Annotated in this window: 205 protein-coding genes, 8 tRNA genes, 3 rRNA genes, 3 pseudogenes and 1 riboswitch (2 of these 220 only partly in view); of the genes and pseudogenes, 120 read left to right on the top strand and 99 right to left on the bottom strand. The window is 64.3% G+C overall.

From position 1 onward, the window contains the following. Nucleotides 1-216 carry the 5' end (the start) of a tRNA (N6-isopentenyl adenosine(37)-C2)-methylthiotransferase MiaB gene (gene miaB / locus ACZ46Y_RS10105; protein ID WP_464380035.1) on the bottom strand. Its footprint begins 1128 nt before the window's first position, so 216 of the gene's 1344 nt are visible here — the first part of the coding sequence; it begins with the start codon at nucleotides 214-216; its stop codon lies beyond the left edge, outside the window. A 174-nt stretch (nucleotides 217-390) separates the two neighbouring features. On the opposite strand from miaB, the gene ACZ46Y_RS10100 reads away from it, so the two are divergent. Both ACZ46Y_RS10100 and ACZ46Y_RS10095 read left to right on the top strand, forming a co-directional pair. Further along, nucleotides 391-466 (top strand) — tRNA-Asn (locus tag ACZ46Y_RS10100). Between the two features lie 24 nt (nucleotides 467-490). Next, nucleotides 491-566 (top strand) — tRNA-Asn (locus ACZ46Y_RS10095). A 247-nt stretch (nucleotides 567-813) separates the two neighbouring features. Here ACZ46Y_RS10095 and ACZ46Y_RS10090 read toward each other — a convergent pair. Beyond that, entirely contained in the window at nucleotides 814-1212 is a 399-nt protein-coding gene (locus ACZ46Y_RS10090; RefSeq protein WP_311950635.1) for a PepSY domain-containing protein, read from the bottom strand. Nucleotides 1213-1387: 175 nt separating this feature from the next. Between ACZ46Y_RS10090 and ACZ46Y_RS10085 the strand changes: the two genes are divergently transcribed. From ACZ46Y_RS10085 to ACZ46Y_RS10065, 5 genes are all read left to right on the top strand, one after another. Then, nucleotides 1388-2139 (top strand): IS5 family transposase gene (locus ACZ46Y_RS10085; protein ID WP_407650535.1). Its coding sequence is split into 2 segments (ribosomal slippage): nucleotides 1388-1720 and nucleotides 1723-2139, totalling 750 coding nucleotides; the frame shifts between segments, so codons are not numbered across the junction. A gap of 73 nt (nucleotides 2140-2212) precedes the next feature. After that, the gene (locus ACZ46Y_RS10080) at nucleotides 2213-2872 is read left to right on the top strand and encodes a response regulator transcription factor (protein WP_311957653.1); all 660 of its coding nucleotides are present in this window, start codon (nucleotides 2213-2215) and stop codon (nucleotides 2870-2872) included. Between the two features lie 14 nt (nucleotides 2873-2886). Further along, a complete protein-coding gene (locus tag ACZ46Y_RS10075) occupies nucleotides 2887-4194 on the top strand; it encodes a sensor histidine kinase (RefSeq protein ID WP_311957654.1) in 1308 nt (435 codons plus the stop codon). A gap of 167 nt (nucleotides 4195-4361) precedes the next feature. Further along, complete coding sequence (locus ACZ46Y_RS10070) at nucleotides 4362-4916, top strand: cytochrome b (RefSeq protein WP_311957657.1); 555 nt, start codon at nucleotides 4362-4364, stop codon at nucleotides 4914-4916. Between the two features lie 79 nt (nucleotides 4917-4995). Next, nucleotides 4996-6018 carry an NADP-dependent oxidoreductase gene (locus tag ACZ46Y_RS10065; protein ID WP_311957659.1) on the top strand — a complete coding sequence of 341 codons (1023 nt, stop codon included), beginning with the start codon at nucleotides 4996-4998 and terminating at the stop codon, nucleotides 6016-6018. Here ACZ46Y_RS10065 and ACZ46Y_RS10060 read toward each other — a convergent pair. After that, nucleotides 6007-6756, bottom strand: a complete 750-nt coding sequence (locus tag ACZ46Y_RS10060) for an IS5 family transposase (protein WP_311881892.1) — start codon at nucleotides 6754-6756, stop codon at nucleotides 6007-6009. The genes ACZ46Y_RS10065 and ACZ46Y_RS10060 overlap by 12 nt on opposite strands. Nucleotides 6757-6942: 186 nt before the next feature. Continuing rightward, complete coding sequence (locus ACZ46Y_RS10055) at nucleotides 6943-9045, bottom strand: carboxy terminal-processing peptidase (protein WP_311957661.1); 2103 nt, start codon at nucleotides 9043-9045, stop codon at nucleotides 6943-6945. 155 nt (nucleotides 9046-9200) lie between these two features. Between ACZ46Y_RS10055 and ACZ46Y_RS10050 the strand changes: the two genes are divergently transcribed. Further along, nucleotides 9201-10514, top strand: a complete 1314-nt coding sequence (locus ACZ46Y_RS10050; protein ID WP_311957664.1) for a M18 family aminopeptidase — start codon at nucleotides 9201-9203, stop codon at nucleotides 10512-10514. Between the two features lie 502 nt (nucleotides 10515-11016). Beyond that, the gene (gene ltrA / locus ACZ46Y_RS10045) at nucleotides 11017-12405 is read left to right on the top strand and encodes a group II intron reverse transcriptase/maturase (protein WP_311947021.1); all 1389 of its coding nucleotides are present in this window, start codon (nucleotides 11017-11019) and stop codon (nucleotides 12403-12405) included. Between the two features lie 81 nt (nucleotides 12406-12486). Here the strand turns inward: ltrA and ACZ46Y_RS10040 are convergent. The 9 genes from ACZ46Y_RS10040 to ACZ46Y_RS10000 all read right to left on the bottom strand — a co-directional run bounded on the left by ACZ46Y_RS10040 (nucleotide 12487) and on the right by ACZ46Y_RS10000 (nucleotide 19723). Continuing rightward, nucleotides 12487-12563 (bottom strand) — tRNA-Met (locus ACZ46Y_RS10040). A gap of 49 nt (nucleotides 12564-12612) precedes the next feature. Further along, nucleotides 12613-13704 (bottom strand): redox-regulated ATPase YchF, encoded by a 1092-nt coding sequence (gene ychF / locus ACZ46Y_RS10035; protein ID WP_311955305.1) that lies wholly within the window; start codon nucleotides 13702-13704, stop codon nucleotides 12613-12615. Between the two features lie 47 nt (nucleotides 13705-13751). Next, nucleotides 13752-14333 carry an aminoacyl-tRNA hydrolase gene (pth, locus tag ACZ46Y_RS10030; protein WP_311955303.1) on the bottom strand — a complete coding sequence of 194 codons (582 nt, stop codon included), beginning with the start codon at nucleotides 14331-14333 and terminating at the stop codon, nucleotides 13752-13754. 86 nt (nucleotides 14334-14419) lie between these two features. Further along, a complete protein-coding gene (locus tag ACZ46Y_RS10025) occupies nucleotides 14420-15079 on the bottom strand; it encodes a 50S ribosomal protein L25/general stress protein Ctc (RefSeq protein WP_311955300.1) in 660 nt (219 codons plus the stop codon). 109 nt (nucleotides 15080-15188) lie between these two features. Continuing rightward, on the bottom strand, nucleotides 15189-16130 hold the full coding sequence (locus ACZ46Y_RS10020; RefSeq protein ID WP_311955299.1) for a ribose-phosphate pyrophosphokinase: 942 nt from the start codon (nucleotides 16128-16130) through the stop codon (nucleotides 15189-15191). A gap of 73 nt (nucleotides 16131-16203) precedes the next feature. Next, nucleotides 16204-16278: transfer RNA gene (locus ACZ46Y_RS10015), tRNA-Gln, on the bottom strand. Between the two features lie 24 nt (nucleotides 16279-16302). After that, a complete protein-coding gene (gene ispE / locus ACZ46Y_RS10010; protein WP_311955295.1) occupies nucleotides 16303-17178 on the bottom strand; it encodes a 4-(cytidine 5'-diphospho)-2-C-methyl-D-erythritol kinase in 876 nt (291 codons plus the stop codon). Beyond that, nucleotides 17159-17791 carry a lipoprotein insertase outer membrane protein LolB gene (gene lolB, locus ACZ46Y_RS10005; protein WP_311955293.1) on the bottom strand — a complete coding sequence of 211 codons (633 nt, stop codon included), beginning with the start codon at nucleotides 17789-17791 and terminating at the stop codon, nucleotides 17159-17161. Before lolB ends, ispE begins: the two co-directional genes overlap by 20 nt. Nucleotides 17792-17923: 132 nt before the next feature. After that, nucleotides 17924-19723: a tetratricopeptide repeat protein gene (locus tag ACZ46Y_RS10000; protein WP_311955290.1), complete on the bottom strand. Its 1800-nt coding sequence runs from the start codon at nucleotides 19721-19723 to the stop codon at nucleotides 17924-17926. A gap of 225 nt (nucleotides 19724-19948) precedes the next feature. Between ACZ46Y_RS10000 and hemA the strand changes: the two genes are divergently transcribed. Genes hemA through ACZ46Y_RS09975 form a run of 5 tightly spaced genes read left to right on the top strand, consistent with a single transcriptional unit; the run spans nucleotide 19949 to nucleotide 24533 of the window. Next, a complete protein-coding gene (gene hemA / locus ACZ46Y_RS09995; RefSeq protein WP_311955288.1) occupies nucleotides 19949-21280 on the top strand; it encodes a glutamyl-tRNA reductase in 1332 nt (443 codons plus the stop codon). Then, on the top strand, nucleotides 21277-22368 hold the full coding sequence (prfA, locus tag ACZ46Y_RS09990; protein WP_311955286.1) for a peptide chain release factor 1: 1092 nt from the start codon (nucleotides 21277-21279) through the stop codon (nucleotides 22366-22368). The genes hemA and prfA overlap by 4 nt, the downstream gene beginning before the upstream one ends. Further along, nucleotides 22365-23231: a peptide chain release factor N(5)-glutamine methyltransferase gene (gene prmC, locus ACZ46Y_RS09985; RefSeq protein ID WP_311955284.1), complete on the top strand. Its 867-nt coding sequence runs from the start codon at nucleotides 22365-22367 to the stop codon at nucleotides 23229-23231. Before prfA ends, prmC begins: the two co-directional genes overlap by 4 nt. A gap of 33 nt (nucleotides 23232-23264) precedes the next feature. Beyond that, complete coding sequence (gene lrp, locus ACZ46Y_RS09980; RefSeq protein ID WP_311955282.1) at nucleotides 23265-23756, top strand: leucine-responsive transcriptional regulator Lrp; 492 nt, start codon at nucleotides 23265-23267, stop codon at nucleotides 23754-23756. A gap of 3 nt (nucleotides 23757-23759) precedes the next feature. Further along, nucleotides 23760-24533 (top strand): HesA/MoeB/ThiF family protein, encoded by a 774-nt coding sequence (locus ACZ46Y_RS09975; RefSeq protein WP_311955281.1) that lies wholly within the window; start codon nucleotides 23760-23762, stop codon nucleotides 24531-24533. Nucleotides 24534-24686: 153 nt separating this feature from the next. On the opposite strand, the gene ahpF is transcribed toward ACZ46Y_RS09975, so the two are convergent. After that, complete coding sequence (gene ahpF / locus ACZ46Y_RS09970; protein WP_311955279.1) at nucleotides 24687-26243, bottom strand: alkyl hydroperoxide reductase subunit F; 1557 nt, start codon at nucleotides 26241-26243, stop codon at nucleotides 24687-24689. 237 nt (nucleotides 26244-26480) lie between these two features. Further along, nucleotides 26481-27044, bottom strand: a complete 564-nt coding sequence (gene ahpC, locus ACZ46Y_RS09965) for an alkyl hydroperoxide reductase subunit C (protein WP_311955276.1) — start codon at nucleotides 27042-27044, stop codon at nucleotides 26481-26483. 489 nt (nucleotides 27045-27533) lie between these two features. Between ahpC and ACZ46Y_RS09960 the strand changes: the two genes are divergently transcribed. The 4 genes from ACZ46Y_RS09960 to ACZ46Y_RS09945 all read left to right on the top strand — a co-directional run bounded on the left by ACZ46Y_RS09960 (nucleotide 27534) and on the right by ACZ46Y_RS09945 (nucleotide 31623). After that, the gene (locus ACZ46Y_RS09960; protein ID WP_311955274.1) at nucleotides 27534-28637 is read left to right on the top strand and encodes a polyamine ABC transporter substrate-binding protein; all 1104 of its coding nucleotides are present in this window, start codon (nucleotides 27534-27536) and stop codon (nucleotides 28635-28637) included. Between the two features lie 16 nt (nucleotides 28638-28653). Beyond that, complete coding sequence (locus ACZ46Y_RS09955; protein ID WP_311955273.1) at nucleotides 28654-29787, top strand: ABC transporter ATP-binding protein; 1134 nt, start codon at nucleotides 28654-28656, stop codon at nucleotides 29785-29787. Between the two features lie 82 nt (nucleotides 29788-29869). Then, nucleotides 29870-30796, top strand: coding sequence for an ABC transporter permease subunit (locus ACZ46Y_RS09950; RefSeq protein ID WP_311955269.1), 927 nt, complete (start codon nucleotides 29870-29872; stop codon nucleotides 30794-30796). Next, on the top strand, nucleotides 30793-31623 hold the full coding sequence (locus tag ACZ46Y_RS09945; RefSeq protein WP_311955266.1) for an ABC transporter permease subunit: 831 nt from the start codon (nucleotides 30793-30795) through the stop codon (nucleotides 31621-31623). The genes ACZ46Y_RS09950 and ACZ46Y_RS09945 overlap by 4 nt, the downstream gene beginning before the upstream one ends. 3 nt (nucleotides 31624-31626) lie before the next feature. Here ACZ46Y_RS09945 and ACZ46Y_RS09940 read toward each other — a convergent pair whose 3' ends face one another. Continuing rightward, nucleotides 31627-31836: a zinc ribbon domain-containing protein gene (locus tag ACZ46Y_RS09940; RefSeq protein WP_311955264.1), complete on the bottom strand. Its 210-nt coding sequence runs from the start codon at nucleotides 31834-31836 to the stop codon at nucleotides 31627-31629. 188 nt (nucleotides 31837-32024) lie between these two features. Between ACZ46Y_RS09940 and ACZ46Y_RS09935 the strand changes: the two genes are divergently transcribed. Continuing rightward, the gene (locus tag ACZ46Y_RS09935; protein WP_311955262.1) at nucleotides 32025-32459 is read left to right on the top strand and encodes a DUF3617 domain-containing protein; all 435 of its coding nucleotides are present in this window, start codon (nucleotides 32025-32027) and stop codon (nucleotides 32457-32459) included. Nucleotides 32460-32588: 129 nt separating this feature from the next. After that, nucleotides 32589-33572 (top strand): DMT family transporter, encoded by a 984-nt coding sequence (locus ACZ46Y_RS09930; protein WP_311955260.1) that lies wholly within the window; start codon nucleotides 32589-32591, stop codon nucleotides 33570-33572. On the opposite strand, the gene ACZ46Y_RS09925 is transcribed toward ACZ46Y_RS09930, so the two are convergent. Further along, on the bottom strand, nucleotides 33546-34292 hold the full coding sequence (locus tag ACZ46Y_RS09925; RefSeq protein WP_311955259.1) for a glutamine amidotransferase: 747 nt from the start codon (nucleotides 34290-34292) through the stop codon (nucleotides 33546-33548). The genes ACZ46Y_RS09930 and ACZ46Y_RS09925 overlap by 27 nt on opposite strands. A 285-nt stretch (nucleotides 34293-34577) precedes the next feature. On the opposite strand from ACZ46Y_RS09925, the gene ACZ46Y_RS09920 reads away from it, so the two are divergent. Together ACZ46Y_RS09920 and ACZ46Y_RS09915 are read left to right on the top strand one after the other, a co-directional pair. Next, on the top strand, nucleotides 34578-35675 hold the full coding sequence (locus ACZ46Y_RS09920) for a YkvI family membrane protein (protein WP_311955258.1): 1098 nt from the start codon (nucleotides 34578-34580) through the stop codon (nucleotides 35673-35675). A 97-nt stretch (nucleotides 35676-35772) separates the two neighbouring features. Continuing rightward, nucleotides 35773-36447 carry an SDR family oxidoreductase gene (locus tag ACZ46Y_RS09915; protein ID WP_311955256.1) on the top strand — a complete coding sequence of 225 codons (675 nt, stop codon included), beginning with the start codon at nucleotides 35773-35775 and terminating at the stop codon, nucleotides 36445-36447. 43 nt (nucleotides 36448-36490) lie between these two features. Here the strand turns inward: ACZ46Y_RS09915 and ACZ46Y_RS09910 are convergent, their stop codons facing one another. Beyond that, nucleotides 36491-39610 (bottom strand): efflux RND transporter permease subunit, encoded by a 3120-nt coding sequence (locus ACZ46Y_RS09910; RefSeq protein WP_311955254.1) that lies wholly within the window; start codon nucleotides 39608-39610, stop codon nucleotides 36491-36493. Beyond that, nucleotides 39610-40683: an efflux RND transporter periplasmic adaptor subunit gene (locus tag ACZ46Y_RS09905; RefSeq protein ID WP_311955252.1), complete on the bottom strand. Its 1074-nt coding sequence runs from the start codon at nucleotides 40681-40683 to the stop codon at nucleotides 39610-39612. The genes ACZ46Y_RS09910 and ACZ46Y_RS09905 overlap by 1 nt, the downstream gene beginning before the upstream one ends. 143 nt (nucleotides 40684-40826) lie before the next feature. Between ACZ46Y_RS09905 and ACZ46Y_RS09900 the strand changes: the two genes are divergently transcribed. Beyond that, nucleotides 40827-41966 carry a BaiN/RdsA family NAD(P)/FAD-dependent oxidoreductase gene (locus tag ACZ46Y_RS09900; protein ID WP_464380093.1) on the top strand — a complete coding sequence of 380 codons (1140 nt, stop codon included), beginning with the start codon at nucleotides 40827-40829 and terminating at the stop codon, nucleotides 41964-41966. Here the strand turns inward: ACZ46Y_RS09900 and ACZ46Y_RS09895 are convergent. The 7 genes from ACZ46Y_RS09895 to ACZ46Y_RS09865 form a co-directional block, all read right to left on the bottom strand. Beyond that, complete coding sequence (locus tag ACZ46Y_RS09895; protein ID WP_311955247.1) at nucleotides 41963-42295, bottom strand: YqjK family protein; 333 nt, start codon at nucleotides 42293-42295, stop codon at nucleotides 41963-41965. The genes ACZ46Y_RS09900 and ACZ46Y_RS09895 overlap by 4 nt on opposite strands. Next, a complete protein-coding gene (locus ACZ46Y_RS09890) occupies nucleotides 42276-42674 on the bottom strand; it encodes a phage holin family protein (RefSeq protein WP_311955246.1) in 399 nt (132 codons plus the stop codon). Before ACZ46Y_RS09890 ends, ACZ46Y_RS09895 begins: the two co-directional genes overlap by 20 nt. Then, a complete protein-coding gene (locus ACZ46Y_RS09885; RefSeq protein ID WP_311955244.1) occupies nucleotides 42674-43006 on the bottom strand; it encodes an ElaB/YgaM/YqjD family protein in 333 nt (110 codons plus the stop codon). Before ACZ46Y_RS09885 ends, ACZ46Y_RS09890 begins: the two co-directional genes overlap by 1 nt. A 158-nt stretch (nucleotides 43007-43164) precedes the next feature. Next, on the bottom strand, nucleotides 43165-44166 hold the full coding sequence (locus tag ACZ46Y_RS09880; protein ID WP_311955312.1) for a phospholipase A: 1002 nt from the start codon (nucleotides 44164-44166) through the stop codon (nucleotides 43165-43167). A 125-nt stretch (nucleotides 44167-44291) separates the two neighbouring features. Continuing rightward, nucleotides 44292-45053 (bottom strand): TlyA family RNA methyltransferase, encoded by a 762-nt coding sequence (locus ACZ46Y_RS09875; RefSeq protein WP_311955243.1) that lies wholly within the window; start codon nucleotides 45051-45053, stop codon nucleotides 44292-44294. 6 nt (nucleotides 45054-45059) lie between these two features. Then, nucleotides 45060-47111, bottom strand: coding sequence for a hypothetical protein (locus ACZ46Y_RS09870; RefSeq protein WP_311955240.1), 2052 nt, complete (start codon nucleotides 47109-47111; stop codon nucleotides 45060-45062). A 30-nt stretch (nucleotides 47112-47141) separates the two neighbouring features. Next, complete coding sequence (locus ACZ46Y_RS09865; RefSeq protein ID WP_311955239.1) at nucleotides 47142-48365, bottom strand: ATP-grasp domain-containing protein; 1224 nt, start codon at nucleotides 48363-48365, stop codon at nucleotides 47142-47144. Nucleotides 48366-48635: 270 nt separating this feature from the next. On the opposite strand from ACZ46Y_RS09865, the gene ACZ46Y_RS09860 reads away from it, so the two are divergent. Together ACZ46Y_RS09860 and ACZ46Y_RS09855 are read left to right on the top strand one after the other, a co-directional pair. Beyond that, a complete protein-coding gene (locus ACZ46Y_RS09860) occupies nucleotides 48636-49268 on the top strand; it encodes a TIGR04211 family SH3 domain-containing protein (RefSeq protein WP_311955237.1) in 633 nt (210 codons plus the stop codon). Nucleotides 49269-49347: 79 nt separating this feature from the next. Continuing rightward, the gene (locus tag ACZ46Y_RS09855; RefSeq protein ID WP_311955235.1) at nucleotides 49348-49980 is read left to right on the top strand and encodes a class I SAM-dependent methyltransferase; all 633 of its coding nucleotides are present in this window, start codon (nucleotides 49348-49350) and stop codon (nucleotides 49978-49980) included. Here the strand turns inward: ACZ46Y_RS09855 and ACZ46Y_RS09850 are convergent. The 5 genes from ACZ46Y_RS09850 to cysP form a co-directional block, all read right to left on the bottom strand. Beyond that, nucleotides 49977-50570 carry a YajG family lipoprotein gene (locus tag ACZ46Y_RS09850; protein ID WP_311955233.1) on the bottom strand — a complete coding sequence of 198 codons (594 nt, stop codon included), beginning with the start codon at nucleotides 50568-50570 and terminating at the stop codon, nucleotides 49977-49979. The two genes, ACZ46Y_RS09855 and ACZ46Y_RS09850, sit on opposite strands and share 4 nt — an antisense overlap. Before the next feature lie 98 nt (nucleotides 50571-50668). Continuing rightward, on the bottom strand, nucleotides 50669-51766 hold the full coding sequence (locus ACZ46Y_RS09845; RefSeq protein ID WP_311955231.1) for a sulfate/molybdate ABC transporter ATP-binding protein: 1098 nt from the start codon (nucleotides 51764-51766) through the stop codon (nucleotides 50669-50671). Next, a complete protein-coding gene (gene cysW, locus ACZ46Y_RS09840; RefSeq protein WP_311955227.1) occupies nucleotides 51763-52590 on the bottom strand; it encodes a sulfate ABC transporter permease subunit CysW in 828 nt (275 codons plus the stop codon). The genes ACZ46Y_RS09845 and cysW overlap by 4 nt, the downstream gene beginning before the upstream one ends. After that, a complete protein-coding gene (cysT, locus tag ACZ46Y_RS09835; RefSeq protein WP_311955225.1) occupies nucleotides 52590-53456 on the bottom strand; it encodes a sulfate ABC transporter permease subunit CysT in 867 nt (288 codons plus the stop codon). The genes cysW and cysT overlap by 1 nt, the downstream gene beginning before the upstream one ends. A gap of 10 nt (nucleotides 53457-53466) precedes the next feature. After that, nucleotides 53467-54486 (bottom strand): thiosulfate ABC transporter substrate-binding protein CysP, encoded by a 1020-nt coding sequence (cysP, locus tag ACZ46Y_RS09830; protein ID WP_311955222.1) that lies wholly within the window; start codon nucleotides 54484-54486, stop codon nucleotides 53467-53469. Between the two features lie 229 nt (nucleotides 54487-54715). Here cysP and rpe point away from each other — a divergent pair, with 229 nt between their 5' ends. From rpe to trpE, 3 genes are read left to right on the top strand one after another with little or no spacing between them, the layout of a single operon-like run. Beyond that, nucleotides 54716-55426 carry a ribulose-phosphate 3-epimerase gene (gene rpe, locus ACZ46Y_RS09825; RefSeq protein WP_311955219.1) on the top strand — a complete coding sequence of 237 codons (711 nt, stop codon included), beginning with the start codon at nucleotides 54716-54718 and terminating at the stop codon, nucleotides 55424-55426. 57 nt (nucleotides 55427-55483) lie between these two features. Next, entirely contained in the window at nucleotides 55484-56233 is a 750-nt protein-coding gene (locus tag ACZ46Y_RS09820) for a phosphoglycolate phosphatase (protein ID WP_311955216.1), read from the top strand. 12 nt (nucleotides 56234-56245) lie between these two features. Then, nucleotides 56246-57730 (top strand): anthranilate synthase component I, encoded by a 1485-nt coding sequence (gene trpE / locus ACZ46Y_RS09815; protein ID WP_311955309.1) that lies wholly within the window; start codon nucleotides 56246-56248, stop codon nucleotides 57728-57730. Between the two features lie 105 nt (nucleotides 57731-57835). Here trpE and nuoN read toward each other — a convergent pair whose 3' ends face one another. The 13 genes from nuoN to ACZ46Y_RS09750 all read right to left on the bottom strand — a co-directional run bounded on the left by nuoN (nucleotide 57836) and on the right by ACZ46Y_RS09750 (nucleotide 73022). Continuing rightward, the gene (gene nuoN / locus ACZ46Y_RS09810; protein WP_311955215.1) at nucleotides 57836-59281 is read right to left on the bottom strand and encodes an NADH-quinone oxidoreductase subunit NuoN; all 1446 of its coding nucleotides are present in this window, start codon (nucleotides 59279-59281) and stop codon (nucleotides 57836-57838) included. After that, nucleotides 59281-60810: an NADH-quinone oxidoreductase subunit M gene (gene nuoM, locus ACZ46Y_RS09805; RefSeq protein ID WP_311955213.1), complete on the bottom strand. Its 1530-nt coding sequence runs from the start codon at nucleotides 60808-60810 to the stop codon at nucleotides 59281-59283. The genes nuoN and nuoM overlap by 1 nt, the downstream gene beginning before the upstream one ends. A 15-nt stretch (nucleotides 60811-60825) precedes the next feature. Further along, on the bottom strand, nucleotides 60826-62724 hold the full coding sequence (gene nuoL / locus ACZ46Y_RS09800; protein ID WP_311955210.1) for an NADH-quinone oxidoreductase subunit L: 1899 nt from the start codon (nucleotides 62722-62724) through the stop codon (nucleotides 60826-60828). Further along, nucleotides 62721-63029 carry an NADH-quinone oxidoreductase subunit NuoK gene (nuoK, locus tag ACZ46Y_RS09795; protein ID WP_311955208.1) on the bottom strand — a complete coding sequence of 103 codons (309 nt, stop codon included), beginning with the start codon at nucleotides 63027-63029 and terminating at the stop codon, nucleotides 62721-62723. The genes nuoL and nuoK overlap by 4 nt, the downstream gene beginning before the upstream one ends. After that, complete coding sequence (gene nuoJ, locus ACZ46Y_RS09790) at nucleotides 63026-63649, bottom strand: NADH-quinone oxidoreductase subunit J (RefSeq protein WP_376717585.1); 624 nt, start codon at nucleotides 63647-63649, stop codon at nucleotides 63026-63028. The genes nuoK and nuoJ overlap by 4 nt, the downstream gene beginning before the upstream one ends. A 27-nt stretch (nucleotides 63650-63676) precedes the next feature. Further along, nucleotides 63677-64216 carry an NADH-quinone oxidoreductase subunit NuoI gene (nuoI, locus tag ACZ46Y_RS09785; RefSeq protein WP_311955205.1) on the bottom strand — a complete coding sequence of 180 codons (540 nt, stop codon included), beginning with the start codon at nucleotides 64214-64216 and terminating at the stop codon, nucleotides 63677-63679. 79 nt (nucleotides 64217-64295) lie between these two features. Beyond that, on the bottom strand, nucleotides 64296-65306 hold the full coding sequence (gene nuoH, locus ACZ46Y_RS09780) for an NADH-quinone oxidoreductase subunit NuoH (RefSeq protein ID WP_311955203.1): 1011 nt from the start codon (nucleotides 65304-65306) through the stop codon (nucleotides 64296-64298). After that, nucleotides 65306-68077, bottom strand: coding sequence for an NADH-quinone oxidoreductase subunit NuoG (gene nuoG / locus ACZ46Y_RS09775; protein WP_311955201.1), 2772 nt, complete (start codon nucleotides 68075-68077; stop codon nucleotides 65306-65308). Before nuoG ends, nuoH begins: the two co-directional genes overlap by 1 nt. After that, the gene (locus ACZ46Y_RS09770) at nucleotides 68077-69474 is read right to left on the bottom strand and encodes an NADH-ubiquinone oxidoreductase-F iron-sulfur binding region domain-containing protein (RefSeq protein WP_311955197.1); all 1398 of its coding nucleotides are present in this window, start codon (nucleotides 69472-69474) and stop codon (nucleotides 68077-68079) included. The genes nuoG and ACZ46Y_RS09770 overlap by 1 nt, the downstream gene beginning before the upstream one ends. Next, entirely contained in the window at nucleotides 69471-70001 is a 531-nt protein-coding gene (gene nuoE, locus ACZ46Y_RS09765; protein ID WP_311955194.1) for an NADH-quinone oxidoreductase subunit NuoE, read from the bottom strand. Before nuoE ends, ACZ46Y_RS09770 begins: the two co-directional genes overlap by 4 nt. A 17-nt stretch (nucleotides 70002-70018) precedes the next feature. After that, nucleotides 70019-71770, bottom strand: coding sequence for an NADH-quinone oxidoreductase subunit C/D (gene nuoC / locus ACZ46Y_RS09760; protein WP_311955192.1), 1752 nt, complete (start codon nucleotides 71768-71770; stop codon nucleotides 70019-70021). Between the two features lie 50 nt (nucleotides 71771-71820). Next, entirely contained in the window at nucleotides 71821-72501 is a 681-nt protein-coding gene (locus ACZ46Y_RS09755) for an NADH-quinone oxidoreductase subunit B (protein ID WP_311955190.1), read from the bottom strand. A 95-nt stretch (nucleotides 72502-72596) separates the two neighbouring features. After that, on the bottom strand, nucleotides 72597-73022 hold the full coding sequence (locus ACZ46Y_RS09750) for an NADH-quinone oxidoreductase subunit A (RefSeq protein WP_311955188.1): 426 nt from the start codon (nucleotides 73020-73022) through the stop codon (nucleotides 72597-72599). 323 nt (nucleotides 73023-73345) lie between these two features. Here ACZ46Y_RS09750 and ACZ46Y_RS09745 point away from each other — a divergent pair, with 323 nt between their 5' ends. Genes ACZ46Y_RS09745 through trpC form a run of 3 tightly spaced genes read left to right on the top strand, consistent with a single transcriptional unit; the run spans nucleotide 73346 to nucleotide 75828 of the window. Next, a complete protein-coding gene (locus ACZ46Y_RS09745) occupies nucleotides 73346-73942 on the top strand; it encodes an anthranilate synthase component II (protein ID WP_311955184.1) in 597 nt (198 codons plus the stop codon). Nucleotides 73943-73977: 35 nt separating this feature from the next. Then, nucleotides 73978-75000 carry an anthranilate phosphoribosyltransferase gene (trpD, locus tag ACZ46Y_RS09740; protein ID WP_311955181.1) on the top strand — a complete coding sequence of 341 codons (1023 nt, stop codon included), beginning with the start codon at nucleotides 73978-73980 and terminating at the stop codon, nucleotides 74998-75000. Nucleotides 75001-75024: 24 nt separating this feature from the next. Beyond that, on the top strand, nucleotides 75025-75828 hold the full coding sequence (gene trpC, locus ACZ46Y_RS09735) for an indole-3-glycerol phosphate synthase TrpC (RefSeq protein WP_311955176.1): 804 nt from the start codon (nucleotides 75025-75027) through the stop codon (nucleotides 75826-75828). 10 nt (nucleotides 75829-75838) lie between these two features. Here the strand turns inward: trpC and ydiJ are convergent, their stop codons facing one another. After that, nucleotides 75839-78937 carry a D-2-hydroxyglutarate dehydrogenase YdiJ gene (gene ydiJ, locus ACZ46Y_RS09730; protein WP_311955174.1) on the bottom strand — a complete coding sequence of 1033 codons (3099 nt, stop codon included), beginning with the start codon at nucleotides 78935-78937 and terminating at the stop codon, nucleotides 75839-75841. Nucleotides 78938-79030: 93 nt separating this feature from the next. Further along, a complete protein-coding gene (locus ACZ46Y_RS09725; RefSeq protein ID WP_311955171.1) occupies nucleotides 79031-79639 on the bottom strand; it encodes a DUF4202 domain-containing protein in 609 nt (202 codons plus the stop codon). 277 nt (nucleotides 79640-79916) lie between these two features. Between ACZ46Y_RS09725 and serS the strand changes: the two genes are divergently transcribed. Beyond that, nucleotides 79917-81194: a serine--tRNA ligase gene (gene serS / locus ACZ46Y_RS09720; protein ID WP_311955168.1), complete on the top strand. Its 1278-nt coding sequence runs from the start codon at nucleotides 79917-79919 to the stop codon at nucleotides 81192-81194. On the opposite strand, the gene ACZ46Y_RS09715 is transcribed toward serS, so the two are convergent. After that, nucleotides 81191-82042 (bottom strand): SIMPL domain-containing protein, encoded by an 852-nt coding sequence (locus ACZ46Y_RS09715; protein ID WP_311955162.1) that lies wholly within the window; start codon nucleotides 82040-82042, stop codon nucleotides 81191-81193. The genes serS and ACZ46Y_RS09715 overlap by 4 nt on opposite strands. 264 nt (nucleotides 82043-82306) lie before the next feature. Next, the gene (locus ACZ46Y_RS09710) at nucleotides 82307-83056 is read right to left on the bottom strand and encodes an IS5 family transposase (RefSeq protein WP_464380033.1); all 750 of its coding nucleotides are present in this window, start codon (nucleotides 83054-83056) and stop codon (nucleotides 82307-82309) included. Nucleotides 83057-83208: 152 nt separating this feature from the next. Between ACZ46Y_RS09710 and ACZ46Y_RS09705 the strand changes: the two genes are divergently transcribed. Further along, a complete protein-coding gene (locus ACZ46Y_RS09705) occupies nucleotides 83209-84336 on the top strand; it encodes an AI-2E family transporter (protein ID WP_311956551.1) in 1128 nt (375 codons plus the stop codon). A gap of 120 nt (nucleotides 84337-84456) precedes the next feature. Here the strand turns inward: ACZ46Y_RS09705 and trxA are convergent. Beyond that, a pseudogene (trxA, locus tag ACZ46Y_RS09700) lies at nucleotides 84457-84801 on the bottom strand (thioredoxin); the annotation flags it as partial. A gap of 267 nt (nucleotides 84802-85068) precedes the next feature. On the opposite strand from trxA, the gene cysB reads away from it, so the two are divergent. After that, nucleotides 85069-86043 (top strand): HTH-type transcriptional regulator CysB, encoded by a 975-nt coding sequence (cysB, locus tag ACZ46Y_RS09695; protein ID WP_311956552.1) that lies wholly within the window; start codon nucleotides 85069-85071, stop codon nucleotides 86041-86043. Nucleotides 86044-86069: 26 nt separating this feature from the next. Here cysB and ACZ46Y_RS09690 read toward each other — a convergent pair whose 3' ends face one another. Together ACZ46Y_RS09690 and pabB are read right to left on the bottom strand one after the other, a co-directional pair. Continuing rightward, complete coding sequence (locus ACZ46Y_RS09690; RefSeq protein ID WP_311956553.1) at nucleotides 86070-86693, bottom strand: phosphoadenosine phosphosulfate reductase domain-containing protein; 624 nt, start codon at nucleotides 86691-86693, stop codon at nucleotides 86070-86072. Between the two features lie 113 nt (nucleotides 86694-86806). Further along, nucleotides 86807-88168: an aminodeoxychorismate synthase component I gene (pabB, locus tag ACZ46Y_RS09685; RefSeq protein ID WP_311956554.1), complete on the bottom strand. Its 1362-nt coding sequence runs from the start codon at nucleotides 88166-88168 to the stop codon at nucleotides 86807-86809. A gap of 222 nt (nucleotides 88169-88390) precedes the next feature. Between pabB and prpB the strand changes: the two genes are divergently transcribed. The 3 genes from prpB to ACZ46Y_RS09670 all read left to right on the top strand — a co-directional run bounded on the left by prpB (nucleotide 88391) and on the right by ACZ46Y_RS09670 (nucleotide 91995). Then, a complete protein-coding gene (prpB, locus tag ACZ46Y_RS09680; RefSeq protein WP_311956555.1) occupies nucleotides 88391-89281 on the top strand; it encodes a methylisocitrate lyase in 891 nt (296 codons plus the stop codon). 62 nt (nucleotides 89282-89343) lie between these two features. Beyond that, a complete protein-coding gene (gene prpC, locus ACZ46Y_RS09675; RefSeq protein WP_311956556.1) occupies nucleotides 89344-90471 on the top strand; it encodes a bifunctional 2-methylcitrate synthase/citrate synthase in 1128 nt (375 codons plus the stop codon). Between the two features lie 48 nt (nucleotides 90472-90519). Then, complete coding sequence (locus ACZ46Y_RS09670; RefSeq protein ID WP_311956557.1) at nucleotides 90520-91995, top strand: bifunctional 2-methylcitrate dehydratase/aconitate hydratase; 1476 nt, start codon at nucleotides 90520-90522, stop codon at nucleotides 91993-91995. Nucleotides 91996-92002: 7 nt separating this feature from the next. Here ACZ46Y_RS09670 and ACZ46Y_RS09665 read toward each other — a convergent pair whose 3' ends face one another. Then, complete coding sequence (locus tag ACZ46Y_RS09665; protein WP_311956587.1) at nucleotides 92003-92281, bottom strand: ComEA family DNA-binding protein; 279 nt, start codon at nucleotides 92279-92281, stop codon at nucleotides 92003-92005. A gap of 306 nt (nucleotides 92282-92587) precedes the next feature. On the opposite strand from ACZ46Y_RS09665, the gene pyrF reads away from it, so the two are divergent. Beyond that, nucleotides 92588-93226, top strand: a complete 639-nt coding sequence (pyrF, locus tag ACZ46Y_RS09660; protein ID WP_464380092.1) for an orotidine-5'-phosphate decarboxylase — start codon at nucleotides 92588-92590, stop codon at nucleotides 93224-93226. A 25-nt stretch (nucleotides 93227-93251) separates the two neighbouring features. Here pyrF and lapB read toward each other — a convergent pair whose 3' ends face one another. The 3 genes from lapB to ACZ46Y_RS09645 all read right to left on the bottom strand — a co-directional run bounded on the left by lapB (nucleotide 93252) and on the right by ACZ46Y_RS09645 (nucleotide 95174). Continuing rightward, on the bottom strand, nucleotides 93252-94451 hold the full coding sequence (lapB, locus tag ACZ46Y_RS09655; RefSeq protein ID WP_311956559.1) for a lipopolysaccharide assembly protein LapB: 1200 nt from the start codon (nucleotides 94449-94451) through the stop codon (nucleotides 93252-93254). Nucleotides 94452-94469: 18 nt separating this feature from the next. Next, a complete protein-coding gene (locus tag ACZ46Y_RS09650; RefSeq protein WP_311882412.1) occupies nucleotides 94470-94775 on the bottom strand; it encodes a LapA family protein in 306 nt (101 codons plus the stop codon). Nucleotides 94776-94877: 102 nt separating this feature from the next. Beyond that, on the bottom strand, nucleotides 94878-95174 hold the full coding sequence (locus tag ACZ46Y_RS09645; RefSeq protein ID WP_311956560.1) for an integration host factor subunit beta: 297 nt from the start codon (nucleotides 95172-95174) through the stop codon (nucleotides 94878-94880). Nucleotides 95175-95434: 260 nt separating this feature from the next. Between ACZ46Y_RS09645 and ACZ46Y_RS09640 the strand changes: the two genes are divergently transcribed. From ACZ46Y_RS09640 to ACZ46Y_RS09625, 4 genes are all read left to right on the top strand, one after another. Beyond that, on the top strand, nucleotides 95435-95728 hold the full coding sequence (locus tag ACZ46Y_RS09640) for an FAD assembly factor SdhE (protein WP_311956561.1): 294 nt from the start codon (nucleotides 95435-95437) through the stop codon (nucleotides 95726-95728). A gap of 7 nt (nucleotides 95729-95735) precedes the next feature. Further along, entirely contained in the window at nucleotides 95736-96092 is a 357-nt protein-coding gene (locus tag ACZ46Y_RS09635) for a hypothetical protein (protein WP_311956562.1), read from the top strand. A gap of 385 nt (nucleotides 96093-96477) precedes the next feature. Continuing rightward, nucleotides 96478-96936 (top strand): hypothetical protein, encoded by a 459-nt coding sequence (locus tag ACZ46Y_RS09630; RefSeq protein WP_311956563.1) that lies wholly within the window; start codon nucleotides 96478-96480, stop codon nucleotides 96934-96936. Between the two features lie 89 nt (nucleotides 96937-97025). Continuing rightward, the gene (locus ACZ46Y_RS09625; RefSeq protein ID WP_311956564.1) at nucleotides 97026-97694 is read left to right on the top strand and encodes a FliH/SctL family protein; all 669 of its coding nucleotides are present in this window, start codon (nucleotides 97026-97028) and stop codon (nucleotides 97692-97694) included. A 198-nt stretch (nucleotides 97695-97892) separates the two neighbouring features. Here ACZ46Y_RS09625 and ACZ46Y_RS09620 read toward each other — a convergent pair. The 6 genes from ACZ46Y_RS09620 to ACZ46Y_RS09595 all read right to left on the bottom strand — a co-directional run bounded on the left by ACZ46Y_RS09620 (nucleotide 97893) and on the right by ACZ46Y_RS09595 (nucleotide 101481). After that, nucleotides 97893-97977, bottom strand: a tRNA-Leu gene (locus ACZ46Y_RS09620). 41 nt (nucleotides 97978-98018) lie between these two features. Then, a tRNA-Cys gene (locus ACZ46Y_RS09615) sits at nucleotides 98019-98092 on the bottom strand. A 9-nt stretch (nucleotides 98093-98101) separates the two neighbouring features. Next, nucleotides 98102-98176 (bottom strand) — tRNA-Gly (locus ACZ46Y_RS09610). Nucleotides 98177-98244: 68 nt separating this feature from the next. Next, a complete protein-coding gene (pgsA, locus tag ACZ46Y_RS09605; protein WP_311956565.1) occupies nucleotides 98245-98793 on the bottom strand; it encodes a CDP-diacylglycerol--glycerol-3-phosphate 3-phosphatidyltransferase in 549 nt (182 codons plus the stop codon). A gap of 105 nt (nucleotides 98794-98898) precedes the next feature. Continuing rightward, entirely contained in the window at nucleotides 98899-100713 is a 1815-nt protein-coding gene (gene uvrC, locus ACZ46Y_RS09600; protein WP_311956566.1) for an excinuclease ABC subunit UvrC, read from the bottom strand. Between the two features lie 117 nt (nucleotides 100714-100830). Continuing rightward, a complete protein-coding gene (locus ACZ46Y_RS09595; RefSeq protein WP_311956567.1) occupies nucleotides 100831-101481 on the bottom strand; it encodes a response regulator in 651 nt (216 codons plus the stop codon). A 205-nt stretch (nucleotides 101482-101686) separates the two neighbouring features. Between ACZ46Y_RS09595 and ACZ46Y_RS09590 the strand changes: the two genes are divergently transcribed. After that, a tRNA-Ala gene (locus tag ACZ46Y_RS09590) sits at nucleotides 101687-101762 on the top strand. A gap of 83 nt (nucleotides 101763-101845) precedes the next feature. On the opposite strand, the gene argF is transcribed toward ACZ46Y_RS09590, so the two are convergent. Further along, nucleotides 101846-102760, bottom strand: a complete 915-nt coding sequence (gene argF / locus ACZ46Y_RS09585) for an ornithine carbamoyltransferase (protein WP_311956568.1) — start codon at nucleotides 102758-102760, stop codon at nucleotides 101846-101848. Between the two features lie 201 nt (nucleotides 102761-102961). Between argF and grxD the strand changes: the two genes are divergently transcribed. From grxD to ACZ46Y_RS09550, 7 genes are all read left to right on the top strand, one after another. Further along, a complete protein-coding gene (gene grxD, locus ACZ46Y_RS09580; protein ID WP_311956569.1) occupies nucleotides 102962-103312 on the top strand; it encodes a Grx4 family monothiol glutaredoxin in 351 nt (116 codons plus the stop codon). A gap of 104 nt (nucleotides 103313-103416) precedes the next feature. Continuing rightward, on the top strand, nucleotides 103417-105186 hold the full coding sequence (dnaX, locus tag ACZ46Y_RS09575; RefSeq protein ID WP_311956570.1) for a DNA polymerase III subunit gamma/tau: 1770 nt from the start codon (nucleotides 103417-103419) through the stop codon (nucleotides 105184-105186). A gap of 31 nt (nucleotides 105187-105217) precedes the next feature. Then, nucleotides 105218-105544 (top strand): YbaB/EbfC family nucleoid-associated protein, encoded by a 327-nt coding sequence (locus ACZ46Y_RS09570; RefSeq protein ID WP_311956571.1) that lies wholly within the window; start codon nucleotides 105218-105220, stop codon nucleotides 105542-105544. A 3-nt stretch (nucleotides 105545-105547) separates the two neighbouring features. Further along, on the top strand, nucleotides 105548-106153 hold the full coding sequence (recR, locus tag ACZ46Y_RS09565) for a recombination mediator RecR (protein ID WP_311956572.1): 606 nt from the start codon (nucleotides 105548-105550) through the stop codon (nucleotides 106151-106153). 47 nt (nucleotides 106154-106200) lie between these two features. Further along, nucleotides 106201-107331: a ribonuclease D gene (gene rnd / locus ACZ46Y_RS09560; RefSeq protein WP_311956573.1), complete on the top strand. Its 1131-nt coding sequence runs from the start codon at nucleotides 106201-106203 to the stop codon at nucleotides 107329-107331. Beyond that, nucleotides 107328-107627: a YcgL domain-containing protein gene (locus tag ACZ46Y_RS09555; protein WP_311956574.1), complete on the top strand. Its 300-nt coding sequence runs from the start codon at nucleotides 107328-107330 to the stop codon at nucleotides 107625-107627. Before rnd ends, ACZ46Y_RS09555 begins: the two co-directional genes overlap by 4 nt. Nucleotides 107628-107680: 53 nt before the next feature. Further along, nucleotides 107681-108130: a YcgN family cysteine cluster protein gene (locus tag ACZ46Y_RS09550; RefSeq protein ID WP_311956575.1), complete on the top strand. Its 450-nt coding sequence runs from the start codon at nucleotides 107681-107683 to the stop codon at nucleotides 108128-108130. Between the two features lie 17 nt (nucleotides 108131-108147). Here the strand turns inward: ACZ46Y_RS09550 and ACZ46Y_RS09545 are convergent, their stop codons facing one another. Continuing rightward, nucleotides 108148-110271, bottom strand: a complete 2124-nt coding sequence (locus ACZ46Y_RS09545) for a S9 family peptidase (protein WP_311956576.1) — start codon at nucleotides 110269-110271, stop codon at nucleotides 108148-108150. Nucleotides 110272-110330: 59 nt separating this feature from the next. On the opposite strand from ACZ46Y_RS09545, the gene ACZ46Y_RS09540 reads away from it, so the two are divergent. From ACZ46Y_RS09540 to ACZ46Y_RS09505, 8 genes and pseudogenes are all read left to right on the top strand, one after another. Continuing rightward, entirely contained in the window at nucleotides 110331-110783 is a 453-nt protein-coding gene (locus tag ACZ46Y_RS09540; RefSeq protein ID WP_311956577.1) for a hypothetical protein, read from the top strand. A gap of 38 nt (nucleotides 110784-110821) precedes the next feature. After that, a complete protein-coding gene (locus tag ACZ46Y_RS09535; protein WP_311956578.1) occupies nucleotides 110822-111625 on the top strand; it encodes a class II glutamine amidotransferase in 804 nt (267 codons plus the stop codon). Nucleotides 111626-111776: 151 nt separating this feature from the next. After that, nucleotides 111777-113468, top strand: coding sequence for an AMP-binding protein (locus ACZ46Y_RS09530; RefSeq protein WP_311956579.1), 1692 nt, complete (start codon nucleotides 111777-111779; stop codon nucleotides 113466-113468). Nucleotides 113469-113636: 168 nt separating this feature from the next. Beyond that, nucleotides 113637-117692 carry an ATP-dependent RNA helicase HrpA gene (hrpA, locus tag ACZ46Y_RS09525; protein WP_311956580.1) on the top strand — a complete coding sequence of 1352 codons (4056 nt, stop codon included), beginning with the start codon at nucleotides 113637-113639 and terminating at the stop codon, nucleotides 117690-117692. A 43-nt stretch (nucleotides 117693-117735) separates the two neighbouring features. Further along, nucleotides 117736-118857 (top strand): beta-ketoacyl-ACP synthase III, encoded by a 1122-nt coding sequence (locus ACZ46Y_RS09520; protein WP_311956581.1) that lies wholly within the window; start codon nucleotides 117736-117738, stop codon nucleotides 118855-118857. A gap of 42 nt (nucleotides 118858-118899) precedes the next feature. Beyond that, on the top strand, nucleotides 118900-119739 hold the full coding sequence (locus ACZ46Y_RS09515) for an MlaA family lipoprotein (RefSeq protein ID WP_311956582.1): 840 nt from the start codon (nucleotides 118900-118902) through the stop codon (nucleotides 119737-119739). Between the two features lie 74 nt (nucleotides 119740-119813). Further along, nucleotides 119814-120641, top strand: a pseudogene (locus ACZ46Y_RS09510) (PP2C family protein-serine/threonine phosphatase); the annotation flags it as partial. Beyond that, a complete protein-coding gene (locus ACZ46Y_RS09505) occupies nucleotides 120631-121143 on the top strand; it encodes an STAS domain-containing protein (RefSeq protein WP_311956583.1) in 513 nt (170 codons plus the stop codon). The pseudogene ACZ46Y_RS09510 and the gene ACZ46Y_RS09505, both read left to right, overlap by 11 nt. Before the next feature lie 33 nt (nucleotides 121144-121176). Here ACZ46Y_RS09505 and tal read toward each other — a convergent pair whose 3' ends face one another. Beyond that, nucleotides 121177-122127 carry a transaldolase gene (gene tal, locus ACZ46Y_RS09500; RefSeq protein WP_311956584.1) on the bottom strand — a complete coding sequence of 317 codons (951 nt, stop codon included), beginning with the start codon at nucleotides 122125-122127 and terminating at the stop codon, nucleotides 121177-121179. Nucleotides 122128-122292: 165 nt separating this feature from the next. Between tal and ACZ46Y_RS09495 the strand changes: the two genes are divergently transcribed. The 5 genes from ACZ46Y_RS09495 to rrf all read left to right on the top strand — a co-directional run bounded on the left by ACZ46Y_RS09495 (nucleotide 122293) and on the right by rrf (nucleotide 129660). Further along, the gene (locus ACZ46Y_RS09495; RefSeq protein WP_311956585.1) at nucleotides 122293-123495 is read left to right on the top strand and encodes a multidrug effflux MFS transporter; all 1203 of its coding nucleotides are present in this window, start codon (nucleotides 122293-122295) and stop codon (nucleotides 123493-123495) included. After that, the gene (locus tag ACZ46Y_RS09490) at nucleotides 123488-124228 is read left to right on the top strand and encodes a sulfite exporter TauE/SafE family protein (protein WP_311956586.1); all 741 of its coding nucleotides are present in this window, start codon (nucleotides 123488-123490) and stop codon (nucleotides 124226-124228) included. The genes ACZ46Y_RS09495 and ACZ46Y_RS09490 overlap by 8 nt, the downstream gene beginning before the upstream one ends. 472 nt (nucleotides 124229-124700) lie before the next feature. Further along, nucleotides 124701-126233, top strand: a 16S ribosomal RNA gene (locus ACZ46Y_RS09485). A gap of 235 nt (nucleotides 126234-126468) precedes the next feature. Then, a 23S ribosomal RNA gene (locus ACZ46Y_RS09480) occupies nucleotides 126469-129458 on the top strand. An 86-nt stretch (nucleotides 129459-129544) separates the two neighbouring features. Further along, nucleotides 129545-129660 (top strand): 5S ribosomal RNA (gene rrf, locus ACZ46Y_RS09475). The 16S, 23S and 5S rRNA genes sit together here, the layout of an rRNA operon. A gap of 442 nt (nucleotides 129661-130102) precedes the next feature. Here rrf and rnk read toward each other — a convergent pair. Both rnk and gdhA read right to left on the bottom strand, forming a co-directional pair. Continuing rightward, nucleotides 130103-130516 carry a nucleoside diphosphate kinase regulator gene (gene rnk / locus ACZ46Y_RS09470; protein ID WP_311956505.1) on the bottom strand — a complete coding sequence of 138 codons (414 nt, stop codon included), beginning with the start codon at nucleotides 130514-130516 and terminating at the stop codon, nucleotides 130103-130105. 121 nt (nucleotides 130517-130637) lie between these two features. Beyond that, nucleotides 130638-132023 (bottom strand): NADP-specific glutamate dehydrogenase, encoded by a 1386-nt coding sequence (gdhA, locus tag ACZ46Y_RS09465; RefSeq protein WP_311956506.1) that lies wholly within the window; start codon nucleotides 132021-132023, stop codon nucleotides 130638-130640. 201 nt (nucleotides 132024-132224) lie between these two features. Here gdhA and rlmM point away from each other — a divergent pair, with 201 nt between their 5' ends. After that, nucleotides 132225-133310 (top strand): 23S rRNA (cytidine(2498)-2'-O)-methyltransferase RlmM, encoded by a 1086-nt coding sequence (gene rlmM, locus ACZ46Y_RS09460; RefSeq protein WP_311956507.1) that lies wholly within the window; start codon nucleotides 132225-132227, stop codon nucleotides 133308-133310. A 34-nt stretch (nucleotides 133311-133344) separates the two neighbouring features. Then, nucleotides 133345-133599: a sulfurtransferase TusA gene (gene tusA / locus ACZ46Y_RS09455; RefSeq protein WP_311956508.1), complete on the top strand. Its 255-nt coding sequence runs from the start codon at nucleotides 133345-133347 to the stop codon at nucleotides 133597-133599. Nucleotides 133600-133651: 52 nt separating this feature from the next. On the opposite strand, the gene ACZ46Y_RS09450 is transcribed toward tusA, so the two are convergent. From ACZ46Y_RS09450 to ACZ46Y_RS09440, 3 genes are all read right to left on the bottom strand, one after another. Then, entirely contained in the window at nucleotides 133652-134353 is a 702-nt protein-coding gene (locus ACZ46Y_RS09450) for a hypothetical protein (protein WP_311956509.1), read from the bottom strand. A gap of 115 nt (nucleotides 134354-134468) precedes the next feature. Then, the gene (locus tag ACZ46Y_RS09445) at nucleotides 134469-135461 is read right to left on the bottom strand and encodes a DUF3080 family protein (protein WP_311956510.1); all 993 of its coding nucleotides are present in this window, start codon (nucleotides 135459-135461) and stop codon (nucleotides 134469-134471) included. Next, nucleotides 135458-136900, bottom strand: coding sequence for an MATE family efflux transporter (locus tag ACZ46Y_RS09440; protein ID WP_311956511.1), 1443 nt, complete (start codon nucleotides 136898-136900; stop codon nucleotides 135458-135460). The genes ACZ46Y_RS09445 and ACZ46Y_RS09440 overlap by 4 nt, the downstream gene beginning before the upstream one ends. Nucleotides 136901-136979: 79 nt before the next feature. On the opposite strand from ACZ46Y_RS09440, the gene ACZ46Y_RS09435 reads away from it, so the two are divergent. Next, nucleotides 136980-137594 (top strand): elongation factor P hydroxylase, encoded by a 615-nt coding sequence (locus ACZ46Y_RS09435; RefSeq protein WP_376717593.1) that lies wholly within the window; start codon nucleotides 136980-136982, stop codon nucleotides 137592-137594. Here ACZ46Y_RS09435 and ACZ46Y_RS09430 read toward each other — a convergent pair. Further along, nucleotides 137581-138057, bottom strand: coding sequence for a hypothetical protein (locus ACZ46Y_RS09430; RefSeq protein WP_311956513.1), 477 nt, complete (start codon nucleotides 138055-138057; stop codon nucleotides 137581-137583). The two genes, ACZ46Y_RS09435 and ACZ46Y_RS09430, sit on opposite strands and share 14 nt — an antisense overlap. Next, nucleotides 138054-138938, bottom strand: a complete 885-nt coding sequence (locus ACZ46Y_RS09425; RefSeq protein ID WP_311956514.1) for a TatD family hydrolase — start codon at nucleotides 138936-138938, stop codon at nucleotides 138054-138056. Before ACZ46Y_RS09425 ends, ACZ46Y_RS09430 begins: the two co-directional genes overlap by 4 nt. Nucleotides 138939-139113: 175 nt before the next feature. Here ACZ46Y_RS09425 and ACZ46Y_RS09420 point away from each other — a divergent pair, with 175 nt between their 5' ends. Further along, a complete protein-coding gene (locus ACZ46Y_RS09420) occupies nucleotides 139114-141036 on the top strand; it encodes an ATP-binding cassette domain-containing protein (protein WP_311956515.1) in 1923 nt (640 codons plus the stop codon). An 81-nt stretch (nucleotides 141037-141117) separates the two neighbouring features. Here the strand turns inward: ACZ46Y_RS09420 and ACZ46Y_RS09415 are convergent, their stop codons facing one another. Next, nucleotides 141118-141570: a universal stress protein gene (locus ACZ46Y_RS09415; RefSeq protein ID WP_311956516.1), complete on the bottom strand. Its 453-nt coding sequence runs from the start codon at nucleotides 141568-141570 to the stop codon at nucleotides 141118-141120. A gap of 252 nt (nucleotides 141571-141822) precedes the next feature. Here ACZ46Y_RS09415 and ACZ46Y_RS09410 point away from each other — a divergent pair, with 252 nt between their 5' ends. Then, nucleotides 141823-142359: a preprotein translocase subunit YajC gene (locus tag ACZ46Y_RS09410; RefSeq protein ID WP_311956517.1), complete on the top strand. Its 537-nt coding sequence runs from the start codon at nucleotides 141823-141825 to the stop codon at nucleotides 142357-142359. Between the two features lie 39 nt (nucleotides 142360-142398). On the opposite strand, the gene slyA is transcribed toward ACZ46Y_RS09410, so the two are convergent. Together slyA and ACZ46Y_RS09400 are read right to left on the bottom strand one after the other, a co-directional pair. Next, a complete protein-coding gene (gene slyA, locus ACZ46Y_RS09405; protein ID WP_311956518.1) occupies nucleotides 142399-142851 on the bottom strand; it encodes a transcriptional regulator SlyA in 453 nt (150 codons plus the stop codon). A 115-nt stretch (nucleotides 142852-142966) separates the two neighbouring features. Then, a complete protein-coding gene (locus tag ACZ46Y_RS09400) occupies nucleotides 142967-144106 on the bottom strand; it encodes a DUF5924 family protein (protein WP_311956519.1) in 1140 nt (379 codons plus the stop codon). 166 nt (nucleotides 144107-144272) lie between these two features. On the opposite strand from ACZ46Y_RS09400, the gene fadB reads away from it, so the two are divergent. From fadB to ACZ46Y_RS09350, 10 genes are all read left to right on the top strand, one after another. Further along, the gene (gene fadB, locus ACZ46Y_RS09395; protein ID WP_311956520.1) at nucleotides 144273-146432 is read left to right on the top strand and encodes a fatty acid oxidation complex subunit alpha FadB; all 2160 of its coding nucleotides are present in this window, start codon (nucleotides 144273-144275) and stop codon (nucleotides 146430-146432) included. A 24-nt stretch (nucleotides 146433-146456) separates the two neighbouring features. Beyond that, nucleotides 146457-147635, top strand: a complete 1179-nt coding sequence (fadA, locus tag ACZ46Y_RS09390; RefSeq protein WP_311956521.1) for an acetyl-CoA C-acyltransferase FadA — start codon at nucleotides 146457-146459, stop codon at nucleotides 147633-147635. 106 nt (nucleotides 147636-147741) lie between these two features. After that, nucleotides 147742-148218: a YbhB/YbcL family Raf kinase inhibitor-like protein gene (locus tag ACZ46Y_RS09385; protein ID WP_311956522.1), complete on the top strand. Its 477-nt coding sequence runs from the start codon at nucleotides 147742-147744 to the stop codon at nucleotides 148216-148218. A gap of 280 nt (nucleotides 148219-148498) precedes the next feature. Further along, nucleotides 148499-148963: an SUF system Fe-S cluster assembly regulator gene (locus tag ACZ46Y_RS09380; protein WP_311956523.1), complete on the top strand. Its 465-nt coding sequence runs from the start codon at nucleotides 148499-148501 to the stop codon at nucleotides 148961-148963. A gap of 63 nt (nucleotides 148964-149026) precedes the next feature. Next, nucleotides 149027-150484: a Fe-S cluster assembly protein SufB gene (gene sufB / locus ACZ46Y_RS09375; protein WP_311956524.1), complete on the top strand. Its 1458-nt coding sequence runs from the start codon at nucleotides 149027-149029 to the stop codon at nucleotides 150482-150484. Between the two features lie 72 nt (nucleotides 150485-150556). Then, nucleotides 150557-151306 carry a Fe-S cluster assembly ATPase SufC gene (sufC, locus tag ACZ46Y_RS09370; RefSeq protein WP_311956525.1) on the top strand — a complete coding sequence of 250 codons (750 nt, stop codon included), beginning with the start codon at nucleotides 150557-150559 and terminating at the stop codon, nucleotides 151304-151306. Further along, nucleotides 151303-152646, top strand: a complete 1344-nt coding sequence (gene sufD / locus ACZ46Y_RS09365; protein ID WP_311956526.1) for a Fe-S cluster assembly protein SufD — start codon at nucleotides 151303-151305, stop codon at nucleotides 152644-152646. The genes sufC and sufD overlap by 4 nt, the downstream gene beginning before the upstream one ends. A gap of 35 nt (nucleotides 152647-152681) precedes the next feature. Then, the gene (locus tag ACZ46Y_RS09360) at nucleotides 152682-153944 is read left to right on the top strand and encodes an aminotransferase class V-fold PLP-dependent enzyme (RefSeq protein ID WP_311956527.1); all 1263 of its coding nucleotides are present in this window, start codon (nucleotides 152682-152684) and stop codon (nucleotides 153942-153944) included. An 8-nt stretch (nucleotides 153945-153952) separates the two neighbouring features. After that, on the top strand, nucleotides 153953-154522 hold the full coding sequence (gene sufT, locus ACZ46Y_RS09355) for a putative Fe-S cluster assembly protein SufT (protein WP_311956528.1): 570 nt from the start codon (nucleotides 153953-153955) through the stop codon (nucleotides 154520-154522). Between the two features lie 33 nt (nucleotides 154523-154555). Continuing rightward, on the top strand, nucleotides 154556-155350 hold the full coding sequence (locus ACZ46Y_RS09350; protein ID WP_311956529.1) for a SanA/YdcF family protein: 795 nt from the start codon (nucleotides 154556-154558) through the stop codon (nucleotides 155348-155350). A 17-nt stretch (nucleotides 155351-155367) separates the two neighbouring features. Here the strand turns inward: ACZ46Y_RS09350 and ACZ46Y_RS09345 are convergent, their stop codons facing one another. From ACZ46Y_RS09345 to ACZ46Y_RS09330, 4 genes are all read right to left on the bottom strand, one after another. Then, complete coding sequence (locus ACZ46Y_RS09345; RefSeq protein WP_311956530.1) at nucleotides 155368-155814, bottom strand: hypothetical protein; 447 nt, start codon at nucleotides 155812-155814, stop codon at nucleotides 155368-155370. 88 nt (nucleotides 155815-155902) lie between these two features. Then, a complete protein-coding gene (rimK, locus tag ACZ46Y_RS09340; RefSeq protein WP_311956531.1) occupies nucleotides 155903-156811 on the bottom strand; it encodes a 30S ribosomal protein S6--L-glutamate ligase in 909 nt (302 codons plus the stop codon). Nucleotides 156812-156850: 39 nt separating this feature from the next. Next, nucleotides 156851-157291, bottom strand: coding sequence for an ATP-dependent zinc protease family protein (locus ACZ46Y_RS09335; RefSeq protein ID WP_311956532.1), 441 nt, complete (start codon nucleotides 157289-157291; stop codon nucleotides 156851-156853). A 97-nt stretch (nucleotides 157292-157388) separates the two neighbouring features. Further along, on the bottom strand, nucleotides 157389-158417 hold the full coding sequence (locus tag ACZ46Y_RS09330) for a DUF3549 family protein (protein ID WP_311956533.1): 1029 nt from the start codon (nucleotides 158415-158417) through the stop codon (nucleotides 157389-157391). Nucleotides 158418-158775: 358 nt separating this feature from the next. Between ACZ46Y_RS09330 and ACZ46Y_RS09325 the strand changes: the two genes are divergently transcribed. Beyond that, entirely contained in the window at nucleotides 158776-159105 is a 330-nt protein-coding gene (locus tag ACZ46Y_RS09325) for a YqcC family protein (RefSeq protein ID WP_311956534.1), read from the top strand. On the opposite strand, the gene ACZ46Y_RS09320 is transcribed toward ACZ46Y_RS09325, so the two are convergent. The 5 genes from ACZ46Y_RS09320 to ACZ46Y_RS09300 all read right to left on the bottom strand — a co-directional run bounded on the left by ACZ46Y_RS09320 (nucleotide 159102) and on the right by ACZ46Y_RS09300 (nucleotide 165923). After that, complete coding sequence (locus ACZ46Y_RS09320; protein WP_311956535.1) at nucleotides 159102-159746, bottom strand: OmpW/AlkL family protein; 645 nt, start codon at nucleotides 159744-159746, stop codon at nucleotides 159102-159104. The genes ACZ46Y_RS09325 and ACZ46Y_RS09320 overlap by 4 nt on opposite strands. Before the next feature lie 209 nt (nucleotides 159747-159955). Next, nucleotides 159956-161446: a sodium/proline symporter PutP gene (gene putP / locus ACZ46Y_RS09315; protein ID WP_311956536.1), complete on the bottom strand. Its 1491-nt coding sequence runs from the start codon at nucleotides 161444-161446 to the stop codon at nucleotides 159956-159958. 38 nt (nucleotides 161447-161484) lie between these two features. Beyond that, complete coding sequence (gene putA / locus ACZ46Y_RS09310; protein WP_311956537.1) at nucleotides 161485-164676, bottom strand: bifunctional proline dehydrogenase/L-glutamate gamma-semialdehyde dehydrogenase PutA; 3192 nt, start codon at nucleotides 164674-164676, stop codon at nucleotides 161485-161487. A gap of 192 nt (nucleotides 164677-164868) precedes the next feature. Continuing rightward, on the bottom strand, nucleotides 164869-165228 hold the full coding sequence (locus ACZ46Y_RS09305; protein WP_311956538.1) for a hypothetical protein: 360 nt from the start codon (nucleotides 165226-165228) through the stop codon (nucleotides 164869-164871). A gap of 287 nt (nucleotides 165229-165515) precedes the next feature. Further along, nucleotides 165516-165923 (bottom strand): CBS domain-containing protein, encoded by a 408-nt coding sequence (locus ACZ46Y_RS09300; protein WP_311956539.1) that lies wholly within the window; start codon nucleotides 165921-165923, stop codon nucleotides 165516-165518. A 124-nt stretch (nucleotides 165924-166047) separates the two neighbouring features. Between ACZ46Y_RS09300 and ACZ46Y_RS09295 the strand changes: the two genes are divergently transcribed. From ACZ46Y_RS09295 to ACZ46Y_RS09260, 8 genes are all read left to right on the top strand, one after another. After that, entirely contained in the window at nucleotides 166048-166617 is a 570-nt protein-coding gene (locus tag ACZ46Y_RS09295) for a YqaE/Pmp3 family membrane protein (RefSeq protein WP_311956540.1), read from the top strand. 80 nt (nucleotides 166618-166697) lie between these two features. After that, nucleotides 166698-167588, top strand: a complete 891-nt coding sequence (locus tag ACZ46Y_RS09290; RefSeq protein WP_311956541.1) for an EamA family transporter — start codon at nucleotides 166698-166700, stop codon at nucleotides 167586-167588. A 61-nt stretch (nucleotides 167589-167649) separates the two neighbouring features. Then, complete coding sequence (locus tag ACZ46Y_RS09285; RefSeq protein ID WP_311956542.1) at nucleotides 167650-168579, top strand: NAD(+) kinase; 930 nt, start codon at nucleotides 167650-167652, stop codon at nucleotides 168577-168579. Between the two features lie 2 nt (nucleotides 168580-168581). Continuing rightward, nucleotides 168582-169577, top strand: coding sequence for a metallophosphoesterase (locus ACZ46Y_RS09280; protein ID WP_311956543.1), 996 nt, complete (start codon nucleotides 168582-168584; stop codon nucleotides 169575-169577). Nucleotides 169578-169798: 221 nt separating this feature from the next. Continuing rightward, nucleotides 169799-170638 carry a rhomboid family intramembrane serine protease gene (locus tag ACZ46Y_RS09275; RefSeq protein ID WP_311956544.1) on the top strand — a complete coding sequence of 280 codons (840 nt, stop codon included), beginning with the start codon at nucleotides 169799-169801 and terminating at the stop codon, nucleotides 170636-170638. Nucleotides 170639-170909: 271 nt separating this feature from the next. Further along, the gene (locus ACZ46Y_RS09270) at nucleotides 170910-171197 is read left to right on the top strand and encodes a YeaC family protein (RefSeq protein ID WP_311956545.1); all 288 of its coding nucleotides are present in this window, start codon (nucleotides 170910-170912) and stop codon (nucleotides 171195-171197) included. A gap of 37 nt (nucleotides 171198-171234) precedes the next feature. After that, complete coding sequence (locus ACZ46Y_RS09265) at nucleotides 171235-172038, top strand: DUF2797 domain-containing protein (protein WP_311956549.1); 804 nt, start codon at nucleotides 171235-171237, stop codon at nucleotides 172036-172038. Between the two features lie 108 nt (nucleotides 172039-172146). Beyond that, a complete protein-coding gene (locus tag ACZ46Y_RS09260) occupies nucleotides 172147-172806 on the top strand; it encodes a bifunctional 4-hydroxy-2-oxoglutarate aldolase/2-dehydro-3-deoxy-phosphogluconate aldolase (protein WP_311956546.1) in 660 nt (219 codons plus the stop codon). A gap of 11 nt (nucleotides 172807-172817) precedes the next feature. On the opposite strand, the gene ACZ46Y_RS09255 is transcribed toward ACZ46Y_RS09260, so the two are convergent. The 3 genes from ACZ46Y_RS09255 to ACZ46Y_RS09245 form a co-directional block, all read right to left on the bottom strand. After that, nucleotides 172818-173198, bottom strand: coding sequence for a hypothetical protein (locus ACZ46Y_RS09255; RefSeq protein ID WP_311956547.1), 381 nt, complete (start codon nucleotides 173196-173198; stop codon nucleotides 172818-172820). Nucleotides 173199-173207: 9 nt separating this feature from the next. Next, nucleotides 173208-174542: a sulfite oxidase gene (locus ACZ46Y_RS09250; RefSeq protein WP_311956548.1), complete on the bottom strand. Its 1335-nt coding sequence runs from the start codon at nucleotides 174540-174542 to the stop codon at nucleotides 173208-173210. Between the two features lie 73 nt (nucleotides 174543-174615). After that, nucleotides 174616-175695 (bottom strand): IS110 family RNA-guided transposase, encoded by a 1080-nt coding sequence (locus ACZ46Y_RS09245; RefSeq protein WP_311881886.1) that lies wholly within the window; start codon nucleotides 175693-175695, stop codon nucleotides 174616-174618. A 384-nt stretch (nucleotides 175696-176079) separates the two neighbouring features. Here ACZ46Y_RS09245 and cobT point away from each other — a divergent pair, with 384 nt between their 5' ends. The 13 genes from cobT (at nucleotide 176080) to ACZ46Y_RS09180 (ending at nucleotide 187839) form a co-directional block, all read left to right on the top strand. Continuing rightward, the gene (cobT, locus tag ACZ46Y_RS09240) at nucleotides 176080-177150 is read left to right on the top strand and encodes a nicotinate-nucleotide--dimethylbenzimidazole phosphoribosyltransferase (RefSeq protein ID WP_311953514.1); all 1071 of its coding nucleotides are present in this window, start codon (nucleotides 176080-176082) and stop codon (nucleotides 177148-177150) included. Next, the gene (locus ACZ46Y_RS09235; protein WP_311953511.1) at nucleotides 177147-177866 is read left to right on the top strand and encodes an adenosylcobinamide amidohydrolase; all 720 of its coding nucleotides are present in this window, start codon (nucleotides 177147-177149) and stop codon (nucleotides 177864-177866) included. The genes cobT and ACZ46Y_RS09235 overlap by 4 nt, the downstream gene beginning before the upstream one ends. After that, nucleotides 177863-178840, top strand: coding sequence for an adenosylcobinamide-phosphate synthase CbiB (gene cbiB, locus ACZ46Y_RS09230; RefSeq protein WP_311953509.1), 978 nt, complete (start codon nucleotides 177863-177865; stop codon nucleotides 178838-178840). Before ACZ46Y_RS09235 ends, cbiB begins: the two co-directional genes overlap by 4 nt. Continuing rightward, nucleotides 178840-179925 (top strand): threonine-phosphate decarboxylase CobD, encoded by a 1086-nt coding sequence (cobD, locus tag ACZ46Y_RS09225; RefSeq protein ID WP_311953506.1) that lies wholly within the window; start codon nucleotides 178840-178842, stop codon nucleotides 179923-179925. Before cbiB ends, cobD begins: the two co-directional genes overlap by 1 nt. Continuing rightward, on the top strand, nucleotides 179909-180490 hold the full coding sequence (locus ACZ46Y_RS09220; protein WP_311953502.1) for a bifunctional adenosylcobinamide kinase/adenosylcobinamide-phosphate guanylyltransferase: 582 nt from the start codon (nucleotides 179909-179911) through the stop codon (nucleotides 180488-180490). Before cobD ends, ACZ46Y_RS09220 begins: the two co-directional genes overlap by 17 nt. Continuing rightward, on the top strand, nucleotides 180487-181254 hold the full coding sequence (gene cobS, locus ACZ46Y_RS09215; RefSeq protein ID WP_311953500.1) for an adenosylcobinamide-GDP ribazoletransferase: 768 nt from the start codon (nucleotides 180487-180489) through the stop codon (nucleotides 181252-181254). The genes ACZ46Y_RS09220 and cobS overlap by 4 nt, the downstream gene beginning before the upstream one ends. Next, a complete protein-coding gene (locus tag ACZ46Y_RS09210) occupies nucleotides 181206-181877 on the top strand; it encodes a histidine phosphatase family protein (protein ID WP_311953496.1) in 672 nt (223 codons plus the stop codon). Before cobS ends, ACZ46Y_RS09210 begins: the two co-directional genes overlap by 49 nt. Further along, nucleotides 181823-182248 carry a bifunctional adenosylcobinamide kinase/adenosylcobinamide-phosphate guanylyltransferase gene (locus ACZ46Y_RS09205; protein WP_311953493.1) on the top strand — a complete coding sequence of 142 codons (426 nt, stop codon included), beginning with the start codon at nucleotides 181823-181825 and terminating at the stop codon, nucleotides 182246-182248. Before ACZ46Y_RS09210 ends, ACZ46Y_RS09205 begins: the two co-directional genes overlap by 55 nt. 42 nt (nucleotides 182249-182290) lie before the next feature. Then, a riboswitch (cobalamin riboswitch) is annotated at nucleotides 182291-182538 on the top strand. Between the two features lie 159 nt (nucleotides 182539-182697). Continuing rightward, nucleotides 182698-184572 carry a TonB-dependent receptor domain-containing protein gene (locus tag ACZ46Y_RS09200; RefSeq protein ID WP_311953491.1) on the top strand — a complete coding sequence of 625 codons (1875 nt, stop codon included), beginning with the start codon at nucleotides 182698-182700 and terminating at the stop codon, nucleotides 184570-184572. Next, nucleotides 184562-185521, top strand: a complete 960-nt coding sequence (locus tag ACZ46Y_RS09195; protein WP_311953489.1) for a cobalamin-binding protein — start codon at nucleotides 184562-184564, stop codon at nucleotides 185519-185521. The genes ACZ46Y_RS09200 and ACZ46Y_RS09195 overlap by 11 nt, the downstream gene beginning before the upstream one ends. Then, complete coding sequence (locus ACZ46Y_RS09190) at nucleotides 185521-186504, top strand: FecCD family ABC transporter permease (protein ID WP_311953486.1); 984 nt, start codon at nucleotides 185521-185523, stop codon at nucleotides 186502-186504. Before ACZ46Y_RS09195 ends, ACZ46Y_RS09190 begins: the two co-directional genes overlap by 1 nt. After that, the gene (locus ACZ46Y_RS09185; RefSeq protein ID WP_311953483.1) at nucleotides 186501-187271 is read left to right on the top strand and encodes an ABC transporter ATP-binding protein; all 771 of its coding nucleotides are present in this window, start codon (nucleotides 186501-186503) and stop codon (nucleotides 187269-187271) included. Before ACZ46Y_RS09190 ends, ACZ46Y_RS09185 begins: the two co-directional genes overlap by 4 nt. A gap of 127 nt (nucleotides 187272-187398) precedes the next feature. Then, nucleotides 187399-187839 carry a YtoQ family protein gene (locus tag ACZ46Y_RS09180; RefSeq protein WP_311953481.1) on the top strand — a complete coding sequence of 147 codons (441 nt, stop codon included), beginning with the start codon at nucleotides 187399-187401 and terminating at the stop codon, nucleotides 187837-187839. Nucleotides 187840-188066: 227 nt separating this feature from the next. On the opposite strand, the gene ACZ46Y_RS09175 is transcribed toward ACZ46Y_RS09180, so the two are convergent. Further along, a complete protein-coding gene (locus tag ACZ46Y_RS09175; RefSeq protein ID WP_311953478.1) occupies nucleotides 188067-189467 on the bottom strand; it encodes an NAD(P)/FAD-dependent oxidoreductase in 1401 nt (466 codons plus the stop codon). 466 nt (nucleotides 189468-189933) lie between these two features. On the opposite strand from ACZ46Y_RS09175, the gene ACZ46Y_RS09170 reads away from it, so the two are divergent. The 3 genes and pseudogenes from ACZ46Y_RS09170 to ACZ46Y_RS09160 all read left to right on the top strand — a co-directional run bounded on the left by ACZ46Y_RS09170 (nucleotide 189934) and on the right by ACZ46Y_RS09160 (nucleotide 192584). Continuing rightward, nucleotides 189934-190401, top strand: coding sequence for a hypothetical protein (locus tag ACZ46Y_RS09170; protein ID WP_311953476.1), 468 nt, complete (start codon nucleotides 189934-189936; stop codon nucleotides 190399-190401). 4 nt (nucleotides 190402-190405) lie between these two features. Then, nucleotides 190406-191122, top strand: a pseudogene (locus ACZ46Y_RS09165) (cobyric acid synthase); the annotation flags it as partial. Nucleotides 191123-191351: 229 nt separating this feature from the next. Beyond that, complete coding sequence (locus ACZ46Y_RS09160) at nucleotides 191352-192584, top strand: CynX/NimT family MFS transporter (RefSeq protein WP_311953473.1); 1233 nt, start codon at nucleotides 191352-191354, stop codon at nucleotides 192582-192584. Between the two features lie 173 nt (nucleotides 192585-192757). Here ACZ46Y_RS09160 and azu read toward each other — a convergent pair whose 3' ends face one another. The 9 genes from azu to ACZ46Y_RS09115 all read right to left on the bottom strand — a co-directional run bounded on the left by azu (nucleotide 192758) and on the right by ACZ46Y_RS09115 (nucleotide 202261). Next, nucleotides 192758-193225 carry an azurin gene (gene azu / locus ACZ46Y_RS09155; protein ID WP_311953468.1) on the bottom strand — a complete coding sequence of 156 codons (468 nt, stop codon included), beginning with the start codon at nucleotides 193223-193225 and terminating at the stop codon, nucleotides 192758-192760. Between the two features lie 283 nt (nucleotides 193226-193508). Beyond that, nucleotides 193509-194807: a Xaa-Pro dipeptidase gene (gene pepQ, locus ACZ46Y_RS09150; protein WP_311953462.1), complete on the bottom strand. Its 1299-nt coding sequence runs from the start codon at nucleotides 194805-194807 to the stop codon at nucleotides 193509-193511. A gap of 61 nt (nucleotides 194808-194868) precedes the next feature. Beyond that, the gene (locus tag ACZ46Y_RS09145; protein ID WP_311953456.1) at nucleotides 194869-195786 is read right to left on the bottom strand and encodes a LysR family transcriptional regulator; all 918 of its coding nucleotides are present in this window, start codon (nucleotides 195784-195786) and stop codon (nucleotides 194869-194871) included. A 69-nt stretch (nucleotides 195787-195855) separates the two neighbouring features. Further along, nucleotides 195856-196929 (bottom strand): ABC transporter ATP-binding protein, encoded by a 1074-nt coding sequence (locus ACZ46Y_RS09140; protein ID WP_311953453.1) that lies wholly within the window; start codon nucleotides 196927-196929, stop codon nucleotides 195856-195858. Next, entirely contained in the window at nucleotides 196926-197942 is a 1017-nt protein-coding gene (locus tag ACZ46Y_RS09135) for an ABC transporter ATP-binding protein (RefSeq protein WP_311953450.1), read from the bottom strand. The genes ACZ46Y_RS09140 and ACZ46Y_RS09135 overlap by 4 nt, the downstream gene beginning before the upstream one ends. 7 nt (nucleotides 197943-197949) lie before the next feature. Further along, a complete protein-coding gene (locus ACZ46Y_RS09130) occupies nucleotides 197950-198921 on the bottom strand; it encodes an ABC transporter permease (RefSeq protein ID WP_311953447.1) in 972 nt (323 codons plus the stop codon). After that, the gene (locus ACZ46Y_RS09125) at nucleotides 198918-199964 is read right to left on the bottom strand and encodes an ABC transporter permease (protein ID WP_311953443.1); all 1047 of its coding nucleotides are present in this window, start codon (nucleotides 199962-199964) and stop codon (nucleotides 198918-198920) included. The genes ACZ46Y_RS09130 and ACZ46Y_RS09125 overlap by 4 nt, the downstream gene beginning before the upstream one ends. Nucleotides 199965-200059: 95 nt before the next feature. Beyond that, a complete protein-coding gene (locus ACZ46Y_RS09120; RefSeq protein ID WP_311953436.1) occupies nucleotides 200060-201679 on the bottom strand; it encodes an ABC transporter substrate-binding protein in 1620 nt (539 codons plus the stop codon). A 189-nt stretch (nucleotides 201680-201868) separates the two neighbouring features. Then, a complete protein-coding gene (locus ACZ46Y_RS09115) occupies nucleotides 201869-202261 on the bottom strand; it encodes a glutaredoxin family protein (protein ID WP_311953432.1) in 393 nt (130 codons plus the stop codon). Between the two features lie 230 nt (nucleotides 202262-202491). Between ACZ46Y_RS09115 and mpl the strand changes: the two genes are divergently transcribed. Genes mpl through ACZ46Y_RS09100 form a run of 3 tightly spaced genes read left to right on the top strand, consistent with a single transcriptional unit; the run spans nucleotide 202492 to nucleotide 205152 of the window. Further along, nucleotides 202492-203880 carry a UDP-N-acetylmuramate:L-alanyl-gamma-D-glutamyl-meso-diaminopimelate ligase gene (gene mpl / locus ACZ46Y_RS09110; RefSeq protein ID WP_311953427.1) on the top strand — a complete coding sequence of 463 codons (1389 nt, stop codon included), beginning with the start codon at nucleotides 202492-202494 and terminating at the stop codon, nucleotides 203878-203880. 6 nt (nucleotides 203881-203886) lie between these two features. Next, nucleotides 203887-204516: a flavin prenyltransferase UbiX gene (locus ACZ46Y_RS09105; RefSeq protein WP_311953423.1), complete on the top strand. Its 630-nt coding sequence runs from the start codon at nucleotides 203887-203889 to the stop codon at nucleotides 204514-204516. 12 nt (nucleotides 204517-204528) lie between these two features. Then, nucleotides 204529-205152 carry a LysE family translocator gene (locus ACZ46Y_RS09100; RefSeq protein ID WP_311953419.1) on the top strand — a complete coding sequence of 208 codons (624 nt, stop codon included), beginning with the start codon at nucleotides 204529-204531 and terminating at the stop codon, nucleotides 205150-205152. A gap of 17 nt (nucleotides 205153-205169) precedes the next feature. On the opposite strand, the gene ACZ46Y_RS09095 is transcribed toward ACZ46Y_RS09100, so the two are convergent. Both ACZ46Y_RS09095 and ACZ46Y_RS09090 read right to left on the bottom strand, forming a co-directional pair. Beyond that, nucleotides 205170-206111 (bottom strand): GGDEF domain-containing protein, encoded by a 942-nt coding sequence (locus tag ACZ46Y_RS09095; RefSeq protein WP_311953416.1) that lies wholly within the window; start codon nucleotides 206109-206111, stop codon nucleotides 205170-205172. Further along, on the bottom strand, nucleotides 206108-206941 hold the full coding sequence (locus tag ACZ46Y_RS09090) for a hypothetical protein (RefSeq protein WP_311953414.1): 834 nt from the start codon (nucleotides 206939-206941) through the stop codon (nucleotides 206108-206110). The genes ACZ46Y_RS09095 and ACZ46Y_RS09090 overlap by 4 nt, the downstream gene beginning before the upstream one ends. A 111-nt stretch (nucleotides 206942-207052) precedes the next feature. Between ACZ46Y_RS09090 and ACZ46Y_RS09085 the strand changes: the two genes are divergently transcribed. The 11 genes from ACZ46Y_RS09085 (at nucleotide 207053) to lipB (ending at nucleotide 217614) form a co-directional block, all read left to right on the top strand. Then, entirely contained in the window at nucleotides 207053-208339 is a 1287-nt protein-coding gene (locus tag ACZ46Y_RS09085) for a glutamate-5-semialdehyde dehydrogenase (RefSeq protein ID WP_311953411.1), read from the top strand. A gap of 21 nt (nucleotides 208340-208360) precedes the next feature. Next, nucleotides 208361-209038 carry a nicotinate-nucleotide adenylyltransferase gene (gene nadD, locus ACZ46Y_RS09080; protein WP_311953408.1) on the top strand — a complete coding sequence of 226 codons (678 nt, stop codon included), beginning with the start codon at nucleotides 208361-208363 and terminating at the stop codon, nucleotides 209036-209038. Nucleotides 209039-209138: 100 nt separating this feature from the next. Continuing rightward, the gene (gene rsfS / locus ACZ46Y_RS09075; RefSeq protein WP_311953405.1) at nucleotides 209139-209522 is read left to right on the top strand and encodes a ribosome silencing factor; all 384 of its coding nucleotides are present in this window, start codon (nucleotides 209139-209141) and stop codon (nucleotides 209520-209522) included. Then, complete coding sequence (rlmH, locus tag ACZ46Y_RS09070) at nucleotides 209519-209986, top strand: 23S rRNA (pseudouridine(1915)-N(3))-methyltransferase RlmH (RefSeq protein WP_311953402.1); 468 nt, start codon at nucleotides 209519-209521, stop codon at nucleotides 209984-209986. The genes rsfS and rlmH overlap by 4 nt, the downstream gene beginning before the upstream one ends. Nucleotides 209987-210079: 93 nt before the next feature. Continuing rightward, the gene (mrdA, locus tag ACZ46Y_RS09065) at nucleotides 210080-211945 is read left to right on the top strand and encodes a penicillin-binding protein 2 (protein ID WP_311953400.1); all 1866 of its coding nucleotides are present in this window, start codon (nucleotides 210080-210082) and stop codon (nucleotides 211943-211945) included. A gap of 2 nt (nucleotides 211946-211947) precedes the next feature. Next, entirely contained in the window at nucleotides 211948-213108 is a 1161-nt protein-coding gene (rodA, locus tag ACZ46Y_RS09060; protein WP_311953397.1) for a rod shape-determining protein RodA, read from the top strand. 56 nt (nucleotides 213109-213164) lie between these two features. Then, nucleotides 213165-214229, top strand: coding sequence for a lytic murein transglycosylase B (gene mltB / locus ACZ46Y_RS09055; protein WP_311953394.1), 1065 nt, complete (start codon nucleotides 213165-213167; stop codon nucleotides 214227-214229). After that, nucleotides 214226-215245 carry a septal ring lytic transglycosylase RlpA family protein gene (locus tag ACZ46Y_RS09050; RefSeq protein WP_311953392.1) on the top strand — a complete coding sequence of 340 codons (1020 nt, stop codon included), beginning with the start codon at nucleotides 214226-214228 and terminating at the stop codon, nucleotides 215243-215245. Before mltB ends, ACZ46Y_RS09050 begins: the two co-directional genes overlap by 4 nt. 72 nt (nucleotides 215246-215317) lie before the next feature. After that, entirely contained in the window at nucleotides 215318-216562 is a 1245-nt protein-coding gene (locus tag ACZ46Y_RS09045) for a D-alanyl-D-alanine carboxypeptidase family protein (protein WP_311953389.1), read from the top strand. Nucleotides 216563-216617: 55 nt separating this feature from the next. After that, nucleotides 216618-216929 (top strand): HP0495 family protein, encoded by a 312-nt coding sequence (locus tag ACZ46Y_RS09040; protein WP_311953386.1) that lies wholly within the window; start codon nucleotides 216618-216620, stop codon nucleotides 216927-216929. 1 nt (nucleotide 216930) lies between these two features. Then, entirely contained in the window at nucleotides 216931-217614 is a 684-nt protein-coding gene (gene lipB / locus ACZ46Y_RS09035; protein ID WP_311953384.1) for a lipoyl(octanoyl) transferase LipB, read from the top strand. 129 nt (nucleotides 217615-217743) lie between these two features. Here lipB and lipA read toward each other — a convergent pair whose 3' ends face one another. Then, a complete protein-coding gene (gene lipA, locus ACZ46Y_RS09030; RefSeq protein ID WP_311953382.1) occupies nucleotides 217744-218811 on the bottom strand; it encodes a lipoyl synthase in 1068 nt (355 codons plus the stop codon). Between the two features lie 284 nt (nucleotides 218812-219095). On the opposite strand from lipA, the gene topA reads away from it, so the two are divergent. The 3 genes from topA to ACZ46Y_RS09015 all read left to right on the top strand — a co-directional run. Beyond that, nucleotides 219096-221726, top strand: coding sequence for a type I DNA topoisomerase (gene topA / locus ACZ46Y_RS09025; protein ID WP_311953380.1), 2631 nt, complete (start codon nucleotides 219096-219098; stop codon nucleotides 221724-221726). A 138-nt stretch (nucleotides 221727-221864) separates the two neighbouring features. Further along, the gene (locus tag ACZ46Y_RS09020; RefSeq protein ID WP_311953377.1) at nucleotides 221865-222329 is read left to right on the top strand and encodes a 2-hydroxyacyl-CoA dehydratase; all 465 of its coding nucleotides are present in this window, start codon (nucleotides 221865-221867) and stop codon (nucleotides 222327-222329) included. Between the two features lie 49 nt (nucleotides 222330-222378). Further along, nucleotides 222379-222772, top strand: partial view of a L,D-transpeptidase family protein gene (locus ACZ46Y_RS09015; protein ID WP_311953374.1) — the 5' portion only. 239 nt of this gene lie beyond the right edge of the window; 394 of the gene's 633 nt are visible here — the first part of the coding sequence; the start codon lies at nucleotides 222379-222381; the stop codon falls past the right edge of the window.

Here is a 222772-nt window from a genome sequence, read left to right as displayed (position 1 = left end):
GGCCTGCTTGAGTTTTTTCCAGCGTCCCAGCTGGTGAAACACCTTTTCCTGGGCCTTTTCCCGGATCGAGCAGGTATTGAGCAAAATGACGTCGGCATCCTGCTCGCTGTCGGTGAGCTCAAGCTGGTGCGACTCGCCGAGCATGTCCGCCATGCGCGCCGAGTCGTACTCGTTCATTTGGCAGCCGTGCGTTTTGATGAAAAGCTTCTTCGCCATCGGTACCTGTGATCTATGGGTCGTCAAGGGACGAGGATGAATGGTGGCGCGGCGCCGCCGCGTTTTGTGCCTGGGCACATTATACGGATACGGGCGGGGCTCTGCTAGCATCCGGCAAAACCGTACTTGACTCGCCGTGCGTGACGGGTATACTACGCAGCGTGTTTCAGCGGATCCCCGATAGCTCAGCCGGTAGAGCAAATGACTGTTAATCATTGGGTCGCAGGTTCGAATCCTGCTCGGGGAGCCAGACACATCGCACGCGCTGCACGATTCCCCGATAGCTCAGCCGGTAGAGCAAATGACTGTTAATCATTGGGTCGCAGGTTCGAATCCTGCTCGGGGAGCCAGCCACCGCGGTATTCAATCGATCCCCTTCGATTGCGAAGTTAACTACTCTGTCTTCTGTTACATCGTCGTCTCCTGACCACGGTTTTTCGCGTGTCTGTTTACTTTCTTCTCCCCGTTTTGCGTCGCACGCTGACGTTACCTGTCTGGTCGTCCCTATCAGCGATTAGCCCGATCGGCCAAGATTAACCTTGGCATTCCTGAGTATGTGTAGAGGCATCCGGGTAGGGTGAGACCAATTCTTCCAGATCATTTGTGTCCCTTGCCTGTGACACTTTCATGGCGGGTTCTTCTCTGCCTTTTTTCTGTGTCTTTCTCCGTGTTGGCGTTATCGATGCCGCCGCTGTAGAGGCCGTCGGGTATGACGGCGTCTTCTTTGAACTTTATTTCCAGTTCGCGCAGGCGCAGCGATGAAGGCATATAGTCGGCCTCGACTTTATTGCCGTGCCGGTCGAAGCCTTTGGCTTCGTAGCAGCCGTCATCAACCTTGATACGGCGCACTTCCCAGCCTTTATCTTCGAGCTGTTGGCGCAAGGCATCGCGCGGTTGCCAATCGGCTACCGGATCCTTGCAGCCATGGCTTGCCTGGACGATGTTCGCGATGAGCAGTGCGCAAAGCGTCGCGGTTGTTTGCCATAGAGTTTTCATGGTTATGATCCTCTGGGGCTGAGACATACGGTTACTGTAGCCTGCTATCCTGACAGCAGTCTGACACGGCGCCGGGGAATTTGAGGCTCGGACGGGCCGTCTCGTTCAGCTAGGGTGTGTTAACAATCATTAGTTTCGTTTAAACTGATTTAGTATTCATAGATTTTGGTGGGCCATGAGTCGGTTGAAGTTACGCGATGATCAGTGGGAGCGAATCGAGCACCTGCTCCCCGGCAAAGCCTCAGACTGTGGGGTAACTGCCAAGGACAATCGCCTGTTCGTGGAAGCCGTGCTCTGGATCGCTCGGACCGGCGCCCCGTGGCGTGATCTTCCCGAATCTTTTGGGCGCTGGCACACCGTCTACATGCGGTATAACCGTTGGTCACGAAAGGGCGTTTGGCAGCGTATTTTTGACACAGTAGCCGACGATCCCGATCTAGAGCAGCTGATGATCGACGGTAGCATCGTCAGGGTGCACCAGCATGGAGCGTCAAAAAAAACACGCAAGACGTCGAAGCCATGGGCAAATCTCGAGGCGGATTGAGCACCAAAATTCATGCCGCAGTCGATGCGTTAGGTAACCCAGTACGATTGGTTCTCACACCGGGCCAGGCGTCGGAGTATGGTGCTGCTCCCGCTCTACTGGAAGGTTTTTCCCCGCAAGCGGTGCTGGGCGACAAGGGGTATGACTCCACTGCTCTGCGGGACATGATTCAGGCCGCAGGTGCCGAGCCGGTGATTCCTCCGAAAAAGAATCGTTTGGCGCGCATTGAAGTAGACTGGCACTGTTACCAAGATCGCAATCTGGTGGAGAGGTTCTTTCAGAAAATCAAGAAGTTCCGGCGGTTATCTACACGCTATGAGCGACTGGCAAGAAACTACCAGTCACTCCTCTGCCTCGTGTCAGCCGCCATATGGCTGGCCTAATTGTTAACGACCCCTAGTCGTCAGGTCGATCCGTTAGGCTTAGCGTACCGCTGATGTTAGAAGGATGTGGGAGATGCGCATATTACTGCTCGAGGACGCCTCCGCGCTAGGCGAAGTCGTGCGCGATCAGATAGCCGAAGAAGGCCACGCGGTGGACTGGATGCAAACGCTTGGCGAGGCCCAGGCATGCCTTGCGACCACCGCTTACAACCTGCTGCTGCTCGACCTTCTGCTGCCCGATGGAAACGGGCTCGATTTGTTAAAGCATTGCCGTCGTGCCGGCAACACGACGCCGGTGATTATTCTGACAGCGCGGGATCAGATTTCCGATCGTATCGCCGGCTTGAATGCCGGCGCGGATGATTACCTTGTCAAACCCTTCGACCTGTCGGAATTGTCGGCACGGATCGCTGCCGTGGCGCGGCGTTATGCGGGTAACCCGAACCCCCTGATTACAGTGGGCGAACTGGAGGTCGATCTGGTCAACCATTCGCTACGTCGTGGCGGGCATGACATTGAGCTGACCGCCCGGGAGTGGGCGCTGTTTGAGGCATTCATGCAACGCCCTGAGGCACTGCTATCCCGCTCCCAACTCGAAGATTGTTTATATGCCTTTGGTGCCGAGATCGAGAGCAACACTATCGAGGTCCATATCAGCCGTCTGCGCAAGAAACTGGGGCGTGACGTTATCGAGACGGTGCGTGGTATGGGTTACCGGCTGGGGCAGGCGTGAGACGCGCTACGAGTTTGCAGCGTCGTCTGGGGGTTGGCCTGACGCTGGGGACCACGCTGCTCTGGCTGTTTGTTGCTGTGGTAACGGCACTGATCGTTGAGGATACGCTGAACAAGACGCTCGATAGCGTCCTTGAAGAAGCAGCACAACGCCTCCTGTCGCTTGCCGTTGTTGAAATATTTAATCGCGAAGATTCCGATCTGCTTCAGCAGGTGGCGGCGCTGCACCCCCACGAGGAATACATCACCTACCTGGTGCGTGGAATGGACGGTGCCCCCTTGCTGGTGTCCCACGACATTGACCTCTCGGTCTTTCCCGAAACGCCTCAAACGGGACTGCGTAGTACCGCAACGCATCGGCTTTACGGTATCTCTGCGGTCAGCGATACCTTTTTTATTGAGGTGGCCGAGCCGTTGGCCTCACGCCGTCAGGCAAAATGGCAAACGATTGGCATGCTGTTCCTGCCGTTGGCGGGTCTGATTCCCCTGAGTTTGATCGGCATCTGGTGGTTTGTACGCCGTAGTCTACGCGGGGTGCTTGAGTATCGGACGATGCTCGAAGTCCGCGGCGCCGGCGACCTGTCGCCGGTGAGAGGCGAAAACTTGCCGGCCGAAATAGTGCCGATCGGTGAGGCAGTTAATCAGCTGTTAGAGCGTCTACGTCGAACGTTGGAGGCGGAACGCAGCTTTACCGCCAATAGCGCTCACGAGCTGCGTACGCCCCTGGCCGCGACCCTGGCTCAGGTGCAGCGCCTGCGCCGGGAAGCGCCCGATGGGCCGATACAGGATCGGACGGAGCGAATTGAGGCCTCGCTGCGCGAGCTTTCGCGGCTGTCGGAGAAACTGATGCAGCTGGCCAAAGCGGAGAGCGGAGGGCTATTGGTCGAGAGTCCCGAGAATATCCTGCCGATTGTTACCCACCTCGTCGATGATTTTCAGCGCGCCACCGAAACGCCTCTGATGCTGTCGTTACCTAACGAAGCGTGTGTCATGTCATCGATTGATCCGGACGTGCTGGCCATCCTGCTGCGTAATCTGATTGAAAACGCCCTGAAGCACGGGCAGAAAGATCGGCCCGTCGAGGTCTGCGTGTTGGGGAATGGCCTGTTGCGCGTGATCAATGCGGGACCGGTAGTACCTGTGGAAGATCTCAACCGGCTGACGGATCGCTTTCAGCGGGCGAATACCCCCGCGGCAGGGTCCGGCCTGGGGCTTGCTATTGCCCATGCGATCGCCGTCGGGGCCGGTGCCACTTTGACCCTGGCTTCTCCTGCGTCGGGCAGGGTAGACGGGTTCGAGGCAAGCTTACGGCTCCCACACTGAGGCTGGGGTGTCCAGCTCGCCGGCGGGAATACGCACACCCTGGATGTGCCGAATATTGCCGAGATGGCGTCATGTCTTAAGCCTTCTGTCAGGTTGGATTGCGACCATAACGCCATGTCAATTTGGCATGGTTTGAAAAAAGCGATCACGACCTATAGGAGGGGAAAATGACTTATCATGACACACAGGGGCGTTACGGCGTCATCAGTCGTCTATTTCACTGGATAATGGCACTGTTTATCATTATTCAGTTCATGGCACTCGGTGGTTACATCAACGATGGAGAGCACTGGGTTGGTAACACGATCGTTCCTTGGCACGTAGATGTCGGTTTGCTACTGCTTGTTCTTGTGCCGCTCAGAATCATCTGGAGGCTAAGCCAGCAACAACAGCATGCCAAACCACAGGGCCAGGGTGTCATGGCATTGCTGGCTAAGGGTGGGCATCTGCTGCTCTACCTGTGCATGGTGTTGATTCCGGTAACAGGTGTTTTGCTCATGGTGGGAGGCGGTCACGGCCTTGGAGTTTTTGGCATCGAACTTGTTGCCCAGAGCGAGCAGGAAATCCCCTGGGCCGTCGCATTAGGCGAATGGCACGCTCAGATTTCCTGGCTGTTCGTCGCGCTGGTACTCGGTCATCTGGGGGCGGCGCTGTATCATCACTTCGTCAAACACGACGATACCCTTGTGCGTATGACGATAAAGCGCTTGGGGAATAGTTAACTATGTGCTCTTGATCGAGCGGTGAAGAGGTGCGCTACCCTAGAGGCATGCGAACCTTCGACACGATGAGGAAACCATCATGCAAGCCAAAATCAATCGCCAGGTACTCCTCGCCAAGCGTCCGCAAGGAAGGCCGCAGCGAGATGATTTTGAGGTGGTGGACGCCGAGGTGCCAAACCCAGGTGAAGGCGAAATGCTGATTCAGACGCTCTACCTGTCGGTGGACCCGGGGATGCGCAGTATGATGGAGGAGGGCAAGTCCCACACCGCTGCGTTTGAGTTGGGAAAGCCCTTGACCGGACGCTCGGTCGGGCGCGTTGTAGCGTCAAAGCTGAGCGGCTTTGCCGAGGGCGATTACGTTTATGAGCGGCTCGGCTGGCAGAACTACTCGCTATCCGACGGCAGCCAAGCCAAGAAGGTCGACCCCGACGCGGCACCCTTGTCGGCCTATCTGGGTATCGTTGGCGTACCGGGGTTCTGCGGGTATTTCGGCATGCTGGACATTGGCAAGCCTCAGGCCGAAGAAACGGTGGTCGTTTCTGGTGCTGCGGGTGCCGTGGGAATGGTTGCGGGGCAAATCGCCAAACGCCAGGGTTGTCGCGTGGTCGGCACAGCCGGCTCACCGGAGAAGGTTGCTTATCTGCGCGATGAGCTAGGCTTTGATGCGGTTCTCAACTACAAAAATACGGAAGATCTGGCGGCGGCGCTCAAGGACGCCTGCCCGGACGGTATCGACGTTTACTTTGATAACGTTGGCGGTGAGGTTACCCAGGCGGTGCTGTCGTTGATCAATTATCACGCGCGGATCGTGGTGTGTGGGCAGACGTCGCAGTATAACGCCACGTCTCTGGCAAGCGGCGCTGTTGCACCGCAGCTGTTGATCAAGAAAAGCGCCATGATGAAGGGCTTCGTGGTATACGACTACGCCGAGAGAAACGCCGAGGCCGTCGAGCACCTGGGTCAATGGATCAAGGACGGGACACTGCGCTACCGGGAAAACGTCGTCGACGGATTGGACAACGCTCCCCAGGCGTTTATCGATCTTTTTTCGAGTAAAAGCTTTGGCAAGCAGCTAGGGCGTGTTGACGTTTCACATTGGTAGCCATAAAAAGCCGCAGGCCAAGGCCACCATGCTTTCGTAGTTTCGCTTGAGCTTGTCGTAACGCGTTGCGATGGCGCGATACGGCTTCAATCGAGCAAAGGCATTCTCAACCAGATGCCGATAGCGATATAAGCCTCTGTCCAGATTGGCATTTCCTTTCTTTGAGTTGCGTTTACGTGGAATGACGGCAGCCATGCCCTTGGCTTCGATCTGTTCACGGATACGCTCGCTGTCATAGCCCTTGTCAGCCACCAATGCATCACCCGCTGGCAAATCGTCAATCAATGCCCGGGCTTCCGTGCTGTCGTGCACCTCACCCCCGGTTATTCTGAAGGTGATCGGTAGCCCATAGGCATCTACGGTCAAGTGGATCTTGCTGGTATTGCCTGCACGACTTTTGCCAATAGCTTCTGCGTCTTCCGTGGCAGCTCCGGTGCTGTCCTGGTGGGCCTTGACGTAGGAGCCATCAATGAACAGCCACTCAACATCAGGCTCCTCCACCAGAGAGCTGAAAAGCCTCATCAGCTTTCCACTCGCTGACCAGGCGTTAAAACGCTTGTAGACCGTGTTCCAGGGGCCAAACGTCTCCGGTAGGTCCCGCCACGGGCAGCCGGTGCGCATCCGATAAAGGATGCCTTCTATCGTGGTACGCAAGTCGGCCTTGTCATAAATACCTTGTTGAAGCAGGATAGGTTTCAGCTTCGACCAGTGTTCATCCGTGAGCATTTGTCGGGGCATGGCAGGCTTGCAGTTTGTTGGTGTAGGAACCTTTATTCTGCGAGCTTGCCCCTATCCTGCCAATACCCCTGCCATGAAACGTCAACAGGCCCTAGTCAGACTTTCTGCTGGCTAACAGGGGTTAGGCGACCGCACTGATAGCAAAGCACCCCCACACCGCCTCTGTGCGCTGTGGGGGTGCTCGTTTTAGCCCTTGGCCAGGCGCGTGTTCGCGTCGAGGCCGGCGTAGTCGAGCAGGATTTCCGCGGCTTCAAGGACCTGGGCGCGCTCGGCGGGCATGTCCTCATCGTCGTCATCTTCTTCGCCGACGTCGTTTACCCCGTCCTGATGGCTTCCGGCCATGGCGTCCTCGCGGGCGTCGATCCACTCGTCGAGTTCGTCCATGCCCAGCGCCCGGCGGCGCTGGTTCTCAAGCGATAGCTGCTCGGCTTCCTGGGCCTCCATCTCCTTTTTCCGCTGCTCGCGGTTGAGGCTGACGGTGGTGTGCTGCTCGCGCAGCTTGCGGGCAAGGGCCGACTGGCGCTCGAGATAGATAAAGTTGGGGTTTTCCTCGGCGCGCGCTTCGTGGCGCTTTTTCAGCGTGGGCAGAACCTCTTCCGGCTTGCCGTAGCGGCGGTACTGCACATCGCGCACGCTGTCCCAGCCCAGGGCGTTATCCAGGCTGCTTTCGCCGATGCGCTCGGGGTCAATCAGGCTGGGGAAGGTAATATCCGGCTCGATGCCGCGGTTTTGCGTGCTCTTGCCGGAAATGCGGTAGAACTTTGCCCGAGTCAGCTTGAGCTCGCCGTGGCTGAGCTGGTCAAGGGTTTGCACCGTGCCCTTGCCGAAGGTGTTCGACCCGAGAACCAGGCCGCGGCCGTAGTCCTGGATGGCGCCGGCGAAAATCTCCGAGGCGGAGGCGGACAGGCGGTTGACCAATACGCCCAGCGGGCCGTCGTAAAGGGTGCCGGCTTCGCTGTCGCCGTAGAGCTGGATGCGGCTCTGGGCGTCGCGCACCTGCACCGTGGGGCCGCGGTCGATGAACAGCCCAATCAGCGAGTTGGCCTCCTGAAGGGCGCCGCCGCCGTTGTTGCGCAGGTCTAAAACGATGCCTTCGACGTCCTGCTCCTTGAGCTTTTCGACTTCCTCGGCGACGTCCCGGGTGGTGCTGCGGTAGTCTTCTTCGCCGGCCTGCCAGGCGTCAAAGTCGACGTAGAAAGTGGGCACGTTGATCACGCCAAGGGAGTGGGACTCGCCGTCGCGCTCAAGTTCAATGACTTCGCTACTGGCAGCCTGGTCTTCCAGGTCCACGGTGTCCCGGGTGATGGTGACCACGTGGGAGCGGGTGGTATCCACCGCCTGGGCGGGAATGACCTCGAGGCGAACCTTGGAACCCTTGGGGCCGCGAATCAGGTCAACGACGTTGTCCAGGCGCATGCCGATGACGTTGACCATCTCGTCTTCGTCTTCCTGGCCCACGGCAATGATGCGGTCGGCGGGCTTGAGCACGCCGGCGCGTTCGGCCGGGCCGCCGGCCACCAGGCTTGCCACCTTGACGTATTCGCCGTCGGCCTGGAGCAGCGCGCCGATGCCTTCAAGGGACAGGCTCATCTGGATATCAAAGGACTCGCCCTGGCGCGGCGAGAGGTACGCGGTGTGCGGCTCGATGCTGCCGGTGACGGCGGCCATGAACAGGCCGAAGACGTCTTCGGGCTCGGTCTGCTCGATGCGCGACAGCTGGCCTTCGTAGCGCTGGCGCAGGGCGTCTTCGACCTGCTCGCGATCCTGGTTGGTCAGAGCAAGGCTCAGGGCGTCGTTTATCAGCCGCTTTTGCCACAGCGCGTCAAGCTCGCTTTCGCGGGTGGCGAAGGACGCATCCTCGCGGTCGACTTCCAGGCGCTGGTCGCCGTCAAAGTCGAAGTCCAGCCCCTGGTCGAGCTCGTCCAACAGCCATTCCAGGCGCGCTTCGCGCCGCTCGTTGGCGCGCTCGTGAAGGGCAAAGACTTCGTCCAGCTCGCCGTTTTCCAGCACTCGGCCAAGCTCGGTGCGCAAGGAGTTGAACGGTTTGATGTCGCGCTGTAGCAGGTAGGCGCGCTGACCGTCTAGAATATCCAGATAGCGATCAAAGGCGTTTTGGGACCAGGCTTCGTCAAAGTTTACGTCCGCGTAGTGCCCGTAGCGCAGCGAGTCTGCGCTTTCCACGGCGGCTTGACGCTGCTCGTCGGTCGGCTCCAGGGCCATGACCGCGCTGCTCATGATCAGCACCGCGGTAAGGGCGGTCAGGCGCGAAAGGGTGGCAAACCAGCTCATCAATCAAGCTCTCCCGGGGTTAGGTATACTCAGGCCCTTGCGCGGCAAGCGGCTAGAGCGCAAGTAGTCAACATAGTGCGTGAACCGAAAAGGCATTGTAGCAGTTAGCCTGCTTCGCCGAGACTCAAACCACCATTCTTGTCAGGGAGTTTTTCATGCCCCAGGGCGAACATACCGATACCCTCGACCGCCTGCGCGATTTTCTGCGCACCTCGCCCACGCCGTGGCACGCCACCCGCAACATGGCTCGGCGGCTGGAAAGCGCCGGCTTCCAGCGGCTAGAGGAAACCCGGGACTGGGATCTGAGCGCGGGCGGGCGCTACTACGTCACGCGCAATGACTCGTCGATTATCGCCTTTCAGCTGCCTTGCACCTCGCTTGCCGCGCTGCGCATGATCGGCGCCCACACCGACAGCCCCGGGCTTCACCTGAAGCCCAACGCCACGCAATACGCCGCCGGCTGGCTGCAGCTGGGGGTGCAGGTTTACGGCGGCGCGCTCCTGGCGCCGTGGTTTGACCGCGACCTAGGGCTTGCCGGCCGCGTCCACGTGCGCCACGGCGACGGCCGTCTGGAAAGCGTGCTGTTAAACGTCGACCGGCCCGTGGCTACCATTCCAAGCCTTGCCATTCATCTGGACCGCGAGGCCAACAGCGGCCGGGCGATCAACCCCCAGACGCAGATGGCGCCGGTGCTGATGCAGAGCGAGAGCGCAACGCTAACGCCGCTGCTGCAGACGTTGCTGGCCAGGGAGCACGGCCTCGACGACATCGAGGTGGTGGACTTCGAGCTTTCGTTTTACGACGTCCAGCCGCCGGCGCTGGTGGGCGTCAAGCAGGAGCTGGTGGCAAGCGCAAGGCTGGATAACCTGCTGTCCTGCTTCACGGGGATGGAAGCGCTGCTCGAGTGCGACGGTGAGCAGGGCGCGCTGCTGGTGGCCAACGACCACGAGGAAGTCGGCAGCGCCAGCGCCTGCGGCGCCCAGGGGCCGTTTCTCGGCGATGTGCTCAGGCGGCTGAACGAAGCCGTAGGCGGCGCCACCGAGGCGTCGCTTGTGCAGCTGATCCAGTCATCGCTGATGATTTCCTGCGATAACGCCCACGCGCTGCACCCCAACTTTATCGACAAGCACGACGAGCAGCACGGCCCGGCGATCAACCAGGGGCCGGTGATCAAGGTCAACGCCAGCCAGCGCTATGCTACCAACAGCGCCACCGGGGCGCTGTTTCGCGACGTCTGCCGGGAGGCCTCGGTGCCGGTGCAGGCGTTCGTCACCCGGGCAGACATGGGCTGCGGCAGCACCATCGGGCCGATCACCGCCACCGAAGTGGGCGTGCCGACGCTTGACGTGGGCGTGCCCCAGTGGGCCATGCACTCCGTCCGCGAAACCGCCGGCACCGAGGATGTGATCCACCTGATCCGCGCGCTGCGGACCTTTCTTGATCGCCCGGCCCTCGAGCTGAACGCCTGACGCAAAAAAGCCCGCTCGATGGCGGGCTTTTCCGTTGTGCGCCAGGCATGGCGCGTAGCACCGACAGGTGCTGTTCCCGGGGGTAGTGCCCCGGGATGACTTGGGGGTGAGAGTCCCCTACGGACCTTGATAGCGGGAACCGTTAGCCGAACAGCAAGGGTGTCCGTCGCGAGGCGGAATCTGAAGGAAGCTGCAGGCAAACTCCCGGCCCGACGAACAGGAATCGCATATGAGGCAGCCACATCTGGGCGAGAGGGCAATGAGACTCGAAGCCCAATAGCTATCCGGAAGGTGTGGAGGTAAATGCGGCGGGTAGATGGGAGGAAGGTCGCGCGTCTTACCCTGGGAGGTCTGGTGGTCTGCCACAGTGCTACCGGCGTCGAGAGGTGACGGGATGGACCGCCAGACGTCAGCCGAGGCCATAGTAAGTGCCGACTCACCCCGGCACCAAGGGCCGAACATGAAGAACCGCGAGTAGGCGATGACGTCTCGAGGATCGATCATGAAGACAGAAAGTGGCGCTAATACCGTCACCCACCCAGAGGGGCAGGGGCAGTACCCCGAGCTCCAGCCGGTGGGCGTCGAGACGGTCCCGGCGTCGTTATCGTGGACGAAAGCGGAGTCCGCCTCGCTCATGGAAGCGGTGGTCGCCACCGACAACATGCAGCGGGCTTACCGGAGGGTGGTCGCCAACAAGGGGGCACCGGGTGCCGATGGCATGTCGGTGGACCAACTGGCCGACCACCTGAAGCAATACTGGCCGACGCTGCGCGAGCGGCTGCTGGCCGGAGAGTACCACCCCAGCCCGGTCCGAGCCGTCGAGATCCCCAAGCCCAAGGGCGGGACGCGTCAGCTCGGCATCCCCACGGTCAGTGACCGGCTGATCCAACAGGCGCTGCTGCAGGTGCTGACGCCGCTCTTCGATCCGGGCTTCTCCGCATCGAGCTACGGTTACCGCCCCCAACGCAGTGCTCAGCAGGCCGTCTCGGCCATGAAGGACCATGTCGCGGCTGGCCACCGTTGGGTGGTCGATCTCGATCTGGAAGCCTTCTTCGATCGGGTGAACCACGACCTGCTGATGGCGCGGGTCGCGCGTCGCGTCCGCGACAAGCGGGTGCTGCGCCTGATTCGCCGCTACCTGGAGGCCGGCATGTTCCAGGACAGCCTGGTCTCACCACGTCGGCAGGGAACACCTCAGGGCGGACCGCTGAGTCCGCTGATGGCGAATATCCTGCTGGATGACGTGGACAAGGAGCTGGAACGCCGCGGCCACCGCTTCTGCCGTTACGCCGACGACATACAGGTGTATGTCAGGAGTCGGCGAGCGGGCGAGCGCGTCATGGCCAGCCTGAGTGATTTTCTCGAGAATTCGCTCCGGCTGACGGTCAATCGCGACAAAAGTGCGGTGGACCGACCCTGGAGCCGGGGATACCTAGGCTACACGCTGACTCGGCACAAGCTGCCGAAGTTGACGCTGGCCAAGGCCAGCCTGCAGCGCCTGGTGCAATGTGTCCGCGATATCCTCAAACGCGGCAGGGGGCGCAGCATTCGGCGTATCACCAGAGAGCTGGCTCCCGTCCTGCGGGGCTGGGCCAGCTACTTCAGTCTCGTTGACGTGAAGCGACCGCTGGAAGCGCTGGATAGCTGGGTACGTCGCCGACTGCGTTGTGTGATCTGGCGGCAGTGGAAACGTCCAAAGACCCGGCGCCGCAAGCTTCTGGCGCTGGGCTTGGATGGTCAGCGTGCCTGGAAGTCAGCGGGGAATGGGCGAGGTCCCTGGTGGAATGCCGGCGCCTCGCACATGAATCAGGCCCTGCCACGCAAGTGGTTCGACCGGCAGGGCCTGATCTCGGTACTCGATACGGTAAGAGGGCTTAGCCGTTCTTCATGAACCGCCGTATACCGAACGGTACGTACGGTGGTGTGGGAGGGCGCCGGGGGTAACCCCGGCCCCTACCCAATTTAACCGGGCTGGTAGCTACGCCCTGATTCGAACAGGGGACCCCATCATTATGAGTGATGTGCTCTAACCAACTGAGCTACGTAGCCATTCAACGGGGGCGGATACTACCCGGCGGCCGGGGAGGCGTCAAGTGCTTCAGACGTTGAAGCGGAAGTGGATGACGTCGCCGTCGCGGACGATGTAGTCCTTGCCTTCCAGGCGCCACTTGCCGGCATCCTTGGCGGCCTGCTCGCCGCCCAGGCCGACGAAATCGTCGTAGGCCACCACTTCGGCGCGGATGAAGCCTTTCTGAAAGTCGCTGTGGATTACGCCGGCGGCTTCCGGGGCGGTAGCGCCTTCGCGCACGGTCCAGGCGCGAACTTCCTTCACCCCGGCGGTAAAGTAGGTCTGCAGGCCCAGCAGCGAGTAGCCGGCGCGAATCACTCGGTCGAGGCCGGGCTCGGCCATGCCCATCTCGTCGAGGAACATGGCGCGCTCCTCGTCGTCGAGCTCGGCAATTTCGGCTTCGATCTGGTTGCACACGGGAACGACCACCGCGCCTTCTTCGGCGGCGATCTCGTCGACCACGTCGAGGTAGGGGTTGTCGGCAAAGCCGTCCTCGTTGACGTTGGCGATGTACATGGTGGGTTTCAGGGTCAGAAAGCCGAAGCTCTTGACCTGCTCCTTTTCGTCGTCGTCCAGGCCGGCGCTGCGCAGCGGCTGGCCTTCGGCCAGGTGCGGCTGCACCTTGTCGAGCACGGCCTTGGTGGCAACGGCATCCTTGTCGCCGCCCTTGACCGCGCGCACCAGCCGCTGGAGGGCCTTCTCCACGGTGTCGAGGTCAGCCAGCGCCAGCTCCATGTTGATGATCTCGATGTCGGCGCGGGGGTCGACCTGGTTGGAGACGTGGATGACGTTGTCGTTGTCAAAGCAGCGTACCACGTGGGCAATGGCCTGAGTCTCGCGGATGTTGGCGAGAAACTTGTTGCCCAGGCCTTCGCCCTTGGACGCGCCGGCCACCAGCCCGGCGATGTCGACAAACTCCATGGTGGTGGGCAGCACCCGTTCGGGCTTGACGATGGCCGCGAGCGGGTCGAGCCGCGGGTCGGGCATGGGCACAATGCCGACGTTGGGCTCGATGGTGCAGAAGGGGAAGTTTTCAGCGTCGATGCCCGACTTGGTCAGCGCGTTGAAGAGCGTGGACTTGCCGACGTTGGGCAGGCCGACAATACCGCAGTTGAAACCCATAACGATGATTCCTGAAAGCTTGTGTGAAGTGCGACGCGAAAGGCGCGTTACTTGACGCTGTGCAGGCGCTGCATGGCTCGGGGCCAGTTGCCGGCAAGCCCCAGCGGCAGGGTGGCCAGGCACTCGTCCAGCGCGGCGTCGATGGCGGCCTGCTCGGCCTTGCCCGGGCGGTTGAGCACGTAGTTGACGACCTGGTGTGACTCGCCGGGATGGCCGATGCCGATGCGCAGGCGATGAAACTGTTTTTGATTGCCAAGTGCACTGATGGTGTCGCGCAGGCCGTTGTGGCCGCCGTGACCGCCGCCGGTTTTATAGCGTGCCTGGCCGGCGGGCAGATCGAGCTCGTCGTGGGCTACCAGCAGCTCCTCGGGGGCCAGCTTGAAAAACTGGCACAGCGCGGCCACGGCGGCGCCGCTGCGGTTCATGAAGGTGGTGGGGTTGAGCAGGTGCAGCTGGGTATCGCCCAGGCGCGCCTTGGCATAGAGGCCGAGAAACTTCTTTTCCGGGCGCAGCTCGACGCGCGCCTCCCGGGCCACGGCGTCCACCAGCCAGGCGCCGGCGTTGTGTCGCGTGGCGGCGTACTGGGGGCCGGGGTTTCCCAGGCCGATAAGCGCCAGGACCTGACTCATTGTTTCCCTCCAAAAAAAATCAAGCGCCGAAGCGCTTGATCGTAACATTTAGCGGGCCGTGCCGGGCACGGCCCTGGGCCTGCGGCTTATTCGGCGTTGTCACCTTCGCCTTCGCCTGTGCCTTCACCTTCGCCCTCTTCGGCTTCGTCCTCTTCGTCGTCGCGATCCTTCATCTTGACGACGCTGAGCACGGCCGAGTTGTGATCTTCGCTGTGGGCGAGATCGACCGAGCGTACGCCTTCCGGCATCTTGATGTCGGAAAGGTGCAGGGTGGTGCCGACTTCTACTTCGGAAATGTCGATTTCCAGGTTGTCGGGCAGGTCTTTGGGCAGGCAGTAGACGGCAACTTCAACGGCCAGGGTGTGCAGCTCGCCGTCCTGGTCCTTGATGCCCACGCACTGCTCTTCGCCGATGACGTGCAGCGGGATGTTGATGGTGATTTCCTGCTTGGCATCCACGCGCATGAAGTCGGCGTGGGTCATCAGCGGTTTGAACGGGTGGCGCTGCAGATCACGCACGATGACCTGCTCTTTGGTGCCCTCGATGTTGAGATCGATGATCGAGGAGAAGAATGCTTCGCTTTCGACCGCCTTGTAAAAGGAGGTCTTTTCCACGGCGATGGACTGCGGCGCCTTGTCGCCGCCGTAAACTACGGCGGGAACTTGTTCGTTTGCACGACGCAGGCGGCGGCTCGCACCTTTCCCCAGGTCGGAACGAACGCTGGCGTTAAGGATAAAATCGGACATTGAATGTGCCTCTAGGTTAACGTTGGAAAACGCCGCCGCCCGCGACCAGACGACGACGTTTCCAGAAGCGGCGGGGCATTTGGCCCCTACCGCTGCGAAAGTCAGGCAATCAGTGGAACATTGCGCTGACGGATTCTTCGTTGCTGACCCGGCGGATCGCCTCGGCGATCAGCCCGGCGACGCTTAGCTGGCGGATGCGGCCGCTGCGACGCGCGCTTTCCGACAGCGGAATCGTATCGGCCACCACGACTTCGTCAAGCACGGAGTCGGTAATGTTATCCACCGCCGGGCCGGAGAGGATAGCGTGGGTGGCGTAGGCCACCACGCTCTTGGCGCCGCGCTCCATCAGCGCTTCGCCGGCCTTGCACAGGGTGCCGGCGGTGTCGATCATGTCGTCGACTACGACGCAGGTGCGGCCTTCGATCGCGCCGATGATATGCATGATCTGGGCCTGGTTGGCCTGGGGGCGGCGCTTGTCGATAATCGCCAGGTCGGCGTTGAGCGCCTTGGCAATGGCCCGGGCGCGGACCACGCCGCCGACGTCCGGGGAGACCACGACGAGGTCGCTGTAGTTTTGCCGCTCGATATCGTCAAGCAGGATCGGCGAGCCGTAGACGTTGTCCACCGGCACGTCGAAGAAGCCCTGGATCTGATCGGCGTGAAGATCCATGGTCATTACCCGGTCCACGCCGGCCTTGACCATCATGTCGGCCACCACCTTGGCCGAAATCGGCACCCTTGAGGAGCGCACTCGGCGGTCCTGGCGGGCATAGCCGAAGTAGGGCAGCACCGCGGTGATGCGCGCCGCCGAGGCGCGACGCAGAGCGTCAACCATCAGGATCATTTCCATCAGGTTGTCGTTGGTGGGCGCACAGGTGGACTGCAGGATGAAGACATCCTTGCCGCGCACGTTCTCATTGATCTCGACTGCGATTTCGCCGTCGCTGAACTGGCCGACCGTGGCGTTACCCATTCGGCTGTCCAGACTATCGGCAATCTTGTGAGCGAGCTCGGGATTGGCGTTCCCGGCGAAAACCATCAGTTTTGACACGCGCAGCCACCTTTGCAGTGTTGGAAATCTTGGGCGTTTTGGCTAAATCGTTCGGCGCCGCTGGCTGCTGGATTGGCTGGGGTAGCAGGATTCGAACCTGCGCATGCCGATACCAAAAACCGGTGCCTTACCACTTGGCGATACCCCAGCAGTGTTCCAGCAGGACGGGCGTTTAGCCGCCCAGAGCATCATGAAGAGGAGAGTGATTGCATCCTTTGGCAACCCAGGCCGTGCCGTACTCGCCTGCCGCCTGCGCGATGCGCCGAGCGTCTGGCGCGTGCGGAAAAGCGGCAAATACGCAGGCTCCGGTGCCGGTAAGCCCGGCGGGTGCGTAGCGGGCAAGATAGTCAAGCGCGCTGGCAACCGGCGGATGCCTGTCCCTGACCACGGCTTCGCAGTCGTTGCGCCAGGTGGATGCTCCCCCTTGAAGTGCGCGCGCCATATTAATCGGCGGGGTATGGCGTGTCAATTGCGGATCGCCGAACACCCCGGCGGTAGAGACGCTCACGCCCGGGTGGATGACCACGAACCAGGACGTCTCCAGGCGAACCGGAGTGAGCCTGTCGCCGACGCCTTCGGCCCAGGCGCTGCGGCCTCTGACGAACACCGGCACGTCCGCCCCCAGCCCAAGCCCAAGCGTCGCCAGCTCGTCAAGCGACAGCCCAAGCTGCCAGAGCGCGTTGAGTCCCACAAGCACCGTGGCCGCGTTGGAGCTGCCGCCGCCAAGCCCGCCGCCCAAGGGCAGGCGCTTGTCGACCTTGATGCTGGCTCCGCAGCCGGCGGGCGCACGGCGTTGCAGCAGCCGAGCGGCGCGCAGCGCCAGGTTATCGTCGGCGGCGACGCCGGCAAGCGCGCTTTCCAGCACCAGCCGGCCGTCGCTGCGCGGTGTCAGGCTGACCGCGTCGCTCAGGTCGAGCAGCTGGAACAGCGTCTGCAGCTCGTGGTAGCCGTCGTCGCGCCGGCCGGTAATGTGCAACAGGCGGTTGAGCTTGGCCGGGGCGGGCAGCCGTAGCGTGCCGGGCACGGGGTTACTGTGCCGGCGCGTCATCGGGGTCGGGCTGCCAACGGTTGATCACCAGGGTGACGCGCATGTCGCCGTAGGCCAGCGCCAGCTTGCGCGGCAGCCAGAGGTCGCCGACTTCGGTCCAGTCGCGGTAGTCGATCTCCCAGCCGTTTTGCTCCAGATGCGAGGGGAAGCCGAAGGCGTCGGTTTCCAGCTGATAGGTGTCGCGCTCGCCGGGCAGGCCGCGCACCCAATAAGGCATATCGCGCACCGGCAGCGACCAGCCGAGCTGGTCTTCCATCAGCGCCTCGGGGCTTTCGGCTTCAAAGCGGCCGTCGCCGTTGGTCAGCGAGAAGCGGCCTTCGCGGCCTTCGAGCACCGTGCGTCCGCCGCCGAAGGGGCCGCTGATGAGCATGCGGAAGTAGTGGGGGTACTGGTTCCAGTCGAGGTTGGCGCTCTGGCGCTCGTCGGGCGTGCGAAGCCCCGCCTTGCCCACCAGCGACCAGCGCTCGAGTTCCTGGATATCGGTCTGCTGGGCTTTCCAGTCGCCGCGCTGGCGGCCGCTGTCGTCGGTGGGCGCTTGGCTTGCGCAGCCGGCGAGCAGCGTGAGCGCCGCCAGCGCGGGCAGGAGCGGCGTGCGCACGGCAAGGCGCGGCATGAAACGTCTCGTCAGGGAGTGGCTCGGCATGAGGGTATCCAGGGCAGGGTGAATGGAGAAAGCGTGAATGAAAATAGAGTGAGTGAAGAAAGGGTGAATGAAAAAGATTGCATGAAAAAACCGCCGGGAGCGCTATTCCCCGGGTGACGCAGGCGCGAGCTCCGGGTGGCGCGAGAGCAGGTCGTCGATGGCGGGGTGCTCGTCGCGCCGGGCAAGCGCCTCGCTCACCAGCCGGCGGGCGCGGTCGGTTTTGCCCAGGGCGTGGAGCACCTCGGCCAGGTGCGCGGTGACTTCGCCGTCCGGCATCCGCTTGCGAGCGCGCTCAAGCAGCGGCAGCGCCTTGTCCGGCTGCCCCTGACGAAAGTACACCCAGCCGAGGCTATCCTGCACCGCGGGGTTGTCGGGCGCCAGCTCGTGGGCCCGCTCGACCAGCCGGCGGGCATCGTCAAGGCGGTCGGGAACCTGCTCGTCGGCCCAGGTGTAGCCCAGGGCGTTGAGCGCCATGACGTTGTCGGGCTCCTGTTTTAACACCTGCTGAAGGTCGCGCTCCATGCCGGCAAGGTCGCCGTCCTGCCAGGCGCGCATGGCGCGGTGATAAAGCAGCTCGGTAGCGTCCGGGGACCGCTCGATGCCCTGGGTGAGCAGGGCGTCGGCCTCGGCCTTTTGGCCGAGCTCGTCGAGCAGGCTCGCCTCCAGCATCAGCAGGTCGCTGTAGCGCTCGCTGAAGCGCCGGCGCTGGTTTTTGAGAAAGGTGCGGGCATCGGCCGGCTGCCCGGCGTCGATCAGCATGCGCGCCCCCGAGGCGCTGGCGGGAAGAAGCTCCTCTCCGCCGGTGACCTGGCGGTAGTATAAGAGGGCGCTGTCGGTATCGCCGGTGGCCTCGTCGGCCTTGCCCAGCAGAAAGTAGCCGGCAGCGGAAAGGTCGTCGCGGCCGGCCAGGGGCTTAAGCAGCCGCCGGGCGGCGGCCGGCTGCTCTTCATCCAGGTATAGCCGGGCGAGCGCCAGGCGCAGGTCGCGCCCGCCTTGGTGGCGCTCGAGCAGGTCGCCGGTGTGCTTTTCGGCGGCGGCCACGTTGCCCAGACGAATGTCGGCCTGAACCAGCAGCAGGGTAAAGCGGGCGTCTTCCGGGGCAAGCTCAAGCCCTTTTTGGGCGGCCTTGCGAGCATCGCGATAGTCGCCGCTGTCTAGCGCCAGCTGGGCCTGGGTGCGCCACAGGGCCGGAGCGTCGGCAATGAGGGCCCGGGCGCTGGTCAGGTGCGCGCGCGCCGCGGGGGCGTTGTCGCGGGCCTTTTCCAAAAGCGCGGCGGCCAGATGGGCGTCCCCCCGGCCTGCCTCGGGCAGCGGGTCGGCGGCATTCAGCGCGGCGTCCAGCCGGTCGAGCAGCGGCGCCGGCGGGGCGCCTTCGGCAATGGCCTGGCCGGCAAGCGCGGCAAGCCTGGCCTCGTCGCCCTGGGCGGCAAGCGCCAGGCGCTGCTCGAGGGCGCCGTCCCAGTCGCCCTGCTCGGCGGCAAGGGCGGAAAGCAGGCGGCCGGGCGTGGTGCTCGACGGATCCAGCGCCTGCCAGCGCGCTGCGGCGGTTTGCAGCAGCGAGGTGGACTCGCTGAAGCGCGCGGCAAAGGTGGCGCGCTCGGCAAGGGCCGGGTCGGCGTAGCGCTCGGCGGCGTCCAGATAGCCCTGGGTGGCGTCGCGGTAGCGCCCGCGCTGGCCGGCCATTTCGGCCGTGAGCAGCGTCCCCAGCCCCTTGGCGTCAAGGCCGCGGGTGATGGGCGGCGCCGAGGCCAGGATATCCTCGCCCGGAGTCTCGGCCGGCGGCGCGGTCTGACAGCCGCCCAGCAGGACGCCTGCCGCCAGCAGGGGCAGCAGCGACGCCGCGGGCGTGGCTTGAAGGGCGCGCGTCAAGGTGGCGCGAATAGCGGTGGCGCGAAGTGGCATGCAACTCTCGATCCGTGGGCCGGACGCTCAGCATAGCCCCTTGCCGGCCCGGGGCAAAGTGGTGGGGCATAGTCGTGGGGCATATTTAATGGGACAGGATGGTGTGGAAAAGCGGTGGGGGTAAGAACCGCCACGGCTGTGTTAGAATAGGCGCTCTAATCGACGTGCACTGGCCGGCACAAGGCCAGACGTAACGACCGACACACTAGCGAAGACGCACAACGCATGACGCTTCTTGCCCTGGGAATCAATCACCGTACCGCCACGGTTGCCGTGCGCGAGCAGGTCGCCTTTACGCCGGCACAGCTGTCGCTGGCGCTTGAGGAGCTGCGTTCGCTGCCGCAAATCCGCGAAGCGGCGGTGCTTTCCACCTGTAATCGTACCGAGCTTTACTGCGTGGCCGATGCCGCCGGTGAGCAAGTCGTGCTCGACTGGCTGGGGCGTTTTCATCAGCTCAGCGTCGAGGATTTGACGCGCTGCGCCTACCATTACCTGGACAACGACGCCGCTCGCCACCTGATGCGCGTGGCGGTGGGGCTTGACTCCATGGTGCTGGGCGAGCCGCAGATTCTCGGCCAGCTCAAGGAGGCCTATCAGCAGGCGCGGGATTCGCGCGGGCTGGGCGGCGAGCTTGAGCGTCTATTTCAGCACACCTTCGCCGTGGCTAAACAAGTGCGCACCAAAACCGGCATCGGCAAGAACCCGGTGTCGGTAGCCTACGCGGCGGTGAGCATGGCCAGCCGCATCTTTGACGATTTCAGCCGTGCCCGGGCGCTGCTGATCGGCGCGGGCGAGACCGTCGAGCTGGTGGCCCGCCACCTGCACGAGGCAGGCGTGCGCCAGCTCACCGTGGCCAACCGTACCCGGGAGCGGGCCGAAAACGTCTCGGCGGCGCTCGGCGGCGAGGCCATCACCCTGCCGGAGATTCCAGACGCCCTGGAAAACGCCGACATTGTGATCTCCTCCACCGCCTCGCCCTTGCCCATCCTCGGCAAGGGGATGATGGAGCGGGCGCTCAAGAATCGCCGGCAGCGCCCGGTGTTCATGGTGGATATCGCCGTGCCCCGGGATATCGAGCCCGAGGTGGGCGAGCTTGCCGACGTCTTCCTCTATACCGTGGACGACCTGGAAGTGGTCATTCAGGAAAACCGTCGCCACCGCCAGGTCGCCGCCGACCAGGCCGAGTCGCTGATTGAGCACGGCGTGGGCAGCTGGCTGCACGAGCGCCGCATTCGCAGCGGCGGTCAGCTGATCCAGACCTACCGCGAGCAGGGGGAGGCGCTGCGCGATCTCTCCCGGGATCAGGCGCTGGCGCGTCTGGCCCGGGGCGAAGACCCCGCCGAGATCATCGAGCGGCTGGCCTACCAGCTCACCAACCGGCTGATGCACCGGCCGACCCAGGCCATTCGCGATGCCGCGTCCGACGAGGATCATGCCGTACTGGGCGCGGCGCCGAAGCTTCTGCTGCCGCCCAAGCCTGCGTTTGAAACTCACGACACGGCGGCCGCGCCCCGCACGGCGGTGGCGCCTCGCCAGAAGGATGAAACCCTTGTATGAAAGAGACGCTGCGCCACCGCCTGGACGGCTTTGTCGAACGCTTTGAAGAGCTGGCCCTGCTGCTCGCCGACCCCGACGTGATCACCGACCAGCCGCGCTTTCGCGACTACTCCCGGGAATATGCCGAGCTTGAAGACCTGGTGGCCGCCTGGCAGCGCTATCGCGGCATCGAAGGTGACATTGAGGCCGCCGAGGCCATGCGCCACGACAGCGATGCGGAAATGCGCGAGCTGGCCGAGATGGAGATCGACGACGGGCGCGAGCGGCTGGCGACGCTTGATGATAAGCTCAAGCGCCTGCTGGTGCCCAAGGACCCCGACGACGACAGCAACGTGTTTCTGGAAGTGCGCGCCGGCACCGGCGGCGACGAAGCGGCGCTCTTTGCCGGGGACCTGTTCCGGATGTATTCGCGCTACGCCGAGCAGCACGGCTGGCGGGTGAGCGTCGTTAGCGCCAACCACGGCGAAATGGGCGGCTATAAAGAGATCATTGCCCGGGTCCGGGGCGACGGCGTTTACGCTCGGCTCAAGTTCGAGTCCGGCGCCCACCGGGTGCAGCGCGTGCCGGCCACCGAGTCCCAGGGGCGCGTGCATACCTCGGCCTGCACCGTGGCGGTGATGCCCGAAGTGGAAGACGTCGGCGAGATCAACATCAACTCGGCCGACCTGCGCGTGGATACCTTCCGCTCCAGCGGCGCCGGCGGCCAGCACGTCAACACCACCGACTCCGCCGTGCGCATTACCCACCTGCCGACCGGCGTGGTGGTCGAGTGTCAGGAAGAGCGCAGCCAGCACAAGAACCGCGCCAAGGCGATGTCGCACCTGGCCTCCCGGCTCAAGCAGAACGCCCTGGACGAGCAGCGCCAGCAGCAGGCCGACGCGCGCCGCTCGCTGGTGGGCACCGGGGATCGCAGCGACCGCATCCGCACCTATAACTTCCCCCAGAGCCGGATCACCGACCACCGCATCAACCTGACGCTTTACAAGCTGAATGAGGTGGTCAACGGCGAGCAGCTCGACGAGGTGATCAACCCGCTGATCCACGAATATCAGGCCGATCAGCTAGCCGCGCTTCAGGGCAGCGGATGACCCTGGAGGCGCACGTACGCCGGGCCGCCCGGCGTCTTGAACAAGCCGGCTCGCCAACCCCCCGGCTGGACGCCGAAGTGCTGCTGCTCCACGTCATCGGCCGCGACCGCACCTGGCTCTATACCTGGGGAGACCAGCCTTGGGGTGACGCCGCCGAATCACGCTGGCACCGGGCGCGCTTTGACGCCCTGGTCGCCGCCCGGGCCCAGGGCACGCCGGTTGCGTATCTTACCGGCGAGCGCGAGTTCTGGGGGTTACGTCTGGCCACTTCGCCGGGCACGCTGATCCCCCGTCCGGATACCGAAACGCTGGTCGAAGCCGCCCTGGCGCGCGCCGCCGCGCCCGCCGGCCGGCTGTTGGACCTGGGCACCGGCACCGGCGCGGTGGCGCTGGCGTTTGCATGCGAATGCCCGGGCTGGCAGGTTGTCGGCGTGGATATCCGCACGGAAGCCGTCGCCCTTGCCCGGCATAACGCCGCCGCGCTCGGGCTGGACAACGCCCGCTTTATCCACAGCGACTGGTTTGACGCCCTGGAACGCGAGGCCGAGACGGCGTTCGACCTGATCGTTGCCAACCCGCCGTATATCGCCGATAGCGACCCGCATTTGGCGCTGGGCGACGTGCGCTTCGAGCCGCGCTCGGCGCTGGTCGCCGGGGCTGAAGGCTACGCTGACCTGAGCCTGCTGGTGGATCGCGCCCGGGCTTTTCTGGCCCCGGGCGGGTGGCTGGCGCTGGAGCACGGCCATACCCAGGCCGCCGGCGTGCGCGCTATGCTCGGCCGGGCCGGCTACGCCCGAGTGGTAAGCGTGCGGGATCTAGGCAGCCACGAGCGCGTCAGCCTGGGGCAGCGCCCCGCGGCCTGACTGCCATTTCTGTTAACGCGATGGGATCCTGCCATGAAAGCCAAGCACAAGACGCTGGACCGTATCGACCTGAACATCCTGCGCTGCCTGCAGGAAAACGCGCGCATTTCCTACGTCGACCTGGCCGCCCAGGTGGGGCTTTCCACGACCCCCTGCCTTGAGCGCGTCAAACGCCTGGAGCGCAGCGGCGTGATCCGCGGCTATCAGGCCCTGCTCGACCCGCGCGCGCTGCGCGCCGACCTGCTGGTATTTGTGGAAATCAGCCTGGAAAGCCAGACGCCGGCGGTGTTTGACGAGTTTCGCCGGGCGGTGGAGAAGCTGCCCCAGATCCAGGAATGCCATCTGGTTTCCGGCCAGTTCGACTATATTCTGAAGTGCCGGATTGCAGAAATGTCGGCCTATCGCCAGCTGCTGGGCGACGTCGTGCTGACGCTGCCCGGGGTGAAAGAGTCCAAGAGCTACGTGGTGATGGAAGAGGTCAAGGAAAGCTTCAGCCTGCCTCTCGATGACCTGGAGGAGAAATAAGCCATGATGGATGACCAGGCGCTACTGCGCTACAGCCGTCAGATCATGCTGCCCGAGGTGGGAATCGGCGGCCAGCAGCGCCTGCTGGACGCCCACGCGGTGATTATCGGAGCCGGCGGGCTGGGCTCGCCGGCGGGCATGTACCTTGCCGCCATGGGGGTCGGGCGTTTGACCCTGGTCGACTCCGACGAGGTGGAGCTTTCCAACCTCCAGCGCCAGGTGGCCCACGGCCAGGCCGATCTGGAGCGCAACAAGGCCGACTCGGCCCGGGACACCTTTCGCGCGATCAACCCCGGCTGCGAGATCACCGCCGTGGGTGAGCACCTGCTGGGCGAGGCCCTGGAGAAGCTCGTGGCCACGGCGGACGTGGTGCTGGACTGCACCGACCGCTTTTCCAGCCGCTACGCAGTCAACGCGGCAAGCCAGGCCACCGGCGTGCCGCTGGTCTCGGGTGCGGCCATCCGCTTTTCCGGCCAGGTGGCGGTGTTTGACCCCCGGGACCCCGAATGCCCGTGCTACGCCTGCCTCTACCCGCCAGACGACAGCGACGACGACGAAGCCATGACCTGCGCGGAAAACGGCGTCATGGCGCCGCTGGTGGGCCTGGTCGGTACCTTTCAGGCGGTGGAAGCGTTCAAGCTTTTGAGCGGCACGGGCAGCGTGCACCGCGGCCTTTCCGCCTTTGACGCCCTCTCCGGGCAGTGGCGCCACTTCACACTGCCCCGAGACCCCGACTGCGCGGTGTGCCGGGGGCGCCCGCTGGCGAGTACCGGCTAATAGGTGCCACCGTTTAGCGCGAGCCTGCGAAGAAGCAAAACGGCCCGCCCAAAAAAAGCCCGCCGGAGAGGGCGGGCAAAAGACGTCAGGCTTGGGGGTGCCTGAGCGTCAGGGGGAAACGTGGCCGGCAGGGTGCCTGCCGGCCGGCAACCATCAGTTGCGGATGATGAAGTCGAAGGCGCCCAGGGCGGCGTTGGCGCCTTCGCCCATGGCGATGACGATCTGCTTGTAGGGCACGGTGGTGACGTCGCCGGCGGCAAAGATGCCGGGAATGGACGTCATGCCCTTGTCGTTGGTGATGATTTCGCCGTGGGCGCTCATTTCCACCGGCGAGCCCTTGAGCCACTCGGTGTTGGGCACCAGGCCGATCTGGACAAAGACCCCTTCAAGCTCCACGTGGTGGGTCTCGTCGGTGTTACGGTCCTTGTAGGTCAGGCCGTTGACGCGGCTGCCGTCGCCGGTGATTTCGGTGGTCTGGGCGCTTAATAGAATGTCCACGTTGGGCAGGCTCTCGAGCTTTTTCTGCAGCACCGCATCGGCGCGCATTTCGCCCATGAACTCGATCAAGGTCACGTGGCCGACAAGGCCGGCAAGGTCAATGGCCGCCTCGACCCCGGAGTTGCCGCCGCCGATCACCGCGACGTGCTTGCCCTTGAACAGCGGGCCGTCGCAGTGGGGGCAGTAGGCCACGCCCTTGTTGCGGTACTCGCTTTCGCCGGGGACGTTGATCTCGCGCCAGCGGGCGCCGGTGGCCAGCACCAGGGTCTTGCTCTTGAGCGTGGCGCCGGATTCGAAGGTTACCTCGTGCAGGCCGCCCTCGTTCTCCGCCGGGGTGAGTTTTACCGCCCGCTGCAGGTTCATGATGTCCACGTCGTAGTCCTTGACGTGCTCCTCCATGGCGGTGACGAGCTTCGGGCCTTCGGTCTTGGAGACCGAAATGAAGTTCTCGATGCCCAGGGTATCAGCCACCTGGCCGCCAAAGCGCTCGGCGGCAAGCCCGGTGCTGATGCCCTTGCGCGCGGCGTAAATGGCCGCCGCGGCGCCGGCCGGGCCGCCGCCAATCATCAGGGTGTCGAAGGCGGCTTTCTCGTTCATCTTCTGCGCTTCGCGCTCGGCCGCGCCGGTGTCCACCTTGGCGAGAATCTGCTCCAGGCTCATGCGGCCCTGGTCGAAAGGCTCGCCGTTTAAGTAGACGTTGGGCACCGACATGATCTCGCGCTCGTCGACTTCCTGCTTGTGCACGGCGCCGTCGATGGCCACGTGACGAATCCGGGGGTTGTAGATCGCCATCAGGTTGAGCGCCTGGACCACGTCAGGGCAGTTCTGACAGGAGAGCGAGAAGTAGGTCTCAAACTCCATGTCGGCGTCGAGGGACTTGATCTGCTCAAGCGTCTCCTCGGAGACCTTGGGCGGATGACCGCCGACCTGCAGAAGCGCGAGCACCAGGGAGGTAAACTCGTGGCCCAGGGGGATGCCGGCAAACACCACGCCGGTGTCTTCGCCCGGGCGGTTGATGGCAAACGACGGCTTGCGCGCGTCGGTGCCGTCCATGGACAGGGTAATCTTGTCGCTCAGGCCGCTGATTTCTTCCAGGAGCTCAGCAAGCTCTTGCGACTTGGCGCCGTCATCGAGGGAGGCTTCAAGCTCGAACGGCTGAGTCACTTTTTCCAGGTAGGCCTTGAGCTGTTGTTTCAGGTTGTCATCCAGCATGTCGATCGCTTCCTCGCAGTCGCTGACGGTGCGTAATAAGGGATGAAACGGGCACGAGGCGCCGCACGCGCCGTTATCAACGCGGCCGTTTCATGGGGTTCGGGTAGTTAGGGAGACTTGGCGTCCGGGCTTGGGTTTGGGCCCGCTGAAAGGCGTGGCCGCCGGGGCACAAACCCAAGCCCGCCGTGATGGGGTGGGGCACCCGGGCCGGGCCCGGGTGCCAGGGCGCAGGCCGGCTTAGATCTTGCCGACCAGGTCCAGCGACGGTGCCAGAGTTTCTTCGCCTTCTTCCCACTTCGCCGGGCAAACCTCGTTGGGGTGAGCGCGGACGTACTGGGCGGCTTTCACCTTGCGCAGCAGCTCTTCGGCGTTACGGCCGATGTTGCCGGCGTTGAGCTCGATGATCTGGATCTTGCCGTCGGGGTCGACAACAAAGGTGCCGCGCTCGGCGACGCCGTCTTCCTCGATCAGCACTTCAAAGTTGCGCGATACGGTGTGAGTCGGGTCGGCGAGCATCGGGTACTGCAGCTTGCCGATGGTCTCGGAGCTGTCGTGCCACGCCTTGTGGGTGAAGTGGGTGTCGGTGGAAACGCTGTAGATTTCCACGCCCAGCTTCTTGAACTCCTCGTAGCGGTCGGCCAGGTCGCCAAGCTCGGTGGGGCAGACGAAGGTGAAGTCCGCCGGATAGAAGAAGAAGATGGACCACTTGCCTTTGAGGTCTTCTTCGCTGACGTCGACGAATTCGCCGTTGAGGTAGGCTGTGGCTTTAAACGGTTTAACTTCGGTATTGATTAAGGACATAAAAAACGTCTCCTGGTTGATGACGGTTGCTTCAAGCGGGTATTGCCAAGTTCGTGGTAACTACTTTAGCCGTTGCCGCGCGATTAATAAAATTGAGAAAAATCATAAATCGCCATAGCTATAGGCTATTTGTGCACTTGGTAGTCATGTCGTCGCTCTCAGGCGAGCGTCAGCCGGCAAACGGGCTCGAAGCGGAAAACTGGCGGTGTGGGTGTTGGCAAGGCGGCGGCTTATTGGCAAAAGGCCGCCGCCTGACAAGGACATGGGGGCGTGCCGGGCAAATGCAAGTTTTTGCCGGCGAGCGCTTGCGGTGAGCGCTGCCTGACCGCAAAATCCGCTACTCTGTCAGTGACGATACCGGGTCAGTGACGATACGGGGCCAGTGAAGATACCGGCCAGCCGGCAGGCAACAGCATCGTGCGTAAGTAAGTATCAGGCGTATCAATATCGGCTTACCAATATCAAACGTATAAAAAAGGAGCGGATGCTATGGGGCAGCTGCACAAACTACCGCTGATGGCGGCAACGCTTGTCTGTGCCGTGACGGCGGCGTCCGTTCAGGCCGACGAAGTGCGGATCTACAACTGGTCGGACTATATCGCGCCGGACACGCTGGAAAAGTTTACCCGGGAGACCGGCATCGACGTGACCTACGACGTGTTCGACAGCAACGAAGTGCTGGACGCCGCGCTGCTGGCCGGGCGCTCGGGCTACGACGTGGTCGTGCCGTCCAACCACTACCTGAGCCGCCAGCTGAGCGCCGGCGTTTATCAGGAGCTCGACCGCTCACAGCTGCCCAACCTGGAAAACCTCGATACCCGGCTCCTCGACGAGCTTGAGGAGGTCGACCCCGGCAGCCGCTACTCGGTGCCGTACATGTGGGGCACCAACGGCATCGGCTACAACGTCGACCGCGTGACCGAGATCCTCGGCGACGACGCTCCGCTTGACAGCTGGGCGCTGCTGTTTGACCCCGAGGTAACCGGCGCGCTGAACAAGGCCGGCTGCGGGATCGCCATGCTCGACTCCGCCGACGAAATGATTTCGCCGGCCATGGCCTATATCGACCTGGATCCGCGCAGCAACGACGTGGATGACCTCAAGGCCGGCGGCGAGGTCATCGCCAAGGTGCGCAACGACGTGACCTACTTCCACTCCTCGCGCTACATCGGCGATCTGGCCAACGGCGATATCTGCGTGGCGGCGGGCTACTCCGGCGACGTCTTCCAGGCCGTCGAGCGCGCCGAGGAGGCCGGGCGCGGCTTCGACATTGCCTATACCATCCCCAAGGAGGGCGCGGCGCTGTGGTTCGACATGATGGCAATTCCCGCCGACGCGCCGAACCCGGAAAGTGCCCACGCCTTCATCAACTTCATTCTCAAGCCGGAAATCGCCGCGGAGATTACCCAGTACGTGCGCTACGCCAACCCCAACGCCGCGGCTGATGACTTCATGCCCGAAGACATTCTCAACGACCCGGCGATTTACCCGGACGACGACGTCATGGACAAGCTCTACGTAGCCAACGAAAAGCCCCGGGACGTGCAGCGTGCCCGTACGCGCATCTGGAACCGGGTAAAATCCGGCCGCTGAGTCAGGAGAGAAGGGCATGACGACGCCTGCCACCGCCGCCGGCAAGACGCCGCGGTTTGCCGAAGACACGGTGCTCGACATCCGGCGCCTGACGCGCCGCTTTGACGACGCGGTGGCGGTGGACGACGTCAATCTTCGGGTCAAGCGCGGTGAGATCTTTGCCCTGCTGGGCGGTTCGGGCTCGGGCAAGTCGACGCTTTTGCGGATGCTGGCGGGCTTCGAGACGCCAAGCGAAGGGCGCATCCTGCTCGACGGCGAGGATATTACCCGGATGCCGCCGTACCGCCGGCCGATCAACATGATGTTTCAGTCCTACGCGCTGTTTCCGCACCTGAGCGTGGAGCAGAACATCGCCTTCGGCCTCAAGCAGGACAAGCTGCCCAGGGCCGACATCCGCGCCCGGGTGGCGAAGATGCTCAAGCTGGTGCACATGGAGCGCTTTGCCCGGCGCAAGCCCGCCCAGCTTTCCGGCGGTCAGCGCCAGCGGGTGGCGCTGGCGCGCTCGCTGGCCAAGCGCCCGCGGCTTCTGCTCCTCGACGAGCCCATGGGGGCGCTGGACAAGAAGCTGCGTACCGAAATGCAGCTGGAAGTGGTGGAAATCATCGAGCAGGTCGGGGTGACCTGCATCATGGTCACCCACGACCAGGAAGAGGCCATGACCATGGCCGACCGCGTAGGGGTCATGGCCGACGGCTGGATCGAACAGGTGGGATCGCCGGTGGATATCTACGAAAGCCCGGTCAGCCGCACGGTGGCGGAGTTCATCGGCACGCTCAACCTGCTCGAAGGCGAGATCGAGGTAGACGCCGCCGACCATTGCCGGATCGCAAGCCCGGCCCTTGAGCGCCCGCTGTACATCGATCACGGGGTGACCACCCAGGCCGCCGAGCGCCGGGTCTGGGCCGGGCTGCGCCCCGAAAAGGTCTGGCTCACCCGAAAGCGCCCCGACGCGCCGTACAACTGGGAACAGGGCGTGGTGGAGGACATCGCCTATCTCGGCGGATTTTCGCTGTACTACGTGCGCACCGGCAGGGGCACGCTGTTCAAGGTGAGCATGGCCAACACCGAGCGCCGGGGCGACCGCCCCACCTGGGAGGATAGGGTGTACGTGTACTGGGAAGATCACAGCACCATCGTGCTGAACCGCTAGTCCGGCCCGTCTTTTGCCACCGCCTTGGCTTTATCACCTTGGCTTTACCACTTTAGCTTTGCCCCCTGGAGTGACGCCGACCATGTCCTTTCGCTCCCGACTTTCCGCTTTGTTCGCTGCCCGGCCGGGGCGCTTATCGCTCGGGCGCCGGGCGGTGATCGCGCTGCCGCTGGTGTGGCTTTCGCTGTTTTTCCTGCTGCCGTTTGCGCTGGTGCTGAAAATCAGCCTGTCCGAGGCGGCGATCAGCGTGCCGCCCTACGCGCCGCTTGCCGAGTACGTGGACGGCACGCTGCGGGTGTTTCTCAACCTGGGCAACTACCTGTTCCTGTTCAGCGATTCGCTGTACGCGGCGGCCTACTGGGGGTCGGTGAAAACGGCGTTTCTATCGACGCTTGTGTGCCTGCTGCTGGGCTATCCCATGGCCTGGGCCATGGCGCGGGCCCGGCCGCGCGCCCAGCTGGTCCTGCTGCTGCTGGTGATGCTGCCGTCCTGGACGTCGTTTCTGATCCGCATCTATGCCTGGATGGGCATCCTGAGCAACAGCGGGCTTGCCAACCAGCTGCTGCTCGGGCTTGGCGTGATTGACGCGCCGCTGCGCCTGCTCAATACCCAGTTTGCGGTGGTGGTGGGCATAGTCTATGCCTACCTGCCGTTTATGGTGCTGCCGCTTTATGCGCATTTGACCCGGCTGGACATGACGCTGCTGGAGGCGGCGTCGGATCTTGGCTCTCGGCGCTTCAACACCTTCATCACCGTGACGCTGCCGCTCTCCACCGGCGGCATCGTGGCGGGCTGCATGCTGGTGTTCATTCCGGCGGTGGGGGAGTTTGTCATCCCCGAGCTGCTGGGCGGGCCGGACACGCTGATGATCGGCAAGGTGCTGTGGGACGAGTTCTTCCTTAACCGCGACTGGCCGGTGGCGGCGGCGCTGGCCACGATCATGCTGGGGCTGCTGGTGATTCCGCTGGTGCTCTTTCACCGCCATCAGTCCCGGGAGCTGGCGCCATGAGGCGACTACCGTCGTTCAGCGGTGCCGCGCTGGCGCTGGGGCTTGTGTTCCTCTACCTGCCCATGGCGGTGCTGGTGGCGTATTCGTTCAACGCCTCGAGCCTGGTGACCGTGTGGGCGGGGTTCTCGACGAAATGGTACGGCGAGCTGCTGCGCGACGAGCAGATCCTCGCGGCGGTGTGGACCAGCTTCAAGGTGGCGTTTTTTGCCGCCAGCATGGCGGTGTGCCTGGGGACGCCGGCTGCGCTGGTGATGACCCGTTTCGACCGCTTTCGCGGAAGGACCGTGCTTGCCAGCATGGTCACCGCGCCGCTGGTGATGCCCGAGGTGATCACCGGGCTTTCGCTGCTGCTGCTGTTTGTGCAGATGGCCGCGCTGACCGGCTGGCCGGCGGACCGCGGCATGGCTACCATCTGGATTGCCCACACCACCTTTTGCAGCGCCTACGTGGCGGTGGTGGTGGCGGCCCGGCTGCGCGAGGTAGACCGCTCCATCGAGGAGGCCGCCATGGACCTGGGCTCGCCGCCGGCGAAGACGTTTTTTGCCGTCACCCTGCCGATCATCTCGCCGGCGCTGGTCGCGGGCTGGCTGCTGGCGTTTACCCTGTCGCTTGACGACCTGGTCATCGCCAGCTTTGTCTCCGGTCCCGGGGCTAACACCCTGCCCATGGTGGTGTTTTCCTCGGTGCGCCTGGGGGTGTCGCCCAAGATCAACGCCCTGGCCACGCTGATCATCCTGGCGGTGTCGCTGGCGACCCTGGTGGCCTGGTACGTCATGCGCCGCGGGGAGAAAAAGCGCCGGGCGAGCCTGGCGCGCCCCGGCGGCTGAGCGTTACAGCACGTCGTCGTCGCGCCCGGTGCGCACGCTTTCGAGCTCGCCGCTGAACGGCGATACCACCACTTCGACCAGAATCGGAGCGCAGCACTGGTGGCAGTCTTCCCAGGTGGTATGGCTGCCCTGGGAGGCGTCGATCTCAAAGGTCAGGGGGCTATCGCAATAGGGGCAGTGGAAGTCATGGGCTATCAGGGCATCGTCGTGCATAAAAGCCTCTGCGAACGGGTGTCAGAAACGGCGCTCGGGTAAAAAAGTAAACCCGGGGAAAGCCTTGCCGGCTTGCCGTTGCAGGCGAGCAGTAGCGGCCGGATTGGGGTAGGATAGCGCCTTATGGGCTTTTCTCAAGCCTTGTTTCCAGCTACATTGCCACGTTTTTACCCGGGAGTCAGATGACCATGAACATGAAAATGCTAGCCGCCGCCGTCGCTTTCACGCTGCCCCTCGCCGCCCAGGCCGACACCCCCGATATCAAGCCCGGCCAGTGGGAGTTCGTCAGCGTCACCAACGTCGAGGGCGACGTGGAAATGCCCGAGCGCACCGATACCGACAGCCAGTGCATCACCGCGGAAGATCTGGAAAGCGCCGATTTTGGCTTCATCGAGGAAGAGGACGGCTGCGAGCTGCTTGACCAGGACATCCGCGCCGACGGGCTGAGCTACTCCATGGCCTGCAGCGCCGACGACGGCGAAGCCATGATCGACGGTGAAATGCGCTTCATGGGCGAGCGTATCGAGGGCGACATCGATATCGACACCGAATCCGACATCGGCCAGATGACTATGCACACCCAGATTGAAGGCACCTACCAGGGCGAGTGCCAGGACAAATGACGGCCCTTGGCCCTAAGCGCTGACGCGCCGCGGCGAGAAGGTTGTTCAGGCCGAGGCGCATAGGCGATTTGATCATCCGGCACCCTACCGTTAATACCCCCGATAGCTCCGAACCTGGGAGATTGCACCATGTGGAAGCGGCTGCCGTTTCGCCTGCGCGGCTATCTGATCACCATGAGCGGCGTGCTGCTGCTCTCGCCGGATGCGCTGCTGGTCAAGGACACCACGGTGGACGTGGCCACCTTCATGTTCTGGCGTGGGCTGTTATTGGGCCTGGTACTGCTGCTGATCGCCGGGGCTCGCTATCGCGAGCGTCTGGGACAGGCGGTGCTGGCCTGCGGTCCCGCGGCGCTTTGGTGCCCGCTTGCCTTTGCCGCCAGCGCCTGGGCCTTCGTGATAGCGACTCGCCTGACCTCGGCGGGCAATGTGCTGGTCATGCTCAACCTGGCGCCCCTGGTGGCCGGGCTGATCGGCCTGCTGTTCTTTCGCCAGCGGCTGCGCCGCCAGACCTGGGTGGTGATCGTGATCTGCATTACCGGCGCCAGCCTGATGGCCGCCGGCGAGGTGGGGCAGGGCAGCCTGCTGGGACTGGCGGTGGCGCTGATCATTCCGGTCTCCATTGCGATCAACACCAGCGTGGCGAGCTCCCGGCCCGGCGCCGGGAAGCGCGGCCTGGATACCACCGTGGTGCTGCCCCTGGGTTGCCTGGCGATGCTGCTGCCCGCGGCGTTGATAGGCGGTGCCCAGCTGCCGGATGCCGACAATATGCAGCGTCTGCTGCTGATGGGGCTGCTGCTGCCGCTGGCCTATTTCCTGATCCAGACCGGGGCGCGCTATTTGCCCGGCGCCGAGGTCAGCCTGGTCATGCTGCTCGAGACCCTGGTCGGTACCCTGCTGGTGTGGTGGTGGGTCGGTGAAGTGCCGGCGCCCCTGGCCTTTGTGGGCGGTGGAATGATCGTCGCCGCCATGCTGGCAAGCTCGCTGCGTGATCTCCTGCGCCAGCGCCGCAAGGCGGCCGAGGGTGCCCCGGACACCCGGCGCCTGCGTGATGAGGTCGCGGAAGAGAGCCTTGAGCACGGCGATCTTTTACCCCCGGTGGGTGAGCGCCACTGACCCCTGGGAGGGCATCGCTACTGCCTGGGCGAAGCTTGCCAGCAGCGAGCTCGCCTCCGGCGTGGGGATGACGCCGCGCATCAGCGCATCGGCATCTTCACCCCGGTTGCGCAGCTCGTCGACCTGGCGGGCCAGGTAGGCGCGCATCACCTCGGGGGTAAACTCCGGGTGGAACTGCACGCTCCACTGGCGCGGGCCATAGCGCAGTGCCTGAAAGGCGTCGTGGGCGTTACGGGCCAGCACCACCGATCCGCTGGGTGCCTCGAGCACCGACTGGGCGTGGGTCAGCTGCGCGGGGAAGTGGGTCGGCAGCGTGCTAAGCAGCGGGTCCTCGCGGCCGGACTCGGTCAGCGTCACCTCGTGGGTGCCGGACTCGCGTCCTGCCGGATGGTAGTCGCTTTTACCGCCGAAGGCGGCGGCCATCAGCTGGTGCCCATAGCAGACGCCAAGCATCGCCAGGTTGCGCTCCCGGGCAGCGACCAGCCACGGTTTGAGCGCCTCGCTCCAGGGTTCGGCATCGCTGACCATGGCGTGGGAGCCGGTAATATAGAGGCCGTCGATGCCCTTCAGGTCCGGCAAGGGTTCGTGGCGTGCGTCAAATACCTCGGCTTCGAAGCCATGGCGGGCCAGTATCTTTTGGAACAACGCCTCGAAGTCGCCGTACTGTTCGATCACCTCGGGGAAGGCATCACCGGTCTTGACGATTAGCAGGCGGGGCATGGGGGTCTCCTGAAGTGGGGGAGAAGGGTCTCTACGTTTTACAATCAAGCGTGTAAAACTAAAGGCGCATAATGGAGTGTTTATTTCTGATTGGCGCCTATATTCCCGATAATAAACTAAGTTTCCTATCGTATACTCTCGCCCATCTAATCACTACAGCAACGCCAGTGCTCTCGAATCGGGTCCGCCTGCGATGGGCTCAATGGAACGCTTGTATTGATTGGCGATGAATCGGCCCGTGGTTGGGACGGGCCATAGAAGCCATTTGTAGTGAGGTGTCATTCCATGAGCAAACAGCCTTTCCTGATCGCCATGACCTTCATGTCGATTATCATCGGTGGCGGCTTCGCCTCGGGACAGGAGGTGCTGCAGTTTTTCACCGGCTATGGGGTGATCGGCATTGCCGGCACCCTGGTCAGCGGTCTGCTGTTCGCCTTTCTCGGCATGCAGATCGCGCGGATGAGTTCCACCTTGCAGGCGAGCTCTCACAAGGTGGTGCTGGAGGCGCTCTTCGGCAGGCGTGCCGGTCTGGTCATTGACCTCGCGCTCTCCTTCTTCCTGTTCGGCGTCGGGGTGGTGATGCTGGCCGGCAGCGGTTCCATCTTTTCTCAGCAGTACGGCCTTCCTCCGCTGTTTGGCGGCGTGCTGCTCAGCGTGCTGGTCATCCTGACCCTGTGCCTGCGAGTTCGCGGCATCATCAATCTGATCAGCGTTATCATGCCGGTACTGCTGCTGCTGGTGATGACCATTACCGTCTATTCCTTCTTCACCAGCAGTGCGTCTTTGCAGACGCTGGAGGCCGCGGCCGCCGAGGTACCGACCATCAGCGATGACTGGCCGTTCTCGCACTGGTTTATCGGCGCCCTGCTCTATGCGTCGTTCAATATCGCCGTCGGTTTCCCCATGCTCTCGGTGATCGGCGGCCTGACCCGGGATACGCGCGAGGCCTCCCTGGGAGGCATTCTTGGCGGCGTGGGGCTCGGCGTGCTGATCTTTGTGCTCAATATCGGCCTGTTCGCCAACCTTGAGCGCCTGGCCGGCGTCGATATGCCCTCGCTGATGCTTGCCACGGCGGTCTCGCCGGTGGTGGCAATAGCGATGTCGGTGGCGCTGATCTGCATGATCTACAGCACCGCCGTGGGCATGTTCTTCGCCTTCAGCGCCCGCTTCGCCGCGCCGGAGTCGGCTCGTTTCAAGCTGTTCAGCGTCATCTTCACCCTGGTGGGGCTGGTGCTCAGCCAGTTCGGTTTCAGTGCCTTGATCGGCACCGTCTATCCCATGCTGGGCGTGGTGGGGCTGATCCTGATCGTTGCCCTGGGCATTCGTTGGAACAGCACGCGTAAGCGCAGCAGGGCGCAGCTGGCGAGCGCCGCCAGCCGCTGATGCGTTGTGCAGTGCCAAGCATCGCCCATTCCCGCTTGAACGATGGAGGGATGGGCTCCACCTCCCATGTACCCACATTTCCTGCTCTGGAGTTGATATGTCAGCTAGTGTACTGATCACCGGCGCCAACCGCGGCGTCGGACTCGCCCTGTCTCGCCATTACCATGCCGCCGGCTGGGCGGTGATCGGCGTGTGCCGCAGCGGCGGTGAGGAGGCGGCCGAGCTGCGAGACGTCGCCGAGACGCTGATCGAGGGCATCGACGTGACCCGTGAAGAGGACGTGGCACGGCTGAAGCAGGCGCTGGCGGACCGCCGCCTGGACCTGGTGGTCAATAACGCCGGCCTGATGCAGGATGAGGTGCTTGGTGAGCTCGACTTTGACTCCATGCGCACGCAGATGGAGATCAACGCCTATGCACCGCTGCGCGTGACCGAGACGCTGCTTGGCAACCTGGGAGAGGGCGCCAGGATCGCCAATATTACCAGCCGCATGGGCTCCATCGCCGATAACGACTCCGGCGGGCGCTACGGCTATCGTGCCTCCAAGGCGGCGCTCAACGCCTTCGGCAAGTCGCTTGCCGTGGACTTGAAGCCGCGGGGTGTCGCCGTTGCCCAGATTCACCCGGGCTATGTGCAGACGCGCATGGTCAAATTTGGCGGCATGATCAGCACCGAGGAGGCCGCCACGGGTATCGCCAAGCGTATCGAGGCGCTGACGCTGGAGAATAGCGGCGGCTTTTGGCATAGCAATGGCGAGGTGCTGCCCTGGTAACCACGGCGGAGTCGACCGCCGTGTATTGCCGCGCGCCTGGTTGCTAAACCTCCTCGGCGGACCGGGTCTCGTCAAGCTCGCTGGCGAGCCTGCGTTTGACCGCGCCCGGCGAGCCGCTTTTTCCCGCCAGTAGGGCGTAGGCCACGGGGACCACGAACAGCGTGAACACCGTGGCGGCACCCACGCCGGCCATGATCACCGTGCCGATCACCAGCCGCGAGTTGGCGCCGGGGCCGCTTGACAGCACCAGCGGGACGGCGCCGGCCATGGTGGTCACGGCGGTCATCAGAATCGGCCGCAGCCGGGTGACCGACGCCTCGACCAGCGCCTCCTGAAAGGCCATGCCTTCATCGCGCAGCTGGTTGATGAACTCGACGATCAGAATACCGTTCTTGGTGGCGAGCCCCACCAGCATGACCAGCCCCACCTGGCTGTAGATGTTCAGCGTCTGCCCCGTGGCATAAAGCGCCAGCAGCGCGCCGACGATGGCCAGCGGCACGGTGAGCATGATCACCAGCGGGTGGATGAAGCTTTCAAACTGGGCGGACAGCACCAGAAATACCACCAGCACCCCCATGCCCAGCAGAAACGCCGTGGCGCCGCCGGCTTCGCGGTAGTCCCTCGAGGCGCCCTGGACGTCGGTTTGCACGGCTTCGGGCAGAATGTCGGCGACGGTGCGGTCAAGGTAGTCAAGGGCGTCGCCCAGGGCGTAGCCGTCTTCGAGGTTGGCCTGAAGCGTAATGGTGCGCAGCCGGTTGAAGCGGCTCAGGGTGCTGGCGCCGGCGGTGTCTGCAAAGCTCACCAGGCTTGCCAGCGGTACCAGCTCGCCTGAGCGCGCCGAGCGCACGAAGACGCTTTCCAGGCTCTGGGCGCTGGGGCGGGCCCCCCTTTCTCCTTCGACGATGACGTCGTACTCTTCGCCGCCCTCGACGTAGCGGGTGACTTGGCGCCCGCCGAGCAGGGTCTCCAGGGTGCGGCCGACGTCGCTGACGGTGACGCCCAGGCTTGCCGCGCGGTCGTAGTCGATGTGCACGCGCAGCTGGGGCTGCTTTTCCTCGTAGTCGCTGTCGAGCCCCAGCAGCCGGGGGTTGTCCTCGCGCACGTAGTCGATCAGCGTATCGCGCCACTGGGCGAGCTCTTCATAGCTGCTGCCGCCGAGCACGTACTGCACCGGCTTTCCGGCGCTGCCGCCAAAGCCCTGGCTCATCACCGGAAAGGCGCGCACGCCGGGCAGGTCGCCGAGCTTTTCGCGCACTTCGTTCATGATCGGCCAGACGCTGCGCCGCTCGCCCCAGTCGGCGAGGTTGACGATGATAAAGCCGCTGTTGAAATTTTCGATGTTGCCCCACCCGAGCGGCGCCCGCACCTGGAGGCGTTCGATTTCGCCGTCGTCCACCAGGGGGAGCAGCCGCGCTTCGATCTCGTCCATGTAGTCGAGCATGTAGTCGAAGGTGGCGCCCGGCGGGCCGCTGACGATGATGTAGAAGCTGCCGCGGTCTTCTTCGGGGGTGTATTCGGTCGGCAGCGTCTGGGAAAGCCAGGCGATGCCGCCGAGCAGCAGCACAAAGACCGCCACCACGACCAGGCGCAGGCGCAGGGCAAGCCTCAGCGTGCGCCGGTAAGCGCTGCGGCTGGCGTCAAGGAGGCGCTGCACGCCGCGGGCCAGGCGGCCGTCGTGCATGCCGGGCTTGAGCACCTTGGACGCCATCATCGGCGACAGCGACAGCGCCAGCACGCTGGAGAGCGCCACCGCGGCGGCAAGCGTCAGGGCAAACTCCGAAAACAGCCGGCCGATATCGCCCTGGAGAAAGCCCAGCGGCACGAATACCGCGATCAGCACCAGCGTCGTGGCAATCACCGCAAAGGCGATCTGCCGGGCGCCGCGCCAGGCGGCGACCAGCGGCGTCTCGCCGTATTCCTGCATGCGCCGGTGGATGTTTTCCAGCACCACGATGGCGTCGTCCACCACCAGGCCGATGGCCAGCACCAGGGCGAGCAGCGTCAAAAGGTTCAGGGTAAAGCCCATCAGCAGCAGGGCGCCGAAGCTGCCGACCAGCGCCACGGGCACGGTCACCGCCGGCACCAGGGTGGTGCGCAGGTTACCCAGAAAGAGGAAAATCACCGCGACCACGAGCACCATCGAAATCAGCAGGGTAACGATGACCTCGCGGATAGCCCCGGCGATAAAGACCGACGAATCGAAATTCAGGCTCAGCGTCATGCCCTCGGGCAGCGTTTTCTGCAGGTCTTTTAGGGTGTCCCGGGCGGCGTTGGAGATTTCCAGGACGTTGGCGGTGGACTGCTTCATCAGCCCCATCCCCACCATGGGCTCGCCGTTGCTGCGAAAAATCGTGCGGTCTTCCACCGCGCCGATTTCTACCCGGGCCACGTCGCCCAGGCGGATCAGCTCGCCGCTGTCGGTTTCGTCGAGCACCAGCGTGCGGAAGTCTGCGGGGGTGGTGAAGCTGCGCGGCAGGCGCACGATGAACTGGCGCTCCCGGGATTCGATCGCACCGCCGGGCAGCTCGACGTTTTCTTCGCGCAGGGCGCTTTCCACGGCGTTGACGGTCAGCCGCCGCGCGGCCAGGGCGTCGGCGTCGAGCCAGACGCGCATGGCGTAGCGTCGCCCGCCGCCCACGCGCACCTGGGAGACCCCGGGCAGCACCGCCAGAGCGTCTTTCAGGTAGCGCTCGGCGTAGTCGGTGAGCTCGGCGGTGGTGTAGTTGTCGCCGGTGAGGCTCAGCCACAGCACGGTGTCGGAGTTGGCGTCGGCCTTTTGCACCTCGGGCGGGTCGGCCTCTTCGGGCAGGTTGCCAAGCGCCCGGGAGATCTTGTCGCGGATGTCGTTGGCCGCGGAGTCAATCTCGCGGTCCAGGCTGAACTCGACGCTGATGCTCGAGCGCCCGTCGCTGCTGGAGGAGGTAATCGTCTCGATACCTTCCACGCCGGAAATGCGATCCTCCAGCGGCTGGGTGATGCGCGTTTCGACGATGCTCGCCGACGCGCCGGGGTAGCGGGTGTCGACGCTCACCACCGGCGGGTCGATGGAGGGGTATTCCTGCAGCGCCAGGCGGTCAAGGGAGAGTACGCCGAAGGCGACGATCAGCGCGGCGATGACGGTGGCAAGTACCGGCCGCTCGACGGATATATCGGAAAGCCGCATTATTCGCTCCGCCCCTGGCGCAGTATTGCCTTGATATCGGTGTCGTCATCGGTAATGCCCAGAAGTCCGGGCGTCTGGCCGTCGCGCAGCGTTTCCGCGCCGTGAACGACGACCAGATCGCCGCGCTCGAGGCCGTCGAGGATCTCCGCCTCGCCCAGGCGCCGGGCGCCAAGCTCGACCCGGCGGCGCTCCACGCGGTTGTCGTCGGTCGCATCCAGCCGCCACACGTAGTGGTTGTGGCTTTCAGAGACAATAGCCGCCTCGGGCACCGCCAGCGCCTCCCGGGTGGCGGTATCAAGCTCGACCTGCATCAGCATCCCCGGGCGCAGGCGCGCTTCGGGGTTCTCCAGCCGGGCGCGCACGGTGACGCTGCGCGCGACCGGGTCGACCCGGGTATCGATGCTGGCCACTTCGCCGCTAAAAGTGCGTTCGGGGAATGCCCGAGTGCGGGCACGAAGCGGGCTCCCCGGCGAGAGCTGCCCCAGCCGCACGGCGGGAATGCTGGCGTCCAGGCGCATGACGTCGAGCTTGTCCAGGGTGGCAAGCTCGTCACCCGGGGACACCAGGGTGCCGACGCTCAGATTGCGCAGCCCCATGCGCCCGGCGAACGGCGCGGCAATCCGGTAGTTGGCAAGCCTTGCTTCAAGGGCGGCGGCCTCGGCGCGGGCCTGATCCAGCCGTGCCTGGCTGTCTTCCACGTCGGCCCGGGCCGAAAGGTTGCGCTCTTGCAGCTGGGTGGCGCGGCGCAGGGCGTTTTGCGCTTCGCTGGCGCTGGCCCGGGCGGCGCGCAGCCGGGCGCGCTCCTCTGCGTCATCCAGCTGAAACAGGCGCTGGCCGGCTTCGACCGTGTCGCCGTCGTCAAAGTCGATGGCGGTAATCACGTCGGTGACGGTTGCCGAGAGGGTGACGCTTTCGTCGGCTTTCAGCGTGCCAGGGGCCCTGACGGTATCCGCCCAGGCGCCCTGGCTGACCCTGGCGGCGATGACCTGTGGGGCCGTTGCGCCGGTCTGCCCCGACGCCGGCCCGGCGGCCAGCCCCAGCAGCAGGCCAGGCAGCAGCCCAAGCCAGAGCACTGCGCGGCGCCGCGCGCGCCGGGCTTTCGTACGAAGGGCGGCGGAAGCGGGACAGGCTGTTAAACTAGCGGCTTTGTGCATACCGGAGCTGCCTTGTGAAAACCTATGACGTGGTGGTGATCGGCGCGGGCGCGGCCGGTCTGATGTGCGCCGCCCAGGCGGGCTACGCCGGCCGGCGCGTGCTGCTGCTGGACCATGCGAAAAAGGCCGGCAAGAAAATACTCATGTCCGGCGGCGGGCGCTGCAACTTTACCAATACGGCCACCGCGCCACAGCACTTCTACTCGCAGAATCCACATTTTTGCATCTCCGCGCTGAAGCGCTATTCGCCCGGCGACTTTATCGAGCTGGTGGAGCGCCACGGCGTGGAGTACGTGGAAAAGGCGCCGGGGCAGCTGTTTTGCGCCACGTCGGCCAAGGACATTGTGCGGGTGCTGCTCACTGAATGCGAGTGGGCGGGGGTTGATGTGCGCCTGGGGACCCAAGTGGAGTGCGTGGAGCGGCGGGGGGACGGTATGCGCCTGGCCACGTCGCTTGGCACGGTGGATGCCGGCGCGGTGGTTGTGGCGACCGGCGGGCTTTCGATCCCCACCATGGGCGCCACCGGCTTTGGCTATGAGCTTGCCCGCCGCTTCGGCCTCGAGGTGCTGCCCACCGGGCCGGCGCTGGTGCCCTTTACCCTGAGCGAGCCGTGGAAAGCCCGGGCGGCGGCGCTTTCCGGGGTGAGCCTTGACGTGCGCGTCGCCTGCAACGGGCGCGAATTTGCCGAGCCGATGCTGTTTACCCACCGCGGGCTTTCCGGGCCTGCCATGCTGCAGATTTCCAGCGTCTGGCAGCCGGGGGAGGCGCTGTGCGTAGACCTGCTGCCGGGGGAGGACGCCGAGGCTGCCCTGCGCCAGGCGCGCAGCGCCACGCCCAAGCGCCAGCTTTCCACCTGGCTTGGGGAGCGCCTGCCCAAGCGGGTCGCTCAGGCGCTGGGAGAGTGGTACGCCGATGCCGCCGGCAGTGCGCCGCTAGCGGAATATTCCAACGCCGCCATTGCTGCCTGGGCCGGGCGGCTCAACCGCTGGACGCTGAAGCCTGCCGGTACCGAAGGCTGGCGCACGGCGGAGGTAACGCTTGGCGGGGTGAATACCGCGGCGCTGTCGTCGAAGGATTTTACCGTGAACGGGCTACCCCAGCTGCGCTTTATCGGCGAGGTGCTGGACGTGACCGGCGAGCTTGGCGGGTACAACTTTCAGTGGGCCTGGGCATCGGGGGTGGCCTGCGGCCAGGCCTGCTAGCGGCGCAGGCGACCCAGCCGCTTGATGTTGCGCACCAGCATATAGGCGGCGAGGGCGCGCCGGCCAATGCGCACAAAGGGACCGGATTTTCTGACTACGCGATAGGCAAGGCCGCTGCCGGCAAGCATCAGCGGCGTTTTGTAGCGGGCGATTTTTTGCCAGCCGCGGTCCAGCGGCTCGGCGGCACGCTCAAGGCGCAGGCCTTCCACCATGATGTCGATGCGCTGCTGCTCCAGCTGCTCCAGCAGTTCGCGCTTGCGCGCCGCCCGCGACGGCGAGCGGCGTGCCGGTTGGCGATGGGCGACCGGATCAGCGTTTTTGGCGGGCATCGTTACGTTGCTCCAGTAGGGCGCGGTCGGTGGCCAGCTGGCTCAGGGTGTCTTTCAGCAGGGTGTGCCGCCTTGCCTGGCGTATCGCTATCGCGGCAAGCACGACGCTTGCCAGCAATAGCACGCCGGCGCAGGCGCCGATGGCCAGCAGACGATAGCTGTCCCAAAAGATGGCGATGATCAGGGTGGTCATGCTGGCCGTGGCCAGCATGAATAGCAGCAGGCTGGCGCCCGCCAGCAGTATCAGCGTCAGCAGGCGCGCCCGTTCTTCTTCAAGCTCCAGTACCGCCAGACGCAGACGCGTTTCGCCGTTGGCGACAAGCGTACCGAGTACGCTCCTGACGGCCTGGATCACACGTTGGCCGGGACCCAGCGCCATTAGCGCCGTCCGAGCAGCAGGCCTACCACCACGCCGGCGGCAGCGCCGATGCCTACGCTGGTCCAGGGGTTGTCACGCACGTAGCGGTCGCAGCAGTCGGCCTGCTGGGTCAGGCTGTCCCGGGTGCCGGTGTAAAGCTGCTCGCCCCGGGCTTCAACGCGGGCGCGGGTGTCCTTGAGGCGCTGTTCGGCGCGCTCGCGCAGGTCGCGCATTTCCGAGCTTGCGTCCTTGGCCGTGGCGTTGACCAATTCTTCTACGGTGTCGCTCAGGTGGCGCAGGTCGTCCTGCAGCTGTTCGGTCTGTACTTGGCGATCTGATGGTTTCTTGGCCATGGTGTCTTTCTCCTGGGGTACTACACGTGGGTACTGCACGAATGAGCACCCGAATGAACCCACAAATGAGTGTTACCGGTGAGTGACATCGCTTCAGCAGCGAGATGTCAGCATAGCAGGTGTAAAGGGCGATACAAGCGCTATACGCGCGGTGACCCCTAGCGCAGCAGCCCGCTGGGCGTAAACAGCGGGTTGAGGCTAAAGCCGAGACTTAGCCGGTGGACCCGGTGATCGTAGTCGATCAGGCTTTCGCCGTAGCCGTAGTAATACTGCACGTGGCCGCGGACGCCGTTGAAGGCCGGCCAGCTGTAGTCCAGCTGGGTGCCGTAGTTGCCGGTATCGGGGTTGCCCCGCAGCTGGACGGCGACTTCCTGGTCGTGGCTATAGCGCTTGGCGATGCGCACATCGCCGTAGCCCATGTAGCGGTGGATGTCGGGGTTGTCGTCATCGCCCTGGGACTCGGGAATGCGCCAGTGGGGAGCCATTGTGACCGCCCAGTTGCCGCGCTGCAGCGTGCTTTCCAGATACACCCGATTCCAGCTGCGCGACAGCGGCGCCGAACGGCCGTTGGACTGGTGATTGACGGCAAGCCGGTTGCGGGTGTTGACCCAGCCGAAAATATTCCAGGCGTTGTCGAAGTCGATGAAGATTTCCGGCTCGTAGTTGGTTTCGCGGAAGGGCGAGGACGAGTCGGTATTGTAGGCCTGCCACCAGCTGCGCTGAGTGTAGCCGAAAAACAGGTCGCCGTTGTGGCCAAACAGATCTTCGACCAGCGAGAACTTGGCGCTGAACTGGAACTTCACCTCGGCGCTGTCCGCCCGCCCGTCGGCGTCGATGTTGCGAAAGCGGGCGCGGTCCTGGTTGCCGTTATAGCTCACCGGAAACAGATAGTTGGTGCGGTGGGCAGTGATCGAAAACGGGTTGTGGTTGGACGCCCTTTCCAGCTGCCGGCGCTCGCGGGTTTCTTCAATGGCCTGCTCTTCCGGCGGTTTGGGGGTCAGCGCGGTCATGTACGCCGAGGTTTCAAAGCGCGGCGTCTGGCGCGCCTCGAGCGAGGAGAGCTCAAGGTTGAGCCGGGTGATTTCCTGGCGCAGGGCGTGGACGCGCGCGTCCAGCGCGCTGGGGTCAGCGGCGTCGGCAAAGACGCTGCCGGCATGCATTGCCACTACGAGGCTCAAGCCGGCAAGAAATGGATGTCGGGCGGTCATGGTTACGGCTCGTCAATGGATAAGCAGGCAAACGCCTGGGCGTGTTTTATCACGGGGCCTGAAGAAGTCAACGGCGGTCAGGCGCTTTGGCAGTGAGCGTGGAGCAAAAACTCGCGGTTGCCGTCGCCGCCGGCAATCGGGCTTGGCTGCCAGTGGTCGATGGTAAGCCCGCTTTGCCGGCAGGCGTGCTCCAGGCGCGCTCTGACCTCGGCGTAGCGGTGCGTATCGCGGACCACGCCGCGTTTGCCCAGGGCCGAGGCGTCGAGCTCGAACTGCGGCTTGACCAGCGATAAAAGCTCGCCGCCGGCGGGTAGTGCCGCCGCGATCTCGGGCAGGATCAGCGTTTGTGAAATAAAAGAGACATCCATCACCGCGGTATCCGGCGGCTGGCGCTGGCACAGGGTAGCAAAGGCCGGGGAGCGGGTCAGCTCCCGGGCATTGATGCCCTCGAGGCAGCTGACCCGGGGGTCATCGCAAAGGCGGCGCGCCAGCTGCCCGTGGCCGACCTCGATACCGATGACGTGACGCGCGCCAAAGCGCAGGGCGCAGTCGGTGAAGCCGCCGGTGGACTGGCCCACGTCGAGTACCGTCTGGCCGTCAAAGCGCTTGTCGAGGGCCGTGAGTACGGCTTCAAGCTTGAGTCCCGCCCGGGAAACGTAGCGCTCTTCGGGCGCGTCATCCACGACAAGCGGCGTGGCGTCGGCCAGCTGCTCGCTGGGTTTGGCCAGCCGAGCGCCGGTGTCCCGACGCCGCACGTGGCCGCTTTTGATCAGCCGCTGGGCCCGGGTGCGTGAGGCCGCAAGCTGCTGCTTGACGAGTAGCTGGTCAAGACGTGGCATGGGGCGCTACCCGCGCCGGCCGGCGGAGCCGGACGCGGCCTGCAGGCCGCCCGGGGGCAGACGCTCGGCGCCCCAGCTGCGCGAGAGATACCCCTTGACCCGCGCCAGCTCGTCGTCGCTGACGATGGCCAGTTCGCCGTGCTCAAGCGCGTCGTAATGGTAGATGTAAAGGCGCGAGGCAAACTGCTCGAACGGCAGCGACGCTTCGCCAAAGCGTTCGCCGTTGCCTGAGGTGCTGACCACCACGTCATCGCCCCAGTCCTGGCCGCTGTCGTTGTTGGGGTTGTAGAAATACACGCGCATTTGCTCCCCGGGGTCAAGCGAGGCGCGCAGTACGCTGATGGCGTGCCAGCCGATAAAGCGGCCGGTGCTGTCGGTTACCGCAATGCCCGCCGGCTGGGGGTGGATCAGCGGCTGGTTACCGTTATAGAACGGGTGATAGCTGGCGTAGAAATGGCGCAGAAACGCGTCTACGTCGATGAGCTTGCCGGTGGCGACGTCGACGTTGATGGCAAAGCCGCGGCCCGACCACCAGCCGTGGAATTCGGGGTTGACCCAGCGGTGGGGATCGCCCAGCCGTCCGACGCAGCGCCTGCCCATTTCGGCGTAGATGCGGTCCAGGTGGGGCACCACGATCAGCGATACCGGGTCCAGGTCCATGGGTAGCTCGGTGGCAACGCCGGAGAGGCTTGCCATCGAGGAGATGGGCTGGCCCTCGAAGTGCATGATGATTTCATCGTCGCGCGCGGCCCAAGCGACCATTTGCAGCAGGTAGTCGGGGTCGTTGTAGGCCCACATGGAAAGCGCCCGGGCCGACTGGCAGGTGGGGTTGTTGCCCTGGCCGATGCCAAACGGCAGGCCGAGCATGCCCAGCACGCCTTCCAGCAACCGAGCTCGGGGCGGTACGGCGTCGCCGCAGGCAAGCACAAGGCGCGCCCGGGACCAGTCCGACAGCGTAAGCCCCAGCTGGCGCCACATGGCCGGTGCCACCGGCGGCTGATAGAGGATGCCGCGCTCCAGGGTGAGCGCCAGCCCGTAAACCGCCTGGGCGGTGTCCGAATAGACGCCGGTGCGGATCAGCGCCAGCACCAGTTCGCGGTAGCACAGTAGGCAGTCGCGCCCGGTGGAGGAAAGCCCCAGGGCTTCAGCGATCAGCTGATCGCTGTGCTCGACCAGGTGGCGCATGAGCACGGCGTGGTAGGGCGCGACCAGCCCGGTGTCGTGCATGGCTCGGGCAAAGCCGGAGGCTTCGGCCTGGAGGGTGGCGTGGTCCATGCGCTCCAGGCGCTCGCGGTATACTTCGACGCCGGGGTCCTCCTGGCAGGCCTGGGTGGGGCCGAAAAGCGCGCTGACCAGCCGCGCCGCCCCCTGGCCGCTGGCGCCGAGGTCAATGGCCGGGTCGGCCTGGCACAGCGCGATCTGGGTGATCATCTGCTTGATGGCGTCGGTCTGTAGCGGGCGCTGCTGCAGTATGCGCCAGACTTCCTCGATCAGCGTGTCGACGATGTGCTCGTAGCCAATCCGCGCGGCCAGATGCTGGAACAGGTAGCGCGAAACCAGAGCCAGGCGCCCCTGGGACTCGCGCTCGGCTTCCGTGGGCGGGGTGAACAATAGCCGCAGGTTGAGCGCCAGGGCCTGGGTCAAGTAGTGGTGGGCGTGCTCGGCGGAGACCTGGGGGTGAGCGAAGCTGGCCTTGGCCACGGCAAGGAGGCGCAGCTCGCTCAGCGCCTCGATCACCACCACGTTGGCGTCGGTGCTTTTCAGCGCCTGGCTTGTCAGAGAGGGCAGCAGGTGTTTGGGGGAGGCCCAGTCGGAGCCGTCGAACACGGCGGCGTTTTCCAGCGCCTCGGCGCGGGCCTCAATCGCCGCGCAGCCGCCGTCGGTCAGCAGCAGCCGTCGTGCCGTGTCCAGCACCCGGGGCAGCCTTGCGGTTTTATTGAAGGCGAGGGCCTGCTGAAGCAGGCCCAGCGCCTCGTCAAATTTTTCCACCAGCCTGTCAAGCTTTGCCGCTTCGCTGTAAGCGGCGTGGGTGGAAGATGCGTTGTTTGCTGGGGTCACGGTGACTCCTTATCCCTGCGGGTGAGGGGATTATACATAGAAGTCGAGATCTTCCTGGTGTTTCAGCAGGTCACGCAGGGTGTGGGCGTCGTCGCCCTTGAAGTAGACAAGCCCCCAGTGAGTGCCGAAAGCCGTACGCTTGGTCACGGTTTCTTCCAGGGGCGAGGTGAGCTCGTGGGACTCGAAGTAGGGATGGTCTTCCACCTCCTCGGGGAGCTCCAGCCGGCTGACCACGCGCCGGCGCGGATAAACGCCGAAGCAGCCGGCGAAGCCGTCGGCGTCGACCACTTCCCGTGGGAAGAAGTCGGCAACCTCTTCCGCCGTGGTGTGGGGGTCAAACACCAGCATGGAGGCCTGGTAGGCGTTGAAGCCGTAGACCCGCTCCAGAAGCTCGAACACCTTGAAGCCCGGCGGGCGATAGGCCACTTCACCAAAGTACATTTCGCCGTCGCTGGTGACGAAATACTCGGGGTGGATAAGGCCAAAGCCGATGTCGAAGGTCTTGATCAGCTTCTCGATCTGCGCGGTAATCTGGTCGCGGTACCTTTCAAGCTCAGGCGAGGCGGGGACGAAGACCGAATAGCCCAGGGTGACGTACTCGGAAATGTTCAAAAAGACGATTTTACCGTTGTGGATCCAAGCCTCTACGGCAAACTCCCAGCCGTCCAGATGCGACTCCATCAGCACCGGGAATTCCTCCTCGGGAATCAGGTCGACTTCGTCCGGCGTGCGGATCACCCGGTGGCCCAGGCAGCCGGCCTTGTCGAACGCCTTCAGGTGAATGGGGTCGTTGGGGTCGCCGTCGAGCTTGAGCAGCGTCTGGTTGACGCGCTTGAGAAAGCGCACCACGTCGTCCTTGTCGTGGGCTTCTTCGAAAATGCCCACGCGAATGCCGCCGAGCTGGGCGCGACGCTTCATCAGCGCCTTGTCGCGCAAAAGCAGCGACTGGCCGTAAAGGCGCGGGCTGTCGAGCAGCACGGAGTTGATGGCGCCGGCCCACTCAACGGTTTCCTCAAACAGCGGAATGGCCACGTCAACGCCTTTTTCCTTGAGCGTTTCGGCAATCTCCATGGAGCGGTCGTTGAGCCGCTCGAAATCCCAGGGCACATAGGGAATATCGTGCTCCTGGCAGTAGTCCTCTGCCCAGGGCGGTGCCACGACGACATAGCGCCGGTCAAAGTTTTCAGCGGCTTCAATGGCGTTCAGGCTCCAGCCGAGAAGAGCGATGTAACCTTTGTCAGTGTTTTTTTCCACGGTCTAGCTCCTTCTTCTTTGCCGATGGGCCTTGGTGTCAAAGCGTCAGCGCTACGGCACCAGTATTCTTCACTCTAGGCTTATCTGAGCCCGGGTGCGAGCATTGTGATGCCTGTGGGGTCAACGCGCGCCGGTAGAAAGCGCGGGCCTGTGTTAATCTGGCGGCCTTTTCAGGGGCTGCGCATGCGCAAGGGGCGGCACCCGGGTAGCTGCGCCGGGGCGGCGAATTCGGTAGTGTGTGCGGTCAGCGTTTTCATCAGGATGTTTCACATGCAAGCAACGACGTTTCGTTTTTCCTGCCGGGCCGCGCTGGCCGGCCTGTTGATCGGTCTTGGCAGCGGTCAGGTTCTTGCCCAGGAGAGTGCCACCTGGGTGTCTGAAGAGCTCACCACCTATGTGCGCTCGGGTCCCACCGACGGCTACCGGATCGTGGGCACGCTAAGCGCCGGCGAGCAGGTCAAGATGCTTGAAACCAGCGGTGAATATACCCGGGTAGAAAGCGATTCCGGCGACGCCGTGTGGATTCTCAGCGAGGAGCTGCAGGACACGCCCAGCGCCCGGGAAAAGCTGCCCAAGCTTGAGACCCGGGTGGCTGAGCTAACCGAGGAGCTCGACAATATCAACGCCACCTGGGAAGAGCGCGTGGCGACCATGAAAGAGAACCTGGAAGCCCGGGCGCAGCGTATCGACGAGCTCGAGGCGAGCAATGAAGCGCTCAAGCGCGATGCCGAGACGTTGCGCAAGCAGTCGCGCAAGCTGAATGCCCGCCTGGAAACCCAGGAAGAGGACCTTTTGATGCGCTACTTCATGTACGGCGGCGGCGTCGCCGGTGCCGGCCTGCTGGTAGGGCTGATCGTTCCGCACCTGCCGCGCCGGCGCAAAAAGCGCGACCGCTGGTTTTGATGGACCACGGGGCTTCTTATGACGGGGCTTTTCATGACGGAGTCCTTCAAGACAGAGCCCTTCAAGACGGGATCAGGCGATGACGGATCAATGGCTCAAGCGCTGGCGCGAGGGGCGCATCGGCTTTCACCGGACAACGCTGCATCCGGCGCTTGAGCGCTACTGGCTGACGCTTGACGTGCCCCGGACGGCCAAGGTGCTGGTGCCGCTGTGCGGTAAAAGCGTGGATATGCGCTGGCTCGCCGATGCCGGCCACCCGGTGTTGGGCGTAGAGATTTCGCCGGAGGCCATCGAGCAGTTCGTCGCCGAACGCCGCCAGGGCGTGCTGCGCTATCACCAGGCGGGCTTTGACATCGTGCGCCAGGGCAGCATCGAGCTGTGGCTGGGCGATTTTTTCCACTTGCATATCCGCCAGGTAGCGGAAATCGAGGCGTTTTACGACCGCGCCTCGCTGATCGCGCTGCCCCGGCCCACGCGGCAGCGCTATGCCTTTCATCTGGCCCAGCTGGTGCCCCCGGGCGCCCGGGGGCTGCTGGTCAGCCTGACCCGGGGGGAGGCCGACGCCGGCCCGCCCTACAGCGTGTCCCACGAAGAAGTCGAGCAGCTCTTTTCGCCCAACTTCCGGCTGACGTTTCTGGAGCAGGGGCCGCCCGACGCGCGCGGCTTTATCGAGAGCACCTGGGCGCTCGAGCGCCGCGGCCCGAAAAGCTAACGCGCCAGCAGCGCGCCCAGCTCGCCGTCGTTGAAAGCGCGGTCGAGCGCCTTGCCGAGCAGCTCGTTGAGCATCTCGGTATTTTTGTCCGAGTCGGGCTTGAGCGCATATTCCTGGGTGCGGCGCGAGGTATAGGTGCCGGTGTAGGTGGTGCCGTCATTTTTAGCGATGGCGCGCAGCACGCCCTCAAGCTGAGCCTCGTCAATGCCGGGATTGGCGCCGTCGCCCCGGGCATAGTTCAGCCGGGCAAGCTCCAGGGTCAGCGTCGGGCGCCCTTCGGCCTGCTCGCTGACCGGGGTAAAGCCCATGTCGCGCACCGCGCGCTCGGCTTCACGCTGAAGCTGGGGGATCAGAATATGGCTGCTGACGGTAATCCGGGACGTGGACATGCCGCCGCCGCTGCGCTGGCCGATGACGTCGGTGTCGCGCCCGTCCTGGGCGAATACCGCGACCTCCTGGCCGTTGCCGACCTGGGCCACCGGCGCGCTGCGCTCGGGGGTGACTTCCAGGTACTGCGGGCTGGCGCAGCCGCCAAGCCACAGGCCGGCGCAAAGCAGGGTGACGCTGAGCAAGAAAGAACGTCGCTGCATGGGGGTCTCCGTTGGTTCTTGTGGGTCAATGAGTGAAGCCATGCGCGCATTCTAGACGCAAATCGGCCCGCCGGGTAATGTCGCGGGCCAGTTTGCGCTCAGGCCGCGTGGGAAGGGGCCGGGGCGCTGGCAGCATCGGCAAAGCGGTGCCACTGGCGCGGGTGGGCAAAGAGGCGCCGGCCGCGGTGCAGGTTCAGCTGCTCGAAGTCGGCGTGGCGCACGCTGGCAAGCCAGGGTTTGGCCAGCCAGTCGGCCTCCAGCTCCACGCGCACCTCGGCGCCCACTGGGGAGACCGCGGTGACGGTCACCGGCAGATGGCAGTCGGCCTGCGGCTGTTCGGCCAGGCGCACCTCGTGGGGGCGCAGCAACAGCTCTTCGCGGCCGTCGGGCAGGTCCACTGCCAGCCGCGCGTCGCCGCAGGTCAGCACGCCGCCGTGCACGTCGCCCTCCAGATGGTTCACATCGCCCAGGAACTCGAACACGAAGCGATTTTGCGGCGCGCGATACAGCGTTTCCGGAGTGTCGATCTGCTCGATTTTGCCGTCGCTCATCACCACCACGCGGTCGGAAAGCTCGAGCGCCTCTTCCTGGTCGTGGGTGACGAAGACGCTGGTGAAGTTGAGCTCTTCGTGAAGATGGCGCAGCCAGCGGCGCAGCTCCTGGCGCACCTTGGCGTCGAGCGCGCCGAAAGGCTCGTCGAGCAGCAGCACGTCGGGCTCCACGGCCAGCGCCCGGGCAAGCGACACGCGCTGCTGCTGGCCGCCGGAGAGCTGGGCCGGGTAGCGGTCGGCGAGATGCTCGAGCTTGACCATCTCCAGCAGGCGAAAGACCCGCGCGCGGATATCGCTGCGCGACGGGCGGCTGCGCCGGGGCATCACCGAGAGGCCGAAGGCGACGTTGTCGTACACGCTCATGTGACGAAACAGCGCGTAGTGTTGAAAGACAAAGCCGATGCGCCGGTCGCGGACGTGAACGTGGGTGACGTCGCGCTGGCCAAAAAGGATGCGCGCCGGGGTGTGCGTACCCGAGCGGTCGGGGGTTTCCAGCCCGGCGATAATCCGCAAAAGGGTGGTCTTGCCCGAGCCCGACGGCCCCAGAAGCCCCACCAGCTCGCCTTCGTGAATATCCAGGTTGACCGGCTCCAGCGCCCGGGTGGGGCCGAAGTGCTTGCCGATGTTGTCCAGACGGATGCTCATGCGTGGGTCTCCCGGCGCGATGCGCGCCATTCAAGGCCGGCCTTGGCCGCCAGGGTGAAAAGGGCGATCAGTGCCAGCAGTGCTGCGCTCGAGAAGGCGCCGACCGTGTTGTAGTCCTGGTAGAGCTGCTGCACGTTGAGCGGCAGGGTGTTGGTTTGTCCGCGGATGGCGCCGGATACCACCGAGACGGCGCCGAACTCGCCCACCGCCCGGGCGTTGGTCAGAATGACGCCATAGAGCAGCGCCCAGCGGATGTTGGGCAGGGTGATCCGGCGAAAGACGGCAAAGCCGCCGGCGCCGAGGGTGACCGCGGCTTCTTCCTCGCGGCTGCCCTGAGCCTGCATCAGTGGGATCAGCTCCCGGGCGACGAAGGGGCAGGTGACAAACACCGTCACCATGAGAATGCCCGGCCAGGCAAACATCAGCTGGATGTCGTGGGCGCTGAGCCAGGAGCCGAGCCAGCCGTTGCGCCCGTAGAGCAGCAGGTAGATCAGGCCCGCCACCACCGGCGAGACCGCAAAGGGAATATCGATCAGGGTTTGCAGCAGCCGCCGGCCGGGAAACGTGAAGCGGGTGATCAGCCACGCCAGCGCGACGCCGAACACCAGGCAGATGGGGATGGTGAGAAGGGCCACGGCCAGGGTCAAAAAGATGGCGTGGAGGGTGTGGGCCTCGGTCACGCTTGCCCAGAACACGCCCAGGCCCTTGGCAAAGGCCTGGGCGAAGATAGCGACCAGCGGCAGCAGCAGAAAGACGGCCGTGAGCACCAGCGCCGCTACGATCAGCAGCCGGCGAACGCCGGGGGAGTCACCGATGCGTTGCATTACCCTTTCCCTCCGTGCAGGCGGCGGACAAAGCGGCCCTGCCAGACGTTGATGGCAAACAGCAGAGCAAGCGAGACAAACAGCAGCACTGAGGCAATGGCCGAAGCGCCGGCGTAGTCGTATTCCTGGAGCTTGACGAAAATCATCAAGGACGTGATCTCGGTCTCGTAGGGGGTGTTGCCGGCGATGAATATGACCGCGCCGAACTCCCCAAGCGAGCGCACAAAGGCAAGGCCCGTCCCGGTCACCAGCGCCGGCCAGAGGTGGGGCAGAATGACCCGGCGAAAGCCCACGCCGTCGCTTGCGCCCAGCGACATCGCCGCCTCATCCACCTCCGCGGGCATGTCCTCGAGCACCGGCTGCACCGTGCGCACCACAAAGGGAATGCTGGTAAACGCCATGGCCAGCGCAATGCCCACCCAGGTGTAGGCCACCTTGATACCCAGCGGCTCGAGCACGTTGCCCGCCCAGCCGCTTTTGGCGTACAGCGTGGCAAGCGTAATGCCGGCCACGGCGGTGGGCAGGGCGAAGGGCAGGTCCATCAGCGCATCCACCAGGCGCTTGCCGGGAAAGTCGTAGCGCACCAGCACCCAGGCCAAAAGCAGGCCGAAGGCGGCGTTGACCAGAGCGGCCACGGCGGCAGCGCCGAGGGTGGTGGTATAGCTTGCCACCACGCGGGGGTCGCTGACGATGGCCCAGTATTCGCCCAGCGAAAGTCCGGCCAGCTGGCCGAATAGCCCGGTCATGGGCAGCAGCAGGACCAGCGAGATAAACAGCACGCTGATCCCCATGGAAAGGCCGAAGCCCGGCAGCACGCGGGTGCTGCCGGACAGGCGCCGGGGGAGTCTGATAGCGAAAGCACTCATGGGGGTGTGCCTACCGGCGCTGGAGCTGGTCGATCAGGCCACCGCTTTCAAAGTGCTTCTCCATGGCCTGGTCCCAGCCGCCAAAGACGTCTTCGACCTCCAAAAGCTCGGTGTCGGGGAACTGGTCGGCAAACTCCTCAACCACGGTGTCGTCATGCACGCGGTAGTTAAAGCCCGCCAGCAGGCGCTGGGTATCTTCGCGGTAGAGGTAGTCCAGGTAGGCCTGGGCGAGATCGGCGCTGTCGTTCTTTTCGGCGTTTTCATCAACCACGGCTACCGGGAACTCGGCGAGGATGCTCACCGGCGGCACTACCACTTCGTAGTCGTCGCTGCCGTACTCGCCGCGGATGTTGTTGACCTCGGATTCGAAGCTGATCAGCACGTCGCCGATGTCGCGCTCGATAAAGCTGGTAGTCGCCCCGCGGCCGCCGGTGTCGAAGACTTCGACGTTGCCGAGAAAGGTCTTCATGTAGTCGCGGATCTTGTCTTCGTCGCCGTCAAAGCGCTTGTCCGCGGCACCCCAGGCGGCCAGGTAGGTGTAGCGGCCGTTGCCCGACGTCTTGGGGTTGGGGAAGACGATTTCCACGTCGTCGCCGGCGAGGTCGTCCCAGCTTTCGATGTTTTTGGGGTTGCCCTTGCGCACCAGAAACGCCGTGGTGGAGTAGTAGGGCGAGGCGTTGTTGTCAAAGGCTTCCTGCCAGTCGTCAGCCACCAGGCCGGCATCCGCGAGCACCTGGACGTCGGTCACCTGGTTGAAGGTGACGACGTCGGCCCCCAGCCCCTGCATGATCGATCGGGCCTGGGCGGACGAGCCGTTGTGCGACTGGCTGACCTCAACGCTTTCGCCGTGCTCGTTTTCCCACCAGGTTTCGAACTGGGGGTTGATCTCGGCAAACAGCTCCCGGGCGATGTCGTAGGAGGCGTTGAGCAGTTCGCGGTCGGCGGCGTTGGCCGCGCCCGAAGCGCTGGCGGCAACGGCGACGGCGAGCAGGCTGCGCTTGAGCGCGCTTGTGGTGCGGGGAAAGGCCATGTGAAGGCTCCTGTCACAAGAAACGGGAATAGGGATGAAGATGAGTGGGATAAAGACTAAATCCGCCAAAGTGTAATTACAATCATGTTTACTATTCGAATTTAGAATATATGTGTGCCGCGTTCGCCAGACCGCCGCGTCTCTCGCCGCATCGCCGGGCTCTGGTATCATTAGCCCTTTGCTAACGACACCCTTTGCCAAAGCCACCCGCTCAAAAAAGCCCATGACCATGACTGCATCTCCCCAAGCCCCCGCGCGTCCGTTTCGCCTGGCGCCGTCGATCCTCTCCGCCGACTTTGCCCGCCTGGGGGAAGAAGTCGACAACGTGCTCGCGTCCGGCGCGGATATCGTCCACTTCGACGTAATGGACAACCACTACGTGCCCAACCTCACCATCGGCCCCATGGTGTGCAAGGCGCTGCGCAACCACGGCGTGACCGCGCCCATCGACGTGCACCTGATGGTCAAACCGGTGGACCAGCTGATCAGCGATTTCATCGACGCCGGGGCCAGCATCATCACCTTTCACCCTGAAGCGTCCGACCACATCGACCGCTCGCTGCAGCTGATCCGCGACGGCGGCTGCCAGGCCGGGCTGGTGCTGAACCCGGCCACGCCCTTGAGCTATCTCGACTACGTCATGGACAAGCTCGACATGGTGCTGCTGATGAGCGTCAATCCGGGCTTTGGCGGCCAGGCGTTCATTCCTCAGACGCTTGCCAAGCTGCGCGATACCCGGGCAAAGCTCGATGCGTCGGGGTATGACATTCGCCTGGAAGTGGACGGCGGGATCAAAATCGACAACATCGCCGAGGTGGCCGCCGCCGGGGCGGACACCTTTGTCGCCGGCTCGGCGATCTTCAAGGCGCGCCGCAGCGATGACCCCCACGCCTACGACTCGGTCATCGCCAGGATGCGCGAGGCGCTGGCGCAGGGCTAATGCGCCGGAGAGGGCTGAGAGGTAAGATGGCCGCAGACGAACCATCAGGATGCGACGATGAATCAAGATGAAGGGCGTAACGAGGCGGCAGCGGACCGGGCGCTGCACGAGCTGTTAACCGGCAAGCGGCTGATGGCCTTTGATCTTGACGGCACTCTGATTGACTCGGTGCCCGATCTCGCGGCGGCGCTTGTCCGCGCGCTCGACGATGAAGGCCTGGCCGTGCCCCGGCAGGAAGACGTGAGCCACTGGGTGGGCAACGGCACCCGCAAGCTCGTTGAGCGGGGCCTTGCCTGGGCGCTTAATACCCCCGTCGAGGCCGTGGACGAGACGCTTTCGGCGCGGGTCTACGCCGCTTTCATGGGCTATTACGGCGACGCTCCGCACCGCCTGACGCGGCTGTACCGGGGCGTTGCCGAGACGCTTTATGCGCTTAAAGACGCGGGTTTTATGCTGGTGCTGGTGACCAACAAGCCCGAGCGCTTTATCGCGCCGCTGCTTGAGCATTTTGCCTTGAACGAGGCCTTTTCCCTCTGCCTGGGCGGCGATAGCCTGGCGCGTAAAAAGCCCGATCCGCTGCCGCTGACCCACGCCGCCGCGCACTTTGGCGTACCCGCCGGCGCCTGCGTGATGGTGGGGGATTCCCGCCACGACATGGCCGCCGGCAAGGCGGCGGGATTCGCCACCGCCGCGCTTACCTACGGCTACAACCACGGCGAGCCGATTAGCGAAAGCGCGCCGGATGCGCTGCTTGACTCGCTGAGCGAGCTGCTGTCGACCTCTGCCCGACCGTCTTCTACACGATAAGGAACCTTGATGATGACCCCCGACCGCTTTGCCGAGCTGGCCCGCGCCGGCTACAACCGCATTCCCGTCGCCCGCGAGGTGCTGGCCGATCTGGATACGCCGCTGTCGACGTATCTCAAGCTTGCCAACGTGCCGTGGACCTTTTTGCTGGAATCGGTGCAGGGTGGAGAAAAGTGGGGGCGCTACTCGATCATTGGGCTGCCGTGCCGGGAGCGCATCGAAGTGCGCGGCCATACCGTGCGCCATCTTCAGGACGGCGAAACCCAGGGAGTGGCCGAGGTCGACGACCCGCTGGCGTGGATCGAGGAGTTCCAGGCGCGCTTCAAGGTGCCCAAAATAGACGATCGCCCGCGCTTTGACGGCGGGCTGGTGGGCTATTTCGGCTACGAGACCATCCGCTACATCGAGCCGCGCCTGGCCGACAGCAACAAGCCCGATCAGCTCGACGTGCCCGACATCCTGCTGATGGTGTGTAACGACCTGGTGGTGTTTGACAACCTTTCCGGCCGGCTGACGCTTCTCACCCATGCCGACCCGGAAACCGCGGATGCCCTGGCGACGGCCGAAGGGCATTTGCGGCATCTGGAAAGCCGCCTGCGCGATGCCTATCAGCGGCCGGGCGGAGAGGCCAGGGACAAACCGGACGTTCGCGAAAGCGACTTTCGCTCCGGCTTTACCCAGGACGGCTTCAAGGCCGCGGTGGCGAAGATCAAGGAGTACGTCCGCGCCGGCGACGTCATGCAGTGCGTGCCTTCCCAACGCATGTCGACGCCGTACCGCGCCGCGCCGCTGGACCTTTACCGGGCGCTGCGCAGCCTCAACCCCTCGCCGTATATGTATTACCTGAACCTGGACGACCATCAGGTAGTAGGCTCGTCGCCGGAGATCCTCACCCGCACCGAGGAAGACGAAGTCACCGTGCGGCCCATTGCCGGCACCCGCAAGCGCGGCAGGACCGAGGCCGAAGACCAGGCGCTGGAAGACGAGCTGCTGGCCGACCCCAAGGAGCTCGCCGAGCACTCCATGCTGATCGATCTGGGGCGCAATGATATCGGGCGCATCAGCGAGACCGGAAGCGTCAAGGTCACCGACAGGATGGTGGTAGAGCGCTACTCCCACGTCATGCACATCGTGTCCAACGTCGTGGGGCGGCTTAGACCTGAGCTTTCGGCCATGGACGCTTTGCGCGCGACTTTCCCTGCGGGCACCGTTTCGGGGGCTCCCAAGGTGCGCGCGCTGGAAATCATCGACGAGGTCGAGCCGGTCAAGCGCGGCATCTACTCCGGCGCGGTGGGCTATCTGTCGTGGCACGGCAATATGGATACCGCCATTGCCATTCGTACCGCGGTGATCAAGGACGGCGAGGTCCACGTTCAGGTAGGGGCGGGGATCGTTGCCGACTCGGATCCGGAAACCGAATGGCAGGAAACCCTGAGCAAGGGCCGCGCGCTGTTTCGCGCCGTGGCCATGGCCGAGCGCGGCCTGGACGAAAACTGAGGCGGCCCGGCCGGTGCAAGCGCATATAGGAAAGCGCCTGGCCGGCCGGGCCGTTTGAGATGACGGCGCCTGAGATCCAGGCGCCTGAGGCCATGGCGTCTGGAGTTAGGGCGTCGCCACGCCGCCGGCGGCGTTCGCCAGGGCGATCATCGGCGCGGGGTAGAGGCCCAGCAGAACCACCAGCACCGCCGCGCCGAGCACCACCAGGCCGCCGGCGCGTACCGCCCAGTCCGCCGAGGCGTCCCGGTGCTGCATCCCCGGCTCGGCGAGGAACAGCGTGACGATCACCCGCAGGTAGTAATAAAGCCCGATGGCGCTGCCGACGATGATGCCGGCCACCAGCCACCACTGCTCGGCTTCCACGCCCAGGGCGATGAGGTAGAACTTGCCGATAAAGCCAACGGTAGCGGGAATGCCGGCGAGCGAGAGCATGGCCACGGTCATCACCGCGGTGAGGAAGGGCCGGCGCCAGAATAGCCCGCGATAGTAGTGCAGGCTCCCGGCGTCGGCGCCTTCGGTGGCGCTTGATACCAGGATGACCACGCCAAAGGCGGCGAGGGTCGCAAGGATATAGGTCATCAGATAGACCCCGCCGGCTTCGGCGGCCAGGCCGTCGGCGATGACCAGCACCAGCAGCATGTAGCCGAAGTGGGCAATGGACGAATAGCCCAGCAGGCGCTTGAGGTTGGACTGGGTCAGCGCCAGCAGGTTGCCCACCAGCATGCTGGCAAGCGCGAGCACCCAGAGCACCGCGTGCAGCCACTCGCCCTGAAACGCCGGGGCGCTCATCACCAGGCGCAGCATGACGATGAATACCGCAACCTTGCTGGCCGTGGCGAGAAACGTCGCCGCCGGCCCGGGCCCGCCTTCGTAGACGTCCGGCGTCCACAGGTGGAAGGGCGCCACCGAAAGCTTGAACCCAAGCCCCACCAGCATCATGCCGGCGCCGGCCAGCCCCCAGGCGCTGCTGTTCTGGGTAAGCGTTGCCATCAGCGCAGTAAGCTCAAGTTCGCCGGTCTGGGCGTAGACCAGCGCCATGCCGAAGAGCAAAAAGGCGCTCGCCGCCGCGGAAAGAATCAGGTATTTGATGCCGGCTTCCAGCGAACGGCGCTCGTGAAAGGCGTAGGCCAGCATGCCGTACAGCGGCATGGAAAGCAGCTCCATCCCCAGAAACAGGCTGGCCAGGTGCCGGCTTGCCACCAGCACCAGCCCGCCCGCCGCCGAGCACAGGAGCAGCAGGTAAAACTCTTCCCGGGCGTTCTGAAACGTCTCGAAGTAGGCGTGTGCCAGCACCGCGCAGGCAAGCGTCGAGGCCAGCACCAATAGCCCGCCGAGCATGGCGGGGCCGTCAAAGACGAGCAGCGTGGTGGTAATCGGCAGCAGGTCCAGCACCAGGATCTGCGCGATCAGGGCAAGCGTCAGCCCCAGCACGCTCACGGCCACCGTGACGTGATGGTCGCGCCGCCAGGCGGTGCCCAGCATCACGGTAATGGCCGTGGCGGCCACCAGAATCAGCGGAAGATAAGCGATAGCAAGCTTGGGCAACGGCATTAGCGAGCCTCCGGCAACGGTGAGCTTTGGGCATCAAACAGCCGATGGATTTCCCCCATGGACGCACCGGTAGTGTCCAGCAGCGGCTGCGGGTAGAGGCCGACCCAGAGGATCAGCGCGATGATACCCAGCAGCATGCAAAACTCCCGGGGATCCAGGCCTTTCAAGGGCGTATCGTCCTTGGGCGGGCCGTAGTGTACCCGCTGCATGAGCAGCAGCGAATATACTGCCGCCAGCACCAGCCCGACGCTTGCCAGCGCCACCACCCAGGGGGCGATGGCAAAGGTGCCGAACAGCACCATGAACTCGCCGACGAAGTTGGCCGTGGTAGGCATGCCAAGCGAGGCGGCGATGAGAAATAGATAAAACCCCGGCAGGCTGCCAAGCCGGCCCCAGAGGCCGCCCATTTCATTGATCTGGCGAGTATGCAGCCGCTCGTAGAGCTGGCCGCTGAGGATAAAGAGCCCGGCGGCAGAGAAGGCGTGGGCCACCATCAGCACCACCACGCCCTGGAGCGCAAGCGGGGTGCCGGCGTAGATGCCGATGAGCACAAAGCCCATGTGGGCAATACTTGTGTAGGCCACAAAGCGTTTGATGTCGCGCTGGCCGCAGGCGAGCACCGCGCCGTAAAAAATGCCCAGCAGGCCAAGCCCCATGGCCACCGGGGCAAACGCCTGGGAGGCCTCGGGGAAAAGCGGCAGGGCAAAGCGCAGCATGCCGTAGGCGGCGGTCTTGAGCAGGATACCGGCCAGGTCCACGCTGCCCGCGGTGGGCGCCTGGGCGTGGGCGTTGGGCAGCCAGCCGTGCAGCGGTATCACCGGCAGCTTGACGGCAAAGGCGATGAAGAACCCGAGCATCAGCCAGAAGGCAAGCGTCGGCGACAGCGTGGTTTCCTTGAGCACGGCGTAGCTGAACGAGTACTCGCCGGTGTTGGCGTGGTGGGCAAATACCAGCCCCAGAATCGCCACCAGCATTAACAGGCCGCTTGCCTGGGTGTAGATGAAGAACTTGATCGCCGCGCCGATGCGGGTGCTGCCCTTGGAGCCGCTGTGGCCCCAGAGCGCGATGAGGAAGTACATCGGCACCAGCATCAGCTCCCAGAAGAAGAAGAACAGAAACAGATCGATGGCCAGAAACACCCCGACCACGCCGCCGAGGATCCACAGCAGGTTAAGGTGGAAAAAGCCGATGCGGCGGACGATCTCGTTCCACGAGCAGAGCACCGCGAGCACGCCGAGAAAGCCCGTCAGAGCGATCAGCACCAGCGACAGGCCGTCCAGCGCCAGGTGGATGTCGATGCCGAAGCGGGTGATCCAGGGCAGGCGATATTCAATCGCCCACTGGGTGCTCGAGCCGTCCGTGGCGGGCAGCTGAAAATCCAGCTGCGTCCACAGCCACAGCGCAATCAGCAGCTCGCAGAGCATGGTGGCAAGAGCAATCAGGCGCGTGGCCCGGCTGCCCAGGCGTTCGGCCTGCCAGCAAAACAGCCCCCCGACAAACGGGATGACGATCAGCCATACCAGTATCATAAGCGTTTATCCCTTTCAGGTTCCCTGGATCACCAGCGCCAAACTCAACAAAATCAACGTCGCCCCGGCCACCATGGTGACGGCGTAGCCGCGTAGCTTGCCGGTCTGGGTCCGCGAAAGCCCCAGGTGAACAAGCCGCACACACCATGCCAGCAGGCGGAAGAGGCCGTCGAACAGGTCGCTTTGCAAAAGCCACACCACGCCGCGATAGGGGCGCACAATGGTCCAGTCAAACACCAGGTCAAAGCCCCAGGCGTGGTGCCATAGCTGCCAGAGCCCGGCGCCCAGGCCGTGGTTGGCCGGACGCAGCCAGCCGCGCTTGAGGCCGAATAGCCACACCCCCAGGGCGATGCCGGCCAGGGCCGTCGCGGCGGCGACCAGCTCCAGCGCGCCGTGGCCGGCGGTCACACCCTCCCCGGGGCTTGATGGCAGCACGCCGCCAAGGGGCGGGGTAATCCAGGCGCCGAGGAACGTCGAGAGCACCGCGAGCACCACCAGCGGCAGGCCGTGGGCCAGGCCGCGGCCGGTTTCGGCGTGGCGGGCGTTGTCGCTTTTCGCCGCGCCGTGGAAGGTGCCGATAATCAGCCGCAGGGTGTAAAGCGAGGTCAAAAGCGCACCGATCAGTCCGGCCACCAGCAGGCCCTGCTGGTCGGCGGCGAGCGCCTGCCAGAGGATTTCATCCTTGCTGTAAAACCCGGCGGACACCAGCGGCAGGGCGGCCAGCGCCGCGCCGCCGACAACAAAGCCCATATAGGCCAGCGGCAGCTTGCGCCACAGCCCGCCCAGGTTGCGCATGTCCTGTTCGTGATGGCAGCTTACGATCACCGCGCCGGCGGAGAGGAACAGCAGCGCCTTGAAAAACGCGTGGGTCATCAGGTGAAAGATCGCCGTGTCGTAGGCGCCGACGCCCAAAGCGAGAAACATGTAGCCGATCTGGCTCATGGTGGAGTAGGCCAGCACCCGCTTGATGTCGGTTTGCGCAAGGGCCGCAAAGCCCGCCATCAAAAGCGTCAGCGCGCCGATCACGCCGGTGGCGTAAAGCGCTGCGGGTGCAAGCTCGAAAATGCCGTGCATGCGCGCGATCAGATAGACCCCGGCGGTGACCATGGTGGCGGCGTGGATCAGCGCCGACACCGGCGTGGGGCCGGCCATGGCGTCGGCAAGCCAGGTGTGCAGCGGCAGCTGGGCCGATTTGCCCAGCGCCCCGCCGAGCAGCAGAAAGGCCGCCAGCTCCACCACGGTGTCGCCCGACTGCCATGCCTGGGGCGCAAGCTCGAGGATCTCGGCGATGTTGAGCGTCCCCAGCCGGCTGAAGAGCAGGAACATGCCGATGGCGAGAAAGACGTCGCCGATCCGGGTGATAATGAACGCCTTGAACCCGGCCCAGCCGTTGGCGCTGTTGGTGTAGTAGTAGCTGATGAGCAGGTAGCTGCACATCCCCACGCCTTCCCAGCCGAGGAATAAAAGCAGCAGGTTGTCGCCCAGCACCAGCAGAACCATGCTGAACACGAAGAGGTTCATGTAGGTGTAAAAGCGGGTGATGCCCGCCTCGCCGCGCATGTACCAGGCCGCGAACAGGTGGATGAAAAAGCCTACCCCGGTGATCACGCCGAGCATGGTGAGCGAGAGGCCGTCCAGCGCCAGGCTGATGCCCGGCTGGAAATCGCCCACGGCAATCCAGGTCCAAAGCGTCAGCTGCTCGGGGCCGTTCTCGGCAAAGCCCAGAGCGAGCATCGCCGTTGCCAGGGCGGCCAGGCCGACGCTTGCCGTGCCCGTCAGCGCGCTGGCGCCGTAGCCCAGGGTCCCCCGGGAGAACGCCAGAATCAGGGTGCCCAGAAGCGGCAGCAAGAAAGTGAGCGGCAGAAGCACCGCCGTTGGCTGGGCTGTCGAGAAAGTCGTCAAGAGTTCCATCATCCGCGCATCCTGCTGGCCACGTCGAGGTTGAGGGTCTTGAAGCGGTGATACAGCTGAATCAGCAGGGCAAGCCCGACGCTTGCCTCGGCGGCTGCCAGGGTAATCACCAGCAAGAACATGACCTGGCCTTCGGGCTGCTCCCAGCCGGTGCCGGCCACGATGAAAGCAAGACCCGCGGCGTTAAGCATGACTTCAAGGCTCATCAACACAAATATCATGTTGCGGCGGAACATCAGCCCGCCAAGGCCCAGGGTAAACAGCACGGCGGCGAGTACCAGGCCGTGCTCCATGGGTACGCCGTTCATGAGTCCTCCTTGGGGGTATCGGTGCCCGCTGCCTGGGGCTGACCTTCGACGTCGGCGGTTGCTGCACTCGCGCCTTTGCCCTTTTTATTCGTCGGTATATCGCGCGGGGCGGGCGAGGGGGCGGCAACAGGGCTTAAACGGCCCACGTGGGACGCCGTCACCAGGGCAGCCAGCAGCAGCAGCGCGCCGAGCTCCACCAGCAGCAGCCAGGGGCCGTAGAGCAGCGTGCCGGCGCCCTTGGCGGTAAGGCCGCCGCCGGTAATCATGGACTGGCTGTCGCCGCGCCATAGAAGGCTGACCAGCGTCAGCAGCAGCACCGCGGCTAAAAGCGACGGCCCCAGCCAGGTGCGCGGTTTGAGCCATTCGCGCTCCTGCTCGGCAGCGGACTGGCCGAGGTTGAGCATCATCACCACGAATACGAACAGCACCATGATGGCGCCGGCGTAGACGATGATTTCCAGGGTGCCGGCAAAGGGCGCGCCGAGGGCGAAAAACACCATGGCGACGGCCAGCAGCGACACCACCAGGTAAAGCACCGCATGTACCGGGTTGGGGTTGGCAATGACCCCGAGGGTGGCAAGCACCGCGATCAGGCCGCCGAGATAGAAGGCAAGCTCCATGAATCCTCCCGTGTGGTCAAAGCGCCCTCAGGGCAGCAGCGTGGTGACGTTGATGGGTTCGGCTTCGTCTTTGCCCTGGCCCTTGTCCTTACCGGCGATGGACATGCCCGCTACCTTATAAAAGTGGTAGTCGTGGTCCTTGCCGGGGCCGTTGATCAGCAGATCCTCTTTTTCGTAGACCAGCTCCTGGCGGCGATACTCGGCCATCTCGAAGTCCGGCGTCAGCTGAATCGCCGAGGTGGGGCAGGCCTCTTCGCACATGCCGCAGAAGATGCAGCGCGAGAAGTTGATGCGGAAAAATTCCGGGTACCAGCGGCCGTCATCCATCTCCCCTTTTTGCAGCGCGATGCAGTCCACCGGGCAGGCCACCGCGCAGAGGTTGCAGGCCACGCAGCGCTCCTCGCCGTCGGGGTCCCGAGTGAGCACGATGCGCCCGCGATAGCGCGGCGCAAGATAAGGCTTTTCTTCGGGATAGTTGAGCGTCTCGCGCTTGCGAAACGCGTGCATGAAGATGATTCCCAGGCTGCGCAGCTGGGACCAGGTGCCCTGTAAAAGCTTTTTATACATGACGTTTCCTCCGTTGACGCCTGGTAACCCACGTTTTACGCCTGCATGGCGGACTCAGTGCGTCTCTTTGAGCGCGGGCTCACGCCGGCGCTGCGAGCAGAATAATGGCGCCCGTGACCAGCAGATTGAGCAGCGTAAGCGGCAGACAGACGATCCAGCCAAAGGTCATGACGCGATCGTAGCGCGGCCGGGGCAGCGACGCCCGCACCAGAATAAACAGCAGCGTAAACACCGCGGTCTTGAGCATGAACCAGACAATCGGCGGCAGCAGCGGCCCGTGCCAGCCGCCGAAGAACAGCGTTACGGTGAGCGCCGAAATCAGCAGCATGCCCACGTATTCGCCGATAAAGAACATGCCGAACTTCATGCTGGAATACTCGACGTGGTAGCCGTCGGCCAGCTCCTGCTCGGCTTCGGGTTGGTCGAAAGGGTGGCGGTGGGTGACCGCAAAGCCGGCGATGAGAAAGTTGCAAAAGCCCAGAAACTGGGGAATGACAAACCACAGGCCTTCCTGAGCGCTGACGATTTCGCGCAGGTTGAACGAGCCCGCGGTGGCCACGACGCCCATGAGCGAAAGCCCCAGGAAGACTTCATAAGAGATCGTCTGGGCCGAGGAGCGCATGGCGCCGATCAGCGCGTATTTGTTGCCGCTGGACCAGCCGCCCAGCAGCACCGAGTAAACGTTGATGCCGCCCATGGCCAAAAAGAACAGCAGGCCGATGTTCCAGTCCGCGACCCCAAGCGTCGGCGTGATGGGAATAATCGCGAACGACAGCAAAAGCGAGGCCATGGCAATGGCCGGGGCCAGCAGGAAAATCGTGCGGTCGGCAAAGGGCGGAATCCAGTCTTCCTTGAAAAAGATCTTGAGCATGTCGGCGATCAGCTGGAGCGAGCCAAACGGTCCCACCCGGTTGGGCCCGTAGCGGTCCTGCCACAGGCCCAGCATCCGGCGCTCGACCACGGTAAGAATGGCGCCGATAAGCACCGCGACAAGCAGAATCGCCACGGCTTCGATCATGGCAATAGCCGTTGCCAGCAGCGTCGGGCTCAGCCACGCCGGGCGCAGGCCATCAAGCATTGCCCAGTCCATCAGCCTTCCTCCTTGCCAAGGGTGACCCAGTGGCCGTTCGGCGCGCCGGGCATAACCCCTGCGGGTAGCGTTACCAGCCCGTCGGGCAGATGGGTCTCCACCTGCAGGGCGAGGGGCAGGTGCGTCTCGCCAACGCACAGCGTCAGCGTGGCGCCGTCTTCGGCGTCAAGCGCTCGGGCGTCGGCCTCGCTTAGCTGCAGGCAGGGCGTTCCCGTGCGCTCTGCGATGGCGTCGGCGCGGGACGAGGTGGCCTCGCCGCCGAACAGCCGCGGCAGAACCCACAGCTGAAACTGGCCGTCGCGGCGGGCAAAGGCCGCCGGAATAGCGTCGGCGGCGGGGTAGGTCGCCTCCGGCGCGCCTTCCGCACCGGCCACGCGAATCCCCGGATCGCCGCCCTGAAGGTGGCCGCCCACGCTGTCGGTGAACTTATTCCACGCCTGGGGCGAGTTCCAGCCCGGCGCCCAGGCAAAGGGCACGTTCTGGCGCGGGCGGTCAAAGCCGCTGTAGCCCTCCATGGAAAACTCGAAGGGCGTGTCCGGATCCTGAGGGGTGCGCGGCTCGCTGACGTTGAGGTGAGCACGCAGGGAAGTGCGCCCGCTGTAGCGATGGGGCGCCCGGGCAAGCTTGAGCGCGCCGGGAAGCTTGGCGTGGCCGCCGGCCGCCTCCATGCCCGCAAGGGTCGGGTGCGCGAAAGCGCAGTCGCTCACCACCTGGTCAAAGGTCAAGGGCTCGCTGACGCTGCGCCCGAGGCTTGCGCGCAGGGCGTCAAGCCAGCGCCAGCCGGCGTGGATGCGGCATTCCGGGCGCATGTGGCGCGGGTCGTACACCTGATAAAACCGCTGGGCGCGGCCTTCGAGATTGACCACGGTGCCGTCGGCCTCGACAAAGCTTGCCGCGGGCAGGCCCAGGGTGGCGCGCTGCCAGGTTTGGGTGCGCTGGTGGTCGAGCACGATCAGGCTCTCGGCCGCCGTCAGGGCTTCGTCTATCCGGGCGTCCGGCATGCGCTCGTAGAGGTCGTTTTCCAATACGATGAGGGTGTCGGCGTGGCCGTGGGAGACGTGCTCGAGCGCGCGCTCCAGGGGCTTGCCGCCCATCAGCGCGACCCCTGCGCTGTTGGCTTCCCGGCGAACCAGAAGCAGGCCGCCCTGCGGCGCTTTTTTCCGCCCTTTTCGCTGCCCCTCTGTCTTCTGCCCCTCTGTCTTCTGCCCCAGGGCCCGGGCGACGCTGGCGGTGGCGTTGAGGATGGCAAGCGATTCAAGCGAGCCGCCGCTCATGACCAGCGGGCGCTTGGCGGCGAGAAGCGCCCGGGCGATATTCCGGGCGTGATCCCGGGTGGCGTCGTCAAGGTCGCTGACCGCCGGCGCGTCGGGGTCGATCTCGTGGGCCACGGCAAAGCCCAGCCGGGCGATGTCGTCCGGCGTCAGCCGCAGGCTGGCCGCGCTGATGTCGTCGAGGCCGGTCGCGGTGGGGTAGGCGATGTAGAGCGGATGGCGGCTGTCCTGAGCCAGCGTTCTGACAGCGGCGTCGTGCCACTGGGGGATGCCGCGCTCCTCGGCGAGCTCTTCGCGGATGCCCAGCACCGCCTGGCGCACGTTGAGGCCCAGCCGGGCGGCGCTGTTCAGCAGGTCCTCGCCGAGCACCAGCACCGCGTCGTGGCTTTCGATGTCCCGGGGCGTGGGCGTGGCAAGCGCGCCTTCGGCGTCGATGGCGGCCATGCGCTCGAGGCAGGCCTGTTCGGCGGCGGCGATGCCGGTGGAAAAGTTGTTCTCGCCCACCAGCGCGCGCAGCTGGTGGTTGCTCTCAAGGCTCGCCCGGGGCGAGCCGATGCCGATGACGCGGTCGGCCCGGCGCAGCAGGTCGGCGCCGCGGTCAAGGGCGGGGTCCACGTCGAGCTCGGTGACGTGGGTGTCGTTATCGTGCCATTCCGGCCGGCGCGGGCGATCGTCGCGGTTGACGTAGTCGTAGCCGAAGCGGCCGCGGTCGCAGAGGAAGTGGCCGTTGACCTCGCCGTGGTAGCGGTTTTCGATACGCCGGACGCTGCCGTAGCGCTCCCCGGGGCTTGTGTTGCAGCCGACCGCGCACTGGTGGCAGACGCTGGGGGCGTACTGCAGGTCCCATTTGCGGGTGTAGTGGCGGGTGTGGGTCTTGTCGGTGAACACGCCGGTGGGGCACACCTCGGTGAGGTTGCCGGCAAAGGGGCTTTCCAGCACGCCTTCCTGGTGGCGGCCGAAATAGAGGTTGTTGTTCATGCCGAACACGCCAAGGTCCGTGCCGCCGGCGTAGTCGTTGTAAAAGCGCACGCAGCGATAGCAGTTGATGCAGCGGTTCATCTCGTGGGCGACAAAGGGCCCCAGATACTGGTTGCGGTGGGTGCGCTTGGCAAAGCGGTAGCGGCGCCGGCTGTGGCCGGTCATCACCGTCATGTCCTGAAGGTGGCAGTGGCCGCCTTCGGCGCATACCGGACAGTCGTGGGGGTGGTAAGTCATGAACCATTCGGTCACACGAGCACGAAACGCGTGGGCTTCATCATCGTCGATGGAAAGCCAGCTGTTGTCGGCGGCCGGCGTCATGCACGACATCACGATCTTGCCCTGGGTATCGTTTTCGTCCTTGTACTGCTTGACCGCGCACTGGCGACAGGCGCCTACGCTGCCCATGGCCGGGTGCCAGCAGAAGTAGGGGATGTCCAGGCCCAGCGACAGGCAGGCGTGCAGCAGGTTATCGCTGCCGTCTACTTCGTAGGCGTTGCCGTCCACATGAATCGTTGCCATCAGCTCACCTCTTCATTGGCCGCCGCTGTACCCGCGCCGTCAGCCGCGGCGGTAACCTCTTCGGCTTGTTCCTTGACAATGCCCGCTTCGAAGTCGGCGCGGAAGTGGCGGATCGCCGATTCCAGCGGCATCGCCGCCCCCGGCGCGTGGGCGCAGAAGGTCAGCCCCGGGCCGATGTTTTGCGCGTGCTCCTGCAGAAGCTCGATGTCGCCGGGCCGGCCATCGCCGTGCTCGATGGCCTGGAGTATCTTCGCCGTCCAGTGCAGGCCGTCCCGGCAGGGGGTGCACCAGCCGCAGGACTCCCGGGCGAAGAACTGCTCCAGGTTGCGCAGCAGGGCCACCAGGCTCTGGCGCTGGCTGACCACGGTCAAAAGTCCCGTGCCCAGCCGGCTGCCGTACTGGCCGACGGTGTCAAAGTCCAGCGGCAGTTCCAGGTGCTCGGGGAGCAAAAAGCCGGTACTGCCGCCGCCGGGCAGCCAGGTTTTCAGCGTGTGGCCTTCACGCATGCCGCCGGCGCGCTCCATGATGTCCCAGCCGCTGGTGCCGATGGGCAGCTCCCACAGGCCGGGTTTGTTGACCAGCCCGGAAACGCCGTAAAGCTTGGTGCCGCCGTCGTTGCTCAGATCGCCGGATAGCGCCTGGTACCAGTCGGCGCCGTGCTGCATGACCGCCGGAGCGTTGCACAGGGTTTCGACGTTGTTGACCACGGTGGGCTTGCCCCAGGCGCCGGACTGGCCGGGAAACGGCGGCTTGGCCCGGGGGTTGGCGCGCTTGCCCTCGAGCGAGTTAATCAGCGCGGTTTCCTCACCGCAGATATAGCGCCCGGCGCCGGTGTGCAGGGCGATGTTGAAGTCAAAGCCGGTGCCGGCGACGCTGTCACCCAAAAGGCCGGCCTCCCGCGCCTCCTCGATGGCAAGCTGAAGCGAGCGCGCGGCCTCGACGTATTCGCCGCGCAGGAAGATATAGCCGTATTTCGAGCGGTTGGCGTGGCCGGCGATGATCATACCTTCGATCAGCAGGTGCGGCTGCTGCTCCATGAGCATGCGGTCCTTGAAGGTGCCCGGCTCCATTTCGTCGGCGTTGCACACCGTGTAGCCGCGCGGCAGATTCTCGCCCACCTGAGTCAGGCTCCACTTGACCCCGGCGGAGAAGCCGCCGCCGCCGCGCCCGCGGACGTTGGCGGTTTTCATCGCCTCGATCACGTCGGCGGGGTCCATGGCCAGCGCCTTTTTCGCGCCGACGTAGCCGTTTTTCTGCCGGTACTCGTCAAGCCCGACGCGCCTGCCGTCGTCGTGAAGCCGCCAGGTCAGCGGATGCGTCTCCTCGCGGCGCTCGTCGGCGCTTTGGCGCAGCTGGCTGTGATAGCGCAGCCGAGAGTTCGCAGGAATTGCGGTCATGGATACGCCTCCAGAAGCTCGCTCAGATCACTCGGCGCAATGGGGCCAAAGGTGTCGTCACCGATCATCATGGCCGGCCCGCGGTCGCAGGCGCCCAAACAGCAGGTGGGCAGCAGGGTGAAGCGGTTGTCCTTGGTGGTCTCGCCAAAGCCAATGCCCAGCCGCTGGCTCAGCGCTTCGCTTAGCTCGTCATAGCCGGTCAAAAAGCACGAGCTGCTGTCGCAGACAAGAATCACGTGGCGGCCCACCGGCTGGCGGAAAATCAGGTTATAAAAAGTGGCCACGCCTTCCACGTCGCCGGAGCCTATGCCGAGCGTCTCGGCCACGGCGACAATAGCGCCGTCGGGCACCCAGCCGTGGCGTTTCTGGACGATCTTCAGCGCTTCGATGCACGCCGCCTGGGGCTGCTCGTAGTGGGCGCGCTCGTCGAGCATGGCGCGGCGGTCGTCGGCGTGGAGCACGAAGCCGTCGCCATCGGTAGCAATGGGAGCCGCGGTGCCGGTTGCGTCATAAAAGCTGTCAGACATTGCTTACACTCCCCGGGTTAACGGTCCACGTCGGCCATGACGAAATCAATACTGCCCAGATGCGCGATCAGGTCCGGGACGAAGCCGCCGCGCATCAGCGCCGGAATCTGCTGCAGGTGCGGGAAGCTCGGCGTACGAATCCGCGTGCGGTAGCTCATGGTGCTGCCGTCGCTGGTCAGGTAGTAGCTGTTGATGCCCTTGGCCGCCTCGACCATCTGCAGCGACTCGTTGGCGGGCAGCACCGGCCCCCAGGAGACCTGCAGAAAGTGCGTGATCAGGGTCTCGATATGCTCGAGCATGCGCTCCCGGGGCGGCGGCGTGGTCAAGGGGTGGTCGGCCTTGAAGTCGCCGGCGGGCATGTGGTTGATGCACTGCTGGATGATGCGCAGGCTCTGGCGCATTTCTTCGATGCGCAGCTGGCCGCGGTCGAAGGCGTCGCCGTTGTGCCCCAGCGGCACCTCGAAGTCGAAATTCTCGTAGCCGGAGTAGGGGCGCTTTTTGCGCAGGTCGAAATCGCAGCCGGTAGCGCGCAGGTTGGGGCCGGTCACGCCCCAGGCCAGGGCGTTGGCGGTGTCAAAGGCGGCGACGTGACGGGTCCGGTCGCGCACCACCGAGTTTTCCATCATGGCGCGCTCGTATTCCCTCAGCCGCGCCGGCATCCAGTCGACGAATTCCTGCATCAGCCGGTCCCAGCCCTGGGGTAAATCCTGCATCAGCCCGCCGATGCGAAACCACGCCGGGTGCATGCGAAAGCCGGTGATCGCCTCGATGACGTGGTAGGCCTTCTGGCGGTCGGTAAAGGTGAAAAATACCGGCGACATGGCGCCCAGGTCCTGCAGATAGGTGCCCAGAAACAGCAGGTGGCTGGTAATGCGGAAAAGTTCCGACATCATCACCCGCACCGTGGCGGCGCGGTCGGTGACCTGGATGCCGGCGAGCTTTTCTACCGCCAGCACGTAGGGCAGGTTATTCATCACCCCGCCGACGTAGTCGATGCGGTCGGTGTAGGGGATGAAGCTGTGCCAGGACTGGCGCTCGCCCATCTTTTCCGCGCCGCGGTGGTGGTAGCCGATATCCGGCACGCAGTCGATGATCTCTTCGCCGTCGAGCTGCAGCACGATGCGAAACGCGCCGTGGGCGGACGGGTGGTTGGGCCCCAGGTTCAAAAACATGAACTCGGCGCCGTCGCGCTCGCGCTGCATGCCCCACTCTTCGGGGACGAAGCGAAGCGCGCCCTGTTCCTTGTCCTGACCCTCAACGGTCAGGGTGTAGGGGTCAAACTCGGTGGCCCGGGCGTGGTGGTCCTTGCGCAGCGGGTGGCCGTTCCAGGTCGGCGGCATGAGAATGCGCCGCAGGTTGGGGTGGCCGGCAAACTCGATGCCGAACATGTCCCAGACCTCGCGCTCGTACCAGTCGGCGTTGGGGTAAACCGCAATCACCGTGGGCAGAGAGAGATCGCGCTCGTCGAGCGCCACCTTGAGCATGATGTCGCGGTTGCCGGAGACCGACAGCAGCTGGTAGGCCACGGTATAGTCCGCGGCGGGCAGGCCGTCGCGGTGGCCGCGCATGCGCTCGTCCACGGCGGTGAGATCGTAGAGCATCTCGAACGGCTCGGGCAGCCGGCGCAGGGCGTCGAGCACCTCGACAATGGCGTCGCGGCGCACCCAGACCACCGGCATGCCGGTCAGCGTGGGCTGCTCGCAGTGAAGCTTGTCGCCAAAGCGTTCGCGTAGCGTATGGACAATCGCGGCGGAGGCATCTGTGCTCATGGTGGTGCAGGTTCTCCTTGGCTAAAGGCGGTTCCGCCTGGCTTGGGGCGCTATACGCTGTCCGGCGTGCGCAGTTCAGTGGCTTGAATCCGCTGATCGCGGTGCTTCTCCCGCTGAGACGGCATTTCCGCGCGGTAAACGCCCTGGTCACCGACGACCCAGGAAAGCGGACGGCGCTCTTCCTGGATGGAGTCCTGAAGCAGCTGCAGCCCCTGCAAAAAGGCCTCCGGGCGGGGCGGGCAGCCGGGCACGTACACGTCCACGGGGAGGAATTTATCCACCCCCTGAACCACGGAATAAATATCGTACATGCCGCCGGAGTTGGAGCAGGAGCCCATGGAGATCACCCACTTGGGCTCCAGCATCTGGTCGTAGAGCTGCTGGATGACCGGCGCCATTTTCACAAAGCAGGTGCCGGAGATCACCATGAAGTCCGCCTGGCGCGGAGAGGCGCGGAGCACCTCGGCGCCGAAGCGCGCGACGTCGTGGGGGGCGGTAAACGCCGTGGTCATTTCCACATAGCAGCAGGACAGCCCGAAGTTGTAGGGCCAGAGGGAGTTCTTGCGCCCCCAGTTCACCGCCGAGTTGAGCACCTCTTCCAGCTTGCCGGTGAACACGCTGCGGTGTACCTGCTGCTTCATCGGATCGTCGACGCGCTGACGCTCGCCCAGCGGATAGCGGTCGCTCTGCTGCGCCATTGCGTCGTCGGCCCGGGTCAGGGTATATGCCATGTTATGCCTCCCGACTGAAATCGTTGAGTGCCGGCCGGAAACGCCTCGGCCCTGGTACTTGCTTCGTGCTGGCAGGCGCTGAATCGCGCGTCGATTCAGCCGCGCCGCGCGCTTCCCCGGTGCATCCGTTCGCTGCCGCCAGGCGCCCAGTCGAGTGCGCCGGAGCGATAGTCGTAGATGAGCCCGGCAAGCAGGATGCCAATGAAAACGGCTGCGCCCCAGAAGCCCGGCCAGCCCGATTCGCGTACCGAGACGGCCCAGGCAAACAGGAAAACGGCTTCAATATCGAAGATGACGAACAGCATCGCCACCAGATAAAACTGGATGGAAAAGCGCTGCCGGGCGTCGCCGGCGCCAAGGACACCGCTTTCAAACGGAATGGTCTTGCTGCGCCCCTGGCTGCGCCCGCCGAGCAGCGCCGAGGCGCCGATCATGAACGCGCACAGCAGAAACACGGCCAGGACGAAAAGCCCGATGGCCCAGTACTCGGCGATCAACTCGTTGGCACTGTCGAGTGGCATAAGGCGTACCCGTTACGGTGTCTGGGAAAGCGCTATCCGGCGACGCGTGAGCTGTTTTTATACGCGCCCCGTGCTCTGGCGGGGAGTAAGCGTTGCAAGCCGGTGTGACGCTGTCTTCAAGCGTCTAGCTAAGCATTAAAGCGGGAGGTAGTTCAAGGAGCGCTAAAAAGCCCGGGCGGTGTGAGCACCTCTCGGATGGCCGGCACCGTGCACCCTGGCGGCGGGTTGCGTTACACTCGGAGAAACTGCCCGGCCGGTAGCAAGCAGGCCGTCGGGTTGATCGGCAAACGCCTGAATGACCCGGCAAACCACAGGATGTTTTGATGGCCAAAGCGGCAAAGATCGTCATGATCGATAACTACGACAGCTTCACCTACAACATCGTCCAGTATCTGGCGGAGCTGGGGGCCGAAGTGTTGACTTACCGCAACGACGAGATCGCCATCGCCGACATCGACGCTCTGGCGCCAAGCCACCTGGTCATCTCCCCGGGCCCCTGTACGCCCGACGAGGCGGGGATATCTCTGGACGCCGTTCGCCACTTTGCCGGCCAGCTGCCGATTCTGGGGGTGTGCCTGGGCCACCAGGCGATCGGCCAGGCCTACGGCGGCCGCGTGATTCGCGCCCCGGCAGTGATGCACGGCAAGACCTCGGCCGTTGAGCATCTTGGCCATGGCGTATTTACCGGGCTTGACAACCCGCTGGAAGTGACCCGCTACCATTCGCTGGTGGTGGATAAAGCCAGCCTGCCCGAGTGCCTGGAGATCACCGCCTGGACGCCGGAGGACGACGTTACGCCGGGGCTGATCATGGGGCTTCGCCACCGCGAGCTGGACATTGAAGGGGTGCAGTTTCATCCCGAGTCGATTTTGACCCGCCAGGGCCACGCGCTTTTGGCGAATTTTTTGCAACGCGCTTGAACCGGCGCATCACGAGCACGAGGCCCACCTTTTTCATGCAGATGCGAGACGCAATCAATGCGGTGATGCGCCGCGAGAACCTGTCGTTTGACCAGATGCACGCGCTCATGCGCCAGATCATGACCGGGGACGCCAGCGACGCCCAGGTCGGCGCGCTGCTCATGGGGCTCGCCATGAAGGGCGAAACGGCCACCGAGATTGGCGCCGCCGCCCAGGTCATGCGCGAGCTGATGAACCGCGTCACGCCCGAGGTGCAGGGCGGCGTGGTGGATATCGTCGGCACCGGCGGCGACGGCGCCAACCTGTTCAACGTTTCCACCGCCTCGAGCTTCGTCGCCGCCGCGGCCGGCGCTCGCGTGGCCAAGCACGGCGGGCGCAGCGTGTCATCGTCGTCCGGCAGTGCGGATCTGTTCGACGTGGCGGGGATCTTTCTCAATCTGGAAGCCGGGCAGGTGGCTCGCTGCATCGAAGAGGTCGGCGTGGGCTTCATGTTCGCCCCCAACCACCACCCGGCCATGCGCCACGCCGTAGTGCCGCGCCGCGACATGGGCGTGCGCACGCTGTTCAACATTCTCGGCCCGCTGACCAACCCCGCCGGCGCGCCCAACCAGCTTTTGGGCGTGTACGACCCGGCCCTGGTGCCGCTTTTGGCTGAGGTGCTGCAAAAGCTCGGCAGCCGCCGCGTCATGGTGGTCCACTCCGACGACGGGCTGGACGAAATTTCGCTGGCGGCCCCGACGCAGGTAGCCGAATTAAAAGACGGCGACATCACCGAATACCGCATTACCCCGGAAGAGCTGGGCATCGAGCGCCAAAGCCTTGAATCGCTGAAAGCCGACGGCGTGGAAGACAGCCTGCGCCAGGTAAAGGCCGCGCTGAGCGGCGAAGGCGCCCCGGCAGATATCGTCTCGCTCAACGCCGGCGCGGCGCTTTACTGCGCCGGCGTGGCCGACACGCTGAAAGAGGGCGTGCGCCTGGCGCGCGGCGCCCAGCGGGACAGGCTGCCGCTGGAAAAAATGCGCGAGCTTTCGCGCTTCACCGCCCAGTTCAAACCCTAACGCAACCGCAGTGAGATGATATCTATGAGCGATCAGGCTACGCCGACCGTGTTAACCCGCATTCTGGCGCGCAAGGATGAGGAAGTAACGCAGCGCCGCCAAGCGGTTTCCGAGGCCGACCTGCTGGCGCTGGCCGACAAGCAAAGCGCCCCGCGCGGCTTTATTCGCGCGCTGAACGAGCGCATGGCGGCGGGGGAGGCGGCGGTGATCGCCGAGATCAAAAAAGCCTCGCCGTCCAAGGGCGTCATCCGCGAGGACTTCGCGCCTGCCGAGATTGCCCAAAGCTACGCCGACGGCGGCGCGGCCTGCCTGTCGGTGCTTACCGACGCGGACTTCTTCCAGGGTCACGAGGATTTTCTCATTGCCGCCCGGGACGCCTGCTCGCTGCCGGTGATCCGCAAGGACTTCATCACCCACGGCTACCAGGTCACCGAGGCCCGGGCCATCGGCGCGGACTGCATTCTGCTGATCGTCGCCGCGCTCGACGACGACCGACTCGCCGAGCTGAACCAGCAGGCTCATGCGCTGGGCATGGACGTGCTGGTTGAAGTCCACGATGCCGAGGAGCTGGAGCGCGCGCTCAGGCTCGATCTCGAGCTTGTGGGCATCAACAACCGCAACCTGCACACCTTCGACACCACGCTCGACACTACCCTCGACCTGCTCAAGAAAGTGCCCGAGGGCGTCACGGTGATTACCGAATCCGGCATCCACACCCGCGAAGACGTCGCCAAAATGCGCGACAGCGGCGTCAACGGCTTTCTAGTAGGTGAGGCCTTTATGCGCAAGGAGAGCCCGGGGGAGGCGCTCCAGGCGATGTTTTTCTGAGGTAAGTGGGCTAGCCCGTACGCTTCATCGCCGTGAGCAGCGCCTGCAGCGGATGGGGCAGGGTGGCGCTTGAGAAGCGGCTGGCCTGGCTGCGGCAGGAGTAGCCGGTGGCGAGCAGACGACCTGGGCTTTCTTCGGCCTCGACCATGGGCTGCCAGGACTGGGCGTAGACGGTTTTCGACGTCTCGACGTTGCGGGTTTCGTGGCCGTAGGTGCCGGACATGCCGCAGCAGCCGCTGGCAAGCGTCTCAAGCTCCAGGCCGAAGGCGGCGAACACCTGCTGCCAGGCTTTGGGGGCCTGGGGCTCGCTGGTCTGTTCGGTGCAGTGGGAAAGCAGCCGGTAGCCGTCCTCGGGCCCGTCCAGCGGCGCTACCGGGAGCGTGTTCAGCCGGGTGACCAGCCATTCCTGGAGCAGCGCTACCGGCGGCACGGCATCTTCGCCCAGCGCCTTGACGTATTCCTGGCGGTAGCAGAGCGTCATCGCCGGGTCGATGCCGATCAGCGGCACGCCGAAGTCGGCCAGGGTGCGCAGGCGCCGCGCCTGCTTTTCCGCGGTGCGTTCAAACGCGCCGAGAAAGCCCTGGACGTTGAGCGGCTTGCCGTTGGCGGCGTAGGGCATGACGAACACCCGCAGGTTGAGCCGGGATAGAAGCTCGACCACGTCCATGACCAGTTGCGCTTCAAAGTGGGTGGTGAAGGCGTCCTGGACGATAATCACGCTGTTGGCGCGCTGCTGCTCGGTGAGCAGGCCAAGGGCGGTAGGCGTGGCGGCGCTCACGCCCCAGGCCCTGAGCTGCTTTTTCAGGCTGGCCCGGGATAGTGTCGGCGAGTCGCTCATGCCGAGCCCCCGGCGCATCAGACCGTCCACCAGGCGGCCGGTGATCAGGGCGTTATACAGCGGCGCCGCCTTGGCAAGCGTGGGCAGCATGAACTCGGTGGTGCCGACCAGGTAGTCCCGGAGCGGACGCAGGTAGCGGCCGTGATAAACCTCGAGGAACTGCGAGCGAAACTGCGGCACGTTGACCTTCACCGGGCACTGGCTGGCGCAGGACTTGCACGCCAAACAGCCCGCCATGGCCTCGTACACCTCGTGGGAGTAGTCGTCGCGGCCGCGGCGGTTCAAGGTGTTGTAGGTGCGCAGCGGCAGGTGGGCGATAAAGCCACCCACGCCTTCGGTCTTTTTCTTGTGCGATTCTTCCACCACGTCCACGCCGGCGGCGTTTTGCAGCCGCAGCCATTCGCGGATCAGGCTGGCGCGGCCCTTGGGCGAGTGAATGCGCTGGCGGGTGGCCTTCCACGACGGGCACATGGGGTCGTCGACGTCGTAGTTGTAGCAGGCGCCGTTGCCGTTGCAGTACACCGCCGCGTCATAGGACTGCCAGGCGCGCTCGTCGATGGTGCGGTCGAGCTCGCCCCGGGTGGTCACGCCGTCGATGGTCAAAAGCGCCGGATCGCTCTCCCGGGCGATCAGCCCGCCTTCGTGGCGCGGCGAGGCGATCTTGCCCGGGTTCAGCTGGTTGTGCGGGTCAAAGGCCGCCTTGACCCGCTGCAGGCTGGGGTAGAGCTCGCCGAAGAATTTGGGCGCGTACTCCGAGCGGATGCCCTTGCCGTGTTCGCCCCACAAAAGGCCGTGGTAGCGCTGGGTCAGCTCGGCGACCTCGTCGGAAATCTCGCGGATCAGCCGCGCCTGCTCGGGGTCCTTCATGTCGATGGCCGGGCGCACGTGGAGCACGCCGGCGTCGACGTGGCCGAACATGCCATATTTCAGCCCGTGGCGGTCGAGGACGGCGCGAAAGTCGGCGATGTAGTCGGCCAGGTGCTCCGGCGGCACGGCGGTGTCTTCGACGAACGGGATCGGGCGCTTTTCCCCCTGGACGTTGCCCAGAAGCCCCACCGCGCGCTTGCGCATGGCGTAGACTTTCTGGATCGCGCCGCGGCCTTCGGCTAGGGTATAGCCCAGCCGCGAGACGCTGTCATCGTCGGCCAGGTGGCGGGTAAAGGCCGCCACGCGCTGGGCAAGCCTATCCGGGTCGTTGTCGTTGAGTTCCACCAGGTTGATGCCGCGAATGGGCGTGTCGCCCTGGGGGAAAAACTCGGCCACGCCGTCCCAGACGAAATCGTCCATGGCCAGCAGCAGCACGCTGTCGTCGATGGTTTCAATGGACGTTGGCTGGGCCCTGCCCATCAGCGCCTTGGCATCCCTGAGGGCGTCCATGAAGCCGGCGTAGCGCACGTTGACCAGCGTCGAATACTCAGGAATAGGCAGCACGTTGAGTGTCGCCTCGCTTAACAGCCCCAGCGAGCCTTCCGCGCCGCACAGCAGGCTGTTGATATCCAGGCGCTGCTTGGCGTCGCGCAGGTGGGCCAGGTCGTAGCCGGTGAGGCAGCGGTTGAGCGGCGGAAAGGTTTCCGCGATGAGGTCGGCCTTGCGGTCGATGATGTCGGCGGCGGTGCGGTGAATATCGCCGATTATGCCGCTTTGGGCGCTGGTGTCGCGCTCCTCGTCCGGGTCGAGGGCGTGGCTTATCAGGCGCTTGCCGCCCAGCAGCACGCTGTCGAGCTCGAGCACGTGGTCCCGGGTCTTGCCGTATTCGCAGCTGCCCTGGCCGCTGGCGTCGGTGGCGATCATCCCGCCGACGGTGGCGCGGTTGGAGGTGGACAGGTCCGGAGCAAAGAACAGCCCGTAGGGCTTGAGCGCGGCGTTGAGCTGATCCTTGACCACGCCGGCCTGCACCCGCACCCGGCGGTTTTCCACGTCGATCTCGAGAATGCGGTTCATGTGTCGGGAGACGTCCACTACCAGGCCGTCGGTGAGCGACTGGCCGTTGGTGCCGGTGCCGCCGCCCCGGGGGGCGAGGACGATATCGCGGTTGGGCACCTCGCCGGCGAGCTTGGCGATGCGCTCAAGGTCCTCGCGGTGGCGGGGGTAGAGCACGGCCTGGGGCAGGCGCTGGTAGATGGAGTTGTCCGTGGCCGCGACGGTGCGGTTGGCGTAGTCCGGGGCGATCTCGCCGTCAAAGCCGGTGGCCTTGAGCGCTTCGAGAAAGCGCACGTAGTCGGCGCTTGCGCGCTCAAGGGGGATAGTCTGCCGAGTCAGGGATGCAATCATGGAATATCAGCGCCGTCACAGCCGGAAAGCCGGAGATCAAAGGGAGGTATCCAGTTTAACGCAGCCGCTCCCGGGCTGCACACGGGGTCCGCTTCAGGCCGGCGCGTCCGCCAGGGCCTCCTGAACGATAGCCGCAGAGGTCTCGGACATGGGCAGGGCTAGCGCGAGCTCCCGCGCCCCGGGTGACATCTTGCGCCAGGTTTTCTGCACGATGCGGATCAGATGATCGCGCTCGATGGTGCGCGAGAAGTCGGCAAAGTAGTTTTCCAGAAAGACCAGGCAGGCGCAGTCTTCGAGCGTCTGCACCTCGGCGTCGCGCTTAAGGTCCTGTTTGCGGATGATTCTGGCGGCGCGTTCGGCGTCGGCCTCGGCGTAGCCGGCTTCGCGCATCAGCCTGGCCGTCGTTTCGCCGGCCCGGCGGCTCTGGTCGCGGCGCCAGGTCAGGTAACCCACGCGACCTTCGGTGTAGTCGGCGCGGGGCAGTTGCCAGCGCTCAAGGTGCTGGGCGCGCACGGCCAGGCGCAGGATGTCGCTTGGCTCGCTGTCAATGTGCTCAAGCCAGGCGCTCATGCGCCGGGCGTAAACCAGCTCTCTGGGTTCGGCTTCGCCGTCCACCTCGACGATGCGCGGGTCGCCGCGGTGAAGGTCGTCCAGGGCGTCAAACACGGTGATGAAGGGCGTGGTAGTGAAAGCGCGGGTCATGACGGCTCGCTGTCGGAAGAGATAAGAAGGCATCTTAGCCTCAGTCAACCAGGCTGAGCCGTCAACAGGTCTGCGAGGGGACTCGCTACCTACGCCATCCATGGCGTAGAACCCCCTCTTTGACCTGTCCCCGGCTCTTCTGGACATAGCCAGCTGCGATTGCCTGAGTATCAAGGTCCAACCATAGCTCCACGGCGGGCTTTTGCCTACAATGACGGCCTTTGTCACGGGCGTTTGGCGCTGCGTGTCTTTCTGATTTCAGCCCGGAGGATGACTCATGCTCGACCCGAAACTGCTGCGCGGAGATCTGGAGGCGGTGGCCCGGCAGCTGGCTCGCCGCGGCTATACCCTGGATACGGAAGGGCTTGCTGCGCTTGAGTCGCGCCGTCGGGAGCTGCAGACCCGGACCGAACAGCTGCAAAACGAGCGCAACACGCGCTCCAAGGCGATCGGCAATGCCAAGGCCAGCGGGGAGGACATTCAGCCGCTGCTGGATGAAGTGAGCGATCTGGGCGATCGGCTGGACGAAGCCAAGCAGGCCCACGCCGAGGTTCAGGAAGAGTGGGAGCACGCCGTCAGCGGGATTCCCAACCTGCCCCATGAAAGCGTACCCGAAGGCCGGAACGAAGACGATAACGTCGAGCTGCACCGCTGGGGGGCGCCGCGCGAGTTTGATTTCGCGGTGCTTGACCACGTGGATCTGGGCAAGAAGTCCGGCTATCTCGATTTTGACCTGGCGTCCAAGCTCACCGGCGCGCGCTTTGCCGTGATGCGCGGCCCGGTGGCCAAGCTGCACCGGGCGCTGGCGCAGTTCATGCTGGATACCCAGACCGAGCAGCACGGCTACGAAGAGTGCTACGTGCCCTATATCGTCAACCGCGACTCGCTGATCGGGACCGGGCAGCTGCCCAAGTTCGGCGAGGACTTGTTCCGCCTGGACGACGAGCGCGAGTATCATCTGATCCCGACCTCGGAGGTGCCGCTGGCGAACTTCGTGCGCGACGAAATCGTCGAGGCCGAGGCGCTGCCGCTGAAGCTCACCGCCCATACGCCGTGCTTTCGCAGCGAAGCGGGGTCTCACGGGCGGGATACCCGGGGGATGATCCGCCAGCACCAGTTCGACAAGGTGGAAATGGTGCAGGTGGTGGAGCCCGAGCACAGCTACGCGGCGCTCGAGGACATGCGCGGCCACGCCGAGGCGATTTTGCAGGCGCTGGAGTTGCCGTACCGCGCGGTGACGCTGTGTACCGGCGACATGGGCTTTGGCGCCGCCAAGACCTACGATCTGGAAGTGTGGTTGCCAAGCCAGGAGACCTACCGCGAGATTTCCTCGATTTCCAACTGCGAGGATTTCCAGGCCCGGCGGATGCGGGCGCGCTATCGCCGTCCCGAGGCGAAAAAGCCCCGGCTGGTCCATACGCTGAACGGCTCCGGCCTGGCGGTGGGGCGCTGCCTGCTGGCGGTGCTGGAAAACCACCAGCAGGCAGACGGCACGGTCACCGTTCCCGAGCCGCTGCGCCCCTATATGGGCGGCGTGGAGACCATTCGCCTTTAAGCGTCGCTATCCCTTTCGCTATCGCTGTCTTCAAGCGCCCACTCGACGTTGACGCCGGCCTCGACGTCGATGGTGCCGGGGCGGTATTCCGTAGCCGGCGCCGAGGCTTCGGTATTGCCACGCGAGTCGGCGCTTATGCTCATCATGCGCGGAGAAAAGCCCGGCGAGCGGGTTTCTTCCACGCGCTGCACGCGGCCGAGCTCGACGTCTAGGCTCTCTGCCATCAGGCCGGCCTTGCGGCGGGCCTTTTCCAGCGCCTGCGTCAGCGCCCTGTCGGTTGCGCCTTGGCGGTCCTTGAGGTCAAAGGTTACGCCGTCGAGGCGGTTGACGTCGGCCGCCATCAGCGTGCCGAGTACGTCCTCGAGCCGGTCCAGGTCGTCGAGCTGAACGGTGATCGGGCGCTCCAGCCGCGTGCGCGTCAGAGGCTGGCGGTCATCGTCCTGCCCGGAACCGGGAGTTTCATCGCGCCGCGGGTGCACGCCTAGCGAGCCGGCGCTGATGGCGTCGCGTTCGATGCCGGTGTCGTCTTCAAGCGCGTCGATCAGGCTAGCGGCGCGCTTTTCCAGGGCGTCTCGCGCCTCCCGGCGGGCCTTTTGGTGCTGCTGGCGCTGCTGCTCATCAGCGAGGTTGACGGCGGGGGTGTCTTCCCACAGCCGGGCGCGGACGGTGGCGCGATCGGGCGTCACCTCGACGGTGGACTGTGCCTGCACCTGAAGGCTCGGCGTACGCTCGTTATCGGCCAGCGAAGGGGACGCGGCGGTGAAGGCGCCGAGCGCCAGCGAGAGCAGCAGCGCAATACGGCCGCTTCTGCCGCCATGACGGCGGTGGATAAGTGGAAGATGTCGCATGGAATACCTGCCTTTTGTGGTGTTGAATCGTGGGAAGGCGTTGACGGGCGGCGCCGCCGTCGCGGGTGCCGCCCGCTTGAGTATGGCAGCCGTCGGAAGCGCGCGGCAGCGTTTGCACGCTGGCTTGCACGATGGTTTCAAATTTTCCGTGCCGGCTTGAGGCATGCTGTGGGCCTAGCCGCTGAAGACTTAACGGCCCCGGCGTTTTGCGTGGCGGAAAAATAACGCCACTATCGGCCGGTAACGCTAGGGCCTGTTGACGTTTCACATTGGTAGCCATAAAAAGCCGCATGCCAAGGCCACCATGCTTTCGTAATTTCGTTTGAGCTTATCGTAGCGCGTCGCAATGGCGCGATACGGTTTCAATCGAGCAAAGGCATTCTCAACCAGATGCCGGTAGCGATATAACCCTCTGTCCAGATTGGCATTTCCTTTTTTCGAGTTACGCCTGCGTGGAATGACGGCAGCCATTCCTTTGGCTTCGACCTGCTCACGGATACGTTCACTGTCATAGCCTTTGTCAGCCACCAGCGCGTCACCTGCCGGCAAACCGTCAATCAATGCCTGGGCTTCCGTGCTGTCGTGCACTTCACCCCCGGTTATTCTGAAGGCGATCGGCAACCCATAAGCATCCACGGCCAAGTGGATCTTGCTGGTATTGCCTGCACGACTTTTGCCAATGGCTTCTGCGTCTTCCGTGGCAGCTCCAGTGCTGTCTTGGTGAGCCTTGACGTAGGAGCCATCAATGAACAGCCACTCAACATCAGGATCTTCCACCAGAGAGCTGAAAATCCTCATCAGCTTTCCACTCGCTGACCAGGCGTTGAAACGCTTGTAGACCGTGTTCCAAAGGCCAAACACCTCTGGTAGGTCTCGCCACGGGCAGCCAGTGCGCATCCGATAAAGGATGCCTTCCACCGTGGTACGCAAGTCGGCCTTGTCATAAATACCTTGTTGAAGCAGGATAAGTTTCAGCTTCGACCAGTGTTCATCCGTGAGCATTTGTCGGGGCATGGCAGGCTTGCAGTTTGTTGGCGTAGGAACCTTTATTCTGCGAGCTTGCCCCTATCCTGCCAATACCCCTGCCATGAAACGTCAACAGACCCTAACAACCGTCATCAAAGCTATTGCATCATCACCCAAGCTATCTACCAGAGACTCGCTCAATGCACAACGAATCTGATCCGGACTATCGCAGCATGCCGCTTCACGCCACCCTGGCGCTGGCCTCGCTGGTGATCATCGTTGCCGGCATGAAGCTGGGGGCCAGCCTGCTGGTGCCGCTTTTGCTGGCGTTTTTTATCGCCGTGGTATGCACCGAGCCGGTGCAGTGGCTGCACCGCCGCGGGCTGCCCATGCGCGCTGCCGTATTGCTTACTCTGCTGGTACTGATGGGGCTGGTCACGCTGCTGGGGTTTCTCGTCGTCAACAGTTTCAGCACTTTTGTCGAGGCGCTGCCGGACATCGAAACCCGGCTGCGCCAGACGTACTGGCAGGTGCTCAACCAGCTATCGGCGTTCGGTCTGGCAATTAACACCGAAGAGATCGAAGCGCTGTTTGGCGGGGCAGAGGACACGACTTGGGTCTCCATGCTGCTCAGCGAGCTGGGCAACTTTTTCATGCAGAGCATGGTGGTATCGCTGCTGGTAGTGTTCATGATGTTTGAAACGCTGCACTTCCGCGGGAAAGTGTCGCTGGCGCTGGCCAACCCGGCTCCCAGCCTTGAGCGCTTTGCCGAGTTCAGTTTGACGCTGAAGCGCTACCTGGCGGTAAAAACGGTGATCAGCCTGACCACCGGGGTTCTCATCTGGCTGGCCTGCCTGCTGGTGGGCGTCCAGTTTGCGCTGCTTTGGGCCGTGCTGGCGTTTGCGCTGAACTTCATTCCCAACATCGGCTCGGCAATTGCCGCGGTGCCGCCGGTGTTGCTGCTGTTGGTCAGCCAGAATGGCGGCATCGGCGAGGCGTTTTTGCTTTCGCTTGCCTACCTGGGGGTCAACTTCGTGCTAGGCAACCTGGTGGAGCCGCGCCTGATGGGACGGGCGCTGGGCCTTTCCACCCTGGTGGTGTTTTTGTCGCTGGTGGTGTGGGGCTGGATTTTCGGCGTGGCGGGACTGCTGCTGTCGGTGCTTTTGACCATGACGCTCAAGATCGCACTGGACAGCCACCCGCAAACCCGCTGGATGGCCCATCTGCTGGGGCCAGGGTCGCGTATGGGCGGAGAAGAAGAGAGCCGCCGGCTGCGTCAGGCCAAGCGCCCGCCTTCACGGCGCCGGCGAGAAGCCGAGGGCGAATGATGGGCAGTAGTGATAGGTAGTGAAGGGGGCAGGTGCGCGCCTGAAGCCCGGCCGCGTCAGCGGCCGGGCTTGCGCTAGTAGGTTCTGTCCTAAGGGTTCGGTGCTAAGGGGGCTGCGCTATCAGGCGTTCTGGTCGAGAAACTGGCTGAGCTGGGACTTGGACTGCGCGCCCACCAGCGAGGCCACCTTGGTGCCGGACTTGAACAGCATGACGGTGGGGACGCCGCGGACGCCCTGCTCGGCGGCGATTTCCGGGGCATCATCGACGTTGATGCTGGCCACCTTGACGCTGCCATCGCGCTCGTCGGCGACTTCGTCGACCACCGGCGCCATTACCTTGCAGGGGCCGCACCAGGGCGCCCAGAACTTCAGCAGCACCGGCTGCTCGGCGTTGAGGACTTCCTCTTCAAAGTTGGTGTTGGTGACGTCTACGTTGGACATTATCTTCTCCCGTTTGCGTTGCTCTTGATGTGTCGTTGCCGTGTCCCAAGCAACGGCTCCAGGCGTGTTTCGAGCGCTTTTTCACCGCGCCAAGCCGGCAAATGTTAGCCGGCGTGGCCAGGGCTGGCAACTCTGCGGACGCCCGGTGCCGCTGATGATGCGCTGACCGCTTTTGAAACGGGCCGCGATGCTGGTATTGCCTATGCTTTAAAAGTATTATAAAAATGTTTTTTATTCGTTATTGAAAATGTCAGCCGCTTGATCGGGCTGCCACCAAGAAAAGGCCAAAGCATGAAGCTACAGCAGCTACGCTACATCTGGGAAGTCAGGCGGCACAATCTTAACGTTTCGGCCACCGCGCAGAGCCTTTACACCTCGCAGCCGGGGATCTCCAAGCAGGTTCGCCTGCTGGAAGACGAGCTGGGCGTAGAGATCTTTGCCCGCAGCGGCAAGCATCTTACCCGGGTTACGCCGGCGGGTGAGGCGATTATCGAGCTGGCGGGTCAGGTGCTGCGGCTGACGGAAAACATCAAGGACGTGGCCCAGGAGCACAGCGACGAGCGGCGCGGCAGCATGGCTATTGCCACCACGCACACCCAGGCACGCTACGCGCTGCCCCCGGTGATTGCCGAATTTACCCGCCAATATCCGGACGTGGCGCTGCACATGCAGCAGGGCACGCCCAAGCAGATCGCCCAGATGGTCAGCGAAGGCCAGGCCGACTTTGCCATTGCCACTGAGTCGCTTGAGCTGTTCACCGACCTGATACTGCTGCCGTGCTACCGCTGGAACCGCTGCGTGCTGGTGCCCAGGGGCCATCCGCTGACTCGCCTCGACGGCGGCCTGACCCTGGAGGCCCTGGCCGGCTACGCCCTGGTCACCTACGTGTTTGGCTTTACCGGCCGCTCCCAGCTGGACGACGCCTTCAAGGCCCAGGGTCTTGCGCCCAACGTGGTGCTGACCGCGGCCGATGCCGACGTGATCAAAACCTACGTGCGCCTGGGTATGGGCGTGGGCATTGTGGCCGGCATGGCGGTTGACGAAGTCCTGGACAGTGACCTGGTCGCGCTCAGGGCCGACCACCTGTTTGAAAGCTCGACCACCAAGATCGGCATTCGTCGGGGCACCTTCATGCGTGGCTACATGTATGACTTCCTCGCCCGCTTTGCGCCGCACCTGGACCGGGACCTGGTAGACGCCGCCCTCACGGCCGGGCCGCGCCATGAGAAAACATTGTTTGACGACATCCGCCTGCCGGAATACTAGCGGCCGCGCCGGGCGGCCTTTTGTTTTCAGTGCTGCAGGTGCAGCCCGCATTCGCGCTTTTCTTCGCCTTTGGTGGGGTCAAAATAGTCGAGGTTGTTGGGCAGGTCGTGCGCCACCAGGTAGTCGTGCATCTGTTTGGCGCTCCAGTTAAGTACCGGGGCGATTTTTACCAGGCCGTTTTCGCCCGGGCTTGCCGGCTGCATTTTGGCGCGCGCGGCGGTGTCCTCGGCGCGCAGGGCGGTGAACCAGACGTCCGGGCGCATCTCGCTCAGGGCGCGTTCGAACGGCTCGATCTTGACCTCCCGGGTAAAGGCGGCGTGGCGCGGATCGTCAATGTCGGGAAAGTCGCCCTCTAGCGCCTCGCGGTGGGCTCGGGTGCGCCGGGGCACGTAGCTGATGACGTTGAGGGCAAGCCGGCGGACAAGCTCGTCGGCAAAGCGATAGGTGGCCGGCGTGTTGTAGCCGCTGTCCATCCACACGATCGGAATATCCGGCTTCACCCGGGTGACCATATGCAGAATGACCGCTTCAAATGGGCGGAAGTTGGTGGTGCAGAGGGGCCGGTTGCCCTGGCGCATGGCCCATTCGATCAGGGCGCTGGGGTCGTGACCGAGGTCGCGGTTGACGGTATCAAGCGCTGGAATTGCCATATTGTCTCCTGTGGCCGTGGGGTTGGCAGAAAGGCTAACAATAAGGCCAACCGGGGGCCCAATACCGTTTTGTTTGGTTTTTATATTCCTAAATATTTGGTTTTATCACTTTTTTATTCCAAAGAAGCTATCAGATGGCGGATTTTGTCCAGGGTCTCGGCGTGTTCGGCGTGCGGGTCAGAGTCGGCGACCAGGCCGCCGCCGCCCCAGACGTGGAGCGTCTCGCCGTCGGCCAGCACCGTGCGGATGGCAATGGAGGTGTCCATGCGCCCGCGCACGTCCACGTAGCCGAGGCTGCCGCAGTAGAGGCTGCGCTGGCAGGGTTCCAGCTCATTGATGATCTGCATGGCGCGGATTTTCGGCGCGCCGGTAATCGAGCCGCCGGGGAACGCGGCTTCCAGCAGGGCAAGCGGTGAGTAGCCGGCGGCAAGCACGCCCTGCACAACGCTGACCAGGTGATGCACGTTGGGGTAGCTTTCCAGCCCGCAAAGCAGCGGCACGCGCACGCTGCCCGGCCGGCATACCCGGCCGAGATCGTTGCGCAGAAGATCCACGATCATCACGTTCTCGGCGCGGTCCTTGGCGCTGTGCCGCAGCTCCTGTGCCCGGGCACGATCGCTTTCCGGCGTGTCGCCTCGGGGCCGGGTGCCCTTGATCGGGCGGGTTTCCACCCGGCCGTCGCGGACCTGGATAAAGCGCTCGGGCGACAGCGACATCACGGCCTTGTCGTCCCATGCCATGAAGGCGGAAAACGGCGTCGGCGTCGCTCGGCGCAGGCGGCAGTAAGCGGCCCAGACATCGCCCCGGTAGCGGGCAGAAAGCCGCTGGGCGAGATTGATCTGGTAGCAGTCACCGGCGCGGATGTAGTCCTTCACCCGAGCGAAGCGCTCGGCATATTCGTCCTGGCTCATGTCGGCACGAAACGGCGCGACAAGATGGAAGTCTCCGCTGGCGTCCGCCGGCTGATCAAGCCATTGCTTGACTGCCTCGGCGCGCGCCGGCGTGGCGGCAAGCCAGGCCCGATGCGCCTCGTGGTCGAATATGATTGCCCAGTTGTAAAGCCCCAGACGCGCGGCAGGAAGCGACGTCGCGGCGGGTTGGGCGCCGGCAACCCCCTGGTGCTGGCGGCCCAGGTCATAGCCCCAATAGCCCACCAGGCCGCCGAGAAAGGGCAGTTCGCTGGAAAGCCCGGGGGCCGGCAGCTGGTCCAGTAGCCAGGCCTGGGCAGCAAAGGCATCGGTAAGCTCGGCGGGCAGCGCGGCCAGGGCGTCGTCATGGCGCATTAGGCGCGGATGACCGCCGGCGTCTACATGAAGGGTGCCCAGCGGGTCGCTGGTCATGATGTCGTAGCGGCCGCGGGTCTCGGGGCGGCCGCTGTCGAGCAGCACAGCACCTGGGCGATGGCGCAGCCGGGCAAACAGCGCCAGCGGATCGCGGGCGTAGGACAGCGGGGTAAGCGTTAGCGGCTGGGTCATGTACGGGGTGTCGCCTTGCCGGAATGGGAGCGTCTTAAGTTCATATGAGCGCCTTATTCTAGGGGCGAGCCGCCGGCCTTGCCAGATACCGGCGGCGCTGCCGGGCAAGGGCCGCCGTTACGCGCGCAGCGTTTATACCTTTGGAGTAAACCGGGGGCCGCTGCTGGCTGGCGCATGAAACGATCTGTAGTATTTGGGGAAGTCTTTTCAGCGAGGATGACCATGACCGCACTCACCCCCGGCGCGCGCTTTCGCGCCGCGCTCAACCGGAGCCACCCGCTGCCGATCCTCGGCACGATTAACGCCTACACTGCGCTGATGGCCGAGCGCGTGGGGCACCAGGCGATTTATCTCTCCGGTGGCGGGGTGGCCAACGCCTCTTTTGGCCTGCCGGACCTGGGCATGACCACCATGAACGACGTGGTCGAAGACGCCCACCGCATCTGCGGCGCCACGGAGCTGCCGCTGCTGGTGGATATCGATACCGGCTGGGGTGGGGCCTTCAATATTGCCCGCAGCGTCAAGGAGATGCAGCGCGCCGGCGTGGCCGCCGTGCACCTGGAGGACCAGGTAGCCCAAAAGCGCTGCGGCCACCGGCCCAACAAGGCGATCGTGTCCCAGGCGGAAATGGTGGATCGCATCAAGGCCGCCGCCGATGCGCGCCTCGACCCCGAGTTTTTCCTCATGGCGCGTACCGACGCCTTCCAGAAAGAGGGGCTGGACGCCGCCATCGAGCGGGCCAACGCCTGCGTCGAAGCCGGCGCCGACGGCGTGTTTGCCGAAGCGGTGCACAGCCTTGACGACTACCGCGCCTTCTGCGAGCGCGTCGATGCGCCGATCCTGGCCAACATTACCGAGTTCGGCGCCACGCCGCTGTTCACCCAGGCCGAGCTTGGGGAGGCGGGCTGCGACATGGTGCTTTATCCGCTGTCGGCGTTTCGCGCGATGAACGCGGCAGCCCTCAACGTTTATCAGCGCATCAGGGACGAGGGTCACCAGCAAAGCGTGGTGGATACCATGCAGACTCGTGACGAGCTCTACGACATCCTTGGCTATCACGAATACGAGCAGAAACTGGACGCGCTGTTTGTCGGGCAGAGCGATGACGACTGATAGGGGCACGCTCTGACGCGGCCGGCGCGCCTGCGCCATTCACTTTTGTTCAGGAGACAACTATGGCGGAGCAGAAACTCAGCGGTGCCGGCCTGCGTGGCCAGAGCGCCGGCGAAACCGCGCTTTGTACCGTGGGCAAGTCCGGCTCGGGGCTGACCTACCGCGGCTTTGACATCCAGACGCTGGCGAATAACGCCCGCTTTGAAGAGGTGGCCTACCTGCTGCTCAAGGGCAAGCTGCCCAACCGCGCCGAGCTTGACGCCTATGTCGCCCGGCTGAAAAGCCTGCGCGGGCTGCCCGACGCGCTCAGAACCGTGCTCGAGCAGATTCCCGCCGATGCCCACCCCATGGACGTGATGCGCACCGGCGCCTCCATGCTTGGCAACCTGGAAACCGAGGAAAGCTTTGACGCCCAGCAGGATGTGGCCGACCGCTTTGTCGCCGCGCTGCCCTCGATTATTGCCTACTGGTACCGCTTCAGCCACGGCGGCGAGCGTATTGATACCCAAACCGACGATGAGTCCACCGGCGCGCATTTTCTGCACCTGCTTCACGGTAAGGCGCCGAGCCGGCTGCACGCCGACGCCATGAACGTCTCGCTGATCCTCTACGCCGAGCACGAATTCAACGCCTCGACCTTCACCGCCCGGGTGTGCGCCTCGACGCTCTCCGATCTGCACTCTTGCGTCACCGGCGCTATCGGCACCCTGCGCGGCCCGCTGCACGGCGGCGCCAACGAGGCCGCCATGGAGATGATCGAAGGCTTTGACTCTCCGGGTGACGCCGAGCGCGGCATGCTGGAAAAGCTCGAGCGCAAGGAAAAAATCATGGGCTTCGGCCACGCCATTTATCGCGAGTCCGACCCGCGCAACGCCATCATCAAAAAGTGGGCGGAAAAGCTGGCTGATGACGTGGGCGATACCGTGCTCTACCCCGTCTCGGTGCGCTGCGAAGAGGTCATGTGGCGGGAGAAGAAGCTGTTTTGCAACGCCGACTTCTTCCACGCCAGCGCCTATCACTTCATGGACATTCCCACCAAGCTGTTCACGCCGATTTTCGTCATGGCCCGGGTGACCGGCTGGTGCGCTCACGTATTCGAGCAGCGCGCCAATAACCGCATTATCCGCCCCAGCGCCGACTACACCGGCCCCGAGCACTGCGACTGGGTGCCCATCGACCAGCGCGACTGATGGCGCTTTTGCCAGCCCGATTTCCGCCAATGAAGCAAAGAGGTTTGCATGTCCGACGACAATCAGCGCCCCGACTATGATCACGAACTGCAGCGCATTGCCGACTATGTGCTGAGCGCACCGGCGCCCTCAGCCGAGGCCTGGGAAACGGCTCGCTACTGCCTCATGGATACCCTGGGCTGCGGCCTGTTGGCGCTGCGCTTTCCCGAGTGCACCAAGCACCTGGGGCCCCAGGTGCCCGGCACCCAGGTGCCCCAGGGCGCGCGGGTTCCGGGGACGTCGTTTTGCCTGGACCCGGTCAAGGCGGCCTTCGACATCGGCACCGCGATCCGCTGGCTGGACTACAACGACACCTGGCTTGCCGCGGAGTGGGGCCACCCCTCGGATAACCTGGGGGCGATTCTCGCCGTGTCCGACCACCTATCCCAGCAGCGCACGGCTCGGGGTGAGGCGCCGCTGACCATGGACGACGTGCTTCAGGCGATGATCATGGCCCACGAAATCCAGGGCGTGCTGGCGCTGGACAACAGCTTCAACCGCGTGGGACTGGATCACGTGGTGCTGGTCAAGGTGGCCTCGACCGCGGTGTCGGCGTGGCTGATGGGCGCGGACCGCGAACAGCTGCTTTCCGCGCTGTCCCACGCCTTTGTCGACGGCCAAAGCCTGCGCACCTACCGTCACGCGCCCAACGCCGGGTCGCGCAAAAGCTGGGCGGCGGGGGACGCCACCGCCCGGGGCGTGCGCCTGGCCGACATGGCCATGCGCGGCGAGATGGGCATCCCCGGTGCGCTGAGCGCCCCCCAGTGGGGCTTTTACGACGTCGCCTTCAGCCATACCAACCGGGACCTGGCCACCAAGCCGGAAGGCGAGCGCCGCTTCAGCTTCCAGCGCGAGTTTGGCTGCCACGTGATGGAAAACGTGCTGTTCAAGATTTCCTTCCCCGCCGAGTTTCACGCCCAGACCGCCTGCGAGGCGGCGATGGCGCTGCACCCGGACGTTGCCGGCCGGCTGGACGAGATTGAACGCATCGAGCTTGTCACCCACGAGTCGGCCATTCGCATCATTGCCAAGACCGGGCCTTTGGCCAACCCCGCCGACCGCGACCACTGCCTGCAGTACATGGTCGCCGTGCCGCTGATTTTCGGCGCGCTTGAGGCCGAGCACTACGAAGACGACTTTCACGCCGCGCATCCCCAAATCGACCGGCTCCGTGGGCTCATGCAGGTGGTGGAAGAGCCGCGCTACTCCGCCGACTACCTGGACCCCGACAAGCGCTCCATTGCCAACGCCGTTCAGGTGTTTTTCAACGACGGCAGCCATACCGACAGGGTCGAAGTGGAATATCCCATCGGCCATCGTCGCCGGCGGGAAGAGGGGATGCCGGAGCTGGTCGAGAAGTTTACCCGCCATCTGGCCACGCGCTTTCCGCCCCGGCAGGCGGACGCCATCCTGGCCCAGTGCAAGAGCACCGACGCGCTGGAAGGCACGCCGGTGCACCGGTTCATGGATCAGTGGCGGATATAGCGGGCGCTTAAAACTCGACTTCGTCGCGAATCTTGTCCACCGTGGCCTCGCCGATACCGCTGACCCGGGTGAGGTCGTCGGCGTCTTTAAACTCGCCGTTGGCTTCGCGTTCCTTGATCAGGGCTTCGGCGCGGCTGGGGCCGATACCCGGGAGTTCTCCCAGCAGCTCGGCGTCGGCGGTGTTGACGTTGATGGGGGCTACCTGCTGCGCGATAGCGCCGCCGGAAAGGCCGAGCGTAAGGCTGAGCAGTAGGGCAGCGGTGAGTCCTTTGAGCGTCATGTTGATCCTCCATGGGAGTGCTGTACGGGCAACGTGCGTGGCGGGAAGGCCTCACGCCCTTTCACGTTAGCCGGCGGGCAAGCGCGGCATGTCAGCCAGCCCGGGCCGGGGATGTAAGACAACGGCTACGGCGCTGTCATCCATGGCGTACAGGCATTGCTGGCGTACAGGGCTTGCCGGGTCAGGCTTCACCGGCGCGCCGCGGCTGATATACTGCGCCATGCTGACACTCTCCCGGGGAGCCATAACGTGACGACGCCACCTTCGCTGATTATCGCGCTGGATTACCCTTCGCTGGATGCCGCGCTGTGCATGGCCGACCAGCTCGATCCCGCGCGCTGCCGGCTGAAAGTCGGCAAAGAGCTTTTTACCCGTAGCGGCCCGGCCGTGCTGGAAGCCCTTCACGGGCGCGGCTTCGAGGTCTTTCTTGACCTGAAATTCCACGACATTCCCCACACCGTGGCCAGCGCCGTCCAGGCGGCAGCGGAGCAGGGCGTGTGGATGGTCAACGTGCACGCCGGCGGCGGGCGCCAAATGATGGCAGCCGCCGCCGAGCGCCTGGCCGCTCATCGCCTGGCCACCCACCTGATTGCGGTGACCGTGCTGACCAGCATGGAAGCATCAGACCTGGAAGAAGTGGGGGTCGGCGGAACGCCGGAAGACCAGGTTCGGCGCCTTGCGCTCCTGGCCCGCGACAGCGGCATGAGTGGGGTAGTCTGCTCGGCCCGGGAGGCGCCGCTGCTGACCGCCTGCTGCGGCGAGAACTTTTTGAAAGTGACGCCGGGCATTCGGCCGCGCTTTGCCGCCGCCAACGATCAGCAGCGCATCATGACGCCGGCGGACGCCATGCGGGCCGGCAGCACGCACCTGGTGGTGGGGCGACCGGTAACTCGGGCCGATGCCCCGATGGCTGCCCTCGAGGCGATTGAAGCCGAGCTTGCCGGCGATTGATGCGATGGCAGCCGCCGAGCAGCGGCTACTCGCCTTCGACCCCGGTGATCGGCTTGACGCTTCCCCAGTGGCGGCAGCTGGGGCACTGCCAGGTAAGGGTTTCGCCGCTGAAGCCGCAGCGCTGGCAGCGATAGCGGGGGCGGTTTTCCAGCAGCGCCCGGGTATGATGCTTGAGCAGGAAAAGCCGCGAGTCCGGGGGTTCCCGCCCGCTCAGGCGCTGGCTTTCAATGTAGAGGTCGAGCAGGTAGTCGAGCCCGCCAAGGCTTGGCGATACGCCCAGGCGCTCGCCGGTGCGTTCAATGGCGACGTCTACCCCGTCGCGCCGGTGAGTCAGTTCGCCAAGGGTCACGATGACGCTGGTATAGGGGGCGTCTTCCAGCAGGGCGAGCAGGTGGCGCTCGAAGCCGGCCTCGTCACCGGCGCGGCGGTAGGCACGCTGCAGGCCCGGCAGCATGGTGGGAATATGCGCTTTTTCTTGGTCAGCGACCTGGCCCAGCCGGGCAATGGCGTCCGAATAGTGGCCTTTGTCCATGGCCAGCTCGGCGAGCAGCAGGTTGGCGCGTACGCAGCGGGGGTCAAGCTGCAGCGCTTTTTTTAGCCGGCGCCGGGCCAGGGTCCGGCTGGCCTGGATCACGTCCTGTTCGGCCAGCTCGCACTGCCAGTGGGCGGCCGCCCCCTGCATGTCGGGCTGCTGTTCCAGCAGCGGCTGCATGACCTCAAGCGCGCTCTGCCAGTCTTTCTCGCGTTCAAAGAGATCGATCAGTAGCCGCCTGGCGGTGGTCCGGTGGGCTTCGTGGCGGCTGTCGGCATCGACCTGCTGCAGGAGACGCTGGGCTCGGTCGTGTAGCCCAAGCGCCATGAAGTCCCGCGCCAGCTCCAGCTGTACCTGCTCATTCTGCAGGGCAGGAAGCGCCGGGCGGGCGAGCAGATTCTGATGGATGTTGACGGCCTTGTCGGCTTCGCCGCGAGTGCGGAAGAGTTTGCCCAGGGCGATATGGGTATCAACGGTGTCGCTGTTGACCTCAAGCGCCTGGATAAAGGTATTGATGGCTTCGTCGGGTTGCTCGTTGAGCAGGTAGTTGAGCCCGATAAAGTAGTCCCGGGACAGCGCCTCGGACGGGTCTGGCAGCGTTTGTCTGGCACGGCGAAGCGCCTGGCGGTAACCCAGCCCGAAGCCGATGGCAATGGCGGCCACCAGCACCCCCAGCAGCACGGCATCGAGCATTCAGGCGCTGTCCTTCATTCAGGCGAGCTCCTTGAGCTCCCGGGTGCGCAGGCGGTCAAGCTCCTTGCGCTGCTGTTTATTGCTGCGCCGGGCGCTGGCTAGCCGCGCCTTGAGGCGCACGTAGACGCCGAGCATGGCGAGCATCCCGACGATCACCCCGGCGGTAAGCGTTGCCAGCAGCCAAACCGAAAGCGATACCGGCGGCAGCTCCAGCCAGATAAGGTCGAGTGCTATGGTTTGTTGGTTGTTGACGGCGAAAAGAATGCCGACCAGCAATACCACCAGCAAAATGGCAGCAAGTAAAAGCCCTTTGATCCAGCGCATGATGAATGTCCTGATTGGTAGCGTATCCGGTGCCCTATTGTGTATGACTCGGGGCGCCGCGTCACCCCGCGGCGGCCGTGGCCGGGAGCGGACTGACCCGTGCTAATAGCCCTGGGTGCGGCTCTCGTCGACCTGCTCGCGCAGCTCCTTGCCGGGCTTGAAGTGCGGCACATATTTGCCGTCGAGCTCCACCGGGTCTCCGGTTTTGGGGTTGCGGCCGGTGCGCGGCTCGCGGTAGTGGAGCGAAAAGCTGCCAAAGCCGCGGATTTCTACCCGGCTGCCGCTTGCCAGGGTATCGGTAATGTCGTCGAGTATCAGGCGCACGGCGGTTTCTGCTTCCTTGAGGGAAAGCTCCGGCTTCTGCAGTGCAATCTGTTCGATCAGCTCTGATTTGGTCATCGGTTGGCTCCATGCAACGACAGGGGTGGGGCGCCGGCGAGAAACGCAGAGGCAAAGAGTATCGGCGGCCGCGGCGCGGTGTCGCCCAAGTGTGCAGCGGTATTCAGCATACTGCTCCATTGTGGATAAAACAATTCAGCGAAAACAAGGTACTAGCCTGCGTCGCCGATAATGGCAGCATAGGCCGGAAGTGCCGCTGTCGCGAACGTGCGTGTGCGCTATACTGGCGTTTCCTTTCATCAACGCAAAAGAGGCCGACGTTGAGCGACGCGACTTCCCCGGAAGCAATCCAGCGCAAACGACTGTACTGGCACTCCCGCCGCGGCATGTGGGAACTGGACCTGCTGCTGATCCCGTTCCTTGAACGGTGCTATGACACCCTGAGTGCCGATGACCAGGCGGTCTACCGCCAGCTGATTACCGAAGAAGACCAGGACCTGTTCGCCTGGCTGATGCGTCGGGAGTGGCCTCAAGATGCCTCGCGCCGGCGCATTGTCAAAATGATTGTGGCCCATGCGGAAAGCCTCGATAGCGCTGCCTATCGCGGCCTCTAAGGTCCGCTTGGGAGCTCACGGACTGCTGCTGGGGCTGGCGGCGTGGGTTGTCGGGCTGTGCCTGGGTTTCATCGCAGCGACGGTCTGCGCCGCGCTTGGCGCTCTCTGGCTGTGGCAGGCGCGCCGTCGCGAGCCAAGGGGGACGCTTGAGGTAAGCGTTGACGAGACGAGCGTACAGGGGCGTTTTCTGCCCGTGCCCTCCACGGCGTTGCCGCCTGTCTGGGCGCCGCTCGAGTGCGACTATCTCGGCCCTTGGCTTGCCGGTCTGAGGCTTGGCGGCAAGCGGCTATGGCTATGGCCTGACAGCGCGCCTGCGGATGCCCGGCGCCGGCTTCGCCGGGTGTTCCACCGCCCCGGCAGCTGAGTCAGCCGGTGGCCGGCGAGCTGCATGGCCAGCGTCAGGCCGGCCATGCCGCCGCCAATCATCAGCACCTTGGTATGTGGGCAGGCGCGATAAGCCCATCACGATAAGCGTGGGGCGAAAGATTTGAGCCTGTGAGCGAGACTCAAGGATAGACGATGACTCCGCGCCATCTTTCCATGATGGCCGGAAAGGCGATTTCTTGAATTATCAACAATGCTAACTAAGCTTTATTTGGAAGGCTCTTGGAAAATACCCAATGAAGTTGTTGATACAAAAATAACTAATGGAGAAACTGATGTTTAAGAAAATGCTCTTGGCTTCCGCTATATCAGCTCTCTTGGTCACAGGCAGCGCCGCTGCCCAGCAAAGCGGTGAGCAAGGCTGGATGAATAGCGAACGTAGCTATGATTCCAGCACTCAGCGCTACGACAGCGGACAGCAAAGCCGTTCCGGCAACATACATCAAAATCGTGACTACAACGATCAGCGCAGCCGCTACGACAACGACCGGCAAAACCGCTACGACAGCGATCAGCGCAGCCGCTACGATAGCAACCGGCAAAACCGCTACGACAGCGATCAGCGCAATCGCTACGATAGCGACCGGCAAAACCGCTACGACAGCGATCAGCGCAACCGCTACGACAGCAACCGGCAAAACCGCTACGACAGCGACCAGCGCAACCGCTACGACAGCAACCGACAAAACCGCTACGACAGCGATCAGCGCAATCGCTACGATAGCGACCGGCAAAACCGCTACGACAGCAATCAGCGCAATCGCCATGACAGCAACCGGCATAACCGCTACGACAGCAATCAACGCAATCGCAACGACTATTAAGTAGGCTGACAAGGTCGGAGTGATACTTGGATAAACATTAACAATTAACCGAGCGCCCGTGCGCCTCGATAAATACCCAAGGAGTAGTCATGTACAGCCAACTTCTAATGGCTTCCATCGTGTCGGCCACACTCGTTACCAGCAGCGCCGCTATGGCTCAGCAAAGCGATAATCAGGATCGTCAGCCATGGCGCGATAGCCAAAGCAGTCAGCGGTTTGATAATCAGGAACGCTACGATAGCGACCAGCATCGCCAGCAATGGCGTAACCGGGACTACGAGGATCGCCAGGCACAGAATCAGCGCTTTCGGCCTGATCATGACAGCAGCGACCGAGAACGTTCCCGTTCTGGCTCGTCGGATCGATCCTGGCAACAGGATCGCAATGCCTCCGGGAAGAGCCATCGGGGCGGCGATTCGCAAGAACGGTGGGACCGGGGCAGCCGGCAGCAGGACGACTCGTCGCAGTTTTTCCAATACATCTATCTACAGGGATATATGGAGGGCAAGGAGGAAGGCATCCAGCAGGGGCTATTGAGAGGTTTCCAGCAAGGCTACACCCAGGGGCTCCAGCAAGGCGACAGCGATCAGAATGATCCACGCCGCCAAGGGTATCCCGGCGCTCAGGACGAAAGAAGTCAGCGCAAGAACCCGAGCAGCCAAGGCACCCCTGGTAGCGAATCTGACGACGCGTCAAGCCTCGGGTCTCGCTCCACCACGAATAGCGGCGACGATAACAAGCAGGACAAGGATGAATAATGGCATCAGCTGAAGTCGGCGATAAGCTCGGCCCATCGGGGACCGGGCTTTTTTTATCACGGTCAGCACAAGCAGCAAGAGGCAAGGATGTAGCGCAATGCCGCTGCGCGAAGTAGCGATACGAATATCGCTAAAAGTAACGGTAACTAGCTGATAATAAAAACTAAGATTAGTTTTCAGCAATAGGGAAAGCGCATGTGGTGCCCGGAGCCGGACTTGAACCGGCACGCCATTAGGCAAGCGATTTTAAGTCGCTAGTGTCTACCTATTCCACCATCCGGGCGAGGCATGCGAAAACTAAGAGGGGGAGGATACTCAAAGAAATGGAGGCTGGAGTCGGAATCGAACCGGCGTTAACGGAGTTGCAGTCCGCTGCATCACCACTCTGCCATCCAGCCTCAAGTCGTTGGAGCGGGAAAGGAGATTCGAACTCCCGACCCTCGCCTTGGCAAGGCGATGCTCTACCACTGAGCTATTCCCGCTCGACTCGCTGGCGAATTATACGCAGGTTGCCCCCGTTGTCAATGGACGAATCACTGCATCGGGCGATTTACATCTCCCGGCTAAGATGCGGCCAGGCGGCCTTGAGGTACTGGATCATGGACCACAGCGTCAGCAGGGCAGCGGCGTAGAGGGTGACAATCCCCAGGTTAGCCATCAGGTGTCCCGGAGGAAAGCCCAGCAGCACCAGTATGGCCGCCATCTGCAGCGTGGTTTTTAACTTGCCGATCCAGGACACGGCGACCGCGCCGCGCTTGCCCATTTCGGCCATCCATTCGCGCAGGGCAGAGATGACGATTTCGCGGCCGATGATCACCAGCGCCGGTAGCGTCAGCAGCCAGGTATCAAAGCGTTCGATCATCAGCGCCAGCGCCACGGCGACCATGAGCTTGTCCGCCACCGGGTCGAGAAACGCGCCGAAAGGGGTGGATTGATTCCAGCGCCGGGCCAGGTAGCCGTCCAGCCAGTCGGTAACCGCGGCCAGGGCGAAAAAAATCGCGGCGGCCGACATGCTCCACTTGAACGGCAGGTAAAACAGCACCACCAGTAGCGGGATGAAGGCGATTCGGGCGAGCGTGAGGATATTGGGTATGTTCATCGCGGGGTGCGATCCTTGCCGGAAAAACGGAAGAAAGCGTCGGAGCGTCGTGAGCGCCCGGCTATTCTATCCCTCTTGTCGAGCGGCATCCATGCTCGCCGCGCTTTATCCGTGGAGCGACTGATAAATCACGTCGGCCAGCGCTTCGCTGATGCCGGGGACCCGGGCAAGCTCGGTGCGGTCGGCTTTTTGTACGCCCTGCAGGCCGCCAAAAAAACGTAGCAGCTCCCGGCGGCGCTTGGGGCCGATGCCGGGGATCTCCTGTAGCGTCGAGGTGCGTCGGGTCTTGTCTCGGGCGGCGCGGTGGCCGGCGATGGCAAAGCGGTGGGACTCATCGCGGATGTGCTGCACCAGATGCAGCGCCGGCGAGGTGGCCTCCAGGGCCAGCGGGTGTTCGGGGGTCTCGAGAAAGAGCGTTTCCAGCCCCGCCTTGCGGGTGGTGCCCTTGGCCACGCCGAGCAGGATAATGTTGTCGATGCCGAGCGTTTTCAGCACCTCGCGGGCCATGTTGAGCTGGCCTTTGCCGCCGTCCACGATTAGCACGTCAGGAGCAACGCCGGCGTCGTCGGTCACGCGCTTGAGCCGCCGAGTCAGCGCCTGCTGCATGGCGGCGTAGTCGTCGCCGGCGGCAACGTTCTTGATGTTGAAGCGGCGGTAGTCGCTTTTGCGCGGCCCGCCGGTATCGAATACCACGCAGGAGGCGACGGTGGCCTCACCGTGGCTGTGGCTGATGTCAAAGCATTCGAGCCGTTCGGGCATGGCATCGAGCCCCAGGGCTTGCTGCAGTGCGGCAAAGCGCTCGTGCATTTGCTGCTGATCGGCAAGGGTGGTCGCCAGGTGCTGCTCGGCGTTGGTGATTGCCAGATCCTGCCACTGCGCGCGGTGGCCACGCACCTGATAGGCCAGACGAATGCGCTTGCCGGCGTGCTGGGAGAGCGCGCTTTGCAGCAGCTCGGCGTCGTCCAGGGCGTGGGAGGTAATGATCTCGGCGGGGATTTCGTGCGGCTGGGCAAGGTAATACTGGCCGATCACGTTGGCGAGCAGCCTGCCGGGGTCAAGATCAAGGTCGTTAGGCGGAGTATGGTGGCGCGCGCCCAGCAGGCGGCCGTCGCGCACGCTGAGCACGGCTACGCTCAGGCCCCCGGGGCGCTGGGCCAGCGCGAAGACGTCCGCATCGCCGCCTTCAGTATCGACAAACTGGCGCTGCTGCAGCGCTCTGAGCTGCTGAATCTGGTCGCGCAGCCGCGCGGCTTCTTCGAAATCCAGCGACTGGCTGGCCTGCTCCATGGCATCGGTGAGCGTTTGGGTCACGTGCTCGCTCTTGCCTTCCAGGCACATGATCGCGTGCTCCAGATCCCGGCGGTAGTCGGCTTCGCTGATGTAGTCCACGCAGGGCGCGCTGCAGCGGTCGATCTGGTATTGCAGGCAGGGGCGCGAGCGGTGAGCAAAGACGCTGTCTTCGCAGCTGCGGATGCGGAAAATTTTCTGCATCAGCGCCAGGCTCTCGCGCACCGCGCCGCTTCCGGGGTAGGGGCCGAGATAGCGGCCGTCGTTTTTTCGCTGGCGGGCGCGCTTGTACTCCAGCGCGGGAAACGGGTGGCGATCGGTGACGAAGATGAACGGGTAAGACTTGTCGTCGCGAAGCAGGATGTTGTAAGGCGGACGCCAGGACTTGATCAGCGTTTGCTCAAGCAGCAGGGCCTCGATTTCGCTGCGGGTCACGGTGATCTGGATATCGGCAATGCGCCCGACCATGGCCTGGGTCTTGGCGTTCAGGCGCCCGCGGAAATAGCTCGCCAGGCGGGCGTTCAGCCGCTTGGCCTTGCCCACGTAAAGGGTGTCGCCCTGGGCGTCGAGCATACGGTAAACGCCCGGCGAGGCGCCGACGGTACTCAGAAACTGCTTGTGGTCAAAGCTCATGGGGCAAGATTAATGACGCAACGTTCGTGTTCATGGGGTGCCGCCCAGTCTAACAGACTTGGCCCGGCGTATAGCCGGACGATCCTTGTCGGTACCGCGGCCGAGTAAAAGGCAGTGCTAAGGCGGCGTGGCGTCAAAACCGTCCACCAAGCCGTGGTGCAGCGCCAGGTGAGTCAGCTCTACGTCGGTGCTGACGTTGAGCTTTTCAAACAGCCGGTAACGGTAGGTGTGAACGGTTTTGCTGCTCAGATGGAGGCGGTCGGAGATTTCCTGAACGCGCTGGCAGTTGACAATCATCAGGGCGATTTGCAGCTCGCGCTGGGAAAGCCGGTCAAATCGGCCGGCTTCTCCGGCAATGTTGGCCAGCGCCAGACGCTGGGCAACGCTTTGCCCGATATAGCGCCGGCCGTGAAAGACGTGGCGAATGGCGTCGAGCATTTCGTGGTAGCTGGAGCTTTTGTTCAGAAAGCCGGCGGCCCCTGCCTCTAGAATGGGGCGGGCCAGACTGTCCTTGGTTTGGGTGGTTAACGCCAGCACTTTAATCTCGGGCATGCTGCGATAAAGCCGCCGGGTGGCTTCCAGCCCGCCGATACCCGGCATGCGGATGTTCATGAGCACGACATTGGGGCGCTTCTCGCGACACTGGGCGATCGCGCTTTCGCCGTCGGCGGCCTCACCGGCAATGGCAATATCGCACTCCTGGCTGAGCCGATGCGCGATGCTTGTTCTGACCAGATGATAATCGTCAGCAATCAGTAAGTGGATCAAGGGGCAGCTCCTGCGTGGCAAGTCAGCTGAACCGCTACAAGGCCGGGTCATATAAGGGGTAGGCGTTAAACCGTCAAGCGCAAGCCGTCAAGCCGATAGTGCCACACCTTTTTCCGGGAGACGTAGTGCAAGATGCGTTTTTTATGGCGGCTTGACTCGGCTAGGTTCTGCCCTTATGATTCGCCTCGCTGCTGAACGCAGCCTTGGGGCCTTAGCTCAGCTGGGAGAGCGCAACACTGGCAGTGTTGAGGTCAGCGGTTCGATCCCGCTAGGCTCCACCAGATTTAAAAACCGCCCGATGGCTCAGACCATCGGGCGGTTTTTTGTATGGCTCGGCAGCGGCTGGCTGCCACGGGGCAGCGGCTTAGCTGACCCGCCCCAGCAGCAGAAATTCGATCAGCGCTTTCTGCGCATGCAGGCGGTTGCCGGCTTCCTGCCAGACCGCGGCGCGGGGGTCGTCCAGCAGCGTGGCGCTGATTTCCTCGCCCCGGTGGGCGGGGAGGCAGTGCAGAAACAGGGCGTCTTCTCTGGCGCGGTCGAGCAGCGCCTCGGTGACCTGAAAGCCGGCGAAGTCGGCCTCGCGCTTGGCCTGCTCTTCTTCCTGACCCATGGAGGCCCAGACGTCGGTGGTGACCAGGTCAACGTCGTCCACGGCCTGCTGCGGATCGTGAAGAATGCTGACGCGATCCCCCGCCGCGGCGACGATATCGGCTCGGGGCTCGTAGCCTTCGGGGCAGCAGACGCGCAGGTTGAAGTCGAACTGGCGGGCGGCGTTGATCCACGAGTGGCACATGTTGTTGCCGTCGCCGATCCACACCGCCGTGCGGCCCTGGATTCGGCCGCGCAACTCGGTCCAGGTCATCACGTCGGCCAGCAGCTGGCAGGGGTGGTAGTCGTCGGTAAGCGCGTTGATGACCGGCGCAGCGCTTGCCGCGGCGTATTCTTCAAGCCCCGCGTGGGAAAAGGTGCGGATCATCACCGCATCAACCATTTCCGCGAGCACCCGGGCGGTATCGCCGATGGGTTCGCCGCGGCCCAGCTGGGTATCCCGCGGAGACAGAAACAGCGCGTGGCCGCCAAAGTGCGCCATGGCGGTTTCAAACGACACTCGAGTGCGCGTCGACGACTTCTCGAAGATCATCGCCAGGGTGCGGTTGGGTAGCGGCGCGTAGTTGGGCCCCTGCGCCTTAAGGTTGCTCTTGATGGTGATGGCCCGCTGGATGAGGTAGTGCAGCTCGTCTGGAGACAGGTCCAGAAGGGTCAAAAAATGGCGCGCCATGAGAGCTCTCCGTGCAAAAAGACTATCCTAGCGGCGCGGTAGGGGATGCGCAACGCGGGCCGCATTGGGTAGGATGGCGCTAGGCTGCAAGGCCTAGTAGCATGGTCGGGTATTGGCAGAGCCGGAGTTGATTCGGCGACGCGACCGTTCTCGAAACCGACGCAGGGCGATGCCTTGCGTCGGCAATCCCAAGGAGGCCTCATGAGCACAACCGTGGAAAACATTCAGCAGCAGATCAGCGAAAATCAAATCCTGATTTACATGAAAGGCACGCCGCAGCTGCCCCAGTGCGGCTTTTCGGCCCAGACCGTACAGGCGCTGATGAGCTGCGGCGAGCGCTTTGCCTTCGTCAACGTGCTGGATAATCCAGACGTCCGTGCCGAGCTGCCCAAGGTGGGCAACTGGCCGACGTTCCCCCAGCTGTGGGTAGAAGGCGAACTGGTTGGCGGCTGCGACATCGTCGTCGACATGCACCAGAACGGCGAGCTGGAAAAGCTGGTCAAGGGCGCGGCCCAGCGCGCCGGCACCGCCGAAGAAGGCGACAACGCCTGAAGCGTCGCTTCTGCCGTATCTCGGCAGCGGTTGGCGGGCACGGTGGCAGCCGCTAGAATGGCGCCTTTCCCTGTCTCTTTGCCCGCCGAAGGATATTCTGCCCCATGAGCTATCAGGTTCTGGCCCGCAAATGGCGGCCGCGCACATTCCATGAACTCGTGGGGCAGACGCACGTGCAGCGCGCCCTGGTCAATGCCCTTGACCAGGGGCGTTTGCATCATGCCTACCTGTTTACCGGCACCCGCGGCGTGGGCAAGACCACGCTGGCGCGGATTCTGGCCAAATGCCTCAACTGCACGGCAGGCGGCAAGGGGGATGAAGGCGTCACGTCGACCCCCTGCGGGCAGTGCGACAGCTGCCGGACCATCGACGAGGGCCGCTTTGTCGACCTGATCGAGGTGGACGCCGCGTCGCGCACCAAGGTGGAAGATACCCGCGAGCTTCTGGACAACGTCCAGTACGCGCCGACCCAGGGGCGCTACAAGGTCTACCTCATCGACGAGGTGCATATGCTTTCCACCAGCAGCTTCAACGCGCTGCTGAAAACGCTGGAAGAGCCGCCGCCCCACGTCAAGTTTCTGCTGGCGACCACCGATCCGCACAGGCTGCCGCCCACGGTGCTGTCGCGCTGTCTACAGTTTACTCTCAAGCATCTGCCGCCGGAGCGCGTGGTCGAGCATCTGACCCACGTGCTTGGCGAAGAGGGCATCGCGTTTGAAGAAAGCGCGCTGTGGCTGCTGGGCAAGGCCGCCGAAGGCTCCATGCGCGATGCCATGAGCCTCACCGACCAGGCCATCGCCTTTGGCCAGGGCGTCGTTCACCATGCCGACGTGGCCGCCATGCTGGGCACGCTGGACCATCGCCACGTGCTGGCGCTGGTCGAGACGCTTGCCGAGGTAGACGTAGCTCGCCTGCTGGAGGAGGTGGCCCGGCTGGCCGAGCAGGGCCCGGACTTTGCCGCGGTGCTCGACGACGTTACGGCTATTTTGCACCGCCTGGCGGTGGCGCAGATGGTCCCCGACGCGGTGGACAGCGGCCACGGCGATCGTGAGACCGTGCTCGCGCTGGCGGCGCGTTTCACTGCCGAAGATGTCCAGCTTTACTATCAGATCGGCATCCAGGGCCGCGGCGACATGGCCCACGCGCCGGATTTACGCAGCGCCCTGGAAATGACTCTGATGCGCATGCTGGCGTTTCGCCCCCAGGGCGTGCCCCGGCCGCCGGCCACGCCGCTACCGCTGCAGCCCGAGCGGCCGGCTGAGCCGCCACCGGCGTCGCCCATCCCAAAGTCTGAGCCGGCTTTGGAGCCGGCGCGCGACGCCGCGCCGGAGCCGGACTCAACGTTGGAAGCGGCCCCCGAGCCGGCATCTCAGCCTGCTCCTGAGCCGGTGATTGAGACGGCTGTAGAGACGGCGCCCGTACCGCCCGAGCCCGATCCGGCTGCCCCCGAGCCTCGGGAGCCGGCAGCGTCCGATCGGCTGGACCACGCCGGCTGGCTTGACGGCTTCGCCGCGCTGGGGCTCGGCGGGCTGACGCGCAGCCTGGCCGCGAACTGCCAGCTCAAACACGACGACGGCGCGACCCTGGAGCTGCGCCTGGATCCGGAGCAGGCGGCCATGCAGGCGGAGATACACGAAACCCGTATTGCCCGGGCGCTTGCGGCCCAGGGGCTAAAGCGCCGGGTAGCCTTTACCCCGGAGCCGCTGGATCCGACGCTGGAAACGCCCCGGCAGCGCGAAAGCCGGCTGGCGCAGGCGCGCCACGCCCGGGCGCTTGATACGCTTAACCGTGACCCCCATGTTCAACAGCTCAAGGAAACGTTTGGCGCCACCTTTATAGATAACGGCGTGACGCCTGCCCGGGGCACCGACTGAAAACGATATTTTACCTGTCTGGAGAGAGACCATGATGAAAGGCGGAATGGGCAACATGATGAAGCAGGCCCAGGAAATGCAGGAAAAGATGCAGCAGGCCCAGGAAGAGGTCGCCAAGGCCGAAGTTCAGGGCGAAGCCGGTGCCGGCATGGTCAGAATCACCATGAACGGCCGCCACGACGTCAGCAAGGTCGACATCGATCCGAGCGTCATGGAAGAGGACAAGGAGCTGCTGGAAGACCTGCTGGCCGCGGCGGTCAACGACGCCGTGCGCAAGATCGAGGCCAATTCCAAGGAGATGATGGAAGAAGCGACCGCGGGCCTGAACCTGCCGCCCGGCTTTAAAATGCCGTTTTAAGCGATGCGCTTTTCTCCGCTTGTCGAACAGCTGATGGAAGCGTTCCGAGTGCTGCCGGGCGTGGGGCCAAAAACCGCCCAGCGCATGGCCATGCACGTGCTGGAGCGCGAGCGCGAAGGCGGCAAGCGCCTGTCAACCACGCTCGCCGAGGCGGTCGAGGCCGTGGGCTACTGCAGGCGCTGCCGTACGCTGACCGAGGCCGAGCTGTGCACACTGTGCGAAAGTCCGCGGCGGGATGAAACGCTGCTGTGCGTGGTCGAGTCGCCGGCCGACCAGCTGGCCATCGAAGAGGCCGGGGGCTTTAGCGGGCGCTATTTCGTGCTGCACGGACACCTGTCGCCCATTGACGGCATCGGGCCCGAAACCATCGGCCTTGAACAGCTGGAGCAGCTCGTGGCCGAGGGCGCGATAGGCGAAATCGTGCTGGCCACCAACCCCACGGTAGAAGGGGAGGCCACCGCGCACTACATTGCGACCCGGCTTGACGCTTACGGCGTGACGTTCTCACGCCTGGCCTACGGCGTGCCCATGGGCGGCGAGCTTGAGTACGTCGACGGCGGTACGCTTAGTCGGGCGTTCAACGGCCGCCTGCCGTTCACCAGCGAATAAACTCTGCCGTGCACGCCGCGCGTGCGCCCTGACCGGAAATCCTGCTTTTGTCCTTGATTGACTCCCCCTCGTACCAGTGGATTGCCACGCCCCGGGCGCTGGATGATGCCTGCGCGCAGATGGCGACGGCCGACGTGATCGCGCTGGATACCGAGTTTTTTCGTGAAAAGACGTTTTATCCGCTGCCGGCGCTGTTTCAGTTTGCCGCGGGCGGCATGACCTGGCTGGTCGATCCGCTGGCGATTGACTGCACGCCGGCGTGTCGGGCGCTGTTGCAAAGCGACGCGCTCAAGCTGATCCATGCCTGCAGCGAAGATCTTGAGGTGTTCCAGCGCTGGGCCGGCGTGCTACCGGCGCCGCTGATGGATACCCAGGTAGCCCAGGGTTTCCTGAGCGACACCCCGGGCATGGGCTATCAGAAACTGGTAGAGCACTGGCTGGGGGAAACCCTGCCCAAGGAAGAAACCCGCTCCGACTGGCTCAAGCGTCCGCTGAGCCGGGCCCAGTGCGACTACGCCGCGCTGGACGTGATCTGCCTGCTGGAAGTGTGGAAGCGCCAGGGTGAAGCGCTGGAAAAAAGCGGGCGCATGCGCTGGGCGCTGGCCCAGTGCCGGGCGCTGGTGGAGCAGGCCGGGCGCGGCGCCGACCAGGACGCGAAGTGGTTTACCCGCCAGCGCCAGCTGTGGCGGCTTGCCCCGCGCCAGATCGAGGCCTACCGGCTGATGACCACCTGGCGCGAAGGCGAGATCCGCCGGCGCGACCTGCCGCGCAACTGGCTGGTAAGCGACAAGGTGCTATTCGCCGTGGCCGATGCCATGCCCAAAAACCGCTTTGAGCTGGCCGCGATAGAAGAGGTGAAGCCGTCGCTGGTCAAAAAGGAGGGCGATACTCTGCTGGCGCTGGTGCAAACAGCCCGGGAGCGGGATGCAGAAGCGCTGCCCCGGGTCTGGCCGGACCCCGCGCGGCCGCCGTTCAAACCCTTGTTCAAGGCGTTGAAAAAGACCGTCAGCGACCGCGCCGCCGCGCTGGGTATGGCGCCGGAAATGCTCCTGCGCCGGCGGGATATCGAAGCCATTGCCATGCAGGCGCTGGCCGGTGAAACGCCCGTACTGCCCGACGGCTGGCGCGGCGAATGCCTGAACGAATCGTTGACCCGAACCCTTGAGGAAGCATCATGACCGCCGCCGACCGCATCATCTGCGAGGTGTTCAAAAGCTCGCGCAAGGAAGAGATGTACCTGTACGTCGACAAGCGCCAGGGGCTTGAAGAGATCCCCGAGGCGCTGCTCGAGCAGTTCGGCAAGCCGGTGCCGGTGTTTACTCTGCTGCTGACCGCGGACAAGCCGCTGGCCCGAGTCAATGCCGCCGACGTGCTGGCCGCCATCGCCGATCAGGGCTACTATTTCCAGATGCCGCCGGCGAAAGACGACTATCTGCTCGATCTGTACCGGACACCCACTCAGGCCGTTTACTAGGCGTGGCGAGAGCCACCAGCTCGGTAAACCGTGAAGAAGGAGGGCAGACGACCATGCCGATGCGCGAACGCTTCTGGGAGCGCTTCTCCCTGGAAGAACTCAACGACGCCGAATGGGAGGCGCTGTGCGACGGCTGCGGCCAGTGCTGTCTGCTCAAGCTCCACGACGAGGACACCCAGGAAGTGGCCGTCCTCAACGTGGCCTGCCGGCTTTTGGACACCCACAGCTGCCAGTGCAGCGACTACCCCAACCGCTTTGACAGCGTGCCCGACTGTATTCAGCTCACGCCGGCGCTGGTCCGCGAGTTTGCCTGGCTGCCGTCCACCTGCGGCTACCGCCGCGTGGCCGAAGGGCGCAAGCTTGCCGGCTGGCATCCGCTGCTCAGCAACGACGCCGAACGCGTCCACCGCAAGGGCGTGAGCGTGCGCGGCTACGCCATCTCCCAGGACTGGGTGCCCGAGCACCGCCTGGAAGAGCACGTGATTGCCGTGTTGCCAATCTAGGCGGTGAAGCGGGCGGCTTAGGCGTCGGGCGCAAGGCCCAGCGCCCAGAGTATGAACGCATCCTGCCGGGCGGCGTCGCGCCAGGCCTTGAACCGCCCCGAAGCGCCGCCGTGGCCGCTCTGCATGTCGGTATACAAAAGCACCGGCGCCTCGCCCTGTTGGCATTGCGTGACCCGGGCCTGTGTTACTTTTGCATAGTACTTGGCCGGCTCCCAGTAGGCCACTCGGGTATCAAACCAGCTGCCTTCGATCCACAGCGCCGGGTATGCCTGCGCCGTGACGTTATCCACCGGCGAATAGCCGCCGATGCGCGCCGCGACCTCGGGGGTTGCTGGGTTGCCCCACTCGCTGTATTCGGCGGTGGTCAGCGGCAGTTCGGGGGTTTGCATGGTGCGCAGCACGTCCACAAAGGGCACCTCCAGCACCGCCGCGCAAAAAGCGTCGGGAGCGCGATTGACGCAGGTGCCTACCAGCATTCCGCCGGCGCTGGCGCCGAAGGCGACGATGCGCGCGGCCTGGCTGACGCCCTGCTCTACCAGGGCGTTTCGGGCGGCGAGAAAGTCATCAAAGCTGTTTTCCTTGTGCGCCATCTTGCCGTCGAGGTACCAGGGCTCGCCGCGCTCGCCGCCGCCGCGCACGTGGGCCACGGCAAAGGCGACGCCGCGCTCTAGAAGTTCCAGCCGGGCGATGGAAAACCACGGATCCTGAGGGTCGCCGTAGGCGCCGTAGCCGTACAGCAGCGTCGGCAGCGGTCGATCGGCGAGGTCGGCACGCATGACCACGGATACCGGGACGCTTTCGCCGTCAGCGCTTGTCGCCCAGAGACGCCGACTGGTGAGTTTTTCCGGCGTCAGCTCGCCGTACACCGGCAGCGTCTTGAGCACCTGGCGTTCGCCGCTTTCGAAGTCCACCTCGACCCAGCGCGGCGGGCGAGTGAAGGACTCCTCGCGCAGCCTGAGCGCTTGGGCAGCAAAGTGCGGAGCGTCTTCCAGCAGCTGGGAGCAGGGCGTTTCCGGGAGCGCCAGGGTTTCGTCGCTTTTGATGCGGTGGGCGTCGTCGAGCACCAGCCGGCGCAGGGTCACCTGGGCCAGCGCGTGGTCGCGCTCGGCCAGCATCAAGCCCCAGGAGAAGGCGTCAACGCCTTCTAACGTGGCACTTTCCCGGTGGGCAACCAGCGGCCGCCAGGCGATGCTCTCGTCCCCGGTTCGGGCCGCTGCCAGGGCCGTCTCTTCGGCGGCCACGTCCAGCTGGAAGTGGGCGCCGGCGCGGTTGTGCAGGCAGTAGAAAAAGCCCGGGCGGTGGTCGATGCCAGCCTCCACGCCGGTGTCGCGCGGGTATAGGCACACCGGCGTTGTGGCCGGCGCGGCGGCGGGCACCACCCAGGTTTCGCCGGTGTCCTTGGAGGCGCTTTCCAGTACGATCCAGCGCCGGGAGCGGGTCTTGTCCATGCCTACCCAGAATTCGGGGTCGTCTTCCTGCCAGATCAGCCGCGGCGTGTCGCCGACGGCCGGCTCGGCAAGCGTCAGCGGCAGGCGCCAGACGCTGTCCGGGCGCTGGGTGGCATCGAAGCGGGTGAACAGCAGGGTGGCGGCGTCCGTCGTCTGGTCTTCGGCCCAGCACAGCGCCGGGCCGATGTCGTCAAGCAGGCGCTGGGGCTGGCCGTCGGGCAGGGCCTTTAGCCACAGCATAAAGCGCTCGTCGCCCCGGGTGTCTTCGGTCCAGGCAAGCCACTGCTCGTCCGGCGCAAGCGCCATGTCGCCGATCTCGAAAAACGCCTGGCCGGCGGCCCGGGCGGGCAGGTCAAAAAAGCATTCGCGCTTGCTCGGGTAGCCGTTGGGGTAGCGCCACCAGCGGGGATAGTCGTCGTCGGCGCCGGTGACGCTGTAGAACGTATAGTGATCTAGGGCGGTTTCAAGGCTTGTCGAGGCCAGCTCGCGCCGAGCCAGGTGGCCGCGATAGAGCGCCTCGGCCAGCGGCTTGAGCGGTGCAAACCAGGCGGCGTGCTCGGCGTTGGCGGCGTCGAGAAACGCCCGGGTAGCGGGCGCCTCGTCGTCTTCAAGCCAGTGCCATTCGGGGGCGTCGGAACGGAAATAACGCAATACCGGTGAAAGCTCGGTACGTTCTGGCTGTGCTTTGTTCAATTGACGGGTACCATAACGGAAAATGTTGCACGGATACTGAGATCCACAAGAGGAATACTATGCTGTTTGCCGATTCAATGTCACAGCTCTGGCTGGCGTATTACGGCGTGTCGATTCTGGTGCTGGGCGCGGTTTATCTGGCGTTTGCGTTTTTACCGCGCCTGGCGCGGCTGGTGCTCACCTGGGCCATTGTCGGCGCCATCTGGATGCCGGCGAGCTTTTCGCTACCGCTGGTGGAAGAAGGCGAGTTTTATCACGGCTGGGCGCCGTCGGCCATGGTCGCCGCCGTGGGCTTTCTGGAAGGGGACTCGACGGCGTTTGCCGGCGGCCTGATGTGGCTGCTGAGCGGCGTGGTGCTGGGAGCGCTTGTCGGCATTGCCCTCTGGTGGTGGCGTCGCCCGAGCGCCAGCGCTGAGGACGACCGTACGCCCCCGGCCGGCAGGAAGACAGCCTCGGCCCGAGGAACCGGCGCCGAGACCGAAACCCGCCGCCGGGAGCCGGTCCTCGGCTAGGCGTTCGTCCGGGCGGTACCCCGCGAAAGGAGTCAGCGATGTGTGAGCTTCTGGGAATGAGCGCCAACGTGCCCACGGATATCTGCTTCAGCTTTGCGGGGTTTTTGCACCGCGGCGGCGGCACCGGCCCGCACCGCGACGGCTGGGGTATCGCCTTTTATGAAGAAGGCGGCTACCGCGAGTTTCGCGATCCGCATCCGTCGGTGGATTCGCCCATTGCGCGGCTGATCTGCGACTATCCGATCAAATCTCACGTGGTGATCAGCCATATTCGTCAGGCCAACGTGGGCGACGTGACCCTGGCCAATACCCATCCCTTCACCCGGGAAATGTGGGGGCGCCCCTGGTGCTATGCGCACAACGGCCAGCTTTCCGGCTGGCAAGGCCTGCCGCTGGGTAGCTATACCCCGGTGGGCACTACCGACAGCGAGCACGCCTGCTGTTTTCTGCTCGGCGAGGTACGCCGGGTCTTCCCCGTGCCGCCGGACGATCCGCGACGGCTGTGGCAGTATCTTCACGCGCTGTGCGAGCGGCTGCGCGGGCTTGGGGTGTTCAATCTGCTGCTCTCCGACGGCGACTACCTCTATACCTACTGTGCGACCAAGCTTGCGCATATTACCCGGCGCGCGCCCTTCGGCGAGGCCGAGCTTTCCGATGCCGAGATGACGGTCAACTTTGTCGAACACACCACGCCTGACGATATTGTGTCGGTGATTGCCACCGAGCCCTTGACCCATAACGAGAAATGGCGGCGTATGGCGCCGGGGGAGCTGCTGGTGTGGAAGGACGGCGAGATACAGGCGCGCTATACAGGCGATGGCCAGGCAGCCAGTAGCGCCTGACAAAGGCAATAGCTGAAAGCAGAAGCGCCGCAGCCGGGCTCGAAAGAGTGGCGCCGGCCGAGACAAGCGCCGCCATGGCTGATACAACAACCGTATCTGACACAATAACAACGTCGGTAATCTGGCCGACGCGGATAGCGGAGACTGCCCCATGAGCGAACACGCTGCTTTTTCCGGACCGGGAAGCGACCCGGTGCTCCACGGGCCCGCGCTTGAGGGCGTTGAGCAGTACGGCTCGATTACCGACGTGTGGCGCAAAGCCGTCGCGCGCTTCGGTGACCGTCCGGCCTTTACCTGCATGGGGCAAACGCTGAGCTTTAGCGAGCTGGACCGCCTGTCGGCAAGCTTTGCCGCCTGGCTGACCCACGAGACCGACCTTGCGCCCGGGGACCGTATCGCTATTCAGCTGCCCAACGTGCTGCAGTTCCCGGTGGCGGTGTTCGGCGCGCTGCGCGCCGGCATGGTGGTGGTCAATACCAACCCGCTCTACACCGAGCGCGAAATGGCCTACCAGTTCAAGGACGCCGACGTCAGCGCGATCGTCATTCTGGCCAACATGGCGGCCAAGCTGGAAAAAATACGGGAGCAAACCAGCATTCGCCACGTAGTGGTGACCGAGCTTGCCGACCTTCATCCGGCGCCCAGGCGCTGGGTGATCAACGCCGCCGTCAAGTACCTGAAAAAAATGGTGCCGGCGTATTCGCTTCCCGATGCGACGCCCTGGCGCCGGGCGCTGAGCAAGGGGCGTACCCTTGAGCAGCGCGATGCGCCGCAAACCCTGGATGATCTGGCCGCGCTTCAATATACCGGCGGCACCACCGGCAAGCCCAAGGGGGCGATGCTTACCCACGGCAACCTGGTGGCCAACATGCTGCAGGCGCGCCAGGCCATCGGGGAGAATATCGGCGAGGGCAGCGAGCGGGTGATCGCGCCGCTGCCGGTTTACCACATCTATACGTTTACCGTGAACTGCCTGTTTCTGGTAAATACCGGCAATCATTCGGTGCTGATACCCAACCCGCGGGATCTGGGCGCTTTTGTCAAAACCCTGGCGAAGGAGCCGTTCAGCGCCTTTATCGGCCTGAACACGCTGTTTAACGCGCTGTGCCACCGGGAAGACTTCAAGCGGCTGGACTTTTCCCGGCTGCATTTGACCATTTCCGGCGGCATGGCGCTGACCCGGGCCGCCGCCGAGCGCTGGGAAGAGGTCACCGGCTGCCCGGTGGCCGAAGGCTACGGCCTGACCGAAACCTCACCGATTGTCGCCTTCAATCCAAGCGACGCCATTCAGCTGGGCACCATCGGTAAGCCGGTAGCGGGCACGGCGGTAAAGGCAGTGGACGCGGACGGTCACGACGTGGCGCTGGGCGAGCCGGGCGAACTGTGCGTCAAGGGCCCCCAGGTCATGAAGGGTTACTGGGGCATGGAAGAGGAAACTCGCCGTGCGCTCCGGGACGGCTGGTTTGCCACCGGGGACATTGCCGTTCTGCAAAAAGACGGCTACGTGCGCATCGTCGACCGCAAGAAGGACATGATCCTGGTGTCGGGCTTCAACGTTTATCCCAACGAAATCGAAGACGTGGTCACCGCCCACCCCGACGTGCGCGAAGCCGCCGCCGTGGGCATTGCCGACGACGACAGCGGCGAGGCGATCAAGCTTTTTGTGGTCACCGACAGCGCCGAACTCGACGCCGAGACGCTGCGCCGCTGGTGCAAGAAGGAGCTCGCCGGCTACAAGGTGCCCAGACACGTCGAGTTCAGAGACGAGCTGCCCAAGAGCAACGTGGGCAAGGTGCTGCGCCGCCAGCTGCGCGACGAGGATCCCGACGCGGCAGCGCCGTAGCGGTTGCCTTCTACTCGGCGCCACGAAGCGGGAATGGCTGCGGCCGCGTTTGTCGCCGGGTGCCGTGCGGACCAGTCGTGCTGATCGGGATTAGTGCCTTGGGGTAGGTGCCCCTTGCCTGAAAGCGTTATACTCGCCGGCCCGCTCACCCGAGCGGGCCGATTGTTGATGGCCACCGCCGATGAAATTGAGCCGACCGTGACTGCCGATACCTCAGATTCTTCTACCATAACGCCGCCCGTATCCCCGGCTGACACCGACGCCAGCCCTGCCGAGCGCCTGCAGGCGTTGCGTCAGGCAGCCGCTGCGCTGATGCTCAAGGACGCGCAGCGTTTTGAGCGTCGCCTGGCAGGCCTTGAGCGGCGGCTTGGCGACGGCAAGCCGATTGATCGCGGCCTGGGCGAGATCACCCGGGAAATGGAGCGCGCCGCCTGCCTGGTTCAGGCGCGCCGAGAGCAGCGCGTCACGCTCAACTACCCGCCGGAACTGCCGGTGGCGGAGCGCCGGGAGGATATTCTCGAAGCGCTTAACGAGCACCAGGTAGTCATCGTTGCCGGGGAGACCGGCTCGGGCAAGACCACCCAGCTGCCCAAGCTCTGCCTGGAGCTCGGGCGCGGCCGTCGCGGCCTCGTTGGCCATACCCAGCCGCGCCGGCTGGCGGCCAGAAGCGTGGCGACCCGCCTGGCCGAAGAGCTCGAGACGCCGCTTGGCGAGCAGGTAGGCTATCAGGTGCGCTTTACCGACCAGAGCCGGGATACCACCCTGGTCAAGCTGATGACCGACGGCATTCTGCTGGCGGAAACCCGCAACGATCCGCTGCTGCTGCGCTATGACACCATCATCATCGATGAGGCACACGAGCGCAGCCTGAACATCGACTTTCTGCTGGGCTACCTCAAGCGGCTTTTGCCCAAGCGCCCCAATCTGAAAATCATTATCACCTCGGCGACCATCGACGTGGACCGCTTTGCCGCCCATTTCGGCACTCGGGAGACGCCGGCACCGGTGGTCGAGGTAACCGGGCGCACCTACCCGGTGGAAGTGCGCTACCGGCCGCTTGTCCGCGAGGCCGACGACGAAGACGATCTTTCCCTGCAGGACGGCATCGTCCAGGCGGTAGAAGAAATCGAGCAGATCGAGCGGGAGAAGGGCTGGCAGCACGGCCCAAGGGATGTGCTGGTGTTTCTTCCCGGCGAGCGCGAAATCCGCGAGGCCGCCGACACCCTGCGGCGGGCCGATCTGCGCGGCACCGAGATTCTGCCGCTGTACGCGCGGCTGTCCAACGCCGAGCAAAACCGCGTTTTCGCCCCGCACAAGGGGCGGCGCATTGTGCTGGCCACCAACGTCGCGGAAACCTCGCTCACCGTGCCCGGCATTCGCTACGTGATCGACCCGGGCTTGGTGCGCATCAGCCGCTATAGCTTCCGCGCCAAGATCCAGCGCCTGCCGGTGGAGCCGGTGAGCCAGGCCAGCGCCAACCAGCGCAAGGGCCGCTGCGGGCGGATTGCCGAAGGCGTGTGTATTCGCCTCTACGACGAAGAGGACTTTCTCACCCGGCCCGAGTTTACCGACCCGGAAATTCGCCGCACCAACCTGGCCTCGGTGATTTTGTCCATGCTCTCGCTGAAGCTTGGCAGCATCGAGGCGTTCCCGTTTGTCGACCCGCCGGACCCGCGCTTTGTCAAGGACGGCTTTCGGCTTTTGTATGAGCTCGGCGCGGTGAGCGATAAAAACGCGCTGACCAAGCTTGGCCGGCAGATCTCACGGCTGCCTATCGACCCGCGGCTGGCGCGCATGGTGCTGGCCGGCGCCGATCGCGGCAGTTTATACGAGGTGCTGGTGGTGGTCTCGGCGCTGTCGATCCAGGATCCCCGGGACCGCCCGGCGGACAAGCGTCAGGCGGCGGACCAGGCGCATCACCGCTGGCATTCGCCGGAGTCGGACTTTGTCGCCCTGGTCAACCTCTGGCACGGCATCGAAAACGCCCGGGAAGCGCTTTCCGGCAACCAGCTCAGGCGCTGGTGCCGCGAGCGCTACATCAACTACCTGCGCGTGCGCGAGTGGCACGATACTTTCCGCCAGCTGCGTCAGCTGCTGCGCGATATGGATATTGACGTGCCCAAAGCACCGCCGGGCGATCCCGAGCAGAGCGAGGAAGAGGCCCGCCAGGCTCGGCGCAAGACCTCGGGCAAGCTGCATCAGGCGCTGCTTTCGGGGCTGTTGTCCAACCTGGGGATGCTCACCGAAGATCGTGACTATCTCGGCGCGCGCAACCGCAAGTTCGTGATTCACCCGGGTTCGGGGCTTGCCAAAAAGACGCCCAAGTGGGTGATGGCCTTTGAGCTTATTGAAACCTCGCGGCTGTTTGCCCGCACCGTGGCAAAAATCGACCCGGCGTGGATCGAACCCGAGGCCGGCCACCTGGTCAAGCGCAGCTACAGCGACCCGCACTGGGAGATGAAGCGCGCCCAGGTGGTGGCCAAGGAGCAGGTGGCGCTGTTCGGCCTGCCCATCGTCAGCGGCCGGCGGGTCAACTTTGGCGCCATTGCGCCGGAAGAGTCCCGAGAGCTGTTTATCCGCCGGGCGCTGGTCGAAGGCGAGTTTCGTACCCAGGGCGAGTTTTTTGCCCACAACCGCGCCCTGATCGACGAAGTTGAGGATCTGGAAGACCGCGCCCGGCGGCGGGATATCCTCGTCGACGAAGAAACGCTGTTTGCCTTTTACGACACTCGTATCCCCGCCGATATCGTCAACGGCAAGGGCTTTGAGAGCTGGCGCAAGAAGGCCGAGCGCGACAACCCGGATCTGCTCAAGTTTGACCTCGACGCCCTCAAGGCCCGGGAGGCCGAGGAGGTTACCCGAGGGCAGTACCCGGATCACCTGACCCTTGGCGGGGTGAGCTACCCGGTCAGCTATCATTTTTCCCCGAGGGCGGAAGACGACGGCGTGACGCTCACCGTGCCCGCCGCCATGCTGCCCCAGCTGCCGGTGTACGCGTTGGAATGGCTGGTGCCGGGGCTTCTGCGCGACAAGTGCATTGCGCTGATGAAGTCGCTACCCAAGAGCCTGCGCCGCCAGGTGGTGCCGATCCCCGACTGGGTGGACGCCGCGCTTGAGACCCTGGTACCCGATAACCGCCCGCTCACGGAAGCACTGGGCGAGTTCATTCGCCGGCGCACTGGCACCCGGGTCAGCCCCGACGACTGGCGGCTGGAGCAGCTGGAGCCGCACCTGATCATGAATATTCGCGTGGTGGGCCACGACGGCCAGACCCTGGGCCGGGGGCGCGACGCCCGGGCGCTGGAGCAGCGCTTTGAAGACGCCGCCAGCCAGGGCGCGCGTGCGCTTGCCGCCGAGGCAAGCGAGGCGCCGGTGGTTGAGGGCCTGCCGGAAACGCCGCTGCCGGCGTCCCGGGTGACCGAGCAGGCAGGCATCCGCGTGGAAGCCTATCCGGCGCTGGTGAAGGAAGGGGGATCCTTCAGCGTGTCGCTGCTGGATCACCCGGCCAAGGCCGAAGCCGCCCACCGGGAGGGCGTTGCGCGACTGGCCATGGCCAACCGCCCGGAGTGGGTCAGGCAGATTCGCCAGCTGCAAGGAATGGAAACCTGCGCGCTGCTGTTTGCCAAGGTAGGCAGCAAGCAGGCGTTTATCGACGATCTGGTCGAGGCCGTTTTTACCCAGGTAGTGGCGGTGGCGCCGCTGCCGCGCTCGGCCGCCGCTCTGGAAGAGCGCTTGCAGGAGGTTGGCGACGCCGTCATTCCCCACGCGGAAACCTTGCTGGAACAGGCCCACGCTGCCCTCAAGGAGCACCTGGAGGTAACCAAGGTGCTCAAGGGCAAGCTCAACTTTGCCCTGGCGCTGGTCTACAGTGATATCAAGGCGCAGATGCAGCGGCTGGTGTACCCGGGGTTTCTGTGCGATTCGGGTGATTGGCTGGCGCACTACCCGCGCTACATGCAGGCCGCGCTGATCCGGCTGGAAAAGGCCCCGCGCGAGCGCGGCCGCGACCAGATGCTGATGGGCGATATCCAGTCGCTGGAGGCGCGTTTTGACGCCCGGCGCGAAAGCGAGCGCCGGGGGCGGGTAGAATCTCCGGAGCTTGTGGCGTTTGGCTGGTGGCTCCAGGAGCTTCGGGTGTCGCTATTTGCCCAGCAGCTGGGCACGGCCATGCCGGTATCGGTCAAGCGGCTGGAAAAGCGCTGGCAGGATATCACTCAGGCGTAATCGACGATCGAGCAGGCGGCGTGCCGCCGGGAGGAGAGGGCGAATGACACAGGTGGTGATTACCGGTACCGGGCTTTATACCCCCGAGCACGCCGTGGACAACGAGGCGCTGGTGAGCGCGTTCAACGCCTGGGCTAAAGCCGAGAACGACCGCCATGCCGAAGCCATTGCCGCCGGCAAGCGCGAACCGCTCGCGTATTCCAGCAGCGCCTTTATCGAGAAGGCCTCGGGTATTAAAAGCCGCTACGTGCTCGATGCCGAAGGCATCCTTGATCCGGAGCGGATGCGCCCGCACCTGCCCGAGCGGGGTAACGACGAGCCGTCGATCCAGTGCGACATGGCGCTTGACGCGGCCCGCCAGGCGCTTGCCAGCGCCGGCATAGAAGCGGAAGATGTCGAGCTTGTGATCGTTGCCTGCTCGAACCTGGAGCGCGCCTATCCGGCCATGGCCGTAGAGCTTCAGCAGGCGCTGGGTGCCGGCGGCTACGGGTTTGATATGAACGTGGCGTGCAGCTCGGCCACCTTTGCCCTGGAAACGGCCGCCAACGCCATTGCCTCGGGCAGCGTCAAGCGCGCGCTTATCGTCAATCCGGAGATCTGTTCGGCGCATTTGAACTTCCGCGATCGCGACAGCCATTTTATCTTTGGCGACGCCTGTACCGCCATGGTGCTGGAGAACGACGCGGTCGCCCGGGCCGAAGAGCGCTACGCGATACTCGGGACCCGGCTGGTAACGCAGTTTTCCAACGCCATCCGCAATAACGCCGGGTTTTTGAATCGCGTGGCCGATGCCGACCCTAACGCGCTGGACAAACTGTTTGTCCAGGAAGGGCGGCGGGTGTTCAAGGAGGTTTGCCCGCTGGTGGCAAGGCTGATCAGCGACCATTTGGCTTCTCTCGAGCTTGGCGCAGATGACGTGCGCAGGCTCTGGCTGCATCAGGCCAACCAGAACATGAATGACCTGATCGCGCGCAAGGTGCTTGGCGCCAAGCCCGGTCCGGAGCAGGCGCCGGTGATACTCGACCGCTATGCCAATACCAGCTCGGCGGGCTCGATTATTGCCTTTCACCTGCACCGCGACTCGCTTGCGCCCGGCGATATCGGCATTATCTGCTCGTTCGGTGCCGGCTACAGCGCGGGCAGCGTCGTGCTGCAGAAAGCCTAGCGTTGCCGGTTTGATTTCATGACCACCCCTGAAGAGACTCCCATGTCAGATAATTTCCGCCTCACCCCTGCGCCGGGCGTTAAACGCGCAGCCCTTTTGATGCCTACCGTGGCGCTTGCCGTGGTGCTTGGCGGCTGTGCCAGCAGCGCGACGAAAGGCGAGCCGCATCCGGAGGATCCCTGGGAAGGCTTCAACCGCAAGGTGTTTGTGTTCAACGACGTGCTGGATCGCTATGCGTTGCGCCCGGTTGCCAAGGGCTATCGCACGATTACGCCCGAACCGGTCGAGGACAGCGTGGGCAATTTCTTTTCCAACCTGGGGGAAATACGCACGGTGCTGAACAGCCTGCTGCAGGGCAAGGGCGAAAATGCCAGCCGCGCTACGTCGCGGCTGCTGATCAACACCACGGCGGGCGTCGGCGGGCTTTTTGACGTGGCGAAGAAGATGGACATTCGCCAGGAGAAAGAAGACTTTGGCCAGACGCTGGCCACCTGGGGTTGGACGGATTCGCGCTACTTGGTGCTCCCGTTCCTGGGGCCGAGCACCCTGCGCGATGCCACCGGTCTGCCGGCGGATATCGCCGCCTATCCGGTCACCTACGTCGACGACGATAAAACCCGGATTGCTCTGGGCGCGCTCAACCTGATCGACCAGCGTGCCAGTCTGCTCGACCAGGAAGACCTGATCCAGGGAGATCGCTATCGCTTTATGCGCGATGCCTATCTGCAGAATCGCGCGTTCAAGATCAGCGATGGCGAGCTGGGTGACGATCCCTTTGCCGCAGACGACTTTGACTTTGATGACGCGGATTTTGATGACGCGGATTTTGATGACGCAAACGTTGACGACGCGGATCCCGGCGACGATAACGCCGCCGATTGAGGCTCGGGATGAAGCACGAAAACAAGCGCGATACCGCCATGCGTGAGTCGCTCGATGTGTACCGGCAGCGCTGCGAGGAGCTGGCTCGGGAGAATGCCAGTCTCCAGGCCCGGCTTGAGCTGTTGCGTCTGGACCAGCAAAGCGGGGGCTATATCCAGCGCCGGCTGCTGCCACGGAGTTTGCGCGTGTTCAGCGGCGTGCGCTTTGACTACTGGCTGGCGCCGTCGCTGTATCTCTCCGGGGACTTTCTGGGCTATCAGCGCTACAGTGACCGCTATAGTGCCTTCTACTTTGCCGATGTCTCCGGTCACGGGGCATCGTCAGCCTTTGTGACGGTATTGCTTAAATACCTGTTTACGCGCTGGCTGCATGAGTGGGACGGTAAAGCCCCCGAGCGCATGCCGGCAGACTGGCTCGCCTCTCTCAACCGCGAGCTTCAGGACAGCGATATTGGCAAGCACGCGACGCTGTTTGCCGGCGTGATTGACCACGTCAACAGGACGCTGCACTATTCGCTGGGCGCCCAGCTGCCGATGCCCATGCTGCAGGCCGGCGGCACGCTTGAGCGCCTGGAAGGTGAGGGCATGCCGGTTGGGCTGTTTCCGGATGCGGTCTATCCTGTCCTTGAGTGCGCGCTGCCGGACGACTTTGCCCTGTGGCTGTGCTCCGACGGCGTGCTGGAATGCCTGCCGGGGAAAACGCTCGATGCGCGGCTGGGTCAACTGGAGCAGCTGTTAGCGCAAAGCGCGTCGCTTGAGCAGTTCCGCGACGGGCTTGCCCGGACCAGCACCCATGTTGACCTGGCAAAGGCGCGCCAGCCGGACGAGGCGAGCGATGACCGGCTGGCGTTACCCGATGATTTAACCATCATGATGGTGAGCGGATTTGGTCATGCTGACTGAGGAAGGCCGCATTAAAGCGGCGTTCGATTCCGGGGTGTTTGTCCTCAAGCTATGCGGTGATGTCCGCCTGACACTCTGTGCCACGCTGGACACCCAGGCGCAGCAGCTGGCGCAAACGCCGGGGCTGCGCGCGGTCATTATCGACCTGCGCGAAGCAAGCAACGTTGACTCGACGGCGCTGGGGTTTCTGGCCAAGGTCGCCATGGCGGTGAGAAGTCGCCTGGAGCAGCCGCCGACCATTATTGCCGACAACCCCGACGTGCGTCAGATGCTCGACGTCATGGGGTTTGCCCGCTTTTTCACGCTGCTTTCAGCGCCGCTTTGTCACAGCCCGGCCGATGATGCCGAGGATCTTCCCGAAGTGCAGGCGGACGAAGGCGGGCTGCGCGAGCGCATTCTGGAAGCCCACCGTATTTTGATGCACATGAACGAACATAACCGTGAGGAGTTTCAGCCGCTGGTGGAAATGCTCGAAGCCCAGGACACCTCGACTCGCCACTGACGTTGGCGTGGCAGCTCGTCGTGGCGGCCCCGGCTATCCGCCTTTTTGGCCAAGATCACCCAGCAGCGTTTCCAGTCGGCGCTGATCTGCCATGAACTTGCGAATGCCTTCGGCAAGCTTTTCGTCTGCCATGGCGTCTTCGTTCATTTGCCAGCGAAAGGTCGCTTCGTCAAGCGGCGCCGTGCGCTTGGCAGCGGTGCCGGCGCCGGCAGCGTCGAGCTGGCGGGGCAGGGTGCCTGACCGCTCGTCCAGCTCGCCGAGCAGCTTGGGCGAAATAGTCAGCCGGTCGCAGCCGGCCAGCGCCTGGATTTCGCCGGCGTTACGGAAGCTGGCGCCCATGACGATGGTGGGGTAGCCGTTCGCCTTGAAGTGGTCATGGATCTTTTTCACCGAAATGACGCCGGGGTCGTTATGGCCGCTGAAGTCCGTCTCGGGATCCCGGGTCTTGTGCCAGTCGAGTATACGCCCCACAAACGGCGAGATTAGCGTGGCGCCGGCGTCGGCGCAGGCCTGGGCCTGGGTAAAGCCGAACAGCAGCGTCAGATTGGTCTGGATGCCCTCGCGCTCCAGCCGGGATGCGGCCTGAATGCCTTCCCAGGTAGAGGCAATCTTGATCAGGATGCGCTCGGGGCCCACGCCGGCCTGCTGGTAGCGCTCGATCAGCGAATGGGCCCGAGCAACGGTAGCTTCGCGGTCGAACGACAGCCGAGCGCTGACTTCTGTGGACACATAGCCGGGCACCAGCGCGCTGATTTCGCTGCCGATATCCACGGCGATCCGGTCAAGGGCATCGTCCAGGTCGCGGCTTTCACCGGCAATGCGCGCCAGGCGTTCGCGGCGGTCTTCGTGCTGAGCAGCCTGCAGAATCAGCGAGGGGTTGGTGGTGGCATCGTGGGGCCGAAAGCGGCGGATGGCGTCCAGATCGCCGGTGTCGGCGACCACGGTCGTCATTTGCTTGAGTTGGGATAGCAGGCTTCTCGCCATGTCACGCTCCTTTGATATCGTGGCTGTACTCTAGCAAGGCAGCGGCGCCTCGAACAGCGCAGCCAAGAGGGGCTGAATCGTCTATGATTAGCTACCTCATGAGCACCTTTATGCCGCTTGTCGGCGAGCAGGGTGCTGCCACTTATTCTGTATTTAAGGAGCTGCATGGAACTTAACCCTCGCCGCGTGGCGTTGCTGGTCGCTGCCAATACGGCGCTGGCGCCGTTTGCGATTGATGCCTATCTGCCCGCCATGGGGGCGTTAGCGGATACCGTCGGCGCCAGCATCCATCGCACCGAGCTTTCCATCAGCGTTTTCCTGTTCGGCTTTGCGCTGGGGCAGCTGTGCTTCGGGCCGCTTTCCGACCGACTGGGGCGCAAGCCCGTGCTCACCGGCGGGCTTGCCATCTTTGCGCTGGCGAGCCTGATGCTTACCCAGGTGGACAGTTTGCCCGAACTGCTGGCGCTGCGCTTTGTTCAGGCGTTGGGCGGCGGCGCCTGCGTGGTCAACTCGGCGGCGATCGTGCGCGACTGTTTTCAGGGGCGGGAAGCAGCAAGGGTGATGTCGACCATGGCGATGATCATGATGCTTGCCCCGCTGGTGGCGCCGAGCGTGGGCAGCGCGCTGCTGCATGCCGTGGACTGGCGGCTTATTTTCGTGTTCCTTGCGGCCTATGCGCTGTTTTTGCTGTGGCTTTTAGGCACCAAGCTGCCCGAAACTCGAGATATGTCGCTGCCGGCCGCCTCACCCCGTCAGGTGCTCGGCAACTACGCCAGCATTCTGCGCCACCGCGAGGGCATGGGGTATATCTGTGCAGTCGCCGCTGCATTTTCCGGCCTGTTTGCGTTCGTTACCGCCTCGCCGTTTGTTTATATGGAGTATTTCTCCCTGTCGCCGGCGCTATATCCGTTTGTTTTTGGCGCCAACGTGATCATTATCGCCTCGTCCAACCGGGTGAATATCGCCCTGCTGAAGACGCGAACGCCCCAGCAGAACCTGCGCCTGGGGCTGGCGGTGCAGCTGGCGGCGTCGTCCGGTCTGGTGATCGTTACCGCGCTGGGGCTTAACAGCCTGCCGGTGGTGGTCGCCCTGGTGATGTGCTTTACCGGGATGATCGGCCTGATTACGCCCAACTCGATTTCCTCGCTGCTGGATCATTTTGGCCACATCAGCGCTACCGCCACGGCGCTGTTGGGAGGCATCCAGTTCAGCTGCGGGGCGCTCGCCGGCATGATGGTGGGCTATTTCGAAATCGAGAACATGTGGCCGATGGTGGTGACCATGCTGATAGCATCGGCGATAGGCAACGTGGGGGTGCGCTGGCTGACCCCGAGGCCCGTGCCCGACGCTTCCCCTGATCATGTTTGATGTCTTTGCCTGGCTGGAGATGACGCCGCGCCTGTGGCTCAGCGCGGCGGCGGTGCTGACGGTAGGCGCCTTTGTCCAGCGTGCCACCGGGTTTGGTCTGGCGGTGGTCAGCGCACCGCTCTTGCTGATGCTGGAGCCCCGACTGGTGCCCGTGGTGCTGGTGCTGTTTGGGCTGACGGTATCGCTGATGATGGTGCGCTACTACCGCCACGAAGTGAGCCTCGGGCCGATCAGCATGGCGTTGGTCGGGCGGCTACCGGGCAATGTGCTGGGCGCTTGGCTGCTGCTCGCCGCGCCCATGGCGATCCTGGAAAAGCTGATCGCCGCCATCGTGCTGTTTGCCGTTCTGGTCACGCTGTTTCGTTTTCGACTACCGGTAAATCGTCAGACGCTCTTTGGTGCCGGCGTGCTGTCGGGGATTTTCGGAACCGTGGCTTCCATCAGTGGCCCGCCCATGGTGTTGCTTATGCACGGTCTTCCGCCCGACCGCGTGCGCGGTAATCTAGCCGCGTTTTTTATCCTGACCTCAATTTTTACGCTGTTTACCCTGGCCGTGGCCGGGCAAATTAGCGTCTGGCATTTTGGCGTTGCCGCCACGCTACTGCCGGCGGTACTGCTGGGTAATGCCCTGGCCAACCGTATTGCCCCGAAGCTTAATCGGCGCTGGCTGCAAATTATATCGCTGACGTTGTGTACGGTGTCGGCGCTGAGCTTGCTTTTTCAGACAGGCTAATCCAGACGGGCTAACGTGCCTACCGGTGGAGGCGAAGCGGAAAATTCGTGGCTTCCCCCTTGTCAAACACCCTGTCAGATCCTATAGTACGCATCCGCTGCCGGCGACGCCAAGCGTCACCGGCGGTGATAGGGCCCAAAAAAGGCCTTGTTTGTCAGCCAGTTACGCGGTTTAATTCAAGCCGTTGACAAACGCTTCAAGGCGTGTAGAATGCGCCTTCCTCGCAGCCGCCGCGGCAGGTCATCGCCGGCGAGTGGTGTTAGCGAGACGCTCTTTAACAAGTTGATCAGGTAATTCATGTGGGCGCTTGCCTGGGTGGGTGACAAATCACCTACTATCAAGGCAAGCGACGCGTCAGAATTTGGAAATCTCGATTTCTGGATTTTTTGAGAACGTTTGAAACCTTGAGCCAAGTTTGATCCGCTTTTTCCAATGCCCTCGGGCAGCGGAAAGCAAGGATCACAATGATCGTAAACCGAAGAGTTTGATCATGGCTCAGATTGAACGCTGGCGGCAGGCTTAACACATGCAAGTCGAGCGGAAACGACAGGAGCTTGCTTCTGGGCGTCGAGCGGCGGACGGGTGAGTAACGCATAGGAATCTGCCCGGTCGTGGGGGATAACCTGGGGAAACTCAGGCTAATACCGCATACGTCCTACGGGAGAAAGGGGGCCTTGGCTCCCGCGATCGGATGAGCCTATGTCGGATTAGCTGGTTGGTAGGGTAACGGCCTACCAAGGCAACGATCCGTAGCTGGTTTGAGAGGATGATCAGCCACACCGGGACTGAGACACGGCCCGGACTCCTACGGGAGGCAGCAGTGGGGAATATTGGACAATGGGCGGAAGCCTGATCCAGCCATGCCGCGTGTGTGAAGAAGGCCCTCGGGTTGTAAAGCACTTTCAGTGAGGAAGAACGCTGTCGGGTTAATACCCCGGCAGGGAGACATCACTCACAGAAGAAGCACCGGCTAACTCCGTGCCAGCAGCCGCGGTAATACGGAGGGTGCAAGCGTTAATCGGAATTACTGGGCGTAAAGCGCGCGTAGGCGGCGCGATCAGCCGGTTGTGAAAGCCCCGGGCTCAACCTGGGAATCGCATCCGGAACTGTCGCGCTAGAGTGCAGGAGAGGAAGGTGGAATTCCCGGTGTAGCGGTGAAATGCGTAGATATCGGGAGGAATACCAGTGGCGAAGGCGGCCTTCTGGACTGACACTGACGCTGAGGTGCGAAAGCATGGGTAGCAAACAGGATTAGATACCCTGGTAGTCCATGCCGTAAACGATGTCGACCAGCCGTTGGGGTCCTTGAGACCCTTGTGGCGAAGTTAACGCGATAAGTCGACCGCCTGGGGAGTACGGCCGCAAGGTTAAAACTCAAATGAATTGACGGGGGCCCGCACAAGCGGTGGAGCATGTGGTTTAATTCGATGCAACGCGAAGAACCTTACCTACCCTTGACATCCTGCGAACCCGAGAGAGATCTCGGGGTGCCTTCGGGAGCGCAGTGACAGGTGCTGCATGGCTGTCGTCAGCTCGTGTTGTGAAATGTTGGGTTAAGTCCCGTAACGAGCGAAACCCTTGTCCCTATTTGCCAGCACGTAATGGTGGGAACTCTAGGGAGACTGCCGGTGACAAACCGGAGGAAGGTGGGGACGACGTCAAGTCATCATGGCCCTTACGGGTAGGGCTACACACGTGCTACAATGGCCGGCACAAAGGGCTGCTAACTTGCGAGAGTGAGCGAATCCCATAAAGCCGGTCTCAGTCCGGATCGGAGTCTGCAACTCGACTCCGTGAAGTCGGAATCGCTAGTAATCGTGCATCAGAATGGCACGGTGAATACGTTCCCGGGCCTTGTACACACCGCCCGTCACACCATGGAAGTGGACTGCACCAGAAGTGGTTAGCCTAACTTCGGAAGGCGATCACCACGGTGTGGTTCATGACTGGGGTGAAGTCGTAACAAGGTAGCCGTAGGGGAACCTGCGGCTGGATCACCTCCTTAACCGATGCGTCTACCCGCCCGGCAAGTGCCCACAATGAATTACCTGATCGATGTGCCCCTGAGCAGTCATAAGCCCCGTGAAACGCCACGACGCTTATGACTGCTTTCAGGCAGTGCTCTTTAACAAGATATATCATGCTGATAAAACGATCTTCCTTGAGAAGATCATGTGATACGTCTCAAGCGTATCCGGCAATATCGTTGTCATTGCGACCCCGACTCCTTCGGGTTATAGGGTCAAGCAATGAAGCGCACACGGTGGATGCCTAGGCAGCCAGAGGCGATGAAAGACGTGGAAGCCTGCGATAAGCGTCGGCGAGGTGGCAAACACCCTTTGACCCGGCGATCTCTGAATGGGACAACCCACTCATCACAAGATGAGTATCGTATCCTGAATCCATAGGGATACGAGGCGAACCGGGGGAACTGAAACATCTCAGTACCCCGAGGAACAGAAATCAACCGAGATTCCCCCAGTAGCGGCGAGCGAACGGGGAGTAGCCCTTAAGCGCGTGACCGATTAGACGAAGGCCCTGGGAAGGGCCGCCATAGTGGGTGATAGCCCCGTAGTCGAAAATCCGATCGCGTGAAATCGAGTAGGTCGGGGCACGAGAAACCTTGACTGAAGACGGGGGGACCATCCTCCAAGGCTAAATACTCCTGGCTGACCGATAGTGAACCAGTACCGTGAGGGAAAGGCGAAAAGAACCCCAGTGAGGGGAGTGAAATAGATCCTGAAACCGTGTGCGTACAAGCAGTGGGAGCCCCATCACTAAGCTTCTTCGTGATGAGCTCATCATTATCACATCCGCTTGAGGGTTAACGTTGCCTGCAACGTTCAACCCAAAAATCAAGCAGAGGTGGCTTAGTGATGGGGTGACCGCGTACCTTTTGTATAATGGGTCAGCGACTTATTTTCCGTAGCGAGCTTAACCGTGTAGGGGAGGCGTAGCGAAAGCGAGTCTTAACAGGGCGACAAGTTGCGGGGAATAGACCCGAAACCGGGCGATCTACCCATGGCCAGAGTGAAGGTTGAGTAACATCAACTGGAGGCTCGAACCCACGTATGTTGAAAAATGCGGGGATGAGCTGTGGGTCGGAGTGAAAGGCTAATCAAGCCCGGAGATAGCTGGTTCTCCTCGAAAGCTATTTAGGTAGCGCCTCACGTATCACCACCGGGGGTAGAGCACTGTTTCGGCTAGGGGGTCATCCCGACTTACCAACCCGAGGCAAACTCCGAATACCGGTGAGTGCCAGCGTGGGAGACACACAGTGGGTGCTAACGTCCATTGTGGAAAGGGCAACAACCCAGACCGTCAGCTAAGGTCCCCAAATTCTGGTTAAGTGGGAAACGATGTGGGAAGGTTTAGACAGCTAGGAGGTTGGCTTAGAAGCAGCCATCCTTGAAAGAAAGCGTAATAGCTCACTAGTCGAATCGGCCTGCGCGGAAGATGTAACGGGGCTAAACCAGATACCGAAGCTACGGACGTGTCTTTTTAGATACGTGGTAGAGGAGCGTCGTGTAAGCCGATGAAGGGAGGCTGAGAAGCCTGCTGGAGGTATCACGAGTGCGAATGCTGACATGAGTAACGATAAAGGGCGTGAAAAACGCCCTCGCCGGAAGACCAAGGGTTTCTGTTCGACGCTAATCGGAGCAGAGTGAGTCGGCCCCTAAGGCGAGGCCGAAAGGCGTAGTCGATGGGAAACGGGTCAATATTCCCGTACCTCACAGTATTGCGATGGGGGGACGAAGAAGGCTAGGTGAGCCAGGCGACGGTCGTCCTGGTGAAAGTCCGTAGGCTGAACCATCAGGGAAATCCGGTGGTTCAAGGCCGAGAGACGAGACGAACAGCCCACGGGCTGGAAGTCATCGATGCCACGCTTCCAGGAAAAGCCTCTAAGCCTCAGATACTGCGAGACCGTACCCCAAACCAACACAGGTGGTCAGGGTGAGAATCCCCAGGCGCTTGAGAAAACTCGGGTGAAGGAACTAGGCAAAATGGTGCCGTAACTTCGGGAGAAGGCACGCCGCCGGTACGTGAACCCCCACGCGGGGGGAGCGGAAGGCGGTCGAAGATACCAGGTGGCTACAACTGTTTACTAAAAACACAGCACTCTGCTAACGCGCAAGCGGACGTATAGGGTGTGACGCCTGCCCGGTGCCGGAAGGTTAAGTGATGGCGTTAGCTTCGGCGAAGCGCTTGATCGAAGCCCCGGTAAACGGCGGCCGTAACTATAACGGTCCTAAGGTAGCGAAATTCCTTGTCGGGTAAGTTCCGACCTGCACGAATGGCGTAATGATGGCCACGCTGTCTCCACCCGAGACTCAGTGAAATTGAAATCGCCGTGAAGATGCGGTGTACCCGCGGCCAGACGGAAAGACCCCGTGAACCTTTACTATAGCTTCACACTGGACGCCGATGTTGCTTGTGTAGGATAGCTGGGAGGCTTGGAACCCCGGTCGCCAGACCGGGGGGAGCCACCCTTGAAATACCAGCCTGGCATCATTGGCGTTCTCACTCCGATCCGTGATCCGGATCGAGGACCGTGTGTGGTGGGTAGTTTGACTGGGGCGGTCTCCTCCCAAAGCGTAACGGAGGAGCACGAAGGTACCCTCAGCACGGTTGGACATCGTGCAGTGAGTGCAAGAGCACAAGGGTGCTTGACTGCGAGACAGACACGTCGAGCAGGTGCGAAAGCAGGTTCTAGTGATCCGGTGGTTCTGTATGGAAGGGCCATCGCTCAACGGATAAAAGGTACTCCGGGGATAACAGGCTGATACCGCCCAAGAGTTCACATCGACGGCGGTGTTTGGCACCTCGATGTCGGCTCATCACATCCTGGGGCTGAAGTCGGTCCCAAGGGTATGGCTGTTCGCCATTTAAAGTGGTACGCGAGCTGGGTTTAGAACGTCGTGAGACAGTTCGGTCCCTATCTGCCGTGGGCGCAGGATGTTTGCGAAGGGCTGCTCCTAGTACGAGAGGACCGGAGTGGACGCACCTCTGGTGTTCCGGTTGTCACGCCAGTGGCATTGCCGGGTAGCTAAGTGCGGACGGGATAACCGCTGAAAGCATCTAAGCGGGAAGCCCCCTTCAAGATGAGACATCCCCGAGGCCTTGAGCCTCCTGAAGGGCCCAGCAAGACGAGCTGGTTGATAGGCCGGGTGTGGAAGCGCTGCAAGGCGTTGAGCTAACCGGTACTAATGTGCCCGTGAGGCTTGACCCTATAACACCCAAGGGGTCGGGTCGCAGGACAACGACAAGCCGGATACGCAAGACGATCACGAACAGCATGATATATCACCGGTTACGCCTGACGGCCATAGCGAGCGGGAACCACCTGATCCCTTGCCGAACTCAGCAGTGAAACCGCTCAGCGCCGATGGTAGTGTGGGGCCTCCCCATGCGAGAGTAGGACATCGTCAGGCATCTATACGCAAAGAACCCGGCCCCCGTGCCGGGTTTTTTGTGTGTGGGCTTTATGCGTGGAAGGCGCCAGGAAAGGGTATAGTGTCATGGCCCCCTTGGGTCATAGCGAGCGCAGCGACGCTATCTCGGTTTTTCTTTACCGTGCCACCGCCCGTACGAGATCGCCACGTCGCTATGCGACTCGCGATGACCGTAGCGGGAAAGTGCCAGCGCAAGTATGAGATCGCCACGTCGCTATGCGACTCGCGATGACCGTAGCGGGAAAGTGCCAGCGCAAGTATGAGATCGCCACGTCGTTTACCCCCGTTTTCTGGTTGCTTGCGCTCCTCGCGACGACCGTAGCGGGCTGTGAGCACCGCACCCGCCACGTCATAGCGACCCCTGGGTCATCGCGATGACCGTAGCGGGGAAAGGCGCACGCGCCCACCGCGGCATGGCGTATTAACGGTGATACTGCTTTTCGCGTTCGGGTTGCCATAAAATGGCATCGATGCGCAGGCGGGCCTTGCCGTTATTAGGGAGCGGCCAGTCGGCAACGTCGCCGACTCTGAGGCCAATCAGGCCGGCACCGATAGGTGCCATGACGGAAATGGCATCTTCAACGCTGCTCATGGCGTGCGGGTAGACCAGGGTACGGGTTATCTGGCGATCACGTTCCAGATCGGTAAACTGGATCTGGCTGTTCATGCTGACAATATCATCGGGAACATCGGCCGGATCCACTACTTCGCCTCGCGTAAGCTCCGCTTCGAGCAGCTCAGCAACGTCCAGATCCTTGTCGGAAGCATCGTCAATCAGTCGCTGCAGGCGCTCGGCGTCGAGTCGATTAATCAGGATAGGCGGACGGTATCCCATGGTGCTCTCCTTGGAATAGAAAACGCAAACGCGCAATAGCCAATAAAAACAGTCCTTCCCCGAAAAAATGGGGAAGGACTGTGTCAGTTATTACTATACGCTATTTGCGCCGACAAGACGATCAGACAATGCCCTGATCGATCATGGCATCAGCGACCCGCCTGAAACCGGCGATATTGGCGCCGAGCACCAGGTTGGCGGGGGCGTCAAACTCTGCGGCCGTATCGGCGCACTGCTGGTGAATATCAGCCATGATGGCCTTGAGCTTGTCATCGACCTTTTCCAGCGGCCACTGTTCCATGCTGCTGTTCTGGGCCATTTCCAGCTGGCTGGTCGCCACCCCACCGGCGTTGGCCGCCTTGCCCGGCCCGTAGGCAATGCCGGCATCGATAAAGCAGTCAACGGCATCCGCGGTGGAGGGCATATTGGCGCCTTCGCTAACGCAATCGATGCCGTTTTTCAGCAGCGCCTTGGCGTCGGTGGCGGTCAGTTCGTTTTGCGTGGCGCAGGGAAAGGCGGCGTCCGCCTCGAGATGCCAGACGGCGTGGCCATCTTCGGGGTAGTCGGCCACCTTGATAAAGCGGGCTTCCTGGCGCGTTTCCAGATACGTCTCAAGGGAGAGACTGTCGACTTCCTTGAGTTCCTTGAGCAGCGCCAGGTCGATGCCGTCAGGGTCATGGAGGGTGCCGCCGGAATCCGAGCAGGTGATCGGCTTGGCGCCGAGCTCGAGCAGTTTTTCAATGGTATAAATGGCGACGTTACCCGCCCCGGATACCAGACAGGTTTTGCCCTCGATGCTGTCTTTGCGCGCTTTTAGCATGTTTTGGGCGAAGTAGACAGCGCCGTAGCCGGTGGCTTCCTTGCGGCCGATGGATCCGCCCCAGTCAAGCCCCTTGCCGGTCAGAATGCCTTCATGTCGGCCGGTCATGCGCTTGTACTGGCCGTAGAGGTAGCCAATTTCGCGGGCGCCCACTCCGATATCGCCAGCGGGGACGTCAGTCGTGGGGCCGATATGGCGATAAAGCTCGGTCATGAAGGCCTGACAGAAGCGCATGATCTCGGCATCCGACTTGCCCTTGGGGTCAAAGTTGGAGCCGCCCTTGCCGCCGCCGATGGGCAGGCCGGTGAGCGCGTTTTTGAAAATCTGCTCAAAGCCCAGAAACTTGATAGTGCCGGACGTGACGCTGGGGTGGAAGCGCAGGCCGCCCTTATAGGGTCCTAGCGCCGAGTTGAACTGTATGCGATAGCCCTTGTTGACCTGCGCCTTGCCGTTATCGTCTGCCCAGCAGATGCGGAACATGATCTGGCGCTCGGGCTCCACGATGCGCTCGATGATATTGTGTTCCAGGTAGTGTGGGCAGCGCTTGAACAGCGGACGTAAGCACTCCAGCACTTCTTCAGCGGCCTGATAGAACTCGGTTTGGGCCGGGCTGCTTTTTTTCAGGCTGGCCAGCGTATCGGGGACGTAGGTTTCAAGATGCTGTTGGGGATCCTGTGTCTCGGCCATGGTGTCTTTACCTTGTTCGATGATGTGTGTGCAGATGACAAAGCTAGCTTATTAAACCCGATTATGCGTTCCATGCATACCTTATACGGTTAGTGGTTGCCCAGGGGTGGCTGGATAACGGGGCAGGCGTCTTTGATACAGGGGGCGATGGCAGCCGTGTTAGCATGTAGTCCCGTTTTCCATGAGACGCAAGGGGGCAAGGTGAATCAGACGGTGCCGGCAACGTGGCTGGTTTACTGCCGGGAAGGCTTTGAGCGGGACGCCCAGGCGGAGCTCTTGTATCATGCAGCGCAGCACGATGCCGATGTCAAGGGGACGGCCGGCGCCGGCTGGGCCGGCGTTACGCGAACGGACGGCGGAATGGCCAATGCGCTACAGCGCGAAGTGGCGTTTTCGCGGCTGGTGTTTGCCCGGCAGAGTCTGATTGCGCTGCCGGCGCTAAGCCTTTCGCGGGACGATCGCCTGAGCGCTATTGCCGGCCAGGTCAGCGGGGCCGGGTGGAGCTTTGATAGTATCTGGCATGAAACCCCCGATACCAACGACGGCAAATCGTTAGCGCGGCTGACAAAGGCGCTGACGCGCCCTTTGCAAAGCCTGTTGAAAAAGCGTGGCGCCTTGCGGCGTAATGCCGGCGGTCGGCGCCTGCATCTGCTGTGGCTGTCAGGAGAGCAGGTGTTAGTCGGCATGAGCTTTCCCGGCAATCGCAGCGAACTTGCCGGCGGTATCCGGCGGCTGCGGTTTCCCTCGCGCGCTCCCAGCCGCTCGACGCTGAAGCTGGAAGAGGCCTGGCACGAGTTTGTGCCGCGCGATGAGTGGGACGCGCGTCTGGCAGAAGGCATGCAGGCAGCCGATCTGGGGGCCGCGCCCGGCGGCTGGACCTGGCAGCTGGTGCAGCGTGGCATGCACGTGTACGCCATTGATAACGGCCCCATGGACAAGGCCCTGATGGCGAGCGGGCAGGTGGAGCACCTGGGCGAGGACGGCTTTACCTGGGAGCCACCGGAACGCCTTGACTGGCTGGTCTGCGATATCGTGGATAAGCCGGCCCGGGTCCTGGCCATGGTTGAGCGTTGGTTGATAAGGCGCTGGTGCCGCGAGGCGGTGTTCAACCTGAAGCTGCCGATGAAAAAGCGCTGGGAAGAGGTTCAGCGAAGCCTGAGTGCTCTTGAGTGCTCTCTGGGGCAGACTGGAATTGACGCTACCGTGGCGTGCCGCCATCTGTACCATGACCGCGAAGAGGTGACTGTGCATGTGCGGCTGCTGGCTCCCGCCAGCCAACGTGCCTGATGCCGAAAGCGTTTGACGACTGAGCGAGATAATCATGTCTGACACGACTGCCAACCTGCCGGAACACGATGCGCTGCTGGACACCAGCGGCCTGTACTGCCCCGAGCCCGTTATGCTGATGCATAACAAGGTGAGGGACATGACACCGGGGGAGATACTGCAGGTAGTGGCCACCGATCCGGCCACTACCCGCGACGTGCCAAAGTTCTGCCAGTTTCTCGGCCATGAGCTCGTGGAGCAGCATACGGCCGGCGAGGTTTACCGGTACTTTATCCGCCTGGCGGGCTGAACCATTCGGTTGTGCCATGAAGGTGCCCGGCAGTCAGGCGCCGCCAGGAGGCTTAGCTATCGCCTTGAGGCACGACGATGAGCGCCAGGGCATCCAGAGTTGCCGGGTCTTCCTCGATGATGCGGTTGGCGATGTGGCGCTGAAAGAAGTACAGTCGCGGATGGCGTGAGCGAGCGTTATACAGGCAGTCGTCACCCAGCCGCACCGGCGTCATGACTATCTGGTCATCATCGGCAAGCAGCGCATCGATACTGCCGTCGCTGTAAAGCGACCAGCCGTGGACGGGCTTCATCTGCCAGGGTGTCTCGTGGGTATCCATGCACAGGGCGTGGGTGCCCTGGGTGTCGGGTAGCTGCTGAAGCAGGGTGACGTCGCGGGACGTTTCATATTCAAAGTAGGTGGCTGCTGCCTGCAGCTCGTCGTATTTGTGCTCCGGCGGGGCGGTGAATATTTCTTCGGTTTCCGGGTCGCGGTAGCCGATGAAGCGGCCGTCTTCCTCGCTGTTGATATGGGGGCAGGGCGTGAGGGTGGCCATCCAGGGCACAAGGCCGTCGACGCTGCCGTCCTGATGCAGCCCCCATGCAAGTACCGGAATGCTATAGCCGGTTTCCGTATCGGTATCGAGCTGGTAGAGCATTTCCAGCCCGTCAAGCTCCGGCGCCAGGCGTACCAGCTGCTTTTGTGCCTGGTGACGCCGGCGTACCGTCTCCAGATCGATGACCCGGGCAGAGCGGGATGACAAGGATGCGCCCATGATGTCCCTCCTGATGCTGCATGGCCTCGATAGCGGCAAGATCTCACCTTGCCTTGTCCCTCACCAATAGCACAGCTTGAGACGAAGGTTAAGCGTGGCCTGTTGTTTTGCTGCTTTATTCGTCAGAGCAGGGTGATAAGCGCATGCGTACGGCGTGATGCTCGATCAGAGCAGCCTGAAACGATGCCCGGGGCGCCCGGGGGTTATCCAGCGATAGCCAGCGCTGGCGGTAGGCCTTCATTGCCCCGGGAGGCGTTACCGGCAGGCTGTCGAACAGCGCCTTGACGGCGTTTAGCCACTGCCCGGCCTTATGGCGGGTAGCGTCGATCGCCAGGGTCGGCCCGGGCGGCAGACAGCGCCCGGGCGGGGCCTTGTGCAGAGCAGCGGTGGCTTCGTGAAGGCGCCGGGTGGCAAGCATCAGCGTGCGCAGCGTTTGAGCGGTGAGCGGGCGGGCGCGCAGGGTCTTGAGGTTTTCCTCAAGGCGGCCGGAGTCCTGCTCCCATTCGCGGCTGAACTGGTGGCGCACCATGGCCGTTAGGTAGTCGAGCGCTTCGAGGTCGGAGCGAATATCGGCCCGGCTGAAGTCGATGGCATGGCTTGCCCGGGCAAAGCTTTTTTCCCACTCGTCGGAATCGAACAGCGCATTCCAGCTGACGTAGGGCAGCTGCCGGGTCTTGGTCAGCGTCAGCCGGCGAAGGCGTTGGCGATCATTATCGGCAAGCCCCCGGGGTACCTGGGTATTCCAGCAGCCGCTCAGGCGTTGCCACAGCTCGCGCTCGTACAGCCACTGCTGGCTGGGCGGGGCGACGCGCCCGAGCTGGTTATTGCGTCCGGCTACCAGCGAAACAATCCGGCACTCCCGCAGCGCGTAGACGTTGAGCATCCCCTCGCGAGTTTCTTCAATGTTGAAAAGGCGGTTACGGCGCCCGGGCAGCTTGCCGATATTTGACGGCGCCGAGCGGGCAATGGGGGCAATGCCGAGCGCCTGCTCGAGCGCGCGGTGATAATCGACCCAGCGCTGCTCCACGCCGCCGTCGCCGCAGCCGGCAAGCAGCAGGGCGATGGCCGGGGCGACCGCGAGACGACGGATCAGGCGCCGGAACGTCACGCGGCGGGTACGCCCTGAGCGCGGGTTTGGCGGCTGATCTTCTGCAGCCGCCAGCCCAGCAGTACGGCGGCCGTGCTGAGCCCGGCAATCAGCCCCAGCCAGTAGCCGTGTACGCCCAGCGGCCCGCTGAGCGAGCCGGCGCCGCGGGTGCCCAGCCAGTGCCCGCCGCCCAGCCCGACGCACCAGTACGAGAGCACGGTGATCAGCATGACGATGCGGGTGTCCTTGTAGCCGCGCAGAGCGCCGGCCAGGTTGGCCTGAAGCGAATCCGACACCTGATAAAGCGCCGCCAGAGAGAGTAGCGAAACGGCCAGCTGCTGCACGTCGGGGTTGGGCGTGTAGAGGGCAATCACCCAGGCGCCGGTAACCCACAGCAGGGTGCTGTTGATCGCCGCCGCGGCCAGGCTGATGGCAACGCCGTTGCCTGCCACCAGTCGCGCCATGGCGGGGCGGTTCTGGCCCAGGGTATTACCCACGCGCACCGTCAGCGCCATGCTCAGGGAAAGCGGCAGCATGAACAGAATGCCGGTATAGCTAAAGGCGATCTGGTGCGCGGCCACGGTGATTTCGCCGAGACTTGCGATAAAAAGAGCGATAAGCGTGAACAGCGTTACCTCGACAAAGATGGCAATGCCGATGGGCAGGCCGACCACGGTCAGCTCGCGCAGCCCGCTTGCCTGAGGCCAGGTAAGGCGCTGCCACAAATTAACCGGGTCGTAGGCGCGGCCCCGGCGGGTGTAGAACGCCATGGCCAGCGCCATGGTCCACATGGAAAGCGCGGTGGCGATGCCGCAGCCAAACGCGCCAAGGGCGGGTAGCTGCTGGAGAACGCCGGGGATCCAGGGGCCGAATACATCGACCAGGCCGTCGCCGCCGTAAATCAGCAGGTAGTTGCTGGGAATATTCACGCCGAGCCCGATCAGGCTGATCCAAAGCGACGGGCGGGTATGGTTCATGCCGTCGGAAAACGCCCTAAGCGCCTGAAAGAGCGCGACCCCCGGCATGCCGAAGGCCAGCGCCGACAAATAGGCCGAAGAGGCGGCGGCGACGTCAGGCGGCACGCTCATCAGGGCGAATATCGGCGCTACTGCCAGCCATAACAGGCCGGCCGACATCACGCCGAGCAGTAGCGCCACCCACAGCGCCTGATGGACTGCCGGGCGAATCTCGGCGTGGCGCTGCCCGCCGAGCAGCTGGGCGACAATGGGGGTGACACCCATCAGCGTGCCGGTCATGAACAGCATCAGCGGCAGCCACAAGCTTGAGCCCACGGAGACCGCCGCCAGCGCCGTGGCGTTCAGGCGCCCGGTCATCATGACGTCGACCACGCTCATACCGCCCTGGGCCAGCTGGGCCCCGCAAATGGGCAGCGCCAGACTTGCCAGCAGGCGGGTTTCCGGCCAGTAAAGCGTTTTTAGCCGAGAGGCGATGCGGCTCAAGGCGGCCTCCTGTCTATCATGGGTCATTATAAAAAGCGGCCTGCTTAGCCTGGCGGTTGATCGACGTTATACTGCCCGCATGAGCATTATCCGCCAAGGAGTTGACGTGGTATCCAAAGCCTGCGCAGCCGACAAACAACGCTGGACGCTTGACGATATTATCGCCCTGTTTGACGGCGTGTTTGCCCCGACCTTTCAGACGCGCCTGGTTCGTGGCGAGGATGAGCCGCTTTATGCCCCGGCCGACGCCGAGACGCCGTATCACCGGATCATCTTCGCCCGGGGCTTTTATGCCAGCGCCCTGCACGAAATCAGCCACTGGTGCATCGCCGGCGCCGAGCGGCGCAGGCGTGAAGACTACGGCTACTGGTATCTGCCCGACGGGCGCAACGAACAGCAGCAGCGGGCGTTTGAGCGGGCGGAAGTCGCCCCTCAGGCGCTGGAGTCGCTTTTTGCCGAGGCCTGCGGGCGCGAGTTCAACGTCAGCGTGGATAATCTCGACGGCGATGCCGAGGTCGACCGCCACGCCTTTGCCGCCAAAGTGCGCGCAAGGGCGCAGCGATACCTGAAAGACGGCCTGCCTGCCCGGGCGGCGGCGTTTCGCGAAGCGCTTTACCGCTACTATCAGGCCTCGGCCACGCGGGATGAGGCCTGCAAGGCCGGGCGCGAGGTGCTCGCCGCTAGCGCGCGATAAGGCGCTGGTGCAGGTGCAGCATCGCCTCGACTTCGTGCTCGGGGCGCATGGGCTCAAGCCCCAGCTCGTTGAAGGTTTCGCCGCGCTGGCGCTGCCACTCGCCCGGGCCGGCGGCGTCGTAGAGCACCTCGGCCGGGGCCAGTTCGACAAAGGGGTCGAGCCCGTAGGTGTCGAAAAGGCGCGCCAGCGCTTGGTCCTCCTCGCCGCTGCCGTTGGTGTAGAGCGTGGCGTTGAAGTGATCGTTCTCCAGCTCGCGGATCACGTCGAGGGGGCTGACGCCAAGGCTCTCCAGCTCTTCCATGCTGTATTCCCCGGTGATGCTGGACTCCTCGTCCAGCCAGCTGTCGTCGGGCTGGATCAGCGTATGCTTGATGCGCCCGTCGGGCAGCGACCAGGCAATGGCCAGCGGCAGGCCGTCGTCGTCGGTGGTTTCCAGCGCGATAAATCCCGGCATCTCGTTCATTCAGCAGTTGTCTCTTCACAGGTGGCACGCACTGCCGAGTCGGGCAGGCGGAAAAAGGCCGCGGCCGTCCGGGTGGTGCCCGCGGCCAGCGCGGCCTCGTCCATGTCGCGCCGGCAGGCGATTTCGCGCACGATCCACGGCAGCAGCGCCGGTTCGTGGCGCCGCCCTTTGAGCTTTGCCGGCAGATTGCGCGGCAGCAGATAGGGGCAGTCGGTTTCCACCATCAGCCGCTCGAGCGGAATCTCGCCCACCAGCGGGCGCAGATGGTGCCCCCGACGCTCGTCGCAGAGCCAGCCGGTCAGGCCGATATGCAGGTCCAGGTCAAGATAGCCGTAAAGCGTGTCCTTGTCCGCGGTGAAGCAGTGCACCACGGCTTGGCCGATATCGTCGCGCCAGCTTTTGAGCATCTCGCGCATGCGCCGCCCGGCGTCGCGCTCGTGGATGAACAGCGGCAAGTCGTGTCGGGCAGCGAGCGCCAGCTGCGCCTCGAACGCGTGCTCCTGCTCGGCGGGCGTGGAAAAGTTGCGGTTGAAGTCCAGCCCGCACTCGCCCACGGCAACCACGCCCGGGTGGGCATAAAGCGCGGCCATGTGCTCGGCAAGGGTCGGGTTCCAGCCGCTGGCATCGTGCGGGTGGACCCCGGCGGTGGCGTAAAGCCCCGGATGACGTTCGCTCAGTTCGGCCGCCTGCCTGGCGTGCGCAAGATCGGTACCGGTAAGGACCAGGGCCGCGACGTTGGCCGCCCGGGCCCGGGCGAGCACGGCGTCAAGGTCGCCGGCAAAGCTCTGGTGGGTCAGGTTGGCGCCGATATCCACCAGCGGCGACGGCGAACGAAACTGCAGCGCCTCGGGGAGGACGTCGTCAGGGAAGGCGTTGGCCACAAAGGGCTCCTGTAAAGCGTCAATGAAGAATACCGGTACCATGCGGCGCGGGGCGCTGAGCGTGGCAGCTGCCGGGCGCGGCCTAGTGTAACGCCTGACAGGCACGGCGGCGATACCACCACCTGCGCGGCTGCATACGTTACACTACCGCTCCGCAACACGAGGAGGAGACGGCGTGACCTTGTTACGACTGGAACAGCTACAGCTGGCTTACGGCACTCAGGTTCTGCTGGACCGCGCCGACCTGACCATTGAAAGAGGCGAGCGCCTGGCGCTGGTCGGGCGCAACGGCACGGGTAAATCGACGCTTTTGAAGCTGGTCGCCGGCGATATTCAGCCCGACGACGGCACGATCTGGCGCGCGCCGGGGTTGAAAATCGGCGTGCTGGCCCAGGAGCTGCCGAACTCGTCGGGCATGACGATCTTCGACATGGTGGCCCAGGGGCTGCCCGAGGCCGGAGCGCTTTTGTCGGAATATCACCACCTGATCCATGCCGCCGAGCCCGACATGGACCGCATGGCCACGCTACAAACGCGCATCGAAGCCATTGACGGCTGGTCGTTTCATCAGCGTATCGACGTCATCCTCACCCGGCTGGGGCTACCTCCCGATATTGCCATGAGCACGCTCTCCGGCGGCTGGCGCCGGCGCGTGGCGCTGGCCCGGGCGCTGGTGGCCGAGCCCGACCTGCTGTTGCTGGACGAGCCCACCAACCATCTGGATCTGGACACCATTGCCTGGCTCGAAGAGCAGCTGCTGGCCTTTGACGGCGCGGTGCTGCTGATTACCCACGACCGCGCCTTCCTCTCCCGGCTGGCCACCCACGTGCTCGAGCTCGATCGCGGCAAGCTGGGGCGCTATCCCGGCAACTACGCGGCCTACCAGGAGCGCAAGGAGCACGAGCTGGAGGTGGAAGCCCGGGAGAACGCCGAGTTTGATAAAAAGCTCGCTCAGGAAGAAGCCTGGATACGCCAGGGCATCAAGGCGCGGCGCACGCGTAACGAAGGCCGCGTGCGTGCGCTGGAAAAAATGCGCGCCGAGCGCAGCCAGCGCCGCGAGCGTCAGGGGACCGCCAACCTGAGCGTTGACCGCGGCGAGCGCACCGGCAAGCGGGTGATCGAGCTTAAGCACGTGACCCATTCCTACGGCGATAACACGCTCATCGATGATGTCAGCCTCGAAGTACAGCGCGGCGACCGCATCGGATTTTTGGGCCGCAACGGCGCCGGCAAGACAACGCTTTTGAAGATCATGCTCGGCGAACTCGAGCCCACCGGAGGCAGCGTGCGGCTGGGGACCAATATTAACGTGGCTTACTTTGACCAGCTGCGCGCCGGGCTCGAGCCCGAGGAAACCGTGTTCAACAACGTGGCTCAGGGCAGCGACCGGGTGTCGGTCGGCGGCAAGGATCGCCACGTGATGAGCTACCTGCAGGATTTTCTGTTTACCCCGGAGCGGGTTCGCCAGCCGGTCAGCGCGCTATCCGGCGGCGAGTCCAACCGCCTGCTGCTGGCCAAGCTGTTTACTCAGCCGGCCAACGTCCTGGTGCTCGACGAGCCGACCAACGATCTCGACATGGAAACCCTGGAGCTTCTTGAAGAGCTGCTGCTGGACTTCGACGGCACGCTGCTGCTGGTGTCCCACGACCGGACCTTCATGGATAACGTGGTCACCAGCGTGCTGGCGTTTGAAGGCGAAGGTCAGGTGCGCGAATACGTCGGCGGCTACACGGACTGGATACGCCAGGGCGGCACGCTTCCCCCGGCGCCCTGGGAAGGGGCGGCGCGCCAGCAAACCGAACCGGTTGCCGAGCAAAAGAGCGCCGCGGCAGTGAAAAAAACCGCGGCGGCGCCGGCGAAAAAAGGCGTCAAGCTTTCCTACAAGCTTAAGCGCGAGCTTGACGGCCTGCCGGCCGAGATCGAGCGGCTGGAAGCAAAGGTGGAAACGCTTGAGCAGGGCGTCGCCGATCCGGCCTTTTATCAGCAGCCGGCCGATGAAGTAGAGGCCCGGCTCAAGGAGCTGAGCGACACCCAGCAGGCGCTGGACGCGGTGATGGAGCGCTGGATGGAGCTTGAGGCCATGGCCGAGGGCGAGTAGCCCCGGCGTGCAGAAAAGCGGCGGTAGATAGACAAAAAAGGCGCCCGACGGCGCCTTTGCACTGGCTATGTTACCGGCCGATTATTCGTCGCTTGCTTCGCCTTTCTTCCCCACGCGCACGGCCAGCACGTCGCACGGGGCGCCGTGGAGTACGCCGGTCGAGGTCGAGCCCAGCAGCAGGGCAAAGCCGTGGCGACCGTGGGAGCCGACCACGATCAGGTCGACGTCGTTGTCGCCGGCAAAGCGGTGAATCTCGGTATCCGGCATGCCCACCACCACGTGCTGGTTGATGTCGTCCACGTCGGCGGAGGCAATTTCGCCCAGTCGCTTCTTGGCGTGGTCATCCAGCTGATCCTGAATGCTGGTCAGGTCCATGGGGATATCGCCACCGTAGGCAAACCCCAGCGGCTCAAGGGTATGCATGATGGAGATTTTGGCTTGATCGTTACGTTCGGCGATTGCCATGGCGCGCTCCAGCACCTTGTGCGAGTCCTTGGTCAGGTCGACCGCTACCAGAATGTGGTGATAGCTCATGTTATCCCTCCGCGGTGGTAAAACTTCATACTAACGATGCTTGCCGGCTAAGGTGATTGATGATTTGGCCTGAAGAAAAGCAGCGCTGCATGAAAGCAGGGCTTATAAACAGGGCTTGTAACTAAAGCTTGTAAATAGAGCTTGCCTACAGGCCAGGTCAAGCCGTACCGGAAACGGCAGCGAACCTGCCTTTACTTTAGGCCGGTACGGCCGAATTAACAACGGATGGCGTGCTAAAACAGGAGCTTGAGCATGGGGTGGCTGATCATGGTGGCGGCGGTACTGATGGTGATTTCACCGGTGATGTGGCTAAAGCCCAGCCCGCGCCAGCGTCGGCAAAGCCGCCTGCGCGAGATGGCGCGGCAGCGCGGCGTAGAAATCGCCCGCCGGGAAGCGCCGCTGCACTTGGTCAGAGAAAAGATGCCGGCCTATCGGCTGCGCTACCCCGACGAGCACCCGGGGCCGGACTTCGTGCTGGTGCGCGATCGCGTTGCCAGCGCCGCGCTTGACCGCTACTGCCATGGGTGGCGCTTTCGTATCGCGCCGCTTAGGCCGCTGCCGGCGAGCGCTCAGCAGACGCTTGAGGCACTGGTGTCAACGCTGCCCGACGACGTGCTGGTGGTTCAGTCCAGCGCGGCGGCGCTAACGCTTTGGTGGTGGGAGTCCGCCACCGCCGACGGCTTTGCCCCCTGCATTAAAGACGCGGCTGCGCTGCGCGATGACCTGAGCGGCTACGCCGATCGCCCCGATGCCCGGCCGCTTGCCGTACCCGGCGCGCGGCCGCGCTAATACAAGCCAGTCTCACCAAGCCGGACCCGGCAAGGCGCGCTAAACCGTTTCCAGGTTTTGGTCGCGCTCCTGAAGCGTCAGCCCGTTGTCCTCAATCACGGCCAGCCAGCTATCCAGCTGCTCGATGTTGTCTTCGCTCAGCCCGGCGAGCATTTCCTGGCGGGCCTCATCGGCCACGCGGCCGATCTTGTCCAGCAGCGGCATGGCCTCGGCGGTGAGGTAGAGGCGCTTGGTGCGCCGGTCGCTTTCGCAGGCGCGCCGCTCAATCAGGCCCTGCTCTTCCAGCTGACCCAGAGTGCGCACCAGCGAGGGCGCCTCGACGCCGATGGCGCGGGCCAGATCGCACTGAGGCTGGCCGTCGCCCATGCGCCACAGGTGGTAAAGCGTGACCCAGCGCGTCTGGGTCAGCCCCAGCGGCGCCAGGCGACGGTCGAGAATGGAGCGCCAGAGGTGGGGTAGGCGGGCAATGCGAAAACCGAGAGACGTAGCCATAGGTGCCCTACTATCGATCAAAGAGAAAATATGCCGGTCAAGGCGTAAAAAGCCGTTACGAGAATTGTCAACCCGGCACTGGCGGAATGCAAGATGTCGCGCGGGCCGGGCGCCGCTACGTGGCGTCTTCCAGCTGACCGGGAACGAGCCGGCGCAGGTGTAGCAGGCTGATACCGGCCGGCTGGATATCGCTGTCTGCCCGGGTAGCAAGCGCCGGGTCGTCGGCTACGTGAAAGCGCAATAGCCCCAGCCGCTGGCCGCCGGCGGTCATAATATCGACCCGCCAGTCCCCGCGAGGATCATCGGGAAAGTTCTGCTTGTGGCTCCAGGCCCGATAACCTTTTTCGCGCCCGCCGGCTATTTCCAGCGCGATGGTGTCAAGGCGCTCGCCGTTTTGGTACCACACGTGGGTAATGGTTTCGCTCAGGCCGCGGGGCGCGCGAATGGCGCTATACACGTAAAGTCCCTCGGCCTGCAGGGCCTTGGGCGTCAGGGCCGTGGCTCCCTGGGGCTTGCGCTTTTGGATGTCGAGCGCCGGCGAAATGGCGCTGCCGGTTAGCCACAGGCTGGCCGGCGGCACCCAGATACGCCCGGCAAAGCCTCCCAGCGCCAGCAGCAGGGCGATACTGATAAAAGCCAGCCAGCGCTTTGGCGATCGGCGCTTCAGCAGGTGCATAAAGCTGGGTAGCGCTACTACCAGGGTGGCCGCCAGCGAAAGCTTGAGGCTTTCGCCGGTGGTCAAATGAAGCATGATTGGCAGCGTGACCAGCATCACCAGAAATACGCAGTGGGCGTGGAACATGAAATACAGGCTGCGATAGCGCCCGGCGACGCCGTAATACAGCGGGTCGACAATCGACAGTACCGCCATGGCCATGACCAGCAGGGCATAAAGGCTTTGCCCGCTGTTCCATACGGTGGTGGCAAGCACGAACGGCAGGGCGAAAAACAGCGTCTCCTGGTGGATCATCTGGGCGATAAAGGTGCTGATGCCCCGGGGCAGAGTCGGGTAGCCGCGCCTGGCCAGAAAGCGCCCGATCAGGCTTTCCGAGAGCAGCAGCAGCCAGGCCATCAGCAACCCCAGCGCCAGTGCCGCCCCCAGCCACTGCTGGCGATCCACCAGAAAAAAGCTGCCCAGCCCCGCGCCGAAGGCCACGGGCGGCCATAGCCAGCTCCAGGGTTTTAGGCGCGCTATCAGGGTTTCGACCAGCGCCTGGAGGCGGGCAAGGCGCTGAGAAGTCAGGTAGGTGGGCATAGCAGGGTGATCCGGCAAGTGAAAAAACCGCCTATTAATAACACAGACGCCGCCGCGCGGCTTGTTGGCGTGGGAGGAATGAGCGAGGCTTGACGAGGCCTTGGGTGTGACCCAAGCTTAGGTGATAAAACGATCGTATGAATATAACCTTTGTGGAGCAGCGCGGATGATCTATCAAGGTAGTGCCATTACGGTGTCGCGCGACGAAGACGGTATCGCGACCCTTTTGTTTGATGCGGGGGAGGCGTCGGTCAACACGCTCTCCAGCACGACGATACAAGAGCTGGGCGACGCGGTGGCCGCGCTGCAGAAAGAAAGCGGCCTGCAAGGGCTGATTCTGGCCAGCGCCAAGGACGCCTTTATTGTCGGCGCGGATATCACCGAGTTCCACGGCCTCTTTGACAAGGGCGAAGACTATCTGGTCGACATGAACCTCAGGGTCCACGATATCTTCAACGCCATCGAAGATCTGCCGTTTCCCACGGTGGCGGCCATCAACGGCCTGGCGCTGGGCGGCGGCTTTGAGGTGACGCTGGCTGCGGATTTTCGCGTGATGGCTGTCGGCGCCAAAATCGGCCTGCCCGAAACCCAGCTGGGAATCGTTCCCGGCTGGGGCGGCTGTGTGCGCCTGCCGCGCCTGATCGGCGCCGACAACGCCATCGAATGGATCGCCGGCGGTACCCAGAACCATGCCGACGCCGCGCTGGCCATGGGCGCGGTGGACTCGGTCGTGCCCGCCGATGCGCTTTCGGCCGCGGCGCGCACGCTGCTCGCGCGGGCCAATGCCGGCGAGCTTGATACTGCTGCCCGGCGGGCGGAAAAGACCGGCCCCCTCAAGCTTAACGCCAGCGAGCAGATGCTCGCGTTCGAGACCGCCAAGGGCTACGTGGCGGGCAAGGCCGGGCCGCACTACCCCGCGCCGGTAGAGGCTATTCGCGTGATCCAGAAAGGCGCCGGCGAGGAGCGCGCCCGGGCACAGCGCATCGAGGCGGAGACCTTCGCCAGGCTGGCGCTGAGCGACGTCGCGTTCAATCTGGTTGGCCTGTTCATGAGCGATCAGGCGGTGAAGAAAAAGGCCGGTGTCTACGCCAAGCAGGCCGCAAAGATCGAGCAGGCCGCGGTGCTGGGGGCCGGCATCATGGGCGGCGGCATTGCCTACCAGAGCGCCTCCAAGGGCACGCCCATACTGATGAAGGACATCCAGGCGGACGCCGTGGAGCTGGGGCTGAAAGAAGCCCGCAAGCTGTTCGGCAAGCAGATCGAACGCAACAAGCTGACCGTCGAGGAAATGGCCGAACGGCTCAGCAACATCCGCCCGACGCTTTCCTACGGCGATTTTGACGGCGTGGATCTGGTCGTCGAAGCCGTGGTGGAAAACCCCAAGGTCAAGGGGTCGGTGCTTGCCGAGGTGGAAGAGCAGGTAGGCGACGACACCATCTTGGCTTCCAACACCTCGACGATTTCCATCAACCGTCTGGCGCAGAACCTCAAGCGGCCCGAGCAGTTCTGCGGCATGCACTTTTTCAACCCGGTGCACCGCATGCCGCTGGTGGAAGTCATCCGCGGGGAGAAAACCGCCGACGCCGCCGTGGCGGCCACAGTGGCCTACGCTCGCGCCATGGGCAAGACGCCGATTGTGGTCAACGACTGCCCCGGGTTTCTGGTCAATCGCGTGCTGTTTCCGTATTTCGGCGGCTTCAGCCTGCTGGTGGAGCAGGGCGTGGACTTTCAGCGCATCGACAAGGTCATGGAAACCTTCGGCTGGCCCATGGGGCCGGCGTACCTGCTCGACGTCGTGGGCATGGATACCGCCGTTCACGCCAACGAGGTCATGGCCGAAGGCTTCCCCGAGCGCATGGCGCGAGACAGCAAAACCGCCATTGACGTCATGTACGACAACGACCGCCTGGGGCAGAAAAACGCCAAGGGCTTTTACGCCTACGAGGAAGACAAAAAGGGCAAGCCGAAAAAGGTCAGCGACGATACCGCCTACACGCTGCTCGAGGAGGTTACCCGGGGGCAGGCGGAGCTCGTCGACGACGACATCGTTGCGCGGATGATGGTGCCGCTGTGTCTGGAGACCGTGCGCTGCCTGGAAGACGGCATCGTTGCCACGCCGGCGGAAGCCGACATGGCGCTGATTTACGGCATCGGCTTCCCGCCTTTCCGCGGCGGCGCGCTGCGCTACATCGATGCGATGGGCGCGGCCGAGTTCGTCAAACTGGCGGACAGCCTCGCCGGCGAGCTGGGGCCGCTCTACGCGCCGACGGATAAGCTGCGCCAGATGGCCGACAACAACGCCCGCTTTTACGACGCCGCCGAATAAGCCGCCGCGCAGAGGAGAGCAAAGATGAGTTTGAATCCGAGAGATATCGTGGTGGTCGATGCCGTGCGCACGCCGATGGCTCGCGCCAAAAACGGCGCGTTTCGTCACGTGCGTGCCGAGAACCTGTCGGCGGCCACCATGCAGGCGCTGTTTGACCGCAACGCCGGGCTGGATCCGGCCGCGGTGGACGACGTCATCTGGGGCTGCGTCAACCAGACCCAGGAACAGGCCATGAATATCGCCCGCAACGCAGCGATCATGACCGGTATTCCGCGCAGCGTACCGGCGCAGACCGTCAACCGCCTGTGCGGCTCGTCGATGACCGCCCTGCACATCGCCAGCGCCAACATCAGCGCGGGGATGGGCGATATGTACATCATCGGCGGGGTCGAGCACATGGAGCACGTGCCCATGACCCACGGCGTCGACATCAACCCGGCGGCGAGCAAATACGCCGCCAAGGCGGCGATGATGATGGGGCTGACCGCCGAGCTTTTAGGCAAGATGCACGGCGTCACCCGGGAAGAGCAGGACAGATTCGGCGTGCGCTCCCAGCAGCTCGCCCAGGCGGCGACGGAGCAGGGGCTATTTGACAACGAAATCATCGGTGTCGAGGGCCACGATGCCGACGGCGTCAAGGCACTGATCCAGGCTGACGAGGTGATTCGCGCCGGCGCCAACCTTGACGACATGGCCAAGCTGAAGCCCGTGTTCGACCCCAAGGGCGGCACGATCACCGCGGGTACGTCGTCGGCGCTTTCCGTGGGCGCCTCCGCCATGGCGGTCATGAGCTACGAGCGCGCCCAAGCGCTGGGGCTTGAGCCCCTGGCGCGGGTGGTCTCCACCGGCGTTGCCGGCTGCGACGCCTCGATCATGGGCTATGGCCCGGTGCCCGCCAGCCAGAAGGCGCTGAAGGCAGCCGGGCTTACCGCCGACGACATCCAGACCGTCGAGCTCAACGAAGCCTTCGCCGCCCAGAGCCTGCCGGTACTCAAGGACCTGGGCTTTCTCGACGCTCTGGATGACAAGGTCAACCTGCACGGCGGGGCGATTGCGCTGGGTCACCCGCTGGGCTGCTCGGGGGCGCGGATCGCCACCACGCTTCTGAATGTGATGCAAAGTCGCGATACCACCCACGGGCTTGCCACTATGTGCATCGGCATGGGCCAGGGCGTGGCGACGGTGTTCGAGCGGCTCAGGTAGCCGGCGAGCCCCGCCGGTGCGGCTTGCGGCCGGCGGGCCTGGTGGTTAGGGTAAGAAACACTCGTTCCGGCAAGGCCGGAACACATGCGATTGCAAGGAGATGGATATGGCATTTGTTCCGTCAGCGCTTGAAGTAACAAGCTCGGCGTTTGAGCATCACCGTACGATTCCGGAAAAGCACTCGGGTGAAGGCGACGACGTCTCGCCGGCGCTTGCCTGGGAAAACCCGCCGGAAGGCACCAAGGGGTTTGCTGTCATCTGCCATGACCCCGATGCGCCGCTGGTGCAGCACGGTACCTACGGCTTCGTCCACTGGACGCTTTACAACCTGCCGGCCGAGACTCTGACGCTTGAAGAAAATACCCAGGTTGGCACGGCGGGGCAAAACGACGCCGGCGGCACCGGCTACAAGGGGCCGATGCCGCCGGAAGGCCACGGCAAGCACCACTACTACTTCTGGGTGCTGGCGCTTGATGCCCAGACATCGCTGCCCGAGGGGCTGAGCATGGTCGAGCTGCTGCAAGAGGTCGAGCCGCACCTGCTGGGCATGGAGCGGCTGATCGGCACCTATAAGCGCAGCTAACCTACCCCGCCGGGCCGGTGTTATGCCGGCGGACTGCTGCCCACCCGCCGCACGCGCTGTGCCGGCGGGTTTTTTATACGTAAAAATCGCGGGCGGTTCTCTTTTGCAAATAGAAATAGTTTGTATTCTTGTTGATAAATGCGTCGAACGTGGCTAAAAAGTCAATGGATTACCGGGTATTTTGCCTTAAGGCTTCACAACGCTTGGATACAGGACTAAAATGGTCCCCAATCGAATGCCGGGGCCGCACGAGCCGCCGCCGGTGAAGAGGGGAGACGCTATGCTCAAGCTTTCGCGGCTGACTGACTACGCCGCCGTGGTTATGGCCTGGATTGCGCGCCACCCGGACAAGCCTCACCCGGCCGCTGATCTCGCCGAGGCGGTGACGCTGCCGGCGCCAACGGTCAGAAAAACGCTCAAGATGCTGGTGCGGGCGGGGCTTTTGACTTCGGTACGCGGCGCCCAGGGAGGCTATCGGCTGGCGCGCCCGGCATCCAGGATCACCGCGGCCGATATCATTGCCGCCATTGAAGGGCCGGTGGCAATGACCGAATGCAGCCACGACGAAGGCGACTGCGAGCTCCTCGACACCTGCGGCGTGGCGGACAACTGGCAGCGGGTGTCGCTTGCGATTCGTACGCTGCTGGAAAGCGTGACGCTTGCGCACCTGGCGGACACCGCGCCGCTCAAGCTGCCGGTACGCCTGCCTATTCAAAGTATCAGTTTACCGGCGGCCATGGCCTGAGCCGTCTTTATTTACGCACAGGCGAGCTGGCCTCGCCGCCCAACTGCCCGGAGGGTTTCACCAATGGCAACTGAAGAAATGGAACAGTTGGTTCGTCGCGAGTACAAGGAAGGGTTTGTCACCGACATTGAAAGCGACACGCTTCCGCCAGGGTTGGACGAGAACACCATCGCGTTTATTTCCAACAAGAAAGGCGAACCCGAGTGGATGCTCGAATGGCGCCTGGAGGCGTACCGCCAGTGGCTCAAGATGAAAGAGCCGTCCTGGGCGCACCTGAACTATCCGCCCATCGACTACCAGGAAATCTCCTACTTCAGCGCGCCCAAGCGCCCCGAAGACCGCCCCCAGAGCCTGGACGAAGTCGATCCCAAGCTTCTGGAAACCTACGAAAAGCTGGGCATTCCGCTGCACGAGCGGGCAGCCCTTGCCGGCGTTGCTGGCGCTAACGTTGCCGTGGATGCGGTCTTTGACTCGGAGTCGGTCATCACCACCTTCAAGGAAGAGCTCGCCGAAGCCGGCGTGATCTTCTGCTCCATTTCCGAGGCAATACAGGAATATCCCGAGCTGGTCAAGCAGTACCTGGGCACGGTCGTCCCCCAGAACGATAACTACTTTGCCGCGCTCAACTCGGCGGTATTCACCGACGGCTCCTTTGTGTTTGTGCCCGAGGGCGTCTCGTGCCCCATGGAGCTGTCCACCTATTTCCGCATCAACGCCGAAAACACCGGCCAGTTTGAGCGCACGCTGATCGTCTGCGAAAGCGGCGCCGACGTTTCCTACCTGGAAGGCTGCACCGCGCCCCAGCGCGACGAAAACCAGCTGCACGCCGCCGTGGTCGAGCTGGTGGCGCTGGACGACGCCTATATCAAGTACTCCACGGTGCAGAACTGGTACCCCGGCGACGAAGACGGCGTGGGCGGTATCTATAACTTCGTCACCAAGCGTGGCGACTGCCGCGGCGAGCGCTCGCGCATCAGCTGGACCCAGGTCGAAACCGGCTCCGCCATTACCTGGAAGTACCCGTCCTGCATGCTGCGCGGCAAGGACAGCATCGGCGAGTTCTACTCCGTAGCGGTCACCAACGGCCGCCAGCAGGCCGATACCGGCACCAAGATGGTGCATATCGGCGAGGGTACGCGCTCGACGATCATTTCCAAGGGCATTTCTGCCGGCCGCAGCAACCAGTCCTATCGCGGGCTGGTGAAGATCGGGCCCCGGGCCAAGGGCGCGCGCAACTTTACCGAGTGCGACTCCCTGCTCATCGGCGACACCTGCGGCGCGCACACTTACCCCTATCAGGAAATCAACAACAGCACGGCCACCGTCGAGCACGAAGCCACGACGTCGAAGATCGGCGAAGACCAGCTGTTCTACTGCCAGAGCCGGGGCATTACCGAAGAAGACGCCGTGAGCATGATCGTCAACGGCTTCTGCAAGGACGTCTTCCAGGAGCTGCCCATGGAGTTTGCCGTGGAAGCCGAGGCGCTGCTCAACGTCACGCTGGAAGGCGCAGTGGGCTAACGCTTTGGCGCGACGCGCTGCCGGGCGGCGACACGCCTGGTTCCAAGGTCAACTTTTTTACAAGGTATCAGCATGCTTGAAGTCAACGATTTGCACGTCACGGTTGAAGGCAACGAGATCCTCAAGGGCCTCTCCCTGACCATCAACGCCGGCGAAGTCCACGCCATCATGGGCCCCAACGGCTCGGGAAAATCGACCCTGTCGGCGGTCATCGCCGGCAAGGAAGAGTACGAGGTCACCCAGGGCACGGTTACCTACGAAGGGCGCGACGTGCTGGAAATGGATATCGAGGAGCGCGCCCGGGCAGGCCTGCTGCTGGGCTTTCAGTATCCGGTGGAAATCCCCGGGGTCAAAAACATTTATCTGCTCAAGGCAGCGCTTAACGCCCAGCGCGAGGCTCAGGGGCTGGGCGAAATCCCGGCGCCGGAGTTCATGAAGCTGATCAAGGAAAAGATCGCCTCCATGCAGATGGATGCCAGCTTTTTGCAGCGCGCCGTCAACGAGGGTTTCTCCGGCGGGGAAAAGAAGCGTAACGAGATCCTGCAGATGCTGGTGCTTCAGCCCAAGCTTGCCATGCTCGACGAAATCGACTCCGGCCTGGATATCGACGCCATGCGCGTGGTGGCAAGCGGCGTTAACAGCCTGCGCAACGAAGAGCGGGCGATCCTGCTGGTCACCCACTATCAGCGCCTGCTGGACTACGTGGTGCCCGACTATGTCCACGTGCTGATCGACGGCCGCATCGTCAAAAGCGGCGACGCCGAGCTCGCCCGCGAGCTTGAAGCCAACGGCTATGAAGGAATCGAGGAGTCAGCGGCATGAGCGATACGCTAACGTTTCTGGAAACGCTGAAAGCCAGGGACAGCCAGCGCGGCCCGGAGCCCTCCTGGATTGCCGCCCGCCGCCAGGCCGGCGCGGCGCGCTTTGAGGCCGTGGGTTTCCCCACCCGCCGCGACGAAGAGTGGAAATACACCAACGTGCGCGACATCGCCCGGGGAAACTTTTCCCTGACCGACAGCAGCGAGTTTTCCCCCGCTAGTGCGGCCGCGCTGACGCTGCCCGTTGAGGCCCATCGGCTGACGTTTGTCGACGGCGTCTATGCGCCGGCGCTGTCCGACCTTCAGGGCCTGCCGGACGGCGTTCAGGTACTGCCGCTTTCCCAGGCGCTTGAGGACAACCACGAAGCCGTGGGCGGCCCGCTGGGCCGGCTGACCGGCGTCGAGTTTTCCGCCTTTACCGCGCTCAACACCGCCTTTATGGAAGAGGGCGCGGTGATTCGCCTGGCCGACGGCTGCGTGGTGGAAAAGCCCATCCTGCTGCAGTTTTTATCCCGGGAAAACGAAGCGCCCACCATGTGCCACCCGCGGGTGCTGGTCGAGGCGGGCGGGCGCAGCGAAGCCACCGTCATCGAACATCATACCGGTGACGCCGGGGCGAAAAACTTCACCAACCTGGTCGCCGAGCTGTTCCTGGGCCGGGGGGCGATTTTCACCCACTACAAGCTTCAGGAAGCGCCGCTTGGAGATTACCACGTCGCCAGCATCCACGTGGAGCAGGCGCGCGACAGCCGCTACGTGTCGCACAACATGGACCTCGGCGGGGCGCTGGTGCGCAACGACCTGATCAGCGATCTTAACGGCAAGGGCGCCGAGGCGACCTTCAACGGGCTGTTCTTCGGCCAGGGTCGCCAGCACGTGGATAACCACACCAAGGTCAACCACTATGCGCCGCTGACGTTTTCCAACGAGAACTACAAGGGCGTGCTCGACGACCGCGCTCACGGCGTCTTCAACGGCCGGGTCTACGTCCATCGCGACAGCCAGCAGATCGAGGGCTTTCAGAGCAACCAGAACCTGCTGCTCTCTGACCGCGCGCACATCGACGCCAAGCCCGAGCTTGAGATCTACGCCGACGACGTCAAGTGCTCTCACGGCACCACCACCGGCCAGCTGGACGAAGACGCCATCTTTGCGCTGCGCACCCGGGGGCTGGACGAGCAGACGGCCCGGGGGCTTTTGACCCTGGCCTTTGCCGGCGAGGTGCTTGAAGAGGTTGCGCTGGACGCTATCGCCCAGCGGGTCGAGCTGACGGTGGCCGGCAAGCTGCCCGACCGCTTTAACCTGGTAGGCCTTGTCGAGGCGTCCACGGCGCTGAACGATTAACCGGCTGCTGCCGGGCCACACAAAAGGAGTGCCGCATGTCTCAGAGTATCGTTGATACCGCGCCGGCCACAGCCGCAGCGCCGTTTGACGTGGCGCGGCTGCGCGAGGAGTTTCCCGTGCTGGAACGTCAGGTGCACGGCAAGGCGCTTGTGTACCTGGATAACGCAGCCACCAGTCAGACGCCGCAGCCGGTAATTGACGTGTTCAACGACTATTACGGTCGCTACAACGCCAATATTCACCGTGGCCTGCACACCCTGGCCGACGAGGCGACGGCCGCCTTCGAAGGAACCCGGGAGACCGTGCGCGGCTTTTTAAATGCTCCGGATGCCCGCCAGATCATCTTCACCCGGGGAACCACCGAGGCCATCAACCTGGTGGTCAACAGCTGGGGGCGCGCCAACCTCGCCCCCGGCGACGAAGTGCTGGTGTCGATGCTTGAGCACCACTCCAACATCGTTCCCTGGCAGCTTCTGGCCCGAGAGATCGGCTTTACGCTCAAGGTCATCCCGGTCGATAATGACGGCGCGCTGGATCTTGCCGCCTACCGCGAGCTGCTGAGCGAGCGCACTCGGCTGGTGGCCGTCAACCATGTGTCCAACGCCTTCGGCACCGTGAATCCGGTGGCCGACATGGCCGCGGCGGCGCACCAGGCCGGCGCGCTGATCCTGGTGGATGGCGCTCAGGCCGTGCCCCACCAGCCGGTGGACGTGCAGGCGATCGACGCGGATTTCTACGCGTTTTCCGGGCACAAGGCCTACGGCCCCACGGGCGTCGGCGCGCTTTACGGCAAGCGCGAGCTGCTCAAGGCCATGCCGCCCTGGCAGGGCGGCGGCGAAATGATCGCCACGGTGTCGTTTGACGGCTCGACCTTTGCCGACATTCCCCACAAGTTCGAGGCCGGAACGCCAGCCATCGCCGAAGTCATCGCCATGGGGCGCGCGCTCGAATGGCTGCAAAGCGTCGGGCTTTGGGCCATTGGCGAGTGGGAGCAACGGCTGCTGGGACGCGCGACTCAGGGCCTCAACAGCGTTGAGGGCCTGCGCATTCTGGGCACGGCGCCGGGAAAGGCCGGCGTGCTGTCGTTTGTGGTGGACGGCGCGCACTCCCAGGATATTGGCCTGCTCATCGATCAGCTGGGGGTAGCGATCCGCACCGGCCACCACTGTGCCCAGCCGCTGCTTCACCACTTTGGCGTGGAGGCGACCTGCCGGGCCTCGTTTGCGGCGTATAATACCCTGGAAGAAGTGGATACCTTTATTGCCGCGCTTAACCGCGTCATTGGCATGCTACGCTAAGGAGCGCTATGGATACCGAGCAGATTGCCGGGCTGGAAAACGGCCAGATGCTGCCCCTGCAGCGCGACGTTGACGGCATCGTCATTCCTTTCGGCAACATCGTGACCCTGGAGGAAGACAGCGTGGTTAGCGTCATGCAGGCCAAGGGCAGCACGGTGAGCGTCGGCTTTGAAGGGCGGATGTACCTGATCGAAGGCAGCAACCTCGATGCCCTGGGGCTCGAGGCGCTGCCGCGCCCGACCCTTGCCGAGGACGCCGACGACGAGGCCATTGAGCAGTTCGTCTGGGATCAGCTGCGTACCTGCTTTGACCCCGAAATTCCGGTCAACATCGTTGAGCTGGGGCTGGTCTACGGCTGCCGCTTTGAGCGTCTGATCAGCGGTGAGCTCATGGTCACCATCCGCATGACGCTGACCGCGCCGGGGTGCGGCATGGGTGAGGTGATTGCCGCTGACGCGCGCAACAAGATTCTGGGGGCGCCGCAGATTCAGAAAGTGCATACCGAGATCGTCTTCAACCCGCCCTGGAGCCGGGACATGATGAGTGACGAGGCCAAGCTTGAACTGGGCATGTTTTAACCGGCGAAGCGGCCGGCAAACGGGGCGTGTCAGATGATGCAGCGGCTGCTCGGCGGGATCAGGCAGCTGCTGATGGTGTTGGGGGCTCTGCTGCTCTTGGCGGTGCTGCTGTTGGTGGCAGGCAATATCTGGGTGCTGACGCGCACCGCCCCCTATATCGACTCCCGGCTGGACAGCTGCCGGGCCCAGCCGGTGGGCGTGGTGTTTGGCACGTCGAGCTGGACGCGCACCGGCGTACGCAACCCGCACTTTATCGCCCGCATGCATACCGCGGCCCGGCTGGTGAAAAACGGCCGGGTCGATCATCTGCTGCTGTCCGGGGATAACCGCACCCGCTCGTACAACGAACCCCGAGCCATGTGGCGGGACCTCAGCGCCCGAGGCGTCGCCTCTCAGCGGTTGACCATGGACTTCGCCGGTTTCAGCACCTTCGACACTCTGGCCCGGGCCCAGGACGTCTTCCAGCTTGAGCGGGCAGCGCTGATTACCCAGCGCTGGCATCTGCCAAGGGCGATATACATTGCCCGCGCCCGAGGCATGGACGTGACCGGCTGCGTGGCCAACGACGGCGCGGTAGAAGGGGAGTGGCGGCTCAGGCTGCGCGAGGGGGTGGCCCGGGTGGCGACGCTTGGGGATCTGTATCTCTGGGCGCGCGAGCCGTATTTTCTGGGGCCCGCCGAGCCGATTTTGCCGGCGCCCGCGACCGGCATTCCACCCGGCGCTGACAAGGCCCGGCTAGACGAGGCCTTGCCCGGGGAGCGGGCGCTGGACGCCATTCTGCCGCAGGATCCGGAACCCGCCGACATACTGCCCGCTCCCGGAGAGTGAGCCCGGCAGGCGCGCCTTTAACGCCAGGTCTTGCGTTTTTGCATCGCGTAAAGCTCGCGGATCAGCTGACGGCAGCCTTTCATGCACTCTTCGATGATCGGCTCTACCGGATCGGGCAGCGGATGGGTGAACAGCGTCGACAGCGACTGCATCAGCACCCGTTCCTGCTCCAGCAGCTCGTTGATCAAGACCTGGCTATCGTTGCCGACAAAGCTTTTCAGCCGACTCCACAGCCACAGGAAGTCATCGCGCTCGACGTCGGCATCCCGAGGCAGCATTTTAAGGTGCTTGCGCGCCAGGCCTTGCAGGCTGTGCATCTGCTTCAGGCGCGCTTCGTACAGCGGTTTCAGACTTTCGCGCAGCGAGGGCCGCAGGCGTTCGATATTATCCTGAAAATAGTCGATGCTGTCGGCCAGCGCCTCCAGTGCGCTGTCCATCGCCACCTGGCGATTATCGAGAAACATGAGCGTCTACCTCCTTCGGTGACGCAGATTGTGGCGGCGGCAGCGCGGTTTTGCCACCCCTCTGCCGATTTATTTTTCACCTGCCATATCAGCCCTTTGGCCGGGGCGGTGCCTTGCGCCGCGGGGCGGCATTCTTTTCGATGTGTTCGATGATCAGCCCGGCGATATCCTGGCCGGTGGCGCTCTCGATGCCGCGCAGCCCCGGGGAAGAGTTGACCTCCATGATGACAGGCCCGTGATGGGCGCGCAAAAGGTCTACGCCGGCCACGCGCAGCCCCATGGCCCTGGCGGCACGAATGGCCGTGGAGCGCTCTTCAGGAGTAATGCGGATCACGCTGGCGCTGCCGCCACGATGCAGGTTGGAGCGGAACTCGCCTTCGGCCGCCTGACGCTTCATGGCGGCGACGACCTTGTCGCCAATCACGAAGCAGCGGATGTCGGCGCCTTTGGCCTCTTGAATGTATTCCTGCACCATGATGTTGGCTTTCATGCCCATGAAGGCCTGGATGACGGACTCTGCTGCCTGGTTAGTTTCTGCCAGCACTACGCCGATCCCCTGAGTGCCTTCTAGCAGCTTGATCACCAAAGGTGCGCCCCTGACCATGGTAATGAGGTCGGGAATATCGTCGGGCGAGTGGGCAAAACCGGTGATCGGCAGCCCAAGCCCCTTGCGCGAAAGCAGCTGCAGCGAGCGCAGCTTGTCCCGGGAGCGGGCAATGGCCACGGAATCGTTGAGCACATAGGTGCCCATCATCTCGAACTGGCGCAGCACCGCGCAGCCGTAAAAGGTCACCGATGAGCCGATGCGCGGAATCACGGCGTCGAAGGGCTTAATGTTTTCCCCCCGGTAATGGATGGTGGGGCGGTGCGAGGCAATGCTCATGTAGCAGCGCAGGGTGTCCAGTACCCGAGGTTTGTGACCGCGTGCTTCGGCGGCTTCCACCAGGCGCCGGGTAGAGTACAGGTGGCGATTGCGCGACAGCAGGGCAATATGCATACGATACTCCAGGCCGGTGAGGGGCAAGCCGCTGCGGCGCTAGGGCTCGCCGTGTAAAAAAGAGGCGCCGGGGGCAACCAGCAGCCGGCGCATGGCCCGGCGGCCAAGCAGCATGGGGTGGCGCATCGGGCGGCGATCGGTCAGCGTCAGCTCCACCGGAAACGCCAGCTCGCCCAGCTCAAGCATGGTGCGGATCACGTAGCGGTACTCGGTCTGGCCGTTGGAGCTGGTGATCCGGCGCCGATCGTGCAGCGGCAGCGTCAGGTGGCGGGCCGGCGTGTCCTGCCCGCCGCTGCGAGTCACAAAGCGCACCCAGGGAAGCCCGTCGTCGTCATCGAAGACCTCGATGTCTTCGGCGTGCAGTGCCGAGGTGCGCGCACCGGTGTCGGCCTTGCAACACAAGTATAGGTCGAGTTCCGGCAGCGTAACCATTTCACGCCGGCCGATAATGGCCTTGGCCTGATAGGGCAGTTCTCTCACAGCGCAGTCTCCTTCACCATCGAATCCTCCCTCCACAAGTTGTTGCCGTGCCGCCATGCCTGTTTTGCCGCACGGCCTGCCTGGCCGGCAGCGGCGCTCAGGCGTTGCCTGTAAGCTCAAGCAGCCGGGCATGAAGGCGGGAGCCTTCCGGCGCATCGCGCAGCAGCGTAATGACCGGCAGCCGTAGGCGTGGAATCAGGGCCAGGTCGCGCACGACGGCGCCAAAATCGACGCGCGGACTCTCGGCGAGGCGCGCCAAGAAGGCCGGCAGGCGCTCGCCGTCTTCCAGCAGCGGCCAGCCGCGGCCGGCCATGGCAGCCAGAGTATCCGGGCCGCAGGCGGCGGTATCGGCCAGCAGCGTGGCATACCAGGCGCCGGCCTGGGTGTTTCGGCTGCTGCCGACGGCGCGGATGCAGGCGCAGAAGGTTTCCACGTCCCCCTGGCTTGCCGCGGCTTCGCCCCGCTGGCAAAGCGCGGCTACCAGGACCTGCGCCAGCGGCCGGTGTTCCAGGCAGTGGCATAGCGTGCGCAGCACCGGTACGGGCAGCGTCTCAAGCGCTGGCGCCAGGGTGTGCTGGTGCGCCTCGTTCAGGCGCATGGCGTAATCGGCAAGGCCCTGGAGGCCAAGGGATTCCCAGTCGTCGTGGCGGCCCTCGATAAAGGTCTCCACGCCGGCCAGGTACTGGCTTGGCGGCCGGTCGGCATCCCGAGTAGCGCAGGCGTTGAGCACTGCCTGGAAGGTCGTATCGGGCGTAAACGCCAGCGGGTTATCGTGCATCAGGTGGTCGACGGCGTCGCCTTTTTCCCCGGCGCTCTGCTGGGCATCGCGGCCCAGGGTCTCCAGCAGGCGCTGCAGGAAAGCGTCGCGCTGTGCCGGCGACAGATAGCCTTGCTCATCCAGCGGCAGGCTTAAAAACCAGATGGCGGGATCGGGCATATCGCCCAGGCGAAACACCGCCGCCAGGCGCGCCTGCCCCTGCCAGGGCTCGGGCCAGGGCGCGCTGCCGTTTTCAAAGGCGGCCAGGGTATCCCGGGAGCAGGGCGTCACTCGGCGCCCCATGTGATAGAGCGCGAGGGTGGCCCCGCTGCGGGTAAAAAAGTCGTCTAGGGTGTGAATCGGCTGCATGGCATCCTTCCGCATTGCAAGCCTGCACTCTACCTTGCCGCCCGGCGGGTGTCAGCCGTTAGCGCTAAAACGCTCGGGAAGGCGCGGTCGGTTAAAAAATGATCAAACACCCCTCACGCCCGAGAAATGGCGCTTTGCGCGACCTTTCCAGAGTTTATCCACAGCGTCTTTCAGGTTTTCTGTGAATCGGCGAGCCATCCCGGGGCGCTTTGGGGCCTCTATCCACAGCGCAAGCGGGCTGTGCACAGCGCTGCACCGGCTGCCGGCGCTTGGCAGCGCCTGCCTGCGCTGGGACAATACGCGACTTTCCCTGTGTATTTTCCGCTACCGTCCTTCACCTATCTGCAGAGTCTCTCTCATGACGACACGCCAAGAGCTTGAACAGGCGCTTGACGCGCTGGAAGCCACGCTGAAAACCGCCGGGCTGTGGCGCGTGGACACGCCGTCGCCGGCGGCGTTTGCCAGCCGCCAGCCGTTCTGCGTCGACACCATGTCCCTACCGCAGTGGCTGCGCTTTGTGTTTATCGCGCGCCTGCGCGGCCTCCTTGAAGAGGGGGCCGCGCTGCCGGAAAAGTGCGAGGTGGCGCCTGCGGTAAAGGCCTACCTTCAGCAGGAAAGCGTTCGCGCCAGCGACCAGCTGCTGGTGGTACAGAGCGTCGAGCGGGTCGACGACGTCATCAACTCCTAGAAACGGTAGCTGATGCCGCCCATGACCACCACCGGGTCGATTTCCACGGTGCCGGCATCGGCGCCGGCAACTTTTGCGTCGGTGTCGATATCGATGTACCAGGCAGCGGCGTTCATCGCCCAGTGTTCGTCGATCAGCACGTCGATGCCCAGCTGCCCGGCTGCGCCCCAGGAGTCATCCAGGTCCAGCGAAGCGCCGGGAACATCGACCTTCTCGTCGGAGAAGTGGGTGTAGTTGACCCCCGCGCCGATGTAGGGTTGAACCCGGGCTGGCGTGCCGCCCAGCGGATAGTATTGCAGGGTTAGCGTGGGCGGCAGGTGCTTGGTCTTGCCGCTGACCGCGCCGTCGGCAATGCTGATGTCGTGCTTGAAAGGCTGAGCGGCCAGCAGCTCCAGGCCGATCTTGTCGTGAAAGCGGTAGCCCAAAGTGAAGGCAAAGCCGGACTCGTCGTCGACATCGACGCCGAGATTTGTCATCCCCAGAGTGTCGAGATCGCCGTTGTCGCTTTTCGGCGACACCTTGGCGACGCCAACGCGGGTATAAAAATCGCCGGCACCGTAGGCGAACGCCTGGGCGCTGGCGGTAAAGACAGCAGCGGCAACGCCGGCGGCAAGCAGGGTAGGCAGGACAGTTTTGCGCATGGTGTCATCACTCCAGTGGGTGGCTTTATAGGCAGGCAGTGCGTGCCGTCGATCACTGGTAGCAGTGTAAAAGCCCGGAACCCGTTGATTATTGATCCAGCGCAAGAGGTACTCGTCTTCTACCTCCAATGGTAGGGAAAAAGGCTACCCACAAAGTAAAAAGGCTCCCGAAGGAGCCTTTTTGCCACGCTGAGCGTTAGCCCGAGTTTTTAGCGCGTGATGTGCTGATACTCGCCCGCATCGGCGGTTGCGCTGCTCACCGCCAGAATGGCGATGAAGGAGACGATAAAGCCGGGAATGATTTCATAGACCCCGGGGCCGCCCATGAAGCTTCCGTTCCAGCCCAGCGCAATCCATGCCATGACGGTCACCGCCCCGGCGATCATGCCGGCGATGGCGCCGGCGCCGTTGGTCCGCGACCACATCAGCGAGAGGATGATAAGCGGGCCGAAGGCGGCACCAAAGCCGGCCCAGGCGTTACTCACCAGCCCGAGCACCTGGGAGTCCGGGTTCGACGCTATGGTGGCGGCCACCAGGCCGACGATCACCACGCTGAGCCGGCCGATATTCACCGCTTCTTTTTCTGAAGCTTCTTTACGTAGAAACAGGCGATAGAAATCTTCGGTAAGCGATGAAGAGGCCACCAACAGCTGGCTGGAGATGGTGCTCATGATGGCGGCCAGCAGCGCTGCATAGAGGAAGCCTGTAATCAGCGGATGAAACAGCAGCTCGGCGAGGATGATAAAGATAGTTTCCGGATCCTCGACGTCCATGCCGTTGCGGATGGCATAGGCACGGCCGAGCACGGCCATGGAGCCCGCCCCGACCAGCGAGATGAACATCCAGCTCATGCCGATATTGCGGGCCGTGGGCACGTCTTTCAGGTGGCGGATCGCCATGAAGCGCACAATGATGTGCGGCTGCCCGAAATAGCCAAGCCCCCAGGTAACCGCCGAGAGCCAGCCGATAAAGGTCAGCCCGTCCGTCCACGAGAGCAGGGTGGGGTCGGTCTCATTCAGGACGTCTGATGCCTGGGAGAGCCCGCCGCCGCCTTCGCCGTAGAGCACGACCAGCGGCATGATGACCACCGCCAGCATCATGATGCAGCCCTGCACGAAGTCCGTCATGCTCACCGCCAAAAAGCCGCCGATCACGGAATAGGCCAGCACGATGCCCAGCGTGAGGATGATGCCGGCTGAGTAGTCGCTTATCCCGCCGATGTTGATGACGTCGGTAAACGCGCTTTCAAACAGCTTGCCGCCCGCCACCAGGCCCGAGGCCGTGTACACCGCGAAAAACACCACGATCACAATGGCCGATACGGTCCGCAGCGGTATGGCGCGAGTAGGGAAGCGGTTGGCCAGAAACTGCGGGATGGTGATGGCGTTCCCGTAGTGTACCGTCTGTTCGCGAAGGCGCGGCGCGACCAGAATCCAGTTGGCGAAGGCCCCCACGAACAGGCCGATCCCGATCCAGGCGGACGCGAAGCCCGAGACAAACATGGCCCCGGGCAGCCCCAGCAGCAGCCAGCCGCTCATGTCGGATGCGCCGGCGGAGAGCGCCGCCACCGGCGCGCTGAGGGAGCGGCCGCCGAGTATGTAGCCTTCTGAGGTGGACGTTGACGCGCGCATGGCATAAAAGCCGATGCCCAGCATGAGCGCGAAATAAGTAAACAGGCTGATCCAGACGCCAATAGCCATAATCATCTCTCCGGGTTTGTGCTTGTTGTGTTGTTATTCTAGTCGTTTCCCATGGCCAGCAGGGAAGCGTTGCCGCCAAGCGCCGCCGTATTATTGGTCACGGTCTTTTCCGAGGCAAAGCGCGGCAGATAGTTGGGGCCGCCGGCCTTGGGGCCAGTGCCCGAAAGCCCCTGACCGCCAAACGGCTGCACGCCGACCACCGCGCCGATGATGTTGCGGTTGATATAGACGTTGCCGGCGCGGATCTTGCGCGCCACCTCGTCGGCAAAGGTGGCGTTGCGGCTGTGAACGCCAAAGGTCAGCCCGTACCCGCGGGCGTTGATGGTATCGATGACCTGATCCAGCTCGTCGGCTCGGTAGCGCACGATGTGCAGAACGGGGCCGAATTTTTCGCTTGCCAGCGCGTCGATGCCGTCGATGGCAAACGCTGTCGGGGCGATGAAGGTGCCGTGCTGGATAACGTCCTCGTCCAGCGGCGTCTGGGCAATAAGGCGGTTCTCGGCGGTCAGCTTGTCAATGTGCGCCTGGAGCTGCTCCCGGGCATCCTCGTCGATGACCGGCCCGACGTCGGTGCCCAGGTCGCGCGGGTCGCCCACGCGCAGCTCCTGCATGGCACCGATCAGGATCTTGATGACGCGATCGGCCACGTCTTCCTGGAGGTAGAGGACGCGAAGCGCCGAGCAGCGCTGCCCGGCGCTTTGAAACGCTGACTGGATGACGTCGACGACCACCTGCTCGGGCAGGGCGGTAGAGTCCACGATCATGGCGTTGAGCCCGCCGGTCTCGGCGATCAGCGTGGGCAGCGGCGCGTTTTCCCGGGCAGCCAGCGCCCGGTTGATGATCTGGGCCGTATCGGTGCCGCCGGTAAAGGCCACGCCGGTAATGCGCGGATCACCGGTGAGGACGCTGCCTACGGTTTCGCCGTCGCCGGGCAGCAGCTGGACCACGTTGCGCGGCATGCCGGCGGCGTAGAGAAGCTCCACCACGCGGTGGGCAATCAGCGACGTCTGTTCGGCGGGCTTGGCCAGCACCGTATTGCCCGACACCGCCGCGGCGACCATCTGGCCGCAGAAAATGGCCACGGGGAAGTTCCACGGGCTGATGGCGGCGAACACGCCCTTGCCGCCCATCTGCAGGGTGTTGGACTCGCCGGTGGGGCCGGGCAGCTCGATCGCTTCGGCAAAAGTATCCTCGGCGCGCATGGCGTAGTAGCGGCAGAAGTCCACCGCTTCCTTGATTTCATCCACGCCGTCGGTGAGAAGCTTGCCGCCCTCCCGGGAGCACAGCGTCATGAGCTCGGGCATGTGGGATTCCAGCAGGTCGGCAAAGCGGCGCAGAATGGCGGCGCGCTCGGCGGCCGGCGTGGCATCCCAGTCGGCAAACGCCGCCCAGGCGGCATCGAGCGCCTGGGCGGTCTGCTCGCCGGTGACCCACTGGATGCTGCCCAGGCGCTGGCGCCGGTCGAAGGGGCAGGTCACGGCGTGGGTGCTTGAGGCGTTGTCTTCCACCTCGAAGGCCAGCAGCGGCCGGGCGGTGTAGGTTTTATCCATGAACTCGGCCATCTGCTCCATGAGCGGATAGTAATGGCTGCGGATATTGAGGTTGACGCCCCGGGCGTTGGGCCGCCGGGGGCCGTAGAGGTGCTGGGGCAGCGGAATGCGCGGGTTGGAGTAGGCGTCGTGGGCGGCCAGGGTGTCAACGGGGTGTTCGCACAGGGACTCCACGGGTACGTCCGGGTCCACGATCTGGTGGACGAACGAGGAGTTGGCGCCGTTTTCCAGCAGCCGGCGCACCAGGTAGGGCAGCAAATCCTTGTGCGCGCCGACCGGGGCGTAAATGCGGCAGTAGGTGCCCTGGGGGGCACGCTTCAAGGCCGCGTCGTAAAGCGCTTCGCCCATGCCGTGCAGACGCTGGAACTCGAACGCCCGGCCGTGGCGGTTGGCGTGGTCGAGAATGGCGGTGACGGTGTGGGCGTTGTGGGTGGCAAACTGGGGGAAGATGCGCCCCTGGGTATCCTGGGACAGTAAAAACTCCACGCAGGCGAGGTAGGCCACGTCGGTGCCGGCCTTGCGGGTAAACACCGGATAGCCCTCGACGCCCAGCTGCTGGGACTCCTTGACTTCGGTATCCCAGTAGGCGCCCTTCACCAGCCTGAGCGGGATTTCGTCGCCCTGCTGGTCGGCCAGCCGGTTAACGTAGTGCAGCGTGGGCAGCGCGCGCTTGGCGTAGGCCTGCACGACCAGCCCGAAGCGGCCCCAGCCCCGCGCGGCGTCGCTTTCGTAGACCGCGCGGAAGACTTCCAGAGAAAGCTCCAGGCGGTCGACTTCTTCGGCGTCGATGGTGAGCTCGACGTCAAGCTCACGGGCGGTGGTGACAAGGGCGATAACGGTTTCTACCAGCTCGCTGAGAATCTGCTCCCGGCGGCCGAATTCGTAGCGCGGGTGCAGCGCCGACAGCTTGATCGAAACCGACGGCGCCGGCGCTTTATCGCCGATTTTTTGCCGCGCCTGGCCGACGTGGCGGATGGCGTTCTGATAGTCGTTGAAGTAGCCTCGGGCGTCGTCCCGGGTGCGCGCGGCCTCGCCGAGCATGTCGTAGGAGTAGGTGTAGCCCTTGTCAAACAGCGGCTTTGAGCGCTTGAGGGCTTCGTCGATATCGCGGCCGAGCACGAACTGGCGGCCCATGATCTTCATCGCCTCGACCATGGCGCGGCGAATCACCGGCTCGCCCAGACGGTTGACCATGCGGTTGACAAAGCCGGCGGGGTGGCCGTCTCGGGGGTGATCGAGCTTGAGCACTCGCCCTGTGGTTAAAAGCCCCCAGGTCGAGGCGTTGACCAGCCAGGACTCGCTCTTGCCGACGTGGGCGTTCCAGTCGGCGGGGCCGAGCTTGTCCTCGATCAGGGCATCGGCCGTGGCCTTGTCGGGAATGCGCAGCATGGCCTCGGCGAGGCACATCAGCATCAGCCCCTCGTGGGTTTCCAGGCTGTACTGCTGGAGCAGCTCGTCGATGGTATCGACGGCGGTATCCATGTCGCGCACTTCGCGCACCAGCGAAGCCGTATCCTCTTCAATGCGGGTGAAGGTGTCACGGTCGGTATCCAGCAGCTTGACCAGCTCGCGAACAAAACGATCTTCATCAACAATGTAATGCTGGCTGATACGCTCCATCAGCGTATCGGGATCGGTTTGCCAGGTGGCTGAGTCACGCAGTGTCTTGGCATTGAGCATTGAAGTCCCCGAGGAAAGACGGAATGAATCAGGCAGTACGCACGGTGCCGGTAGCGAATGCCGTGGCAGGGCGCAGGCACCGGTTGGCCGGTTAAAGCGCTATTCTTTCATGATACGCGTCCCGAGATGAAGGGCTCTTCAGACTTTAGTGGAGGCGCTGAGACCCCGCCAGCCGGCTGAGGGAAGCGCCGGTCAGGCGTGCTGCAGCGCCATGCGGGCGGAGAGGTGGTCGCGCAGCGCCCGGAGTTCCTCCTGGCCGGTGGCGTTGAGCAGCGGCTTGCCCTGGGCAAGCTGCCAGTGACGGCCGTGCTCTTCCATCAGGCGAGACGCCCGGCGGCGCACGCTTTCCAGGTAGTCATTATGGCGGATCGGGTAGCCGATAAGCGTGTGCCACTCGCTTTCGCTGACTCGACTTTCCAGCGCCTTGTCGAAAAGCTCAAGCAGGTGGTGGGATTCGGTGCGGTAGCGCGGCGTGCGGGTCGTCAGCAAAATTACGACCGTGCTGCCAATCACCAGCAGGCAAACGCCAAATACCAGCAAGTAAAGCGCCATTGAGCGGCTCCCGGCCTGTGCGTAGCGGGTACGCAGCGTGAGTGGATGAAGCGATTGCGCATTATACGCAGACGCGCCCGAGGAGAAAATTTGCCCGTCGGTGAACTTTTATCCCAAGGGCTGTCTGAGTAGGTACCAACAGCATAGCGAGAGCAGTCGCCAAGACTGTTGCCCCGTAACCATTGCTGGACTGGCTTACTGTTTTTTTTGATCCCTTGCTTGCGCTGCCTTCGGGCAGCGCTTTTTTATGGACGGGCTTTGCAGGGCGCCGCACGGCGGCGCCAGGCTTAACGGCCGTGCATGGTGAGCAAGGCCATGAGGACATCGCGCCGGGTCACCATGCCCACCAGCCGTTCCTGCTCAACGACCGGATAGACCTTGGGCTTGGCTCCGAGCATTTCCTGGGCCAGGTCGATGATGCTCTTGTCCGGCGATACGCTCAGCACGTCGCTGCGCATCAGCTCGCTTACCAGCGGCGCTTCGTCGTCGTGGTACACGCTGTCGAGTATCTGGCCGAGCACGTCCTGCTCGGAAATGAAGCCCACCAGGCGGTCGGCCTCGTCGACCACCGGAGCGCCGGGCAGGCGGTGCAGCGTGAGCCCTCGGGCAAGCGTGGTGATGGGGGTGTCCAATGTCACCCGGAAGCAGTCTCGGGACATGATGCTGAGAACCGTTTCCGCAGAGGCCGTTAGCATGACCTTCTCCTATTCTGGTGTCAGAGGGCGTCCGTCGGTTGCAGCGTAGTTGAATAACGTGCTCACGACCGCCATCTTAGACAGTAGCCCATTTCGCAGCCGTTGACTCGGCAGGAGTACGCCCATGGACGCACGCGAGTATTTAAGCCGTAAAGGCGTGGCGCTGGACAGTGATCCGGATCGTACCAACACCCTGGAAGAAAAAGCCTGGGAGCGCGCTCGCCAAGCCGGTCAGCATCGCCCCAAAACGGGGACGCCCCACGACTGGGAAGACTGGGAGCGCTATCACGGCGAGCTGGCCGATGACGCCTCTTCCCTGGAGCAGAAAATCGACCGCGAAGCGCACCGCGAACAGGAGCAGGCCCCGGCCGAGCCGCCGCCGGTAGACAAGAGCCCCAAGGCGGGCGCCAGCGAGACAGCCGGCGCCGAAGCAAAGCCGGCCAGCGCCGCGGTTGGGCACTTTACGCCGCCCGCGCCCGAGCAGCCCGCCGAGCTTGAGATGCCCGACGTGCCCGAAGACCGGGAGCCTGCCGTGCTGAACGCCGCCTATGCTGCCCTTGCGGTGCTGCTGCCGCCGCTGGCCGTGGGGCTTAGCGGCGGCAACGGCCGGCGCGTGGCGATCAGCGCGGCGCTGACGCTGCTGCTGTGGATCCCCGGCGTTATCTACGCCATTGCCTGGCTGCGCCGCCCCTGAGGGCCGCCCTTGAAAACATTGGGACGTGGGGCTCGGGCCGTTATACTCGGGGTAAATATTTTTATTAAAAGAGGTTTACCTTGGGTTATCTTGTCGGCGTTACCGGGCTGTGGGCGTTTTCCTTTTCGTTGATCGGTGCCTATCTGGCCGGCCAGGTCGACAGCTATTTTGCCGTGCTGGTGCGGGTTTCGCTTGCCGCGCTGGTGTTCCTGCCGCTCTTGCGACCCCGCCTGCTGCAGGGCAAAAAACGTCTGGCGCTGATGGCGGTGGGGGCGCTGCAGCTGGGCGTGATGTATCTGTTTTTCTACTCGTCGTTTTTGCTGCTGTCGGTGCCCGAAGTGCTGCTGTTTACCGTGCTGACGCCGCTTTATATCGCGCTGCTCGACGACGCGCTTTTCGGCCGCTTCACGCCGCTTTATCTGCTGACCGCGCTGCTGGCCGTGGCCGGCGCGGCGGTGATTCGCTATGACGGCGTAAGCGGTGACTTCTGGCTGGGCTTTGGCGTGGTTCAGGGCGCCAACCTGTGCTTTGCCCTGGGCCAGGTGGGCTATCGGCGGCTGGCCGCCACGCTGCCGGCGTCGCTTGCCTGGCACAGCGTGTTTGGCTGGTTCTTTCTCGGCGCGCTGGCGGTGGCGCTACCGGCCTTCTGGCTGCTGGGGGATGCCTCGGCGCTGCCGCAAACCTCGACCCAGTGGCTGGTGCTTTTGTGGCTGGGGCTTGCCGCTTCGGGCGGCGGTTACTTTCTCTGGAACCGCGGGGCCGTCAGGGTCAACGCCGGGGTGCTGGCGATCATGAACAACGCCCTGGTGCCGGCCGGGCTAGTGGTCAATCTGCTGCTGTGGAACCGTGAGGCCGAGCTTGACCGGCTGGCGCTGGGCGGGGCGATCATCGCCGCCTCGCTGTGGCTGAACCAGCGGTATTATCACCGCAATCGGCGCCGGCCGGCCGGGCAGGGCGCCGGCCGCGCCTGAACGATTTGCCCGCCGAGGCCGGGGTCGACATAATGCAGGCCGATGTTAACGAGTTGCCTCAATGACTGACACAGCCACTGCTACCGGCGCCCCGGGCTCTCCCGGCGGCGCCCGGCCTTTTACCACCATCGGCCTGATTGGCCGGCTGGGCAGCGACAAGGTCGTCGACTCTTTAAAGCGCCTGATTCGCTACCTTGGCGAGCGCGACTACCGCGTGGTGATCGAGGACCGCACGGCCACGGTGATACCGGACCACGGTATGCCAGAGACCAGCCGCCGGGCGCTGGGCGAGCTGTGTGACCTGGTCATCGTTATCGGCGGTGACGGCAGCCTGCTGGGGGCGGCGCGCACGCTGTGCGAAACCGGCACGCTGCTGCTGGGCGTCAATCGCGGCCGGCTCGGGTTTCTGACCGATATCTCCCCCGCCGAGCTGGAAGAGCGGGTGGGCGAGGTGCTGGCCGGCCACTTCGAGCGCGAAGAGCGCTTTCTGCTGGAAGCCGAGCTTTACCGCAGCGGCGTGGCGGTGGGTCACGGCGAGGCGCTCAACGAGATCGTGGTGCACTCGGGCAAGGCCGTGCGCATGATCGAGTTTGAGCTGTTCGTGGACGGCCAGTTTGTCTACAGCCAGCGCAGCGACGGGCTGATTGTCGCCACGCCCACGGGCTCCACGGCCTATGCGCTGGCCGGCGGCGGGCCGATCATGCATCCGCGCCTGGAAGCGGTCACCCTGGTGCCGATGTTTCCACACACGCTGTCGAGCCGGCCGGTGGTGCTTGACGCCGCCAGCGAAATCCGCATTCACATCGGCGACACCAACCTGGTCTACCCCCACGTCAGCTGCGACGGGCAGACCCGTGCCGTGGCCAAGCCCGACGACGTGCTGGTCATCAGGCGCAAGCCCGAGCGGGTACAGCTGGCGCATCCGCTGGGCCACAATTTTTACGAAGTGCTGCGCAGCAAACTGGGCTGGAGCCACCGGCTGGGAGATTAGACATGGGCATGACCCCGCAGGGCAAGCCGCGGCTGGAAGGCTATGACTTGATCGGCGATGTTCACGGCTGCGGTGCCACCCTGGTGACGCTGTTGGAAAAGCTCGGCTATGAGCGGCGCGGCGGCGTGTATCGCCACCCCCGGCGCAAGGTGATCTTTCTCGGCGATTTGATCGACCGCGGTCCGCGCATCCGCCTGGCGGTGACCGTGGCCCGGCGGATGGTCGAAGAGGGCGAAGCCCATATCGTCATGGGCAACCACGAATATAACGCCCTGGCGTATAGCTACCCGGCACCGCCCGGGAGCGGCAAGCGCTGGCTGCGCGAGCATACTCCGCGCAACAACCGCCTGATCCGCGAAACTCTCGAGCAGTACTACGACTACACCAACGAGTGGGAAGATACCCTGGCCTGGTTCAAGACCATCCCGCTGTGCCTGGAAATCGACGGCATCCGCGTGGTGCACGCCTGCTGGGACCATGCCCTGATCAAGCGGCTGACAAAGCGCCACCCGGATGCCTGCATGGACGACGCCTTTCTGGAAGAGTCCACCGATGCCTCCACCGACGCTTTCGCCATTCTCGACCGGCTGACGCGCGGCGCCAATATACCGCTGCCCCGGGGCATCCAGATCCACTCCGGCGACGGCTTTACCCGCCAAAGCTTTCGCGCCCACTTCTGGAGCGAAGATCCCGTGGTGTGGGGCGACGTGGTATTTCAGCCGGATAATCTGCCCGGCGATCTGGAGTCGCGGCTGCTGGAGCCCGGCGAGCGCCGCCGCCTGAGCTACTACGGCAGCGATCAGCCGCCGCTGTTTATCGGCCACTACTGGTGCGAAGGCGTGCCGTCGCTGCCGACCCACAATATTGCCTGCCTGGACTACAGCGCGGTGAAGTACGGCCGCCTGGTGGCGTACCGCTGGAGCGGCGAGCAGACGCTCAACGCCGACCGTTTCGTATGGGTGCGGGTCCCCCGGGAAGAGAGTCTGCTGTCGGGCTGATCGCCGACTTTACTTTCAGTTACATATTTTCCTGAAACCGGGTGAACTTTATCCGCCGGTGGCCATCTGATTGGGTGTTCCCTTGAATGATCCCTTGCTTTCTCCGGCGGCCTCCACCGCCGGATTTTTTCGTCTGGGCGATCGCTTTTGCTGATCTGCGGCATGAGCCGCTCCGGCGGATGTGTCAAAATGATCCGTAGACATGCCACAAGAGATGTTTCATGCAGCCCGTCATGCTATTGCCCCTCGATGCTGATACCCGGCCGCTTCGCCAGGCCCTCTGGCAGCACCGCATCGGCCACCGCATTACCCGGGAAGACGAAGGACAGCTTCTGTGGCTGGCCGATCCGGCGCATCACGATGCGCTGCAGGAGATGGTCGGTCGCTGGCAGCGCGGCGACTCGCTGACGGCAGCTCCCGAGCGTCGCCAGCCGGGCCGCGTGGCGGGCCTGATGCCGCTGCTCAGGCGCGTTCCGGTCACGGCGGCAACGCTCGGCCTGTGCCTGGTCGTCTTTGCCCTGATCGGGTTTTTGGGCGACTGGCTGATTGTCCAGCTGACCATCGTGCCGATCGGTATCGCCGGCGAAGACCTGGTGTACGGCACGCTGGGTCAGGGGCTTGCCGGCGGCCAGCTGTGGCGGCTGATTTCCCCTGCTTTTTTGCACTTTGGCTGGATGCACCTGATTTTCAACCTGATGTGGGTGTGGTTTTTCGGCCGTCAGGTAGAAGTGCTGCAGGGCAGCCGCTGGATGCTGGCGCTGGTGCTGGTGGCAGGCGTCGGCGCCAATCTGGCCCAGTACGCCACGGGCACGGCGCTGTTCGGCGGTATGTCCGGCGTGGTCTATGCGCTGCTGGGCCACGTTTGGCTCATGTCGCGGCGGGTGCCAAACAGCGGTTTTTTCGTGCCATCCATGCTGGTGGTCTTCATGCTTGGCTGGATGGTCTTCACCATGACCTCCATGGCCGGGCAGGTAGGGTTTGGCAACGTCGCTAACGAAGCCCACCTGGGCGGGCTGCTGGTGGGGCTGGCCACCGGCTGGTTCGCCTCGTCGCGGCGCTGAGCTTTAGGGCTATCGCAGCACTCAAGTTGAGCCGGTCACAGGTCTACGATGGGCGCTATGAATCCCTCCCTGGACGCTACCTGCGCCATCCATGGCGTAGAACCCCTCTTCGACCTGTCCCCGGCTCCTCTGGACATAACCAGCTGCGATAACCTCGGTTTGAACCTGGCACCGGAAGTTTTCTGCCGGGGGCAATGATATCCTGAGGCCGCTGTCGGGTTCGCCGTCTTGGCGAGCGCCGGCGGAAGCCATGACCCGTTCGGAGCCTGCCATGAGTGAAATGACCTTTGAAACAATGATCCGTCAGATGACGCCGACCATCTACGCAAACCTCAAGGAGGCGGTGGCGCTGGGCAAATGGCCGGACGGCAAGCGCCTGACGGCCGAACAGACCGAGCTTTGCCTGGAAGCGGTGATGCGCTACGAAGTGGAGAGCGAGGTCCCTGAAGATCAGCGCGTCGGCTATCTTAGCCGCCGCACCTGCGGCGCCGGCACCGACGGCAGCGGCGTCTCTCCGGCCATGGCTGGCCTTGGCGAGGACGCCACCCGTGGCCGCTAACGACACGGCCGAAGCGCTTGCCGGGGGGCTTGGCAAAATGGCCGCCGCCCCCGACGCTCAGGGGCGAGTGGCGTACCGTCTGCGTGTGGGCGACGGAGAAGCCGGGCTTAATGCGCGCCTCGGCACGCCGCTGCGCCTTGAGTGGCAGGGCGCTATCCACTGCGTTCACTGCGGGCGCCACACCCGCAAAAGCTACGGCCAGGGGCACTGCTACCCGTGCTTCAAGCGCCTGGCGCGGTGCGACATGTGCATCGTCAAGCCCGAGCTGTGCCACTATTTTCAGGGCACCTGCCGCGAGCCCGAGTGGGGCGAGGCGCACTGCTTTACGCCCCACGTGGTGTATCTGGCCAATTCGTCCGGGCTCAAGGTGGGCATCACCCGCAGGACCCAGCTGCCCACCCGCTGGCTGGATCAGGGCGCCATCCAGGGCCTGCCAATTCTGGAAGTGGCCAGCCGCCAGCAGGCCGGGTTTGTCGAGGTGCTGCTCAAGGAGGCAGTCTCCGATCGCACCAACTGGCGCGCCATGCTCAAGGGCGAGGTGGATACCCTCGACCTTTACGCCGAGCGCGACCGGCTGCTTGATTCGTTTGCCTCGGGGCTTGACGCGCTGCGCAAGACCCACGGCGCTGACGCCATTCGCCGGCTGGATGCCGAGGTGCAGACGTTTTCTTATCCGGTCAGGGCGTTTCCTCACAAGGTGGCCTCGCACAATCTGGACAAAACGCCCCAGGTGGAGGGCGTGCTTGAGGGCATCAAGGGCCAGTACTTGATACTCGATACCGGGGTGATCAACCTGCGCAAATACAGCGGCTATCAGGTGCGCGCGATCCTGGCGGGATGAGACGAGCCGGCACGGTGTCACAGGTAACGCTATGCTGAGGGTAACGCTATCTAAGGGTAACGCTGGGCTGTCGGTAAAGAAGCCCCGCCGCGATTCCGGAGACGTTCCATGATGGATAAACAACTGCCCTCAACCCGTACTGCCGAGCTTGACAGCATCTGCTTGAAAGCCGAAGTGCTCCCGGTGATCACCGTCGAACGGCTGGAAGACGCCGTGCCCGTGGCCCGGGCGCTGTTCGCCGGCGGCTTGCACGTACTGGAAGTAGCGCTGCGAAGCGGCTGCGCGCTTGACGCCGTCACGCGCATTCGCGAGGCGCTGCCCGGCGCGAGCGTCGGCGTGGGCACGGTGCTCACCCCGGCCCAGTACCGTCAGGCCGAGCAGGTCGGGGCGGACTTTGTGGCGACGCCGGGCACCACCGATGCGCTTTACCGCTACGGGATAGAAAGCCCGGTGCCCATGCTGCCGGGTATTGCCAGCGTGTCCGAGGTGATGGCCGGCTGGCAGTATGGCTACCGCCGCTTCAAGTTCTTTCCGGCCGAGACCAGCGGCGGAGTGGCTGCGCTCAGGGCGTTCAGCGCGCCGCTTGCCGAGGCGCGCTTTTGCCCCACCGGCGGCATCAGCGTGGATAACGCCGGCGACTATCTGGCGCTGGACAACGTCATGTGCGTAGGCGGTTCCTGGCTTACGCCCAAAGCGCTGATCGACGCCGAAGACTGGGCCAGCATTGAGCAGCTGGCCCGGGAGGCCGCCGAGCGTTTTCACCACTAGGCCCGCGGTTACTATCCGGAGTCGGACACCGTGGGGTAGGGGTTATCGGGCCGGTCGGTGCGCGACAGCGGTAGGCGGCGGGCGCTTTCCTTGGGGCCGTAGTTGTCGGCCAGATAGTCGAGAATGGTAGCTTCGACGTCAGGCTGGAATTCCCACAGCCCCTGGGTGTCCTGCATCCAGCGAATAAGCGACTCCCAGTGGCCGCGCGAGCCGCTGTTCTGGGTGACCAGCCGGGACGAATGGCAAATGGTGCAATTGCCCTTGACCATCTCCCAGCCTTCGGCCTTGATCAGGCCGGTGTCGGCATCGGTTTCCTGGGCCTGGGCGCCGAGCGGAAGGCTGGCCAGCCCGGCCAGCAGGGCCGCCTTGCCCCAACAAGATAAGACACGCATAAAAGCCTCCTAGGCCACCTGGACCGCGATGCGATGGCAGGCGTTGTTGAGATAGCCCTTGGGGTTCCAGCCGGGGACGACCATCGGCTGGGAGCGTCCGTCCTCGTCGGTGGCCCTTGCCCAGATTTCGAAATAGCCCTGCTCGGGGAACTCCACCGAGGTGGTCCAGCGCTGCCAGGCCAGTCGGTTGGGCGCATCTTTCAGGTCGGCTTTCTGCCAAGTGGCGCCGAAGTCGATGGAGATATGCACCTCCTTGACGCTCAGATCGCCGGCCCAGGCGTGGCCGCGCACCGTCATGGGCTCGTCGCGCGACTGCTCGGTACCGGACTCGGGGTAGGTCACCAGCGATTTCACCGGCATCGAGTGGATGGTAACGAAGTCCTCCTCCGGTACTTCGCTTCCCGGCGCTACCGGATGCTTGGGAACGCTGTAGGAAGGCGGGGCCATCTTGGTGCCGTCGTGCTTCTGGTTGCGAATCACGATGCGCTCAAGCCACTTGCCGGATACCGACCCCGGCCAGCCGCCGCAGACCACGCGCAGCGGGTGGCCGTTGAGGTAGGGAATATCCTCGCCGTTCATCGCCCAGGCAATCAGCGACTCGTCTTCCAGCGCCTTGTCGATGGGCACGCCCCGGGAAATGGGGTCCCGATCCGGATCGCCGCTGGCGTGGGCGTCAGCGCCGTAGTAGCCGGTGTAAACGGCGTCGTCGGCGATACCGCAGGCTTCCAGCACGTCGCGCAGGCGTACCCCGGTGAAGGTCGGGCAGGCGACTGCGCCGGTGGTCCACTGGTTGCCGCTGGCCGAGGGCACGTATTCGTGGCGGCCGTTGCCGCCGCACTCGACGGTGAGCTGATAGGTATGGTGCTCGAAACGCTCCTTGAGCTCGGCGATGGTAAAGCTTTGCGGGTTTTTGCACGACTCGCCGCCGATTTCGAGCTCCCAGCTGTCGACGTCGATATCCTCAACGGCCGGCGGTATACCGTTGTTGCGCACGAACATGTGCTTGGCCGGGGTAACGTCGTCGTCGAGCAGGTGGGGCGGCGTTTCGGCGTTGATCGGCCGGTCGTTGAGTACGGTCAGGCCGTCCTTGCCTTCCAGGTTGAACGACTCGTCGCTCTGGGCCAGCGCTGCCGGAATCAGGCCGCCGGGCATGCGGTCGGCAAAGGGGATCGAGCCGCCCACCGCAGCGGCCATGGCCAGCAGGCTTGAACGCTTCAAAAAGCCGCGGCGGCTGGTGGGGTCGACCTCACGATCCCAAAGCTGCTTGTCGGCCGCTTCGGGGTCTTCGGCATAAAGCTCGTGGATGCCGCGGATCTTGGCGTCATCAGAGGGGCGTTTCTTCATGGCAAATTTCCTGGTTTGCCCGCCGGCCGGCGGAGTCAGCGGCAAGCAGGACGCGTTGATGCTCCTATATCTGTCAAGTCGCGTATTCAGCTACTTTGGGGCCATACCGTAGGAGACGATAAACCTCACGAATGATGTAACGCTTGAGGCACCTGACAATGTCACGTTTCGTCTTGCCTTCTGCGGTCCTTCGCGCAACGTACACCTTAGTTGGCTCGTGGCCTCGCATTCGCACAATCGCCGCGCGATAGATGGCAGCATTGAGCTGTCTGTGTCCACCCCTGTTGATTCTATATCGGCCTGATGTCATGCCTGATGAGGCGGGAATAGGGCTAATGCCGGCCAGCTTTGCCAATGCCGCCTCGGATTTGATCCTTTCAGGATTATCTCCCACAACAATCAGTATTTCTGCTGCCGTGTGAGTGCTGATGCCATACGACTCGACCAGCTGCGGTACGGCTTCTTGGACAAGGTCATAGATCATTTTATTCAATGCACCGGCTTCCTCATCCAGAGAAATCCAGCGCCGAGACAGGGAACGAAGCGTATGTTTAATGCTATCTGTCGTATTCTCCAACAAGCTGGGACGTAGCCTGGAAAATTTGTGTGCAAGCGCCAATGGCGTTTTCGCTTCAGCGCTAGCCCGGACATCGTCTGGTGCATGAACCAGCATGGCCTTCAGGGTCACCATGGCCGCTGTACGGGCTTTGACGGCCGTATCATAAGCCACCTTCAGCTGCCGAACCATTTCAGCAGTGCCATCGGTCACCTTGGGTATAGCGGTTGCCGTTCTGGACAGAACAGCACGGGCGGCATTCTCGGCGTCTAGGGTATCGGATTTTCCATTCAGCCGCCTGAGACGGCGATTGGGGCGACTCACCTCGATGACCAACGTGTCATGCCGGCGAATGAAGGAAGTCAGAGCGGCGCCGTAGGAACCGGTGCCTTCCACACCAAAGGCCAGGATTCGACCAAAAGAGCGTGCCCAGGCCAGCAGCTTTTCAAAGCCGTCACGGTCCGCCGTAACTGAAAGCGTTGATCGTAGGCCAGCGGTTGTATCTACAACGGCAGCAACATGGATATGCTTATGCGTATCCACCCCAACGACGATATGGCCGGAAGGTGCGATATCAGGTAACTGTAAAGCCGTCATGTCAGCCTCTGAGTATGTCGAGTTATGGTCTCCAGAATCGGCCAAGTGGACAGGACTGTCATGAGAGTATATGCCTTCAGGCTCCTATTAAGTCACAGCTTCGCCATACTGGATCAGGTGCCCGGTCCGGAGCTGACAGATCAACGCCAAGGCATGCAACGGCCAATCATTGCAAGAGTCAAGCCACCAAGACCAGGTCTTCCGGATCGATTATGAATCCGACGTATAAAGACTGACAGTCATTGTCGTTTAGCATCAAGGGTTATGCTCCGCTTATTAATAAGCTGGGATATTGCGTGACCAGAGTCAAGGCGTGCCGGGCTGGGTAGGCACCGCCGGCTTTGCTATGCTGAGCGCCGTTTTCTCGCCCGCCCGGAGCCCGCCATGCCCCCTTTATCCGCTGCGCCCGCGATCAAAGCGCTGGCCGCGCGCGTTCGCCCCGTCAACCGCCGGGCCGCAAACGCTACCCGCGCCTACCTGGATACGCTGACCAAGCCCCCGGGCAGCCTTGGCCGGGTGGAAGCCCTGGCCGTCCAGTTGGGTGGAATCATCGGCCAGACCAGCGACGTTAGCCCGCCGGCCTGCATTGTCTTTGCCGCCGACCACGGCGTGGCCGCCGAGGGTGTGTCGGCCTTCAGCCAGGACGTCACCGCGCAGATGGTCGCCAACTTTGCCGCCGGCGGCGCGGCCATCAACGTCTTTGCCGGGCGGATCAACGCGCGCGTCGAAGTGGTCGACGTCGGCGTAGCCGGCGACGTGGAGGCGCCGGGCGTGGTCAACGCCAAGGTGCGCCGGGGCACGGCCAGCATGCTCCGCGGCCCGGCCATGAGCCGGGAAGACGCCGAGGCCTCCCTTGACGCCGGCGTTCAGGCCGCCGGCCGGGCGCTTGATGCCGGCTGCCGCTGCTTGATCGTGGGCGAAATGGGCATTGCCAACACCACGGCGGCAAGTGCCGTGCTGGCGGTACTGAGCGGCCAGCCGGCAGCGCACCTGGTAGGGACAGGCACCGGCATCCGCCGCGAGACGCTGGCGCACAAGATCAGCGTGATCGAGCGCGCCGTTAACGCTCGCCCGGTGGATCCTCGCGAGCCGCTTGAAGTGCTGGCAAGCGTGGGCGGGCTGGAAATTGGCGCCATGGCCGGCGCCTACATCGCCGGTGCGGCGCGGGGCGTGCCCTGCGTGGTCGACGGCTTTATTGCCACCGTGGCTGCTCTGCTTGCCGCCAGGCTGTGCCCCGAGGTGCGCGGCTATCTGATCTTTGGCCACCGCAGCGCAGAGCCCGGCCACAACGTCGCCTTGGAAGCGCTGCACGCCGAGCCGCTGCTGGCGCTGGGCATGCGCCTGGGCGAGGGCACCGGGGCGGCGCTGGCGTTTCCGCTGCTGGACGCCGCCTGCGCCATGCTTCGCGACATGGCGACGTTCAGCGACGCCGGCGTGGACGACAGCCGCTCGTGACTCCGAGCGCTGAGGACGCTGCGCCGGCCGTGCGCCTGGCCTTTAGCGGCGGGCTTGAAGGCCGTTTTACGCCCGGCTGTATCCACCTGCGCGCTGACGCCCCGCTTGCCACGCTAAGCTCCGCGCTGGTGGGCGGCGGCGTTGGCACGAGGGGGGATTTCTGCAACTTCTACGTGGACAAGGACTACGCCGGCCGCGCGCCGGCGGACGACCTTGCCCGCTGGATTGCCGGACGTAAGATAAATGCAGACGGCGCGGTAGCGATGATGACCGCGGTGACGCTTGAGCACGCCGCGATGCACAGCGCCCCGCTTGGCAATCGGGAAAACGCCGTGCTGGCGCTTGCCACCGCGGGCAGCGGCAACGCCGTGGATATTACCGCCGCGGGCGCCGATCCGCGGCTGGTGGCCGGCACGATTAACGTATTCGTGTTTATCGATGCCCACCTGACGCCGGGGGCGCTGGTCAACGCCTGCCTCTCGGTGACCGAGGCCAAGGTAGCGGCCCTGAGCGATGAAAACGTTATGGATGCCCACAGCCGCACCCCGGCCACCGGCACCTCCACCGACTGCGTAAGCATTGCCGCCACCCAGCGCGGCGCACCCACGCCCTACGCCGGCTCCGGCACCGAGCTTGGCCGCGCCGTTGGCCGCACCACGTACCGCGCCGTGCGCGAGTCTTTACAGGCAGGCAACGGCGAGGAGCGCGGACGATGATGCTGGGTATCGCCCTGACCGCGCTTGCGGCCGCCGCCGTGGCGGTGGATCTCGCCGTGGGCGACCCGCGCCGGTTAACCCATCCGGTGGTGCTGATCGGACGGCTGATCGGCGCGCTGGAGGCCCGCCTCAACCGTGGCACCGCCCGCGCCCGCCGGCGGGGTGGTCTTGCCACCGTGCTGGTAACGGTAGCAAGCACCTTCGCGGCGACGTGGCTTGTGTGCCGGGGGCTTGGTGCGATTCACCCCTGGCTGGGAGTTGCCGCGGAGCTGTGGTTGGTCTCGACCGCGATAGCCATCAAGGGGTTGGGAGACGCCGGCCGCGCCGTGGCGGTACCGCTATCCCGGGGCGATTTGCCCGCGGCGCGTTCAGCCCTTGGCCGAGTGGTCGGGCGCGATACTCACAGCCTGAATGAGGCCGACGTTGCCCGCGGCGCGGTGGAAACCGTCGCCGAAAACACCGTGGACGGCATTACCGCGCCGCTGCTGTTTGCGCTTTTGGGCGGCGCGCCGCTGGCGCTGGCCTACAAGGCAGTGAATACGCTCGACTCCATGGTCGGCTACCGTACCCCGCGACACGAGGACTTCGGCCGCGCCGCCGCCAAACTCGACGACGTCGTCAACTGGCTGCCGGCGAGATTTACCGCGCTGTGCTTTTGCCTGGGCGGGCGCCGTACTTGGCAGGGCGCTTGGCGGGGCACGCGACGGGATGCCCCCAGGCACGCAAGCCCCAACGCCGGCTGGCCCGAGGCCGCGGTGGCGCACCGGCTGGGCATTGCGCTTGGCGGGGTGAGCCGCTACCAGGGGGTGATGTCCCGCAGCGCGACCCTGGGCGAGCCGAGAGAAACGCCCAATGCCGGCCATATTCACCGCGCCATTGCTCTGATGCACGCGGCCTGGGCGCGGTTTTTTGCCCTGGCGGCGGCAGTGATGATCGCCGCTGCGTGGCTGTTAAAAACGGGAGGTATCGGCTAATGGAGCCAGCCAATCGGGAAGACGCCAGCCCGTGGCCCCGCCACGGCGGGCAGGCGAGGGCGCTGCTTGCGCGCTTCGGGCTGCCGCCGGATCATTCCTTTGAGGACTTTAGCGCCAACCTCAACCCGCTGGGCCCGCCCGGCTGGGTGCCGGCGTGGCTTGAGCGCCACCTAAGCGAGCTTAGCCGCTACCCGGACGTGGACTATGTGGAAGCCCGTGCGGCGATTGCCGCCCACCACGGCGTAAGCCGTGACCAGGTGCTTGTGACCAACGGCGGCGGCGAGGCGATTTTTCTCGCCGCGGGGCTCTGCGCCGGCGGCCGTGCGGGGGTATTTGCCCCCACCTTCAGCGAGTACGCCCGAGCGCTTGCCGGGGTAGGGGCCGAGGTGCGCGAGATAGCGCCTGCCGACCCCCTCGACGATCTCGACGCGGTATTTCTCTGCCGGCCCAACAACCCCGACGGCCGGCTGCTGCCGCTTTCGGAAGTGGAGACGCTGCTCGCCCGGGCCGCGGCGGTAAACTGTCGGTTAATCGTCGACGAAGCCTTTATCGACCTGACTACAGATAACGCAGACGCCAACGCGCTGCCGGCGCGGCTGGCCACGCACCCGCAACTGATCCTGCTGCGCTCGATGACCAAGTTCTATACTCTGCCCGGGCTGCGGCTGGGCTACGCGCTGGCAAGCGAGGCGCTGATTGCCGCCATGGCCCGCCGCCAGCCGCCCTGGAGCGTCAATCAGCTGGCCGCGGGGCTTACCGCGCCGCTGCTGGCCGACACGGATTTCGCCGCCCGCACTCATGCCTGGCTGGCAGTAGAGCGTCCGCGCATGCAGGTAGCGCTTGAGCGCCGCGGGCTTGAGGTCGCACCCGGCGAGACCTGCTTTTTTCTGCTGCGCCCGAACCTTGAGGCTCGACGGCAGGGGCTTGACGCCGAGGCGCTGCTGGAGCGGCTGCTGCGCGGCGGAATTCTTGCCCGCCATACCCACGGCTATGCCGGGCTTGACGGCGGATGGCTGCGCCTTGCCCTGCGCGACAAGGATGCTAACAATCGGCTGCTCAAGGTGCTCGATGATTGTCTTCGTTAGCGGCGGGGCGCGCTCGGGCAAAAGCGCGGTGGCTGAGGCCGCGGTGCTTGAGGCTGCCGGCCCCGCGACGCCGTATTACGTTGCCACGGCGAGGGTCAGCGACGCAGAAATGGCCGCGCGGGTAGCCCGCCATCAGCGCTCTCGGGGCGAAGGCTGGGTAACGCTGGAAGCGCCGCTTTCGCTTGCCTCGGCAATAGCCCGGGTGCCCGCCGGCGGCGCGGCGCTAATTGACTGCCTGACGCTATGGGCAAGCCAGGTGCTTTATCCGCAGAAAGATAATGTTGAGCACCCAACGCCCGAGCAGGCGCTGGCGGAACTGGCCGAATGCCTGTGCGCCGCCCGCCGGCGTGGGATTACTTTGGTCGTGGTCTCCAACGATCTTAACGAGGCGCTTTTGCCCGATAGCCCCGAAGTGTGGCGCTACGTGGACTTTTTACAGCGGGCGCACCGGCTGGTGGCCGCCCGTGCCGACTCGGTTGTTGAGGTGGTGGCAGGCCGGCGCATCGAATGGAAGCCCGCCCAGCGTGCCTTGAAAAATGCCGTCTCAGGAGACGCTAAGCGATGAAAAATGCCGCCTTCGGGCTGATACTCGCGCTGCAGTTTCTCACCCGCATCCCCGTGCCCGTGACCTGCCCCTGGACGCCCGAGACCCGGCGCTTTGCGGTTCGCGCCTATCCGCTGGTGGGTATGCTGTTGGGCGGCGCGCTGGCGCTGGCGGCGTACCTGCTGACCGAGATATTCCCCGCCACCCCCGCGCCGCTTACGGCCCTGGTGCTGCTGAGCCTCTGGGTCGGGCTTTCCGGCGGGCTGCACCTAGACGGCCTGATGGACATGGCCGACGCCCTGGGCAGCAACCAGCCGCTGGAGCGCCGCTTTGCCATCATGCAGGACCCCCAGGTGGGAAGCTTCGGCATGCTCGCGCTATTTTTTCTGCTGGCGTGGAAGGGCGTGCTGCTGTGGGCGCTGGTGGAACACGGCGCCCCCGTGGGCTGGCTAATCGCCGTGCCGGCGCTGGGTCGCTGGCTCGGCGCGGCGTCGCTGGCCCTTATCCCCTGCGCCAAGCCCAGCGGGCTGGCGCACGCCTGGCAGCGCTCGCTTACCCCGCTGGACGCCGCCCTTGGGCTTGCCGCGCCGCTTGTGCTGGCGCTTGTCTGGCCCGGCGTGTGGCTGGCGCTTTTGGCCGCGGGGCTTTATTTTCTCGTCGCGCGTGCCGCGCTCAAGCGCTGGTTTGGGGGCATTACCGGTGATTTGGCCGGTGCGATGATCGAAGGAGGAGAGCTATGGCTGTTGCTGTGTCTGTGGAGCTGGTGGCAGTTCGCCACGGCATGACCGCCTGGAACCTGGAGCGACGCTACCAGGGCCAGCGCGATATTGCGCTGAAATTTCCCGAGGCTGAAGCGGCGCTTGAGCGGTTGCGCATTGGCCTTGAAGGTGAACGCTTTGCGCTCATCTACTCAAGCGATTTGACCCGCTGCCGCCAGACCCTTGAGTGGACCGGCGCGGCTGAAACAAACGGCGTGACGCCCGCTTTCGAGCCGCGCCTTCGCGAGATCGACTTCGGCGACTACGAGGGCAAGACCTACGACGAACTCAAGGACCGGCCCGACTACCGCGCCTGGATCGATAGCGTCGGCGAGCAGCGCATCCCCGGCGGCGAGAACGGCGCCGACCTGCGCGCCCGGCTGGACGACTGGTTAACGGACGTGGCCAAAGCGGCGGTCGAAGCGGGCGGCTCGGCACCGATAAAGGTGCTCGCCGTAGCCCACGGCGGGGTGATCCGCGAGCTGCGCCGGCGCTTTGAAAGCGTCGCGTTCTGGGACGCCACCGTGCGCCAGGCCGAAGGGCGGCGCTGGCAGCTGAACTATTCCCCCGAGGCAAATAAAAAGGGAGACGACCCGTGGCAGTGCAGCTGTTCCTCGGCGGTGCCCGCGCCGGCAAGCGCGACGCCGTAGCCGCCCGCTGGCCGAGCGCCCGCTGGCACAAGCTTGTGCCCGGCGAGACGCTTGCCGACTGGGCCGGCCAGGATGCGACGGACACGCCCACGGTGCTTTACGGCGTCCTCGTCTGGCTTGAAGACGCGCTTGCCGGAAGCGATGACGACGACGCCCTGCGCCGGCAGTGGCAGGAAGCGCTTGATGCGCTCGACGCGCGGTTTAATGCCGCGCCGCTGATTATCATCGGCCACGAAGTGGGCAGCGGCATTGTGCCCATGGAGCGCCTTGAGCGCCGCCTGCGCGACATGAACGGCTGGTTCAATCAGGACGTCGCCGCGTGCGCCGAGCGCGTATGGCAGGTGCGCCATGGGCTGGTCATGGCGCTGTAGGTACTCCCTTCGGCAGCGTTGCGTTACCGCGCGCAAATTGCTAGCTTACGCGCACTCTCAGGTGCCAGCCGCGTGATATTCGCGGCGGTGAAACGGGAAGTCGGTGCCCAATCCGACGCTGCCCCCGCAACGGTGATCGAGACAGCCGCTACGCAAGCCACTGCGCCGCTTTTATCCCCACAGGATAAAACGCGCGGGAAGGGCGTGGCGGCATAAAGGCCAATAGCCCGCCAAGAGCGCAACGCCTTTTGCTCGTCAGCCCGGAGACCGGCCTGAGCACACTGACCCACGCAATAGTGGGCAGAAAACAGGCCGTGGCGCGGTGGGCGTTGGCAGGCGGACCGGGCGCGCTCGCGCCGACTCCCTCTGCGTTATCTCCCTCTCTCCGCTCGCTCGGCATAAAAAACGCTACCCCCGTGCGGGTGAGCACGATGAGCAAGGGAACCTTCATGTCCAACCGTCTTTTCCTGTCTAACCGTTTTTCCGCCGGCAAAACGCTTGTGCCTTTCGCGCTGGCCGCATTGCCGCTGGCCGTTTCTGCGCAAACCCCGTCTATCTCCGAGCAGCCCGACCAGGCCGCTGCTGATACGCTAAACCCGGTCGTGGTCACCGCCACCCGCGCGCCGCGCACCGCCAATGAAACGCTGTCGTCGGTCACCGTTCTCGACGAAGCCACCCTGCGCCGCCAGGACCCGACCGAGCTGACCGACCTGCTGCGCGGCCAGCCGGGCGTCGACGTTAAAACCAACGGCAGCTTTGGTAAAACCAGCATCGTCTATCTGCGCGGCACCTCGAGCGGCTCCACGCTGTTCATGATCGACGGCATCCGCCTGCGCTCGGCGACGCTGGGCTCGCCGAGCTACCAGTACCTTGATCCGCGCATGTTCAACCGCGCCGAAGTGGTGCGCGGTCCGCGCGGCAGCCTTTACGGCGCCGATGCGGTGGGCGGGGTAATTCAGCTGTTTACCCCCCAGGGCGAAAAAGCCGGCCCCCAGCCGCGTATTTCCGTGGGCGGCGGCTCGTTCAACACCCGCCGAGTCAGCGCCGGCATCAGCGGCAAGAGCGATTCGGGTCAGAACGGCACCACCCGCTACAGCTTCGCCGGCAGCCACTTTGCCACCGACGGCCAGCCGGTGCGCCGGGGCGGCGAGGACATGGGCTACGACAACACCTCGGCGCTGGCGCGGGTGTCCCACACCTTCAACGACGGCTCCGAGATCGGCGCGCTGGCGCTGCGTGCACGCGGCAACACCGAGTTTGACGCCAGCGGTGACAAGGCCGACACCGACTACGTACAGCAGGTCGCCGGCGTGTACGGCGAGCTGGCTCTGAGCGACGATTTTCGTACCCGCCTGACCTTGAGCGAGGCCCGGGACGAAACCGAGACCGAGTATTACGCCAGCGAATACACTACCCAAAGCCGCACCGTACGCTGGGAAAATACGCTGGACGTGGGGTATCACCAGTTTATTGCCGGTGCCGAATACCGCGACGACAGCGTGGAAGACAGCGATACCGGCTTTGGCACCTACGAGGTGGAAAGCCGCGATAACAAGGCGGTGTTTACTCAGGCACTGCTGGATTTCGCCCCGCTGACCGTGCAGGGCAGCCTGCGCTTTGACAACAACGAAGCCTACGGCGAAGAAGTCACCGGCGGGCTGGCGCTGGGCTACGCGCTGGATGATCACCACACCGCGCGTGCCAGCTACGGCACTGCCTTCCGCGCGCCGACGTTCAACGACCTTTACTACCCGGATTACGGCAACTCCGATCTGGAAGCCGAAACCTCCAAAACCGTTGAGCTGGGCGTACGCGGCCAGTACACAAGCTGGTTCTGGGACGCGGCGATTTACCAGACCGAGATCGACAACCTGATTTCCGGGCAAACGTCCGCCTTCAACACACCCGAGGCGCGCATTCGCGGGGCCGAAATCGCAAGCGGCGTCGAGATCGACGGCTGGACCGCCCAGGCGGCGCTGACCTACCTTGAGCCGGAAGACAAGGACACCGGCAACCGCCTGGCCGGCCGCGCCAGCGAGAGCCTGCGGCTGGATCTGGACCGCGAGCTGGGCGAGTGGTCCGTAGGCGGCTCCTGGGTAGCGCAAAACCACCGCTACGCCGATGCGGCCAACGACGAGCGCCTGGCCGGCTACGGCATCGTCAACCTGCGCGCCGGCTGGGCGTTTGCCCCCCTGTGGCAGGCCCGGGTCACGCTGGATAACGCCTTTGATAACGACTACGCCACCACGCGCTTTTCCAACGGCGACGACTACCTGAACGCCGGCCGCGCCGCCTACCTGAGCGTGAGCTTCGGTGCGCAGTAAGCGCTTAAGGCGCGGAGCAGGGCCGCTGGCAGCGGCGGCCCTGGCGTGCGCGTTCGTCACCCAGGGCGCCTTCGCCGGGGCGGATGCTAAGCCCTGCGCGGTGGACGATCTGGAGCGCGAGGTCTGCCTTGACGCGCCGGCCCAGCGCATTGTGGCGCTTTCTCCCGGCGCTACCGAGCTTGCCTTTGCCGCCGGCGCGGGGGATGACGTGGTCGCGGTGGTGGAACACAGCGACTACCCCGCCCGCGCTCGCAAGCTGCCCTCGGTGGGGGATTACAGCCGCATCGATCTGGAAGCGCTGGTAGGGCTTGGGCCGGATCTGGTGATCGGCTGGGAAACCGGCAACCCGGGCAAGCAGCTGGAAACGCTGGAGTCGCTGGGCACCAAGGTGTTCTACATTGAGCCGCGCACGGTCGACGGCGTGGCCGCAGCCCTGAACCGCCTGGGCCGGCTTGCCGGCAGCGAAGATATTGCCGAGCAGGAAGCCGAGGCGTTTCTCGCCGGCATGGCCAAGCTCAAGGCCCGCTACGCCGAGCGCGCGCCGGTGCGCGTGTTCTACCAGGTGTGGGACGCGCCGCTGATGAGCCTCAACGACGAGCACCTGATCGGCCGCGCGATTACCGACTGCGGCGGAGTTAACGTGTTTGGCGAGCGCCCCCGGCTGGTGCCGCGGCTTGACGATGAAGCGGTGCTTGCCGCCAACCCCGAGGTGATCATCACCGGCAGCAGCGATGCCTCAAACGGCGACGAGGAGAACGCTCGCCACCAGTGGCTTTCTCACTGGCAGCAGTACTCGAGCATGGCCGCGGTTCAGCGGGAGAGTCTTTACACCGTGCCCGCCGACCCGCTGGTGCGGCCCACCCCGCGCTTTTTGCAGGGCGCGCAAAGCCTCTGCGAGCGCATCGACCAAGCCCGTAAAAACCAACCCCGTGAGGGCGGCTCCAAGTAATGCGGCGTACGGGCAGCCAGGCAAGCTTGCCGCTGGTACTACTCACACTTGGCGCCGTTGTCGCCCTTGGCCTGTCGCTGGGCGTAGGCAGCGCGTCGATCTCGCTGGACCAGCTCCGCGCGATTGCGCTGGGCGAGGGCGACGCGCTGGCGCGCACCATGGTGCTGGAGCTGCGCCTGCCCCGGGCGCTGTCCGCGTTCGCCGTGGGCGGGCTTTTGGCCGTGGCCGGAGCGCTGATGCAGGTGCTGTTGCGCAACCCGCTGGCCGATCCCTACGTGCTGGGTATTTCCGGCGGCGCGGCGATTGGCGCGCTGGGGGCGATGATGCTGGGGCTGGGCGGTTTGTTGGCCTCCACCTCGGCCTTCGGCGGTGCGCTTTTTTCCACGCTTTTGGTGTTTGGCCTGGCCCACGGTCGCGGCGGCTGGTCGCCTACGCGGCTGCTGCTCACCGGCATTGTGGTGGCCTCGGGCTGGGGCGCGCTGATTACGCTTATGCTTTCCATGACGCCGGCGGAGCGCCTGCCGGGCATGCTCTACTGGCTGATGGGCGATCTTTCCTACGCTCGTGAGCCCGGACTGCCGCTGGCGCTGTTGGCGGTGACCTGCCTGGGGCTTCTGCCGCTGGGGCGCAGCCTGAACGTGCTGGCCCGGGGGGCCAATCAGGCCGCCGCGCTGGGCGTGGATGCGCGCCCGATTGAGTGGGGCATCTACGCCATCGCCAGCCTGCTCACCGCCGTGGCCGTGGCCACCGCCGGCAGCATTGGCTTTGTGGGGCTGGTGGTGCCGCACATGCTGCGCCTGGTGCTGGGCAACGACCAGCGTATTGCGCTGCCCGCCTGTGCGCTGGCCGGCGGCACGCTGCTGCTGCTGGCGGATACGCTGGCGCGCACGGTGATCGCCCCGGAGCAGCTGCCGGTGGGCGTGATTACCGCGCTGCTCGGCGTGCCGACGTTTCTGTTTCTGCTGTATCGGAGCGGGCAATGAGCGTTCTTGCCGCGCGTGACCTGTTTATCGACGTGCCCGGCCGCCAAAGCGGCCAGGCGCTGAACTTCGCCGTTGAGCCGGGGCAGGTGTGGGGGGTGCTTGGCCCCAACGGGGCGGGCAAGACCACGCTTCTGCATACCCTGGCCGGCCTGCATCCGCCCCTGGCCGGGCAGGTCATCCTGGACGATGCCTCCCTTGCGCGCATGCGCCGCCGCCGGGTGGCGCAAAAGCTGGGGCTGGTGTTTCAGGAGCGGGTCGACGGCTTTCCCTCAACGGTTGAAGAAACCGCGATGCTCGGCCGGCATCCGTACTTGTCCTACTGGCAGCGGGAAAGCGCCGAGGATATAGACCGCATGCAGGCGGCCCTTGAGCGGCTGGACGTGGCGCACCTGAGGCAGCGGCCGGTGGGTACGCTCTCCGGCGGCGAGCGCCAGCGGGTGGCGATTGCCACGCTGTTGACCCAGGATCCCGCGGTGTGGCTGGTAGACGAGCCCACCAACCATCTGGACCTGCACCACCAAAGCGCGGTGATGGCGCTAATGCGCGAGCAGGCCGCCTCGGGGCGTGCGCTGATGCTGTGCCTGCACGATTTGAACCTGGCCGCCCGCTGGTGCAGCCACGTGCTGCTGCTCTACCCGGACGGCGAGGCCTGCTGGGGCGCGGCCCGGGATATGCTGGAACCCTGCGCGCTTGAGCAGCTTTACCGCCAGCGGCTCAAGGTAGTGGAAGTGGACGGCGCGCCGGTATTCGTGCCGGTGAACGACTGACGATGCCCTGGTTCGTCGGCATATTTATGGAAGGATTTTCCATAAACGCGATATGGGCTATCATGGCGCATTGTTTATGACAGACGATTCATGACACACGGTTCGTGACCCATAGCAGGAGAACATTATGAGCTTTTACGTTTACCTTTCCGGCGAGATCCACACCGACTGGCGTGACGAAATCCAGCGCGGCGCCGAAGCCGCCGGCCTGGACGTGGTATTTACCGCGCCGGTCACCGACCACGACGCCAGCGACGCCGCCGGCGACCATCTGGGCGCCGAAGACAAGCAGTTCTGGCGCGATCACCAGTCGTCCAAGGTTAACGCCATCCGCACCCGCACGCTGATCGAGCAGAGCGACCTGGTCGTCGTGCGCTTCGGCGACAAGTACAAGCAGTGGAACGCCGCCTTCGACGCCGGCTACTGCGCCGCACTGGCCAAGCCCTACATTACCCTGCACAGCGAAGACATCGTTCACCCGCTGAAAGAAGTCGACGCCGACGCCCAGGCCTGGTGCACCACCACCGACCAGGTCGTGGAAATCCTGCGCTACGTGCTCAAGGCCTAAGCATGGCTTAAGCCTTTTCGGCTTGCGTAACGTCAAAAAGCGCCCCGCGGGGCGCTTTTTTTGTGATAGCTGACTGGCCTGCCAGGCCGCCATATTTTCCATGTGTCATCGCGAGCTGGCGAAGCGATCTCGGGGTTCTCACCAGCGGCATGGTAAGGAGATCGCCACGCTTCGCTCGCGATGACACGAATAGAAAGTATCGTGCGAGTAAGCCAAGGATTTGCTATCTACGCGCTCTTCACGCCGGTCTTTTCCCTGGCCTTGCGCGTGGCGGGCTGGTCTTCCCGCGGGTCGTTGAGGAAGGCTTCCAGCGAGTCGTCCATCGCATCCAGCCAGCGGGTGTGGTGGGCCGGGGCCTGGGTGCCGGTCATCAGCGAGCGGTAGGAGCGGTCGCGGAAGCTCATGATGCCCGCGTGCTTGTCGCGCTCCCAGGCGAGGAACGTCTGGTTGACGCCATCGATGTCAAAGCTCGGGTAGTCGGTCTGCTCAATCAGGCGGCGCACGTAGTCGCCCTGAAAGCGGATCATCGCCTCGTTGTCGTCGAGCGCCTCTTCCCGGGCGCGCCACTCGGCGCTGTCACTTTGCATCGCGGCTTTTTCCGGCAGGCTGATGCGGCCGAGAATCACGTCGCGCACGAACCACGCCTGGGCGTCGAACATGTTGAAGGTGTACCACTGATCCTGCATGCCCAAATAGAACATCCTGGGATTGTCTTCCCAGACCACGCCCTGGTAGAGGTTCAGCGGCCACAGGCGGTTGTTGGTTTTCAGCCGCAGGCTGTCCGGCAGGAAGGGGAAGTGGTGCAGGTAGCCAGTGCACAGAATGATCGCGTCGACGCGCTTGCGGGTGCCGTCGATAAAGTGCGCGGTATTGCCGGAGACGTAGTCCAGCAGCGGCTTTTCTTCCCAGTTCTCGGGCCACTCAAAGCCCATGGGGGCCGAGCGGTAGCTGGTGGTAATGCTGCGCGCGCCGTACTTGTAGCACTGGGAGCCGATGTCTTCGGCGGAGTAGCTGGAGCCGATCAGCAAAAGGTCCTTGCCGTGAAATTCCAGCGCGTCGCGGAAGTCGTGGGCGTGCAGCACCCGGCCGTTGAAGTCGCTAAAGCCTTCAAACTCGGGCTTGTTGGGCGTGGAGAAGTGCCCGGATGCAACGATGACGTGATCAAAGGTGGATGACTCCACCACGTCGGTATTGTGGTCGTGTACGGTCACGGTAAACAGGCCGCTGGCGTCGTCAAAGCTTACGTTGCGCACCGGGCAGTTAAAGCGAATGAAACGGCGCACGTCGGCCTTTTCCACGCGGCCCTTGATGTAGTCCCAGAGCACGGCCCGGGGCGGGTAGGAGGCGATGGGTTTGCCGAAGTGCTCTTCAAAGCTGTAGTCGGCAAACTCCAGGCATTCCTTGGGGCCGTTGGACCACAGATAGCGGTACATGCTGCTATGCACGGGTTCGCCATGGTTATCAAGGCCGGTCTGCCAGGTGTAGTTCCACTGGCCGCCCCAGTCGCTTTGGCGCTCAAAGCACACAAGCTCGACCGCTTCGGCGTCTTGCTCGGCGGCGGACTGGAAGGCTCGCAGCTGGGCCAGGCCGCTGGGGCCAGCGCCGATAATGGCAACGCGTTGGGTCATATCATCATGCTCCGGTCTGGCTGACGCCGGGCAGGCTCAACGCGCTGCGCGGGGGTGTCAGCATTGGCTGGATGTCATGGACGCCCGACGGCCGGCCGCGCAGAAAATACGCGCAGGCGCGGCCAATCGCAGGCCTGTCCGGCCCGGACGGAAGTGACCGCAAGATGCAAGGCATGGTGAGGCTTGCAGGAGGGGGCGATGCTGCGTCTGGCAGCACGCCGGGAAGAAGCGCGGTGAGGCGCTTCGAGCCGTTATTCTCGGGTTTCCATAACTATTGGTTATCAAAGTACGCGATAATCCATAGCCAAGTCAAATATGGCAGCGCCGCTGCCCAGCGCTGGATAGTCATCAGGAAGAAAGTGGCAGCGAATAAGAACTTTGTCTGCTGTCGGTTTCGGCGATGCCGCTGGCCGGTATACTGGCGCCAGTGCCACGATGCTGGCGCGAGCCACAACGGAGGATGATCATGCAAGGATTCACCCGGCTGCCGGCCTTCGCCCTGGTCGCGTTTCTGGCCCTGATGCTGGGCGCGGGAAGCGCCCATGCCGACCGCCGCCACGACGGCTACAGCGGCGCGACCGACGGCTATTCCGGCGCCACCGACGGCTACAGCGGCGCCACCCGTCAAGACAACGGCTGGCGCCACCGTGACCATGAGCTGAAACGTCAGCAGCGCCGCGCGCTGGAGCGCTTCGAGCGTCAGCGCGAGCGCGACTATCGCCGTCTGGAAAACCGCCGCTTTCGCTCCGAGCGCGCCCGAGAGCGCGCCTTCCGCGACCTTGAGCGCGAACACGAAGCGCGGCTGCGCCAGATCCTTGGGGAATCGCGCTATGACGAGGAGTACCGGCGCTACGACGATTACGACCGCCGCGGCTACGACCGCCCCGAAGAGGCGGTGATCCACCTGATTCTGCGCGAAATCCTCAACCGGTAGCATGATGACCACGCTGATGATCCAGGGCACGACGTCGGATGCGGGCAAGAGCACCGTGGTTGCCGGGCTTTGCCGCGTGCTCAAGCGCCGGGGGGTGTCGGTGGCGCCGTTCAAGCCCCAGAACATGGCGCAGCACGATGAAGCCACCGTGGACGGTGGGCGGGTTGGCCGCTCAACCGCATTTCAGGCGTTAGCGGCCGGCGTTGGCGTACACAGCGACATGAATCCGGTGCTTTTGAAGCCCTCAAGCGAGCGGGGCGCCGAGGTGTTTCTGCGCGGGCAGCTATATGGCCACATGGACGCGCTGAACTACCATGCCTCCGACGCTCAAGCCTTCAAGCGTACGGCTCGACACAGCATGATGGACGCCTGGCAGGCGCTGTCTTCGCGCTTTGACGTGATCATTGCCGAAGGCGCCGGCAGCCCGGCGGAGATTAACCTGCGCGAGGGCGACATCGCCAATATGGGCTTTGCCGAGGCGGCGGACTGCCCGGTGCTGCTGGTGGGCGATATCGACCGCGGCGGGGTGTTCGCCCAGCTGGTGGGTACTTTGGCGTTAATCAGCGAATCCGAACGGGCGCGCACCCGCGGCTTTATCATCAACCGCTTTCGCGGCGCGATGGCGCTTTTGACGCCGGGGCTTGACTGGCTCGAAGACTATACCCAAAAGCCGGTACTGGGCACGCTGCCGTATTTGTCCCGGCTGATGCGCGATGCCGATTATCGTCTTGTAAGCGGCGAGGCCGCCGAGCGCGAGCTTGACCGTCTGGCCGGTACCCTTGAACAGCATCTGGATATTGACGCCGTGCTGGCGCTGCTGAAGTCCGCCTGAAACGCCGCTTCACCGCGTTACTACCTGCCCCTGTCCTGGAAAACCTGCTTTCTGTATACAATCTCGCCCGTTAGCGTGTTAAAAGTGTGGGCTTTCCCCGAACCACCGCGAGGCGACGATGACGACACCGGGCAATACGGCCAGCCGTACAGCGGCCCACACGGAAACGCTGCAGTTTGTCGGCGGGCTTTTGCTGATCATGGCGCTGGGGCTCAACCTGCGGCCGCTGCTGGCCTCTGCAAGCCCGCTGATGGGAGATATCCGCGCCGCGACGGGGCTGGGCTACGGCGTGCTCGCCTGGCTAACCACGCTGCCTTTTCTGTGCATGGGCGCGGTGGCGCTTGCCAGCGGCCGTTTGCAGCGCCTGCTGGGCGAAAGCCGCGGCATCATGCTCTCGCTGGCCGCTATCGGCGTGGCCTGCGCGCTGCGCCAGCTAAGCGGAACGGGTACCACGCTGCTCTCCACGGCGCTGCTGGGCGGCGCCGGCATCGCGCTGATCCAGGCGCTGGTACCGGGGCTGGTCAAGCGCCGCTTTGGCGCACGCATGCCGCTGGTGATGGGGCTTTACTCCGCCTCGCTGATGTCCGGCGGCGGGCTCTCGGCGTGGGTTAGCCCGCGCCTGGCCGAGATAGGCGGCTGGCAGCTGGGGGTGGGGATCTGGTGGGTGCCGGCGCTGGTGACGCTGGCGGGCTGGTTCATGATCTTTCGCCGCCGCGCCGCGCCGCCGCCTGAAACCGCCGCCATCGAAGGCGTGCGCCCCTGGCGGTTAAAGCGCGCCTGGCTGCTGGCGCTGTACTTCGGGGTGATCAACGCGGGCTATTCAAGCGTGGTGACCTGGCTGCCGGTGTATTACCAGGAGCTGGGCCGAAGCGCGGTGGCCGGCGGGCGGCTCCTGGCGTGGATGACCATCTTTCAGGTGCTGGCCGCGCTGGTCATGCCGATGCTGGCCCAGCGGCAAAAAACCGCCGACCGCCGCTGGCTGCTGGGCGTAAGCCTGGCGGCTCAGCTCACGGGATATCTGGGCCTGATCTTTATGCCGCAGTCGCTGGCGCTTTTGTGGAACGCCATTGCCGGCTTTGGGCTGGGGGCGTGTTTCTCGCTGGGGCTGATACTGGCGCTTGATCACCTGCCCGACGCCCGAGCGGCGGGGCGCCTGGCGGCCTTCATGCAGGGTTTCGGCTTTATGCTCAACGCCATGTCGCCGTGGATTAGCGGCACCCTGCGCGAAATGACCGGCAGCTTCATCGCCGCCTGGGCGCTGCTCGCCGTGGTCATTGTGGCCATGCTGCTGGTGACGCTGCGCTTCAGCCCCAAGCGCTACGCGCAGGTAATGCGGGATGGCGTTAAGTGATTTAGCAGACCGCCGGTAGCGAGAAACCCCGAGATGGCTTTCACTGCGTTTGCCATGACCCTCGTAGGGAAGGGTGGCACGATCTGGCACCTACAAAAACGCCGGCAAGCGTTGGCTTGCCGGCGTATGCGAAAACGGTTGGCTCGGGCGTATACCCGGGCACCTGGCCGTTTTTAGTCTTCCTTGGTGACGGTGAAGCTGCCGTTCATGGACGCGTAGTGACCCGGGAAGGTGCAGAAGAAGGTCAGATCGCGATCTTCCAGGCCTTCGGTGGAGAAGGTCACGCTGGTTTCTTCACCGCCGCCGACAACCTCGGTGTGAGCAATGACGCGCTCGTCATCTTCGGGCAGGTAGTCGTTTTCCAGCCCTTCGCCCATACCGTCCTTGGCCACGTCTTCATAGACGTCGGAGTCGGACAGCACCCAGTTGTGGCCCATGGCGCTGACGTCCATTTCGCCGGTGTGCTCAAGGGTGACGGTCACTTCGTCGCAGCTGGCCGGCACGCTCATTTCGTCCTTGTTGAACTGCATCTGGTCATCGCCTTCGATGGTCAGTTCGCATTCATCGGCGGCCATGGTCGGAGAAGCAAACGCCATGGCGGCAAAAGCGGCGGCGGGAATCAGCATCCAGGATGTTTTCATGTTGATCGATCCTTACTCTTTTTGGCTAGCGGGTTTTGACGTGCAAAGTGTCCGCAACGGCGGCGACAACGGTCGATGGAGTTGAGGGCGTTGCCGCGTACTGCTTGCCGTCCGGTGTATGAGCAGTAAATAAAGCGCGTTCCATTCTTGAGCGCCTGACGGCATCTGTCAAGAAAGCGCGCCCTGTGTCTCGCTGGTGATTAAGACTGGCCGCCGGGGGAAAAGTTCAGCGGCTTTATCGCGTTTCGTCTCTCATCAAGGCGTTTCCCCCGGCGGTGGTGGCTCAGGGCGTGAGGTTGTCAAACCCGCTATCGGTCACCGCGACGTTGTCTTCGATGCGTATACCGCCGCAGGGCATGAGCTGCTCGACCAGCGGCCAGTTGACCGGGGCGCCGGTGTCGCGCAGGGGCTCAAGCAGCATGGGGATGAAGTAAAGTCCCGGCTCGATGGTGACCACCATGCCCGGCGTAAGCGTCCGGGTAAGCCGCAGCGCCGGGTGGTCGTCGGGGGCCGGGGCGGGGGTGCCGTCGGCGGCTTTCAGCCCGGCGACGTCGTGGACCTGGATGCCCAGCGAATGGCCCACGCCGTGAGGGCAGAAAGCCCGGGTGACCCCGCTTGCCACGCAGTCGTCGGCGGTGCCGCGGTAGAGGTCGTGGCTGACCAGGATGTCGCCCAGCCGGCGGTGCATGGAAAGCTGCAGCTCGGCGTAGTCAACGCCCGGGGCGATATCGGCCACCAGCGCGTCCTTGAGCTCGTGCATGGCGCTGATCAGCTGGGCAAAAAGCGCCGGGGCATCGGGCCCGGCATGGGTGCGGGTGATGTCCGAGCAGTAGCCGCGAAAGCGCCGCCCGGCGTCGACCAGCAGGCTGTAGCGCCCGGCAGGGGCGTGCAGATCGTAGTGCTGGTAGTGCAGCACGCCGGCGTGCTCGTTGAGCCCGACGATGTTGTCGTAGGGCACGTGGGACTCGCGCTGGCGGCTGGCGCCAAGGTAGGCGAGCTGAATATCGAGCTCCGCCCCGGCGCCGGCAAAGCCTGCGTGGGCGGCCTCGTGGCCGGCCATGGCCAGGCGGTTGGCTTCGCGCAGGCAGGCGATCTCATAGGGGCTTTTGTACAGGCGAAGCTCGTCCAGCGCGTGGACCAACGCCGGCGGGTTGGCCTCGCCGTGGGGCAGGGCAACCGGGCCGTCCTGGAGAGCCTCGACGTTGCCGATCAGCGCGACCCGGCCGCGAAGCGCGGGAGCGGTGGGCTCGCTTGCAAGCTCGATATCAAACTCGCCGACCCAGGGTTCGTCGGGAAGCGACAGCGTCAGGTGCCAGAAGTCTGTGGGCGCGTGCAGCACCAGCCGCGGCTTGGTGTTGGGGGTGATGACCAGCCAGCTGTGCTGGGCTTCGAGCAGCGCCGTCCAGTGCATGAAGTGCCCGTCGGCTTGAAACTCGGGGTACTGGTCGTCGCCGTAGTGGGGCAGGGCGTGGCCGCTGTAAAGCGCGATGGCGTCCAGCCCGTGCTTGTGCATCAGCTCGCGATAGGCCGTGAGTAGCCGTTGGATATGGTCTTTTTGCAGGCGGTCAAGGGTGTCGGCCATGGGGGCTCCGTTGTGGGCGAGTGTGGAAAAAGCGGGGGCGAGCGAGCGCGGCGCCGGCGAATCAGCGCGAGGCCTCCGTCGCGGCAAGCTCGGCCCAGAGAACATCCAGCTCGGCGTGGTGATGATGCCGGTGGCGGTAAAGGCGTAATGCCAGGGGGACGTCCCAGCGGGCATCGCCGGCGCGCACCAGCCTGCCTGTCTTTAGCGCCCGGCGTACGGTGCGCTCGGGCAGCCAGCCGACGCCGTAGCCCAGGGAGACCAGCTCCTTGATGCTGGCGGCGTAGAGGTTCTCGCTTTTGACCGCAAGGCCGGGGGCCTCGGGCAGGCGCGCCAGGTGCGTCTGTAGCGCCGCTCCCAGCAGCCCGAGCCTTGGGTAGGCAAACCAGGGCGCGGGTGACCGGCGGCTGGCCGGCAGGGTAAAGCGCGGCGTGCCGTCGGCCGCGGGGGCGCTGACCGGTATCAGACGCTCGTGGCCCAGGGTGCGGTAGCGGCAGGCGGTATTATCCAGCTCCAGGTCGCAGCGCTCAAGGGGCCAGTAGCACAGCGCCAGGTCGCACTCGCCGCGGTTGAGCGCCTTGAAATAGTCCGCCGCGATCCAGCCGGTGGCGCGCAGATAGGGCTGCATGCGCTCTTCAAGCCCCGTGGCGGCGAGCCACTCGGGGAGAAAGTGCGCCAGCAGGCTCTGCGGGGCGGCCACGCTGATGCGCCGCTCGTGGCCGGCGCTGATGTCGTGGATGCGCTCCCGGGTCAGGCGCACGCCCTCGGTGATTTTTTCGCACAGGGCAAGAAACTCTTCGCCTTCGGGGGTCAGCGACAGCGGCAGCGTTTGGCGGTTGATCAGGGTCGCACCCATCTCTTCTTCCAGAAGCTTGATGCGTCGGGAAAAAGTCGGCTGGGTCACGTGCTGTTCGTCGGCGGCGCGGGAGAAATGCCGCGTTCTGGCCAGGGCGATAAAATCTTCCAGCCAGCGAATTTCCATAGCGTATCTTGTCCACCTTAAATAGCGTCCCGGATGCAAAAGGCGGCCGCTGAGCTGCGACCGTGCCGTTTATATGCGGCCTTCCTCCACAGCGTGACACGCCACGCGCACGCCGTCATCCTGGGTTTGCAGGACCGGCACTTCCTGCTGGCAGCGGGCGTTGGCGTAGGGGCAGCGGCCGTGGAACACGCAGCCCGACGGCAGGTTCACCGGCGTGGGCACTTCGCCCTCCAGGCGAATGTGCCGGGGGCCGTCGTCGTCCAGGCGCGGTATGGCCGAGAGCAGCGCCTGGGTATAGGGATGGCGGGGCTTGGCAAACAGCGTGGCGGTGTCGGCGATTTCGCACACCGTGCCCAGATACATCACCGCCACCCGGGTGCCGAAGTGCTCGACCACGGCGAGGTCGTGGGTGATGAACAGGTACGTCAGCCCGCGCTCGCGCTGGGCCTCCATCAGCAGGTTGAGCACCTGGGCCTGAATGGACACGTCCAGCGCCGAGATCGGCTCGTCGGCGACGATAAACTCTGGGTCTACCGCCAGCGCCCGGGCAATGGCGATGCGCTGGCGCTGGCCGCCGGAAAACTCGTGGCCGAAGCGCTTGCCCCAGTCCGGGTCGATGCCCACCGAGGCCATCACCCGCTCGACCTGGTCGGCCACCTGCTGGCGGCTCCAGTCGGGATGGTGCAGGCGCACCGGCTCTTCCAGCGTCTGCTGGATGGTCATGCGCGGGTTGAGCGAGGCGTAGGGGTTTTGAAAGATCATCTGCATGCGGCGGCGAAACGGCATCAGCGCCTTGGTGTCGAGGTTGTCGATGCGCGTGCCGTCGTAGCGGATCTCCCCGGCGGAGGGGTGCAACAGCCCCATGACCGTGCGCGCCACGGTGGATTTGCCGCAGCCGGATTCGCCCACCACGCACAGCGCCTCGCCGCGCTGGATGTCGAGGTTGACGCCGTTGATGGCGTGGACAAACTTCTGCTCGCGGACGAGCTTGCCGCCCCTGAACTTGAGCTGCTCAAGGAAGTCGCCGGAGAGCGAGAAGCGCTTTTCCAGCGCGCGGATTTCCAGCAGCGTTTCACCCTGCTGTGCCGTCTGGGGCGTCTGGGCATGCTCAACGGCGGGAATGCGGGTGGCGGTGGCGCTCATTGGGCTTCCTCCTTCAGGCGGCGGTCCTGCTGCAGCTCTTCGACCATGTGGCAGGCGACCCGGCAGTTGCCGGAGGTGGTGAAGCCCGGCACCTGCTCCACGCAGGCCGGGCGTACTTCGCCGCTTGAGCGCTTGATAAAGTCGCAGCGCGGGTGAAAGGCGCAGCCGCTAGGCAGGTTGTCAAGCGAGGGCATGCTGCCGCGGATCTGGTTGAGCGGCTGGCCCGGCGTTGCCATCTGCGGCAGGGCGTTGATCAGCCCCTGGGTGTAGGGGTGCTGGGGGTCGTTGATGATCTCCCGGGTGGGCCCCTGTTCGATCACCCGGCCGGCGTACATCACCAGCATGCGCTGGGTCACCTGGCTGACCACGCCCAGGTCGTGGGTAATCAAGATCAGCCCCACGTTGTGCTCTTCGCACAGGTTGAGCAGAAGCGCCATGATTTCCGCCTGGATGGTGACGTCAAGGGCAGTGGTGGGCTCGTCGGCGATGATGATGTCAGGGTCGAGGAGCAGCGCGATGGCGATGATCACGCGCTGGCGCATGCCCCCGGAGAGCTCGTGGGGGTACTGGTCGAGCCGCGCTTCCGGCGAGGGGATCTGCACCTGGCGCAGCCGATCCAGCGCAATCTTGCGTGCGGCTTTGGTGCCGGTGCGCCGGTGCGCCTTGATCGACTCGACCATCTGCTCGCCGATGGAGAGCACCGGATTGAGCGTCATCATCGGGTCCTGAAAGATCATCGAGATGCGGTTGCCGCGGAACTTGCGCAGGCCGCGCTCGCTCATGTGATTGAGCGTTTTGCCTTCAAACTTGACCTCGCCCCCGGCGATGAAGCCGGGCTTGGCGATGAGGTTCAAAAGCGAAAAGGCGGCCACGGACTTGCCCGCGCCGGATTCGCCGACGATGCCCAGGCGTTCGCCGCGCTCCAGGGTAAAGTTGATGTCGCGCAGGGCGTGGACATCGCCCTTGCGCAGGGCGAAGCGGACATCGAGGTGGTTGACTTCCAGCAGTGCCATAGTGTCCTCAGCCTTTATAAAGTCGCGGGTTCATCACGTCGCGCAGCCAGTCGCCCAGCAGGTTGATCGACAGCACCAGCACCACCAGCACCGCCCCGGGGATGAGCGTGATCCACCAGGAGCCGGACTGGATGTAGTCAAATCCGGCCTTGATCAGCGAGCCAAGCGACGGGTGCGTTTCGGGCATGCCGAGCCCCAGAAACGAAAGGGCCGCTTCGGAAATGATCGCGTTGGCGATCTGCACCGTGGAAATCACGAAAATCGGCGACAGCGTATTGGGCAAGACGTGGCGGAACATGATCCGCCGGCTCTTGAGCCCCATCACCCGGGCGGCGTCGACGTATTCCTTGCTCTTCTCCGCGAGCACCGAGGCGCGCACGGTGCGCGCGTACTGGGGCCATTCGGCCAGGCCGATGATCACCACCAGCAGCGGCACGGCGTAGGCGCTGAAGGTGGCACTGCCAAACACCGCCTTGACCAGCGCGCCGACGATGATCGCCACCATCAGGGTGGAAAACGACAGCTGGATATCCGCGAGGCGCATGAGAAAGGCGTCGATGCGCCCGCCCAGATAGCCGGCCATGAGGCCGAAAGTGACGCCGAGGATCGCCTGCAGCGCCACGGCGCCAAAGCCGATGACCAGCGATACCCGGGCGCCGTAAAGGATGGTCGAGAGCATGTCCCGCCCCTGGGCGTCGGTGCCCAGCCAGTAGGCCGGGTCGCTGCCGTCCACCCAGAAGGGCGGAAGCTCCGAGGCGAGAATGTCGATCTGGGCAAGATCGTAGGGATTCATCGGCGCAAGCCAGGGGGCAAACACGGCAATGGCGACCAGGGCGATGAACGTCAGCAGGCTCAGCTGGGCGATGACGTCGCGCTTGAAGCTGTACAGCAGGTAGGAGTCGCGAAAGCGCTCCCAGCGGCCGGGCAGCGCCGGCAGGGCCTTGGCCTGGGTCTCGGGCGTTGGAATCGGCTGGCTCATGCGGGCTTTCCTGTGAGTTTGACGGTGGGGTTCACCAGGCCGTAGATCAGGTCGACCAGGGTGTTGGTGATCACGAAAATCAGCCCCACGATCATCAGGTAGGTGACGATCAGCGGAATGTCGGAGCGCTGGATGGCGTTGAGAAACATCAGCCCCATCCCCGGCCACTGGAACACCGTCTCGGTGAGAATGGTGTAAGCCACCAGCGTGCCGATCTGCACCCCGCCCACGGTGATCACCGGCAGCATGGTGTTTTTCAGCGCGTGCAGAAAGTAGATGCGGCGCATGGAAATACCCTTGGCTCGGGCAAACTTGACGTAGTCGGACTGCAGCACTTCGAGCATTTCCGCGCGGATCAGGCGGATAAACAGCGGCAGCATGATGGAGGCCAGCGAAATCGCCGGCAGCACCAGGTATTTGAGCCCGTCGAGACTTGCAAAGTTGGTCTCCCAGGGGCCGAAGACGGGCACCGGGTCGCCGCGGCCGTAGGCTGGCATGCCGCCTTCGGTGGAGAGCACGCCGTTAAGCCAGGCGCCCCAGCCGGTCTCCGCGGGGAAGGGCGCCCAGCTGATGCCGATGGCAAAAATCTGGATCAGCACGATGGCGGTGAGAAACACCGGGATCGAGATGCCCACAATGGAGACGCTCATGAAAAAGCGCGTGAGCCAGGCCCGGGGCTTGATCGCGCTGTACACGCCGATGGGAATCGACAGCGCGATGATCAGAAACGTCGACGCCGCCACCAGCTCCAGGGTCGCCGGCAGGTGGCGGGCGATGACCTGGGTGGTGGGCTGGTTGAAGACGTAGGAGTAGCCGAAATCAAACTGCAGGGCGTTGCCGGCAAAGCGCAGGTACTGGGTGATGAACGGGTCGTTCAGCCCGAACTCTTCGCGCAGGGCCTCGCGCTCGCTTTCCGGCACCGACTGGCCCACCAGCTGCTGGATGGGGTCGCCGAGGTTGTCCTGGATGGCGAAGGCGATAATGCTGATGACAAACATCACCAGCAGGGCATGAAAAAGACGCTTGATCAGAAAAGCGATCATGGGGCAATGTCCTGTAGCGGCAACAGGGAAGCGACGCGCCCGGCGGGCGCGTCGTCAAGCGGCAGTAAAACGAGGGGGCAAGAGCCGGGGCGGAATTACTCCGCGGCGTCGTTGACCACCAGGTCCCCGAGGTAGGGGAAGTTCATGACGTTGAGCACCGGCTCGATCTCGGCGTTGATGGCGGATGCCCAGGCCAGATCCTGCCAGTGCAGCGGCACGAAGGCGGCCTCGTCATAGAGCGTCTGTTCGACCTGCTGGAGCATCTCGGCGCGCTTTTCCAGATCGATTTCCTGGTTGGCGTCGGCCACCAGCTTGTCGAGCTCCGGATTGCAGTAGTTGCCGGCGTTGTACTGGCCGGCGCCGCTGTCGGCGTCCGGGCAGGCCGTCAGGTACTCGTGGAAGTTGGCGCTGTCCTCGGTGTCGGAGTGCCAGCCGATCAGCATCATGTCTGCGGCGCGGTCGTCAAACTCGCCCCAGTACTGGGCCTTGGGCAGGGTTTTAAGGTCCACATCGACGTTAATGCGCGCCAGCATCGCGGCGACGGCCTGGGCAATCTTGGCGTCGTTTACGTAGCGGTTGTTGGGCGACATCATGGTGATGTCAAAGCCGTCGGCGTAGCCGGCTTCCGCCATGAGCTCCTTGGCCTTTTCCACGTCGTAGCGCGGCGTGAGCGAGTCCACATGGCCGACGTAGCCTTCCGGAGACATCTGCGCGGCCGGGGTGGCAAAGCCTTTCATCAGGCGGTCGGCGATGCCTTCCTGGTTGACGGCGTAGGCAAAGGCTTTGCGCACCCGGGGGTCTTCAAACGCCTCCACGCGCTTCTGGTTCATGTGCAGCATGATAATGCGGGTGCCGGACATGGTGACCAGCTTGGCGTTGTCGCTTTCGCGCACCCGCTCCAGATCGTTGGGCGGCACCGGGGCAATGAAGTCGACGTCGCCGGAGAGCAGGGCGGCGACCCGGGTGGCGTTTTCGCTGATCGGCGTCAGCACCAGGGTGTCGACGTTGCCCGGCGAGGCCTCATCCCAATAGTCGGGGTTGCGGGCAAACTCGGTGCGCACGCCCTGCTGGCGTTCGGTGACGGTGTAGGGGCCGGTGCCGGACACCTGGCTTGAGGCGTAGGAGTTGCCGTTCTTGACGATTTCATCCTTGGGGTCGCCGTCCGGCGCCTCGCCGGAGTAGAACTCGCTGTCCATGGGGAAGAGGTAGGTCGCCAGATTTAGCAGCAGCGGATAGGGCTTGAACGTGTTGATCTCGACGGTGTGCTCGTCGACGACCTCGGCGCTTTCGATGGGGTCGAAGATCGCCTTGAAGTCCGGGCTGCGCTTCAGCCGCTCGATGGTCCAGACCACATCTTTAGCGGTAAAGGGGTTGCCGCTGTGAAAGGTCACGCCTTCGCGCAGGGTCATGCGCATGGTGGTGTCGTCGACCTGCTCCCAGTCGGTGGCCAGGCGCGGCTCGAAGTTGAGCGACTGGTCCCAGCGCACCAGCGGGTCGAACAGCAGGTGCGAGAGCTGCATGATGCCGCCCGAGAGCTGTTCGTGGATGTCCAGCGACACCGGGTCGGCGTCGTAGGCCATGCGCAGGGTGTTTTCCGCCTGGGCGGCGGTGGCAAACATCGCGCCGCCGGCAAGCGTGGCAGAAATGGCGGTGGCCAGAAGCGTCTTTTTTACGCGCGGCCCGACGATAGTGCGAGTGCTGGTCGTCACGGTCATGATGAAGGTCCCTGTGGTTATTGTTGGCGGGTGCCGGATAATAACGGGCGGTTGTTATGGGGATACTTTATGGACGTTTCGTTACTGATTGTTGGCCGGCGTGGGCAGGAGCACAATCGAAATAATGACAGGGGCTATTCATCCGGCGAATGAGCCAAGGGGGAGGCCGGCGGCGCCGGCCGTGAAGGCTCAGGCGGCGCCGAAGCGGCGGTGGAGGTAGGCGTTGATGTCGTCGGACTCGTACAGCCACTCGGCGCCCCCGTCGTCGTTTTCGATACGCAGGCAGGGCACCTTGACCCGGCCGCCGCCTTCCTTGAGCTCTTGCTTGCGCTCGGGGTCGAGCTGGGCGTCGCGGCGCTCGATATCGAGCCCCAGCCGGGCCATTTCCTTGCGCACCTTGATGCAGAACGGGCAGGTGCGAAACTGGTAGAGCGCGAGCCTGTCGCAGGCGCGGTCGACCTCGGCCTGCTCGGCGTCGGTGCGCTCGACGGATTTGGGCGTGGAAAGCTTTTCAGAGACGAGCATCACCGGCGCGAGCACCAGGCGCACGCCGCGGAAGAAGTAGCGAATCAGAATACGCATGAGCTGTCCTTTTGTGGCAGGGAAGTGGTGGCTGGGAAATATCAAGGCAGCGCCGGCGGGCGCATGCCCTGCGCCGAAGTGGCGTTCATCGTGACGCACGCGGCGGCTTTTGTCACCTCACCCCGTGAGCCCGCGGCCGTGGCGTGCTAGGCTTTTCAGTCGTTTACGCGCGGGGTGAAAGCAGAGCCAAGGCAGCCGCGCACGGGTTATCTTCAGGGAGCATGCTCACCATGCATCTGCATATTATCGGGATCTGCGGCACCTTCATGGGCAGCCTGGCGCTATTGGCCCGGGAGCGGGGCTACCGGGTCAGCGGCTCGGACGCCAACGTCTATCCGCCCATGAGCACCCAGCTGGAAAACGCCGGCATTGCGCTGCAGGAAGGCTACGGCGCGGACAACCTGGACGCCGCCACGGGTGCTGCGCCGGATCTGGTGGTGGTGGGCAACGCGCTGTCCCGGGGGAATCCCGAAGTCGAGGCGCTGCTCAATCGCGGGCTTGCCTATACCTCCGGCGCCCAGTGGCTGTGCGAGCACGTGCTCGCCGGCCGCAAGGTGATAGCGGTGGCCGGCACCCACGGCAAGACCACCACGGCGAGCATGCTTTCGTGGCTTCTGGAAAGCGCCGGGCAAACGCCGGGCTTTCTGATCGGCGGGGTGCCGCGCAACTTCGGCGTGTCGGCAAGGCTTGGCGGAGCGGATGCGCCCTTTGTGGTCGAGGCCGACGAGTACGACACGGCGTTTTTCGACAAGCGCTCCAAGTTCGTCCACTACCGGCCAACGATCGCCGTGCTTGCTAACCTGGAGTTTGATCACGCGGATATTTTCCCCGATCTGGCCGCTATCGAGCGCCAGTTCCACCACCTGGTGCGCACCGTGCCGGGCAACGGCCGGCTGCTGATAGCCGACGGCCAGCCGGCGCTTGAGCGAGTGCTTGCGCAGGGCGCCTGGACCCCGGTGGCGCGGTTTGGCAAAGGCGACGGCGAATGGCAGCTGGCGCTCGAGCACGCCGACGCCAGCCGCTTTCGCGTGGTTCACGCCGTGGACAGCGGCGACGACGCCATTGTCGAGTGGTCGCTCACCGGCGAATACAACGCCTATAACGCCCTGGCGGCGCTGGCCGCCGCCCACGCCTGCGGCGTCGATCTGGCCCGGGGCTGCGCCGCGCTTTCCCGCTTTGAAAGTCCTCGGCGGCGTCAGGAAGTACGCGGCGAGGTGGCCGGCATCCAGGTCATCGACGACTTTGCCCACCACCCCACGGCGATTGCAGCGACCCTTGAAGGGCTGCGCGCGGCAACGCCCGCCGGGCGGCTGCTGGCGGTGATCGAGCCGCGCTCCAACACCATGCGCCTGGGCGCGCTCAAGGCGCGGCTGAACGAAAGCGTCGCCCAGGCCGATCACGCCTTCTGGTACCAGCCGCCGGGGCTCGACTGGTCGCTTGCGTCGCTGATTGCGCCCCAGGGCGAGCGGGCGAGCCTGGAAAGCGACCTGGGCGCGCTGGTAGACGCCGTGGTGGCCAAAGCAACGTTCGGGGACCGCATCGTGGTGATGTCCAACGGCAGCTTCGGCGGCATTCACCAGCGCCTGCTGGACGCCCTTGCCGTCGCGCATCGGGAGTAAAACGTGATGACGACTTTCAAACCGCCGGTAACGGTAGCGCTGACCGGGGCCTCCGGCGCCCAGTACGCGCTGCGCCTGATCGACGTGCTGGTGGCGGCCGGCCACGAAGTCTGGGTGATGATCTCCAAGGCCGCGCACATGGTCATCGCCACCGAAACCGATGTCACGTTGCCCGCCGGGCCCGCGCGGCTGGCTGAGGCGCTTGCCAAGCGCAGCGGCGCGCAAGAAGGGCAAGTCCGCTGCTTTGGCCGGGAAGACTGGATGGCGCCGGTGGCCTCGGGCTCCGGTGCGCCTTCCAGCATGGTGATCTGCCCCTGCTCCACGGGCACGCTCTCGGCGGTGGCCACGGGGGCCAGCAACAACCTTATCGAGCGCGCCGCCGACGTGGCGATCAAGGAGCGCCGGAGGCTTGTCATGGTGCCCCGGGAAAGCCCGTTTTCCCCGATTCATCTGGAGCACATGCTGACGCTTAGCCGCCTTGGCGTGGTGATCCTGCCGGCGGCGCCGGGGTTCTATCATCGCCCGGCGTCCGTTGACGACCTGATCGACTTTATCGTTGCGCGCATTCTCAACCAGCTGGGCATCGAGCACGCGCTGATGCCGCGCTGGGGCGAGGCCGGCGAGCCGCCGCGCTGACCAGGAGCCTTTATGCTGTCCCCCGCTACGCTTTCGGTCTTTGTGCCCACCTTTTTGCTGGTGTCGCTGACGCCGGGCATGTGCATGACGCTTGCCATGGTGCTGGGGATGACCCAGGGCGTGAAGCGCACCCTGTGGATGATGATCGGCGAGCTTCTGGGCGTGGGCACGGTGGCCGTGGCGGCGGGTGCCGGCGTGGCCGCGCTGATGCTCAAGAGCCCGGAAGTGTTTGTGCTGTTCAAGTGGCTGGGCGGGGCCTATCTGGCGTACCTGGGCATTATGATGTGGCGCTCGCGCGGGCGCATGGCGATCCCCGATGAGTTCAGAGCCGGCGACAGGGCCGCCCGGCGCACGCTTTTCGTGCAGGGCTTCATGACCGCCATTGCCAACCCCAAGGGCTGGGCGTTTCTGATGGTGCTGCTGCCGCCGTTTCTCGACGACGGCCGGGCGCTGGGGCCCCAGCTTGCCATGCTGGTGGCGGTCATCTTGACCATCGAGTTTGTCTGCCTGGTGCTCTACGCCACCGGCGGCAAGACGCTCCGCCAGCTTTTGGCCCGGGGCGCCGGGGTGCGCCTGCTCAACCGTATTTCCGGCACCCTGATGGTCGGCGTGGGGCTGTGGCTGGCCTTGGGCTAAGGTGCTGCGCTGCCGAGTCAGACCCTTTCCGGCGGCTCGGCCAGCGCCCTGCTGCGCTGCTCGAGCCGCGCGGTGAACGGCGCAATGCCTTCGCCCCGGCGCAGCAGGCAGACGGCGATACGCGCTTCCAGCGGGCCGGTTTCCACCAGCACCTGGCGGGCAAGCTCCCGGGTCAGCCGTTCCTGCAGCAGCAGCGCGCCGCTTTCGCCGGTATCGGGCAGGACCAGCCAGAACGTCGCGGCGGACGCCCGCCCCAGGACGTCGTCGTCCCGGCACTGGCGATGCGCCTCGCGGCACAGCGTCTCCAGCAGCGCCAGCCGGGCGCGGTGGCCGAACTGCTCGCCGGCCATGTCCAGCTGGGGCAGGTGGATCGCCAGCACCGCCAGGCGGCGGCCGAGCACCAGGGCGCGCTGGTGCTCGCTAACCAGGCGCTTGTTCAGGGTGTCGCGGTGGAAGGCATCGCACTCGTCGTCGTAGGGGTCGGTAGCGCGGAGCAGCGCCCGACGCCGGGCGTGCTCCCAGCGCGGCAGGGCAAGCAGCAGCGCGGTCACCAGAAAGCCCATCACCCAGCTGGGGGAGGCGCTTGCCAGCGGCGTGAGCCACCACGCCGGCGCCAGCAGCAGAATGATCGCCAGCGCTGCCCACAGCGGCAGCAGCAAAAAGGTTGCGGCGAGCGGCAGCCCAAGCCATACCGGCGAGATATCCGGCGGATGCCAGATGGCGGCGAACAGGGTCAGGTAGGTGGCTAGCAGCAGAACCATGCGCGGCAGGTACGGCGACGACGAGCGGTACAGGTGGAGCAGCAGCGCGGCCAGCAGGACCAGCACCATGAAGAGCGGCGTGAACAGGGTGACGTAATCGCCCATGGCGTAGCGCCAGGCGGCGTAGGCGGCCATGAGCACGGGGCTTGCGGCGAAGGCCAGGGTCATCAGGCGGCGGGAGATGGCGTGGGCGCTCATGATGTTTCCGCCAGCGCGTGCAGGTCGAGCGACTCGAACTCGATGTCGGCAAGGGGCATGCCCCGGCCAAGGGCATTGTCCGGTAGCGCGGCGGCGAGCCGCCGGCGACGCTTTTCGCCTTCCTGAGGCGAGGGCGAGAAGAGGATCGCGGCGAGCGTGCGGCCATCGACGCGGTAGGCGTTTTCAAAGCCGTAGAGCAGCCGGCACAGGCGGCGCGCCAGGGGCCACAGCTGGCGACGCCGGACGCGAATGACCACCAGCTCGCCGTGCACCGCCTCGCGCGCGCAGCGGTGCCGTTCGCGCTTGAGATCGAGCAGCAGCTGCTCCCGTGTCCAGAAGTTGACCCCGGGAACCAGGCGCAGGCGCCGGCGGAGATCGCCGCGGATCAGCGTGAGCTGGTTCGCCCGGGCCGTGGCGATCAGGCATAAAACGATCAGGCTGAGCAGCATCAGCGTCCAGGCGGGCAGGCCCAGGTGGGGGAGAATCAGCACCATGCCAAGCAGCATGCCGCTCAGGTTGAAGGTAGCCACCCAGTGGGGCTGGGGGAGCATGAAAAGCGCGACCCAGGCCCACACCAGCAGCATATGGCGCTGGGGCGCGGAGGCGATGAGGCCGATCAGCAGCACGCCGGGCAGCAGCTGCCAGGGAAGTCCGCCGCGGCTGCGCCGATGGCTGAAGTCGAGCAGCAAAGCGGTGATAAACAGCCAGCCGATGGACACCCACATGACCAGCGCGGCCAGCGGCGGCGCCGCCGGAGTCCACAGCAAAAGCGCGGTGGCAACCGCCAGCAGGTTGGCCCGGAGGGGGTGGACTTTGTACTTGTTTTGCATGGTGGCTTATGCTTTACCGTTGGGGCATGGGCGGCGTTGACGCTATAAAGCTAATTGCATTGAAGCAGACTGACAAGTGACCGACGATCGTTGACTGACACGGAGCATGGCATGAGCGTTTCCACGGCGTTATCTGACACGACGGACATTCCTGCTTATATGCAGGCGGTGGGCACGGCGGCCCGGGAAGCCGCACAGGGCCTGAGGCGAGCCGACAGCGGGCGCAAGAACCGCGCGCTTGAGGCCATGGCCGAGCGGCTCGACAAGGCCCGGGAGGCGGTGCTTGCCGCCAACGCCGACGACATGCAGCGCGGCCGCGATGCCGGGCTTGACGCCGCGCTGCTGGACCGCCTGGAGCTGACCGAGGCGCGCATCAACGCCATGATAGAAGGGCTTCGCCAGGTGGCCGCGCTGCCCGATCCGGTCGGCGAGGTCGACGGCCTGCGCGCCCGCCCCAGCGGCATTCAGGTGGGGCAGATGCGCGTGCCGCTGGGCGTCATCGGCATCATCTTCGAGTCCCGGCCCAACGTCACCGTCGAAGCCGCCAGCCTGTGCCTGAAGTCCGGCAACGCCTGCATCCTGCGCGGCGGCTCCGAGGCTCGCTCCTCCAACGCCGCGCTCAGCGAATGCCTCAAGGCCGGCCTGGAAGACGCCGGGCTGCCCGCGGGCGCGGTGCAGGTAGTCGCCACCACCGACCGCGCCGCCGTGGGCGAGCTGATCCGCATGCCCGAATTCGTCGACGTGATCATCCCGCGCGGGGGCAAGTCGCTGATCGCGCGGGTCTCCCGAGAAGCCAGCGTGCCGGTGATCAAGCACCTGGACGGCGTCTGCCACGTCTACGTGGACGCCACCGCCGACGTCGACAAGGCGCTGGCCATTGCGGTGAACGCCAAGACCCAGCGCTACGGTACCTGCAACACCCTGGAAACCCTGCTGGTGGATGCTCCCGTGGCCGAGCGTCTGCTGCCGGCGCTGGCCGAGCGCTTTGCCGAGTACGAGGTCGAGCTGCGCGGCTGCGAGCGCACCCGCCAGGTGCTTTCGCGCATTACCCCGGCCAGCGACGACGACTGGAGCGAAGAGTACCTGGCGCCGGTGCTGGCGATTAAAGTGGTCGACGGCGCCGATGACGCCATGGCCCACATCGAGCGCTACGGCTCCCAGCATACCGACACCATCGTCACCCAGGACTACAGCCTGGCGCGGCGGTTCATGGCCGAGGTGGACTCAAGCTCGGTGATGGTCAACGCCTCCACCCGCTTTGCCGACGGCGCCGAGTACGGGCTGGGCGCGGAGATCGGCATTTCCACCGACAAGCTCCACGCCCGGGGGCCGGTGGGCCTGGAGGGGCTTACCACGCGCAAGTACATCGTTTTCGGCGACGGCCATGTTCGTCAATAGGAGACGCCAATGAGTGCCGGCATGTCTGAGGCGGCCGACCGCGCTACCAGCGCCGGCGAGGCACCGCGCATCGGCATGCTCGGCGGCACCTTCGACCCGGTGCACCTGGGCCATTTGCGCAGCGCCGTGGAGCTTCACGAGGCGCTGGCGCTTGACCGCCTGCACATGATTCCCGCCCCTCAGCCGCCGCTTCGCGGGCGCCCCCAGGTCGCGGCCGAAGAGCGCCTGGCGCTGCTTGAGGCGGGCATCGGCGATACGCCCGGGCTTTACGCCGACGACCGCGAGCTTTCGCGCACGGGGCCCTCCTACAGCGCTGACACCTTGGCGGAGCTGCGTGACGAGTATGGAGCGTCCGCGCGTCTCGTCATGGCGCTGGGGGAGGACGCCTTTTCCCGGCTGGCCGACTGGCACGCCCCCGAGCGCCTTTTCGAGCTGGCGCACATCGTGGTGATGGCCCGGCCGGGGCACGCCCTTAAGCCGTCTGCCCGGCTTGAGGAACTCATCGGCCATCGCGAGGTCGCAGACGCGCAGGCCCTGATGCGCTCGCCCCGGGGCGGGCTTTTGCGCCTGACGCTGCCGTCGCGCATGGCCATTTCCGCCACCGCCATACGCAACCGCCTGCAGCAGGGGCAAAGCGTGCGCTATCTTTTGCCCGCGGCCGTCGAGCGCGCCGCCGTGGCCCGGCGGCTATACCGCTAGAGCGCTCGCCGAGCGGCAGAATAGCGCTGGCAGTCACGCCTAAAGCCGTTACAATGGCCGGCTTTGACACGGTTTCCAACGGAGTTGGCAGTTACCCCTCATGCACATTGATACCTTAAAGCAGCTGGCGCTTGACGCGCTGGAAGAACTCAAGGCCCGGGATATCAGCACGATCGACGTGGCCGAACTGACCGACGTCACCGACGTCATGATGGTGGCCAGCGCCACCTCGACGCGCCACGTCTCGGCGCTGGCGCAGCACGTGGTGGAAAAAGCCAAGGCCGGCGGGCTTGCGCCGCGCGGGGTAGAAGGCGGCAGCAACGCCGACTGGGTGCTGGTGGATCTGGGCGACGTGGTGGTACACGTCATGCTGCCCGAGGCCCGGGAGCTTTATGACCTGGAGCGCCTGTGGGCCGACCTGCCCGCCGAAGGCGGCGTCGAACAGCTGCGCGAGCGGATGGAAGAGCAGGCCGGTCGGCAATGAAGCTGCGCCTGCTGGCGGTGGGCACGCGGATGCCCGGCTGGGTGGAAGAGGGCGTTGCCACCTACCGTAAGCGTCTGCCCCGGGACTTCGCCCTGGAAGTGGAAGAAATCGCCCCGGCTCGGCGCGGCAAGAACACCCCGGCCGACAGGGCTCGGGAGCAGGAGGCTCGGCGCATAGGCGAGCGCCTGAAAGGCGACGAGCACCTGGTGGCGCTGGAAGTCACGGGCAAGCCCTGGACCACTCGTCAGCTTTCCCGGCAGGCCGAGGACTGGCGCATGCAGGGGCGCGACGTAGCGCTGCTGGTGGGCGGCCCCGACGGCCTTGACCCGGCGCTCTCTGCTCGGGCCCAAAGCGCCTGGTCGCTGTCGCCGCTGACCCTGCCGCACCCGCTGGTGCGGGTGATCCTTGCCGAACAGCTGTACCGCGCCTGGACGTTAATGGTCGGTCATCCGTACCACCGCTGAGACCGTGCTGCCGGCGCGTTCACGGCCCGATCCACCGTAATAGCCGGGAGTCCGCGCGATTGTTTTGCCTTCATGTAACCGTTAGCCGCTGCCATGCCACCGCGCCTTGATACGCTGAAAAATACCGAGCAGGAGCTGCGGATCTTTCGCCGGCGGGCGCTGCTGGCACTGGTGGTGGTGATCGCGCTGACCTCGCTGCTGGTCGGCCGGCTGGTCTACTTGCAGGTCGTCGAGCACGACAAGTACAGCACCCGCTCGGAGAGCAACCGCGTGCGCGTGGAGCCGCTGCCGCCGACCCGGGGACTGGTGTACGACCGCAACGGCGTGCTGCTGGCCGAAAACCGCCCGACCTATAACCTGACCATGGTGCGCGAGCGGGTCGACGATCTGGACCGGACCCTCGAGCGGCTGGTCACGCTGCTGGAGCTTTCCGACGACGACGTCGAGGCGTTCAAGAAGCGCTCGCGCCAGCGCCAGCGGCCCTTTCAGCCGGCGCTGTTGATGAGCGATCTGACCCAGGAGCAGATCGCCCGGCTGGCGGTCAACCGCCACCGGTTGCCCGGCGTGGAAGTCGAGGCCCAGCTGCTGCGCTACTACCCTCATGCCCACATCATGTCCCACGCGCTTGGCTACGTCGGGCGGATCAACGCCGAAGAGCTCAAGAACCTGGATACCGGGCGCTATGCCGGCACGCACTTTATCGGCAAGACCGGCATCGAGCGATTTTACGAACAGCAGCTGCACGGCCAGGCGGGGCTGCGCAAGGTGGAAACCAACGCCCGAGGCCGGGTGCTGCGCGAGCTGGGCCGCCAGGACCCGGTGCCGGGGAAAAACCTCACGCTGACCCTGGATACGGGCATGCAGCAGCTGGCGTTCGACCTGCTGGACGGCCGGCGCGGCTCGATCGTTGCTATCCAGCCCGACAGCGGCGACATCCTGGCGCTGGCATCAACGCCCGGATTTGACAGCAACCGCTTTGTGACCGGGATCGACGTTGCCTCCTACCAGGCGCTGCAGCAGGACATCGACCTGCCGCTGTTTAACCGCGCGATTCGCGGGCGCTACCCCACGGGATCGACGATCAAGCCCTTTGTCGCCGTTGCCGGGCTGCGCGAAGGCGTAATCACGCCGAACAAGACCATCAACGATCCGGGCTATTTTAAGCTGCCCAACGACTCGCGCCGCTACCGTAACTGGCTGCGCTGGGGGCACGGCCGGGTCGACATGGAGCGCTCGCTGGCGGTGTCCAACAACACGTACTATTACTCGCTGGCCCACGATCTGGGCATCGACAGGCTCGAGCGCCAGCTGGGAGCGTTCGGCATGGGGCAGCGCGTAGGCCACGACGTCCAGGGTGAAAGCAGCGGCCTTTTGCCGTCCCGGGAGTGGAAACGCGAGCGCTACAACCAGTCCTGGTACCCCGGCGAGACGCTCTCGGTGGGCATCGGCCAGGGCTACTTGCAGCTGACCCCACTGCAGCTCGCTACGGCCACGGCCACGCTTGCCAACAAAGGCGACTGGGTGAAACCGCACCTGGCGAGCAAGGTCGGCGACGAGCCGCTGCCCGACGAGCTCCCCGGCACGCCCGACGACATTGACCTGCCCAACCCGAGCGGCTGGGACACGGTGTTCAGCGGCATGGAAAAAGTCCTCAGCGGCCACGAGGGCACCGCCCGGCGTACCGGCAAGGGGCTTGAGTACCGCATGGCGGGCAAGTCGGGGACGGCCCAGGTGTTTTCGCTGGGCCGGGACGAACGCTATAACGCCGAGGAGCTGGCCGAGCGACTGCGCGACCACGCGCTGTTCATTGCCTTTGCCCCGGTCGAGGATCCCCAGATCGCCGTGGCGGTCATCGTCGAAAATGCCGGCGGCGGCAGTACCCACGCCGCCCACCTGGCCCGGGCGATGACCGATGCCTGGCTGCTCGATGAGGGCCACATGCCCAGCGAGGACGATTAGCCATGCCCTGGACGACGCTTTCACGCTTGCTCAACCGCTACCCCGTTCGCCCGCCGGACAGCGGCATGTCCCGGCGCAAGAGCCTGTGGCAAAATCTGCACCTGGACCCCTGGCTGCTCGTCCTGCTGCTGGCGCTGGTGGGCGCCGGGCTCCTGGTGCTGTACAGCGCCTCGGGCCGGCACGCCGACATGGTCGCCGGGCAGGCCCTGCGCTTTGTCGTGGCGTTTGCCGTCATGGCGGTGCTGGCGCAGTTTCCGCCCGCCACCTTTTATCGCTGGGCGCCGTTGGCCTACGGGCTGGGCGTGGTGATGCTGATTGCGGTGGAGCTAGTGGGGGATATCGGCATGGGCGCCCAGCGCTGGCTGGAAATCCCCGGCGTCGTGCGCTTTCAGCCCTCGGAAATGATGAAGCTTGCCACCCCGCTGATGGTGGCGGCCTACTTAAGCCGCACCGGCCTTCCGCCGCGCCTGCCCCACCTGTTCGTCGCCGCCGTATTGATCGGCCTGCCGGTGGTGCTCATCGCCATGCAGCCGGACCTGGGCACGTCGCTGCTGGTTACCAGCGCGGCGCTGATCGTGGTGCTGCTGGCGGGGCTTTCCTGGCGGCTGATTGGCTTTTTCCTGCTGCTGGCCGGGGCCGCGCTGCCGCTTTTATGGATCAATCTGCAAAACTACCAGCGCCAGCGGGTGCTGACGTTTTTGAACCCCGAAAGCGATCCGCTGGGGTCCGGCTGGAACATCATCCAGTCGACCACGGCCATCGGCAGCGGCGGCCTTAAGGGCAAGGGCTGGTTTGAGGGCACCCAGTCGCAGCTGGAGTTTCTGCCCGAGCGCCACACCGACTTTATCGTCGCCGTGCTGGGCGAAGAGTTCGGCCTGGTAGGGATGACCGCGCTGCTGGCGCTGTATTTTGTCATTGTGTGCCGGGGGCTGTGGCTGGCCGCCGCCGTTCAGGATACCTTCGGCCGGCTGGTGGCCGGCAGCGTCATCCTGACGTTTTTCATTTACGTGTTCGTCAACGTCGGCATGGTCAGCGGCATTCTGCCCGTGGTGGGGGTGCCGCTACCGCTGATCAGCTACGGCGGCACCTCGAGCGTGACCCTGCTGGCGGGGTTCGGTATTCTCATGTCGGTCCATGCCCACCGGCGGCTGCTGCCGCGCTGACCGGCCCGGGACATAGCGACGCTATCGCCACAATCCGCCGTTTTCAGGAGATAACCATGTGGAAGACAGCCTCCCGGCCGCGGTGGCTCATGCCGGCCCTGCTGGCGCTTGGCCTGCTGGGGGCGGCATCTACTGCCGCCGCCGCCCCGGACTTTGATCCGGAAAAGACCGGCTCCGACGCCGCGGCGCTGGTGGACGAGCTCAGCGACGAGGGCCTGCCCCGGGACTTTCTCGTAAAGGCGCTGGCCAAGGCCAATGCCAGCGAAGAGGTGCTGGACGCCATGTCCGGCGCCGTCGAGCGGCATCTGGAGTGGCCCGAGTACCGAGCGATATTTTTCACCGCCGAGCGCATCGAGCAGGGGGCTCGGTTCATGGAGCGCCACCGCGAAGCGCTGGAGCGGGCTCAGGCAACCTACGGCGTGCCGCCGGAAGTTATCACCGCCATCATCGGCGTTGAAACCTACTACGGGCGCCACAAGGGCGAGCACCGGGTGCTGGATTCGCTGGCCACGCTGGCGTTTGAGCACCCCGAGCGCGGCGACTTCTTTCGCGGTGAGCTGGCGGCGTTTCTGCGCCTGGCCTACGAGCAGGACATGGACCCGCAAAGCCTGCTCGGCTCCTACGCCGGCGCCATGGGCTACCCGCAGTTTATCCCCACCAGCTATGACGCCTACGCCATCGACTTTGACGACGACGGTCAGCGCGATCTCTGGCATAACCCGGCAGATGCCATCGGCAGCGTCGCCAACTACTTTGCCGAGCACGGCTGGCGCCGGGGCGAAGCCGTCTACCAGCCGGCGCTGGGGCCAGAGGCGCCCCCCGAGGGCCTGGCATTGAATCAGACGTCGCGCCCGGAAACCACGCTTGGCGAGGCCGTTGCGGCCGGCGTCTACCCGTTGGGGCGTACGCTTGAAAGCCTGGCCGATAACGCCCAGGCGCCGGTCGTGCCGCTGCGCCTGGCCGCCGAGGAGGGGTCGGCCACGTACCGGCTGGGTGGATACAATTTCTACGTGATCACGCGCTATAACCACAGTCACCTTTACGCCATGGCAGTGGCCGAGCTTGCCCGGGCCATTGCCGCTGACGCCCAGTCATCCCATCAGGACGAGGACCCGGCATGAGATCACGCTTTGCCGTACTACGCTTCGCCGTATGGCCCGCGGCCGTGCCCCCCAGGCTTCTTGTGTGCGCCGGTATTGCCTGTGCGCTGCTGACGCTTGCCGGCTGCGCCGGCCAGAGCTCGCGCTCCGCATCGGACGAGGCCGGCAAAAGCGCGGCGGCCGCTGCCGACAAGAGCGCCAAGGCCGATAGCGGCGGGCGCTACGCCATGAGCGCCGACGCCTACCCGCTGGACCCGCCGGACGTCTCCGACGTTCCCGATGCCGTGCCGCGCGTCGAGCCGCGCTCCCAGGTGGGTAACCGCTCAAGCTACACGGTGTGGGGTAAAAACTATCGGGTGCTGCCCGATGCCCGGGGCTACAGCAAAACCGGTACCGCCTCCTGGTACGGCAAGAAATTTCACGGCTACGCCACGTCCAGCGGCGAGATCTACGACATGTACCGGATGAGCGCGGCCCACCGCTCGCTGCCGCTGCCGACGTTTGCCCGAGTAACGCGGGAGGGGGCGGACAAGTCCGTGATCGTGCGGGTCAACGACCGCGGGCCGTTTCACAGTGAGCGCGTCATCGACCTGTCTTACGCGGCGGCCTCAAGGCTTGGGATCACCGATGACGGCACCGGAAGGGTCAGGGTAGAGGCCATCGACCCCAAACAGTGGCTCGCGCAGCAAGGAAAGGCCGCGCCCGAGGCAGCAGCGAATAAGGCAACGGCGAAAAAGGCGTCGAGCCAGCCAGCGCCGGCCAAACGGTCGCCGGCAAGGCAGGCCCAGGCCGATAGTGCCGGGCCGGCGGCCGCGGGGAGCGGCGCCTACTGGCAGGTGGCGGCGCTGGAAAGCCGCCCGGGGGCGCAAAAGCTCAAGCGCCGCCTGGAAGGCGAGCTTGGGGAGGACGTACGCATTGCCCGGGGCGACGGTATTTACCGGGTCCAGGTTGGGCCGGTCACCGCCGGGAACGATGAGAGCGCGCTTCGCGATGCGCTGCGCCGGGCGGGCTTTCCCCGGGCGTTTATCGTGCGATAATGCGCCCCGGACGCAAGCGGCGTATAGTGCGCGCCTTGCCGTTATTGAATGTTTCAAAAGAGAAATCATGTGATGAAAGCGTTGTTCGCAGACTCTTCTTCCGCCGCCCCCTCCGGGCGCCTGGTGCGCCGCCTGCGGGCGGCGGCGCTTGGCCTGGTGGCGGCGGCTGTGGTGACCCTGGCGCCGGTGTCGGCCAGCGCCCAGGCGGTGCCGCAACCGCAGACCCTCATTCCCGCCGCGCCGCAGCTGGCCGCCAGCTCGTGGATTTTGATGGATGCCAACAGCGGCCATATTCTCGCCCGGCAAAACGCCGACAAGCGTCTGCCGCCGGCGAGCCTGACCAAGCTGATGACCGCGTATCTGGTCGAGCGCGAGCTCAACCAGGGCTCCATCGAGCCCGATGATAAAGTCAACGTCAGCGAAAAGGCCTGGCGTACCGGCGGCTCGAAGATGTTCATCGAAGTGGGCAATCAGGTGCCCGTGGAAAAGCTCCTGCACGGCATCGTCATCGTCTCGGGCAACGACGCAAGCGTTGCCATGGCGGAGCACCTGGCCGGCGGCGAGGCACAGTTCGCCGATCTGATGAACCAGCACGCCTCCCGCCTGGACATGGAGAACACCCATTTCAAAAACGCCACTGGGCTACCGGTGGAAGGGCACTATTCCAGCGCGCATGATCTGGCGCGGCTGACCCGCCACATCGTCAATGACTATCCGGAGCACTATAAAATGTACTCCGAGCGCAGCTTTACCTACGGCGGGATCGAGCAGCCCAACCGCAACCGCCTGCTGTGGCGCGACCCGTCGGCCGACGGGCTGAAGACCGGCTGGACCGACGCCGCCGGGTACTGCCTGGTGTCCTCGGCCAAGCGCGAGGACATGCGCCTGATCGCGGTGGTCATGGGCACCAAGTCGGAAGAGGCCCGGGTTCAGGAAACCCAGAAGCTTTTGAGCTACGGCTTTCGCTTTTATGAAACCAAGCATCTGTACGAGCGCGGCGCGGTGCTGGCCTCGCCCCGGGTCTGGGGCGGCGAGATCGACAAGGTGCGCGTGGGCGTGGACAGCGAAGTCAACATGACCCTGCCGCGCAACCGCAGCGAGGAGCTGCGCGCCCGGCTGAACCTGGAACATGACTTAAGCGCCCCCATTGCCATGGGTGATGAAGTGGGTACGCTCGAGGTGACCCTGGGCGACAAGGTCGTCGGTACGCGCGCCATGGTCGCCCTTGAAGACGTCGAGGAAGGCGGGTTTTTCAAACGCCTGATGGACCAGGTCAAGCGCTTCTTCAGCGGCCTGCTGAGCCGCTTTACCGACTGAGCCTTTGGGGCGGCCCGTCCGCCCGGACGTTCACGATGAGCAAGCAGGGGGAGACATGCAGTCAGGCAGCAACCGGGCGTTTCGCGATATGCGCGAGACCGCGACGCAGAAAGCGCCCGAGATCACGTTTCCGTGTGACTATCCGATCAAGGTGGTCGGCGATGCAGCGGAGGATTTTGCCGCCGCTGTGTGCGCGGTGATCAAGCGCCATGCGCCGGACTTCAACGCCGCCGACATCCGGGTGATCGACAGCCGCAACGGCCGCTTTCAGTCGGTGCGCCTGAGCATTCGGGCCACCGGCGAGGCGCAGCTGAAGGCGCTGTTCGAGGAGCTCAAGGCCACCGGCCGCGTGCATATGGTGGTGTAGCGTGGGCGCTCCGGTGGCGATCGAGCTGCATTGTCTGGGGCGGCGTCCGTACCTGCCCGTGTGGCAGGCGATGCGCGAGCTGACCGAGACCCGGGATGCCCAAGCGGCGGATCAGTTCTGGCTGGTCGAGCACGAGCCGGTGTTTACCCAGGGCCAGGCGGGCAGGCCCGAGCACGTGCTGATGCCCGGGGATATCCCCGTGGTCCAGACCGACCGCGGCGGCCAGGTCACTTACCACGGCCCCGGCCAGGTGGTGCTGTACCCGCTGATCGACGTGCGCCGGGCAGGGCTTGGCGTGCGGGCGCTGGTGACGGCCATGGAAAACGCGGTGATCGACGTGCTGGCAGAATATGCCGTTGCCGCGCGTGCGCGACCCGATGCCCCGGGGGTTTACGTAATCCTCGACAGTGGGGAAGAGGCCAAGATTGCCTCGCTGGGTCTGCGCATCCGTCGCGGATCGAGCTACCACGGCGTGGCGCTGAACGTCGACGGCGACCTGGCGCCGTTCTCGCGCATCAACCCCTGCGGCCATGCCGGCATGCCCATGGCGCGGCTGGCTTCGCTGATCGAGCACAGGGAAGATGTGGAACACGGGGAAAAGATGAGCGTGGAAAGCGTCGGTGAGCAGCTGGCCCGGGCGCTGGCGGCGCGCATCGGACGCGAGCTGGCACCCGTGTGTAAATAACGCCCCGTATCGTTATAACGTCTAGCGCTAACGCATGGCGTCATGGATGAAAAAAGCCGCCGTGGATACGGCGGCTTTTTTGTGCGTGCGTGTTTTGTGAGTGCGAGCTGTGCGTACGTAGCGGGCGGCTTAGCTGACGCTCTGTACCGGAATCAGGTTATCGTCGCCGCCGGTTTCCTGGCCGGGCACCGCGGCGGGAGAGGCAAGCCCCAGGTTGTTTTTCTCGAACACCCGGTCGGCGCGGTAGCTCGAGCGCACCAGCGGGCCGGAGGGCACTTCCATGAAGCCCTTGGCAAGCCCCAGCTGGCGATAGTTCTCGAACTCTTCCGGGGTGACCCAGCGCTCCACCGGCAGGTGGTTTTTCGTCGGGCGCAGGTACTGGCCAAGAGTGACGATGTCCACGCCGATCTCGCGCAGGTCGTCGAACGTCTGCAGGATTTCCTCGTCGGTCTCGCCAAGCCCCAGCATGATGCTGGTCTTGGTGATGGTCTGCGGGCGGTAGCGCTTGGCGTGGGCCAGCACGTCCAGCGTCTTGCGGTAGCCGGCGCGGGGGTCGCGCACCCGGGAGGTCAGGCGCTCGACGGTTTCGACGTTCTGGGCAAATACTTCAAGGCCCGAGTCCACCACCCGCTCGATGGCGGCGGGATCGGCGTCGAAGTCCGGGGTCAGGGCCTCGACCACCACCTCGGGGGTGCGCTCCTTGATCGCGCTGATGCAGCTGGCGTAGTGGCCGGCGCCGCCGTCGTCAAGATCGTCGCGGTCCACCGAGGTCAAAACGATATAGCGCAGCCCCATCAGCTCCACCGAGTTGGCGGTGTTGGCGGGCTCGTCCTTGTCCAGCCAGCCCTGGGGGTTGCCGGTATCCACCGCGCAGAAGCGGCAGGCGCGGGTGCATACCGACCCCATGAGCATGATGGTGGCGGTACCGTTGCTCCAGCACTCGCCCAGGTTGGGGCAGTGGGACTCGGCGCAGACGGTGCTCAGGCCGTGCTTGGCGACGTTTTTCTTCACCGCCTCAAAGCGTTCGCCGCCGGGGATGCGGGCGCGCAGCCACTTGGGCTTGCGCTCGAGCGAGGCATCGGGCTCGGCTTCCACCGCCGCCTTGCGCTGCTTGATCCCGTCCTTGATGACTGACATGCCGCGATCGTTGCGAAATTTTTCGCCGCTTTGCACGCGCTGCAAGGTATCGTTGCTCATGACTGAAAGAGCCTCTACTGTGCGATGACGGGCCATGCCACCGGATCTCGTGGGGCGTCAGCACGTCAATGGATGCGTCGGTAAATACGCCCAATGTAACATGGTTAGCGGCGCGCAGGATATTTCCAGCGGCGAGAGCCCTGGATAGCTCTGGCCGGGCTAGCGCTTCTGTTGGGCGTGGGTTAGGGTAGGCGCATTTTTTCACTCGCGCAAAAAGTGCCAGACAGCGCGATACGCCTGTTCAACTGCCGTTTTTTGTCGGCACAGCATTTAAGTGGAGCACTATGGGCAAGTCACTGGTCATCGTTGAGTCGCCGGCCAAGGCGAAAACGATCAACAAATATCTCGGCCGCGATTTCATCGTCAAGTCGAGCGTGGGTCATATCCGTGACCTGCCGACCAGCGGCTCGAGTAAAACCGCTGTGGACCCCAAGGAGCGGGCGCGTCAGGCGGCGTTGACCCGCAAGATGTCCGCAGAAGAAAAGGCGGCGCATAAAAAGCGCAAGGCGCATACCCAGCTGATTCGGCGCATGGGCATTGATCCGGATAACGGCTGGGAGGCGCATTACGAAACGCTGCCGGGCAAGGAAAAGGTGGTGGCCGAGCTGAAAAAGCTCGCCGCCGACGCCGACGCGGTCTATCTGGCAACGGATTTGGACCGCGAGGGCGAAGCCATTGCCTGGCACCTGCGCGAGGCCATTGGCGGCGACGACGACCGCTACAAGCGCGTGGTGTTCAACGAGATCACCAAAAACGCCATCCAGGACGCGTTCAAGGCCCCCGGCTCGCTGAACATCCCCCGGGTGGAGGCCCAGCAGGCGCGGCGCTTTCTCGACCGCGTGGTGGGCTTCATGCTCTCGCCGCTGCTCTGGGCCAAGGTGGCCCGGGGGCTGTCGGCCGGGCGGGTGCAGTCGGTGGCTATGCGGCTGATCGTCGAGCGCGAGCGCGAAATCCGCGCCTTTATTCCCGAAGAGTTCTGGGACGTTCACGCCGACCTGGTTACGCCCGAGGGCGAGGCCGTGCGCTTTGTGCTGGCGCGCCAGAACGGCCAGGCGTTTCGCCCCACCGCCGAAGCCGAGACCCTCGAGCGCATTGCCGGGCTGAAAGGCGCTGACCTGGCGATTACCGCCCGGGAAGACAAGCCCACGCGCTCAAAGCCCAACGCCCCCTTTATCACCTCGACGCTGCAGCAGGCGGCAAGCGGGCGGCTGGGCTTTTCGGTGAAAAAGACCATGACCATGGCCCAGCGTCTTTACGAGGCGGGCTACATCACCTATATGCGTACCGACTCCACCAATCTGTCCAACGACGCGGTGGAGAGCGCGCGGGGCTTCATCGGCGAGGAATACGGCAAGCGCTACCTGCCGGAAGCGCCCAACCGCTATGCCAGCAAGGAAAGCGCCCAGGAGGCCCACGAGGCCATCCGCCCGTCCAACGTCGAAACCCGGGCGGGCGACCTTGCCAGCATGGAGCGCGACGCCGAGCGCCTTTACGAGCTCATTTGGCGCCAGTTCGTGGCCTGTCAGATGACCCCGGCCGAGTACCTTTCCAGCACCCTGAGCATTGACGTTGACGGCTATGAGCTGCGCGCCAAGGGCCGGGTGCTGAAGTTTGACGGCTATACCCGGGTCATGAAGCCCTCGGGCAAGAATGAGGACCAGCGCCTGCCCGACCTTGCCGAAGGCACGCCGATGACCCTCGACGCCCTGGATCCCCAGCAGCACTTCACCAAGCCGCCGGCGCGCTATACCGAAGCCGCGCTGGTCAAGGAGCTGGAGAAGCAGGGTATCGGCCGGCCGTCGACCTACGCGGCGATTATCTCGACGATCCAGGACCGCGGCTACGTCAAGCTGGAAAACCGCCGCTTCTACGCCGAAAAGCTCGGCGATATCGTCACCGAGCGGCTCAAGGAGTCGTTCCCTGATCTCATGGACTACTCCTTTACCGCGCGCATGGAAGACGGGTTGGACGACGTCGCCGAGGGCGAGCGCAGCTGGCGGGCGCTGCTGGATACCTTCTACCACGAGTTCCGCGACGAGCTGGCCCAGGCCGAAAGCGAAGACGGCATGCGCCCCAACCAGCCGGTGCCCACGGATATCGAGTGCCCCCAGTGCGGGCGCCACATGCAGATCCGTACCGCCTCTACCGGGGTGTTTCTGGGCTGCAGCGGCTATAACCTGCCGCCCAAGGAGCGCTGCAAGACCACCATTGACCTGATCCCCGGCGAAGAGGCCGTCGCCGCCGATGCCGGCGCCGATGCCGAAACCAACGCCCTGCGCGCCAAGCGCCGCTGCCCGCGGTGCGAAACCGCCATGGACAGCTATCTCATCGACGAGACGCGCAAGCTGCATATCTGCGGTAACAGCCCCGACTGCGGCGGCTACGAGATCGAAAGCGGCAAGTTCAAGATCAAGGGCTACGACGGGCCGGTCATCGAGTGCGACAAGTGCGGTCACGAGATGCAGCTCAAGTCCGGGCGCTTTGGCAAGTACTTCGGCTGCACCAACAGCGAGTGCAAGAACACCCGCAAGCTGCTGCGCAGCGGCGAGGTGGCGCCGCCGAAGATGGACCCGATTCCCATGCCGGAGCTTGCCTGCCAGAAGGTCGACGACCACTATGTGCTCCGCGACGGCGCCAGCGGGCTGTTTCTGGCGGCGAGCAAGTTCCCCAAGAACCGCGAGACGCGCCCGCCTCTGGTCAAGGAGCTCAAGGCCCACGCCGACGAGCTGCCGGAGAAATACCGCTTCATTCTCGACGCGCCCAGCGAAGATCCTGACGGGCGGCCGGCGCAGATTCGCTTTTCGCGCAAGAACAAGGCCCAGTTCGTCATGACCGACGAAAACGGCAAGGCCACGGGGTGGAAAGCCACCTTTGATGAGGGCAAGTGGCAGGTAGAAGACAAACGCAAGAAGTAACGCCCGGGCGGCGCCGGGCACGCTGGCTCCACCGGAGGCCGTGCCAACGTCTTCTGCGGCGTGCAGCGAGCGGTGACCCCGTGGCATGCTGTCAAGGTCACACAGGTGGCGTGACCAAAGCCTAAAAAGGAGAGGTATATGCGCTATAACCAAGTACGCGATCTGATCGCCTGGGCGGCCGACTTTCACGGGCGGATGGCTCGTCAGTTCGGCGACCGGGCCAAGGATGCGGAAAGCGAACGCCTGCAAATAGCGCTGGATTACCTGGCAAGCCAGGAGCTGCGCATGAAATCCGGGCTGGAAGATACCCTGGACGAAGGCTCCGCCCATCAGGAAGTGCTCAACACCTGGTTTGACGACCCGGCCGACTTCCCCCAGCCGCCGGGGCTTGAGCGCCTGACACAGTACGCCACTTATGACAGCATCGAAGCGGCCCTGCAGACCTCGACGGAAGCGCACAACGCGCTGCAGGAGCTTTATGAGTACCGCGCAAAAAAGGCCGTGATTCCTGCCGAGGAAGAGTTCTTCAACTCGCTGGCCGAAGGCCACGAGGCCGAGGTGCGCCGCATTGTCTCGCAGTTTGAGGATTTTAGCGATATTTAGCTGAGGGTACCGGCCCGTCCCGCATTTTTTCCTGACAAGAGTATGCCCTATGCCTCTGGATCGTCGCCGTTTTCTGGCCGGTACCGCAGCCTTTCTGGCCTTTCAGGCCGCCCCGGCCAGCGCCGGTTTCCTGGCCAAAATCGCCTTTATCGATCTGGTCGAACAGCAGCTGGAAGAGGCGATGCATCCGCGCTTTCCCGGCGAGGTCTGGGTGCTGGTAGACGGTCGTAAGCTGTCGCTCGACGTTTATCGCGGTCGCGAGCGTATCGAGCATTTTGCACCGGTATCGCTGGGGCGCGGCGGGGCGGATAACCAGCGCATCAGCGGCGGTAGCGTGACCCCCAGGGGCGAGTTTCGCGTCAACCGTTTCAATTTCGACAGCCGCTGGCACCTGTTCATGGGCGTGGACTACCCGACGCCCGACCACGCGCGTATGGCCCTGC

The organism is Halomonas garicola, assembly GCF_055382465.1.
The sequence above is the reverse complement of the archived record's forward strand: the minus strand, read 5'-3'. Positions and strand labels throughout refer to the sequence as shown.

Coding starts and splice junctions, on each gene's coding strand:
- ACZ46Y_RS09490 (WP_311956586.1), top strand. CDS start 123,488: ATGTTTGATGTCTTTGCCTGGCTGGAGATGACGCCGCGCCTGTGGCTC.
- ACZ46Y_RS09410 (WP_311956517.1), top strand. CDS start 141,823: ATGGGGTGGCTGATCATGGTGGCGGCGGTACTGATGGTGATTTCACCG.
- pgsA (WP_311956565.1), bottom strand. CDS start 98,793: ATGAACATACCCAATATCCTCACGCTCGCCCGAATCGCCTTCATCCCG.
- ACZ46Y_RS09630 (WP_311956563.1), top strand. CDS start 96,478: ATGAATAGCGAACGTAGCTATGATTCCAGCACTCAGCGCTACGACAGC.
- ACZ46Y_RS09855 (WP_311955235.1), top strand. CDS start 49,348: ATGACGGATCAATGGCTCAAGCGCTGGCGCGAGGGGCGCATCGGCTTT.
- trpD (WP_311955181.1), top strand. CDS start 73,978: ATGCAGATGCGAGACGCAATCAATGCGGTGATGCGCCGCGAGAACCTG.
- ACZ46Y_RS09710 (WP_464380033.1), bottom strand. CDS start 83,056: ATGCCCCGACAAATGCTCACGGATGAACACTGGTCGAAGCTGAAACTT.
- cbiB (WP_311953509.1), top strand. CDS start 177,863: ATGATGCTGGGTATCGCCCTGACCGCGCTTGCGGCCGCCGCCGTGGCG.
- ACZ46Y_RS09645 (WP_311956560.1), bottom strand. CDS start 95,174: ATGACCAAATCAGAGCTGATCGAACAGATTGCACTGCAGAAGCCGGAG.
- ACZ46Y_RS09715 (WP_311955162.1), bottom strand. CDS start 82,042: ATGCGACATCTTCCACTTATCCACCGCCGTCATGGCGGCAGAAGCGGC.
- ACZ46Y_RS09530 (WP_311956579.1), top strand. CDS start 111,777: ATGAGCGAACACGCTGCTTTTTCCGGACCGGGAAGCGACCCGGTGCTC.
- ACZ46Y_RS09770 (WP_311955197.1), bottom strand. CDS start 69,474: ATGACCGCAATTCCTGCGAACTCTCGGCTGCGCTATCACAGCCAGCTG.
- ACZ46Y_RS09705 (WP_311956551.1), top strand. CDS start 83,209: ATGCACAACGAATCTGATCCGGACTATCGCAGCATGCCGCTTCACGCC.
- ACZ46Y_RS09265 (WP_311956549.1), top strand. CDS start 171,235: ATGGCCGCCGCCCCCGACGCTCAGGGGCGAGTGGCGTACCGTCTGCGT.
- rimK (WP_311956531.1), bottom strand. CDS start 156,811: ATGCATATTGCCCTGCTGTCGCGCAATCGCCACCTGTACTCTACCCGG.
- ACZ46Y_RS09650 (WP_311882412.1), bottom strand. CDS start 94,775: ATGCGCTGGATCAAAGGGCTTTTACTTGCTGCCATTTTGCTGGTGGTA.
- ACZ46Y_RS09245 (WP_311881886.1), bottom strand. CDS start 175,695: ATGACGGCTTTACAGTTACCTGATATCGCACCTTCCGGCCATATCGTC.
- ACZ46Y_RS09750 (WP_311955188.1), bottom strand. CDS start 73,022: ATGCCACTCGACAGTGCCAACGAGTTGATCGCCGAGTACTGGGCCATC.
- nuoC (WP_311955192.1), bottom strand. CDS start 71,770: ATGAGCACAGATGCCTCCGCCGCGATTGTCCATACGCTACGCGAACGC.
- ACZ46Y_RS09820 (WP_311955216.1), top strand. CDS start 55,484: ATGAATCAAGATGAAGGGCGTAACGAGGCGGCAGCGGACCGGGCGCTG.
- sufD (WP_311956526.1), top strand. CDS start 151,303: ATGAGCGATACGCTAACGTTTCTGGAAACGCTGAAAGCCAGGGACAGC.
- azu (WP_311953468.1), bottom strand. CDS start 193,225: ATGAAAACATCCTGGATGCTGATTCCCGCCGCCGCTTTTGCCGCCATG.
- ACZ46Y_RS09100 (WP_311953419.1), top strand. CDS start 204,529: ATGCTGTCCCCCGCTACGCTTTCGGTCTTTGTGCCCACCTTTTTGCTG.
- ACZ46Y_RS09915 (WP_311955256.1), top strand. CDS start 35,773: ATGTCAGCTAGTGTACTGATCACCGGCGCCAACCGCGGCGTCGGACTC.
- ACZ46Y_RS09270 (WP_311956545.1), top strand. CDS start 170,910: ATGAGTGAAATGACCTTTGAAACAATGATCCGTCAGATGACGCCGACC.
- argF (WP_311956568.1), bottom strand. CDS start 102,760: ATGGCGCGCCATTTTTTGACCCTTCTGGACCTGTCTCCAGACGAGCTG.
- ACZ46Y_RS10050 (WP_311957664.1), top strand. CDS start 9,201: ATGCCCCAGGGCGAACATACCGATACCCTCGACCGCCTGCGCGATTTT.
- recR (WP_311956572.1), top strand. CDS start 105,548: ATGCGCTTTTCTCCGCTTGTCGAACAGCTGATGGAAGCGTTCCGAGTG.
- ACZ46Y_RS09140 (WP_311953453.1), bottom strand. CDS start 196,929: ATGAGCGCCACCGCCACCCGCATTCCCGCCGTTGAGCATGCCCAGACG.
- tal (WP_311956584.1), bottom strand. CDS start 122,127: ATGGCGAGAAGCCTGCTATCCCAACTCAAGCAAATGACGACCGTGGTC.
- ACZ46Y_RS09360 (WP_311956527.1), top strand. CDS start 152,682: ATGTCTCAGAGTATCGTTGATACCGCGCCGGCCACAGCCGCAGCGCCG.
- prpB (WP_311956555.1), top strand. CDS start 88,391: ATGACCGCACTCACCCCCGGCGCGCGCTTTCGCGCCGCGCTCAACCGG.
- ACZ46Y_RS10060 (WP_311881892.1), bottom strand. CDS start 6,756: ATGCCCCGACAAATGCTCACGGATGAACACTGGTCGAAGCTGAAACCT.
- ACZ46Y_RS09090 (WP_311953414.1), bottom strand. CDS start 206,941: ATGCAAAACAAGTACAAAGTCCACCCCCTCCGGGCCAACCTGCTGGCG.
- rsfS (WP_311953405.1), top strand. CDS start 209,139: ATGCACATTGATACCTTAAAGCAGCTGGCGCTTGACGCGCTGGAAGAA.
- prmC (WP_311955284.1), top strand. CDS start 22,365: ATGACCCTGGAGGCGCACGTACGCCGGGCCGCCCGGCGTCTTGAACAA.
- ACZ46Y_RS09145 (WP_311953456.1), bottom strand. CDS start 195,786: ATGGAAATTCGCTGGCTGGAAGATTTTATCGCCCTGGCCAGAACGCGG.
- ACZ46Y_RS09020 (WP_311953377.1), top strand. CDS start 221,865: ATGCGCTATAACCAAGTACGCGATCTGATCGCCTGGGCGGCCGACTTT.
- ACZ46Y_RS09045 (WP_311953389.1), top strand. CDS start 215,318: ATGAAAGCGTTGTTCGCAGACTCTTCTTCCGCCGCCCCCTCCGGGCGC.
- ACZ46Y_RS09900 (WP_464380093.1), top strand. CDS start 40,827: ATGTGCGCCGCCCAGGCGGGCTACGCCGGCCGGCGCGTGCTGCTGCTG.
- ACZ46Y_RS09125 (WP_311953443.1), bottom strand. CDS start 199,964: ATGATCGCTTTTCTGATCAAGCGTCTTTTTCATGCCCTGCTGGTGATG.
- uvrC (WP_311956566.1), bottom strand. CDS start 100,713: ATGAGCTTTGACCACAAGCAGTTTCTGAGTACCGTCGGCGCCTCGCCG.
- ACZ46Y_RS09975 (WP_311955281.1), top strand. CDS start 23,760: ATGATGGATGACCAGGCGCTACTGCGCTACAGCCGTCAGATCATGCTG.
- mltB (WP_311953394.1), top strand. CDS start 213,165: ATGTGGAAGACAGCCTCCCGGCCGCGGTGGCTCATGCCGGCCCTGCTG.
- rodA (WP_311953397.1), top strand. CDS start 211,948: ATGCCCTGGACGACGCTTTCACGCTTGCTCAACCGCTACCCCGTTCGC.
- topA (WP_311953380.1), top strand. CDS start 219,096: ATGGGCAAGTCACTGGTCATCGTTGAGTCGCCGGCCAAGGCGAAAACG.
- serS (WP_311955168.1), top strand. CDS start 79,917: ATGCTCGACCCGAAACTGCTGCGCGGAGATCTGGAGGCGGTGGCCCGG.
- ACZ46Y_RS09930 (WP_311955260.1), top strand. CDS start 32,589: ATGTGGAAGCGGCTGCCGTTTCGCCTGCGCGGCTATCTGATCACCATG.
- ACZ46Y_RS09955 (WP_311955273.1), top strand. CDS start 28,654: ATGACGACGCCTGCCACCGCCGCCGGCAAGACGCCGCGGTTTGCCGAA.
- ACZ46Y_RS09050 (WP_311953392.1), top strand. CDS start 214,226: ATGAGATCACGCTTTGCCGTACTACGCTTCGCCGTATGGCCCGCGGCC.
- lapB (WP_311956559.1), bottom strand. CDS start 94,451: ATGCTCGATGCCGTGCTGCTGGGGGTGCTGGTGGCCGCCATTGCCATC.
- ACZ46Y_RS09450 (WP_311956509.1), bottom strand. CDS start 134,353: ATGGGCGCATCCTTGTCATCCCGCTCTGCCCGGGTCATCGATCTGGAG.
- ACZ46Y_RS10000 (WP_311955290.1), bottom strand. CDS start 19,723: ATGCCACTTCGCGCCACCGCTATTCGCGCCACCTTGACGCGCGCCCTT.
- ispE (WP_311955295.1), bottom strand. CDS start 17,178: ATGACGCGCCGGCACAGTAACCCCGTGCCCGGCACGCTACGGCTGCCC.
- ACZ46Y_RS10055 (WP_311957661.1), bottom strand. CDS start 9,045: ATGAGCTGGTTTGCCACCCTTTCGCGCCTGACCGCCCTTACCGCGGTG.
- ACZ46Y_RS09300 (WP_311956539.1), bottom strand. CDS start 165,923: ATGCTAACGGCCTCTGCGGAAACGGTTCTCAGCATCATGTCCCGAGAC.
- ahpC (WP_311955276.1), bottom strand. CDS start 27,044: ATGTCCTTAATCAATACCGAAGTTAAACCGTTTAAAGCCACAGCCTAC.
- rnk (WP_311956505.1), bottom strand. CDS start 130,516: ATGGGATACCGTCCGCCTATCCTGATTAATCGACTCGACGCCGAGCGC.
- ACZ46Y_RS09325 (WP_311956534.1), top strand. CDS start 158,776: ATGACGACACGCCAAGAGCTTGAACAGGCGCTTGACGCGCTGGAAGCC.
- ACZ46Y_RS09160 (WP_311953473.1), top strand. CDS start 191,352: ATGACGACACCGGGCAATACGGCCAGCCGTACAGCGGCCCACACGGAA.
- ACZ46Y_RS09435 (WP_376717593.1), top strand. CDS start 136,980: ATGAGCATTATCCGCCAAGGAGTTGACGTGGTATCCAAAGCCTGCGCA.
- nuoI (WP_311955205.1), bottom strand. CDS start 64,216: ATGTATAAAAAGCTTTTACAGGGCACCTGGTCCCAGCTGCGCAGCCTG.
- trpC (WP_311955176.1), top strand. CDS start 75,025: ATGAGCGATCAGGCTACGCCGACCGTGTTAACCCGCATTCTGGCGCGC.
- ACZ46Y_RS09570 (WP_311956571.1), top strand. CDS start 105,218: ATGATGAAAGGCGGAATGGGCAACATGATGAAGCAGGCCCAGGAAATG.
- nuoM (WP_311955213.1), bottom strand. CDS start 60,810: ATGATACTGGTATGGCTGATCGTCATCCCGTTTGTCGGGGGGCTGTTT.
- ACZ46Y_RS09670 (WP_311956557.1), top strand. CDS start 90,520: ATGTCCGACGACAATCAGCGCCCCGACTATGATCACGAACTGCAGCGC.
- rpe (WP_311955219.1), top strand. CDS start 54,716: ATGACTGCATCTCCCCAAGCCCCCGCGCGTCCGTTTCGCCTGGCGCCG.
- ACZ46Y_RS09845 (WP_311955231.1), bottom strand. CDS start 51,766: ATGAGCATCCGTCTGGACAACATCGGCAAGCACTTCGGCCCCACCCGG.
- cysT (WP_311955225.1), bottom strand. CDS start 53,456: ATGAGTGCTTTCGCTATCAGACTCCCCCGGCGCCTGTCCGGCAGCACC.
- cysB (WP_311956552.1), top strand. CDS start 85,069: ATGAAGCTACAGCAGCTACGCTACATCTGGGAAGTCAGGCGGCACAAT.
- ACZ46Y_RS09725 (WP_311955171.1), bottom strand. CDS start 79,639: ATGACCCGCGCTTTCACTACCACGCCCTTCATCACCGTGTTTGACGCC.
- ACZ46Y_RS09625 (WP_311956564.1), top strand. CDS start 97,026: ATGTACAGCCAACTTCTAATGGCTTCCATCGTGTCGGCCACACTCGTT.
- hrpA (WP_311956580.1), top strand. CDS start 113,637: ATGGCCACCGCCGATGAAATTGAGCCGACCGTGACTGCCGATACCTCA.
- ACZ46Y_RS09330 (WP_311956533.1), bottom strand. CDS start 158,417: ATGCAGCCGATTCACACCCTAGACGACTTTTTTACCCGCAGCGGGGCC.
- ACZ46Y_RS09120 (WP_311953436.1), bottom strand. CDS start 201,679: ATGACCGTGACGACCAGCACTCGCACTATCGTCGGGCCGCGCGTAAAA.
- nuoE (WP_311955194.1), bottom strand. CDS start 70,001: ATGTCTGACAGCTTTTATGACGCAACCGGCACCGCGGCTCCCATTGCT.
- ACZ46Y_RS10025 (WP_311955300.1), bottom strand. CDS start 15,079: ATGTCCGATTTTATCCTTAACGCCAGCGTTCGTTCCGACCTGGGGAAA.
- ACZ46Y_RS09895 (WP_311955247.1), bottom strand. CDS start 42,295: ATGCCCGCCAAAAACGCTGATCCGGTCGCCCATCGCCAACCGGCACGC.
- cysP (WP_311955222.1), bottom strand. CDS start 54,486: ATGGCCTTTCCCCGCACCACAAGCGCGCTCAAGCGCAGCCTGCTCGCC.
- prfA (WP_311955286.1), top strand. CDS start 21,277: ATGAAAGAGACGCTGCGCCACCGCCTGGACGGCTTTGTCGAACGCTTT.
- nadD (WP_311953408.1), top strand. CDS start 208,361: ATGTCTGAGGCGGCCGACCGCGCTACCAGCGCCGGCGAGGCACCGCGC.
- ACZ46Y_RS09755 (WP_311955190.1), bottom strand. CDS start 72,501: ATGGCATATACCCTGACCCGGGCCGACGACGCAATGGCGCAGCAGAGC.
- ACZ46Y_RS09185 (WP_311953483.1), top strand. CDS start 186,501: ATGAGCGTTCTTGCCGCGCGTGACCTGTTTATCGACGTGCCCGGCCGC.
- sufC (WP_311956525.1), top strand. CDS start 150,557: ATGCTTGAAGTCAACGATTTGCACGTCACGGTTGAAGGCAACGAGATC.
- pth (WP_311955303.1), bottom strand. CDS start 14,333: ATGAGTCAGGTCCTGGCGCTTATCGGCCTGGGAAACCCCGGCCCCCAG.
- ACZ46Y_RS09960 (WP_311955274.1), top strand. CDS start 27,534: ATGGGGCAGCTGCACAAACTACCGCTGATGGCGGCAACGCTTGTCTGT.
- ACZ46Y_RS09130 (WP_311953447.1), bottom strand. CDS start 198,921: ATGAGCCAGCCGATTCCAACGCCCGAGACCCAGGCCAAGGCCCTGCCG.
- ACZ46Y_RS09250 (WP_311956548.1), bottom strand. CDS start 174,542: ATGAAGAAACGCCCCTCTGATGACGCCAAGATCCGCGGCATCCACGAG.
- ACZ46Y_RS09135 (WP_311953450.1), bottom strand. CDS start 197,942: ATGGCACTGCTGGAAGTCAACCACCTCGATGTCCGCTTCGCCCTGCGC.
- ACZ46Y_RS09515 (WP_311956582.1), top strand. CDS start 118,900: ATGTCAGATAATTTCCGCCTCACCCCTGCGCCGGGCGTTAAACGCGCA.
- prpC (WP_311956556.1), top strand. CDS start 89,344: ATGGCGGAGCAGAAACTCAGCGGTGCCGGCCTGCGTGGCCAGAGCGCC.
- rlmH (WP_311953402.1), top strand. CDS start 209,519: ATGAAGCTGCGCCTGCTGGCGGTGGGCACGCGGATGCCCGGCTGGGTG.
- ACZ46Y_RS09275 (WP_311956544.1), top strand. CDS start 169,799: ATGCAGCCCGTCATGCTATTGCCCCTCGATGCTGATACCCGGCCGCTT.
- ACZ46Y_RS09885 (WP_311955244.1), bottom strand. CDS start 43,006: ATGGCCAAGAAACCATCAGATCGCCAAGTACAGACCGAACAGCTGCAG.
- ACZ46Y_RS09540 (WP_311956577.1), top strand. CDS start 110,331: ATGCTGTTTGCCGATTCAATGTCACAGCTCTGGCTGGCGTATTACGGC.
- nuoH (WP_311955203.1), bottom strand. CDS start 65,306: ATGGACTGGGCAATGCTTGATGGCCTGCGCCCGGCGTGGCTGAGCCCG.
- fadB (WP_311956520.1), top strand. CDS start 144,273: ATGATCTATCAAGGTAGTGCCATTACGGTGTCGCGCGACGAAGACGGT.
- pabB (WP_311956554.1), bottom strand. CDS start 88,168: ATGACCCAGCCGCTAACGCTTACCCCGCTGTCCTACGCCCGCGATCCG.
- cysW (WP_311955227.1), bottom strand. CDS start 52,590: ATGCAACGCATCGGTGACTCCCCCGGCGTTCGCCGGCTGCTGATCGTA.
- ACZ46Y_RS09220 (WP_311953502.1), top strand. CDS start 179,909: ATGATTGTCTTCGTTAGCGGCGGGGCGCGCTCGGGCAAAAGCGCGGTG.
- mrdA (WP_311953400.1), top strand. CDS start 210,080: ATGCCACCGCGCCTTGATACGCTGAAAAATACCGAGCAGGAGCTGCGG.
- ACZ46Y_RS09920 (WP_311955258.1), top strand. CDS start 34,578: ATGAGCAAACAGCCTTTCCTGATCGCCATGACCTTCATGTCGATTATC.
- ACZ46Y_RS09320 (WP_311956535.1), bottom strand. CDS start 159,746: ATGCGCAAAACTGTCCTGCCTACCCTGCTTGCCGCCGGCGTTGCCGCT.
- ACZ46Y_RS09550 (WP_311956575.1), top strand. CDS start 107,681: ATGCCGATGCGCGAACGCTTCTGGGAGCGCTTCTCCCTGGAAGAACTC.
- ACZ46Y_RS10080 (WP_311957653.1), top strand. CDS start 2,213: ATGCGCATATTACTGCTCGAGGACGCCTCCGCGCTAGGCGAAGTCGTG.
- mpl (WP_311953427.1), top strand. CDS start 202,492: ATGCATCTGCATATTATCGGGATCTGCGGCACCTTCATGGGCAGCCTG.
- ACZ46Y_RS09945 (WP_311955266.1), top strand. CDS start 30,793: ATGAGGCGACTACCGTCGTTCAGCGGTGCCGCGCTGGCGCTGGGGCTT.
- pepQ (WP_311953462.1), bottom strand. CDS start 194,807: ATGGCCGACACCCTTGACCGCCTGCAAAAAGACCATATCCAACGGCTA.
- ACZ46Y_RS09210 (WP_311953496.1), top strand. CDS start 181,206: ATGGCTGTTGCTGTGTCTGTGGAGCTGGTGGCAGTTCGCCACGGCATG.
- ACZ46Y_RS09690 (WP_311956553.1), bottom strand. CDS start 86,693: ATGGCAATTCCAGCGCTTGATACCGTCAACCGCGACCTCGGTCACGAC.
- ACZ46Y_RS09875 (WP_311955243.1), bottom strand. CDS start 45,053: ATGCCACGTCTTGACCAGCTACTCGTCAAGCAGCAGCTTGCGGCCTCA.
- ACZ46Y_RS09180 (WP_311953481.1), top strand. CDS start 187,399: ATGAGCTTTTACGTTTACCTTTCCGGCGAGATCCACACCGACTGGCGT.
- lolB (WP_311955293.1), bottom strand. CDS start 17,791: ATGCCGCGCCTTGCCGTGCGCACGCCGCTCCTGCCCGCGCTGGCGGCG.
- cobD (WP_311953506.1), top strand. CDS start 178,840: ATGGAGCCAGCCAATCGGGAAGACGCCAGCCCGTGGCCCCGCCACGGC.
- ACZ46Y_RS09200 (WP_311953491.1), top strand. CDS start 182,698: ATGTCCAACCGTCTTTTCCTGTCTAACCGTTTTTCCGCCGGCAAAACG.
- ACZ46Y_RS09345 (WP_311956530.1), bottom strand. CDS start 155,814: ATGTTTCTCGATAATCGCCAGGTGGCGATGGACAGCGCACTGGAGGCG.
- ACZ46Y_RS09380 (WP_311956523.1), top strand. CDS start 148,499: ATGCTCAAGCTTTCGCGGCTGACTGACTACGCCGCCGTGGTTATGGCC.
- ACZ46Y_RS09040 (WP_311953386.1), top strand. CDS start 216,618: ATGCAGTCAGGCAGCAACCGGGCGTTTCGCGATATGCGCGAGACCGCG.
- ACZ46Y_RS09295 (WP_311956540.1), top strand. CDS start 166,048: ATGGACGCACGCGAGTATTTAAGCCGTAAAGGCGTGGCGCTGGACAGT.
- ACZ46Y_RS09285 (WP_311956542.1), top strand. CDS start 167,650: ATGACTGACACAGCCACTGCTACCGGCGCCCCGGGCTCTCCCGGCGGC.
- cobS (WP_311953500.1), top strand. CDS start 180,487: ATGAAAAATGCCGCCTTCGGGCTGATACTCGCGCTGCAGTTTCTCACC.
- ACZ46Y_RS09190 (WP_311953486.1), top strand. CDS start 185,521: ATGCGGCGTACGGGCAGCCAGGCAAGCTTGCCGCTGGTACTACTCACA.
- ACZ46Y_RS09860 (WP_311955237.1), top strand. CDS start 48,636: ATGCAAGCAACGACGTTTCGTTTTTCCTGCCGGGCCGCGCTGGCCGGC.
- grxD (WP_311956569.1), top strand. CDS start 102,962: ATGAGCACAACCGTGGAAAACATTCAGCAGCAGATCAGCGAAAATCAA.
- ACZ46Y_RS09925 (WP_311955259.1), bottom strand. CDS start 34,292: ATGCCCCGCCTGCTAATCGTCAAGACCGGTGATGCCTTCCCCGAGGTG.
- ACZ46Y_RS09880 (WP_311955312.1), bottom strand. CDS start 44,166: ATGCATGCCGGCAGCGTCTTTGCCGACGCCGCTGACCCCAGCGCGCTG.
- pyrF (WP_464380092.1), top strand. CDS start 92,588: ATGGCCGACCAGCTCGATCCCGCGCGCTGCCGGCTGAAAGTCGGCAAA.
- ACZ46Y_RS09095 (WP_311953416.1), bottom strand. CDS start 206,111: ATGAGCGCCCACGCCATCTCCCGCCGCCTGATGACCCTGGCCTTCGCC.
- ACZ46Y_RS09170 (WP_311953476.1), top strand. CDS start 189,934: ATGCAAGGATTCACCCGGCTGCCGGCCTTCGCCCTGGTCGCGTTTCTG.
- ACZ46Y_RS09850 (WP_311955233.1), bottom strand. CDS start 50,570: ATGCAGCGACGTTCTTTCTTGCTCAGCGTCACCCTGCTTTGCGCCGGC.
- gdhA (WP_311956506.1), bottom strand. CDS start 132,023: ATGGCCGAGACACAGGATCCCCAACAGCATCTTGAAACCTACGTCCCC.
- ACZ46Y_RS09280 (WP_311956543.1), top strand. CDS start 168,582: ATGGGCATGACCCCGCAGGGCAAGCCGCGGCTGGAAGGCTATGACTTG.
- ACZ46Y_RS09400 (WP_311956519.1), bottom strand. CDS start 144,106: ATGCCCACCTACCTGACTTCTCAGCGCCTTGCCCGCCTCCAGGCGCTG.
- ACZ46Y_RS09115 (WP_311953432.1), bottom strand. CDS start 202,261: ATGCGTATTCTGATTCGCTACTTCTTCCGCGGCGTGCGCCTGGTGCTC.
- ACZ46Y_RS09085 (WP_311953411.1), top strand. CDS start 207,053: ATGAGCGTTTCCACGGCGTTATCTGACACGACGGACATTCCTGCTTAT.
- trpE (WP_311955309.1), top strand. CDS start 56,246: ATGACCCCCGACCGCTTTGCCGAGCTGGCCCGCGCCGGCTACAACCGC.
- cobT (WP_311953514.1), top strand. CDS start 176,080: ATGCCCCCTTTATCCGCTGCGCCCGCGATCAAAGCGCTGGCCGCGCGC.
- ACZ46Y_RS09520 (WP_311956581.1), top strand. CDS start 117,736: ATGACACAGGTGGTGATTACCGGTACCGGGCTTTATACCCCCGAGCAC.
- ACZ46Y_RS09255 (WP_311956547.1), bottom strand. CDS start 173,198: ATGCGTGTCTTATCTTGTTGGGGCAAGGCGGCCCTGCTGGCCGGGCTG.
- nuoN (WP_311955215.1), bottom strand. CDS start 59,281: ATGCCGTTGCCCAAGCTTGCTATCGCTTATCTTCCGCTGATTCTGGTG.
- lrp (WP_311955282.1), top strand. CDS start 23,265: ATGAAAGCCAAGCACAAGACGCTGGACCGTATCGACCTGAACATCCTG.
- nuoJ (WP_376717585.1), bottom strand. CDS start 63,649: ATGGAGCTTGCCTTCTATCTCGGCGGCCTGATCGCGGTGCTTGCCACC.
- ACZ46Y_RS09890 (WP_311955246.1), bottom strand. CDS start 42,674: ATGGCGCTGGGTCCCGGCCAACGTGTGATCCAGGCCGTCAGGAGCGTA.
- ACZ46Y_RS09105 (WP_311953423.1), top strand. CDS start 203,887: ATGACGACTTTCAAACCGCCGGTAACGGTAGCGCTGACCGGGGCCTCC.
- slyA (WP_311956518.1), bottom strand. CDS start 142,851: ATGGCTACGTCTCTCGGTTTTCGCATTGCCCGCCTACCCCACCTCTGG.
- dnaX (WP_311956570.1), top strand. CDS start 103,417: ATGAGCTATCAGGTTCTGGCCCGCAAATGGCGGCCGCGCACATTCCAT.
- ACZ46Y_RS10070 (WP_311957657.1), top strand. CDS start 4,362: ATGACTTATCATGACACACAGGGGCGTTACGGCGTCATCAGTCGTCTA.
- ACZ46Y_RS09910 (WP_311955254.1), bottom strand. CDS start 39,610: ATGCGGCTTTCCGATATATCCGTCGAGCGGCCGGTACTTGCCACCGTC.
- sufT (WP_311956528.1), top strand. CDS start 153,953: ATGGATACCGAGCAGATTGCCGGGCTGGAAAACGGCCAGATGCTGCCC.
- fadA (WP_311956521.1), top strand. CDS start 146,457: ATGAGTTTGAATCCGAGAGATATCGTGGTGGTCGATGCCGTGCGCACG.
- nuoK (WP_311955208.1), bottom strand. CDS start 63,029: ATGAACGGCGTACCCATGGAGCACGGCCTGGTACTCGCCGCCGTGCTG.
- putP (WP_311956536.1), bottom strand. CDS start 161,446: ATGGCTATTGGCGTCTGGATCAGCCTGTTTACTTATTTCGCGCTCATG.
- ACZ46Y_RS09175 (WP_311953478.1), bottom strand. CDS start 189,467: ATGACCCAACGCGTTGCCATTATCGGCGCTGGCCCCAGCGGCCTGGCC.
- putA (WP_311956537.1), bottom strand. CDS start 164,676: ATGCTCAATGCCAAGACACTGCGTGACTCAGCCACCTGGCAAACCGAT.
- ACZ46Y_RS09415 (WP_311956516.1), bottom strand. CDS start 141,570: ATGAGCTATCACCACATTCTGGTAGCGGTCGACCTGACCAAGGACTCG.
- ACZ46Y_RS09555 (WP_311956574.1), top strand. CDS start 107,328: ATGACCGCCGCCGACCGCATCATCTGCGAGGTGTTCAAAAGCTCGCGC.
- ACZ46Y_RS09950 (WP_311955269.1), top strand. CDS start 29,870: ATGTCCTTTCGCTCCCGACTTTCCGCTTTGTTCGCTGCCCGGCCGGGG.
- ACZ46Y_RS09305 (WP_311956538.1), bottom strand. CDS start 165,228: ATGGCGCTTTACTTGCTGGTATTTGGCGTTTGCCTGCTGGTGATTGGC.
- sufB (WP_311956524.1), top strand. CDS start 149,027: ATGGCAACTGAAGAAATGGAACAGTTGGTTCGTCGCGAGTACAAGGAA.
- ACZ46Y_RS09745 (WP_311955184.1), top strand. CDS start 73,346: ATGGCCAAAGCGGCAAAGATCGTCATGATCGATAACTACGACAGCTTC.
- ACZ46Y_RS09505 (WP_311956583.1), top strand. CDS start 120,631: ATGCTGACTGAGGAAGGCCGCATTAAAGCGGCGTTCGATTCCGGGGTG.
- ACZ46Y_RS10065 (WP_311957659.1), top strand. CDS start 4,996: ATGCAAGCCAAAATCAATCGCCAGGTACTCCTCGCCAAGCGTCCGCAA.
- hemA (WP_311955288.1), top strand. CDS start 19,949: ATGACGCTTCTTGCCCTGGGAATCAATCACCGTACCGCCACGGTTGCC.
- ACZ46Y_RS09430 (WP_311956513.1), bottom strand. CDS start 138,057: ATGAACGAGATGCCGGGATTTATCGCGCTGGAAACCACCGACGACGAC.
- nuoG (WP_311955201.1), bottom strand. CDS start 68,077: ATGGCAACGATTCATGTGGACGGCAACGCCTACGAAGTAGACGGCAGC.
- ACZ46Y_RS09935 (WP_311955262.1), top strand. CDS start 32,025: ATGAACATGAAAATGCTAGCCGCCGCCGTCGCTTTCACGCTGCCCCTC.
- ACZ46Y_RS09350 (WP_311956529.1), top strand. CDS start 154,556: ATGATGCAGCGGCTGCTCGGCGGGATCAGGCAGCTGCTGATGGTGTTG.
- nuoL (WP_311955210.1), bottom strand. CDS start 62,724: ATGATGGAACTCTTGACGACTTTCTCGACAGCCCAGCCAACGGCGGTG.
- ahpF (WP_311955279.1), bottom strand. CDS start 26,243: ATGCTGGATGACAACCTGAAACAACAGCTCAAGGCCTACCTGGAAAAA.
- ACZ46Y_RS09535 (WP_311956578.1), top strand. CDS start 110,822: ATGTGTGAGCTTCTGGGAATGAGCGCCAACGTGCCCACGGATATCTGC.
- ACZ46Y_RS09495 (WP_311956585.1), top strand. CDS start 122,293: ATGGAACTTAACCCTCGCCGCGTGGCGTTGCTGGTCGCTGCCAATACG.
- ltrA (WP_311947021.1), top strand. CDS start 11,017: ATGAAGACAGAAAGTGGCGCTAATACCGTCACCCACCCAGAGGGGCAG.
- ychF (WP_311955305.1), bottom strand. CDS start 13,704: ATGGGTTTCAACTGCGGTATTGTCGGCCTGCCCAACGTCGGCAAGTCC.
- ACZ46Y_RS09940 (WP_311955264.1), bottom strand. CDS start 31,836: ATGCACGACGATGCCCTGATAGCCCATGACTTCCACTGCCCCTATTGC.
- ACZ46Y_RS09260 (WP_311956546.1), top strand. CDS start 172,147: ATGATGGATAAACAACTGCCCTCAACCCGTACTGCCGAGCTTGACAGC.
- ydiJ (WP_311955174.1), bottom strand. CDS start 78,937: ATGATTGCATCCCTGACTCGGCAGACTATCCCCCTTGAGCGCGCAAGC.
- tusA (WP_311956508.1), top strand. CDS start 133,345: ATGTCTGACACGACTGCCAACCTGCCGGAACACGATGCGCTGCTGGAC.
- lipA (WP_311953382.1), bottom strand. CDS start 218,811: ATGAGCAACGATACCTTGCAGCGCGTGCAAAGCGGCGAAAAATTTCGC.
- ACZ46Y_RS10090 (WP_311950635.1), bottom strand. CDS start 1,212: ATGAAAACTCTATGGCAAACAACCGCGACGCTTTGCGCACTGCTCATC.
- ACZ46Y_RS09385 (WP_311956522.1), top strand. CDS start 147,742: ATGGCATTTGTTCCGTCAGCGCTTGAAGTAACAAGCTCGGCGTTTGAG.